General features: G+C 65.1%; 226 protein-coding genes, 4 tRNA genes, 2 pseudogenes and 1 riboswitch (1 of these 233 running past the window's edge). Of the genes and pseudogenes, 135 read left to right on the forward strand and 97 right to left on the reverse strand.

Annotated elements, in window-relative coordinates; all coding sequences use genetic code 11:
- Together JQ572_RS00535 and aroQ are read left to right on the forward strand one after the other, a co-directional pair.
- Positions 1-202 carry the 3' portion of a TRAP transporter large permease gene (locus JQ572_RS00535; RefSeq protein WP_211381050.1) on the forward strand. 1,079 nt of this gene lie to the left of the window's left edge, so 202 of the gene's 1,281 nt are visible here — the last part of the coding sequence; the start codon falls outside the window, past its left edge; its stop codon occupies positions 200-202.
- Between the two features lie 14 nt (positions 203-216).
- Positions 217-648: a type II 3-dehydroquinate dehydratase gene (gene aroQ / locus JQ572_RS00540; RefSeq protein WP_211381051.1), complete on the forward strand. Its 432-nt coding sequence runs from the start codon at positions 217-219 to the stop codon at positions 646-648.
- A gap of 61 nt (positions 649-709) precedes the next feature.
- Here aroQ and dapE read toward each other — a convergent pair whose 3' ends face one another.
- The 11 genes from dapE to rpmH all read right to left on the reverse strand — a co-directional run bounded on the left by dapE (position 710) and on the right by rpmH (position 10,013).
- Entirely contained in the window at positions 710-1,876 is a 1,167-nt protein-coding gene (dapE, locus tag JQ572_RS00545; RefSeq protein ID WP_211381052.1) for a succinyl-diaminopimelate desuccinylase, read from the reverse strand.
- Positions 1,873-2,523, reverse strand: a complete 651-nt coding sequence (locus tag JQ572_RS00550) for a DUF805 domain-containing protein (RefSeq protein ID WP_211381053.1) — start codon at positions 2,521-2,523, stop codon at positions 1,873-1,875. The genes dapE and JQ572_RS00550 overlap by 4 nt, the downstream gene beginning before the upstream one ends.
- Before the next feature lie 155 nt (positions 2,524-2,678).
- Positions 2,679-3,524, reverse strand: coding sequence for a 2,3,4,5-tetrahydropyridine-2,6-dicarboxylate N-succinyltransferase (dapD, locus tag JQ572_RS00555; RefSeq protein ID WP_211381054.1), 846 nt, complete (start codon positions 3,522-3,524; stop codon positions 2,679-2,681).
- Positions 3,525-3,661: 137 nt separating this feature from the next.
- Positions 3,662-4,354: a pyrimidine 5'-nucleotidase gene (locus JQ572_RS00560; RefSeq protein WP_211381055.1), complete on the reverse strand. Its 693-nt coding sequence runs from the start codon at positions 4,352-4,354 to the stop codon at positions 3,662-3,664.
- Between the two features lie 14 nt (positions 4,355-4,368).
- Positions 4,369-5,355, reverse strand: a complete 987-nt coding sequence (locus JQ572_RS00565; RefSeq protein ID WP_211382369.1) for a DUF1036 domain-containing protein — start codon at positions 5,353-5,355, stop codon at positions 4,369-4,371.
- Between the two features lie 92 nt (positions 5,356-5,447).
- Positions 5,448-6,335 (reverse strand): acetylglutamate kinase, encoded by an 888-nt coding sequence (gene argB, locus JQ572_RS00570; RefSeq protein WP_211381056.1) that lies wholly within the window; start codon positions 6,333-6,335, stop codon positions 5,448-5,450.
- Positions 6,336-6,485: 150 nt separating this feature from the next.
- Entirely contained in the window at positions 6,486-6,812 is a 327-nt protein-coding gene (locus JQ572_RS00575) for a DUF423 domain-containing protein (protein WP_211382370.1), read from the reverse strand.
- A 38-nt stretch (positions 6,813-6,850) separates the two neighbouring features.
- Positions 6,851-7,504, reverse strand: a complete 654-nt coding sequence (yihA, locus tag JQ572_RS00580) for a ribosome biogenesis GTP-binding protein YihA/YsxC (protein WP_211381057.1) — start codon at positions 7,502-7,504, stop codon at positions 6,851-6,853.
- A 111-nt stretch (positions 7,505-7,615) separates the two neighbouring features.
- Positions 7,616-9,460, reverse strand: coding sequence for a membrane protein insertase YidC (yidC, locus tag JQ572_RS00585; protein WP_211381058.1), 1,845 nt, complete (start codon positions 9,458-9,460; stop codon positions 7,616-7,618).
- A gap of 13 nt (positions 9,461-9,473) precedes the next feature.
- Positions 9,474-9,854 (reverse strand): ribonuclease P protein component, encoded by a 381-nt coding sequence (gene rnpA / locus JQ572_RS00590; protein WP_211381059.1) that lies wholly within the window; start codon positions 9,852-9,854, stop codon positions 9,474-9,476.
- 24 nt (positions 9,855-9,878) lie between these two features.
- Complete coding sequence (rpmH, locus tag JQ572_RS00595) at positions 9,879-10,013, reverse strand: 50S ribosomal protein L34 (protein ID WP_008542748.1); 135 nt, start codon at positions 10,011-10,013, stop codon at positions 9,879-9,881.
- A gap of 385 nt (positions 10,014-10,398) precedes the next feature.
- Between rpmH and JQ572_RS00600 the strand changes: the two genes are divergently transcribed.
- Together JQ572_RS00600 and JQ572_RS00605 are read left to right on the forward strand one after the other, a co-directional pair.
- Positions 10,399-11,898, forward strand: a complete 1,500-nt coding sequence (locus JQ572_RS00600) for a sensor histidine kinase (protein ID WP_211381060.1) — start codon at positions 10,399-10,401, stop codon at positions 11,896-11,898.
- A gap of 266 nt (positions 11,899-12,164) precedes the next feature.
- Positions 12,165-12,241 (forward strand) — tRNA-Arg (locus tag JQ572_RS00605).
- Here JQ572_RS00605 and JQ572_RS00610 read toward each other — a convergent pair.
- From JQ572_RS00610 to JQ572_RS00625, 5 genes and pseudogenes are all read right to left on the reverse strand, one after another.
- Positions 12,197-13,273 (reverse strand): recombinase family protein, encoded by a 1,077-nt coding sequence (locus JQ572_RS00610; RefSeq protein WP_349643086.1) that lies wholly within the window; start codon positions 13,271-13,273, stop codon positions 12,197-12,199. The two genes, JQ572_RS00605 and JQ572_RS00610, sit on opposite strands and share 45 nt — an antisense overlap.
- 54 nt (positions 13,274-13,327) lie before the next feature.
- Positions 13,328-13,845, reverse strand: a pseudogene (locus JQ572_RS35400) (recombinase family protein).
- Between the two features lie 14 nt (positions 13,846-13,859).
- Entirely contained in the window at positions 13,860-14,210 is a 351-nt protein-coding gene (locus tag JQ572_RS00615; RefSeq protein ID WP_211382437.1) for a hypothetical protein, read from the reverse strand.
- A gap of 2,125 nt (positions 14,211-16,335) precedes the next feature.
- Positions 16,336-16,575, reverse strand: a complete 240-nt coding sequence (locus JQ572_RS00620) for a hypothetical protein (protein WP_249128784.1) — start codon at positions 16,573-16,575, stop codon at positions 16,336-16,338.
- 211 nt (positions 16,576-16,786) lie between these two features.
- The gene (locus JQ572_RS00625) at positions 16,787-17,650 is read right to left on the reverse strand and encodes a LysR family transcriptional regulator (protein ID WP_211381061.1); all 864 of its coding nucleotides are present in this window, start codon (positions 17,648-17,650) and stop codon (positions 16,787-16,789) included.
- Positions 17,651-17,749: 99 nt separating this feature from the next.
- On the opposite strand from JQ572_RS00625, the gene JQ572_RS00630 reads away from it, so the two are divergent.
- From JQ572_RS00630 to JQ572_RS00665, 8 genes are all read left to right on the forward strand, one after another.
- Entirely contained in the window at positions 17,750-19,060 is a 1,311-nt protein-coding gene (locus JQ572_RS00630; protein ID WP_211381062.1) for an aspartate aminotransferase family protein, read from the forward strand.
- Between the two features lie 71 nt (positions 19,061-19,131).
- Positions 19,132-20,688 (forward strand): gamma-glutamyltransferase family protein, encoded by a 1,557-nt coding sequence (locus JQ572_RS00635; protein WP_211381063.1) that lies wholly within the window; start codon positions 19,132-19,134, stop codon positions 20,686-20,688.
- A gap of 167 nt (positions 20,689-20,855) precedes the next feature.
- Positions 20,856-21,521, forward strand: a complete 666-nt coding sequence (locus JQ572_RS00640) for a class I SAM-dependent methyltransferase (RefSeq protein ID WP_249128785.1) — start codon at positions 20,856-20,858, stop codon at positions 21,519-21,521.
- Positions 21,522-21,533: 12 nt separating this feature from the next.
- Complete coding sequence (locus JQ572_RS00645; protein ID WP_211381065.1) at positions 21,534-22,577, forward strand: zinc-binding dehydrogenase; 1,044 nt, start codon at positions 21,534-21,536, stop codon at positions 22,575-22,577.
- 120 nt (positions 22,578-22,697) lie between these two features.
- Complete coding sequence (locus JQ572_RS00650) at positions 22,698-22,856, forward strand: hypothetical protein (RefSeq protein WP_211381066.1); 159 nt, start codon at positions 22,698-22,700, stop codon at positions 22,854-22,856.
- Positions 22,857-23,114: 258 nt separating this feature from the next.
- Positions 23,115-25,268: a GumC family protein gene (locus tag JQ572_RS00655; RefSeq protein WP_211382372.1), complete on the forward strand. Its 2,154-nt coding sequence runs from the start codon at positions 23,115-23,117 to the stop codon at positions 25,266-25,268.
- Entirely contained in the window at positions 25,265-26,419 is a 1,155-nt protein-coding gene (locus JQ572_RS00660) for a glycoside hydrolase family 5 protein (protein ID WP_349643082.1), read from the forward strand. Before JQ572_RS00655 ends, JQ572_RS00660 begins: the two co-directional genes overlap by 4 nt.
- 72 nt (positions 26,420-26,491) lie before the next feature.
- Positions 26,492-28,084, forward strand: a complete 1,593-nt coding sequence (locus tag JQ572_RS00665) for a hypothetical protein (protein ID WP_249128786.1) — start codon at positions 26,492-26,494, stop codon at positions 28,082-28,084.
- Here JQ572_RS00665 and JQ572_RS00670 read toward each other — a convergent pair.
- A complete protein-coding gene (locus JQ572_RS00670; RefSeq protein ID WP_211381067.1) occupies positions 28,050-29,072 on the reverse strand; it encodes an LLM class flavin-dependent oxidoreductase in 1,023 nt (340 codons plus the stop codon). The two genes, JQ572_RS00665 and JQ572_RS00670, sit on opposite strands and share 35 nt — an antisense overlap.
- Positions 29,073-29,432: 360 nt before the next feature.
- Here JQ572_RS00670 and JQ572_RS00675 point away from each other — a divergent pair, with 360 nt between their 5' ends.
- Positions 29,433-29,726: a DUF718 domain-containing protein gene (locus JQ572_RS00675; protein ID WP_211381068.1), complete on the forward strand. Its 294-nt coding sequence runs from the start codon at positions 29,433-29,435 to the stop codon at positions 29,724-29,726.
- A gap of 19 nt (positions 29,727-29,745) precedes the next feature.
- On the opposite strand, the gene JQ572_RS00680 is transcribed toward JQ572_RS00675, so the two are convergent.
- Positions 29,746-31,767, reverse strand: a complete 2,022-nt coding sequence (locus tag JQ572_RS00680) for a YgiQ family radical SAM protein (protein ID WP_211382375.1) — start codon at positions 31,765-31,767, stop codon at positions 29,746-29,748.
- Between the two features lie 194 nt (positions 31,768-31,961).
- On the opposite strand from JQ572_RS00680, the gene JQ572_RS00685 reads away from it, so the two are divergent.
- Genes JQ572_RS00685 through JQ572_RS00695 form a run of 3 tightly spaced genes read left to right on the forward strand, consistent with a single transcriptional unit; the run spans position 31,962 to position 32,553 of the window.
- The gene (locus JQ572_RS00685) at positions 31,962-32,219 is read left to right on the forward strand and encodes a hypothetical protein (RefSeq protein WP_211381069.1); all 258 of its coding nucleotides are present in this window, start codon (positions 31,962-31,964) and stop codon (positions 32,217-32,219) included.
- Between the two features lie 8 nt (positions 32,220-32,227).
- A complete protein-coding gene (locus JQ572_RS00690) occupies positions 32,228-32,392 on the forward strand; it encodes a hypothetical protein (RefSeq protein WP_211381070.1) in 165 nt (54 codons plus the stop codon).
- 23 nt (positions 32,393-32,415) lie between these two features.
- Entirely contained in the window at positions 32,416-32,553 is a 138-nt protein-coding gene (locus JQ572_RS00695) for a hypothetical protein (protein ID WP_211382438.1), read from the forward strand.
- A 106-nt stretch (positions 32,554-32,659) separates the two neighbouring features.
- On the opposite strand, the gene JQ572_RS00700 is transcribed toward JQ572_RS00695, so the two are convergent.
- The gene (locus JQ572_RS00700; protein WP_211381071.1) at positions 32,660-33,325 is read right to left on the reverse strand and encodes a GntR family transcriptional regulator; all 666 of its coding nucleotides are present in this window, start codon (positions 33,323-33,325) and stop codon (positions 32,660-32,662) included.
- Positions 33,326-33,333: 8 nt separating this feature from the next.
- Positions 33,334-34,746: an FAD-binding oxidoreductase gene (locus JQ572_RS00705; RefSeq protein ID WP_211381072.1), complete on the reverse strand. Its 1,413-nt coding sequence runs from the start codon at positions 34,744-34,746 to the stop codon at positions 33,334-33,336.
- A 179-nt stretch (positions 34,747-34,925) separates the two neighbouring features.
- Here JQ572_RS00705 and JQ572_RS00710 point away from each other — a divergent pair, with 179 nt between their 5' ends.
- The 6 genes from JQ572_RS00710 (at position 34,926) to JQ572_RS00735 (ending at position 43,994) form a co-directional block, all read left to right on the forward strand.
- Positions 34,926-35,813 (forward strand): dihydrodipicolinate synthase family protein, encoded by an 888-nt coding sequence (locus tag JQ572_RS00710; RefSeq protein WP_211381073.1) that lies wholly within the window; start codon positions 34,926-34,928, stop codon positions 35,811-35,813.
- Between the two features lie 215 nt (positions 35,814-36,028).
- Positions 36,029-38,356, forward strand: coding sequence for a TonB-dependent siderophore receptor (locus tag JQ572_RS00715; RefSeq protein WP_211381074.1), 2,328 nt, complete (start codon positions 36,029-36,031; stop codon positions 38,354-38,356).
- 63 nt (positions 38,357-38,419) lie between these two features.
- Positions 38,420-39,601, forward strand: coding sequence for a PepSY-associated TM helix domain-containing protein (locus tag JQ572_RS00720; protein WP_211381075.1), 1,182 nt, complete (start codon positions 38,420-38,422; stop codon positions 39,599-39,601).
- Between the two features lie 73 nt (positions 39,602-39,674).
- Positions 39,675-40,907 (forward strand): rhodanese-like domain-containing protein, encoded by a 1,233-nt coding sequence (locus JQ572_RS00725; protein WP_211381076.1) that lies wholly within the window; start codon positions 39,675-39,677, stop codon positions 40,905-40,907.
- 97 nt (positions 40,908-41,004) lie between these two features.
- Positions 41,005-42,249, forward strand: a complete 1,245-nt coding sequence (gene serA / locus JQ572_RS00730; protein WP_211381077.1) for a phosphoglycerate dehydrogenase — start codon at positions 41,005-41,007, stop codon at positions 42,247-42,249.
- A gap of 83 nt (positions 42,250-42,332) precedes the next feature.
- Positions 42,333-43,994, forward strand: a complete 1,662-nt coding sequence (locus JQ572_RS00735; RefSeq protein WP_211381078.1) for a tannase/feruloyl esterase family alpha/beta hydrolase — start codon at positions 42,333-42,335, stop codon at positions 43,992-43,994.
- A 34-nt stretch (positions 43,995-44,028) separates the two neighbouring features.
- Here the strand turns inward: JQ572_RS00735 and JQ572_RS00740 are convergent, their stop codons facing one another.
- Genes JQ572_RS00740 through JQ572_RS00750 form a run of 3 tightly spaced genes read right to left on the reverse strand, consistent with a single transcriptional unit; the run spans position 44,029 to position 47,305 of the window.
- On the reverse strand, positions 44,029-44,481 hold the full coding sequence (locus JQ572_RS00740; protein ID WP_433996193.1) for an AAA family ATPase: 453 nt from the start codon (positions 44,479-44,481) through the stop codon (positions 44,029-44,031).
- Positions 44,482-44,496: 15 nt separating this feature from the next.
- Complete coding sequence (locus tag JQ572_RS00745; protein ID WP_211381079.1) at positions 44,497-46,110, reverse strand: DHA2 family efflux MFS transporter permease subunit; 1,614 nt, start codon at positions 46,108-46,110, stop codon at positions 44,497-44,499.
- A complete protein-coding gene (locus JQ572_RS00750) occupies positions 46,058-47,305 on the reverse strand; it encodes an HlyD family secretion protein (protein ID WP_211381080.1) in 1,248 nt (415 codons plus the stop codon). Before JQ572_RS00750 ends, JQ572_RS00745 begins: the two co-directional genes overlap by 53 nt.
- 157 nt (positions 47,306-47,462) lie before the next feature.
- Between JQ572_RS00750 and JQ572_RS00755 the strand changes: the two genes are divergently transcribed.
- From JQ572_RS00755 to JQ572_RS00785, 7 genes are all read left to right on the forward strand, one after another.
- Entirely contained in the window at positions 47,463-48,086 is a 624-nt protein-coding gene (locus tag JQ572_RS00755; protein WP_349643083.1) for a TetR/AcrR family transcriptional regulator, read from the forward strand.
- A 31-nt stretch (positions 48,087-48,117) separates the two neighbouring features.
- Positions 48,118-48,567 carry a MarR family winged helix-turn-helix transcriptional regulator gene (locus tag JQ572_RS00760; protein ID WP_211381082.1) on the forward strand — a complete coding sequence of 150 codons (450 nt, stop codon included), beginning with the start codon at positions 48,118-48,120 and terminating at the stop codon, positions 48,565-48,567.
- The gene (locus JQ572_RS00765) at positions 48,564-49,334 is read left to right on the forward strand and encodes an enoyl-CoA hydratase (RefSeq protein ID WP_211381083.1); all 771 of its coding nucleotides are present in this window, start codon (positions 48,564-48,566) and stop codon (positions 49,332-49,334) included. The genes JQ572_RS00760 and JQ572_RS00765 overlap by 4 nt, the downstream gene beginning before the upstream one ends.
- Positions 49,335-49,455: 121 nt before the next feature.
- Positions 49,456-51,537 carry a methyl-accepting chemotaxis protein gene (locus JQ572_RS00770; protein ID WP_211381084.1) on the forward strand — a complete coding sequence of 694 codons (2,082 nt, stop codon included), beginning with the start codon at positions 49,456-49,458 and terminating at the stop codon, positions 51,535-51,537.
- A 125-nt stretch (positions 51,538-51,662) separates the two neighbouring features.
- Positions 51,663-52,604 carry a dihydrodipicolinate synthase family protein gene (locus JQ572_RS00775; RefSeq protein WP_211381085.1) on the forward strand — a complete coding sequence of 314 codons (942 nt, stop codon included), beginning with the start codon at positions 51,663-51,665 and terminating at the stop codon, positions 52,602-52,604.
- A 281-nt stretch (positions 52,605-52,885) separates the two neighbouring features.
- Positions 52,886-54,286: a selenium-binding family protein gene (locus tag JQ572_RS00780; protein WP_211381086.1), complete on the forward strand. Its 1,401-nt coding sequence runs from the start codon at positions 52,886-52,888 to the stop codon at positions 54,284-54,286.
- A gap of 77 nt (positions 54,287-54,363) precedes the next feature.
- Positions 54,364-54,957, forward strand: a complete 594-nt coding sequence (locus JQ572_RS00785) for a hypothetical protein (protein WP_249128846.1) — start codon at positions 54,364-54,366, stop codon at positions 54,955-54,957.
- Positions 54,958-54,960: 3 nt separating this feature from the next.
- On the opposite strand, the gene JQ572_RS00790 is transcribed toward JQ572_RS00785, so the two are convergent.
- The 3 genes from JQ572_RS00790 to JQ572_RS00800 are packed head-to-tail and all read right to left on the reverse strand — an operon-like array spanning position 54,961 to position 57,530.
- Entirely contained in the window at positions 54,961-55,659 is a 699-nt protein-coding gene (locus JQ572_RS00790; RefSeq protein ID WP_211381088.1) for a DUF1045 domain-containing protein, read from the reverse strand.
- An 18-nt stretch (positions 55,660-55,677) separates the two neighbouring features.
- The gene (locus JQ572_RS00795) at positions 55,678-56,871 is read right to left on the reverse strand and encodes an alpha-D-ribose 1-methylphosphonate 5-triphosphate diphosphatase (RefSeq protein ID WP_211381089.1); all 1,194 of its coding nucleotides are present in this window, start codon (positions 56,869-56,871) and stop codon (positions 55,678-55,680) included.
- The gene (locus JQ572_RS00800; RefSeq protein ID WP_211381090.1) at positions 56,868-57,530 is read right to left on the reverse strand and encodes an LbetaH domain-containing protein; all 663 of its coding nucleotides are present in this window, start codon (positions 57,528-57,530) and stop codon (positions 56,868-56,870) included. Before JQ572_RS00800 ends, JQ572_RS00795 begins: the two co-directional genes overlap by 4 nt.
- A 173-nt stretch (positions 57,531-57,703) precedes the next feature.
- Between JQ572_RS00800 and phnC the strand changes: the two genes are divergently transcribed.
- The 4 genes from phnC (at position 57,704) to phnE (JQ572_RS00820) (ending at position 61,308) form a co-directional block, all read left to right on the forward strand.
- Entirely contained in the window at positions 57,704-58,513 is an 810-nt protein-coding gene (gene phnC / locus JQ572_RS00805; protein WP_211381091.1) for a phosphonate ABC transporter ATP-binding protein, read from the forward strand.
- Positions 58,514-58,578: 65 nt separating this feature from the next.
- Complete coding sequence (phnD, locus tag JQ572_RS00810; RefSeq protein ID WP_211381092.1) at positions 58,579-59,508, forward strand: phosphonate ABC transporter substrate-binding protein; 930 nt, start codon at positions 58,579-58,581, stop codon at positions 59,506-59,508.
- A gap of 70 nt (positions 59,509-59,578) precedes the next feature.
- Entirely contained in the window at positions 59,579-60,463 is an 885-nt protein-coding gene (gene phnE / locus JQ572_RS00815) for a phosphonate ABC transporter, permease protein PhnE (protein WP_211381093.1), read from the forward strand.
- Between the two features lie 29 nt (positions 60,464-60,492).
- Entirely contained in the window at positions 60,493-61,308 is an 816-nt protein-coding gene (phnE, locus tag JQ572_RS00820) for a phosphonate ABC transporter, permease protein PhnE (RefSeq protein WP_249128848.1), read from the forward strand.
- A 58-nt stretch (positions 61,309-61,366) separates the two neighbouring features.
- Here phnE (JQ572_RS00820) and phnF read toward each other — a convergent pair whose 3' ends face one another.
- Positions 61,367-62,095 (reverse strand): phosphonate metabolism transcriptional regulator PhnF, encoded by a 729-nt coding sequence (gene phnF, locus JQ572_RS00825; protein ID WP_211381095.1) that lies wholly within the window; start codon positions 62,093-62,095, stop codon positions 61,367-61,369.
- A 119-nt stretch (positions 62,096-62,214) separates the two neighbouring features.
- On the opposite strand from phnF, the gene phnG reads away from it, so the two are divergent.
- The 9 genes from phnG to JQ572_RS00870 are packed head-to-tail and all read left to right on the forward strand — an operon-like array spanning position 62,215 to position 69,215.
- Positions 62,215-62,679: a phosphonate C-P lyase system protein PhnG gene (gene phnG / locus JQ572_RS00830; protein ID WP_211381096.1), complete on the forward strand. Its 465-nt coding sequence runs from the start codon at positions 62,215-62,217 to the stop codon at positions 62,677-62,679.
- A gap of 4 nt (positions 62,680-62,683) precedes the next feature.
- Positions 62,684-63,292, forward strand: a complete 609-nt coding sequence (gene phnH / locus JQ572_RS00835; RefSeq protein WP_211381097.1) for a phosphonate C-P lyase system protein PhnH — start codon at positions 62,684-62,686, stop codon at positions 63,290-63,292.
- Positions 63,293-63,296: 4 nt separating this feature from the next.
- Complete coding sequence (locus tag JQ572_RS00840) at positions 63,297-64,412, forward strand: carbon-phosphorus lyase complex subunit (protein ID WP_211381098.1); 1,116 nt, start codon at positions 63,297-63,299, stop codon at positions 64,410-64,412.
- Positions 64,409-65,299, forward strand: coding sequence for an alpha-D-ribose 1-methylphosphonate 5-phosphate C-P-lyase PhnJ (locus JQ572_RS00845; protein ID WP_211381099.1), 891 nt, complete (start codon positions 64,409-64,411; stop codon positions 65,297-65,299). The genes JQ572_RS00840 and JQ572_RS00845 overlap by 4 nt, the downstream gene beginning before the upstream one ends.
- Complete coding sequence (gene phnK, locus JQ572_RS00850; RefSeq protein WP_211381100.1) at positions 65,292-66,089, forward strand: phosphonate C-P lyase system protein PhnK; 798 nt, start codon at positions 65,292-65,294, stop codon at positions 66,087-66,089. Before JQ572_RS00845 ends, phnK begins: the two co-directional genes overlap by 8 nt.
- A 36-nt stretch (positions 66,090-66,125) precedes the next feature.
- On the forward strand, positions 66,126-66,824 hold the full coding sequence (phnL, locus tag JQ572_RS00855; protein WP_211381101.1) for a phosphonate C-P lyase system protein PhnL: 699 nt from the start codon (positions 66,126-66,128) through the stop codon (positions 66,822-66,824).
- Between the two features lie 11 nt (positions 66,825-66,835).
- Positions 66,836-67,993, forward strand: coding sequence for an alpha-D-ribose 1-methylphosphonate 5-triphosphate diphosphatase (locus JQ572_RS00860; protein ID WP_211381102.1), 1,158 nt, complete (start codon positions 66,836-66,838; stop codon positions 67,991-67,993).
- Positions 67,990-68,586: a phosphonate metabolism protein/1,5-bisphosphokinase (PRPP-forming) PhnN gene (gene phnN / locus JQ572_RS00865; protein WP_211381103.1), complete on the forward strand. Its 597-nt coding sequence runs from the start codon at positions 67,990-67,992 to the stop codon at positions 68,584-68,586. The genes JQ572_RS00860 and phnN overlap by 4 nt, the downstream gene beginning before the upstream one ends.
- Before the next feature lie 17 nt (positions 68,587-68,603).
- Positions 68,604-69,215, forward strand: a complete 612-nt coding sequence (locus tag JQ572_RS00870; RefSeq protein WP_211381104.1) for a pyridoxamine 5'-phosphate oxidase family protein — start codon at positions 68,604-68,606, stop codon at positions 69,213-69,215.
- A gap of 52 nt (positions 69,216-69,267) precedes the next feature.
- On the opposite strand, the gene JQ572_RS00875 is transcribed toward JQ572_RS00870, so the two are convergent.
- Positions 69,268-69,999 (reverse strand): SDR family NAD(P)-dependent oxidoreductase, encoded by a 732-nt coding sequence (locus JQ572_RS00875; protein WP_211381105.1) that lies wholly within the window; start codon positions 69,997-69,999, stop codon positions 69,268-69,270.
- Between the two features lie 392 nt (positions 70,000-70,391).
- Between JQ572_RS00875 and JQ572_RS00880 the strand changes: the two genes are divergently transcribed.
- Positions 70,392-70,625, forward strand: a complete 234-nt coding sequence (locus JQ572_RS00880; RefSeq protein ID WP_211381106.1) for a hypothetical protein — start codon at positions 70,392-70,394, stop codon at positions 70,623-70,625.
- 10 nt (positions 70,626-70,635) lie between these two features.
- Here the strand turns inward: JQ572_RS00880 and JQ572_RS00885 are convergent, their stop codons facing one another.
- From JQ572_RS00885 to JQ572_RS00895, 3 genes are all read right to left on the reverse strand, one after another.
- Complete coding sequence (locus tag JQ572_RS00885) at positions 70,636-71,418, reverse strand: alpha/beta fold hydrolase (RefSeq protein ID WP_211381107.1); 783 nt, start codon at positions 71,416-71,418, stop codon at positions 70,636-70,638.
- A gap of 3 nt (positions 71,419-71,421) precedes the next feature.
- Positions 71,422-72,717, reverse strand: coding sequence for an O-acetylhomoserine aminocarboxypropyltransferase (locus JQ572_RS00890; protein ID WP_211381108.1), 1,296 nt, complete (start codon positions 72,715-72,717; stop codon positions 71,422-71,424).
- Positions 72,718-72,798: 81 nt separating this feature from the next.
- On the reverse strand, positions 72,799-73,596 hold the full coding sequence (locus tag JQ572_RS00895; protein WP_211381109.1) for an IclR family transcriptional regulator: 798 nt from the start codon (positions 73,594-73,596) through the stop codon (positions 72,799-72,801).
- A gap of 142 nt (positions 73,597-73,738) precedes the next feature.
- Here JQ572_RS00895 and JQ572_RS00900 point away from each other — a divergent pair, with 142 nt between their 5' ends.
- From JQ572_RS00900 to JQ572_RS00925, 6 genes are read left to right on the forward strand one after another with little or no spacing between them, the layout of a single operon-like run.
- Complete coding sequence (locus JQ572_RS00900) at positions 73,739-74,704, forward strand: Bug family tripartite tricarboxylate transporter substrate binding protein (RefSeq protein ID WP_211381110.1); 966 nt, start codon at positions 73,739-73,741, stop codon at positions 74,702-74,704.
- Positions 74,705-74,707: 3 nt separating this feature from the next.
- Positions 74,708-75,325 (forward strand): flavin reductase family protein, encoded by a 618-nt coding sequence (locus JQ572_RS00905; protein ID WP_211381111.1) that lies wholly within the window; start codon positions 74,708-74,710, stop codon positions 75,323-75,325.
- A gap of 49 nt (positions 75,326-75,374) precedes the next feature.
- Positions 75,375-76,235, forward strand: a complete 861-nt coding sequence (locus JQ572_RS00910) for a fumarylacetoacetate hydrolase family protein (protein ID WP_211381112.1) — start codon at positions 75,375-75,377, stop codon at positions 76,233-76,235.
- 2 nt (positions 76,236-76,237) lie between these two features.
- The gene (gene hpaH / locus JQ572_RS00915; protein ID WP_211381113.1) at positions 76,238-77,041 is read left to right on the forward strand and encodes a 2-oxo-hept-4-ene-1,7-dioate hydratase; all 804 of its coding nucleotides are present in this window, start codon (positions 76,238-76,240) and stop codon (positions 77,039-77,041) included.
- A 25-nt stretch (positions 77,042-77,066) separates the two neighbouring features.
- Positions 77,067-77,459, forward strand: a complete 393-nt coding sequence (locus tag JQ572_RS00920; RefSeq protein WP_211381114.1) for a RidA family protein — start codon at positions 77,067-77,069, stop codon at positions 77,457-77,459.
- A 13-nt stretch (positions 77,460-77,472) separates the two neighbouring features.
- A complete protein-coding gene (locus JQ572_RS00925; RefSeq protein WP_211381115.1) occupies positions 77,473-78,348 on the forward strand; it encodes an amidohydrolase family protein in 876 nt (291 codons plus the stop codon).
- Between the two features lie 207 nt (positions 78,349-78,555).
- Here JQ572_RS00925 and JQ572_RS00930 read toward each other — a convergent pair whose 3' ends face one another.
- Positions 78,556-79,551, reverse strand: a complete 996-nt coding sequence (locus JQ572_RS00930; protein WP_211381116.1) for an LLM class flavin-dependent oxidoreductase — start codon at positions 79,549-79,551, stop codon at positions 78,556-78,558.
- A 257-nt stretch (positions 79,552-79,808) separates the two neighbouring features.
- On the opposite strand from JQ572_RS00930, the gene JQ572_RS00935 reads away from it, so the two are divergent.
- The 5 genes from JQ572_RS00935 to JQ572_RS00955 all read left to right on the forward strand — a co-directional run bounded on the left by JQ572_RS00935 (position 79,809) and on the right by JQ572_RS00955 (position 83,392).
- Positions 79,809-80,666, forward strand: a complete 858-nt coding sequence (locus JQ572_RS00935) for an outer membrane protein (RefSeq protein WP_211381117.1) — start codon at positions 79,809-79,811, stop codon at positions 80,664-80,666.
- 174 nt (positions 80,667-80,840) lie between these two features.
- Positions 80,841-81,344: a peptidase associated/transthyretin-like domain-containing protein gene (locus tag JQ572_RS00940; RefSeq protein WP_211381118.1), complete on the forward strand. Its 504-nt coding sequence runs from the start codon at positions 80,841-80,843 to the stop codon at positions 81,342-81,344.
- Between the two features lie 35 nt (positions 81,345-81,379).
- Complete coding sequence (locus JQ572_RS00945) at positions 81,380-81,994, forward strand: ferric reductase-like transmembrane domain-containing protein (RefSeq protein WP_211381119.1); 615 nt, start codon at positions 81,380-81,382, stop codon at positions 81,992-81,994.
- 99 nt (positions 81,995-82,093) lie between these two features.
- On the forward strand, positions 82,094-82,882 hold the full coding sequence (locus tag JQ572_RS00950; RefSeq protein ID WP_211381120.1) for a class I SAM-dependent methyltransferase: 789 nt from the start codon (positions 82,094-82,096) through the stop codon (positions 82,880-82,882).
- Positions 82,883-82,903: 21 nt separating this feature from the next.
- On the forward strand, positions 82,904-83,392 hold the full coding sequence (locus tag JQ572_RS00955; protein ID WP_211381121.1) for a Crp/Fnr family transcriptional regulator: 489 nt from the start codon (positions 82,904-82,906) through the stop codon (positions 83,390-83,392).
- 470 nt (positions 83,393-83,862) lie between these two features.
- On the opposite strand, the gene JQ572_RS00960 is transcribed toward JQ572_RS00955, so the two are convergent.
- Both JQ572_RS00960 and JQ572_RS00965 read right to left on the reverse strand, forming a co-directional pair.
- Entirely contained in the window at positions 83,863-84,033 is a 171-nt protein-coding gene (locus tag JQ572_RS00960) for a hypothetical protein (protein ID WP_211381122.1), read from the reverse strand.
- Positions 84,034-84,799: 766 nt separating this feature from the next.
- Positions 84,800-84,874: transfer RNA gene (locus JQ572_RS00965), tRNA-Thr, on the reverse strand.
- A gap of 315 nt (positions 84,875-85,189) precedes the next feature.
- On the opposite strand from JQ572_RS00965, the gene JQ572_RS00970 reads away from it, so the two are divergent.
- The 5 genes from JQ572_RS00970 to JQ572_RS00990 all read left to right on the forward strand — a co-directional run bounded on the left by JQ572_RS00970 (position 85,190) and on the right by JQ572_RS00990 (position 89,482).
- Positions 85,190-85,402, forward strand: a complete 213-nt coding sequence (locus JQ572_RS00970; protein WP_211381123.1) for a hypothetical protein — start codon at positions 85,190-85,192, stop codon at positions 85,400-85,402.
- A gap of 55 nt (positions 85,403-85,457) precedes the next feature.
- Positions 85,458-87,164, forward strand: coding sequence for an FAD-dependent oxidoreductase (locus JQ572_RS00975; RefSeq protein ID WP_211381124.1), 1,707 nt, complete (start codon positions 85,458-85,460; stop codon positions 87,162-87,164).
- A gap of 317 nt (positions 87,165-87,481) precedes the next feature.
- Complete coding sequence (locus tag JQ572_RS00980) at positions 87,482-87,790, forward strand: EthD family reductase (RefSeq protein WP_211381125.1); 309 nt, start codon at positions 87,482-87,484, stop codon at positions 87,788-87,790.
- 233 nt (positions 87,791-88,023) lie between these two features.
- Positions 88,024-88,533, forward strand: a complete 510-nt coding sequence (locus tag JQ572_RS00985; protein WP_211381126.1) for a hypothetical protein — start codon at positions 88,024-88,026, stop codon at positions 88,531-88,533.
- A 124-nt stretch (positions 88,534-88,657) separates the two neighbouring features.
- Positions 88,658-89,482, forward strand: a complete 825-nt coding sequence (locus JQ572_RS00990; protein ID WP_211381127.1) for an alpha/beta fold hydrolase — start codon at positions 88,658-88,660, stop codon at positions 89,480-89,482.
- 6 nt (positions 89,483-89,488) lie between these two features.
- Here JQ572_RS00990 and JQ572_RS00995 read toward each other — a convergent pair whose 3' ends face one another.
- On the reverse strand, positions 89,489-90,142 hold the full coding sequence (locus JQ572_RS00995; RefSeq protein ID WP_211381128.1) for a TetR/AcrR family transcriptional regulator: 654 nt from the start codon (positions 90,140-90,142) through the stop codon (positions 89,489-89,491).
- An 83-nt stretch (positions 90,143-90,225) separates the two neighbouring features.
- Here JQ572_RS00995 and JQ572_RS01000 point away from each other — a divergent pair, with 83 nt between their 5' ends.
- The 9 genes from JQ572_RS01000 to JQ572_RS01040 all read left to right on the forward strand — a co-directional run bounded on the left by JQ572_RS01000 (position 90,226) and on the right by JQ572_RS01040 (position 96,178).
- Entirely contained in the window at positions 90,226-91,164 is a 939-nt protein-coding gene (locus JQ572_RS01000; protein ID WP_211381129.1) for an SDR family oxidoreductase, read from the forward strand.
- Between the two features lie 26 nt (positions 91,165-91,190).
- Positions 91,191-91,850, forward strand: a complete 660-nt coding sequence (locus JQ572_RS01005) for an NAD(P)H-binding protein (protein ID WP_211381130.1) — start codon at positions 91,191-91,193, stop codon at positions 91,848-91,850.
- Between the two features lie 82 nt (positions 91,851-91,932).
- Positions 91,933-92,382 carry a DUF2948 family protein gene (locus JQ572_RS01010; RefSeq protein WP_211381131.1) on the forward strand — a complete coding sequence of 150 codons (450 nt, stop codon included), beginning with the start codon at positions 91,933-91,935 and terminating at the stop codon, positions 92,380-92,382.
- Between the two features lie 157 nt (positions 92,383-92,539).
- Positions 92,540-93,835 carry a histidinol dehydrogenase gene (hisD, locus tag JQ572_RS01015; RefSeq protein WP_211381132.1) on the forward strand — a complete coding sequence of 432 codons (1,296 nt, stop codon included), beginning with the start codon at positions 92,540-92,542 and terminating at the stop codon, positions 93,833-93,835.
- Positions 93,832-94,329 (forward strand): UPF0262 family protein, encoded by a 498-nt coding sequence (locus JQ572_RS01020; protein ID WP_211381133.1) that lies wholly within the window; start codon positions 93,832-93,834, stop codon positions 94,327-94,329. The genes hisD and JQ572_RS01020 overlap by 4 nt, the downstream gene beginning before the upstream one ends.
- A gap of 5 nt (positions 94,330-94,334) precedes the next feature.
- Positions 94,335-94,802, forward strand: a complete 468-nt coding sequence (locus tag JQ572_RS01025; RefSeq protein WP_211381134.1) for an arsenate-mycothiol transferase ArsC — start codon at positions 94,335-94,337, stop codon at positions 94,800-94,802.
- 145 nt (positions 94,803-94,947) lie between these two features.
- On the forward strand, positions 94,948-95,577 hold the full coding sequence (locus JQ572_RS01030) for a Maf-like protein (protein WP_211381135.1): 630 nt from the start codon (positions 94,948-94,950) through the stop codon (positions 95,575-95,577).
- 146 nt (positions 95,578-95,723) lie between these two features.
- Entirely contained in the window at positions 95,724-95,906 is a 183-nt protein-coding gene (gene yacG, locus JQ572_RS01035) for a DNA gyrase inhibitor YacG (protein WP_211382376.1), read from the forward strand.
- Positions 95,907-96,102: 196 nt separating this feature from the next.
- A tRNA-Phe gene (locus tag JQ572_RS01040) sits at positions 96,103-96,178 on the forward strand.
- A gap of 67 nt (positions 96,179-96,245) precedes the next feature.
- Here JQ572_RS01040 and JQ572_RS01045 read toward each other — a convergent pair.
- Genes JQ572_RS01045 through JQ572_RS01055 form a run of 3 tightly spaced genes read right to left on the reverse strand, consistent with a single transcriptional unit; the run spans position 96,246 to position 99,571 of the window.
- Complete coding sequence (locus JQ572_RS01045; RefSeq protein ID WP_211382377.1) at positions 96,246-97,463, reverse strand: SAM-dependent methyltransferase; 1,218 nt, start codon at positions 97,461-97,463, stop codon at positions 96,246-96,248.
- Between the two features lie 4 nt (positions 97,464-97,467).
- A complete protein-coding gene (locus JQ572_RS01050) occupies positions 97,468-98,256 on the reverse strand; it encodes a DUF1365 domain-containing protein (protein WP_211381136.1) in 789 nt (262 codons plus the stop codon).
- A gap of 4 nt (positions 98,257-98,260) precedes the next feature.
- Complete coding sequence (locus JQ572_RS01055) at positions 98,261-99,571, reverse strand: NAD(P)/FAD-dependent oxidoreductase (RefSeq protein ID WP_211382378.1); 1,311 nt, start codon at positions 99,569-99,571, stop codon at positions 98,261-98,263.
- Between the two features lie 231 nt (positions 99,572-99,802).
- Here JQ572_RS01055 and JQ572_RS01060 point away from each other — a divergent pair, with 231 nt between their 5' ends.
- The 3 genes from JQ572_RS01060 (at position 99,803) to JQ572_RS01070 (ending at position 101,672) form a co-directional block, all read left to right on the forward strand.
- A complete protein-coding gene (locus JQ572_RS01060; protein ID WP_211381137.1) occupies positions 99,803-100,609 on the forward strand; it encodes a DUF1295 domain-containing protein in 807 nt (268 codons plus the stop codon).
- Positions 100,610-100,767: 158 nt separating this feature from the next.
- Entirely contained in the window at positions 100,768-101,169 is a 402-nt protein-coding gene (locus JQ572_RS01065) for a DUF2177 family protein (RefSeq protein ID WP_211381138.1), read from the forward strand.
- Between the two features lie 2 nt (positions 101,170-101,171).
- Complete coding sequence (locus JQ572_RS01070; RefSeq protein WP_211382379.1) at positions 101,172-101,672, forward strand: TspO/MBR family protein; 501 nt, start codon at positions 101,172-101,174, stop codon at positions 101,670-101,672.
- Positions 101,673-101,729: 57 nt separating this feature from the next.
- Here the strand turns inward: JQ572_RS01070 and JQ572_RS01075 are convergent, their stop codons facing one another.
- The 6 genes from JQ572_RS01075 to JQ572_RS01100 all read right to left on the reverse strand — a co-directional run bounded on the left by JQ572_RS01075 (position 101,730) and on the right by JQ572_RS01100 (position 105,768).
- Entirely contained in the window at positions 101,730-102,032 is a 303-nt protein-coding gene (locus JQ572_RS01075; protein WP_211381139.1) for a hypothetical protein, read from the reverse strand.
- A 20-nt stretch (positions 102,033-102,052) separates the two neighbouring features.
- Entirely contained in the window at positions 102,053-102,637 is a 585-nt protein-coding gene (locus JQ572_RS01080) for an RNA polymerase sigma factor (protein ID WP_211381140.1), read from the reverse strand.
- Positions 102,638-102,715: 78 nt separating this feature from the next.
- Positions 102,716-103,363 (reverse strand): ChrR family anti-sigma-E factor, encoded by a 648-nt coding sequence (locus JQ572_RS01085; RefSeq protein WP_211381141.1) that lies wholly within the window; start codon positions 103,361-103,363, stop codon positions 102,716-102,718.
- A complete protein-coding gene (locus tag JQ572_RS01090) occupies positions 103,360-103,905 on the reverse strand; it encodes a sigma-70 family RNA polymerase sigma factor (RefSeq protein WP_211382380.1) in 546 nt (181 codons plus the stop codon). The genes JQ572_RS01085 and JQ572_RS01090 overlap by 4 nt, the downstream gene beginning before the upstream one ends.
- Positions 103,906-104,151: 246 nt before the next feature.
- A complete protein-coding gene (locus tag JQ572_RS01095) occupies positions 104,152-105,294 on the reverse strand; it encodes a helix-turn-helix transcriptional regulator (protein ID WP_211381142.1) in 1,143 nt (380 codons plus the stop codon).
- A 321-nt stretch (positions 105,295-105,615) separates the two neighbouring features.
- Complete coding sequence (locus tag JQ572_RS01100) at positions 105,616-105,768, reverse strand: hypothetical protein (RefSeq protein WP_211381143.1); 153 nt, start codon at positions 105,766-105,768, stop codon at positions 105,616-105,618.
- Positions 105,769-106,067: 299 nt separating this feature from the next.
- Here JQ572_RS01100 and JQ572_RS01105 point away from each other — a divergent pair, with 299 nt between their 5' ends.
- The 3 genes from JQ572_RS01105 to JQ572_RS01115 are packed head-to-tail and all read left to right on the forward strand — an operon-like array spanning position 106,068 to position 108,742.
- The gene (locus JQ572_RS01105) at positions 106,068-106,730 is read left to right on the forward strand and encodes an FABP family protein (RefSeq protein ID WP_211381144.1); all 663 of its coding nucleotides are present in this window, start codon (positions 106,068-106,070) and stop codon (positions 106,728-106,730) included.
- 20 nt (positions 106,731-106,750) lie between these two features.
- Positions 106,751-107,461: a RibD family protein gene (locus JQ572_RS01110; RefSeq protein ID WP_211381145.1), complete on the forward strand. Its 711-nt coding sequence runs from the start codon at positions 106,751-106,753 to the stop codon at positions 107,459-107,461.
- Positions 107,462-107,470: 9 nt separating this feature from the next.
- Positions 107,471-108,742, forward strand: coding sequence for a flavin monoamine oxidase family protein (locus JQ572_RS01115; protein WP_211381146.1), 1,272 nt, complete (start codon positions 107,471-107,473; stop codon positions 108,740-108,742).
- A gap of 53 nt (positions 108,743-108,795) precedes the next feature.
- Here JQ572_RS01115 and JQ572_RS01120 read toward each other — a convergent pair whose 3' ends face one another.
- The 7 genes from JQ572_RS01120 to JQ572_RS01150 all read right to left on the reverse strand — a co-directional run bounded on the left by JQ572_RS01120 (position 108,796) and on the right by JQ572_RS01150 (position 115,811).
- Complete coding sequence (locus tag JQ572_RS01120) at positions 108,796-109,113, reverse strand: hypothetical protein (protein ID WP_211381147.1); 318 nt, start codon at positions 109,111-109,113, stop codon at positions 108,796-108,798.
- 180 nt (positions 109,114-109,293) lie between these two features.
- Positions 109,294-109,863: a cysteine hydrolase family protein gene (locus JQ572_RS01125; protein WP_211381148.1), complete on the reverse strand. Its 570-nt coding sequence runs from the start codon at positions 109,861-109,863 to the stop codon at positions 109,294-109,296.
- A gap of 220 nt (positions 109,864-110,083) precedes the next feature.
- Entirely contained in the window at positions 110,084-111,943 is a 1,860-nt protein-coding gene (locus tag JQ572_RS01130; protein ID WP_211381149.1) for a sensor histidine kinase, read from the reverse strand.
- Between the two features lie 158 nt (positions 111,944-112,101).
- Entirely contained in the window at positions 112,102-112,677 is a 576-nt protein-coding gene (locus JQ572_RS01135; RefSeq protein ID WP_211381150.1) for a hypothetical protein, read from the reverse strand.
- Between the two features lie 195 nt (positions 112,678-112,872).
- Positions 112,873-114,186, reverse strand: coding sequence for a tetratricopeptide repeat protein (locus tag JQ572_RS01140; RefSeq protein WP_211381151.1), 1,314 nt, complete (start codon positions 114,184-114,186; stop codon positions 112,873-112,875).
- A gap of 15 nt (positions 114,187-114,201) precedes the next feature.
- Positions 114,202-115,224: an aldo/keto reductase gene (locus JQ572_RS01145; protein WP_211381152.1), complete on the reverse strand. Its 1,023-nt coding sequence runs from the start codon at positions 115,222-115,224 to the stop codon at positions 114,202-114,204.
- Between the two features lie 161 nt (positions 115,225-115,385).
- Positions 115,386-115,811, reverse strand: a complete 426-nt coding sequence (locus JQ572_RS01150) for a PaaI family thioesterase (RefSeq protein WP_249128789.1) — start codon at positions 115,809-115,811, stop codon at positions 115,386-115,388.
- 67 nt (positions 115,812-115,878) lie between these two features.
- Here JQ572_RS01150 and JQ572_RS01155 point away from each other — a divergent pair, with 67 nt between their 5' ends.
- Together JQ572_RS01155 and JQ572_RS01160 are read left to right on the forward strand one after the other, a co-directional pair.
- Positions 115,879-116,508 (forward strand): NUDIX hydrolase, encoded by a 630-nt coding sequence (locus JQ572_RS01155; protein ID WP_372703222.1) that lies wholly within the window; start codon positions 115,879-115,881, stop codon positions 116,506-116,508.
- Between the two features lie 56 nt (positions 116,509-116,564).
- A complete protein-coding gene (locus tag JQ572_RS01160; RefSeq protein WP_211381155.1) occupies positions 116,565-117,779 on the forward strand; it encodes a hypothetical protein in 1,215 nt (404 codons plus the stop codon).
- 74 nt (positions 117,780-117,853) lie between these two features.
- On the opposite strand, the gene JQ572_RS01165 is transcribed toward JQ572_RS01160, so the two are convergent.
- Positions 117,854-118,168 (reverse strand): hypothetical protein, encoded by a 315-nt coding sequence (locus JQ572_RS01165; RefSeq protein WP_211381156.1) that lies wholly within the window; start codon positions 118,166-118,168, stop codon positions 117,854-117,856.
- A gap of 196 nt (positions 118,169-118,364) precedes the next feature.
- On the opposite strand from JQ572_RS01165, the gene JQ572_RS01170 reads away from it, so the two are divergent.
- The 5 genes from JQ572_RS01170 to JQ572_RS01190 all read left to right on the forward strand — a co-directional run bounded on the left by JQ572_RS01170 (position 118,365) and on the right by JQ572_RS01190 (position 123,495).
- Complete coding sequence (locus JQ572_RS01170) at positions 118,365-118,844, forward strand: hypothetical protein (protein ID WP_211381157.1); 480 nt, start codon at positions 118,365-118,367, stop codon at positions 118,842-118,844.
- A gap of 221 nt (positions 118,845-119,065) precedes the next feature.
- On the forward strand, positions 119,066-120,013 hold the full coding sequence (locus JQ572_RS01175) for a TAXI family TRAP transporter solute-binding subunit (RefSeq protein WP_211381158.1): 948 nt from the start codon (positions 119,066-119,068) through the stop codon (positions 120,011-120,013).
- Between the two features lie 171 nt (positions 120,014-120,184).
- Positions 120,185-122,296: a TRAP transporter permease gene (locus JQ572_RS01180; RefSeq protein WP_211381159.1), complete on the forward strand. Its 2,112-nt coding sequence runs from the start codon at positions 120,185-120,187 to the stop codon at positions 122,294-122,296.
- The gene (locus JQ572_RS01185) at positions 122,293-122,676 is read left to right on the forward strand and encodes a DUF1850 domain-containing protein (RefSeq protein WP_256807318.1); all 384 of its coding nucleotides are present in this window, start codon (positions 122,293-122,295) and stop codon (positions 122,674-122,676) included. The genes JQ572_RS01180 and JQ572_RS01185 overlap by 4 nt, the downstream gene beginning before the upstream one ends.
- A 12-nt stretch (positions 122,677-122,688) precedes the next feature.
- Positions 122,689-123,495, forward strand: a complete 807-nt coding sequence (locus JQ572_RS01190) for an SDR family NAD(P)-dependent oxidoreductase (RefSeq protein WP_211381161.1) — start codon at positions 122,689-122,691, stop codon at positions 123,493-123,495.
- Between the two features lie 179 nt (positions 123,496-123,674).
- On the opposite strand, the gene JQ572_RS01195 is transcribed toward JQ572_RS01190, so the two are convergent.
- Positions 123,675-124,445 (reverse strand): hypothetical protein, encoded by a 771-nt coding sequence (locus tag JQ572_RS01195; protein ID WP_211381162.1) that lies wholly within the window; start codon positions 124,443-124,445, stop codon positions 123,675-123,677.
- Between the two features lie 84 nt (positions 124,446-124,529).
- Positions 124,530-126,107, reverse strand: coding sequence for a cation:proton antiporter (locus JQ572_RS01200; RefSeq protein WP_211381163.1), 1,578 nt, complete (start codon positions 126,105-126,107; stop codon positions 124,530-124,532).
- A 96-nt stretch (positions 126,108-126,203) separates the two neighbouring features.
- On the opposite strand from JQ572_RS01200, the gene JQ572_RS01205 reads away from it, so the two are divergent.
- The 4 genes from JQ572_RS01205 (at position 126,204) to JQ572_RS01220 (ending at position 130,963) form a co-directional block, all read left to right on the forward strand.
- Positions 126,204-126,992, forward strand: a complete 789-nt coding sequence (locus JQ572_RS01205; RefSeq protein ID WP_211381164.1) for a tetratricopeptide repeat protein — start codon at positions 126,204-126,206, stop codon at positions 126,990-126,992.
- A gap of 132 nt (positions 126,993-127,124) precedes the next feature.
- Positions 127,125-128,510: a tetratricopeptide repeat protein gene (locus JQ572_RS01210; RefSeq protein WP_211381165.1), complete on the forward strand. Its 1,386-nt coding sequence runs from the start codon at positions 127,125-127,127 to the stop codon at positions 128,508-128,510.
- Positions 128,511-128,695: 185 nt separating this feature from the next.
- Positions 128,696-130,606 (forward strand): propionyl-CoA synthetase, encoded by a 1,911-nt coding sequence (locus JQ572_RS01215; protein ID WP_211381166.1) that lies wholly within the window; start codon positions 128,696-128,698, stop codon positions 130,604-130,606.
- A 96-nt stretch (positions 130,607-130,702) separates the two neighbouring features.
- On the forward strand, positions 130,703-130,963 hold the full coding sequence (locus tag JQ572_RS01220; protein WP_211381167.1) for a hypothetical protein: 261 nt from the start codon (positions 130,703-130,705) through the stop codon (positions 130,961-130,963).
- A gap of 156 nt (positions 130,964-131,119) precedes the next feature.
- On the opposite strand, the gene JQ572_RS01225 is transcribed toward JQ572_RS01220, so the two are convergent.
- Positions 131,120-131,815: a DUF1013 domain-containing protein gene (locus JQ572_RS01225; protein WP_211381168.1), complete on the reverse strand. Its 696-nt coding sequence runs from the start codon at positions 131,813-131,815 to the stop codon at positions 131,120-131,122.
- A gap of 253 nt (positions 131,816-132,068) precedes the next feature.
- On the opposite strand from JQ572_RS01225, the gene ispH reads away from it, so the two are divergent.
- From ispH to rnhA, 3 genes are read left to right on the forward strand one after another with little or no spacing between them, the layout of a single operon-like run.
- Positions 132,069-133,037: a 4-hydroxy-3-methylbut-2-enyl diphosphate reductase gene (gene ispH, locus JQ572_RS01230; RefSeq protein WP_211381169.1), complete on the forward strand. Its 969-nt coding sequence runs from the start codon at positions 132,069-132,071 to the stop codon at positions 133,035-133,037.
- A gap of 6 nt (positions 133,038-133,043) precedes the next feature.
- Entirely contained in the window at positions 133,044-134,027 is a 984-nt protein-coding gene (locus JQ572_RS01235; protein ID WP_211381170.1) for a homoserine kinase, read from the forward strand.
- Positions 134,024-134,488, forward strand: a complete 465-nt coding sequence (rnhA, locus tag JQ572_RS01240) for a ribonuclease HI (protein ID WP_097662137.1) — start codon at positions 134,024-134,026, stop codon at positions 134,486-134,488. The genes JQ572_RS01235 and rnhA overlap by 4 nt, the downstream gene beginning before the upstream one ends.
- Positions 134,489-134,568: 80 nt before the next feature.
- Here the strand turns inward: rnhA and JQ572_RS01245 are convergent, their stop codons facing one another.
- From JQ572_RS01245 to JQ572_RS01270, 6 genes are all read right to left on the reverse strand, one after another.
- Positions 134,569-135,054 carry a peroxiredoxin gene (locus JQ572_RS01245; RefSeq protein WP_200514829.1) on the reverse strand — a complete coding sequence of 162 codons (486 nt, stop codon included), beginning with the start codon at positions 135,052-135,054 and terminating at the stop codon, positions 134,569-134,571.
- Positions 135,055-135,162: 108 nt separating this feature from the next.
- The gene (locus JQ572_RS01250) at positions 135,163-135,717 is read right to left on the reverse strand and encodes a DUF924 family protein (protein WP_211381171.1); all 555 of its coding nucleotides are present in this window, start codon (positions 135,715-135,717) and stop codon (positions 135,163-135,165) included.
- A gap of 15 nt (positions 135,718-135,732) precedes the next feature.
- Positions 135,733-137,418: a long-chain fatty acid--CoA ligase gene (locus JQ572_RS01255; protein ID WP_211381172.1), complete on the reverse strand. Its 1,686-nt coding sequence runs from the start codon at positions 137,416-137,418 to the stop codon at positions 135,733-135,735.
- A gap of 191 nt (positions 137,419-137,609) precedes the next feature.
- Complete coding sequence (locus JQ572_RS01260) at positions 137,610-139,082, reverse strand: D-alanyl-D-alanine carboxypeptidase family protein (RefSeq protein ID WP_211381173.1); 1,473 nt, start codon at positions 139,080-139,082, stop codon at positions 137,610-137,612.
- A 190-nt stretch (positions 139,083-139,272) separates the two neighbouring features.
- The gene (locus JQ572_RS01265) at positions 139,273-141,069 is read right to left on the reverse strand and encodes a glucan ABC transporter ATP-binding protein/ permease (RefSeq protein ID WP_211381174.1); all 1,797 of its coding nucleotides are present in this window, start codon (positions 141,067-141,069) and stop codon (positions 139,273-139,275) included.
- 92 nt (positions 141,070-141,161) lie between these two features.
- Positions 141,162-142,211 (reverse strand): ABC transporter substrate-binding protein, encoded by a 1,050-nt coding sequence (locus JQ572_RS01270; RefSeq protein WP_211381175.1) that lies wholly within the window; start codon positions 142,209-142,211, stop codon positions 141,162-141,164.
- Between the two features lie 227 nt (positions 142,212-142,438).
- Between JQ572_RS01270 and JQ572_RS01275 the strand changes: the two genes are divergently transcribed.
- From JQ572_RS01275 to JQ572_RS01320, 10 genes are all read left to right on the forward strand, one after another.
- Complete coding sequence (locus JQ572_RS01275) at positions 142,439-142,792, forward strand: hypothetical protein (protein ID WP_211381176.1); 354 nt, start codon at positions 142,439-142,441, stop codon at positions 142,790-142,792.
- Positions 142,793-142,909: 117 nt separating this feature from the next.
- The gene (gene hisE / locus JQ572_RS01280) at positions 142,910-143,314 is read left to right on the forward strand and encodes a phosphoribosyl-ATP diphosphatase (RefSeq protein ID WP_211381177.1); all 405 of its coding nucleotides are present in this window, start codon (positions 142,910-142,912) and stop codon (positions 143,312-143,314) included.
- Positions 143,315-143,360: 46 nt separating this feature from the next.
- Positions 143,361-143,963, forward strand: coding sequence for a YqaA family protein (locus JQ572_RS01285; RefSeq protein ID WP_211381178.1), 603 nt, complete (start codon positions 143,361-143,363; stop codon positions 143,961-143,963).
- Positions 143,964-144,011: 48 nt separating this feature from the next.
- On the forward strand, positions 144,012-144,542 hold the full coding sequence (locus JQ572_RS01290) for a hypothetical protein (RefSeq protein ID WP_211381179.1): 531 nt from the start codon (positions 144,012-144,014) through the stop codon (positions 144,540-144,542).
- 30 nt (positions 144,543-144,572) lie between these two features.
- Positions 144,573-145,973: an aspartate ammonia-lyase gene (locus tag JQ572_RS01295; protein ID WP_211381180.1), complete on the forward strand. Its 1,401-nt coding sequence runs from the start codon at positions 144,573-144,575 to the stop codon at positions 145,971-145,973.
- A gap of 187 nt (positions 145,974-146,160) precedes the next feature.
- The gene (locus JQ572_RS01300; protein ID WP_211381181.1) at positions 146,161-147,129 is read left to right on the forward strand and encodes an NAD(P)H-dependent flavin oxidoreductase; all 969 of its coding nucleotides are present in this window, start codon (positions 146,161-146,163) and stop codon (positions 147,127-147,129) included.
- A 73-nt stretch (positions 147,130-147,202) separates the two neighbouring features.
- Positions 147,203-147,976: a thioesterase family protein gene (locus JQ572_RS01305; RefSeq protein ID WP_211381182.1), complete on the forward strand. Its 774-nt coding sequence runs from the start codon at positions 147,203-147,205 to the stop codon at positions 147,974-147,976.
- A 560-nt stretch (positions 147,977-148,536) separates the two neighbouring features.
- A complete protein-coding gene (locus tag JQ572_RS01310) occupies positions 148,537-148,785 on the forward strand; it encodes a hypothetical protein (protein WP_211381183.1) in 249 nt (82 codons plus the stop codon).
- Between the two features lie 132 nt (positions 148,786-148,917).
- A complete protein-coding gene (locus JQ572_RS01315; RefSeq protein WP_211381184.1) occupies positions 148,918-149,625 on the forward strand; it encodes a hypothetical protein in 708 nt (235 codons plus the stop codon).
- Positions 149,626-149,711: 86 nt separating this feature from the next.
- Entirely contained in the window at positions 149,712-150,434 is a 723-nt protein-coding gene (locus tag JQ572_RS01320) for a hypothetical protein (RefSeq protein ID WP_211381185.1), read from the forward strand.
- A gap of 99 nt (positions 150,435-150,533) precedes the next feature.
- Here JQ572_RS01320 and JQ572_RS01325 read toward each other — a convergent pair whose 3' ends face one another.
- Both JQ572_RS01325 and JQ572_RS01330 read right to left on the reverse strand, forming a co-directional pair.
- On the reverse strand, positions 150,534-152,114 hold the full coding sequence (locus JQ572_RS01325; RefSeq protein WP_211381186.1) for a GMC family oxidoreductase: 1,581 nt from the start codon (positions 152,112-152,114) through the stop codon (positions 150,534-150,536).
- 109 nt (positions 152,115-152,223) lie between these two features.
- Positions 152,224-152,448, reverse strand: a complete 225-nt coding sequence (locus tag JQ572_RS01330; RefSeq protein ID WP_211381187.1) for a cysteine rich repeat-containing protein — start codon at positions 152,446-152,448, stop codon at positions 152,224-152,226.
- A gap of 235 nt (positions 152,449-152,683) precedes the next feature.
- Here JQ572_RS01330 and JQ572_RS01335 point away from each other — a divergent pair, with 235 nt between their 5' ends.
- A complete protein-coding gene (locus tag JQ572_RS01335) occupies positions 152,684-152,974 on the forward strand; it encodes a hypothetical protein (RefSeq protein WP_211381188.1) in 291 nt (96 codons plus the stop codon).
- 190 nt (positions 152,975-153,164) lie between these two features.
- Here the strand turns inward: JQ572_RS01335 and JQ572_RS01340 are convergent, their stop codons facing one another.
- The 4 genes from JQ572_RS01340 to JQ572_RS01355 all read right to left on the reverse strand — a co-directional run bounded on the left by JQ572_RS01340 (position 153,165) and on the right by JQ572_RS01355 (position 156,490).
- Positions 153,165-155,117 carry a sensor histidine kinase gene (locus JQ572_RS01340; RefSeq protein WP_211381189.1) on the reverse strand — a complete coding sequence of 651 codons (1,953 nt, stop codon included), beginning with the start codon at positions 155,115-155,117 and terminating at the stop codon, positions 153,165-153,167.
- Complete coding sequence (locus JQ572_RS01345; RefSeq protein WP_211381190.1) at positions 155,114-155,797, reverse strand: response regulator; 684 nt, start codon at positions 155,795-155,797, stop codon at positions 155,114-155,116. Before JQ572_RS01345 ends, JQ572_RS01340 begins: the two co-directional genes overlap by 4 nt.
- 172 nt (positions 155,798-155,969) lie before the next feature.
- Positions 155,970-156,221: a GCG_CRPN prefix-to-repeats domain-containing protein gene (locus JQ572_RS01350; RefSeq protein ID WP_372703193.1), complete on the reverse strand. Its 252-nt coding sequence runs from the start codon at positions 156,219-156,221 to the stop codon at positions 155,970-155,972.
- Between the two features lie 26 nt (positions 156,222-156,247).
- Positions 156,248-156,490, reverse strand: coding sequence for a hypothetical protein (locus JQ572_RS01355; RefSeq protein WP_211381191.1), 243 nt, complete (start codon positions 156,488-156,490; stop codon positions 156,248-156,250).
- A gap of 298 nt (positions 156,491-156,788) precedes the next feature.
- Here JQ572_RS01355 and JQ572_RS01360 point away from each other — a divergent pair, with 298 nt between their 5' ends.
- A complete protein-coding gene (locus tag JQ572_RS01360) occupies positions 156,789-157,748 on the forward strand; it encodes a helix-turn-helix transcriptional regulator (RefSeq protein ID WP_211381192.1) in 960 nt (319 codons plus the stop codon).
- A gap of 12 nt (positions 157,749-157,760) precedes the next feature.
- Here the strand turns inward: JQ572_RS01360 and JQ572_RS01365 are convergent, their stop codons facing one another.
- The 3 genes from JQ572_RS01365 to JQ572_RS01375 all read right to left on the reverse strand — a co-directional run bounded on the left by JQ572_RS01365 (position 157,761) and on the right by JQ572_RS01375 (position 158,732).
- Entirely contained in the window at positions 157,761-157,994 is a 234-nt protein-coding gene (locus JQ572_RS01365; protein ID WP_211381193.1) for a hypothetical protein, read from the reverse strand.
- A 158-nt stretch (positions 157,995-158,152) separates the two neighbouring features.
- On the reverse strand, positions 158,153-158,455 hold the full coding sequence (locus JQ572_RS01370) for a hypothetical protein (protein ID WP_211381194.1): 303 nt from the start codon (positions 158,453-158,455) through the stop codon (positions 158,153-158,155).
- A 192-nt stretch (positions 158,456-158,647) separates the two neighbouring features.
- Positions 158,648-158,732 (reverse strand) — tRNA-Leu (locus JQ572_RS01375).
- Positions 158,733-158,887: 155 nt separating this feature from the next.
- On the opposite strand from JQ572_RS01375, the gene JQ572_RS01380 reads away from it, so the two are divergent.
- Entirely contained in the window at positions 158,888-159,427 is a 540-nt protein-coding gene (locus JQ572_RS01380; RefSeq protein ID WP_211381195.1) for a disulfide bond formation protein B, read from the forward strand.
- A 3-nt stretch (positions 159,428-159,430) separates the two neighbouring features.
- Here the strand turns inward: JQ572_RS01380 and JQ572_RS01385 are convergent, their stop codons facing one another.
- On the reverse strand, positions 159,431-160,516 hold the full coding sequence (locus JQ572_RS01385; RefSeq protein WP_211381196.1) for an AbrB family transcriptional regulator: 1,086 nt from the start codon (positions 160,514-160,516) through the stop codon (positions 159,431-159,433).
- A 101-nt stretch (positions 160,517-160,617) separates the two neighbouring features.
- Positions 160,618-160,890 carry a PsiF family protein gene (locus tag JQ572_RS01390; protein WP_211381197.1) on the reverse strand — a complete coding sequence of 91 codons (273 nt, stop codon included), beginning with the start codon at positions 160,888-160,890 and terminating at the stop codon, positions 160,618-160,620.
- A 204-nt stretch (positions 160,891-161,094) separates the two neighbouring features.
- Here JQ572_RS01390 and JQ572_RS01395 point away from each other — a divergent pair, with 204 nt between their 5' ends.
- Entirely contained in the window at positions 161,095-161,577 is a 483-nt protein-coding gene (locus JQ572_RS01395) for a hypothetical protein (RefSeq protein ID WP_211381198.1), read from the forward strand.
- Between the two features lie 59 nt (positions 161,578-161,636).
- Here JQ572_RS01395 and JQ572_RS01400 read toward each other — a convergent pair whose 3' ends face one another.
- Positions 161,637-162,185, reverse strand: a complete 549-nt coding sequence (locus tag JQ572_RS01400; protein WP_211381199.1) for a TetR/AcrR family transcriptional regulator — start codon at positions 162,183-162,185, stop codon at positions 161,637-161,639.
- Positions 162,186-162,297: 112 nt separating this feature from the next.
- Between JQ572_RS01400 and JQ572_RS01405 the strand changes: the two genes are divergently transcribed.
- The 3 genes from JQ572_RS01405 (at position 162,298) to JQ572_RS01415 (ending at position 163,967) form a co-directional block, all read left to right on the forward strand.
- A complete protein-coding gene (locus JQ572_RS01405) occupies positions 162,298-162,726 on the forward strand; it encodes an acyl-CoA thioesterase (protein ID WP_211381200.1) in 429 nt (142 codons plus the stop codon).
- Between the two features lie 3 nt (positions 162,727-162,729).
- On the forward strand, positions 162,730-163,206 hold the full coding sequence (locus tag JQ572_RS01410; protein WP_211381201.1) for a PaaI family thioesterase: 477 nt from the start codon (positions 162,730-162,732) through the stop codon (positions 163,204-163,206).
- A gap of 98 nt (positions 163,207-163,304) precedes the next feature.
- Complete coding sequence (locus JQ572_RS01415) at positions 163,305-163,967, forward strand: DsbA family protein (protein ID WP_211381202.1); 663 nt, start codon at positions 163,305-163,307, stop codon at positions 163,965-163,967.
- An 84-nt stretch (positions 163,968-164,051) separates the two neighbouring features.
- Here the strand turns inward: JQ572_RS01415 and JQ572_RS01420 are convergent, their stop codons facing one another.
- The 3 genes from JQ572_RS01420 to JQ572_RS01430 form a co-directional block, all read right to left on the reverse strand.
- On the reverse strand, positions 164,052-164,258 hold the full coding sequence (locus tag JQ572_RS01420; RefSeq protein WP_045005422.1) for a hypothetical protein: 207 nt from the start codon (positions 164,256-164,258) through the stop codon (positions 164,052-164,054).
- A gap of 81 nt (positions 164,259-164,339) precedes the next feature.
- Positions 164,340-165,410: a carboxylesterase family protein gene (locus JQ572_RS01425; protein ID WP_211381203.1), complete on the reverse strand. Its 1,071-nt coding sequence runs from the start codon at positions 165,408-165,410 to the stop codon at positions 164,340-164,342.
- 30 nt (positions 165,411-165,440) lie between these two features.
- The gene (locus JQ572_RS01430; RefSeq protein WP_211381204.1) at positions 165,441-166,412 is read right to left on the reverse strand and encodes a S1C family serine protease; all 972 of its coding nucleotides are present in this window, start codon (positions 166,410-166,412) and stop codon (positions 165,441-165,443) included.
- 291 nt (positions 166,413-166,703) lie between these two features.
- Here JQ572_RS01430 and JQ572_RS01435 point away from each other — a divergent pair, with 291 nt between their 5' ends.
- The 6 genes from JQ572_RS01435 (at position 166,704) to JQ572_RS01460 (ending at position 174,009) form a co-directional block, all read left to right on the forward strand.
- Positions 166,704-168,122 carry a M20 family metallopeptidase gene (locus JQ572_RS01435; RefSeq protein WP_211381205.1) on the forward strand — a complete coding sequence of 473 codons (1,419 nt, stop codon included), beginning with the start codon at positions 166,704-166,706 and terminating at the stop codon, positions 168,120-168,122.
- Between the two features lie 261 nt (positions 168,123-168,383).
- Positions 168,384-170,177 carry a peptide ABC transporter substrate-binding protein gene (locus JQ572_RS01440; protein ID WP_211381206.1) on the forward strand — a complete coding sequence of 598 codons (1,794 nt, stop codon included), beginning with the start codon at positions 168,384-168,386 and terminating at the stop codon, positions 170,175-170,177.
- Positions 170,178-170,206: 29 nt separating this feature from the next.
- Positions 170,207-171,166, forward strand: coding sequence for an ABC transporter permease (locus JQ572_RS01445; protein WP_211381207.1), 960 nt, complete (start codon positions 170,207-170,209; stop codon positions 171,164-171,166).
- Entirely contained in the window at positions 171,132-172,049 is a 918-nt protein-coding gene (locus JQ572_RS01450) for an ABC transporter permease (RefSeq protein ID WP_211381208.1), read from the forward strand. Before JQ572_RS01445 ends, JQ572_RS01450 begins: the two co-directional genes overlap by 35 nt.
- Positions 172,049-173,044: an ABC transporter ATP-binding protein gene (locus JQ572_RS01455; RefSeq protein ID WP_211381209.1), complete on the forward strand. Its 996-nt coding sequence runs from the start codon at positions 172,049-172,051 to the stop codon at positions 173,042-173,044. The genes JQ572_RS01450 and JQ572_RS01455 overlap by 1 nt, the downstream gene beginning before the upstream one ends.
- Positions 173,041-174,009: an ABC transporter ATP-binding protein gene (locus tag JQ572_RS01460; protein ID WP_211381210.1), complete on the forward strand. Its 969-nt coding sequence runs from the start codon at positions 173,041-173,043 to the stop codon at positions 174,007-174,009. Before JQ572_RS01455 ends, JQ572_RS01460 begins: the two co-directional genes overlap by 4 nt.
- An 8-nt stretch (positions 174,010-174,017) precedes the next feature.
- On the opposite strand, the gene JQ572_RS01465 is transcribed toward JQ572_RS01460, so the two are convergent.
- Positions 174,018-174,239 carry a dodecin gene (locus JQ572_RS01465; RefSeq protein WP_211381211.1) on the reverse strand — a complete coding sequence of 74 codons (222 nt, stop codon included), beginning with the start codon at positions 174,237-174,239 and terminating at the stop codon, positions 174,018-174,020.
- 438 nt (positions 174,240-174,677) lie between these two features.
- Between JQ572_RS01465 and JQ572_RS01470 the strand changes: the two are divergent.
- Positions 174,678-174,878: pseudogene (locus JQ572_RS01470) on the forward strand (beta-glucosidase); the annotation flags it as partial.
- A gap of 9 nt (positions 174,879-174,887) precedes the next feature.
- Here JQ572_RS01470 and JQ572_RS01475 read toward each other — a convergent pair.
- From JQ572_RS01475 to JQ572_RS01505, 7 genes are all read right to left on the reverse strand, one after another.
- Positions 174,888-175,445 (reverse strand): HNH endonuclease, encoded by a 558-nt coding sequence (locus tag JQ572_RS01475; RefSeq protein ID WP_018316280.1) that lies wholly within the window; start codon positions 175,443-175,445, stop codon positions 174,888-174,890.
- Between the two features lie 219 nt (positions 175,446-175,664).
- On the reverse strand, positions 175,665-176,642 hold the full coding sequence (locus JQ572_RS01480) for a peptidyl-alpha-hydroxyglycine alpha-amidating lyase family protein (RefSeq protein ID WP_211381213.1): 978 nt from the start codon (positions 176,640-176,642) through the stop codon (positions 175,665-175,667).
- Positions 176,643-176,656: 14 nt separating this feature from the next.
- Positions 176,657-178,426: a flavin-containing monooxygenase gene (locus JQ572_RS01485; protein ID WP_211381214.1), complete on the reverse strand. Its 1,770-nt coding sequence runs from the start codon at positions 178,424-178,426 to the stop codon at positions 176,657-176,659.
- A gap of 76 nt (positions 178,427-178,502) precedes the next feature.
- On the reverse strand, positions 178,503-179,588 hold the full coding sequence (locus JQ572_RS01490) for a DUF2855 family protein (protein WP_211381215.1): 1,086 nt from the start codon (positions 179,586-179,588) through the stop codon (positions 178,503-178,505).
- Positions 179,589-179,684: 96 nt separating this feature from the next.
- On the reverse strand, positions 179,685-181,211 hold the full coding sequence (locus tag JQ572_RS01495; RefSeq protein ID WP_211381216.1) for an acyl-CoA synthetase: 1,527 nt from the start codon (positions 181,209-181,211) through the stop codon (positions 179,685-179,687).
- A 24-nt stretch (positions 181,212-181,235) separates the two neighbouring features.
- The gene (locus tag JQ572_RS01500) at positions 181,236-182,420 is read right to left on the reverse strand and encodes an ABC transporter substrate-binding protein (RefSeq protein ID WP_211381217.1); all 1,185 of its coding nucleotides are present in this window, start codon (positions 182,418-182,420) and stop codon (positions 181,236-181,238) included.
- 33 nt (positions 182,421-182,453) lie between these two features.
- Positions 182,454-183,428, reverse strand: coding sequence for an NAD(P)H-dependent flavin oxidoreductase (locus JQ572_RS01505; RefSeq protein ID WP_211381218.1), 975 nt, complete (start codon positions 183,426-183,428; stop codon positions 182,454-182,456).
- A gap of 176 nt (positions 183,429-183,604) precedes the next feature.
- On the opposite strand from JQ572_RS01505, the gene JQ572_RS01510 reads away from it, so the two are divergent.
- Complete coding sequence (locus tag JQ572_RS01510; RefSeq protein ID WP_211381219.1) at positions 183,605-184,492, forward strand: LysR family transcriptional regulator; 888 nt, start codon at positions 183,605-183,607, stop codon at positions 184,490-184,492.
- Here JQ572_RS01510 and JQ572_RS01515 read toward each other — a convergent pair.
- Positions 184,489-185,142, reverse strand: a complete 654-nt coding sequence (locus JQ572_RS01515; RefSeq protein ID WP_211381220.1) for a DNA-3-methyladenine glycosylase family protein — start codon at positions 185,140-185,142, stop codon at positions 184,489-184,491. The two genes, JQ572_RS01510 and JQ572_RS01515, sit on opposite strands and share 4 nt — an antisense overlap.
- Positions 185,143-185,256: 114 nt before the next feature.
- Between JQ572_RS01515 and gluQRS the strand changes: the two genes are divergently transcribed.
- Both gluQRS and JQ572_RS01525 read left to right on the forward strand, forming a co-directional pair.
- Positions 185,257-186,126 carry a tRNA glutamyl-Q(34) synthetase GluQRS gene (gluQRS, locus tag JQ572_RS01520; RefSeq protein WP_211381221.1) on the forward strand — a complete coding sequence of 290 codons (870 nt, stop codon included), beginning with the start codon at positions 185,257-185,259 and terminating at the stop codon, positions 186,124-186,126.
- A gap of 90 nt (positions 186,127-186,216) precedes the next feature.
- Positions 186,217-187,503: an ATP-binding protein gene (locus JQ572_RS01525; RefSeq protein ID WP_211381222.1), complete on the forward strand. Its 1,287-nt coding sequence runs from the start codon at positions 186,217-186,219 to the stop codon at positions 187,501-187,503.
- On the opposite strand, the gene JQ572_RS01530 is transcribed toward JQ572_RS01525, so the two are convergent.
- On the reverse strand, positions 187,430-188,323 hold the full coding sequence (locus JQ572_RS01530) for a YihY/virulence factor BrkB family protein (RefSeq protein ID WP_211381223.1): 894 nt from the start codon (positions 188,321-188,323) through the stop codon (positions 187,430-187,432). The two genes, JQ572_RS01525 and JQ572_RS01530, sit on opposite strands and share 74 nt — an antisense overlap.
- Positions 188,324-188,496: 173 nt before the next feature.
- On the opposite strand from JQ572_RS01530, the gene JQ572_RS01535 reads away from it, so the two are divergent.
- The 6 genes from JQ572_RS01535 (at position 188,497) to JQ572_RS01560 (ending at position 192,457) form a co-directional block, all read left to right on the forward strand.
- On the forward strand, positions 188,497-188,691 hold the full coding sequence (locus JQ572_RS01535; RefSeq protein WP_211381224.1) for a twin transmembrane helix small protein: 195 nt from the start codon (positions 188,497-188,499) through the stop codon (positions 188,689-188,691).
- A 2-nt stretch (positions 188,692-188,693) separates the two neighbouring features.
- On the forward strand, positions 188,694-189,266 hold the full coding sequence (locus JQ572_RS01540) for a cob(I)yrinic acid a,c-diamide adenosyltransferase (protein WP_211382382.1): 573 nt from the start codon (positions 188,694-188,696) through the stop codon (positions 189,264-189,266).
- Positions 189,267-189,391: 125 nt separating this feature from the next.
- A complete protein-coding gene (locus JQ572_RS01545) occupies positions 189,392-190,141 on the forward strand; it encodes an electron transfer flavoprotein subunit beta/FixA family protein (protein WP_211381225.1) in 750 nt (249 codons plus the stop codon).
- Positions 190,141-191,091 (forward strand): electron transfer flavoprotein subunit alpha/FixB family protein, encoded by a 951-nt coding sequence (locus JQ572_RS01550; protein WP_211381226.1) that lies wholly within the window; start codon positions 190,141-190,143, stop codon positions 191,089-191,091. The genes JQ572_RS01545 and JQ572_RS01550 overlap by 1 nt, the downstream gene beginning before the upstream one ends.
- Before the next feature lie 210 nt (positions 191,092-191,301).
- Positions 191,302-192,183 carry a 3-hydroxybutyryl-CoA dehydrogenase gene (locus JQ572_RS01555; protein ID WP_211381227.1) on the forward strand — a complete coding sequence of 294 codons (882 nt, stop codon included), beginning with the start codon at positions 191,302-191,304 and terminating at the stop codon, positions 192,181-192,183.
- Between the two features lie 79 nt (positions 192,184-192,262).
- Entirely contained in the window at positions 192,263-192,457 is a 195-nt protein-coding gene (locus JQ572_RS01560) for a hypothetical protein (protein WP_211381228.1), read from the forward strand.
- A gap of 53 nt (positions 192,458-192,510) precedes the next feature.
- Here JQ572_RS01560 and tlpA read toward each other — a convergent pair whose 3' ends face one another.
- The gene (gene tlpA, locus JQ572_RS01565; RefSeq protein ID WP_211381229.1) at positions 192,511-193,176 is read right to left on the reverse strand and encodes a thiol:disulfide interchange protein TlpA; all 666 of its coding nucleotides are present in this window, start codon (positions 193,174-193,176) and stop codon (positions 192,511-192,513) included.
- A gap of 111 nt (positions 193,177-193,287) precedes the next feature.
- Here tlpA and argH point away from each other — a divergent pair, with 111 nt between their 5' ends.
- The 3 genes from argH (at position 193,288) to lysA (ending at position 196,358) form a co-directional block, all read left to right on the forward strand.
- On the forward strand, positions 193,288-194,685 hold the full coding sequence (gene argH, locus JQ572_RS01570) for an argininosuccinate lyase (protein WP_211381230.1): 1,398 nt from the start codon (positions 193,288-193,290) through the stop codon (positions 194,683-194,685).
- Between the two features lie 93 nt (positions 194,686-194,778).
- A complete protein-coding gene (gene lptM, locus JQ572_RS01575; protein ID WP_211381231.1) occupies positions 194,779-195,069 on the forward strand; it encodes an LPS translocon maturation chaperone LptM in 291 nt (96 codons plus the stop codon).
- A 23-nt stretch (positions 195,070-195,092) separates the two neighbouring features.
- Positions 195,093-196,358: a diaminopimelate decarboxylase gene (gene lysA, locus JQ572_RS01580; RefSeq protein WP_211381232.1), complete on the forward strand. Its 1,266-nt coding sequence runs from the start codon at positions 195,093-195,095 to the stop codon at positions 196,356-196,358.
- 9 nt (positions 196,359-196,367) lie between these two features.
- On the opposite strand, the gene JQ572_RS01585 is transcribed toward lysA, so the two are convergent.
- Positions 196,368-197,276, reverse strand: coding sequence for an NAD(P)-dependent oxidoreductase (locus JQ572_RS01585; protein WP_211381233.1), 909 nt, complete (start codon positions 197,274-197,276; stop codon positions 196,368-196,370).
- Between the two features lie 137 nt (positions 197,277-197,413).
- Positions 197,414-197,797 carry a carboxymuconolactone decarboxylase family protein gene (locus JQ572_RS01590; RefSeq protein ID WP_211381234.1) on the reverse strand — a complete coding sequence of 128 codons (384 nt, stop codon included), beginning with the start codon at positions 197,795-197,797 and terminating at the stop codon, positions 197,414-197,416.
- Between the two features lie 178 nt (positions 197,798-197,975).
- On the opposite strand from JQ572_RS01590, the gene JQ572_RS01595 reads away from it, so the two are divergent.
- Both JQ572_RS01595 and JQ572_RS01600 read left to right on the forward strand, forming a co-directional pair.
- Positions 197,976-199,937, forward strand: a complete 1,962-nt coding sequence (locus tag JQ572_RS01595; RefSeq protein ID WP_211381235.1) for a TIGR02302 family protein — start codon at positions 197,976-197,978, stop codon at positions 199,935-199,937.
- The gene (locus tag JQ572_RS01600; protein WP_211381236.1) at positions 199,925-201,079 is read left to right on the forward strand and encodes a DUF4175 family protein; all 1,155 of its coding nucleotides are present in this window, start codon (positions 199,925-199,927) and stop codon (positions 201,077-201,079) included. The genes JQ572_RS01595 and JQ572_RS01600 overlap by 13 nt, the downstream gene beginning before the upstream one ends.
- A 93-nt stretch (positions 201,080-201,172) precedes the next feature.
- On the opposite strand, the gene JQ572_RS01605 is transcribed toward JQ572_RS01600, so the two are convergent.
- Together JQ572_RS01605 and JQ572_RS01610 are read right to left on the reverse strand one after the other, a co-directional pair.
- On the reverse strand, positions 201,173-201,547 hold the full coding sequence (locus tag JQ572_RS01605) for a response regulator (protein WP_211381237.1): 375 nt from the start codon (positions 201,545-201,547) through the stop codon (positions 201,173-201,175).
- Between the two features lie 47 nt (positions 201,548-201,594).
- Positions 201,595-202,473, reverse strand: a complete 879-nt coding sequence (locus tag JQ572_RS01610) for an MJ0042-type zinc finger domain-containing protein (RefSeq protein WP_211381238.1) — start codon at positions 202,471-202,473, stop codon at positions 201,595-201,597.
- Positions 202,474-202,652: 179 nt separating this feature from the next.
- On the opposite strand from JQ572_RS01610, the gene ftsE reads away from it, so the two are divergent.
- The 4 genes from ftsE to JQ572_RS01630 all read left to right on the forward strand — a co-directional run bounded on the left by ftsE (position 202,653) and on the right by JQ572_RS01630 (position 205,943).
- A complete protein-coding gene (gene ftsE, locus JQ572_RS01615) occupies positions 202,653-203,312 on the forward strand; it encodes a cell division ATP-binding protein FtsE (RefSeq protein ID WP_211381239.1) in 660 nt (219 codons plus the stop codon).
- On the forward strand, positions 203,305-204,273 hold the full coding sequence (locus JQ572_RS01620; protein ID WP_211381240.1) for a cell division protein FtsX: 969 nt from the start codon (positions 203,305-203,307) through the stop codon (positions 204,271-204,273). Before ftsE ends, JQ572_RS01620 begins: the two co-directional genes overlap by 8 nt.
- A gap of 169 nt (positions 204,274-204,442) precedes the next feature.
- On the forward strand, positions 204,443-205,147 hold the full coding sequence (locus tag JQ572_RS01625) for a YdcF family protein (protein ID WP_211381241.1): 705 nt from the start codon (positions 204,443-204,445) through the stop codon (positions 205,145-205,147).
- 22 nt (positions 205,148-205,169) lie between these two features.
- The gene (locus JQ572_RS01630; protein ID WP_211381242.1) at positions 205,170-205,943 is read left to right on the forward strand and encodes a lysophospholipid acyltransferase family protein; all 774 of its coding nucleotides are present in this window, start codon (positions 205,170-205,172) and stop codon (positions 205,941-205,943) included.
- On the opposite strand, the gene JQ572_RS01635 is transcribed toward JQ572_RS01630, so the two are convergent.
- On the reverse strand, positions 205,940-206,551 hold the full coding sequence (locus JQ572_RS01635) for a gamma-glutamylcyclotransferase (RefSeq protein WP_211381243.1): 612 nt from the start codon (positions 206,549-206,551) through the stop codon (positions 205,940-205,942). The genes JQ572_RS01630 and JQ572_RS01635 overlap by 4 nt on opposite strands.
- A 211-nt stretch (positions 206,552-206,762) precedes the next feature.
- Between JQ572_RS01635 and JQ572_RS01640 the strand changes: the two genes are divergently transcribed.
- The gene (locus JQ572_RS01640; protein WP_211381244.1) at positions 206,763-207,947 is read left to right on the forward strand and encodes a DUF2125 domain-containing protein; all 1,185 of its coding nucleotides are present in this window, start codon (positions 206,763-206,765) and stop codon (positions 207,945-207,947) included.
- Positions 207,948-208,056: 109 nt separating this feature from the next.
- Here JQ572_RS01640 and JQ572_RS01645 read toward each other — a convergent pair whose 3' ends face one another.
- From JQ572_RS01645 to JQ572_RS01655, 3 genes are read right to left on the reverse strand one after another with little or no spacing between them, the layout of a single operon-like run.
- Positions 208,057-208,992 (reverse strand): prephenate/arogenate dehydrogenase family protein, encoded by a 936-nt coding sequence (locus JQ572_RS01645; protein WP_211381245.1) that lies wholly within the window; start codon positions 208,990-208,992, stop codon positions 208,057-208,059.
- Complete coding sequence (locus JQ572_RS01650; RefSeq protein ID WP_211381246.1) at positions 208,989-210,083, reverse strand: pyridoxal phosphate-dependent aminotransferase; 1,095 nt, start codon at positions 210,081-210,083, stop codon at positions 208,989-208,991. The genes JQ572_RS01645 and JQ572_RS01650 overlap by 4 nt, the downstream gene beginning before the upstream one ends.
- 36 nt (positions 210,084-210,119) lie before the next feature.
- Positions 210,120-210,968 (reverse strand): chorismate mutase, encoded by an 849-nt coding sequence (locus JQ572_RS01655; RefSeq protein WP_211381247.1) that lies wholly within the window; start codon positions 210,966-210,968, stop codon positions 210,120-210,122.
- Between the two features lie 215 nt (positions 210,969-211,183).
- Positions 211,184-211,263: riboswitch (SAM riboswitch) on the forward strand.
- 90 nt (positions 211,264-211,353) lie between these two features.
- Here JQ572_RS01655 and metX point away from each other — a divergent pair.
- Together metX and metW are read left to right on the forward strand one after the other, a co-directional pair.
- Complete coding sequence (gene metX, locus JQ572_RS01660; RefSeq protein WP_211381248.1) at positions 211,354-212,556, forward strand: homoserine O-acetyltransferase MetX; 1,203 nt, start codon at positions 211,354-211,356, stop codon at positions 212,554-212,556.
- A 2-nt stretch (positions 212,557-212,558) separates the two neighbouring features.
- Complete coding sequence (gene metW, locus JQ572_RS01665) at positions 212,559-213,221, forward strand: methionine biosynthesis protein MetW (RefSeq protein ID WP_211381249.1); 663 nt, start codon at positions 212,559-212,561, stop codon at positions 213,219-213,221.
- 18 nt (positions 213,222-213,239) lie between these two features.
- On the opposite strand, the gene JQ572_RS01670 is transcribed toward metW, so the two are convergent.
- Complete coding sequence (locus JQ572_RS01670) at positions 213,240-214,103, reverse strand: alpha/beta fold hydrolase (RefSeq protein ID WP_211381250.1); 864 nt, start codon at positions 214,101-214,103, stop codon at positions 213,240-213,242.
- 215 nt (positions 214,104-214,318) lie between these two features.
- Between JQ572_RS01670 and JQ572_RS01675 the strand changes: the two genes are divergently transcribed.
- Positions 214,319-215,095: a TIGR02594 family protein gene (locus tag JQ572_RS01675; RefSeq protein WP_211381251.1), complete on the forward strand. Its 777-nt coding sequence runs from the start codon at positions 214,319-214,321 to the stop codon at positions 215,093-215,095.
- 154 nt (positions 215,096-215,249) lie between these two features.
- Here the strand turns inward: JQ572_RS01675 and JQ572_RS01680 are convergent, their stop codons facing one another.
- Positions 215,250-216,038 (reverse strand): MOSC domain-containing protein, encoded by a 789-nt coding sequence (locus JQ572_RS01680; RefSeq protein ID WP_211382383.1) that lies wholly within the window; start codon positions 216,036-216,038, stop codon positions 215,250-215,252.
- A gap of 257 nt (positions 216,039-216,295) precedes the next feature.
- On the opposite strand from JQ572_RS01680, the gene clpB reads away from it, so the two are divergent.
- A complete protein-coding gene (gene clpB, locus JQ572_RS01685) occupies positions 216,296-218,947 on the forward strand; it encodes an ATP-dependent chaperone ClpB (protein WP_211381252.1) in 2,652 nt (883 codons plus the stop codon).
- The last annotated feature ends 24 nt before the right edge of the window (positions 218,948-218,971 follow it).

Consider the following 218,971-nt stretch of genomic DNA (forward strand, 5'->3'; position numbering starts at 1 on the left):
CTTCATCATCAACAACGCCATCGGCCTGATCACGCCGCCGGTCGGCGTGGTGCTCAACGTCGTCGCCGGCGTCTCCCGCGTCTCGATGGACGATTTGATCCGCGGCGTCTGGCCCTTCATGATTGCGCAGCTGGTCGTGCTAGCCTTGCTGACGCTGTTTCCCGTTCTCGTCACCGGCCCGGCAAAGTGGTTCGGTGGATAACAAAGGACCCGTCCATGAAGCGCGTGATGATCCTCAACGGTCCCAACCTCAACATGCTCGGTATCCGCGAGCCGCACATCTACGGCACGACGACGCTCGCGGAGGTCAATGCCAGCTGCGAGGAAGCTGCCGCCAAGCTCGGGCTCAGGCTCGCCTTCCACCAGTCCAACCATGAGGGCGTGCTGGTCGACCTGATCCAGTCGGCGCGGCAGGATGCCGATGCCGTCATCATCAATCCGGCCGGCTTCTCCTTCACCTCGGTCGCGATCATGGACGCGATCAAGATATTCGAAGGGCCCGTGCTGGAGGTCCACATCTCCAACATCCACGCCCGCGACGAATATCATCGCCACTCCAGGATCTCGTTCGTGGCGACCGGCGTGATCTGCGGGTTGGGGCCGTTCGGCTACATCGCGGCGCTGCACGCGATTGCGAACATGAAGTGAGCCGGTGCCGTCGGGACGGTATGATCCTTCGCCCATGAGAACGGGGCGAGGGAGCAGGACCTCACCCAAAATACCTGGTCAATATCCCGCGATACACCTGCGTCAGCCGCTCCAGATCCTTGACCGGCACACGCTCGTCGACCTGGTGCATGGTCTGGCCGACCAGGCCGAACTCGATCACGGGGCAATAGCTCGAGATGAAGCGTGCATCCGAGGTGCCGCCTGACGTCGACAGCTCCGGCCTGCGGCCCGTCACGTCCTCGATCGCCGACACCGCGAGATCGGTGAACGGGCCGGGCTTGGTGACGAACACGTTCGAGTTCGACGGCTCCCAGACGATGCGGGCGCGGATGCGGTTGCCGCAGGCTTTGGTCAGCCGCGTCTCGACCAGCTCGCGCAGGCTCGCTTGCGTATGGTTGTCGTTGTAGCGGATGTTGAATTTCGCGCGGGCCTGGCCGGGGATGACGTTATTGGCGGTATTGCCGACGTCGACCGAGGTGAATTCGAGATTGGACGCCTGGAACTGCGCGCTGCCATGGTCGAGCGGCTCGTCGGAGATCGCCACGATCAGCCGCGAGATATCGGGCACCGGATTGGCCGCGCGATGCGGATAGGCGACGTGGCCCTGCACACCGTCGACAAAGAGCGTGCCGGATTGCGAGCCGCGGCGGCCGACCTTGATGGTGTCGCCGAGTGTCTCGACATTCGAGGGCTCGCCGAGCACGCAATGGTCGAATTTCTCGCCGCGCTCCGCGGCCCACTTCAAAAGCTTGATGGTGCCGTTGATGGAGACGTCTTCCTCGTCGCCGGTGATCAGGAAGGAGATCGATCCTGTGCCATCCGCGCGCGGCTTGCCGCCGTTCGCGGCGAGATGCTCGAGCACGGCTGCTACCGAGCACGCAATGCCGCCCTTCATGTCGACCGCGCCGCGGCCGTGCAGAAAGCCGTCCTTCACCTCGCCCGAGAACGCGCCGACGCTCCAGGCGCTCTCGTCGCCCGGAGGCACAACGTCGGTGTGGCCGGCAAAGCTGATATGCGGTCCCTCAGTGCCGATCCGCGCATAGAGATTGTCGACGTCGGCGGTGCCGGGCTCGGAGAAGGTCACGCGGTGGCAGGTGAAACCGGCTGCGCTCAAGGCTTTTTCAAGCACGCCGAGCGCGCCGGCGTCGGCCGGGGTTACCGAGGGGCAGCGGATGAGATCGCGGGCAATGGAGAGGGCATTGGTCATGTGCCCCGCTTAACATGCATGCCGCCGGGTGGGCTAGCGCTGGGCGGGACAATTTCGAGCTCGCTCTGTTGCTCCCAGCTTTTCGCCGCGGGCGAGGCGGTCGCGGAGCCGTCTTCGATGTCGGCCAGCGGGTCGGCGCCGAACCGGTTGTCGCCCGAGGTGCCGCGCAGGCAGAACATCTCGACGAGACCCCACAGCCATAGAATGGAGGCTGCCAGGGCGAATGGAAGAACCCAGTTGGAGTTGGGCAGCAGGTCCGAGAACTGGTCGAACAGGCCGGGCACGACGAAGAACGGGATCATCCACCAGCCGCTCCTGTTGCGATCGTGCAGCCGCTTGGTGGCGGTCGCGAGGTAGATCCACAGGAACAGCGGGGTTGCGAACACCTTGAAGATCAGGGCCGGACGGTCTGCGGATGCCAGCAAACGGTAGGACCGGGGGTCGACGGCGTTGAAGAGTTCGTCGAGATTGAAGTCGAGGGAGAAGATGAGGGTGGTGGAGGTGGATTTGTGACCGTTGAAGACGCGGATAACCTCACCGATGATCCCGAGCACCGCGGCCAGCAGCATGACGGCCAGCAGCGCCTGCCACAGCAGAGCGCGGTTGATGCGGCCGTCGAAGCGGAAGAGGTACCAGGTCCAGTCCATGCCAAGGGCTCCGGGCGGTCGAGGCCACCCGGTGATTGGTCGCGATGGAGGGAGGGCGGGTTCGATACCGCAGCCGGGCCGTCGCCCTTCGAGGGCCGCCGAAGAGGCGGCCACCTCAGGGTGACGGTGCGGGATGAGGGCTCGTGGCCCGCCAATTAATCCCGCAGCAGCTCGTTGATGCTGGTCTTCGAGCGCGTGCGCTCGTCGACGCGCTTGACGATCACGGCGCAGGCCGTGCTCGGGCCGATCTGGCCGTTCTTCATCGGCTTGCCGGGCAGCGCGCCGGGCACGACGACCGAATATTCCGGCACTTCGCCGATGAAAATCTCGCCGGTCTCGCGGTCGACGATCTTGGTGGAGGCGCCCAGGAACACGCCCATGGACAGCACAGCGCCCTTGCGCACGATCACGCCCTCGGCGACCTCGGAGCGCGCGCCGATGAAGCAGTCGTCCTCGATGATGACGGGCTCGGCCTGCAGTGGCTCGAGCACGCCGCCGATACCGACGCCGCCGGAGATGTGCACGCGCTTGCCGATCTGCGCGCAGGAGCCGACCGTCGACCAGGTGTCGATCATGGTGCTTTCATCGACATAGGCGCCGAGATTGATGAAGGACGGCATCAGCACGACGTTGCGGGCGATGAAGGCCGAGCGGCGCACGATGGAGCCGGGAACGGCGCGGAAACCGGCGTCGCGAAAGCGGTTCTCGCCCCAGCCGTCGAACTTCGAGGGTACCTTGTCCCACCAGGTCGCCTTGCCGGGGCCGCCGGGAATGGCGCCCATGTCGTTGAGGCGGAACGACAGCAGCACGGCCTTCTTCAGCCACTGATTGACCTTCCACTTGCCGCTGGCCTCGCGTTCGGCGACGCGCGCCTCGCCCTTGTCCAGAATCTCCAGCGCCTGGTCCACGGCCTCGCGCACCTCGCCCCTGGTCGAGGTCGAGACGCCGTCGCGCGCGTCGAACGCGCTGTTGATGGTGGATTCGAGGGCGGACAGGGACATCGGGATTTCCTCTTCGGAACGGGAATTTTAATGGATTGGGGCGCTTTTTCGGGATTTGGGGGGACGGAGTCAAGGCTGGGTTCGCGATCCCCCTCCTTGCTCGACCGTCGTCCGGGCTCTCGCCAGGACGACGGCGGTCAGTGTGGTGACAACTTCGCCAAAAACCCGGTCAGATCATCCGTGACGTGGTCGACATGGGCGGCGTCCCGGCCTTCCAGCTCCCAGTCCTCGCGCACCACCTCCTTGGTGCCGTCGGGCACCACCAGCACCGTGGTCATGCCGAGTTCGTGCGGGACGGTGAGGTTGCGGGCGAGGTCCTCGAACATCGCGGCCCGGGTCGGATCGACCGCATGGTCGCCGAGGAATTTCCGGTAGGTCTGCGGCGCCGGCTTGGGCTCGAACTCCGCCGCGATGATGTCGAACACACCGTCGAAATGCGTGGCGAGGCCGAGCCGCGCCAGCACCGCATCGACATGACTGACCGAGCCGTTGGTCAGGATCAGTTTCCGCCCCGGCAGTTTTGCGATGGCGGTGCCGAGCGCCGGGTTCGGCTCCAGCGGCGAATGATCGATCTTGTGCACATAGGCAAGATAGTCGTCGGCGGAGACGCCGTGCAGGCTCATCATGCCGCGCATGGTGGTGCCGAAGCGCTGGTAATAATCCTTCTGGATCTTCCGCGCTTCCGCGGGCGTGACGTTCAGCCAGTTGCAGACGAACTCGCCGATCCGCGCATCGACCTGCTGCCACAGATTGACGTGATGTGGATAGAGCGTGTTGTCGAGGTCGAACACCCAGGTGTCGATATGGCTGAAGGCGCGGGGTGGGTTCATCACAATTCTCTCGATCACGGCATCGCAAACCGCAGCGTCTTGCCGCCGCTCGACATGTCCACCGCACCAAAGCCGGTCGCCGCGAATCCGCGCGCGCCGCAATCTGTCTGCTCGTTGGTCTCGAACTTGGTCTCGCGCGTGCAGAGCTGCCTGTCGCCGCCCCAGTTCAGCGGCTTGTCCTTCAGCTTGATGGCGCGGTTGTCGGCGTCGATGGCTTCCGCGAAACTGAAGATCTGTTTCGGCTGGCCGGTCACATCGGGGTGCAGGCAGGTCCTGGGGTCGATTCGATACCAGCCGCGGCTCGTCACCGACTTGCCGTCGTCGGTGGCGACCGCGGCCATCACCTTGTGCGGCGTGTCGTTGCACCAGGTGAGGCCGGTCGCGGAGGGCGTCTGCACCGCGTCGACCATGGTCTTGAAGAAGTTCGGCGACGACACGATGTCCGACGGCAATCCGCGGCTCTTCAGGAACGCAGCCAGCGCGCCTTGCGTCTTCGGTCCGTCGACGCCGTCGATCGGCGCGGCGTCGTAGCCCGCGATCACCAGCAGCCGCTGGATGCCGGCGAGGCGCGCCTGCTCGTCGTCATATTCGGAATCCTCGGCGAGATAGGCGACGAGATTGCCGTCGGCGCCCTGCGTCGGCGTGATCTGGGTGAAGGCAGCCTGGGTCTGGCCGCTGCGGCACTGCCGCGCGGCCGCGATGACGAAATTGTCCTGCGCGACGCACAGCGTGTCGCTGCCGTTCTGCGGGATCGGCGAAGCGCCGTAGACGCCGAGCGCGCGGGCGTTGAGCAGGATGCGGTCGGCGGAGAGCGTACCCTGCACCACCACGCGGCAGGTGGCTGGATCGATCCTGAACCAGCCGCGCGTCGCGGTCGCCGCCTTGTCGTCGATGCCGATCGCGGCCTCGACGACATAGGACATGCGGTTGCAGATCTTGAGGTCGGCGAAGGCCGGCGCGGAGGAGAAGACGAACGAGACGGCTGCGGCAGGCAGCGTCATCAAAAAGCGCGCCAGGGCCGGGCGGCGGTGCCGCTGAGCTCTGCGCCCCGCCATGACGTCTTTCGTTGTCCGCTCCTGCTTTAGCTCTTGCCTCACTTGTGGATCAGCGTTCCCGTGCCCTGGTTGGTGAAGAGCTCGAGCAGCACCGCGTGCTGCATCTTGCCGTCGATGATGACGACGCCCTCGACGCCCTGCTCGAGCGCGTAGATGCAGGTCTCGACCTTCGGGATCATGCCGCCGGAAATGGTGCCGTCGGCGATCAGCTTTCGCGCGTCCTTGACCGAGAGCTGCGGGATCAGCTTCTTCGACTTGTCGAGCACGCCCGGCACGTCGGTGAGCAGCAGCAGGCGCTTTGCCTTCAGTGCGCCGGCAACCGCGCCGGCAAAAGTGTCGGCGTTGACGTTCAGCGTCTGGCCCTCTTTCGAGGTCGCAAGCGGCGCCAGCACCGGGATCAACTCATACCCTATCAGCTGGTTGAGCAGCGTGAGGTCGACCTTCTCGGGGTCGCCGACGAAGCCGAGATCGATTGCTTTCTCGATGTTCGAACCCGGATCGATGATGGTGCGCGTCGTCTTCGACGCCTTCACCATGTTGGCGTCCTTGCCCGACAGCCCCACGGCCTTGCCGCCGGCCTCGTTGATGTAGCCGACGATCTGCTTGTTGACGGAACCGGCCAGCACCATCTCGACGATCTCGATGGTCGCGGCGTCGGTGATGCGCAGGCCGGCCGCGAATTCCGAGACGATGCCGAGGCGCTTGAGCATGGTCGCGATCTGCGGCCCGCCGCCATGCACGACCACCGGGTTGATTGCGGTCTGCTCCAGCAGCACGATGTCGCGGGCAAAGTTCTTCGCGGTCTCCTCGTCGCCCATGGCATGGCCGCCATATTTGATGACGATGGTCTCTTCGTCATACTGCTGCATGTGCGGCAGCGCTTCGGACAGGATGCGGGCCTGGTCGAGCGGGGAGATTTCGGTCATGAGGCGGATCTCGCTGGCGGGACTGACGGGCGGCGTTCTATCCGATTGGCGGCCTCGGCGCAAAGTGCTCTTCTGCGGAGGGTCACCATAGCGCGTCGATGACGCGCGTAATCGCGCTTTGGGTGCCGCACCGCGTCCGGGACACGAACGCTACTTATTCGCCGTCACCGCCGCCAGTGTCACCGCCAGCCAGCTCCCAATCATCACCGTTCCGCCGGTCGGCGCCGCATAGGGAAACAGCGAGTGCCCCGCATATTGCCGCAAGGTGAGGTCGCCTGCGAACAGCGCGGCGCCGATCACGAAGCCGAACGCGGCGATGAGGCCAATTCCGTCGTGCAGAAGGCCGCGCGCGAGCAGGGCTATGGCGGCGAGTATGGCGGTTGCATGAAACAGCAGCATGGCGCTGGCGGAGGCAAGCCGGCTGGCGTCGCCGCCATGGGCGGAGGCCGCGGCCAGCGCCACGCCGGCACTGCCCATCAAACCGGCAAGCCCGATCAGCAGGCGAGGTGTCGCCGTCACTTGGTTCGCTCCTCCAGCAGCTTCGCCATCGCGGCGCGCAAGCTCTCCATGCCGGTCGAGCTCCGCGACGAGGTCGCGAGCACGTTCGGGAACGCGGCCGGATGCTTGGCGAGCGCAGCTTCGGTCTCGGCGATGCGCGACGGAAGCTCGGTGGCCTTCACCTGGTCGGTCTTGGTCAGCACGATCTGGTAGCTGACCGCGGAGCGATCGAGCGTCTTCAGGACCTCGAGATCGACGTCCTTGAGGCCGTGCCGCGCGTCGACCAGCACATAGACGCGCGCGAGAGAGGCGCGTCCCAGCAGGAATTTGTGGATCAGCTCGGTCCAGGATGCGACCTGGCTCTTCGGCGCCTTGGCGTAACCGTAGCCGGGCATGTCGACAAGGCGCAAGTCGGTCTTGCCGGGGACCTCGAAGAAGATCAGCTCCTGGGTGCGGCCCGGCGTATGCGAGGTGCGCGCGAGCGCGTTGCGCCCCGTGAGCGCGTTGATCAGGCTGGACTTGCCGACGTTGGAGCGCCCGGCAAAGGCAATCTCCAGCCCTGCCATCGGCGGCAGCGTTTCGATCGAGGGCGAGGCCCAGATGAACTGCCAGTCGCGCGTGAACAGCTTTCGCCCGGCCTCGATCAGCTTCGCATCTTCGTCGTCGGTCATGCGAAGGCTTTCTGTTTCCTCACGTCATTGCGAGCGAAGCGAAGCAAGCCAGACTTTCCTGTGGAAACAGTCTGGATTGCTTCGGAGCTTCGCTCCTCGCAATGACGGGCGCTACGTCGCCTTCTTCGCGAACGTCGCCTTGAGATTGTCGAACAGCTCCACCTTCACGCCGTTGCGGCGCATGATGAAGCTCTGCTGCAGCACCGAGAGCGTGTTGTTCCAGGCCCAGTAGATCACGAGGCCCGCCGGGAAGCCCGCCAGCATGAAGGTGAAGATCAGCGGCATCCAGTTGAAGATCAGCTGCTGGGTCGGATCCGGCGGCGTCGGGTTCAGCTTCATCTGGAACCACATCGTGATGCCCATGATGATCGGCCAGATGCCGAGCGCGAGGTAGTGGCCGAACAGCGGCAGCGTGGTCGGATCGAACGGGATCAGCCCGAACAGGGTGAACAGGTTGGTCGGATCGGGCGCGGAAAGGTCCTTGATCCAGCCGAAGAACGGCGCGTGCCGCATCTCGATGGTGACGAACAGCACCTTGTAGAGCGAGAAGAACACCGGGATCTGGATCACCACGGGAAGACAGCCGGCGACCGGATTGATCTTCTCCTTGCGGTAGATCTCCATCATCTCCTGCTGCTGCTTCACCTTGTCGTCGGGATAGCGCTCCTTGAGCGCCTGAAGCTGCGGCTGGACCGACTTCATCTTCGCCATCGAGGCGTAGGACTTGTTCGCCAGCGGGAAGAACAGCAGCTTCACGATCACGGTCACGAGCAGGATCGAGATACCGAAATTGCCGAAGAAGCGGTAGAAGAAGTCGAGGCCGAGGAACATCGGCTTGGTGATGAAGTAGAACCAGCCCCAGTCGATCAGCAGATCGAAATGGTTGAGGCCGAGCTCCTTGTTGTAGCCGCCGAGGCCGGCGAACGGGAACACACCGACGACGCCGGCTTCCTTGGCACCGGCGAACAGCCGCGCGCTCGCGGTCGCGGAGCCGCCGATCGCGACGGTGACGGGATCGAGCAGATAGTCGGTCTGGTAGGTGTGGACGTTGCCGACCGGGTTCGACGAGAAGCGCGCCTGAAGCTGCGCACTGGTGTCCGGCAGCAGCGCCGAGGCCCAGTACTTGTCGGTCATGCCGAGCCAGCCGTTGGTGGCCTTGAAGTTCACCGTCTTGGATTCGTCGATCTTCTTGTAGGCGTATTCCTGCAGGCCATCGAGATAGCCGATCAGGCCTTCATGCAGGATGTAGTAGCCGGAGACATGCGGCGTGCCGTGACGCGAGATCAGCGCGAACGGATAGAGCGTGACCGGCGCGTTGCCGACATTGCTCACCTCGTCCTTGACGGTGAAGAGATAGTGGTCGTCGACCGCGATGGTGCGGCGGAAGCTGAGGCCCTCGCCATTGTCCCATTTCAGCACCACCGGCGTCGTCGGCGTCAGGCTGCCGCTGCCGTCCTGCTGCCAGACGGTCTGCGCGTCAGGCAGTTTCGCCGTCACGCCCGTCGCCGGCACCCAGCCGAACTCGGCGTAATAAGGCTCCGCCGTGCCCGAGGGCGAATAGAGGATGATCGGCGGCGATTTCGGGTCGACCGTTTCGCGGTACTGCACCAGCGCGAGGTCGTCGATGCGGCCGCCCTTCAGCGAGACGCTGCCGGCGAGCCGCGGCGTGTCGATCTTCACGCGGGGGCTGGCTGCAATCGCGCTGTCGCGCGCAACCACCGGCTGGGCCTGCTGGTTCGCGCTCGGCGTCGACGGCTGGGCCGTGCTGCCGGCCTGCGGGGTTGTGCCTGGCGTCGCGGAGGCCGTCGGCTGCGGCGTGGTCTTCTGCAACTCGGCCTGCGTCTGCTGCAGGGCGCGCTGCTTCTCCATCGCCGGCACGTTGTAGAAATATTGCCAGGCGATCAGCACCAGGCCGGACAGAATGACGGCGAGGATGGTGTTGCGATTGTCGGTCATCATTCTCTCGTCATCAATCCGGTTTGCGGCCTGTCGCGGGGCCCGGCCTCTGGCCGCGCCCCTTGGCCGTATGACGCAGGGGCCGTGTGAACGCCATGCGCAGATCGTCGAGCATGGTGGCGAAGTCGCGCGAGAGCGCGTCCCTTCGGCCGACCAGCACATAATCATGATGGGGCTGTATCGATACCGGATCGAGCCGCTTCACGAGTTCGCGAAGCCGGCGCCGGATGCGGTTGCGCTCGGGGGCGTTGCCGTTCTTTTTGGTAACGGTGAAGCCGATCCGGATCGGGCCGTCGTCATCGCGGCGGCGGCTTTGCAGGACGAACGCGGCGCTATTCACCCGCGCGCCATTGGCAACGGCGAGGAAATCCGCTCGCTGCCTCAGCCGATCCATGATGAAATCCCAAAAGGGTCAGGCTCAGGCGCTCAGACGCTTGCGGCCGCGGGCGCGGCGGGCGGCGAGAACCTTGCGGCCACCGGCCGTGGCGAGACGGGCACGGAAGCCGTGGCGGCGCTTGCGCACCAGTTTGCTGGGTTGATAAGTCCGCTTCACGGGTTTTTCTCCGCTGACCGGGCAATTTGCCTGTAGAATTAAGGGTAAAGTCCGGAAGATGCGGCCCAAACGGGCCTTTTTCGGCCCCAAGAGAGCCGCTCCCGGCGTCACACCGGGTCATCGCGGACAATTTGGCCGGCTTATAAGCGAGCGCCTTCTTTTCGTCAACGCCGCACTAAGCGCGCGATTCCGGTGAATATCGCTGTTTGTGCGGGGTTTTTAACCCTTGAGGTGGCGACTCGCGATATCCGGGCTTACATCCCACCTTGGCAGATGAGCGATCTGTAATTTGACCGGGCCGGGGGTGGGCCGCATCCTCATGTCCGCCAAATCCTTGACCGGGCCAAACCCTATAAACCGGCAAAAGGCAGCGAGGGCGAATTTCGTGGCAGCGACAGACTTCCAGCCGGTCCAAGATCAGGATCAGCGGGACCCGCCCGCGGCGCGGCCGCGCGGGCCTGCCGGGCTGGGGCTGTCCGGCAAGCTGCTGCTGCTCACCGTCCCCCTGGTGATGATCGCAGCGGTCCTGCTCTACGTGCCTGCCATCGCCAATTTCTGGGTCAACCGGCTCAACGACCGGGTCGCTGCGGCCAACACTGCGGCGCTGGTGCTCGATGCCGCGCCGCTCGGCATGGTTCCCGATTCGCTGTCGCGCCAGATCCTGAAAAGCATCAATGCCCGCGCCGTCGCCATCAAGATGGGCCAGCAGCGCCGGCTGCTCGCCAGCGACAATCTTCCTGCAGCCATCGAGCATGACATCGACCTGCGCGACATGACGGCATGGGAGGCGATCACCGGATCGTTTCGGATGATGCTGGAGACCGGCAACCAGGCCATCCGCATCGTCGGCCCCGGCGTCGGCAACGCCCAGTTCATCGAGATCGTCACCGACGAGCTGCCGCTGCGGCAGTCGATGTACCGCTTCTCCCGCAACGTCGTGGTGGTCGCGCTGATCATCGCGGTGCTGACCGCGGGCCTCGTCTATCTCGCCCTGCATTATCTCTTCGTGCGCCCGATGCGGCGGCTGACCGCGAGCCTGGTCGGCTTCCACGAAAACCCCGAGAGTTCGGTGGGGATCATCGTGCCGAGCCAGCGCAGCGACGAGATCGGGGTCGCCGAGCGCGAATTGTCGGACATGCAGCGCGACCTGATGTCGATGCTGCATCAGAAGAGCCGGCTTGCGGCCCTCGGCCTCGCCGTCTCCAAGATCAACCACGATCTGCGCAATCTGCTGGCCTCGGCGCAGCTCTTGTCGGACCAGCTCGCCAGCGTGCCGGATCCGCGGGTGCAGCGCTTCGCGCCGAAGCTCGTCCGTTCGCTCGAGCGCGCCATCGCCTTCTGCCAGTCGACATTGTCTTACGGCCGCGCCCAGGAAGCCGCGCCTGACCGGCGCATGATCCTGATCGAGCCTGTCGTGCTGGAGGTACGCGAGACCGCGGGCCTTGCCTCCGATGCGGCGATAGTCTGGGTCGCCGCGATCGAGCGCGGGCTCGCCGTCGATGCCGACCCCGACCAGCTGTTCCGCGTGCTGCTCAACCTCGTTCGCAACGCCGCCCAGGCGCTGGAGAGCCATGCGTCGGCCGAGGGCGGCGCGCAGCAAATCCGGATCACGGGAAAACGCGAGGGCGCCGTCGCCATCCTGGAGGTCTCCGACACCGGCCCCGGTGTCCCCCAGAAGACCCGGGAACATCTGTTCGAGGCGTTCCAGACCTCGGGGCGCCCCGGCGGCAGCGGGCTTGGTCTGGCCATCGCCGCCGAGCTGGTCCGCGCCCATGGCGGCGACATCCATCTGGTCGAAGGCACCATCGGCGCCACCTTCCGGATCGTCATCCCCGACCGCCCCGTGGAACTCCTCTCCATCCGCAACGAGCGGCAGAGGGCGTAGAGCATGATCCGGAAAAGTGCGAAGCGGTTTTCCGAAAAGATCATGCTCAAACAATAACCTAAAGCGCGATGACTTTTCATCCCGACCCTTCGTCGCGCTTTTGTCGGCCAGCGGCCGAGCGCGCAAACTGTCATTTCCCTGCAAAATCTCCCTCACCCGGACCTTGCCAATCGGGGCAAGAGCGGTTAGTCAGAGCGCTCTTTCGCACCCCCTCCGGCGTCGCCGGGGGCTGCCTGCGGGCCAAGCCCGCGCTGTTTGCGAAAAACGCGCCCGTAGCTCAGCTGGATAGAGCATCAGACTACGAATCTGAGGGTCGGACGTTCGAATCGTTCCGGGCGCGCCACTTCGGTACAAAACTGGGCACTCCAAAACCTGCCGTTTTTACGCTTGAGGCAGCGACGAGCGTACCCAGAAGCACGCTTTTCGATCCCATGATGCGAACTTCTTTCGCGTCCACTTCCACGCGCTGGGCCAGAGCACGGAGGTGATCGCGGCGGTAGCCGCCCGACTCGGTCCGCACGCGCCTGCGGGCCTGGCGGGCGAAGGTTTTAAGCGCCTGGGGTGTGATGCTTGGCCCGGCTCGATCAAGCGCTCCCTCGGCCCGCTCTGCGTCAGCGCGGGCCTGGTCGCGGACGGACTTCAGCTCGGCCACGCGCTCCTTGAGCATCGGGTCGGAGACGTCAGCGACTCCGTTTTCAATCGCGTCGTACAATCGCTTGAGTTTGGCTTCTGCTTCGGCTGCGCGCTTGCGCAATTCGGCGATATGCGTCGTTCGGCGCTCGGCGCGCTCTTTCCGGCGATGGAGGACGGTCGAGAGGATTTGCTCGAGACGTTTGGGCTGCAACAGGCGCTGCTCGATGTGCTCGACCACTACACCGTCGAGCTTTTCCATCGGAACGGTGCGACCCTTGCAGCCGGTCTCGCCCTGCCGGGCCTTGGTTGAGCAGGTGTAATACCTGTATCTCCCACTCTTCCCGGTCCTCAGCGTCATTGCTCCGCCGCAGGCAGCGCAAAAGCAGATGCCGGTAAGGAGGGTCGGCCCGCTGACGACGCGCGGCGCACTCATTGCGGGGCTGCGCGTTTTGAGCAACGCCTGGACGGCCTCGAACTCGGCGGCCTCGATGATCGGCGGGACCGTCATCTCGACCACCTCGGCCTCTGGCTTTCGCTCGCGTGTTTTCCAATATTTGGCGTTGAAGCGATGGCGGCCGATGTACGTCGTGCGCGTGAGCACCTTGTGCACGGCATCGACGCCCCAGCGTCCGCCGTCGCGGGTTCGGATGCCGGCTTCGTTCAGATGTATGGCAATCGATTTGACGCCCATTGCGCCCGAAGAGCCGTTGCCTTCGCGCGCCAGGCGATAGATCAGCCGCACGGTCTCCGCCTGGATCGGGTCGATCTCCAGCGTCTTCTTGGTGCGATGGCCGCGCTACTCACTGGCTTCCACGATACGGTAGCCGATCGGCGGCAGTGCGCCATTCCAGAAGCCCTGGCGCGCGTTCTCCTTCATCGCTCGCAGCGTGTGCTTGGCATTCTCCTTGGACTGGTATTCGTCGAAGAGTGCCATGATCTGGCGGATCATGTTGCTCATCGGATCATCGCCGAGATCCTGCGTGATCGACGCCAGGCGCACGCCGTTCTTGGCAAGCCGGCGGACATAGAACTCAAGCTGGAACTGGCGCGGAAGAAGCGGCTGAAGCTGTGGACCAGGATCACATCGAACGCCGGTGGCTTGGCCGTGGCCGCGTCGATCATGCGTAAGAATTCGGGCCGCCGATCGTCCGTCGCCGATGCGCCGGGCTCGACGTACTCGGCGATGATCTCCCACCCGCGCGACGCGCAATAGCCCTTCGCCTGGCGGCGCTGGTCCGGGATGGAGAGATCACTGTCGGCTTGCCGCCCCGTCGAGACCCGCAGGTAGAGAGCCGCCCGAACCGCCGCTGCCATGGTGATGTCCCCCTTCAGCCGTCTCCAAATAGCTCGTCGAACAGGTCGCCGAACCAAGCCTCAAAGACGGCGATCTCGGCTTCAGCAACCGGCACGTCTTCCAGCCAGTCATCCGTCACCGTCCATGTCACCGAAGTGCGCTTCGCTCGTCGCCGGCCAGGACGCGCGGGCGTCACTGCATAGTCGTAGAGATCGTCGCATTGCGCGTTGGTCGACACGCGCCGCTGCGATTCTTGAGAGCGAGCCATGGCGCCATTGTGGCAAGCCTGGCCGATCCACTGAACAGCCGAAGTGCGCGCCACATCACGCTGCGGTGCTCCGACCTCGCGCTTCGTCTGCCGCGTGAGCGCAATCGCGCAGAGCAAGCCATGATCGCATGGCAGCAAAGAGCCGGGCCATCGGAGCGCAGTCAAGGCCGCAAGCCGGCGGAGCCGGTCGCGCGCAGCGCGAGCCTTGACGGCGTTCCGTTGGTCCGGCAGCGGCCTCCCATGCGATCATGGCGGGCATCCATGCCGAGCCTGCGCAAAACGACGCTACGCTGCGAACGATGGCGCTCGGAACGTTGATTTTGAATGCCTTCTCGGTTCGAACGGCACCAGGCCGCCTAACACGGTGCCGCTGCAGTGCCATCCAAAACAATGTGCAGACAAACACTTACGACCCCCGACGGCCCGGAGCGACACCGTCGCTTTTATCTAGCCGTCCTATTCGGACGAGATTTGCGCCCTAGCTCTCGGTCGGTTGATGTCGGGTATTGTCGATAGCGGACGAGAAGGCGGACTCGGCAATATCGACGCGAATGATCCGAAACGGGCATTAGCAGCGAGAGGTCAAGTGGCATTTGCAACGACTACGGCCTCACCGATGATCTTGCCTTCCCACAAATAGAAGGCACCGACAGCCCGAAACAAAGGCGCGGAGTCGGGTGAGAGGAAAACAACTCCGAGGCGGCGCGACTCGCCGGGCGACATCGACAAACCACCCAAGAGCAATCGACAATCCCTCGCGTCAAAATCATCGGGGCGAAGCTTGCAAGGGCAACCAAACCAATCACCTACTATCGGAGAACTGCGACCACCGGCAGAGGTCGCATAGAGCTTAACGTCAGCGATCAATTCAGGATGCATATATCGATCCAGTGAGGCCACTCAGTTGGCTGCCTCTTCCATATCACAGCCATGTCGCTTTGTGGCCCGACTGCGAAGTTCACCTCTCCTCTGGAGGCCGGTTTGTGGGGTAGTCCGGGAGTCGCTGACCTTTGGCCCGGCCGACGCGATTGACCCGGGGCAGACTCGCGCGCTCCAGAAAGGACGACGCACTCCACGCTGGCGGTTAGCTCCACGTCTAGCCTCGCAAAGGCTGGCTAGGGGAATTGATGTAAGTTGCCCCACCCAGCCCAAACCCGGGGCTTCAGTTGTAAAGCGAAGTTATCGAGGCGCAGTGGCGGCGCGAAAGTCGCTACCAAAGCCTCTTGTTGCGCGCTTGTGATAATCCGGATTGATTCCGCGTCGTGAAGTTCGAACTTCGCCAATTCGTGGCCGTTCACTATAAATAGCGTCGTGATCTTTCCATATGACGGGACGAGGCGACAACGGATCGTGATCTCCGCTCGAACTGTCGTAAACTCAAGCGTATTGTAGACCCAAGGATCGCCGGGAGTGAGTACGGTCGGTTCACTCTCAAAAAAGGCGAGGAGTTCATGGTCTGGCGGAAATTCACGGATCACACGGGAAGCCCTTGGCGGTCTAATTGTTCTAGCCCGATCAAGTAGCACAAGGCGACCTCGTCAACCAGCAGATCGGCGTCACCGAAATGTCACTATATGGCCCATCGCGCCGTTCCCGCGATTTGATCGAAATGGCGGCAGCCGAAGGGTGACCGGACCACCGGCGAAATCGGGCGGACAGCCGCTCATGAGGCGTAGCGCAGGATCGTGAGCCATCGCAGATTTGGCGATTGCGGCGTATCGCTGGCTCTGGAATCATAGCGCCACGGCGAAGCAGTAGTGCCCATCTTCATCGGCCGTGGCGCGCCATTTCTCCACTTTGTGCCCCTTCTTGGCTGCATCTACTGCGCTGGCCGCAATGTCGCCGAGCCGATCGAGCACATTCTCCGATCCAAATCTTTGACGGAAGGCAGAGGCCAAAGGGGCTCGCGCTGCTTTTCGACGGCCGCCGCGTATTCGCGCTTGATCCCTTGACCCGTACGTTTCGCAACGGGCGTTTTCGCCCGAAAGCTATTGTGGCTCGGTTGGCTTATCCCGCTCATGGCTTTCGGCTTCAACGGCCGCGCACGCGTCCATGCCATGGCATTTGCTTGAGTAATACCGAGCGCTCGCGACGATCGAGCAAACGATCACCACGGAAAGCAGCAGGAAGATCATCCACCGTCGATTCGACATTTCATGACCTTCTGCAGTGAGAGCCTTCTACGCCAGCGCGGCCGCTTGGCCGGCCAACCGAGGCGAAAGGAGTGGGGTGCCGAATCAAATCAGGCCTTTGGCTTCGCCTTCGGTCTAGCCTCGCGCTCAAGCCGCTCGGCTTTGAGGCGTTTGAGGTTCTCCCGAAACTCAGGAGTGGCTTGGCTGTCCGCTATGGTCTGCCTCGCCCCCGTCGGATTGAGGCTCCGTCGATCGACTTCGTCCGCAATCTGTTGCTCGGCCGACCGCGTAGGCTTGATCATTTGCTTTTTGCCTTCAGATCGATATCCACCAACGAACGTGGCGTCCATCAGTTCATTTCGATTTGGACGGGCGCGTCGGACGTTCTGGAATTCCCCGGATCCTTTGACGAGCCGCTTACGGCTGACTTGGCCGCTTGAGGTAGCTGTGGAGTCCGTCAGATCGTCTGCCTGCGAGCTCTTAACCTGCGACACTGCCGTGGGCTGAATGATTGGCTGATGGGAGGCGTCGCCGGGCCCGCTTCGCCAGCTCGGCGGCAAGCTAATCGATCTCCGCCTTGGTATTCAGTCCGGGCAGCACGGTGCGAACGTGCTCGGCCAGCGTTGTCGCCAACAAGGACGGCTTGGCCTCCGAGAATTCCAGCGCGATGCCGATCGTCGGAAGCAGAGGCAATCCGGCCGACACGACGTGAAGATCGAACGGAACGGCGGTTCGCGTCAGGACGCTGATCGCGTGACCGGACCGCGCGATCGCGATCAAGCCGGCGAGACTGTTGCTTGCGTAAGCGACCCTGTAACGTCGGTTGACCGCGTTCATCGCGGCGCAGGCTGCGCGGTAGTCCAGGCTCATCGGCGCCGCCAGGGCCAGAGGCAGGACGTCTTGCGTCAGTATTTTCGGTTCGGCCTCGTTCGCCACCCAGACGAAGCGCTCCTGGCGGATCACATCGCTCGCGCCGGCATCAGACAGCGAGACCAGCGCCATGTCGATCTGGCGCCGCGCCAGCATGGGGCGCAGCTCGGACGTCGGGGCGCAGACCATGCGCAGCTCGACATTGGGATGGAGCGCGCAGAACCCCTTCAGCAGCGCCGGCAGGAAGGCGATCGAGTAGTCCTCCGGGCAGCCCAGGCTCAACGCTCCCTTGAGGCCCTCACCGCTCATGTCGGCCAGAATCTCATCGTGCTGCGCCAGCAGCGTCTCAGCGTGTGCGAGCAGTTTCTCGCCGGCCGCGGTCAACCTCATTCCTGACCCGCTGCGGTGAAACAGCGGTTGCGTGATCGTCTCTTCCAGCCGTTGCATTTGCATGCTGAGCGCGGATTGCGTCCGGCCGATCTGCAAGGCGGCCAGACTGATGGAGCCGACACGGGCCACGACGACGAAATTTCGCAGGAGCGTGAGATCCAGCATCGGTATCAGTCTGATTGATATCCAGCTTGAATAATATCAATTAGCCTGAAGTCAAATGATTGACTAGAGGTCTGACATTCCAAGCGGAGGTGGCCTGTCATGACCTTGAACGCCGATCCCGATTTCTGGGCTTCCGCCAACACGCATCTGACCCGCTACGGCCCGAGCTTCGAACCCGTCATTATCGAGCGGGCGGCCGGCAGTTTCGTGTACGACGCCGACGGACGCGCCATCCTCGATTTCACGTCGGGTCAGATGAGCGCCGTGCTGGGGCACACGCACCCCGATATCGTCGCCACCGTCGCGCGGCAAATGGGTGCGGTCGCTCATCTCTTCAGCGGCATGCTCTCGCGCCCGGTGGTGATGTTGGCCGAGCGTCTCGCCGCGCTTGCTCCCGGCCTCGACCGCGTGCAGTTGCTGACGACAGGTGCGGAAGCCAACGAAGCGGCGATCCGAATGGCGAAGCTGGTCACCGGCAGGCACGAGATCGTTGCCTTCGCGCAAAGCTGGCACGGCATGACCGGCGCTGCGGCATCGGCGACCTACAGCGCGGGCCGGCGCGGGTACGGGCCGGCTGCGGTTGGATCGTTCGTCATTCCCGCGCCGAACGCTTATCGGCCACGTTTCAAGACCGCCGATGGCAGCAACGACTGGCAGACCGAGTTGGACGATGCCTTCGTGCTGATCGACAGCCAGTCGACCGGCAATCTGGCGGCCTTCATCGCCGAGCCGATCCTGTCCAGCGGCGGCATTCTGGAACTGCCGCTCGGCTATCTCGCCGCCTTGAAGCAAAAATGCGAACAGCGCGGGATGCTGCTGATCCTCGACGAGGCCCAGACCGGAATTGGCCGCACCGGGCACATGTTCGCCTTCGAGCGCGACGGCGTGGTGCCGGACATTCTCACGCTGTCGAAGACGCTCGGTGCCGGCCTGCCGCTCGCCGCCGTCATGACGACCCAGGCCATCGAGCAGGCCGCATTTGAGCGTGGCTTTCTGTTCTACACCACGCATGTCTCCGATCCGCTGCCCGCCGCGGTCGGCGTGACGGTCCTCGACGTCGTCGAGCGCGACGGGCTGGTCGCGCAGGCGACCGCCAGGGGCGACAGGCTCCGACAGGGATTGCTGTCGCTGCAACAAAGGTTCGAATGCGTCGGCGACGTCAGGGGCCGCGGGCTTCTGCTCGGTCTTGAAATCGTCGTCGACCGGCAGTCGAAGGCGCCGGGCTTCGAGCTCGGCGCGCGGATCATGGAGGAAGCCATGCGTCGTGGTCTCAGCATGAATATCGTCAAGCTGCCCAGCATGGGCGGCGTCTTCCGCATCGCGCCGCCGCTCACGGTGTCCGAGGCCGAAATCGATCGCGGTCTTGAGATCATGTCGGAGGCGATCCAGGCCGCAGCGAACGGGCACTGATCGCCGGGAAGCCTGAACAGATGCAACTCGCCAGGACATATGGCCGTCCGACGCTGTTCTCGCGGCACGGCATGGTCGCTGCCGCGCATCCGCTTGCGGCGCAGGCTGGTGCACGGCTCCTGATCCAGGGCGGCAATGCTTTCGATGCGGCCGTTGCCACCGCGGCCGCCCTCAATGTGGTCGAACCGTTCATGTCCGGACTTGCCGGGTTTGGATTGGCAACGATCTGGGCGTCAGACGAGAAGCGCGTTCGCGTGCTCGACTTCACGCCGCCGATGCCCGCGAGCTTTCCGGTTGGAAGATACACCAGCCGCCTCGATCTCGAGCGCGGCCCGCGGGCGGCCTCAACGCCTGGAAATCTCGCGGGCTGGTGTGAGCTGCTCTCGCGCTATGGCCGCAAATCGCTTCCCGACGTCCTGGCCCCGGCGATCACGCTGGCGCACGACGGCTTTGCTCTTTCGGATTTCGGTCGCGATGAGATCAACGAGCAAGTGCCGCTGCTCGAGCCTTGGCCGGAACTATACGGTGCGTTGGTCAAAAACTACCTGCCGTACGGCATGCCGGTGAAGCTCGGCACCATCATCCCTCAGCCTGAACTCGCGCGAACGCTTGCCGAGATCTCCGAACTGGGGCCGGAGCATCTGTATGGCGGCAAGCTCGGCCGACGGATCATAGATCATCTCGGCACGCTCGGCGGCAGCCTGACGCTGGCCGATTTCGTTTCCGTCAAGCCGCATTGGCTCGATCCCCTGACCGTGTCGTATCGAGGGCTTGAGCTTCACGTCCCGGCGTCGCAATGCGGCGGCTTCCAATTGGCCCTGACCCTCAGGATTCTTGAAGGTTACGACCTTGGGCGCCTGCCGAAGGACGGCGCGGATCATCTCGACACGGTCTATCGTGCGATCCGTCTTGCAGCCGGCGAGCGCATCACACACGATCATATGGGGCTGGATCAATCTGACGTCTTGTCCGACGCGGTGATCGCGCGGCTCCGGCAGCGCGTCAGCGACGGCCGGCCGATCACCGGTCCGACCGAGCAGTGGATGCCGCAGGATCGTGCCGACCCCGGGCACACCACCTCGTTCTCGATCGCAGACGCCGAGGGCAATCTGATCTGCATCACGCAAAGTCTAGGCAGCCCGTTCGGCAGCGGCGTCGTGGTGCCGGGGACCGGCGTTTGCCTCAACAACCACCTCCATTGGGCCGATGTGCAGCCGGGAAGCCCCAACCTGGCCAAGCCAGGCGACGCATTGCCGGTGACCCTGGCGCCATCGCTTGCGACGCGGAGCAACCGTCCGGTGCTCGCGCTTGGTACGCCCGGCAGCTACGGCATCCCGCAAACCCAGGCTCAGGCTTTCGTGCAGTATGTCGAGTTCGGCCTTCCGCTGCAGCAGGCTATCGAGGCGCCGCGTGCGCGGCTTTGGGATGGCCGCTTGATTCAAGCAGAGAACCGCATCGCGCCGGAAACGATCGCCGACCTGAAACGCCGCGGCCACGAGATCGAGATCCTGGACACCGGGTGGACCATGCTCTGCGGCGGCATGCAGGCCATCGCGCTCGATCCGGAAACCGGAGTGATGACGGGTGCCGCCGATCCGAGGCGGGACGGGTACGTCGTCGCCCTGTGAACGGGCCGCCGACCCGCGACAACTCGGGTGGCCCCCGTCACGCGCCGCGCCGCCTCCCGGCGAGGTGGGTCGACACTCCGCCGCGCGATCCTGGTGGTTGATTTGAAACAATGATGATCGCGAGCACAAAGTGCTAGGCTCAGCACGTGTTCGAATCCGAGGACCCCATGGGACGACTGCTCAATATCGTGACGCCGCTGCATACTGCGACCAAGCGCGACTACATGGCCCGCATGAACGACGACAAGATCGCCTGCTCGCTGAAGGCGCGGGAATACGAGGCCGATTATTGGGATGGCGACCGCCGCTTCGGCTATGGCGGCTACCGCTTCATCGAAGGGCGCTGGGCGCCGGTCGCCAAGGCGCTGATCGAGACCTATGGTCTGAAGGACGGCTCCAGCGTGCTCGACGTCGGCTGCGGCAAGGGCTTCCTGCTGTACGAGATGCAGAAGATCCTGCCGGGCCTGAAGGTCGCCGGCTTCGACATCTCGAAGCACGGTCTCGAAAATGCGCACGAGCAGGTGAAGCCGTACCTCTTCAGCCATCGCGCCCAGGACGTCTATCCCTATGGCGACGACAGTTTCGACCTCGTCATCTCGCTCGGCACCCTGCACAATCTCCGGCTCTATGAGCTCGATGTGGCGGTCAAGGAGATCGAGCGGGTCGGCAAGAACAAATACATCATGGTCGAGGCCTACCGGAACGTCGCCGAATTGCACAACCTCGAATGCTGGGCGCTGACGGCGGAGTCCATCCTGCACACATCGGAATGGGTCTGGTTGTACGAAAAGCTCGGCTACACCGGCGATTACGAATTCATCTATTTCGAGTGACCGGGCGCTCTGATGGACATCAAGACTGCCAAGGCTGCGATTCTGGTCGAATCGGGCAAGCCGCTGATCGTCGACGAGTTCACCTTGCCTGATACGCTCGAGCACGGCCAGGTGCTTGCGCACGTGCACACCTCGAGCATCTGCGGGGCACAGATCAACGAGATCGACGCCGTCAAGGGCGCCGACAGGTTCCTGCCGCACCTGCTGGGGCACGAAGCGCTGGCGACCATCGTCGAAACCGGGCCCGGCGTCGTCTCCTGCAAGCAGGGCGACACCGTCGTCATGCATTGGCGGCCGGGCAAGGGCGTCCAGTCCAATACGCCGGTCTATTCCTGGCGCGGCAGACGCCTCAACGCGGGCTGGATCACCACCTTCAACGATTATGCCGTGGTGTCGGAGAATCGCGTCACGCCCGTTCCCGCCTCGATCGATCGCAGCAGCGCGCCGCTGCTGGGCTGCGCGGTGACGACCGCGCTCGGTGTCGTCAACAACGACGCGCAGATCGCCATCGGCGAAGCCGTCGTTGTGTTCGGCGTCGGCGGCGTCGGGTTGAACATCGTGCAGTTTGCAGCGATGGTCGGCGCCTGTCCTGTCGTCGCGATCGACCGCCTCGACAACAAGCTCGAGATGGCGAGGCGGTTCGGCGCCACCCACACCATCAACTCCGACGCGGCAACGGATCTCGCCGCCGAGATACGCGCCATCACCGGAGCCGACGGGCCCGACAAGGTGATCGAGACCACCGGCGTCAGGAATTTGATCGAGCTCGCCTACGAGGTCACCGCGAAGAAGGGCCGCTGTATCCTTGTCGGGGTTCCCCGCGAGAAGGTCGAAATCTACACGCTGCCGCTGCACTTCGAGAAAGTGCTGAAGGGCTCGGAAGGCGGGCAATGCCAGCCGGCGCGCGATATCCCGCGTCTCGTTCGCCTCGACGAGGCCGGCAAGGTCAGTTACCGCGGGATCGTGACCGACGCGTTCGCGCTCGATGACATCAATGACGCGCTGGATTTGATGCGCAGCGGCAAATCGGGGCGAATCCTTCTGAACATCAGCTGACCGCTCACGGCTGGCGGCGCCGCACGCAAGTTCAGCTGTAATCTGCTTCACACGCAAAACGCGCCCGATAAGGCTAGATGAAACAGGCCGTGCCTCCGCGCGGCTCGTTCGGAGCTGGCGATGATGGCTGCACTGGCAAAGGCAATATCCCGCGCGACGAGAACCAGCGTCGATGTCGAAACCCTGAAAGTCCTCGTGATCTTCTCGGGCGCGGGCTTGCTGCTCTCTCTCGTGGCCGCAATGATCTACGGACAGGCTGTCAACGCCGCCTTGTTTTGAGCGCGCGGTAGACCGCGTCGGCGCCGGGCGGGCCGGGAATCATCGAAGATGAACCCGCGCGCGGCGGGTGCTCCCCCGTCCTCCGCCTGCCCTCGCTCGCTTCCAGCGTTCGGGGGAACTCTCACCCCCCATTGGGCGCATGGCGAGGCTACGAGCCATGACGGTTCTCGGCGGCCGTAACCGGCGGTTAACCATGGATATTTACGGTGTAGCAAGCCTCTGAGCTTGTGGCGGTCAGTTGATTTCGAGTCCAACCCTATGGCGTTCAGTAGAAGCGCATCTCCGCGAAGCATCGCCCCGACGGAGCCTGCGGCTTCGTGGGAAGCTCCGCGGGCTGCGACGGGCAAGCCCGACAGCGATGGTCCTGCGCTGATCAGGGGATCGCTGACCGTCTCCGGGGCGCTCTCCTTCCTGCGCGAGAATGGCCGCCGCATCCTGACGCTGGCGCTGGCGCTGTTCGCCCTGGGCGTGCTCGTTCTGATGGTTGTTCCGGTTCGATATGCCGCGACGGCGCTGGTCGTGGTCGATCCCCGCGAGCTGCGCGTGACCTCGGATCAGGACGTGCTGCCGGGTATCGGCCAGGACGCGGCGGCGCTTCAGAGCCAGATCGAGATCGCCAAATCCGACGGCTTTCTCCGGCCCCTGATCGAGAAGCTCAAGATCGCGGACGACGAGGACATCGCGGGCGGTCATACCGACATGACCCGTCTGCTCGAAAAATTCCGCAGCCGCCTCGAGATATCCCGCCGCGGGCTCACTTATGTCATCGCCATCTCCTTCACCTCGAACAGTGCGGATCGGGCGGCGTATTACGCCAATGCCATCGCCGATGCGTTCGCCGCGAGCCAGGGTCGCGTCCGCACCGATGCCACGGACGAGGCGGCCGACTGGCTCAAGGACCGGCTGAAGGCGCTGAACGAGCGCCTGCGCGCATCGGAAGACGCGGTCGCGGCCTTCCGCCTCGAGCACAAGATCCTCAATGCCGGCAAGGATTCCACCACCCAGCAATTGCGGGTGACGGATATCAATCAGCAGGTCTCCGCCGCCCGCGCGCGCACCGAGGAAGCCAAGGCGCGTTACGAGCAGGTGCAGCGCGATCTCAAGGCCAATGTCGAAGGTCCCGTGAAGCAGGACCTTCTGAGCATGCTGCGCGCGCAGCGCTCGACCCTGAACGACCAGATTGCGCAGAAGAAAGCGGTCTACGGCGACCGCCACCCCGATCTTGCGATCTCCTACAGCCAGCTTGCCGACATCAACCGGCAGATCGAGGTCGAGCGGAAGAAGAACATCGACACGGCGAAGTCCGAATACGAGTCGCAGCTCGAGCAGCAGAACGCGCTGGAAAAGCAGCTCAAGGCGGTCGAGACCCAGATGCTGGTCGACGGCCAGGCGCTGGTGAAGCTGCAGGAGTTGCAGCGCGACGCCGATGCCAACAAGAACATCTACGAGCAGTTCCTGTCGCGGTTCAAGACCACCAACGAGCAGCGTCAGCTGCAGAGCTCGCAGACCAAGGTCGCGTCGCCCGCGATTCCGCCGCTGCGCTCGACGCGTCCACCGCTCGCTTTGCTGCTCGCCGCCCTCGCGATCGGCTCGCTGCTGACCTCGACCGCCGCCGTTGCGGCGATGGGAAGCATGCCTGACAGGGCCGCGCCTGCGGAGGCTCCTGTTCAAACGCCTGTGGGCACGGAAGCGATCAACGTGCCCCATCGGCAAGCTCCGCCTGCGGCATCTGCCGCGCGCCAGCCCGAGGCGATGCCGAATCTCCCGGTCTGGGCCCGCATTCCCGATCTGGCGTCTGGCGCCGCTCCCAATACTGTCTGGCAAAGACCGGTCGCGGCCACGGCCGAGCTCGATCTCGGCGCTTATCTGCGTCCGCTTCTTGAGAGAATCGATCGCACGCCGGTGCGCGGCTGCAAGGTCGCCCTCGTGCTGTCGGTCGGCAAGAGCGCCGGCGGCAACACCGTTGCGCGCTCGCTGAACCGCGCGGCCGTCAATCGCGGCATGATGAGCGTGCTGATCCGGCTGCAGCCGGAATTCGCCGGTGCCCAGCCTCCCGTCACCGAATGGCAGGATGGCTCGACCACGGCGGGACTTCAGTCGATCGACGAGCTCTTGAGTGCCGGCCGCAAGGCCGATGCGAGGCCGGAGGACGACATTCGCTCGGAATTCGATCTCATCATCGTCCATGCGGGCAATCTCGCCTTGCAGCCGGACGCCATCGCGCTGGCCGCGTATGCCGATCTGATCATCCCGGTGGTTCGCGCCGGCGAGCTCGGTTCGGCGGCGATGCGGCGGGTGACCGCGGCGCTGTCGAGATACAACAATGTGCCGACCGGTCTCGTCGTCAATCATGCGCCCGCGGGTACGGCGGCGCCTCATCCCGAGGGCGGCGCATTGAGCCGGGCGGTGTGACGGTGACGCCGCCGCGCCATCGCCTGTTCGTCGCCGCGATCTTGCTGTCGATCTCGCCAGGCCCACCGGCACTGGCTGACAATTGTGTGCCTGTGCCGCAGACGGTCGCGCCGGACAGGCTTGCCGCACTGTCGCGCGGCTTCAATGCCGACGGCTGGATCAACGGGCCGGGATCCGCAGCCCCCCGCCGCGAGTTGCTGCTGCAGCTTCGCAAGGCGGGAATGAGCCATGTCCGGCTGCCGGTACCCGCCGAGCGCGTGATGCTTCGCTTCGCATCAAAGGCGGAGCGCGACGAGACGCTGCGGGCGCTCGACGGCGCATTGAAGCAGCTCATGGCGCTCGGCTATTCCACCTCCGTCGATCTCCATCCCGGCGACCGCTTCAATCGCCTGCACAAGGACGATCCGGACGCGGCGTTGCGCGAGATGGAGGAGGCATGGAGCGGTCTGGCCGGGATCATTCGCGCCTATCCGGCCGATCGCGTCTTCGCCGAGCTGCTCAATGAGCCCGATGTCGAAGCCGACCGGTGGCAAAAGGAGGTCGAAGCGCTTGCCGCCTTCGTGCGCCGATTGCTCCCCGCCACCACACTGGTTGTCGGGCCGGTCAACTGGCAGCGCGCGGACTCGCTTCCGCAATTCCGCCCGTTGCCGGATCCGAACGTCGTCTACGCCATCCACTTCTATGATCCCATGGTGTTCACCCATCAGGGTCACTGGGATGCGCAGGATCCGCTGCACGACATCATCGATCTGCCTTATCCGATCAACGCCGGTGATCCCAAGGTCCAGGCACTCCGCCGGGATTTGCAGGACAGGGGCGCGACCAAGGCGCTCGGCATGCTCGACACCGCGATTGCGGTTGCCAGGGACAAGCCTGATGTCGATCGCTGGCTCGCGCCTGCCGTCGCATGGCAGCAGCAGTTTTCGCGGCCGATCATCGTCAACGAGTTCGGCGTGCTGAAAGCAGGCGCCCCGCGGGACAGCCGGGTGCGCTGGCTGGCGGCGGTGACCGCCTATGCTAGGGAGCACTGCTGGGGCTGGACGCATTGGGAGCTGCAACAGGGATTCGGCCTCGTCGACAACAGCACGGGCAGGCCCGATCCCGGCGTGATGCGCGCGTTGCTGGGCGCGACCAGACCGGCCAGGCGTTGACCTTTATCGTTAACGAATCCTTACACATCCCGCCGCTATCGTGGCCCCCGCGCTACGCCAAAGGACGACGCCATGGTTGGCGGGACCTCACCGCAATATCAGACCGTGCAGGCTGGCACTGCCGAGCCGTCGCCGCTGCGCGAGTTGATCCCGACGTTCTGCATCGCCGTGGCGGCGATCGGCTTTGTTCCGATACTGCACGTCGCGAGCCCTGTGCTGTCCCTGACCGTCGAAATCCTCGTCGCGATCGCCATCGTCCTTGCGGTTCCGACCTATGCGCCGGCCGTCGCGATCTTCGTCCTGTTCTTCCAGAATCTGTTCGTCTCGACCCTGTCGCCGCTCATTTCGGTCCCGTCCGATCTGGACTTCATCAAGGGCTACAATTTCCTCCTCTGCTCCGTGATGTGGCTGACGACGTTCGGCCTCTACGTGTTCGGCCGGAGGAATCGGTCGGCCGAGGTCAACCGGATCATGTGCTGGGGTGTCGTCACCCTCGCGGTGGTGGCGCTGTATTTCGCGATCGGTTTCGTCCAGAACGGGCAGGCGGCGTCGGTCTATTTGCGCAACATCGTGCTTCCGCTGTTCCTGTTTCAGCTCTCGCTTCTGACGGCCGCGAGCTATGAGGTTCGCGCCACGCCGTTCCTGGTAACGCTCGGCGTCGCTCTCATCATCTGCGGCTATGTCGAGTTTGCATTCCGCGATTTTTGGCTGGCCATCACCAACGGCTACACGTTCTGGGGCTTCGACGAGCTCAAGGCGACCCATTCGGGCGTCTGGGAAGCCGAAATGCGCGCCACCGGAAACGTGCCCGTCGACCTCAAGGATCGCTTCAGCTTCGACTTCCTGAACACGCCGCTGCTCGAAGGCTTCGGCCTGTCGAAAATCCTGCGCATCCACGGGCCGAACATGAGCGCGATCAGCTTCGGCTACGGCATCGCCTTTTTCGCGCTGTTCCTGTTCTCGGTGGGGCGTCCGTTCCTGGCTCTCGCTGCGTTGCCGCTCCTGATCGTCTGCAGCGTCAAGGGCGCGCTCATCACGCTGGTGTTCGTGATCGCGGCCTGGATCTCGACCCGTCTGCTCGGTGCGGTGGTGACGCTGGTGCTCGGCTTGCTCGGCCTGATGGTGTTCGCGCTCGTCGCGATCCGTGTCGGCTTGCAGATCGGCGACTACCACGTCATCGGCCTAATGGGCGGCCTCAACGGATTTCTCGCGAAGCCGTTTGGCCGCGGTCTCGGCATCGGCGGCAACCTGTCGGACAGCTATTTCTCGATCGACTGGAGCGCCGCGCAGGCTGCCGGGACGATCGACGGCGCGGTCGAGAGCGCGATCGGCGTGCTGATCTACCAGATGGGCATTGCCGCGCTGGTGCCGCTCGGCTTCTATTTCGCCATGGCGCTCAAGGCGTGGCGCCTCTACGCCTCCTCAGGATATCTGACGCAGGGCCTCGCCGGCTTCGGCGTCATGGTCGTGCTGCTCAACGGCCTGTTCCAGGAAGAGGCCCTGTTCGCGCCGCCGGCGCTGGGCCTCATGCTCTCGCTCACCGGACTCGTGATCGGAAGCCAGATCAGGATGCGGGCGGCCGCCGGACAGGATGCCGAGTCTTCGTCGGATCGCTCCATTCCGCGTCCCGTCACCGCCACCCCAGCGCGGGCGCGACATGCGTGAGGATCGCCTCGATCGCATGCGCGCAGTAGTCCACGCCTAGCTGGTTCGGGATCGTCAGCAGCAGCGTATCGGCCTCGGCGATTGCCTCGTCCTGCCGCAACTGCTCGATCAGCGCATCCGGCTCCGCGGCATAGGAGCGGCCGAAGATCGCGCGCGTGCGCGGGTCGATGAAGCCGATCTGGTCCTCGCCGCCGCGCTCCCCGCCGAAATAGGCGCGGTCGCGATCGTTCATCAGCGCGAAGATGCTGCGGCTGACGGATACGCGCGGCTCGCGGCTATGGCCGGCCTCGTTCCACGCGGCGCGATAGGCGCGGATCTGGGCGGCCTGCTGCAGGTGAAATGCCTCGCCGGTCTCGTCGTTCTTCAGCGTCGAGCTCTGCAAATTCATGCCGTGCTGCGCGGCCCACACCGCTGTCGCGTTCGAGCCGGCGCCCCACCAGATTCGGTCGCGCAGGCCTTGCGCATGCGGCTCGAGGCGCAGCAGCCCCGGCGGGTTCGGAAACATCGGCTGCGGATTGGGTTTTGCAAAACCCTCGCCGCGCAGGATGTCGAGAAAGACCTCGGCGTGGCGCCGGCCCATGCCGGCGTCGCTCTCGCCCTCGGCCGGCTGGTAACCGAAATAGCGCCAGCCATCGATCACCTGCTCGGGCGAGCCGCGGCTGATGCCGAGCTGCAGCCGCCCGCCGGCGATGAGGTCGGCGGAGCCTGCATCCTCCGCCATGTAGAGCGGGTTCTCGTAGCGCATGTCGATCACGGCGGTGCCGATCTCGATCGTGCTGGTTTTCGCGCCGACGGCCGCGAGCAGAGGAAAGGGCGAGGCCAGCTGGCGCGCGAAATGATGCACGCGGAAATAGGCGCCGTCGGCGCCGAGCTGTTCGGCTGCGACGGCAAGCTCGATCGATTGCAGCAGCGTGTCCCCGGCCGAGCGGGTCTGCGACTGCGGCGAGGGCGTCCAGTGTCCGAAGGACAGGAATCCGATCTTCTTCATGGAGGTAATCTATGAATGATGAGGAGGCGGGCGTCTTCTGACATTCGGTTGAAACCGAAGGTGTGGTCAGGAAAATCCACAGGCGCCCGATGATGCCATCCTGCCCCTGTTTTGCCCGACGGGTCAACCGCTGCACAACAGCGCCTAAGCCATTGATCCCGCTCATGCCGGCTACTGTGCATGGGGTTGTTTTCGATGTTTTTATTGTGCGGGCCGCGAACGCCGGGGGCGCCATGATGATTTGTCACGGTGACGACGCAGCCCGCGAGGGCAACAATCGGCCGGGGCGGCCGTTTGGGCATTTCGCCCGAGACCTTGAGCGGCGCTCGCTTATTCCCAGTCCATTTTCAGGAGGCGCACATGCAGGTTTATAATGTGGTCAGGTTCAAGGTGAAGCTTGGCGAGGAAACCGCCTTCCTCGACGCGCATCGGAACGGCAAGGCCAAATGGCCAGGCCTCGAGCACGGAATCATCATCAAGACCGGCGAGCAGACCTTCTGCCTCATCGGCACATGGTCCAGTCAGGACGCGCTGGTCGAGGCGCGGTCCGCGATGATCAAGACCCTCGACAGTTTCAGGTCCGTGCTCGAGGACCAGGGCAACGGACGCGGTGTGACGGATGCCGTGTCGGGGCCGGTCGTGCTCGATCTCTAGAAGGTGATGCGGCGCGCGGTCACTTCATCACCCGCAGGCCCTTGGTCGTGAACCGCTGCGTCTTGCCGCCGGGGCGGACGGGCCGCCTCGTGCCGGCGGCCTTGCCGGTGCCGGGCGGCTGGTGCGCGGGAACGAGCTGGTCGGGACGGGAGCCGATCAGATCGGCGCGGCCCATCTCCTTCAGCGCCTCGCGCAGCACTGGCCAATTGTCGGGGTCGTGATAGCGCAGGAAGGCCTTGTGCAGGCGGCGCTGGCGCAGGCCCTTGATCGCCTCGACCTTGTCGCTGCCGCCGCGCCGCACGCCGCGCAGCGGATTGACGCCGGTGTGGTACATCGCGGTTGCGGTCGCCATCGGCGAGGGCAGGAAGGTCTGCACCTGATCGGCGCGGTAGCGGTTCTTCTTGAGCCACAGTGCGAGGTTCATCATGTCCTCGTCGGTCGTGCCCGGATGCGCCGCGATGAAATAGGGGATCAGGTAATATTTCTTGCCGGCCTGCTCGGCGGCAGCATCGAACATCCGCTTGAACTGGTTGTAGGCGCCGATGCCCGGCTTCATCATCTTGTCGAGCGGACCGCGCTCGGTGTGCTCCGGCGCGATCTTCAGATAACCGCCGACGTGATGGGTGACGAGTTCCTTGATGTATTCGGGGCTCTCGACCGCGAGGTCGTAGCGCACGCCGGAGGCGACCATCACCTTCTTGATGCCCTTGGTCTCGCGCACCTTGCGATAGAGCCGGATCAGATCGTCATGCGAGGTGTTGAGGTTCGGACAGATCTCCGGGAAGACGCAGGACGGCCGCCGGCACGCCGCCTCGACCTTCGGATCCTTGCACGCCATCCGGTACATGTTGGCGGTGGGACCGCCGATGTCGGAGATCACGCCGGTGAAGCCCGGCGTCTTGTCGCGGATCAGTTCGATCTCGCGCAGGATCGAGCCTTCCGAGCGGTTCTGGATGATGCGGCCCTCATGCTCGGTGATCGAGCAGAAGGTGCAGCCGCCAAAGCAGCCGCGCATGATCGTCACCGAGAACTTGATCATGTCCCAGGCGGGGATTTTTGCCTCGCCATAGGACGGATGCGGCGCGCGCGCATAGGGCAGGTCGTAGACCGCGTCCATCTCGTCGCTGGTGAGCGGGATCGGCGGCGGGTTCAGCCAGAGATCGCGGTCGCCGTGACGCTGCACCAGCGGCCGCGCATTGCCGGGATTGCTCTCCCGGTGCAGCACGCGCGAGGCGCGCGCATAGGCTTCCTTGTCCTGCTCGACCTGCTCCAGCGCCGGCAGCCGGATCACGGTCAAGCCTTTCGTCCGCGATGCGCCTTCGTCGGCGGAATCGAGATCGTCGGCGTGCAGCTCCGCATAATCCTCGGGCACGCGGCGGAACAGCGCGACGCCCCTGATGTCGTCGAGCGCGCGCGGCGCTTCGCCGGCGGCAAGCCGCTGCGCCACCTCGACCACGGCACGCTCGGCATTGCCGTAGAGCAGGAGGTCGGCCTTGGCGTCGGCCAGCACCGAGCGGCGCACCTTGTCCGACCAGTAGTCGTAATGCGCGATCCGGCGCAGCGAGGCCTCGATGCCGCCGAGCACGATCGGCACGTCCTTGAACGCCTCGCGGCAGCGCTGGGCGTAGACAACGGTGCAGCGGTCCGGCCGCTTGCCGCCTTCGCCGCCGGCCGTATAGGCATCATCGCTGCGTATGCGGCGGTCCGCGGTGTAGCGGTTCACCATGGAATCCATGTTGCCGCCGGTGACGCCGAAGAACACCTTTGGCTTGCCGAGCACCTTGAACGGTTCGGCCGAATGCCAGTCGGGCTGGGAGATGATGCCGACCCGAAAGCCCTGTGCCTCCAGCAGACGGCCGATGATGGCCATGCCGAAGCTCGGATGGTCGACGTAGGCGTCCCCGGTCACCAGCACGATGTCGCAGGCATCCCAGCCGAGCGCATCCATCTCGGCGCGGCTCATCGGCAGGAACGGCGCCGGCTTGCGCGGGCGCGCCTGCGCCATCAGGGGCTTTTCGGCGGTCATGATCTGGGTGTCCATGCGCTTACGCATAGGACTCCGGCGCCGCGAATACAACCGATCGATGGGCTGTCTTCGCCGATTCCGGTTCCCGCGTGGCGCGCAATTCGGCAACGCCAACCGCGCGCGGGAGCGGCGTTGCCGGACTGTGACACGGTCCACATACGGCCGATACGCGTCGCGTCATCCTCCCCTCAGTTTCGAGGGAGAGATCCATGCTTTTTCTGGTCGACGCACTGCTGATCCTGGCGATGATGTTTTTCCTGCTACTGCCGATCACCGATCGCAGGACGGTGCGGATGAGGCTCTGCATGGTCTGCGCGCTGCTGGCGGTGTTCTCGGTCTCCGTCACCCGCACGCCAATTGTGCCGGCGTTGCTCGCGAGCATTGTCTCGCCGCCCGGAGCACTGCGAGCGCCGCATATGCAGCCCTCATGGGATATGCGCGTGCTCCATGGGCAGGGGAACAGCTGAAGGCGGTCATGAGCCCCGCTGCTGGTTCCGCCGGAAGCATCGTGGTTCAATCGCAGGAACCAACCGTCTCCGCGAACATTCTGATGGAGGGTTTGCGCCGGGCCGGCCTGCGCGCGCTCGCGTCCGGGCCGGGATTCCTCGATGTTCGCCCTCTGGCGATGGGGGAGCTGTGAGCACAGTCATAGAGAACTTGCTGTTGCGAAAGCAGAAGCTCGTGGAGCAGCTCGCGAAGGCGCCGTCGGTCGAGGATCGCGACAAGATCGAGCACCAGCTCGAACAGATCAGCACCGCGCTGGATTTTCTGGACAGGCCGGGCTCGAAGGAGCCGCGCTAGAGCACGATCCGGAAAGGTGCGAAGCGGTTTTCCGAAAAGATCATGCTCAAACAAGAACCTAAAGCGCGATGACGATTCATCCAATCTCATCGTGCTTTAGAAGCGTTCAATCGACCTGCAGCGCCTTTGCATAGACCACGCCCGAATTGGTGATGTGCGTGGTCATCAGCGCTGCGAAGGCGCCGAACTCGCCGCGCGCGAACAGATCGAGCAGCCTGCGATGCTCGTCGAAGGACGTGCGCGTGCGCACGTCGATCGGCGAAGTCAGGTTGGTGCGAAGCGCGGCGACACGGCTGGAGGCGAGCTGATAGGATTCGGCGAGATAGCGGTTGCCGCAATGGGCGAACAACGCCTCGTGGAAGGCGGCATCGGCGCGGCCGTAGGCGATGTTGTCCCTGGCCGCGATCGCCGGCTCCATCGATGCGATCGCCTCGCTCATCGTCGTGATCGCGCCGTCACGGTCGTGGCGGAAGGCGAGTTCGGCGGCCTTGGGCTCCAGCGCGATGCGGAAGGTGCAGAGCGCGGTGATGTCCTCGGCGCTCGGCGTGAACACGAAGCTGCCGACCTGCGGCCGGATCACGACGAGGCCCTGCGCCTGCAGCTGGCCCATCGCCTCGCGCACCGGGGTGCGGCTGACCCCGAAGGAATTTGCCACCATCTCCTCGGAGATCGCGGCGCCGAGCGCGAACTCGCCGTCGATGATGGCCTGGCGCAGCCGCTGCATCACCCGCTGCGACAGCGATTTCGGCACATCGAGCTTCAGCGATCGCATCGGCTTTCTCAGATCACCTTGCCGGGATTGAGCAGATGATCCGGATCGAGCGCGGCCTTCAGCGTCCGCATCAGCGCGATCTCGGCATCGCTGCGGGCATGACCCAGCCACTTCTTCTTCAGCGTGCCGATGCCGTGCTCGGCGGAAACGCTTCCGCCAAGCTCGCGCACGAGACCGTAGATGATCGCGTCCATCTCCTCCTTCGGCTGCTGCTCGACGGCAAGGCCGGTCACCCAGGAGACGAGATGCAGATTGCCGTCGCCGATATGGCCGTAATAGACGCTCTCGCAGCCCTTGATGCCTTTCGCGAGCGCGGCCTTGCAGCGCGTCACGAACTCGTCCATCCGCGCCACCGCAAGGCCGATGTCGTAGGAGATGTGCGGGCCCAGCACCTGGCCGAATTCGGCGCAGATGTCGCGCACGCGCCAGAAGCTTTGCGTCTGCGCCAGCGATTGGGCCACGGCGGCATCGGCGAGCAGCCCGCGCTCCATCAGCTCTTCGAGCCAGGCCTGGAAACGCGGCGCATCCAGGCTTTCGTCGGTGCCCTGCGCTTCGACCAGCACGTAGAGGCCATGCCCTGCGGCGACCGGCGGCTTGACGCCGGCGCGATTCGTGATCACGTCCCAATAATCCGGCCACATCACCTCGAACGCCGACAGCAGCGGGCCGAGCCCGCTTCGCGCGGCGCCGAGCAGCGCGATCACCGCGGCATAGTCCTTCAGCGCGCACAGCGCGGCCATGGTCGAGCGCGGTTTCGGGAACAGCCGCAGCACCACGCGGGTGATGATGCCGAGTGTGCCTTCCGAGCCGATGAACAGATGCTTCAAATCGTAGCCGGCATTGTTCTTCATCAGCTTGTTGAGGCTGGTGATGATGGTGCCGTCAGGCAGCACCACTTCGAGTCCGAGCACCAGCTCACGCGTCATGCCGTATCGGATCACGCGATTGCCGCCGGCATTGGTCGAGAGATTGCCGCCGATCGCGCAGGAGCCGCGCGAACCGAGGTCGAGCGGAAAGAAGAAGCCGGCCTCGTCGGCCGCCTGCTGAATCGTCTGAAGCGGCGTGCCGGCTTTCACCGTCATCGTCGCCGACGCCTGATCGATCTCCTCGATGCCGCTCATGCGCTCCAGCGAGATCGCGACCCAGCCTGCTTCCGGCGAGGCACCGCGGCACAGCCCGGTCAATCCGCCCTGCGGCACGAACGGCAGCTGCGCCTTCCGGCAGGTCGCAATCGCGTCGGCAACGCCTTGGGCGTCGACCGGGCGGATCACCGCGAGCGGGGTTTGCGGCAGGCTCGCGCTCCAGTCGTTGCAATTGCGCGCGGGCACGTCGGCGCCGACAAGCACGGCAGCCGCGCCGAGCCTGTCGCGCAAGGCGCCAAGCAATTGGTCGGGACGCTCGATCGGGGTCACCATGTTCATGTGAGACCTCCCCTTGGAATTGGTCGCGTCCAGGGCGCGCCGCGACAGCGGAAAAGGATTTGCGTCTTCCTTGTATGTAAGGTACAAGATGGAAAGTAAAGCAAAATCAAGACTCGGGAAGCTTCCGAAGATCGTTGGCGATCAGAGGCTTGGTCCGGGGCGCAGCAAAAGGCAGTGAGATGGCGGCGGAGGCAATTCGCGGGTTCTGGGTGGCGTCGGCGACGCCGCTGGCGACGGACGGCAGCGTGGACGCCGGCAAGCTCGCGGCCCACGCCAAGCAACTCTTCGGCAAGGGCGTCGACGGTGTCGTGCTGTTCGGCACGACCGGCGAGGGCACCTCGTTCAATGTCGCCGAGCGCGTCGCGACCGTCGAAGCCGTGCTCAAGGCCGGCGTCGCGCCTGACCGCATCGGCATCGGCGGCGGATTTCCCGCCATCACCGACAGCATCGCGCTGACGCGTGCCGTGCTCGGCCTCGGCCTGCGTCACGTGCTGTATCTGCCGCCTTATTTCGACCGCAGCGTCACGCCCGAGGGCATCGAGGATGCCTTTGCAGCGATCCTCGACGGCGTCGCCGACGATCGCCTGCGCGCCTTGCTCTATCATATCCCGCAGGTCTCGGGCGTTGCGATCCCGACCAGCGTGGCTGCCAGTCTGCGCAGGCGCTACGGCAAGGTCGTTGCGGGTCTGAAGGACTCAAGCGGCGACTTCAAGCAATTCCAGGCGTTCCGCGCCGCCGCGCCGGAGCTCGCCATTACCGTCGGCAACGAAGCCGACATTGCCCGCGCGATCGCTGCCGGCGGCGCCGGCACCATCTGCGGCATGGCCAATGTCGCGCCGGAGCTGGTCAAGGGCATGGTCGACGGCAAGGATGTCGAAGCGCGGATGCAGGCTGCGGTCGACGTCGTGCTGAAGACGCCGTCGTTCCTCGTGACGCTGAAGGCCATCCTGGCGGCACAGACCGGTGATGCTGCGTGGTTGCGCGTGCGCCCGCCGCTCCGTGCCTTGTCCGACGGAACCGCGTTCAAGCGGCAGCTCGACGAGCTGATCACTCCCGCCATCGTGTGAGATCGCGCAACACCGCAACACCGTGACACGTTGCCACGAATTCGCGTGCAGCGTGTCGCGGTCGCGACAGCGTCAATCAGTGAGTGACGTTCGGCGCTGCTCTACGCTTAGAACGATTCAACACTAGAGCTATTCAAGCCCGACTACGGTTCTCTTTGATCGCCGCGACTGTTAGACGCGCCAGCTTCTGCGTCTGACTTGGAAGTGAATCGAAAGTGCGTGTCTCTGTAGATGGCCAGCGCGTCAGCGGCCGTCGTCATCGTGCCGGCGAGAGCCGCGCGGGTCTTCTCATCGGCGCAGCCGTGCTGCTCGCCGAATTTCCCTCCGGCACGGCGACCGCGCAGGCGCAATCGGCACTGCCGCCGGTGACGGTGGAAGCGCCGGCGCCGCGGCCGAAAGCGGCGCGCCCATCGGACCAGTCGCCGCGCCGCGCTCAAAGCGCCGCGCGCCAGCGGAGCCGGAACGCCGCTACACCCGCAGCGCCGACGCTCTCGGAGCGCGCCGCCGCCGAGGCTGCCGCGCAACAGGCCGCCAAGCTTGGTTATCGCGCGATGCCGAGTTCGACGACGCTGCGCAGCGGCGCCTCGCCGCTCGACACTTCGCAGACCGTCAACGTCGTGCCTGCGCAAGTGCTGAAGGACCAGTTGCCGCGCAACATCGACGATGCGCTGGTCAACATCAGCGGCATCGCCCAGACCAACACGCTCGCCGGCACCCAGGACGCGGTGATCCGTCGCGGCTTCGGCGACAATCGCGACGGCTCGATCATGCGCAACGGCATGCCGCTGGTGCAGGGGCGCAGCCTCAATGCCGCGGTCGAGAGCGTGGAAGTGCTGAAGGGACCGGCTTCGCTGCTCTACGGCATCATGGATCCCGGCGGTATCGTCAACACCATCAGCAAGCGTCCGGAGCTCTACCAGCACGGCTCGGTCACATTGCTCGGCTCGACCTTCGCGAACAACCGCAGCGGCGCCGACGGCACGCTCGACATTACCGGTCCGATCGGCGACGGCGGTCTCGCCTATCGCTTCATCGGCTACGGCGTCAGCGAAGACTATTGGCGCAACTTCGGCCGCCACAGGGAAATGCTGGTGAACCCGTCGCTGGCCTGGTACGGCGACACCACGACGGTCCAGCTCACCTATGAGCACCGCGAATTCATCTATCCATTCGATCGCGGCACTGCCTTCGTCAAGGGCGCTCCGCTGGCGATCCCGAAGACGCGTCGGCTCGACGAACCCTTCAACAACATGTGGGGCACTTCCGACCTGGTGCAGGCCTCGGTCGAGCAGAAGCTGGACGACAATTGGAAGGTCACGGCGGCCTACAGCTACAACACCGAGACCTTCAGCGCCAACCAGCTTCGCATCACCGGCGTCAACGCCACCACCGGCGTCGAGACCCGCAGCAATGACGGTACGCGCGATTCGCTGAGCAACGCCAGCTACGGCACCTCCTATCTGCAGGGCGACGTCTGGATGGGCGGCTTCCGCAACGAGATCCTGTTCGGGGGCGAGGCGCTGTATCGCACGATCGATCGCCACGATTTGATCCGGCAAGCGACCCCGAGCTTCAATTTCTACAACCCGGTCTACGGGCTGATCGTGCCGGGCACGACCGTTTCGGCAACCGATAGCGAACAGACCGACAAGCTCGGCACCCGCGGCTTCTTCGCCCAGGACACGTTCCATCTGACCAACTGGCTCTCCGTGGTCGGAGGTGTGCGCTGGATGGAATACGAGCAGCTCGCAGGGAAAGGCCGGCCTCTCTTCGTCACGAACACCAATCTGGCGGGCGACAAGGTACTGCCGCTCGGCGGCGTCGTCTTCAAGCTGAACGATCAGCTTTCGTATTACGTGAGTTATACGCAGTCGTTGAAGCCGACATCGGTCATCGCGGCGTTCACCACCGGCTTTGTCGTCGATTCCACCATCGCGCCAGAAGAGGGCACGCAGTGGGAGACTGGTTTGAAGTTCGACGTCAGCAAGCGGCTGTCTGGCACATTGGCGTTCTACGATATCCAGAAGAAGAACGTGCTGGTGCTGGACGATATCGGCAACGGCAAATCGGCGGCGCGCACATCCGGCGCAGCCAGGTCGCGCGGCATCGAACTGGACGTCACCGGCAAGTTGAGCGATCAATGGAGTCTGATCGGAAGCTACGGCTATACCGACGCACGCTTGATCAACGATCCCGTCGTCGGCAATGCGAAGCTGTTCAACGCCGCAATGAACACGGCTTCGCTCTATCTCGTCTACGATTTCGGCGACGCGCTCCCCGGCCGTCTGCGGCTCGGCGGCGGTACGCATTATGTCGGCGACAGGCCGGGCGATTCCGCCAACACGTTCGTCATGCCGGCCTATACCGTCGCGGACGTCTTTGCGACCTACGACACCAAGATCGACAAGCTGCCGGTGACCTATCAGTTCAACGTCAAGAACCTGTTCGACAAGCTCTATTATACGTCCAGCACCGGGAACGCCCTGAACGTTGCAGTCGGCGATGCCCGCCGCTTCTCGCTGTCGGCGACGGTGAAGTTTTAGGGATGGTCGCGCGGTGCGCCCATGCCGATTTGTGGATCGTGCCGATCATGGAGATCGGGAGCGATGCGTAGGATGGGGCGCGCGATCAAGGCCGGTCTGCTCCAGGTCCATTCCATCGCGGGTCTCGTGCTCGCGCTGCTGCTGGCCGTGATCGCGCTGACCGGCGCGATCATGAGTTTTGAGGACGAGATCGGCGACTATCTGAACGGCGGCATCATGCAGGTCGCGCCGCGTCAGGCGCCGCCGCTGATGCCCGACGAACTGGTGGCGCGGCTTAAGGCCGGGCAGGATGCCGGCAAGGTGGCAGCCGTCACGCTGTCGAGCGATCCGTCGGCCGCGGTGCATGTTCGCTTCGGCCGCGACGTGCAGGGCGTGCGGCCGGCCTCACTGTATGTCGATCCGTATGACGCTCGCGTGCTGGGATCGCCGCGCGGTGAGGAGTTTTTCGCGACCGTCCGCCGGCTGCATCGCTGGCTCCTGATTCCCGGCGATGCCAAGGGGTGGGGGCGTCAGACCACCGGCATCGCCGCGCTCGGCCTGATCGTCATGCTCATCTCTGGTCTCGTGCTGCGCTGGCCGCGTCACGTCGGCAGCGTGAAGACGTGGTTGAAGCCGAATCTCGGGCTCAGCGGGCGCGGACTGCACCGGTCGCTGCATGCGGTGATCGGCACCTGGGGTTTGCCGATCTATCTCGTGATGACGCTTACCGGCCTGTGGTACTCGTTCGACTGGTACAAGGATGGCGTCGTCCGGCTGCTGTCGCGTCCGCAAGTCGCTGCGGCGAAGATGCAGCCGAAGCAGCCGCGCGCACCCGGCCATCCCGAGCCGGCTCAGGCGGTGGGCTTCGATCGTGCGTGGACGACGTTCCAGCGCGAAGAGGGCGACCATTTCTCCAGGGCGTTGCTGACGCTTCCCGCCGGTCCGGGCACGGCGATACGGATCCGCTCCTGGGGTAAGGACTCCACCCTCGACACCACCCGTGACGAATTCCGCGTCGATGCAGCCACCGGCCAATTCGTTTCCGCGGAGCGTTACGCCGACAAGACCCTCGGCGAGAAGACCATCGCAAATCTGCTCGACATCCACCGCGGCGCAATTCTGGGTTGGCCCGGCAAGCTGGCGTTCATGATCGCGGCAGCGCTGATGCCGCTGTTCGCGGTCACCGGCGTGCTGCTTTATCTGTCGCGCCGCAGGCTGCGGCGCCCGGCGCAGCCCCCGCTCGGGCGGCTGGTTTCGGGCGAGTGAACCGGCGCGAAGGCTAGCCAAGCGCGCGACGATCGTTCAAAACCCGTGGCCTGTCCTCGCCAAGGTCTTTGCCATGAAGCTCACCAACGTCACTCCCGCCGACATCCGCCGCGCGTTGCTGCTCCGCGAGGAGATCGCGTTGCTCGATCTCAGATACGAGGCCGCCTTTGCGACCGGTCATCCGCTGTTTGCCGCCAACATGGCTGCGGACAGGATCGCGGTCGAAGCCGAGGTGAGGCTGCCGCGCAAAGATGTGGCGATCGTACTCTATGACGACGGCGAGGGACTGGTCGCGCCCGGCGCTGAACGGCTTGCCGCACTCGGTTATACCAGCCTCAGCGCGCTCGACGGCGGGCTGAAGGCCTGGCGCGCGGCCGGCTATCAAATGTTCGAGGACGTCAATTCCTATTCCAAGGCCTTTGGCGAGCTGGTCGAGTCGCGCAGGCACACCCCCTCGTTCAGTGCCGACGAGGTGGCAAAACTGATTGCGGACAGGGCCAATATCGCCATCCTCGACGTCCGCCGCTTCGACGAATATGCGACGATGAACATTCCGGGCTCGGTCAGCGTACCCGGCGCGGAGCTGGTGTTGCGGGCAGGCCAGGCGGCGCCCGATCCCGACACCACCATCATCGTCAATTGCGCCGGCCGCACCCGCTCGATCATCGGCACCCAGTCGCTGATCAATGCCGGCGTGCCCAACAAGGTGCGGGCGCTGCGCAACGGCACCATCGGCTGGACGCTGGCGCGGCATACGCTCAACCATGGCGCCGACCGGCGCGGGGCGATCGGACCCTTCGAGGGCGGTCCGGCCAATGCGCGCGACGTCGCCTATCGCGCCGGTGTTCGCCATGTCGGCGCGGGCGAGGCGGGGGCGCTCGCGGCGCAGACGGAGCGCACGCTCTATCGCTTCGACGTGCGCGACGCGGAAGAATATGCGGCCGGCCATCTCCCCGGCTTCCGCCATTATCCTGGCGGGCAGCTGGTCCAGGAGACCGACATGGCCGCGCCTGTGCGGGGCGCGCGTATCCTGCTGAGCGACGACAAGGGCGTCCGGGCCGACATGACGGCATCCTGGCTGGCGCAGATGGGCTGGGAGGTTTACGTGCTCGAGGGCGGCTATGACGGCGCGCTCCAGGTCGGCCCGCCGCGGGTGTTGCCGAAGCCCGACCCGGCCCACCGCTACCGCCGCCCCTATGAGGGCACCGATGTCGCCGAACGCGCGATGCAGGCCTATCTCGACTGGGAGTACGGTTTGGTCGAGCAGCTCCGCCGCGACGGCACGCACGGGTTCTACGTCATCTGACTACCGCCCGGCCATCTTCTCCCCATCTCCAAACCCTATTGTGCTGAGTCTGCCCTGCGGTCTATGAGCTGCGGCAAAGTCTACCTATGGAGATTCTATGCCAGCCCCAGGCCAAAGCCCTGAGCGGAACGCGAAGGCGCTGCTGCTCGAAGGCGTCAACGACAGCGCCGTGGACCTGTTCAGAAGCGCGGGCTTCGCCAATGTCGAGCGGCTGACCAAGGCACTGGACGGCGAGGATCTGCGGCGGGCGCTCAAGGGCGTGTCGCTGCTCGGCATCCGCTCGCGCACCCAGATCACCGACGACGTGCTCGCGGCGGCCGACCAGCTTCTCGCAGTCGGCTGCTTCAGCGTCGGCACCAACCAGGTCGATCTCATGGCGGCGCGCAAGCGCGGCATTCCGGTGTTCAACGCGCCGTTCTCCAACACGCGCAGCGTCGCCGAGCTCGTGATCGGCGAGATCGTGATGCTGCTGCGGCGCATCTTCCCTCGCTCGGTGTCGGCTCATGACGGCGGCTGGGACAAATCGGCGACCGGCAGCCGCGAGGTGCGCGGCCGCACGCTCGGCATCGTCGGCTACGGCAATATCGGCTCGCAGCTATCGACGCTGGCCGAGGCCATCGGTATGCGGGTGATCTACTATGATCGCACCGATAAGCTCCGCCACGGCAACACCGAGCCGGTCGAGAAACTGGAAGAGCTGCTGGCGCAGAGCGACGTGGTCAGCCTGCACGTGCCGGAGACGCCCGAGACCGCCGGCATGATCGGCGAGAAGGAGCTGCGCACGATGAAGCCCGGCTCGTTCCTGATCAACAACAGCCGCGGCACCGTGGTCGATCTCGATGCGCTCGCTGCAGCATTGCGCGACGGCCATCTCGCCGGCGCCGCCATCGACGTGTTTCCGGTCGAGCCCTCGTCGAATTCCGATCGCTTCAAGAGCCCGATGCAGGGGCTCGAGAACGTCATCCTCACGCCGCATATCGGCGGCTCGACCGAGGAGGCGCAGGAGCGCATCGGCGGCGAGGTCGCGCGCAAGCTCGTCGACTATTTCATCACCGGCTCGACCATGGGGGCGGTGAATTTCCCGGAGGTGCAGCTGCATCTGCGCCCCGCCGGCGCGCGCTTCAGCCACGTCCATCGCAACGTGCCCGGCATGCTGCGCCGTCTGAACGAGGTATTCCTCCAGCGCGACATCAACATCGTCGCACAATATCTGGAGACCGCCGGCGACCTCGGCTACGTCGTGCTCGACGCCGACCTCGGCGGCGAGGATTCAGCCGCGCTGCTTGCGCAGATCCGCAGCCTCGAAGGCACGGTCGGCGCGCGGCTGGTGTTCGAGCACTAGCACTGCATTGACGACCGGCCGGAGGTGGCCTTGAATGAGGCCTCCTGATGGAACGAACGAAAACAACAAAGCAGGGGGAAATGATGGCGCGGATGCGTGTGAAGGTCTGTGCGTTGCTTGTGGGGACGGCGGCCGCGCTGGGCGCCGGCGCCGCGTCGGCGGAGACGCTCGCCGAGGATGCGGACACGGTCTGCAAGGGCCTCGCCGGCAGCGCGGACGCCGTGACGATTGATTCCGCGACCTTCCTGGCGCCGTCGCAGATCGCCGTCGCCGAACGCGGGCCGACGCCATCGGGGCGCATCATTCCGGCCAATCCCGGCTTCTGCAAGGTGCTCGGCCATATCGATCCCACCGACCCCAAGGCGCCGCCGATCAGGTTTCAGGTCAATCTTCCCGTCGAATGGAACGGTCGCTCGCTGCAATATGGCGGCGGCGGCTTCAACGGCGTGCTCATCACCGGCCTTGCGCTGCCGCCGGCCTATCCGTTCGACAAGCCGTCGCCGCTCGCGCGCGGCTTCGTCACCTACGGGACCGATTCCGGCCATGAGTCAAAGCCGGGTGAGCCGCCGCAGCTGTTCGCGCTCAACGACGAAGCGTTCGAGAATTTCGCCCATCGCGCCTACAAGAAGGTGCGCGATGCCGCCGTCGGGCTGATGCAGCGCGCCTACGGCAAGAGGCCGGAGAAAATGTACTTCATGGGCTCGTCCGAAGGCGGCCGCGAAGGCCTCACCATGGCGCAGCGCTACCCTGACGATTTCGACGGCATCTTCGCCCGCGTGCCTGTCATCAACTGGGTCGGCCTGCAGCATGCCGGCACGCGCTCGGGTCTCGTGACGATGGGTGACGGCTGGATCAATCCGGCGCAGGTGAAGCTCGTGGGCGATGCTGTGCGCACAGCTTGCGACAAGGCCGACGGCTCCGACGACGCGCTGGTGCAGGATCCCGTGGCGTGCAAGGCCGCGTTCAAGGTCGAGGCGCTGCGCTGCGTGCCTGGTCAGAGTGGCGACCAGTGCCTCACCGATGCGCAGATCGACGCGGTGAACACGCTGCACGCGACCTACAAATTCCCGTTCGCACTTGCCAATGGTCTCGACGACTATCCGGGCTGGGGCGTCTCGGGTGAGGACACGCCGGCCGTCGGCCCAACCGGCGGCTGGATCGCGTGGTGGCTCGGCACCGCGCCGCCCGCGCAGCCGCCCGCGCCCAAGAATGGCATCGCCTGGATCTACGGCGCCGGCGGCATCCAATACGTGTTCGCACGCGACCCCAAGCTCGACGTCACCACCTACAAGGTCGAGGACCACAAGGCGCGGCTGCTCGAGGTATCGAGCCTGATGGATTCGACCGATCCCGATCTCAGCCGTTTTCGCGCCCGTGGCGGCCGGCTGATCATGCTCGAGCACATGGCGGACTACGCGCAGAGCCCCTATGCCGGCATCCGCTATTTCGAGAGCGTCGAGCGCAAGCTGGGCAAGGCGGAGACGGCGGAGTTCGCGCGGCTCTACACCGCGCCCGGTGTCGATCACGTCGGCTCCGGCGCACCGGCCAATGTCGACATGCTGAGCGTGCTGGTCGACTGGGTCGAGAAGGGCAAGGCGCCCGGCGACCTGGAGGTTGCCGAGCAGAAGGTCGAGGCGCCGTCGTTTGCGACGTTGCGCGCGATGCCGCTATGCCGCTGGCCGGGCTGGCCGCACTACAAGTCGGGTGCGGTGACGGAGGCGTCGAGTTTCACCTGCGCGCCGTGAGACGAATCTGAGCGAACCGCCATGGTGGCGGGTGTCATCCCGCCGCCATCGCCTGCGCGCCACCGAGCAGTTGCGCATTCAGCCGTCCGCCGGAGAACAGCATGTCGTCGAGCCCCTCGTCGATCTCGGCGGAAACGACGGAGTTGCCGCCGTCACGCGCGAGGCTGGCCTGCGCCAAGCGCCGCACCAGCTCCTTGATGAAGGCACAACTCGTGCCCTCGCTACGCCGGGCGGCCTCGGCGACGACGGCCTCATCGAGCGGCAGCCCTTTGCCGTAGAGTCGGACCAGCTTGCTGCGGCCGGTCTCGTCAGGAAGAGGCACCTCGATGGCCTGATCGATACGGCCGGGGCGGCCGGCGAGCGCGCTCTCAAGCTGCTGGGGACGGTTGGTGGTCAGCACGAACAAGATGTCAGCGTCCTGCTTCAAGCCGTCCATTTCGTTGAGGAGCCGGTTGAGCAGCGGTTCCTCGCAGCCGCGAAATTTCAATCGATGGGTGAGGTCCTAATGTGCCGGTCCGCCCGCCGCCTTCACGCGCCGCGTCAGCAGGACCGCGATGGCGGCGATCACGAGCACGATTCCGATCACGGCAAAGGCGTCCGAATAGCCCATCACCAGCGCCTGGCGCTTCACGGTCTTGCCGAGCGCGATGATGGCCTGCTCGCGTGCGGCGTTGGGGTCGGGCACGCCGTGGGCCATGAAGTAGTTCGTCATCTGTGCGATGCGGGCGCGGACCTCCTCGCGGCCGAGCGTGACCGACTGGCCGATGATGTTGGAGTGGAATTGTTCGCGCTTGGTGATGATGGTCGCGAGCGTCGCCGTGCCGATCGCGCCGCCGAGGTTGCGGAACATGTTGCTGATGCCGGAGGCCGCGGCCGCATGCTGCGGAGCGATGCCGCCCGTCAGCACCGAGGTCAGCGGCGTCAGCACCATGGCCTGCCCCACGGCGCGCACGATGTTCGGGATCCAGAGCTGGTCTCCGGCATAGTCCGTCGACATCGCGGTGTTCATGAAGCAGCTATAGGCGAAGATCAGAAGTCCGGTGATGGCGATGTAGCGCGTGTCGAAGCGCTGCATCAGCTTCGGGATCAGCGGAATCAGCACGAGCTGCGGCAGGCCGGTCCAGGCCAGCACGTTGCCGATCTGCTCGGCATTGTAGCCCTGCGCCTGGCCGAGATAGGCAGGCAGGATGTAGACCGAGCCGAACAGCGCGAATCCGACCATGGTCATCGCGACGGTGCCGAAGCCGAAATTGCGTTGCGTGAGCAGGCGCAGCCGGATCAGCGGCTTCTCGATCGTGAGCTCGATCGCGACGAACAACGAGAGGCTCACGGCTGCGATCACAGCCAGCTTGACGATGAAGGGCGAGGAGAACCAGTCGTCCTTGTTGCCTTCCTCGAGCACGGCCTGCAGCGCCGACAGCCCGATCGCCATCGTGAAGATGCCGCCCCAGTCACCCTCTTTCAGCAGGCCAAGCTGCATCTTCTGCCGCTCCAGCGTCAGATAGAGCGCGGCCACCATCACCGCCGTCGGGATCACGTTGACGAAGAAGATGGTGCGCCAGCCGTAGTTCTCGGTGAGATAACCGCCGATGGTCGGGCCGATCGCGGGAGCAAAGGTGACTGACAGCGCGAAGATCGCGAGGCCGACCGGCTGTTGCGGCTTGGGCAGCTTGGTCAGCACCAGCGTGAATGCCATCGGGATCAGCACGCCGCCGGCAAAGCCCTGCAGGCCGCGCATCGCGATCATCGACGGCAAATCATGAGTGAAGGCGCAGGCGACGGAGAAGGCGGCGAACAGCGTCGCGCTCGCCAGCATGTAGCAGCGGAACGAGAACACGCGGCTCATATAATCGGTCAGCGGGATCACGATGATCTCGCCGATCAGATACGACGTCGAGATCCATGAGCCGTTGTCGGCGCCGGTGCCGATGCCGCCTTCGATGTTGAGCAGCGAGGCGTTGGTGATCTGGATGTTCAGGATCGCCATGAACGAGCCGATCATGGCGGCGAGCACGGCGATCCAGGTCGCGGCGCTCGCGCGGTTGGGGTCGCTCGCCGTGCGATCAGGCGTCGCGGCCGGTGTGGCTTGCGTCGAAATTGAGAGGCTGTTTGACATGGCACGACCCTCCAGAAACGAGCTTGGCTTTGGGCGTCGTTGCCGCATTTGCGGTCGGCGCGGCCGAACGTGTTGCAATGGTCGGTATCACCGACATGCCGGGACGGAGCGCAATTGCGGGTCCACGCCCGGCATCGAGCGCGATCCTGACCGGGATGCGCTGCACGACCTTGGTGAAATTGCCGGTCGCGTTGTCCGGCGGCAGCAGCGCGAATTCCTGGCCGCTGGCCGGCGCGATCGAATCGACGTGGCCGTGCATGACCTGGCCCGGGAACGTGTCGACTTCGATATCGACGCTCTGGCCCGGCTGCACATGCGTGAGCTGCGTCTCCTTGAAATTGGCGACGACGTAGGCGCCTTCGGCCGGCACGATCGCCATCAACTGCGTGCCCGCCTGCACGAACTGGCCGACGCGCAAGGAGCGGTTGCCGACCACGCCGTCGATCGGGGAGACGATCGTGGTGTAGCCGAGATTGAGCTCGGCCTGACGCTGGAGCGCGGCTGCGCGGGCGGCCGCGGCCCTGGCCTGCAGGATCTCGGCTTTCAGGAGGTCGACCTGCTTGAGTGCGGAGGTGAGATTGGCGATATCGCGCTGGATCGCCGCGTCGGCGCCGGCATCGCGCGCCTGCGCCTGCTGCGCGTTCTGCACGCTGCCAAAGCCCGTTGCGGCAAGATCGGTGTAGCGCTTGTTCTCCTGCCTGGCGAAAAGCTTCGCGGCATTGTCGACATCGATGGTCGCTCTCGCCGCTGCGATCACGGCTTCCTGAACGTCGAGCTGCGCTTCCTTGCTCGTCACCGTCGCGTTCGCGGCGGCGACGTCGGCCTTGGCCTGGTCGAGTGCGACCCGGAAGTCGCGGTCGTCGATTCTGGCCAGCACCTGGCCGGCTTTCACATGCTCGTTATCGCCGACCAGGACACGGTCGAGATAGCCGCTGACCTTCGGCGCGATGGTGGTGTTGTCGGCCTTCACATAGGCGTCATCGGTGGAGACGAGGTACTGACCGACGGTCCAGTAGTCGTAGCCGTACCAGCTCGCGCCGGTCAGCGCGACGATCGCCGCACCCATCAGCAACAGTTTGCGAATGTTGGGCGTTTGCCGGCGGACGACACTCGGCGCGGCGGGCAGGACGCCTTCCGGCGCGGTCGCGGGAATGGCGGTTTGGGCGGCAGCAGAGGGGGTGGTGTGGACGGTCATGGCCGGCTCCCCGGAATTAGGAAACTTGATAATTTCCAAAATGAGACTAGCTTCGGAATTGTCAATGGAATGACAGGCATCATTTAAAGACATGGCTCAGGCAAAATCGGAAAGCGCAAGATCTTCGGGCGAAAGCCGCCCGCGCGGACGGCCGCCGGTGCGCTGCGACGAGGAGACGAAGCGGATCGTCCTCGAGGCCGCGCGGCACGCGTTCGCCGTTGAAGGCTATGCGGCGACCAGCACCGAGGAGCTGGCGCGCCACGCCGGCATCTCGACCAGGACGCTGTATCGTCTGTTTCCCAGCAAGGCCGCGCTGTTCGAGGCGATGTGTGCCGACCGGCTCGAGCGGCTGCTCTCCGCCGTCGATCTGCAGGCCAGCGACGAGGTCGATATCGAAACCGGCTTGCGCGCCGCGTTGCTCGCCTGCGCCGATCTCGCGCTCGATCCGGAGGTCGTGGCGTTGCAGCGCATGGTGCTGCAGGAATCCGCCGCATTCCCCGAGCTTGCCCTGAATTTCTACAAAAACGGCATTTCCCGCACCGTCAGGGCGCTGGCCGGCTGGCTGCGCGTCCAGGTCAAGCGCAAGCGTATCGCCATCGACGATGCGGAGGAGGTGGCCGGCATGCTGATCGGCATGGTCGCATCGGCGCCGCAGCGCGCTGCGATTTACGGCAGCATGCCTCTGCCGTCGCGCCAGCAGATCGAGCGGCGCGTGCGACGCTGCGCGGCGCTGTTCCTGGATGGCTGTCGCGCCGCGCGGGGCCTAGCAATGCGCTTTTGACAATCCGATCCGCCTGGGCTATGTATTTCGCATGCGAAATAATGAGGCCGGCGCGAAGCATCATCGGCTGATCTACCTGTTGAGCGTTGCGCAGCGGCGCTTGCAGCGCTGGATGGCGGCGCAGCCCGAGACTGATGTGACACCCGCGCAGGCGGGGCTGTTGTTCATCCTCGGCAAGCAGGACGGCGTCCTGATGGGCGAGGCGGGCGCGGCGCTCGATCTGGGGCCGGCCGGGATTTCCGGCCTCGTCGATCGCACGGCGGCCGCCAGACTGGTCGAGCGGCGCGCGGACCACGAGGACGGACGCGCCTGGCGCATCTGGCTGACGCCGAAAGGCCGCACGGCTCTGGCGCAGGCGAAAGCCGGCGCTGCCGAAGTCAATGCGGCGTTGACGGAAGGATTTACCAGCGCGGAGATCGACATCGTCGCGCGCTGGCTGACAAGCATCCAGGATAAATTCCCAAGAGGAGCAAACGAATGACTGACCAGGTCCGGATCGAGAACAACGGTGGAATCCTCACGCTCACGCTGGCGCGTCCCGACAAGAAGAACGCGCTGACCGATGCGATGTACGGCAAGCTCGCCGACACCATCGAGTCCGCCGAGTCTGACCCGGCGACGCGCGTGATCCTGATCCGCGGCGAGGGCGACATGTTCACCGCCGGCAACGACGTCGGAGAATTCGCCGCCGTCGCCGCGGGCAAGTCCGAAGGTAGCCGCAACGTCGTGCGCTTCATCCAGTCGCTGGCGCGCTGCACCCGGCCGCTGGTCGCCGCCGTGCAAGGCCGCGCCGTCGGCGTCGGCACAACGATGCTCCTGCATTGCGATCTCGTCGTGCTCGCCGACAATGCGCAATTGTCGACGCCCTTCGTCAGCCTGGCGCTGGTGCCGGAGGCCGCTTCCAGCCTGCTGATGCCGGCGCGCATCGGCTACGCGCGCGCCTACGAGATGTTCGCGCTCGGCGAGACGGTGCCGGCCAGATCCGCGCTGGAATGGGGGCTCGCCAACCGCGTGGTGCCGCTGGGCCAGCTCGACGCCGAGGCGCTCGCGCTGGCGCTGCGCCTAGCCCGTCAGCCGGCCGGCGCGCTCATCGCCACAAAGAAGCTGATGCGCAACGGCGAGGCGCTCGTCGCGCAGATGAACGCCGAGGGCGAGCAGTTCGGACAGCGTCTGCGCACCGCCGAGGCGCGCGAGGCCTTCACCGCTTTCGCCGAGCGGCGCCCGCCGGATTTCACCAAACTCGCGTGACATCGGGCGCTGCGTGGAGGGTCTGTCAGGGCTGAAATTCACGGCAATTCGATTAAAAGCTTAACGAAACATTGGCATGTCCCGGGGCAAGGTGGCGCTCGAAAAAGTAGGCCCCCGGCTCATGACAATGTTTAAGAAATCGGTAAGTTCGCTCCTCCTGACCTTGATGGCCCTGCTCGCCGCCGGTGCGCTGATCTCTACGGCGCTCCAGATGGTCGGGGCGTTCGGCCGCTACAGCGACAGTCTCGAAACCGCGCGGCTCGCCGCCGCCGACAAGGCGATCTTCCACGGCGTTCTGTCGCTGCGAAACAATCGCGGCGATGCCCAGAGCGCAATCCTCGGCGACGACGATCCGCGCACCAAACTCGAAGCAGCGGAGAAGGCCGAGCAGGGCGGCTATGACGCCATTGGCGCTGCGCTCGCAACGATCGAGTTCGCCCGCCGTGACGAGCTCGCCGGCACGCTGAAGCAGCGTTGGGGCGAAGCCGCTCCGCAATTCCAGCTGTTCTACGACGAAGCCAAGCGTCCGCGCGCCGAACGCAAGATCGAGCGGACCAACTCCTGGTACGATGCCGTCACCAAGGTGATCGACACGGCCAACCTCGCCTCCACCGCGGTGTCGAACCGTGCCTGGATGAACGACCCCTTCATCGCCCGCATGATCCAGGTCCGGCGCTTTGCCTGGCAGGTGCGCGACCGTTATGGAATCCATTGTTCGTCCCTTCGCTCGAACGTCAACAGCAGCAAGCCGCTCGACGACAACCAGAAACGGTCGCTGGCGCAATGGGACGGCACCATCGCTTCCGGCTGGGCGGGCATGGCCGAATTGCTGGCTGCGCCCGACGTGGCGGCGGAGCTCGTCACCGCAGCGACGGACGCCAAGGCCAAGACCGATGGTGTCATGAAGCAGATCGGCGAGATCACCAAGAATTTCGACGGCAGCGGCAAGCCCGCGCTTCCCGCCTCGGAGTGGAACACGCTGTGCCAGTCGCCGTTCCCGCTCATCGTCGGGGTCGCGAACAAAGCGCTGGATCAGTCGATCGCGCGCGCCGAGACCGTTCAGGCCAAGGCGCTCTCCAATCTCGTCGTGCAGTCGCTCGCGTTCCTGCTCGCATTGGCCGTTACCCTGGCCGGCGTGTTCGTGGTGCGCAATCGCCTCATGCGCCCGGTGCGCGCCATCCTCGACGCCATCGCCAAGATCAGCGCCCGCGACTACGCAACGCCCGTTCCGCAATCCAGATATCCCGACGAGTTCGGCACCATGGCGGCCGCGCTCGAAAGCCTGCGCGAGAGTGCGGCGACCGCGGAACGGCTGGGCCAGGAACGCGAATCGCAGCAGGCGCTCCAGCTCGCCCGCTCCGGCACAGTCGATGCAGCGTGTCGCAGCTTCGACGACACCGTGCAGGCCGTCATCCAGAGCGTCGCTGCGTCGGCCAGGGAACTCGATGCGACCGCGACCGACGTGGGCTCGCTGGTCTCGGAATCGAGCAGCCAGACCGCGGCGGTCTCCTCCTCCGCCGAGCAGGCCACGAACAATCTCGAGACCATCGCGGCCGCGACCGAGGAACTCTCCGCATCCGTCGGCGAGATTTCCGCCCAGGTGCAGGCCAGCGCGCGTGAGGCGCGCGAGGCCGTGGCGCAGGCCGAGCAGACCAACGCGACGGTCGAGATCCTCGACCAGACGGCAAGCCGCATCGGCGAGGTCGTGAAGATGATCAACGCCATCGCCGGTCAGACCAATCTCCTGGCGCTGAACGCGACCATCGAAGCCGCGCGGGCCGGCGAAGCGGGCCGCGGCTTTGCCGTGGTTGCCGGCGAGGTCAAGAACCTCGCCGCCCAGACCGCAACGGCCACGGAAGAGATCTCGCGCCAGGTCGAGGAGATTCAGGGCGCCACGGGCCAGGCCGTCGCTGCCATCCGGTCGATCGGCGGCGCCATCGGCGGGATCGACGAGAAGATGACGGCGATTGCGGCCGCCGTCGAGGAGCAGCGCGCGGCCACCACCGAGATATCGCGCAACTTCCAGCAGGCCGCGCAGGGAACCCGCGAGGTCACTGACACCATCGGCAGCGTCGCCAGGCTCAACGAGGAGACCGGCAACGCCGGCACGGTGCTGTTCGAGTCCGTGAAGAAGATGTCGGCCGATTCCGATCGTCTCCGCGTCGCGGTCGAAGGCTTCCTCGGCGCGGTGAAAACGGCGTAATTCGATATCTCTGCATCCCAACGGCGTGCGGATCGGCATTGCCGCCGATCCGCGCGCCGGGTACATCTGTCGTGCTGCACGAGCGCAGCAACTGACGTAATAGCCTATCAGGGATGGAGAGTTCGATGCCGGTTACGCCACACCACAAGGCCCAGCGCCCCTATCGCGGCGTGTTCCCGGTCGCGCCCACCATCTTCGACGAGCGCGGCGAGCTCGACCTCGAGGGCCAGCGCCGCTGCATCGATTTCATGATCGATGCCGGCTCAAACGGTCTCTGCATCCTCGCCAATTTCTCCGAGCAGTTCGTGCTCACCGATGCCGAGCGCGAGACCGTGATGCATGCGGTGCTGGAGCATGTCGCAGGCCGGGTTCCCGTGATCGTCACCACCACCCATTTCAGCTCGGCCGTCTGCGCCGCGCGCAGCCAGCAGGCCGAGGCCGCCGGTGCCGCGATGGTGATGGTCATGCCGCCTTATCACGGCGCGACCTTCCGCGTGCCGGAGAAAGGCGTGGTCGAATTCTTCAAGGTGCTCTCGGGCGCGATCAACATTCCGATCATGATCCAGGACGCGCCAGTGGCGGGCACGCCGCTCTCGGTCGAGCTGCTTGCCCGGCTCGCGCGCGACTTCTCCAACATCCGCTATTTCAAGATCGAGGTGCCGGGCGCGGCCGCAAAGCTGCGCAGCCTGATCGAGGCTGGCAGCAAGGACATCGAGGGTCCCTGGGACGGCGAGGAGGCGATCACGCTCTTGGCCGATCTCGATGCCGGCGCCACCGGCGCCATGACCGGCGGCGGCTATCCCGACGGCATCCGTCAGATCATCGATCCCTATTTCGCGGGCAGGCGCGAGGAGGCGAAAGCCGCCTATGAGCGCTGGCTGCCGCTGATCAACTACGAAAACCGCCAATGCGGCCTGATCGCCTGCAAGGCGATGATGCAGGCGGGCGGCGTGATCAAGTCGGATGCGGTGCGCCATCCGCTCCAGCCGCTGCACCCGGCGACGCGGGCAGGGTTGCTGGAGCTCGCGAAGGAGCGCGATGCGCTGGCGCTGCGGTGGGGGAAGTAGTGTTGCACCCATTCGGTTGTCGCTAGGTCTCTCGGCAACACCGCCTTTGCGCGGGCGAAGCCGAGTGTGAGGTGCGCGCTTGGCCTGTTCCCACCGGCTTCCATGTGATTGAAAGCGTCGAATCAGCGCGGTTCGGGCTGTTTCCCGCAGGCCGACGATGACGTATTATACGCCCGCCAACCAGGTCCGCGGAGCTTCCCAAGACGCCGCCTAGCGGCTCCTCAATATGCCGCTATTCCGGGCCAGGTTGGAGCAAGCCGACGAAACAGGGAGGCAGTGCCATGACGATGAGGCCGGATCCCACCTTTCACGCATCGCCCAAGCTGGCGATGGAAGCGCCTGCGGAGAACTTTGCCTACACGTTGCTGCTCAGTCCGGACTTCTCAAAACCCGATGCTCTCGCGGTCATCGACGTCAAGCCGGGATCGCAGACCTACAGCCAAATCGTCCACACGGTGACGATGCCCAACAAGGGCGATGAGTTTCATCACTTTGGCTGGAATGCCTGCTCCTCCGCCTTGTCGCCGCTCGCCGGACATGCCTTCATCGAGCGACGCTATCTCATCATCCCCGGGATACGCTCGTCGCGGATCTACATCATCGATACCAAGCCCGATCCGACCAAAGCCAAAATCCACAAGATCATCGAGCCCGAAGAAGTCTTCAAAAAGACCGGCTATTCGCGGCCGCATACCATCCATTGCGGGCCGGACGGCATCTATGTGAGCACGCTGGGCGGCGGCGGCAAGGACGGCACCAACGGGCCTCCAGGCGTCTTCATCATGGATTGCGAGACGTTCGAGATCCTTGGACGATGGGAGATCGACCGCGGTCCGCAGACGCTGCACTATGATTTCTGGTGGAACCTGCCGCGCGACTACATGGTGACGAGCGAATGGGCGTTGCCGCCGCAGTTCGAGAACGGGATCGTCCCGGAAGACCTGCTGGCGAATAAGTATGGCCATCGTCTCCACTTCTGGGATCTCCGCGCCCGTCGCAACGTGCAGACCATCGACCTTGGCGCCAATCATCAGATGGCGCTGGAGGTACGGCCGGCGCACGATCCGGTTCGCGAATACGGCTTCGTAGGCGTTGTGGTCGACACCACGAATCTCGAAGCATCGATCTGGACCTGGTGGCGCGAAGGCGGAAGTTTCCATGCGGAGAAGACAGCGACGATCCCGCCCGAGCCCGCGCCAAAGGAGAAGCTCCCGCCGCTGCTCCAGGGCTTTGGTGCCGTGCCACCGCTGGTGACCGATATCGACCTGTCGATGGATGACCGGTTTCTCTATGTCTCGTGCTGGGGCACGGGTGAAATGCGCCAGTACGACGTGAGTGATCCGCGAAAGCCGAAGCTTGCGGGCTCGGTTCACATCGGCGGCATCGCGCGCCGCACCCCCCATCCGAACGGCAAGGCATTTGCGGCCGGTCCGCAGATGGTGGAGATTAGCCGCGACGGCAGGCGCGTGTACTGGACCAATTCGCTCTATTCCACCTGGGATGACCAGTTCTATCCCGACGGCGTTCCGGGTGTGGAGGTCATGGCCAATGTCGGTCGCAATGGCGGCCTCGAGCTCGACAAGAACTACTTCGTGAGCTTCCCCGACGGATATCGTGCGCACCAGATCAGGCTGGAAGGCGGCGATTGTTCGACGGACTCCTTTTGCTACCCGTCGGCCTAGATTGGGCACACGCGAGCCTCGGCTGGCTGTGGCTCGCCCTCGTTGCGAGCGGCCTCTATCACGGGGTCAATCCGGGAATGGGCTGGCCGCTCGCCGTTTCGGCCGGGCTCATGGACAGGAGCCCGCGCGCGCTCTTTCGTGCGTTGTGGGCTCTGGCGGCCGGACATCTCCTGGCAACACTTCTCGTGCTGCTGCCATTCGCGTTCCTGCTCGTGCTGGCCAAGTGGCAGCATTCGATCCAGCTCGGCGCGAGCCTTCTCGTCATCGGCTTCGGCGTCTATCGGCTGGTCGAGCGGCGCCATCCGCGCACGCTGGCACGAATTCCGCCAACGCAATTGGCGCTCTGGTCATTTGCGGTTGCCATTGCTCACGGCGCCGCCTTGATGCTCGTGCCGATCTATCTCGGGCTGTGCCAGGCCTTCGAACTCGATGCCGGCCATGAGGCTGCCGGCGCGCTGATGAAGGCAAGTCTCGGGATGGCGGTGCTGGTGTCTTTGGTGCACGTGGCCGCCATGGTCAGCGCCGGCGGATGTCTGGCGTGGCTGGTCTATCGTCATCTGGGATTAAGGTTCGTCTCGCGAAGCTGGTTCAATCTGGATGTCATCTGGGCGACCAGCCTCGTTCTGGTTGGCGTTGTGGCGCTCGTCTTCAATCTCGCGAGCTGGCACTGACGCCTATCGCGTCAAAGCCCACTCGCCGATGATGCGAAACCTCGCCTTGGCATCGTCCTGCCTGAACAGTGCGATGCGATCGATCGCCAGCGTGTCGAGACCGAGCGTCGCAAACCTCGCCCGCAGCATGTCCAGAATCGGCCCGCGCCGCTCCGCGTCCAGCCGCCCCGTCAGCGTCATGTGGAAGCGGAATTCCTCCATCACGTAAGGGTAGCCCCAGCGATCGAGATTGTCGCGCTGCCGTTCGCTGAGCTTCTCGGGCTTGCGCCGCGCGCGGTCCTCACTGGTGAGAGCGACGCGGAAGGAATCGAAATCGCGAACGCAGTCTGCGGCGAGCTCTTGAAGCGCGTCGACCGGCACGGCCGGGATGACGGCGATGAAGCCGCTGATGGAATCGACGACCGGGCGGATCACGGGAATAGGCCGCGCCTTGCCTGCGAACGCGGCACAGGCCGCCATGAGATCGGCCTCGCTCTTGTCGGGCGCGAGCGCCATCGGCGCCTTCAGCGTGCCGTGAAAGCCGTATTTGCGCGGATCGGCGGTGATGTCGCGCCAGTCCGGCGCGAGATGCGTTGCGTCGGCGGGAAAAGGCAGCTCGTCGCCGGTGGTGGCGTCATAACCGAGCAGCTCGGCGCCGAAGCGGGAGAGGGCGCTGTCGGCGTCTGCGGCAAAATAGATCGCGTAGCGGGGAAAACCTGTCATTGCCTCAGCATAACGAATTTAGGCCGCGACGACAGCCTCGCGCGGCGTTGCCACTGCTGCGAGCAGCCGCGTCGCATCGGTAAGATGGACGAGCTTGCCGCCTGATATCACCGCGATCAGACGCGGCCGCAGCAGCACGCTGTCGTCGACCAGCAGAATGTCCGCGCGCCGTCCTTCCGCGAGCACACCGCGATCGGCAAGGCCGGTCGCGCGCGCGGGCGCGGCGGAAACCAGGTCCCAGGCTTGCGTCAGCGGCAGCACGCCGTCGGCGGCTAGACGGAACGCGGCGAGCAGCTGCGCGGGATAGTAATAGTCCGACGCCAGCACCGAGCAGAGGCCCTTGCCGATCATGTCGGATGCCTTGGTCCAGCCGGTGTGGCTGCCGCCGCGCACGACGTTCGGCGCCCCGTAGACGATGGCGTCGCCGTGGCTCGCGGCCTCCCGCGCCGTCTCCTCGTTGATCGGAAACTCCGCGATACCCACCCCCATGGCGCGAAATTCCTGCCGCATCGCCGGCGTCGCATCGTCGTGCGAGAGCATGCGCACCTCCGCTGCCCGGGCCGCGGCGGCGAGCCGGGTGATCGAAGCGGGAACGTCGGCGGCGCGCGAAACGATGTGCGCGACCAGGGTGTCGAAATCCTCGCTCGACAATCCCGTGCGCTCCACCATGCGGTTGCGCTTGCGCGGGTTGGAGATGTCGGCAACGACCCCGTCCATGTGGTCGTTGAAGGCGAACAGGTCGACGCGGCCCTCGGCGAGCCACTGGCTGATCTCGGCTTCGGCCTCGAGATTGTAGGTCTCGTGCCGCAGGTGGAAGCGGGTGTCGGCAGCGAACTGCGGGCGCTGCCGCTCGATCGCCTCCATCAAGCCACGCGCATTTCCGGCGCTGCGCAGGCCCGGCTCCCACGAACAGGTCGTGGCGTGAAACACCGTGGTGATGCCGTTGCTGATCGCCTGACGGTCGCTGTCGGCGAGCGCCACGTCGATCGGGAAGTCGACGCCGGCGCGCGGCATCATCTGGCGCTCGAAGGCATCGCCGTGCAGATCGACGATGCCCGGCAGCACCAGCAGGTTGCCCGCATCGAGCGCCAGCCGTGCACGGTCGCGCGAGGCATCGACCTGCGCAATGTCCGTTCCGGACACGAGAATCGAAGTCTCGACGAGTTCGGAGCCGATCAGGGCGCGGCCGCCTTCGAGAAAGATGTCTGTCACGCGACCGCGCTTCGCTTGCTGCTGCGGGAGGAGCTTGCCCGTGCTTCGTATGTCGAAAGAAAATCTTCAATCCCGAGCTTGCGGAAACCGGGCAGTGCTTCACGCAATTTGTCGTGATCCCAATCCCACCAGGAGAGCCTGGCAAGCCGCCCTGCGACCTCTTCCGAAAATCGACGCCGCATGATGCGGGCCGGATTGCCGGCGACGATGGCGTAGGCCGGCACGTCCTTGGTGACGATGGCGCCGGCGGCGATCACCGCGCCGGTGCCGATGTTGCGGCCCGGCAGCACGATGGCACCGTGGCCGATCCAGACGTCATGGCCGATATGGACGTGGTGCTGCCGCCGCCAGCCGAAGAACTCGGTGTCGTCACTCTCGCCGGGGAAGTAGGCGCTGGAGCGATAGGTGAAATGCGCCTGGGTCGCGCGATGCATCGGATGATTGCCGGGGTTGATGCGCGTCATCGCCGCGATCGAGCAGAATTTTCCGATGGTGGCGTAGGTGATCTGCGCGTCGTTCACAACATAGGAGTAGTTGCCCATCGTGACTTCATTCAGGATCGTGCGCGCGCCGACTTCGGTATAGGTGCCGAGCCTGGTCTCATGGAGCTTCGCCGTGGAATCGATGGTCGGTTCGACCGAGAGCGCTTTACCGGCCATGCGGCATCCATAAGATCGAGGGCGGGCGTACCTCTTCGAGCGGCTTGATGACAACGTCATGACGATGTGATGACAAGGGAAGGTGTGCATGATCGTCGCACCGCAGCGCGCGTGTCACACAAGTGTCAAGCACCAGCGATAGCGGTTGGTCCCAGCATACTCTGGAGCCCTGCATGCTGGTGGTGGAAGGTCTGACGTGTCGCTTCGGCGTGAAAGCCGCGGTGGACGACGCTTCATTTCAAGTTTCCCCCGGCGGCTTCGTCGGTGTGATCGGGCGCTCCGGCGCTGGCAAGTCGACCATGCTGCGCATGATCAATCGCCTCGCGACGCCGACGCAGGGCCGCATCCTGTTCGACGGCCTCGACGTCACCGCGCTGCGCGGCAAGGAGTTGCGGCAGTGGCGGGCGCGCTCGGCGATGATCTTCCAGCAGTTCAACCTGGTCGGGCGGCTCGATGTTCTCACCAACGTCCTGATGGGGCGCCTCGCGACGATGCCGGCCTGGCGCTCGCTGACGCAGACCTGGCCCGAGACTGACAAGGCGCTGGCGATGTCGGCGCTCGAACAGTTCGACATCGCCTCGCTCGCCGCCCAGCGCGCCGACCAGCTTTCCGGTGGCCAGCAGCAGCGCGTCGCGATTGCCCGCGCGCTGGTGCAGCAACCCGACATCATCCTCGCCGACGAGCCGATCGCCTCGCTCGACCCGCGCAACACCAAGATCGTCATGGATGCGCTGCTGCGCATCAACAAGCACTTTGGCATCACCGTGCTCTGCAACCTGCATTCGCTCGACCTGGCGCGCAGCTATTGCGACCGCCTGATCGGCATGGCGCAGGGCCGCGTGGTGTTCGACGGCGCGCCGGCCGAGCTGACCGACCATGTCGCGCGCGAGCTTTACGATCTCGAAGCCACGGACGTCATGGGCGGCACGCCTGTACCGGCGCCCGAGGGCATTCCAGCGCTTGGAACGGCGGCCGCCGCCTGAGCGGCGCCTCATCTGCTTAGTTGCCAGTTTTGCGTCAACCGACCCCAACCGATGGAGAGGGTACCATGATCACTCGCAGACTAGTTCTTGCCGGCACCGCCGCGCTCGCCTTTGCCGGATCTGCTTCCGCCGAAGACTGGAAGACGAAATATCCGGAGATCACCTTCGCCGTGATCCCGGCCGAGAACGGCTCCGGCGTCACCGAGCGCTACGGGCCTTTCGTCAACTATCTGTCGAAGGAGCTCGGCATCAAGGTGACCCTGCGTGTCGCCAACGACTACGCGGCCGTCATCGAAGGCCAGCGTGCCGGCAACATCCATATCGGCTATTACGGCCCTGCCTCGTTCGCGCGCGCCCGCCTGACCGGCGTCAAGACCGACGCCTTCGTGATCGACGTCAACGCCGACGGCTCGAAGGGCTACTACTCGGTGTTCTACGTGCTGGCGAAGTCGCCGTACCAGAAGGTCGAAGAGCTCAAGGGCAAGAATCTCGGCCTGGTCGATCCGAACTCGACCTCAGGCAACAACATGCCGCGTTTCAAGCTGAACCAGATGGGCATCGATCCCGACGCCTATTTCTCCAAGGTCATCTTCACCGGCAGCCATGAGAACGCCGTGCTGGCCCTGGCTCAGGGCACGGTCGACGTCGCCGCCAACTGGTGGAATGCCGACGACGATTCCAACCTGACCCGCATGCTCAACAAAGGCATGGTGAAGTCGGCTGACGGCACCGTGATGAAGAAGGAAGACTTCCGCATCATCGTGAAGTCCGACCTCATCATCAACTCGCCCTACGCCTATCTCAGCGACCTCCCGGACGACATGAAGGCGGCGATCAAGAAGGCCTTCCTTGAGGCGGCGCAGAAGGATCCCGAGGCGTTCAAGAAGCTCTCCGACGGCAAGAACAAGCCGTGGGAGCCGACCGTCAATGACGATTACAACAAGACCATCGAGCTGATCAAGTTCGTCGACAATCTGCGCAAGAAGGCGTCCTGATCACGTCAGGACGATGCACTGGAGCCGGGTCGATGGACCCGGCTCTTTTTCTTGATGGACCGCCCGACACATGACGCTCGCCGTTTCGATTCTCCCCGAACAGCAGCTCGCGGTGCTGAATGTGGCCTACCGCAAGGCGGTTGCCCGCAAGCGCCTGCGGCTTATGGCAGGTGCAGGGCTGTTTGTTGCTGCGCTGATCGTGGCCTCGATCGGCGCCGAAGTTAACCTGCGCACCTTCTTCACTTATTTCGGCAATTTCATCAGCTATTTCGACCGTATTCTCACGCTCGACAACGGCCAGCGGGTCTGGACCAATTTTGGCGAGTGGTTCTGGGGGTGGCGCAATTGGCTGAAGCTGCTCGCCGAGACCCTGCTGATCAGCTATGTCGGCACGCTGATCGGAGCGGTGTTCGCGTTCGCGCTCAATTTCTTCGCGGCCGAGAATACTTCGCCGGGACCCTGGCTGCGCTTCGTGGTGCGGCGGCTGCTCGAGTTCGCCCGTACCGTGCCGGGCATCGTATTCGCGCTGATCTTCGTGATCGCCTTTGGTCTCGGCCCGATGGCTGGCGTGCTCGCGATTGCGATCCACTCCACAGGCGCGCTCGGAAAGCTGTTTTCCGAGATCGTCGAGAATGCCGACATGAAGCCGGTCGAAGGCATCCGATCGACTGGCGCGAGCTGGCTGTCCTGCATGCGCTTTGCGATCCTGCCCCAGGTCTCGGCCGGCTACGCGAGCTACGCGCTGCTGCGTTTCGAGATCAATGTGCGCGAGGCCTCGGTGATGGGTTTCGTCGGTGCCGGCGGTATCGGACAGGAGTTCATCGTCGCGATCCGCAAGTTCTACTACTCCGATGTCAGTGCCATTCTCGTGACGATCATCGTCACGGTCTTCCTGATCGACATCACGACCGGCTGGGTGCGCGGCCGACTGTTCGGCAAGGAGGCGCGGACGTGAGCAAGCGGCCCGAAGTCGATGCCGCGCAGATGCGCGCGCGCTATCCCGATGTGTTCGGGCGGCCGGCCGCGGCGCGGCTCGCGACGCCGACGATGATCGTCGCAGCGTTCGCGATTTTCATCTATGGCCTCGTCGACCTCGATTTCTCTCCGTCGCGGCTCTTCAACGGCCTCAGCCAGCTCGGCTGGATCAGCATGATGATGATCCCGCCCGATCCCGGCTCGTCGCTGCCGCTATATCTGAAGGCGATGGGCGAGACGCTCTCGATTGCGCTGCTCGGCACCACGCTGGCTGCGCTGTTCGCGCTTCCGGTCAGCCTGTTTGCCGCGCGCAACGTGGTTCCGTCGAAAATCCTGCGCTTTCCGATCCGCCGTTTCCTCGATTCGATCCGCGGCGTCGACACGCTGATCTGGGCGCTGGTGTGGATCAACGTCGTCGGGCTCGGCCCGTTCGCCGGCGTGCTCGCCATCGCCGTGTCGGATTTCGGCGCCTTCGGCAAGCTGTTCTCCGAGGCGATCGAGGGCGCCGACCAGAAGCAGGTCGAAGGCATCCGCGCCTCCGGCGGCAGCGCGCTGCACGAGATCCGCTTCGGGCTGCTGCCGCAGGTCCTGCCCGTGATCGCCGGCCAGGTGCTCTATTTCATCGAATCCAACACGCGCTCGGCCACCATCATCGGCATCGTCGGCGCCGGCGGCATCGGCCTCCAGCTCGCTGAACAGATTCGCGTGCTGGAGTGGCAGAAGGTGTCGTTCCTGATCCTGATGATCCTTGTCGCAGTCGCCGCGATCGATTTCATCTCGAGCAAGCTGCGTTTTGCCATCATCGGGCGGCGGGCGGTGGTCTGATCATCAATGCGCCTTTGCCCGCCCTACGATTCCGGTTTCGCGGAGAGAGGGGAAGAGCCTACGACTCCACCAGAAACTCCACCCGCTCCGCCGCAAACCGCGAATGCTTCGTCACCAGCGGCTTGTCGTCGAGATCGTGGTCGGTCGCGTCGACCACCAGGATCGGCCGTCCGAGCGGCAGATCAAGCCGTGCGGCGTCCGTCGCATCGACGATGCCGGCGGTGATGCGGGTCGCGCCGCGGCGGTAGTCGCGGACGCCGTAATGCTCGAGCAGCTTGGTCATGGAGCGCGTCGCCGCGAATACGACTCCCGCATTCGGGAACAGCTCGGCCGACAGCCACGTCGTGGAGACACAGATCGGCGTCCGGTCGGCGAGGCGGATCGCCTCGATCCGCACCAGCGGCGCACCGACTTTCAAGCCAAGCTCACGCGCGACCTCGCGGGTTGCGACATCATCGGACGCTTCGATCAGGCGGCCGTGCGGTTCGCGGCCCTCGGCGCCGACGATCTCGGAGAAGCGGGTCCGCGAGCGCAGCGGATAGGCGAGCTTCTGCGCCTCGACATAGGTTCCGCTGCCGCGCTCGGCGCGCACGATGCCGCGTTCGGCAAGCGCCGCCAGCGCCCGCCGCACGGTGTGGCGGTTCACGCGATAGGTTTCGGCAATCTCCATCTCGCCCGGCAGCTTGTCGCCGGTCGCAAAGCGGCCGTCGGCGATGCCGCGCTCGATGCCGTCGGCAACGAGGCGCCACAGCGCGACGCCCGAAGAGGCTGTGTCCTGCATGCTCATATTGCCGGCAAGCTACTCCAGAAATCACATCTTTGTCACGAAACAGTCATGGCGCTCTCGTATCAAGTTGTCTAGTATCATAGACAACTTGGATTCGGCAAGTTCGGCAGAAACATTCGGTGGATTTGGTGACCCAGCACAACAATCAGCAAGCCCAGCGCAAGGCCGCGATGGCCGTGCTGGCGCACGCGGAGGCGGGCGAGATCGCCGCCCGCCTCCGCGCTCTCGCCCTGCCGGCCCATCAGGATCTGCGCGCACCGGAAAACGGCCTCGTCATGCTGCGCGGCCGGGTCGGCGGCGACGGCGCGCCGTTCAATCTCGGCGAAGCCACGGTCTCGCGCGCCGCGGTGCGGCTCGCGAGCGGCGAGGTCGGCTTCGGTTACACGCTCGGGCGCGACGGCGATAAGGCGCGGCTGATCGCGCTGTGCGATGCGCTGGTGCAGTCCAGCGATTTCGGCGCAGCGGTGGAGCGCGAAATTATCGCGCCGTTGCGTGAGCAGCTTATGGTCAGGCGCAAACAGGCGGCGGCCGAGACCGCTGCGACGAAGGTTGATTTCTACACCATGGTGCGCGGTGAGGGGTGAGATCATGACCACGATTGCGGAACTGCCCCCGGGTTTCGCCGACAAGGTGCTGTCGGCGCAATCGACCTTTCGTTCGGTCATGGACGCGATGGCGCGGCCGGGCTCGGTCCAGCGCATCGTGCCGACGGCCGGAACGGCTCTTACGATGATGCGCGGCACGGCCGCGATCGCGCTGACGCTGTTCGACCATGACACGCCGCTCTGGCTCGACGCGCGGATGACGGAAGCTTCCGATGTCGTGAAATGGTTGAAGTTTCATACCGGCGCGCCGGTGGTGCAGGATTCCTCGATCGCCGCATTCGCGCTGATCAGTGACGGCGGGTCGCTGCCGGCGCTGGAGCGCTTCGCGCTCGGCACGAACGAATATCCCGACCGCTCGACCACGCTGATCCTCCAGGTCGATAGCCTCGACGCGGGCCGCGGTTTCGAGCTGCGCGGCCCGGGCATCGATGGTGTCGCCACGCTTCATGCGTCGATCAAGCCTTTCGACCTGTTCGAGCGCTTGCGTGTGAACGAGGCACTGTTTCCGCGCGGCATCGATCTGGTGCTGGTCGCCGATGACGCCGTGGTTGCGATCCCGCGCACCACGCGCGTCGTGAACAAGGGAAGCTAGTCGCATGTATGTCGCAGTCAAAGGCGGCGAACGCGCCATCGAGAATGCCCATCGCCTGCTCGCCAACGCGCGTCGAGGCGACCAGGGGGTTCCGGAACTTACGCTCGACCAGATCTCGGAACAGCTCGGCCTCGCCGTGGATCGCGTCATGAGCGAAGGCTCGCTCTATGATCGCGAGCTCGCGGCGCTGGCGATCAAGCAGGCGCGCGGCGACCTGATCGAGGCGATCTTCCTGGTCCGTGCCTTCCGCGCCACGCTGCCGCGTTTCGGCGCGAGCGAGCCGGTCGATAGCGGCGCGATGCGGGTGCAGCGGCGGGTGTCCTCGACCTTCAAGGACATTCCCGGCGGCCAGATCCTCGGGCCAACCTTCGACTACACCCATCGCCTGCTCGATCCGTCTCTTGCCGAGGGCTTTGTACCGGAAACACCGGCAACGGCCGAAGCATCCACGGCGCCGACGCCGCGCGTGACCGACATTCTGGGCCGCGACGGGCTGATCGAATCCTCGCCGCAAGCCGAGGACGGTGCGGGCGTCGGCGATCTCACCCGCGAGCCGCTGAACTTTCCGGCGGATCGCGACCTGCGTCTGCAAAACCTCGCGCGCGGCGACGAAGGCTTTCTGCTGGCGATGGGCTATTCCACCCAGCGCGGCTATGGCCGCAACCATCCCTTCGCCGGCGAGATACGCTTCGGCGAGGTCGAGGTCGAATTCGCAGCTGAGGACGTCGGCTTCGCCGTGCCGCTCGGCTCCATCGAGCTCACCGAGTGCCAGATGGTCAACCAGTTCAAGGGCTCCGCGACGGAAGCCCCGTGCTTCACCCGCGGCTATGGCCTCGCCTTCGGCCAGAGCGAGCGCAAGACGATGTCGATGGCGCTGGTCGACCGCGCGCTGCGCGCCCGCGAACTGGGCGAGGAGGCATTGGCACCGGCGCAAGATGAAGAATTCGTGATGTCGCATTCGGACAACGTCCAGGCGACCGGCTTCGTCGAGCATCTGAAGCTGCCGCACTACGTCGACTTCCAGTCCGAGCTCGGCCTGCTCCGCAAGCTGCGCCAAGAATTTTCTGAAGCGTTTGCGAAGGCCAATGCGCCCGATGCCATGAAGGAGGCCGCGGAATGAACGCGCCCGCCTACAATTTCGCCTATCTCGACGAACAGACCAAGCGGATGATCCGCCGCGCGATCCTCAAGGCGATCGCGATCCCGGGCTATCAGGTGCCGTTCGCCAGCCGCGAAATGCCGATGCCCTATGGCTGGGGCACCGGCGGCGTGCAGGTCACCGCGGCGATCCTCGGGCCCCAGGACGTGCTGAAGGTGATCGACCAGGGCTCCGACGACACCACCAACGCGATCTCGATCCGAAAATTCTTCGCCAAGACGGCCGGCGTCGCGACGACGACGGCAACGATTGATGCGACCGTGATCCAGACTCGTCACCGCATCCCGGAGACGGCGCTGCACGAGAATCAGGTGCTGGTCTACCAGGTGCCGATCCCCGAGCCCTTGCGCTTCCTCGAGCCGCGCGAGACCGAGACGCGGCGCATGCACGCGCTGGCCGAATACGGCCTGATGCACGTCAAGCTCTACGAGGACATCGCCCGCTTCGGCCACATCGCGACGGCCTACGCCTATCCGGTGAAGGTGAACGCGCGCTACGTGATGGATCCGTCGCCGACGCCGAAATTCGACAATCCCAAGATGGACAATTGCCCGGCGCTGCAATTGTTCGGCGCCGGCCGCGAGAAGCGCATCTACGCCATTCCGCCCTATACGCAGGTCGTGTCGCTCGATTTCGAGGATCACCCGTTCGAGCCGTATCGCTTCAACGCGCCCTGCGCGCTGTGCGGCACCGAGAATTCCTATCTCGATGAGATCGTGACCGACGACCAGGGCAGCCGCATGTTCGTCTGCTCGGACACTGATTATTGCGAGGGCCGCCAGGCCGTCGGCCATCACGGCAGCCTCAGCGCCGCGCCGTACAAGGACAAGGCTGGCCCACATGGCTGATCTCGACGTGCTCGAAAACGACCAGCCGCTGCTGGTCGCCGAATCCCTCAGCAAGTCCTATGGCCGCATCGCCGCGTGCCGCGACGTCTCGTTCGCGCTCTATCCCGGCGAGGTGCTGGCGATCGTCGGCGAGTCCGGCTCGGGCAAGTCGACCTTGCTGCAGATGTTGTCAGGACAGCTCACGCCGAGCGCCGGCCAGGTCTCGTACCGGATGCGCGACGGCGTCACCCGCGATCTCACGAGCCTCGGCGAAGCCGAGCGGCGCTTTCTGTTCCGCACCGACTGGGGCTTTGTCCACCAGGATCCGGCGCAGGGCCTGCGCATGGCGGTTTCGGCCGGCGCCAATGTCGGCGAGCGGCTGATGGCGGTCGGCTGGAATCACTACGGCCGCATCCGCGATACCGCCTCCGACTGGCTGAGCCGCGTCGAGATCGACATCACCCGCATCGACGATGCGCCGCGCACCTATTCCGGTGGCATGCGCCAGCGTCTCCAGATCGCGCGCAACCTCGTCACCGAGCCCCGGCTGGTGTTCATGGACGAGCCGACCGGCGGCCTCGACGTCTCGGTGCAGGCCCGCCTGCTCGACCTCGTGCGCAGCCTCGTTGCCGAGTTGCACCTCGCCGTCATCATCGTCACCCACGATCTTGCGGTCGCGCGCCTGCTGTCGCACCGCGTGATGGTGATGAAGGGCGGCCGCGTCATCGAGACCGGTCTCACCGACCAGGTGCTCGACGATCCCCGCGAGCCCTATACCCAACTCCTCGTCTCCTCGATTCTGCCGCCATGAGCCTTCCAGTATGAGCCTCCCAATATGAGCCCTGCAATGACCGCCATGATCGACGTCGCCGACGCCAACAAGACGTTCACGATGCACCTGCAGGGCGGCATCGAATTGCCCGTCGTCAGCGGCGTGACGTTTCGCGTCGACCCTGGCGAGTGCGTCGTGCTGTCGGGCCCGTCCGGCGCCGGCAAATCGTCGATCCTGAAGATGATCTTCGGCAACTATCGCTGCGACTCCGGGCGGATCGGCATCCGCCATCGCGGCGCGCTGATCGATCTTGCCACCGCCGAGCCGCGGCAGATCCTCAACGTCCGCCGCGCCACCATCGGCTATGTCAGCCAGTTCCTGCGCGCGGTGCCGCGGGTCGCGACCATCGACGTCGTCGCCGAGCCGCTGATCGCAGGCGGCCTTGCACGTGCGGAGGCGCAAGTCCGCGCCGGCGAATTGCTGCATCGTCTCAACATCCCCGAGCGGCTCTGGCAGCTCCCGCCCGCGACCTTCTCCGGCGGCGAGCAGCAGCGCGTCAACATCGCGCGCGGCTTCATCTCGGAGCTGCCGATCCTTCTACTGGACGAGCCCACCGCTTCGCTGGATGCCGCCAACCGTGCCGTCGTCGTCGAACTGATCGCCGAAAAGAAGCGCCAGGGCGTCGCCATGGTCGCCATTGTCCACGACGACGAAATCCGTCATCTGATTGCCGACCGCATCGTCGACGTCACCAGCTTCGCCGCTGCGGCCTGAAGGGAATGGACATGAACGCCAAGCCGAAGGACACATTGATCGCCAACGCCAGGATCGTGCTGGCCGACCGGGTGATCGAGCAGGGCTGGCTCGCTCTGGCCGACGGACGCATCGCCGAGATCGGCGAGGGCAGGGCGCCTTCGGGCGCTGATGATGCCGGCGGCGACCTGATCATGCCCGGCCTGATCGAGCTCCACACCGACCATCTCGAAGCGCACTACGTGCCGCGGCCAAAAGTGTTCTGGAATCCGGTCGCCGCCGTCGTCTCCTATGACGGCCAGCTCGCCACCTCGGGCATTACCACCGTGTTCGACTCGCTGCGGGTCTGGCGCGAGGACGGCGCCGAGGAAGTCGACGGCCGGGCCGGCACGCTCGCCGCCGCGATCACGACCGCGCGCGACGCTGATTTGTTGCGCGCCGATCACTTCTTGCACCTGCGCTGCGAAATCCCGATGCCGAGCGTGGTCGAGGAGGCCAGGGAGCTGATCGACCGCCCCGACGTCCGCTTGATGTCGCTGATGGACCACACCCCCGGCCAGCGCCAGTTCCGCGACGAAGGCAAGCTGCGCGACTATTACCGCGGCAAGAACGGCGGCAAGACCGATGCCCAGCTCGACGAGCTGTTCGCGCGGCGCTTCGAGTACCAGAAGGCCTATGCCGCCACCAACATGCGCCAGATCGTGGCGCTGGCGCATGAGTACAGGATTCCCCTCGCCAGCCACGACGACACCACGGAGGAGAACGTCGCGGACGCCGTACGCGATCGCGTCTCCGTGGCGGAATTCCCGACCACGCTGGAGGCTGCGCGCGGCCTGCACCAGGCCGGCATCGACATCCTGATGGGCGCGCCGAACGTGGTGCGCGGCGGCTCGCACTCCGGCAACATCGCCGCGGTCGATCTCGCCCGCGAAGGCCTGCTCGACATCCTGTCGTCGGACTACATTCCCTCGAGCCTGCTCATGGCCGCGCTGCAATTGCCCGAGCATGTGCCCGCCATCGGCCTTCCGGCGGCGATCCGCACCGTGACGAAGGCACCCGCGGAGGCGGTCGGCCTGTCCGACCGCGGTGAAATCGCCGTCGGCAAGCGCGCCGATCTGATCCGCGTGCATGTCGCAGGTCACGTCCCCGCGGTCCGCAGCGTCTGGCGCGAAGGGAGCCGTGTCGCATGAGCGAGACCGTGACCGCGGCGGACGAGAGGATCGGCGCGATCGGGCCCGGGCGGCTCGTGCTCGTGGTCGGTCCCAGCGGCGCGGGCAAGGATACGCTGATGCGCCTTGCGCAGGCGGCCTGCGTCGACGATCACGATATCGTCTTTCCGCGCCGCGTCGTGACGCGCGAGCCATCCGCCGACGAGGACAATATCGCGCTGAGCCAGGAGGAATTCGGCCGCGCGCGTGAGCATGGCGATTTCGCCGTCAATTGGCAGGCGCACGGGCATTCCTATGCCCTGCCGCTCGAAATCAACGACGATATCCGGGCGGGCCGCGCCGTCGTCGCCAATGTTTCACGCACGGTGATCGGCGCGTTGCGCCAAGCTTACGCCCATGTCGTGGTGGTCGCGATCACGGCGCCGCCGGACGTGCTGGCGCAGCGGCTTGCCGCCCGGGCGCGGCACAGCGACGGCAACATCGCGGACCGTCTCGGCCGCAGCGTTGACGACGCATCGGCCGGTGCCGATGTCACCATCCTCAATGCGGGTAGTGCGGAGTATCACGGCCGCCAGCTCGTGCGCGTGATCAGGAACGAAGGCTGGCACGAATAGCCAACAAGGAGAACGGAATGTCGGTGATTGAAACGGTCGAGCAGCTAGAGGCCATCTACGGCGCCGTTGGTGATGCCTCGACCGTCAAAGTCGCCGACCACGTCACGCCGCTCTACCGCATCTTCATCGAGAAGGCGCCGTTCGCGGCTCTCGCCACCATCGGACCGGAGGGCATCGACTGCTCGCCGCGCGGCGATGTGCCCGGCTTCGTCCGCATTCATGACCCCAAGACGCTGATGCTGCCGGATCGGCGCGGCAACAATCGTGTCGACTCCCTGCGCAACATCGTGCGCGATCCCAGGGTGTCGCTGATGTTCCTGATCCCCGGCTCGGGCAATGCGGTCCGTGCCAACGGCCGGGCTCATCTGTCGGTCGATCCGGAGCTGCTGGCGTCGTTCAAGGTCGAGGGCAAGGCGCCGCGCAGCGTGATGGTGATGAATGTGGACGAGATCTACTTCCAGTGCGCCCGCGCCATCGTCCGCTCCGACCTCTGGAATCCCGACAAGCGCGTCGATCCCAAGGCGCTGCCGACGCCGGGGCAGATTCTCGCCGAGATGAGCGAGAACCGGGTCGGCGGCGCCGAATACGACCGCATCTGGCCCGAGCGTGCGGCCGCGACGATGTGGTGATCTCTTCTTCCCCTCTCTCACAAGAGGAGAAGGGAGGGCCACGATCACCCTCCTAGTTGAACGCCATCCCGCCGCTCAGCGCGATGGTCTGTCCGGTCATGTAGGCATTGTCGACCAGCAGCATCACGGCCTTCGCCACTTCATCCGTTGTGCCGAAACGGCCGAGCGGGATGCGGCTGACGAGTTGCGGCTGCCCGCTCATCATGTCGGTCTCGATCAGCGACGGCGCCACCGCGTTGACGGTGATGCCTTCCTTGACCAGCCGCGCCGCGTAGCCGCGCGTCAGCCCCTCCATGCCCGCCTTGGACGCGTTGTAGTGCGGCCCGATCGAGCCGGCGCCGCGCGCAGCGCCGGAGGAGATGTTGACGATGCGGCCCCACTTTTTCGCGCGCATCCCGGGCAGCACCGCCTGCGTGCACAGAAAGACGGATTTCAAATTGACCAGGATCGTCCGGTCGAAATCCTTTTCGGTGAGATCGTCGATGCCGCGGGTGATCGCGATGCCGGCATTGTTGACAAGGATGTCGATGGGCCCAAGTTCGGCCGCGACGCGCTCGACCATCGCGGCCACGGCGTCGCGCTGCGAGACATCGGCTGTAATTGCAACGGCGCGACCACCGCTTTTGCTGATCTCGTCCGCAAGCTGCTCGGCCTGTCCGATCTGCTCGCGGCAATTGATCGCCACGGCAGCGCCTGATGCGGCCAGAGCACGACAGATGGCTGCACCAATCCCGCGCGAGCCGCCGGTGACGAGCGCCGTGCGCCCCTTCAGATCATCCGTCATCTCCGGACCTCCCGAATTGCCTGCTTTGTGGTTGCTGGAAGCGTACCATGCCGGCCGCATGCCCGTGTTGAACTCATCGCGAGATGAATCCGTCTGTCGGTGCTTGCGACGGGAGAAGCGCCCCGGCGCGCCGGTGCCAAATATGGAGTGCCATTTCATTGACCAATCGCGACAATCGCTCGATATTTGCAGCATCGAAACTGCTCATCGAGCATGATGCCGCGATATGGGAACCGATCACCAGCGTAACCTTGACGACATGCATGCGGGCATGACGCGGCGCTGTTTCTCGGCGGCAACGGGCGCCTGTTGTTGTTGCTGATCGCCTTCCAGCAGCAACTCACCCCACTAAAAATCCGACAGGAACGCCCTCATCGGGCGAACGAGCAGTGATGTCCCAAACCCAATACAAATCCCGATCGAACGCCTACATCATCGAAATCCACGACCGCGCTGCCGGCATCATCACCCGCGATGAGTGCGGCTACCGCTTCTTCTCCTCGGAGCGACTGCTCGACAGCCTCGAAGGACGGCAATTCCGCTCGGCGCGCGAGGCTGAGCGCGCCGTCCGGGCGGTGCTTTCAGAGCGCCGCCATCGCGCGAATTCCCAACTCTTCGCCATCTGATCGCGAGGACTCAACCCCTCAGCGCCGCCAGCAATTCATCCGGGCGTTCGGCCATGATCATGTGGCCGGCGCCCGGCACCACGACAGTCTTCGCATGCGGCATCGCCGCTGCGAGCGCCTTGCCCGCCTTCGCGGGCGTCATCATGTCCCGTTCGCCGAGGACGAGGGTCGCAGGTACCTTCACGCCAGCGGCCGCGGTGAGTGCGTTCGCGTAAGCATTGCAGGCCGACAAATCCCTGAACAGCACGCCCGGCTCGCAGTGCTTCAACACGGCCTGCGCGCCGCCATGCATCCACAGGCCCGGTGCGAGGCTGCCGCCGAGTTCGGCGTTGAAGCCGAGCCCCCAGATCGACACCATGTCGTTCGCATCCTGCGAGTTGGCCTCGGCGGCCTTCAGCAGATCCGGCCCGACCGTCATGGTCGCAGCGGTGCCGATCAGGCTCAATGCAGAGACCTTGTCGGGATGCCTCGCCGCCGTCTCCAGCGAGATCAGCGATCCCATGGAGTGGCCGATCAGATGCGCCTTCGCAGCTCCGGCGGCATCGATCAGCGCGGCGGTCCAGTCGGCCATGTCGGCGATGCTTGCGAGTGACGGTCCGGGCGAGCGGCCATGGCCGGGCATATCGGGCGCCAGCACGCCAAAGCCGTGATGGGCGAACCAGCGCGTATGCAGGGCCCAGGTCGAATGATCGAAGCCGGCGCCATGAATGAAGACGACTGTGGGCAGGGATTTGTCGAAGTCGCGGCCGCCGGTTGCGACAAACACCTCGGCGCCGTTGACGGAGAGCTTCATGGCCTAGACCTTTTGCGAGATGCGCAGCGCTTGCGCGAGATCGTCGATGATGTCGGAGGCGGTCTCGATGCCGACCGACAGCCGCACCAACTCCTCGCCGATGCCGGCGGCCTTGAGCTGTTCGGCGTCCATCTGCTGATGTGTGGTCGAGGCGGGATGGATCACCAGCGTCTTGGCGTCGCCGACATTGGCGAGATGGCTGATCAGGCGCAGCGATTCAATGAACTTGCGCCCGGCGGGCCGGCCGCCCTTGATGCCGAAGGAGACGATCGAGCCCGCGCCGCGCGGCAGCAATTGTTTTGCGAGCTGGTAGTCGGTGTGGTCCTCAAGCGAGGGATGCAGCACCCAGTCGACGGCCTTGTTGGCCTTCAGCGCTTCCAGCACGAGGTGCGTGTTCTGCATGTGGCGGTCCATGCGCACGCCCAGCGTCTCCACGCCCTGGAGAAGCTGGAACGCATTGGTCGGCGACAGGCAGGCACCGAAATCGCGCAGGCCTTCGGTGCGCGCGCGCATGATGAAGGCGGCCGTGCCGAACTGCTCGTCGAAGACGATGCCGTGATAGCCGCCATAGGGCTCGGTCAGCACGCCGAATTTTCCGGATGAACGCCAATCGAAGCGGCCGCCGTCGACGATCGCGCCGCCGATCGCGATACCGTGGCCGCCGATCCATTTGGTCGCCGAATGCATGACGATGTCGGCACCCAGCTCGATGGGGCGGCTGAGATAGGGCGTGGCGAAGGTGTTGTCGATCAGCAGCGGTATCTTCGCGTCATGCGCGATCGCCGCGACCTTGGGAATGTCCAGCACCTCGAGCCCGGGATTGCCGATGGTCTCGCCGATCACGAGTTTCGTGTTCGGCTTGATCGCGGTGCGGAACGCGTCGAGATCGCGCGGCTTGACGAAAGTCGTGGTGATGCCGAAGCGCGGCAGCGTATGCGCCAGCAGGTTGATGGTGCCGCCATAGAGCGAGCTCGATGCCACGATGTGGTCGCCGGCGCTCAGCAGCGTCGCGATGGCCAGATGCAGCGCGGCCATGCCGCTCGCGGTGCAGATCGCGCCGACACCGCCTTCGAGCGCTGCAAGCCGCTCTTCCAATACGCCCGTGGTCGGATTGGAGATGCGCGTATAGATGTGGCCGGCGCGCTCGAGATTGAACAGCGCGGCGGCGTGGTCGGAATCCTGGAACACGTAGGACGTGGTCTGGTAGATCGGCACCGCGCGGGCGCCGGTCGCAGGATCCGGATGCTGGCCGGCATGCAGGCTCAGGGTCTCGAAGGCAGGCGGCTTTGGCGCGGGCATGCGTGGCCTCGTTGGTCGTTCGGCGATGGCGGCTCTTGTGCCACAAAAACGCGGGGCACGTCAGCCCATTGACAGCGCCCCCTAACCGCGGATCGCCTGCTCGATCGTGCGCGCCTCCCGCAACAGGATCTCCGCGACCTCCTGCTCGCGGCGGGGGCCGAGCCTCGTCCGAACGGCGGAGACGGTCATCGCGGCGGCGGGGCGGCCGTCCGGGGTCTTGATCCAGGTGGAAATCGACTTCGTGCCCTGCACGAGACCGATCTCCCTCATGCCGTATCCTAGCCGTCTTGCCGCGGTGACCTCGCCGAGCACCGTTGCGACGTCGGTCCGGTAGGCCTCGAACCTCTTTTCATTGGCCGCGACGATTTTTCGCGCGTCCTGCGCCGGCATCGCGGCGAGGATCGCGACGCCTGCGCTGGAGACGCCGAGCGGCCGGCGCGCGCCGACCTCGATCGACAGCACCTGGAGCGGATAGATTCCGATCCTGCGATCGACGCACAGCGTGTCGTTGCCGGTCCGCACCGTCAGGAACAGTGTGTCGCCGATCTCGGTGGAGGCGCGCCGCAGCGACGGATTGGCGGCGACCAGCAGCCGGGAGGGCCGCGGCCGCGCCAGCGCCAGCTCCGGCACCTGGTTGCCGATCGCATAGTGGCCGGTTCGCTCGTGCCGCTCGACGATGCCTTCCTCGATCAGCACGTGAACGATGCGATGCACGGTCGGACGGGTGAGGCCGGTCGCCTGCACGACCTCGGCCAGCGGCACGCCGGCTTCGCGCCCTGCGGCAAGAATGCGCAGCACCGCGAGCGCGCGCCGGATCGCCTGCGCGCCCTGTCGCGGTTCTGTCACGCGGGTGGATTTCGATGAGGCCGTCTTGTCCATAATATGGACAAGAACGCCACAATTCACTCGACAGGTAAAGCGCGCATCTGAAGATTGCGCCCCGATCGAGATGCCTTTCGAGCTGCCATCCGCTACGTCTGGGCATTCGACGTTGAATTAAAAGCGCCGCCGGGAGGTTGACATGAGATTAATCTGGATTGCCATAGCTGCCGCAGCGGCGATGTTGGCGGGACCGGCGGCAGGCCAGCAATGGCCGGCGCGCAACGTCAAGCTGATCGTCCCCTATCCCGCCGGCGGCAACGTCGACAGCGCGGCCCGCATCATCGCCGACAAGCTCCAGGAAAAGCTGGGCCAGCCCTTCATCATCGAGAACAAGGCCGGCGCCGGCGGCATGATCGCGGGCGAGGCGTTCGCGAAGTCGGCGCCCGACGGCTACACGCTGTTCGTCGGCGCCAACGGTCCGGTGCTGTTCGCGACCGAGATCAACAAGCGCGACGCCTATAACTGGAAGAAGGATTTTATGCCGATCTCGACCATCTCGATGACGCCGCTGGTGCTCGAGGTGCATCCCTCCGTGCAGGCCAATACCTTCAAGGAGTTCATCGACCTTGCCAAGCGCGAGCCCGGCAAGCTGACGATGGCCTCGCCCGGTCCGGGCACCACCAACCATCTGCTCAGCGAGCTGATGCAGTCCAACCTCGGCCTGCAATGGGTCACGGCGCACTATCGCGGCAATGCGCCTGCCGTCAACGACCTGCTCGGCGGGCAGGTGCAGTTCGCGTTCGACCAGCTCACGGTCAGCCTGCAGCACATCAAGGCCGGCCTGTTCCGCGCGCTCGCCGTCACCAGCCCGCATCGCCTGAAATCGCTGCCCGACGTGCCGACCTTCACCGAGCTCGGCTACAAGGATTTCGACGGCCAGACTTTCACCGGCCTGTTCGCGCCGGCAGGCACGCCGGCGCCTGTGGTCGAGAAGCTGCATGAGGCGCTGAACGCGATCCTGAAAGATCCCGCCGTCGTCGACCGGTTCGAGAAGCTTGGCGGCGAAGCCGTGGCGATGACGCCGGACGAGTTCAGGGCCTATCTCGAGCGCGAGGACGCCAAGTGGATTCCGGTCGTGCGCAAGGCCAACATCAAGGCGGACTGATCGATGCGGATCGACCCCGGCGAGCTCGGCGCGGAGCGCATCTACCGGCTGATGACGGGTATCGTCGTGCCGCGCCCGATCGCCTGGGTGACCAGCCTGTCGCGGAGCGGCGTGCTCAACCTCGCGCCGTTCAGCGCCTTCACCTTCGTCTCGCAGAAGCCGCCGATGCTGGCCATCAGCGTCGGCCGCAAGGGCGCCGACTACAAGGACACCGCCCACAACATCCTCGATACCGAGGAATACGTCATCCATATCGCCGATACCCCGCTGATGTCTGCGGTGCACGACAGCTCGATCGAGCATCCGCCCGAAGTCAGCGAGGTCGCGGAGCTCGGCCTCGAAACGCTGAGCTGCGAGCGCATCAAGGTGCCGCGCCTTGCCGCAGCACCGGTCGCGATGGAATGCCGCTTCCGGCAGTGCCTGGAATTCGGCGACGCGCGCAGCCGGCTCATCGTTGGCGAGGTCGTGATGTTTCACTTCCGCGACGGCCTCGTGACTGACGGCAAGGTCGAGACCAGGGCGCTCGATCCGATCGCGCGCATCGGCGGCCCGCGCTACGCCCGCCTCGGCGAGATCGTGACGCTGAACGCCGTCTTCCAGACCCCCAAATCGAAAGACTGAGCGCGGTCACCTCGCCTGCACCGCGTCAAGATCATTGGAGAGAACGACCATGCGACTCGTGAGCTATCTGTTGGACGGAGAGCCGCGCTATGGTGCTGCCGCTGATGGCGGGGTCGTCGATCTGACGAAGCGCATCGGGCACGACTTCTCCGACGTCAAGGCGCTGATCGCGGCCAACGCGCTGGCCGATGCGCAAGAGGCGGTGGCCGGGCAGCAGCCCGACTACGTGCTTGCGGATCTCGTCCTGCTTCCGCCGGTGCTGGCGCCCGAAAAGCTCTGGTGCATCGGCGTCAACTACGCCGAGCGCAATGCCGAGTACAAGGACAGTTCGGACCTGCCCAAATATCCGAGCCTGTTCGTGCGCAGCATGTCCTCGATGACGGGCTCCGGCCAGCCGATCGAGAAGCCGAAGGTTTCGGATCAGCTCGACTATGAAGGCGAGCTCGTCATCGTGATCGGGCAGGGCGGCCGCCACATCCCGCGCGAAAAGGCCTTCGCCCACATCTTCGGCATGACGCTGTGCAACGAGGGCACGATCCGCGACTGGCTGCGCCACGGCAAGTTCAACGTCACGCAAGGCAAGAACTTCGATCGCTCCGGCAGCATCGGCCCCTGGATCGTCACGGCCGACGAGCTCGACCCGCGCGGACCCCATGACATCGTCACGCGCGTCAACGGCGAGGTGCGGCAGCAGGACACCACCGAGCGGCTGATGTTCCCGTTCGATTTCCTGATCTCCTATCTCTCCACCTTTGCCACGCTGAAGCCCGGCGACATGATCGTGACCGGCACGCCGACCGGGGCCGGCGCCCGCTTCGACCCGCCGCGCTGGCTGAAGGTCGGCGACGTCGTCGAGGTCGAATCCACGCATATCGGCGTGCTGCGCAACAAAGTCGCCGCGGAGAGTTAAGCATGCTGGACGCCGCCACGATCGAACGCCTCGCTGCGCGCCTCGATGAAGCCGAGCGCACCAAGGCGCTGATCCCGATGTTCACCAAGGAATATCCCGATTTCAGCATCGAGGACGCCTATGCCGTCCAACGCGCCTGGACGAAACTCCAGATCAGCCGCGGTCGCATCATCAAGGGCCACAAGATCGGGTTGACCTCGAAGGCGATGCAGAATGCGGTTGGCATCTCCGAGCCGGATTACGGCGTGCTGTTCGCCGACATGTTCTATGCCGACGCCACGCCGATCCCGTTCGACCGCTTCCACGCGCCGCGGATCGAGGTCGAGCTCGCCTTCGTGCTGAAGGCGCCGCTGCGCGGGCCCGACTGCACCATCTTCGACGTGCTCAACGCCACCGACTACGTGACGCCCGCGCTGGAGATTCTGGAGACGCGCATGCACCGCATCGATCCCGAGACCGGCAAGACGCGAAAAGTCATGGACACGATCTCGGACAACGCGGCCAACGCCGCGCTGGTGCTGGGCGGCCGGCCGTTCCGCCCGATGGATGCGGACATGCGCTGGATCGGTGCGCTGCTGTTCCGCAACGGCGAGGTCGAGGAGACCGGGCTTGCCGCCGGCGTGCTCAATCATCCGGCGAACGGCATCGCCTGGCTCGCCAACCGCCTCGCGCCGCATGACGAGCATCTTGCGGCCGGCGAGGTGGTGCTGGCGGGCTCGTTCACGCGTCCCGTCGATATCCGCCGCGGCGACACGTTTCATGCCGACTATGGCGCCTTCGGCTCGGTGTCGTGCCAGTTCGTCTGAACCAACAAAAGAGAGGGAGCGCACCATGACGAGTCAGAAGCGGCGCAAGAGCATCCACATCGGCGGCTTCAAGCACGCCAACCCGATCCCGAACGCCTGCCGCATCGGCAATCTCGTGATGTCGGGCGTCATCCTGGGCCGGGATGCGGCCGGCGCGATGCCGGAGAGTCTCGACGCCCAATGCGCCAACATGTTCGCGCACATGAAGGCGATGGTGGAGGCCGCCGGCGGCACCACCGACGACATCATCAAGATGACGGTGTGGCTGAAGGACCGCTCGCAGCGCGGGCCGGTCAATGTCGAGTGGCTGAAGATGTTTCCGGACGAGCATTCGCGCCCGGCGCGCCACGCGCTGCCGATGGACAACATGGACGGCGGCGCGCTGGTGCAGTGCGACTTCACCGCTGTGATCGACTGAGGGAGTTTTGCGCATGCCGACCTATCTGCCGTTCGATCCCAATCCACGCCGCCCGGTCAAGGCGCCGCCGCCAAAGACCGTGGACAGCCAGTTCCACGTGCTGGGCCCCATCGACAAATATCCGGAGCGTCCCGGTGCGGCCTACCGGATGCCGACCGCCACCTGGGAAGCGGCGCTGCGCGTGCACAAGACGCTCGGCATCGAGCGCGGCATCATCGTGCAGACCACCACCTATGGCGCCGACCATTCCGTCGTGCTCGACGGCCTCGCCGCGATGGGCCCGAACTATCGCGGCTGCGCCAACGCTCTGGTGTTCGCGGAAGCGAACGATTCCTATCTTGCCAGGCTGCACGATGCCGGCGTGCGCGGCGCCCGCTTCAGCTTCCGCCAGGAACTCGGCGCCGTGCTGTCGGACGCCGATTTCGCCCGCGCCATCGCCCGCATCCGCGAGCTCGGCTGGTACGTCAAGATCCAGCCGGAGAAGGACGGCATCGTCTCCAGCGTTGCCAAGTACGAGAATCTCGACGTGCCCGTGCTGATCGACCACATGGCGCGGCCCGATCCGGAAGCCGGCAGCAACGATCCGAATTTGCGCAAGATGCTGGAGCTGCTCGCCAAGGGCAATTTCTGGGTCATGCTGTCGCTTGGCGAGAAGACCTCGAAGCTCGGTGCTCCTTACGACGACGTGATCCCGATCGCGCGCGCCTATATCGAGGCCGCCGTCGACCGCTGCGTCTGGGCCAGCGACTGGCCGCATCCGGTCTCGGTGAAGCAGCCGCCCAACGACGCCGATCTGCTCGAGCTGATGTACCGCTACGCGCCGGACCAGGCCACGCTGGAGAAGATCCTGGTGCACAATCCGGCAAGGCTGTTCGGGTTTCCTGATTAGTCTAGAGGGCTCGAGGCTCGCCACGAGCGCGGTGCGCTCCCTCTCCCGCTTGCGGGAGAGGCGGGGTGAGGGCTCTTACCTCTCGGGGATTCTTCGTTGTTGTGACACCCTCTCCCCAACCCTCCCCCGCAAGCGGGGAGGAAGCGCACCTTCCTGGTCGCTGCCACAATCGAGCCCGATCTCATTCTGCTTCAGGAGGCGCCGCGCTCACCCAGCCAGCCGATCCCGCACGCCGGCTGCGATCTCGAACGAGTGCAGCCGCGCGGCGTGGTCGTAGATCTGGCCAGTGGTCATCAGCTCGTCCGCGCCGGTCTCGGAGATCAGCGTCTTCAGTTTCTGTTCGACCACTTCAGGCGTGCCGACCGCGGAGCAAGACAGCGACTGGCCGACCATGGCCTTCTCCGCGGGCGACCACAGTGCGTCCATGTCGTCCGTGGGCGGCGGCAGCGGGCCCGGCGTGCCGCGGCGCAAATTGATGAACTGCTGCTGCAGCGATGAGAACATGCGCTGCGCCTCCGCGTCGCTGTCGGCCGCGAACACATTGACGCCGACCACCGCGTAGGGCTTGTCGAGCTGCGCCGAGGGCTCGAAGCGCGCACGATACTCGCGCAGCGCCGGCATCATCATCTGGGGCGCGAAATGCGAGGCGAAGGCGAACGGCAGGCCGAGCATGCCTGCAAGCTGCGCGCCGAAGGTGCTAGATCCCAGGATCCACAGCGGCACCTTGGTCCCCATGCCGGGCACGGCGCGGATCGCCTGGTTCGGCTGCACGTCGCCGAGCAGCGCCTGCAATTCCAGCACGTCCTGCGGAAAATTCTCGGACGTGGTGGCAAGGTCGCGCCGCAGCGCCCGTGCCGTGAACTGGTCGGTGCCCGGCGCGCGGCCGAGCCCGAGATCGATCCGCCCGGGATAGAGCGATTCCAGCGTGCCGAACTGCTCGGCGATGACCAGCGGCGAATGGTTCGGCAGCATGATCCCGCCGGAGCCGACGCGGATCGTCTTGGTGCCGCCCGCGATATGTCCGATCACCACCGACGTCGCCGCGCTCGCGATGCCCGTCATGTTGTGATGCTCGGCCAGCCAGAACCGCTTGTAGCCCCAGGCCTCGGCATGCCGGGCCAGATCGAGCGAATTGGCAAACGCCTGCGCCGCATCGCCACCCCTGCGGATGGGAGCGAGGTCGAGCACTGAGAAGGGGATCATGGCGGGTCCGGATGAGGGCGCGCGGGGATGCGCGCCGGGCTCTCACATGTAGTGCCGTCCGGGTCCCGATGTTAGCGCGGCACGGCCACGCAAATGCAGGCGCAAAGATGCCATTCAAAATCGCTGTGCCCGACCGGACGCGGGGTCGGCCGCCAAAAGAAGCCGGGCATGTGGCGCCAGCGTTACAGCGAAGGCCGCGAAACTCAGCTAGGTTCATGAGGATTGCTTGACTTTTGATATCGAGCTGGAGAGCGGTTATGAAGCGCATCCTCAGTGGTATCGTGTGTTTGGCGTCATTGATCGCGGCCGACGCACACGCGGCTCCGCCTGCCGTCTACAATTGGAACGGCTTCTACGCCGGCCTCAATCTCGGCTATAGCTGGGGCAACTCCTCCACCACCCAATCGTTTTCTGACTCGGCAAGCGGAGCGTTGCTGAGTTCAGGCACCAGCGGTTTCGACATGACCGGTGTGATTGGCGGCGGCCAGGCCGGCTACAATTGGCAGCGGATGAACTGGGTGTTTGGCGTCGAGGCCGACTTCCAGGGATCGGGACAAAAGGGCAATAATACTGCCGTTTGCGCCGGCGGAACCCTGGCCGCGGCTCCGTTCAACGGCGCCTGCACGCCGGGCCATATCGGCGACACCGCGCCGTTCAACACTCCGGGCGTGCCGGTCGTTTTCGGTCTCAACCAGAGCCTGGAATGGTTCGGCACCATCCGCGGCCGTGTCGGCACCACTTTCACGCCTGTCATTCTGGGTTATGTGACAGGCGGTCTCGCCTATGGCGAGGTCAGCACCAGCGGCGCCGTCAGCGGCACCAATATCACCGGTCCGCAGGGCACGAACGTTGTCGTTCTGACGTCGGCCGCGACGTCGTTCGGCGATCGCAGCACGCGGGCGGGCTGGACCTTGGGCTGCGGCCTCGAAGGTCTCATCGGCGCGAATTGGTCCGCCAGGGCCGAATATCTCTACATCGACCTCGGCACGGTCTCGGGAACGGCCATCACGCCGGTCACCTCTCCCAGCGGCGCATCGGTGGCAGTGCGGTATTCGTCTCACGTCACCGACAACATCTTCCGCGTCGGCTTCAATTATCGGTTCGGCGGGCTGTGACCGCGATCTGCGGCATGAAGCTGCAGGATAGACAAGGCTCAGCGAAACCCATCCGGTCTTAGCCGTTCACAACGCTGTTATTGCAGCCTGTCGCACCCTTGGTCCCAACTGGGCGTCTTGCGCTTGTTGTTGTACGCTTGGCGGAGCAACTGCGCGCTCGCCGGGAGGAAGCATATGACCATGGTCGTACTCAGCCGCCGCAGCCTCCTCGCCGCCAGTGGCTCCGCTCTCGCAACCGGGGTCCTGGCAACCAGCGTCTCCGGCCTGCTGTTGCCTGCCCGCGCGGACGGGCTCGCACCGACCGACTCGATGTCGGGCGGGGCGAACAACTACCGCAAGGGCGCGCCGGTCGTGGAGCGGATCGGCAAGGGCGGCTTCTGGATGAGCGGCACCGTCCGCCGCGCCGGCGACGGCGCTCCGCTCGCCGGCCAACGCATCCAGATCTGGGCGCACACGGTCGAAGGGCAGGAGCACGAGCCGCAGAGTCACGGCGCCACGCTCACCGACAAGGACGGCAAGTTCCGGCTCGAGATGCCGCAGATCATTCCCATCTTCGGCCAGCCGCATGGCCACCTCGCCTATGACAGCGGCGACTTCAAAACGGTCTTCCTGCGGCCGGTGATGCGGAGCGCAAAGGAAACCAGCCTGGAAGCGCACTTCGTCCTTCAGTCGGCCTGATCGAATTGCGAACCACGCGGTGGAGACTGGCCAAGGTGATCCTGATCTGGGTCGCCCTTGCTTTGGCCGTCTGCGTTCCGATCGCCGCCGCCGCGGGGAGCGAGCAACTCGCATGGCGCGGCCCGGTCTACATCCTGGCCGGCTTCGCGGGGATCATTGCGCTCGGTCTCGTGCTCATTCAGCCCCTGCTGATCGGCGGATACTTACCGGGATTCTCGGCCTATCGCGGCCGGCGCGCCCATCACTGGATCGGCGGCGCGCTTGCTCTGGCGATCGTGATCCATGTCGCCGGCCTCTGGATCACCAGCCCTCCCGACATGATCGACGCCCTGACCTTCTCATCGCCGACGCCCTTCTCCCCCTTCGGCGTGATCGCGATGTGGGCCATCTTCACCGTCGCGCTTCTGGCGCTGCTGCGCCGGCGATTGGGACTTCGACCGCGAACCTGGCGCTTCGTTCACATACCGCTGGCGATCGTCATCGTCGCAGGCAGCGTGGTCCATTGCCTGCTGATCGAGGGGACAATGGAGACGATCTCGAAGGCGGCGCTCTGTGCGCTCATCCTTGGGGTAACCGTAAAAGCCATGGTCGACCTGCAGGTGTGGCGAAAGCGAAGGACGCTCCGTGGGGAGAGTGTTGCGCGGCAGTGAGCCGAGGCGACCAAGTCCCATCCGAGACTTCCCGATCCCATCCTTTATGTGCAGAATGGTAGGAGCCAAGGATCGTCGTCGAGCCGGGAGGATCTGGAAATGGCAGAGCAGACAATTCACTTCGACGACGGTGCCGCCTACGAACAGATGATGGGAATTTGGAGCCGGTTCGCTGGCGAGATATTCCTTGATTGGCTGGCGCCTCCCCGGGGTTTGCGGTGGATCGACATCGGTTGCGGCAACGGGGCCTTTACTGAACTGCTGGTCGAGCGATGCAGCCCCGTCGAGGTCCAGGGCATTGATCCCTCGGCAGAGCAGCTCGCTTATGCGCGTACACGGCCCGCGGCGCGCGTGGCCAGGTTTCGCCAGGGTGATGCCATGGCGCTCCCTTTCGCCGACGGCAGCTTCGATGCGGCGGTGATGGCATTGGTTCTCGTGTTCGTTCCGGATCCCGCCAAGGGCGTCAGCGAGATGGTGCGAGTCGTTGTCCCCGGCGGTGCGGTCGTGACGTACATGTGGGACATGTTAGGTGGCGGCTTTCCGCTTGATCCGATCTACGACGAGATGAAGGCAATGGGCATTGCGGCAACCCGCCCGCCGCGGATGGACGCGTCACGAACGGAAGCGCTGCGAGACCTGTGGACCGGAGCAGGTCTCGAGGATGTGCAAACGCGAGAGATTACAGTGCACCGGACGTTCTCCAGTTTCGATGATTTCTGGGCAACAAATCTGAAGTCTCCTGCGGTTCGGCCTGCGGTTGCAGCGATGAAGGCGGGAGACGTCGAGATGCTCATCTCGCGGGTCCGTGCGCGCCTGCCGGCGGATGCCGATGGTCGCATCACCTACAATGCGCGCGCACACGCGATAAAGGGGCGCCGGCCCAAATAGCTTGCAGCGCGGAGGATCGCCATGGCTGTCAGTGCCCCCGATCTGAAAGCATTCCTGCTCGCGACGCCGTTCTTCGGCGGCCTCACGGACGCGAGCCTCGATCTGCTGATGTCGATGCTGGTCGAACGCAGCTTCGATGTCGGCGCGACCGTCGTGGCGGAAGGCGAGCCGGGACGCTCGCTGTTCATCGTCAAATCCGGCCGGCTGGCGGTGAGCAAGCGGACGAATTCGGGCAACGTCATCCCGATTTCCGTGCTGGAGCCCGGCGATTTCTTCGGCGAAATGACACTGATCGAAATGCAAAATCGATCCGCCACGGTGATCGCGCAGAGTCCGACGGTGCTCTACGAGCTGACCGCCCAGAAGCTCTACGCCTGCTACAAGGCCGATATCCACGCCTATGTGATCGTCCTGCAGAACATCAATCGCGAGCTATGCCGCCGGCTGCGCCGGGCGGACGATCGCTTCACCGGGCATCAGGTGGGTGAAGATGAGGCTCCTGCGAGATGAGTGCGCTGTAACTCCCGGCCAAAGCTGACCTTAGCTCTTGCTCGCGCGAGGTCGCAGGTGATCCATAGCGGACCTCAGACCATCGAGCTGCCCTGATGTGGTCGACAGGCTCGTTGACATGTCGGCAAGCTCCGCCATATCGCCGTCAATGGCGCGTGATAGCATTCCGCTGAAGTCGGGCTACCGCCGGAAGGCGGTGTACGCAACCGACCACGTAGCCTTTAAATCCGGGATCGCCTCTCACAACCCGTAAGCCCATTGCGCGCGCCTCATCCTTGCAGCGCTCGACTTGGGCGCCGAACGCGGGATACTTTGCTACCGCGCAGGCCAATCGCATTCGGCCGGAAAGTGCCGCGCATTCCTGTGCATCGGCCGGCTTGGCGGCCGCGGTCATGCAAAGCAACAAAAGGACTCGGAAAGAGCGATGCATCTCAATTCCCAGAACTTGATTGAGACGGCATGAACTCTAGCTAAACCTTGAGCAGCAAGCGAGTCTCGATGCGCCGACGGCAAAAAAACAGGTTCAGCGTGACCCCATCCCCAGCCGACAAATTGCCGCTTGAGATGTCCTCCGCAATCATGAAGGGATTGGACTTCGCTGGTCCGCTTGCGCGGTGCAGCTTGAGCAGGCGCCTGCTCATTCCGCAGTCCCGCATCTGGCCCCATAGCGGAAGTCTGCTCGATGTCAGTTTGTGTCCCTTTCCTGTGGTGGGGCGATATACGAGCTTAAGCCCACGATGTGCGCCAATCTGACCCGTCGGGCAAAACACCCGCGCCACCCAAAACCCCGTCAACCCTCCCTCACAAAAATATTCCACTTTACCGAAATTCGGTTTTGCGGCATATAACCGCCATCCCGATCCAGGGAGAGGGGCGATCGTCCGTCGTAACGAAACGTGGATCGGGGTGCGGTGGACGCGGCAGTGCCGGGCACGCGAAGGCGGGACCAGGGCGAGATGAACCTCGTGAGGTCTTGGCTAGCGTGCGGACGAACGGCGCCCAAGTCCTGCGAAGCCCTTCGGGCGAAGCAGGATGAGCTGCGTACGGCAAAATCGTGTGGTCCTGGCCGTCGTTGCTACGGTCAAGCCTTGCGGAGATGGATCGGGGCTCAACCGGGTCTTTGGCCATCGCCAATTCGCAAGGCGACGGTGACAAGAAGGAACTCGTCGCCGGGGAGAGCGCGGCATAAGCCGTCAACCCACTGCGCAGGGAAGGCCGAGTGTTCGGCTACACCTGTATGCTGCTGTGCGGTCTCTTTGCGTTACGTTGTCGCGCAGCGGACCGCGGGTGCCAGCCGGCACCCGGTCTTCCCTGCGCCCTCTTCACTTAAGGGGGTAACGGAAAACAGCAAAACTCGGGCCTCCAATGCCGCGAGAAGGCTGCTTCATGCGTGACTGAGCTGAAGAATGGTGCTGCCAGACAGGATTGAACTGTCGACCTCTCCATTACCAATGGAGTGCTCTACCACTGAGCTACGGCAGCATGTGCTGGGATGAGAATCGGCCGCCACAGGGGCCTACCAAGCGGGCCGATATCTGCCACAAGCCCCCCTCCTGTGCAAGCTTGCCGGCCCCGCGAAATCGATAAAATCGGGCCGGTTGCGCGCCGGAATCGGCCATTTCGTCCCGAAATGACCGGTTTTCGGCGGTCCGGTTCCGCAAATCCCCAACCAACTGGCCAGTTGGCCGCGGTGCCGGATTCGGCCCATTTTGAGTTTCGCACGATCGGATCGCGCTTGCCTCTTGAGCTGCCGTATTCGCTGGGCATGTTATCGCCGATCGCTGTAATGGACCGGTGATGGCTGACGAGAACGACAACAGCGCGAGGCAGGACGCAAAGCAGGACTCGCGACAGGCGCGAGCGTCCCGGGACGACCGTCTGAAATCGGCGCTGCGCGAAAACCTGAAGCGGCGGAAGCTGCAGGCGCGCGAACGCGCCGCAACCGCCGAGCCCTCGCAAAATGACGATGGTTCCCTAAATGAGGACGTCGCCGGCAAGACCGGTGGCTGAAGACTGGCAGCTAGAATCCGGCGGCTGGAATTTTTTGGAGTGCATGGAAGTGGCAATGGGGCAGGACGAATCGCAACGAACCGACGGTGACGCGCAGATGTCGCGGTTCACCCGCCCTGAGCAGACGTTTCCGGCACTGACATCGGCCGAGATCGAGCGCATGCGGCATTTCGGTGAGGTTCGCACCTACGCAGATGGAGAGCTGCTGTTCGAGACCGGCAAGCCCGGGCCGGGCATGTTCGTCGTGCTCAAGGGCCATGTCGCCATCACCCAGCGTGATGGCCTCGGCAACGTGACGCCGCTGATCGACCAGGGGCCGGGACAATTTTTGGCCGAGCTCAGCCAGTTGTCCGGCCGCCCGGCGCTGGTCGACGGCCGCGCCGAGGGCGATGTCGAGACGCTGCTGCTGCCGCCGGAGCGCCTGCGGGCGCTGCTGGTCGCCGAGGCCGACCTCGGCGAGCGCATCATGCGCGCGCTGATCCTGCGCCGGGTCAATCTGCTCCAGGCCGGCGTCGGCGGCGTGGTGCTGATCGGTCCGTCGCATTCGGCCGGCGTGGTGCGGTTGCAGGGTTTCCTCACCCGCAACGGCCAGCCGCATCATCTGCTCGATCCCGAGCGTGATCGCGACGCCGCGGAAGTGATCGCGCGCTATTCGCCCAAGCCGGAAGACTGGCCGCTGGTCGTCGCCGCCAGCGGCGAGGTGCTGCGCAACCCCGGCGAAACCGAGCTTGCCCGCGCCATCGGCATGATCGGCGGAGCAAAGGACGATCGCATCTACGACGTCGCGGTCGTCGGCTCCGGACCGGCCGGGCTCGCCACCGCGGTCTATGCCGCATCCGAAGGGCTGTCGGTCGCGGTGCTCGACACCCGCGCCTTCGGCGGCCAGGCCGGCGCCAGCGCGCGCATCGAAAACTACCTCGGCTTTCCGACCGGCATTTCCGGCCAGGCATTGACCGCGCGCGCATTCACCCAGGCCCAGAAATTCGGTGCCGAGATCATGATTCCCGTCACGGTGAAGTCGCTCGACTGCACGCGCAGGGATGGCGCATTCTCGGTAGCGCTCGACGGCTGCGACCCCCTGCGCGCGCGCGCGATCGTGGTCGCCAGCGGCGCGCGCTATCGCCGGCCGGAGATCGAGAATCTCGACAGGTTCGAGGGCCGCGGTGTCTGGTACTGGGCCTCCCCGGTCGAGGCGAAGTTGTGCGCCGGCGAGGAGGTCGCGCTGGTCGGCGCCGGCAATTCGGCGGGGCAGGCGGCCGTGTTCCTGTCGGGGCACGCCAGAAAGGTGCTGATGATCATCCGCGGCGGCGGGCTGGGCGCCAGCATGTCGCGCTATCTCATCGAGCGCATCGAAGCGACACCCAACATCGAATTGATGTTCAACACCGAGATCTCCGCGCTCGAGGGCGACGAAGCCTCGCTGCTGCGGCGCATCCGCCTGAAGAGCCGGCTGTCGAACGACGAGGAATCCGCCGACATCCGCAATCTCTTTCTGTTCGTCGGCGCCGATCCCGCCACCGGCTGGCTCGACGGTTGCGGCATCACGCTCGATCGCGGCGGCTTCGTCGTGACAGGCGCCCAGTCCGAGCAGAACCAGGGCCGCCTTGTCGCGCCGCTGGAGACCTCGGTGCCCGGTGTCTACGCCGTCGGCGACGTCCGCTCCGGCTCGGTCAAGCGCGTCGGCGGCGCCATCGGCGAGGGCGCGCAGGTTGTGGCCTCCCTGCACGGCTATCTCGGCGACGCCGCAAAACCGGCGCTTTAGAGCATGATCCGGAAAAGTGTGCAGCGGTTTTCCGAAAAGATCATGCTCAAACAATAAACCTAAGGCGCGATCACGACTGGAACCAACCACGATCGCGCCTTAGTCAAGGACAAGACGAGGGAATGGCAAGTCGATTGAGGCTTGCCATCTTGCCGTGTCATGCGGGACTATCTCCTCATCCTGAGGAGCCGCGACAGCGGCGTCTCGAAGGATGAAAGGCCCAGCCGCCAAAGCCGGGCCTTCATGGTTCAAGACGCGTGCTTCGCACGCTCCTCACCATGAGGATCTACAAACAAAACGCTTAAAGGGAGGACTCAATGGCCGAACTCGTCGTGCTCTACAAGACGCCCAAGGATGCTGCCGCCTTCGACAAGCATTATGCCGAGACCCACATTCCGCTCGCCAAGAAACTTCCCGGCCTGAAGAAATACGCAGTCAGCACGGGCCCGGTCGGCTCCCCCGCCGGACCTTCCGGAGTCCACCTCGTCGCCATTCTCAGCTTCGACAACGTAGCCGCCATCCAGGCGGCATTCGGCAGCGAAGCAGGCAAGGCGGCCGCGGGTGACGTGCCGAAATTCGCCAGTGGCGGCGCCGACCTCTTGATCTTCGACACCAAGGACGTGTGAGGCTTCGTCGTGTCGGCCCGCCGACCGCGGGCCGGCGCTGCGGCGATCGATTCAACTTTCGTCGAAAGCCTGCCGTCGTTTGCGACAACGATGCAAAAAATTCAGCCATGCGTTTTTCGATTCGCACGATGACGCATGGCTGCGCACGCATGTGTGACGCCAGCGCATGTGGCAATCTGATGAGGGCCGTAATATCAATCCCCGATCTCAATGCGGAGAGTAGGAGAGATGTCATGGTTCTTGGGTTGAGCTTGCCCGCCTTCACACTGGTCCATGTCATCATCAGCCTGATCGGCATCGCCGCCGGCCTCGTCGCGATGTTCGGCCTGCTCGGCTCCAAGCCGATGCCGGGCCTGACCGCGATCTTCCTGCTGTTCACGATTCTGACCAGCGCCACCGGCTTCCTGTTTCCGTTCAAGGAGCTGCTGCCGTCGCATATCATCGGCATCATCTCGCTGGTCCTGCTCGCGGTCGCCTGCATCGCGCTCTACGGCATGAAGCTCGCCGGCATCTGGCGTCCGGTCTACATCGTGACCGCGATGATCTCGCTCTATTTCAACGTCTTCGTGCTGGTGATCCAGTCGTTCCTGAAAGTGCCGGCGCTCGCCGCGCTCGCACCGGCCGTACCGCCAGCGCCGCCGTCGGGCCCGGTGTTCGCCGTGGTGCAGGGCATCGTGCTGGTGTTCTTCGTGCTGCTCACTATCGGTGCCTGGCGCCGCTTCAGGCCGATGGCGTTTGCCTGATCGCCCGATCTTCGCCACCGCAGGGCGGTGCGCGGCATCGACCTCGAACGCTTGCACAACCATCTCCCGCTTGCCGGCTCGCGCCTCGCGCGCGCCGCACTGAGTCTCACTGAAGGAGCCATTCATGCCCACGATCACCACCAAGGACGGCGTCGAGATCTTCTACAAGGACTGGGGTGCGGGCCAGCCGATCGTGTTCAGCCATGGCTGGCCGCTGTCGGCCGACGACTGGGACGCGCAGATGATTTTCTTCGCTAACCAAGGCTACCGCGTCATCGCCCATGACCGTCGCGGCCATGGCCGCTCCTCGCAGGTCTCCGACGGCCACGACATGGATCACTACGCCGATGATCTTGCGACTGTCACGGCGCATCTCGACTTGAAGAATGCCATCCACGTCGGCCACTCCACCGGTGGCGGCGAGGTCGTGCACTACATCGCGCGCCATGGCGAGAGCCGGGTGGCGAAGGCCGCGATCCTCTCCGCCGTCCCGCCGCTGATGGTGCAGACCGCGGCCAATCCCGGCGGCCTGCCGAAGAGCGTGTTCGACGGTCTCCAGGCTCAGCTCGCCGCCAGCCGCACCGGCTTCTACCGCGACCTCGCCGCCGGTCCATTCTATGGCTACAACCGCCCCGGCGCACAACCGTCGGAAGCGGTGATCCAGAACTGGTGGCGCCAGGGCATGATGGGCGGTGCGAAGGCGCATTACGACGGCATCGTCGCGTTCTCCCAGACAGACTTCACCGAGGATCTGAAGAAGATCACCGTGCCGGTGCTGGTGATGCACGGCGACGACGACCAGATCGTGCCTTACGCCGATTCCGCGCCGCTGTCGGCCAAGTTGCTCAGGAACGGCACGCTGAAGACCTACAAGGGTTTTCCGCACGGCATGCCGACGACGCACGCCGAGACCATCAACGTGGACCTGCTGGCGTTCTTCAAGGGGTGAGGGCGCTCACTTCAATATCGCCCTGATCGCATCGAAGGTGCGCTTCACGAAAGCTTCCGGCTTCTCCCGCGCGCCTTCGCCGATCCAGCTCTCGCCGCCGACGCGCATCGCGCCGGTGGCGATCATCGCGACGAGCCGCGCGTTCAGCTTGTCCGATTTGCTTCGGGCGCGCTGCGCGAGCCCGTCCGCCAGCGCCCGCTCGATCGTCTCGTATTTGAGCTGGTCGCGGGCCTGAAGCGCGGGATTGTCGCGCTTGAGCCGCGACATCGCCGCAGCCTCCGCCGGATCGATCCGCTTGACCGCCGCCGCGATCGCATTCTCCGCCGCGGTCAGCATGGATTCGTCCGCGGGCCGCGCCACGACCTCCGCGACCAGCGCGGCCGCGGCGCCCTCCTGCCAGGCAGTGACCACGTCCTCTTTCGAGGCGAAATAATGGAAGAAGCTGCGGCGCGACACGTCCGCCGCGGCCGCGATATCGTCGATGGTCGTGGCCTCGAAGCCGCGCTCCAGGAACAGCGCCATCGCCGCGCGGGCCAGCCGCTCGCGGGTGGCCTGCAGCTTGCGTTGGCGCAGGCCGGTACTATCAGGGGATTTGACCCGTGCCGGCAATGGCTTGGCGCGTGTCCTGACCGATTTTCTGGCGGGCTTCGAAGCCTTCAAATGATTTCACCTCTTGCAAAGTTGCACCAAGTGCACATTTAGACCGGTCGCGGGCCTCATTCCAGCCCCGAACGGAGACCGGCATGACCGACTGGACCACGGCAGACATCCCCTCTCTGGGCGGCAAGACCGCCGTCGTGACCGGAGCGACGGGCGGCCTCGGCTACGAGACGGCGATGGCGCTGGCGGGCGCCGGTGCCATTGTCATACTCACCGGGCGCAACGACGCAAAGGGCCTGCGAGCGATCGAGGGCATTTGCGAGCGCTTTCCCAACGCATTGATCGCCTACGAGCATCTCGACCTCGCCAGCCTCGCATCCGTCGCCGATTTCACGAGGCGCTTTGCCGCCAGCAACGAGCAGCTCGACCTCCTCGTCAACAATGCCGGCGTGATGGCGCTGCCGAAGCGGCAGCAGACGGAGGATGGTTTCGAGATGCAGCTCGGTACCAATTATTTCGGCCACTACGCGCTGACGGCGCGGCTGTTGCCGCAGCTTCGCCGTGCGAAGGCGTCGCGCGTCGTCAATCTGTCGAGCCTTGCGCACCGCTCCGGCGCGATCAATTTCGAGGATCTGCAAGCCAAGCATTCCTATCGTCCCTGGCGGGCCTATTGCCAGTCCAAGCTTGCGATGCTGATGTTTTCGCTGGAGTTGCAGCGCCGCAGCCTTGCGGCCGGCTGGGGCCTGACGAGCCTTGCCGCCCATCCCGGCTACGCGCGGACCGATCTCATCGCGAATGGCCCGGGCGCCAACACCCTCCAGTCGCGGGTGAGCCGCTGGCTGCAGCCTTTCATCAGCCAGTCTGCCGCAGACGGCGCGCTGCCAACCCTGTTCGCGGCGACCTCGCCGGACGCGGAGCCCGGCGGATATTACGGTCCGGACTGGTTCTACGAATTGAAGGGGCCACCCAGGCCGGCGAAGGTCATGCCGCAGGCGAAGGATCTTGCTGCCGCAGCCATGCTGTGGGATGTCTCGGCAACGTTGACCGGTGTATCCTTCGACGAAATCGCGGCCGCCGCATGAGCCGCGACCTTGGTGGAAGCGTCCCGATGCAAGTCATCGTCTTCGGCGCGACCGGCATGGTCGGGCAGGGCGTCTTGCGCGAATGCCTGATCGATCCCGGCATCGCGCGCGTGTTTGTTGTGGGACGCAGCCCGACCGGCGTGCGCAACCCCAAGCTCACCGAAATCATACACGGCGATTTCACCGACTACGCGGCGATCGAAGCGCAGCTCACGGGCTTCGACGCCTGCTTCTTCTGCCTCGGCGTCTCCTCGATCGGCATGACCGAGGAACGCTACCGCCATCTCACCTACGACCTCACGCTCGCGGCGGCGACGACGCTGGCGAGGCTCAATCCGCGAATGACGTTCGTCTATGTCACCGGCGCCGGCACCGATTCCACCGAGCAGGGATCGCGGATGTGGGCGCGGATCAAGGGCAAGACCGAGAACGATCTGCTCAAGCTGCCGTTCAGGGCCGCCTACATGTTCCGGCCCGGCGCGATCCAACCCCTGCACGGTGCCCGTTCCAAGACCGCCTGGGTGCAGGCCGTATATGCCGCGACCTGGCCACTCTGGTCGGTGCTGCGCCGGCTCTCGCCGCGGCTCGTCACCTCGACCGAGCAGGTCGGCCGCGCCATGATCCGCGTCGCCCGAGAGGGGTATCCGCGGAAGCTGCTGGAGATGGAGGATATCAATAGCCTCTAGTCCGCCGGCCCGCTAGTTTGCGCGGAAATTTCGCGGTCCGCGCGCGTTGAGCCCGGTCCGCCCTGAAGGAGAAGCACCGGCGATGTCTCCCCAGCTCAAATTGATCGCGCTCGATGCCGACGACCTCGCCGTGATCTCGGCCCATGTCCAGGACGCCCGCGTTGAGACCGGCGACATCATCTGGCGGCAAAGCGAAAAGCGGCTTGTGGTCGGGATGAGCCGGCTGGACTGGGAGCAGACGCTGGACGGCGACGCCGCGCCGCGCCGTCTGGTCGCCGCACTTCGCTTCGACCGCGTGCTCGCGTGCAAATCGCGCAACATCGACCTTGCCGCGCCGGACAACGTCCTGGACCTCGTCGGCATCGAGTTTCACCCCCAGGACGGCCGCGACGAGGAGCCAAGCGGCAGCGCCCTGCTGTTGTTCGCCCAAGGCGGCGCCATCCGTCTCGACGTCGAATGCCTGGAATGCGAGCTGACCGACCTCGGGGGCGACGAACTGGGGGCGGGGTTGGAGATCGAGGGGGAGGGGTAAGCTGGCCGGTATACCAGCCAAATTTGCTCGGGCATGGTCCGCTCCTTCGCCGGGACGACACGTCTCAAGGGTTGACGGCGGGGGGCCGCCGCGCCATTGCAGGGGGCCTTGTGACGCCAATCTGCCCCCCAAAGACCAGCCAAAAGACTGTCGCAAAATGCCCGTTCGCCTCGACCGCAGCAGCGCCGATTTTGACCAGCGATTTGCGGCCTTCCTTGCCGCCAAGCGCGAGGTGTCGGCCGACGTCGAGGCTGCCGCGCGCGCGATCGTCGACGACGTGGCGAGGCGCGGCGATGCCGCCCTGCTCGAGGCCACGGCGAAGTTCGACCGGCTGACGCTGGACGCATCCGGGCTTCGGATCACTGCCGCCGAGATCGAGGCTGCGGTCAAGGCCTGCGATGCCGCGACACTGGACGCGCTCAAGCTCGCGCGCGACCGCATCGAGACCTATCACCGCCGCCAATTGCCGAAGGACGAGCGCTTCACCGACCCGCTCGGCGTCGAGCTCGGCTGGCGCTACACCGCGATCGAATCCGCCGGGCTCTACGTGCCTGGCGGCACCGCAGCCTATCCCTCCTCGGTGCTGATGAACGCGGTGCCGGCAAAGGTCGCCGGCGTGGCGCGTCTCGTCATGGTGGTGCCATCCCCCGACGGTAAGCTCAACCCGCTGGTGCTGGCGGCGGCCTCGCTTGGCGGCGTCACCGAAATCTACCGCGTCGGCGGTGCGCAGGCCGTGGCCGCGCTCGCGCACGGCACCGCGACGATCGCGCCGGTGGCCAAGATCGTCGGACCCGGCAATGCCTATGTTGCCGCCGCAAAGCGGCTGGTGTTCGGCAAGGTCGGCATCGACATGATCGCCGGTCCCTCCGAGGTGCTGGTCATCGCCGACGATACCGGCAATGCCGACTGGATCGCTGCCGATCTGTTGGCGCAGGCCGAGCACGATGCCAGCGCGCAATCGATCCTGATCACCGACTCGCCGCGCCTTGCCGCCGATGTCGAAAAGGCGTTCGAGGCGCAGTTGAAGACGCTGCCGCGGGCCGCGATCGCCGGCGCCTCGTGGGCCGATTTCGGCGCCATCATCATGGTGAAGAACCTCGACGACGCCATTCCCCTTGCCGACGCCATTGCCGCCGAGCATCTCGAGATCATGACGACGGATCCCGACGCGCTCTCCGCCAGGATACGCAATGCCGGCGCCGTGTTCCTCGGGCCGCATACGCCGGAAGCGATCGGCGACTATGTCGGCGGCTCCAATCACGTGCTGCCGACGGCGCGCTCGGCACGGTTCTCGTCGGGTCTATCGGTGCACGATTTCCTCAAGCGCACCTCTATCCTGAAATGCGGCCCGGATCAGCTTCGTGCGCTGGGCCCGGCCGCGATGACGCTCGGTAAGGCGGAGGGGCTCGACGCCCATTCGCGCTCGATTGGATTGCGCCTCAATCTGTCATGACCCAGCCGCCCGAACATGACGACTCGACCAATCGCATCGTCGCGGTCACGCTCGATGAGGAGTCGATCGGCCGTTCCGGTCCCGACATCGAGCACGAGCGCGCGATCGCGATCTACGATTTGATCGAGCAGAATTTGTTCGCGCCTGATGGTGCCGACGGGAAGGGCCCGTTCACGCTGCATATCGGCATTACCGGCAGCCGCCTGATGTTCGACATCCGCCGCGAGGACGGCACGCCCGTGGTCGCGCATCTGTTGTCGCTGACGCCGTTCCGTCGGATCGTGAAGGACTATTTCATGATCTGCGACAGCTACTACCAGGCGATCCGCACCGCGACGCCAGACAAGATCGAGGCCATCGACATGGGCCGCCGCGGCATCCATGACGAGGGATCGCGCACGCTGCAGGAGCGGTTGAAGGGCAAGGTGCGGGTCGATTTCGAGACCTCGCGCCGGCTGTTCACCCTCATTACTGTTCTGCACTGGAAGGGCTAAGCGCGATGGCGGGTCCGCCACGCGCACGCGATCCACAATCGGTGCTGTTCGCCTGCGCCATGAACAGCGTGCGCTCGCCGATGGCCGAGAGCCTGCTGCGGCACATGTTTCCTCAAGGACTCTACGTGAAGTCGGCCGGCGCGCGGCGCGGCGAGCTCGATCCGTTCGCGGTCAGCGTGATGGCCGAGCTCGGCCAGGACATCTCCAGCCACAAGCCGCAGACCTTCGAGGAGCTGGAGGATTGGGAGGGGTTGAATTTCGACCTCATCATCACGCTCTCGCCGGAGGCGCACCACAAGGCGCTGGAGCTGACCCGCACGCTCGCCGCCGACGTCGAATACTGGCCGACGCACGATCCCACCACCACCGAAGGCAGCCGCGACCAGAGGCTCGCTGCCTATCGCGAGGTCTGCGACCAGCTCCTGATGCGCATCCGCAGGCGGTTTACGAAGGTCGGCGCGGCGAGCGGCTAGCCGTAACACCCGCGTCACAGACTGAGGGCACACGCATGTCGGAAGCCACGAATCAGTAAAGTCCGGGTTCCGGGTTGTGAAATCAGCCCCCTTCCGATAGGTTCCGCGCGCAATTCACCCCCTGCTTCATCCCCCAAATCACCTGATGCTCGGCCGCCCCAAATTCGTTCTTGCCTCCGGTTCGCCGCGGCGCCTGTCGCTGCTCAACCAGGCCGGCATCGAGCCGGACGCGCTCCGGCCGGCCGACGTCGACGAGACGCCGAAGCGGGGCGAGCTGCCGCGTGCTTGCGCCAACCGCCTCGCGCGGGCCAAGGCCGATGCGGCGCTCAAATCGGTGCAGCTGGACGACGAGCTGCGCGGCGCCTTCATCCTCTCCGCCGATACGGTTGTGGCGGTCGGCCGCCGCATCCTGCCCAAGGCCAACCTCGTCGACGAGGCCGCGCAGTGCCTGCGGCTGCTGTCGGGTCGCAACCACCGGGTCTACACCGCAATCTGCCTCGTCACGCCGCGCGAGGCCTTCCGCCAGCGCCTGGTCGAGACCCGGGTCCGCTTCAAGCGCCTGTCGGAGGATGACATCCAGGCCTATATCGGCTCCGGCGAATGGCGCGGCAAAGCCGGTGGCTACGCCGTGCAGGGCATTGCCGGCTCGTTCGTGGTGAAGATGGTGGGCTCCTACACCAACGTGGTCGGCCTTCCGCTCTACGAGACCACCACGCTGCTTGGCGGCGAGGGTTTTCCGATCCGCTTCGGCTGGCTCAACGCCACCGCGGTGTGAGCGCACTGACAAAAATCTCGAAAACAACCCCATGCAAAGTAGAATGGCCCGACCGGACTCCGGCGGGGAAGCAGGCGCCGCCGCCCGTGGAACCCGTTTGCCGACAGGCTCTTAAACTTCCTCACTCCGTACAAGCTACCGACATGATCGACGACCACGCCAAAAAGCCCGCCGCGCCCCTCAAAACCTGCCCGATCTGCGGCAAGCCGCAGTCCGAGGCAACCCGCCCGTTCTGTTCGCCGCGCTGCCGCGACGTCGACCTGAACCGCTGGCTGAAAGGCTCCTACGTCATTCCCGGCCGGGATGATGAGGCGGATGGCGAAGAATAATTGAATAATATCAATAATTTATAGGAGTCTCCGGTTTGCCGCGCGCCAGCCGCGGCAACGCCGCCGGATCTTGTGCACAGCCGGGCCGCGCCGGCGAAGCCTTCAGGCGAAGCCGGGTGGACAGGCAGCTTCCAGCCCACTATAAACCGCCCGCTCGATGGGCCTTGACCATCTCTTTGGCCCTCATGTCGAGCATGCCCAGGTAGCTCAGTTGGTAGAGCATGCGACTGAAAATCGCAGTGTCGGTGGTTCGATTCCGCCCCTGGGCACCATTTCCTCGCTTCCCAAGCCGATGATCGGCCTCCTCCCGGCAGAGGCAGCCGCGGTTCGATGGTCGCATCAGCTTCGGCGCGCGAATACCAGCTGCCGGACATCGATCTTTCCGGCCCTGAACCCTGCCTCGCAGTAGCACAGATAATATTCCCACAGCCGCCGGAAGGGCTCGTCAAACCCGAGCGAGGTCAGGTCCGTCCATGCCTGGCCGAAGCTCGTTCGCCAGACCGCGATCGTCTTTGCATAGTCTTGCCCAAAGACCTGCTCGCGTACCAAAGGCATTTGCACGCGTTCGCCGAGCGAGCGCAGGACATTCGGCGAAGGCAGCATGCCGCCCGGAAAAATGTATCTCTGGATGAAGTCCACGCGCCGACGGTAGCTGTCGAAGAGCTCGTCCCGGACGGTGATCGCCTGGATACCGGCAAGACCACCCGGCTTGAGCCGTTGATGCAATTGATTGAAGTACGTCGGCCAGAATGGCTCGCCGACGGCCTCGATCATCTCGATCGAGGCGATACGGTCGAACTGCCCGTCCTGATCGCGATAATCCTGCAACCGGACCTCGACGTTTTCGCCGAGCCCGGCTTCGTGGATTCGTCGGCTCGCGAATGCGTGCTGCTCCTTGCTGATGGTGAGCGCCAATACCTTTGCGCCGCAAGTCCTGGCGGCATACTCGGCAAAGCCGCCCCAGCCGCAGCCGATCTCGAGTAGGGTATGGCCGGGCCTCAGCTCGATCGCCTTCGCCAGTTGGGCGTATTTGTGCCGTTGAGCGGCGAGCAGGTCGGTCGTCTCGGGCGAGAACAATGCCGACGAGTAGGTCATGCTGGGATCGAGCCAGGCCGCAAAGAACTCGTTCCCGAGATCGTAATGCGCGTGGATGTTCAGCCGCGATCCCTGCCTCGTGTTTCGGCGCAATCGATGAAGCGCCCGCCGGCAAAGCCGGACGAGCGCACTGCCGGCAAAGGCGTTGTCGACCAGGTCGTCGTTGAGACAGAACACGTAAAGAAGCTGGGATAGATCCGGCGTGCTCCAATCGCCGCGAACGTAAGCCTCGGCCATGCCGATATCGCCGCCAAGGACCAGACTTCGCGCGAAGGCGTAGCTGTTGATCTCGACGGTCGCCGACGGACCCGGATGCGTTCCTCGCAACGCGACGGTCCTGCCGTCGGGTAGGCGAACGTCCACGGTGCCAAGCTTGAGCCGCGAAGCAAGCCGCAGGGCGAGCCGCGCGAGGAAGGGAACGTCATCGAAGCGAGCAGTCTGGTGTGTGGCTGCGAGATCCATGGCTTCACATCTGGCGTTGGTTCGGACGGGGAACGTAAGGAACATTCTTCAGCCAAAGCCGGATCGCTTCCCAATGAATGGCCGCGATGACCTTGAAGGTGACAAAGGGCAGGGTGACGAGCGTCGCCAACAGCGAGCGGCTGGTCAGCGGGCGACGTTGCCCGGAGAATGCAGCCGCAAATATTGCGCCATGCTCATCGGTCTGCACGATCCTGACCTTCAATTGCCGGTCGGGCGGGGAAATGCTGAAGCGATAACGCGTTTGCATGTCCATGAATGGCGAGACGTAGAACTCCTTCGCCTGGCATTGTCGTATGGTACGGCCGGCAGCAGCGTCCTCTACCGGGAGGACGTAGGAATGGATTTCGCCAAAGGTGTTGCGCACCTCGTAGATCAGCAGCGCAAGATTACCGCAACTTCCATAGCAGAAGTAGATCGAAAGCGGATTGAACACGTAGCCGAAGACCCGCGGATAACATAAAAGGAGGATGCGCCCTCCCGACAGATCGATATCGCGTTGTTCGGCCAGGCTTCGCACATGGTCGCTCAAGGATGCGCCGTTGCGCTTCCCGTGATCGGACTCGTGAAAGCTGAAGGCTGAGGCGCGATTGACGCCGAACAGGCGAGACTGGCGATCCGCCTCATCGAGCCGGTCGAGGTCGATCAGCAGGTTCATGACGCGGTAGGTGAACCTGTGGTGCGCAGGCCGCATTCGCGCGTGCATCACCCTGCCCAGGTAGAGCGCGGCTGCAGATGACGTCGCCGTTCGTTCTGGAGCGCTCGTTTGCAACATCTTTCTACTCAGCAGCCTGCGCCAACGCGCCGGATCGTCGCCACGGCACGGCACTGCCGAGTGCCTCGGCGACGGCGATGCCGGAGCGCAAGCCGTCCTCGTGGAATCCATAGCCGGTCCAGGCGCCGCAGAACCAGGTGCGGCGGTGCCCCTGAATTTCGGGAAGACGCCTCTGCGCGGCGAACGCGCCCGCGTCAAATTGTGGATGCGCGAATGTGAACTTGCCGAAAGTGAGATGAGGCGCCGGCTCGCAAGGGGGATTGAGGCTGACGAATAGCGGCTTGCGGTCGTCGATGCCCTGCAGCCGGTTCATCCAATAGGTGACGGCGACGTCGTTCTGGGCAGGCGCTTCGCGTCGCCAGCGCAGGAAGTTCCAGGATGCCCATGCATTGCGGCGTTTCGGCATGAGGTTGAGGTCGCGGTGCAGATAGGCCGTGTTTGGCGCGTACCGGATCGCGCCGAGAATGGATCGCTCGCGCGGGTCGGCGTCCGACAGCATCGCCAGGGTCTGATCGCTGTGACAAGCCATCACGACGGCATCGTAGGCGTCCTCATTGCCGTGACTGTCGCGGATCGTCACACCGTGCTCGGTTCGATGGACCGACGTCACGGCACGGCCGAGCCGGATCCAGCCCTTGAAGCTGGCCGTGAGCTTCTCGACATAGCGCCGGCTGCCGCCCTGGACGGTACGCCAGCGCGGCCGATCCAGATGCAACAGCCGGTGATTGTCGAAAAAGGCGGTGAAGTTTTCCGCGGGAAAGGAGAGGATGTCGGCCGAGGGCGACGACCAGATGGCGGCTCCCATCGGTCCCAGATAATCGCTGAACAAGCGCGGGCTGAATGCTCCCTTGCGCAGATATTCGCCGAGTGTGAGGTTCTGGAGCCGGCCAGCTCGCAAGTCGGAAACGCTTTCCCTGTTGAAGCGGAGGACCTCGGCCAGCATGCGAAAATACGACGGGGAGAAGAGATTACGCGGCTGAGCGAACAGACCGGAGGCGACCTGCAGGAAGGTCTCGCCGCCGCCCCGCCATTCGAATCGGCCATGGTCTGCCGACATCGCGAAGCTCATGCATGTCTCCTCGGTTTTCACGCCCAGATGCGCGAACAGAGACGTCAGTTCCGGGTAGTTTGGCTCGTTGAACACGATGAAGCCGATGTCGACGTCGATCTGTTCGCCATCGTAGTCAACGCGCACAGTATGACTGTGTCCGCCCGGTCGCAATTCGCGTTCGTAGACCGTCACGGCATGACGTTCGGACAGGAGCCATGCGGCGGCGTTGCCGGCAATTCCCGTCCCGATCACCGCCAAACGCATGCTCTGTCGCCCCCACTGTAATACCACCAGCGACGGCCGGAACATCCGGTTTCGGGCCAATGTCGTCCGTCGCCCGGCTCGGGACAGCTCCGATAGCTGACCGGCCACACGCGCACTCAGGAAACGTCGGCACGGACGGCCTGGATCACCCCCTTTCGTCCGGCGCATGGCGGGATATGAAACCGGGGCCTGGGGCGGACGTAATGATCAGAGTTTCCTTGCGGTGAGGACATGGGTTTCCTGCAAATATTGACCATCGCTGGCATCGCCCTGGCCCTTTCGGTGTTGATGGGGCTGGCCTGGATCGTTCAGCAGCGAACGGGCAACTCCGGGTGGGTCGATACGATCTGGACTTACTCCGTCGGCCTCGTTGGAGCGGTTGCGGCCCTTTTGCCGCTCGCCGGGGCGCTGCCAGCGCGCCAGATGCTCGTGGGTACACTCGTGCTGCTGTGGTCGGCGAGGCTCGGGACGCACATCGCGCGCCGCGCCGCGGCGGGTATCGACGATCCGCGATATGCGAGCTATGCGCAGGAATGGGGCCCACGGGCGCCGCTTCGAATGTTCGCGTTCCTGCAGTCGCAGGCGTTCGCTTCGGTGCCGCTGCCATTCGCGGTCTTCCTGGCTGCACACGCTCCACGGGCCGACCTGGGAGTTCAGGATTATGCCGGCGCGGCCATCATGCTGGCGGCGATCGCAGGCGAGGCGGTCGCCGACGAGCAATTGCGGCGCTTCAAGCGCAACAAGGCCAACGCGGGCCTCGTCTGCGATGCCGGGCTTTGGCGCTGGTCGCGTCACCCGAACTATTTCTTCGAATGGCTCGGATGGCTCGCCTATCCGATCATCGCGCTGTCGCCGGGCTACCCATGGGGCTGGGCGAGCCTGATCGCGCCGGCGATCATGTACTGGATCCTCGTGCACGTGACCGGAATACCTCCGCTCGAGGTCCAGATGCTTCGATCCCGTGGCCACCGGTATCGGGACTATCAGGCACGAACCAGTGCTTTCTTTCCACGACCGCCAGGACCAGCGCCGGAATGATCGGACTTCGCGCCATGCGATCCGGCTCGCTGGGCCCGACAGGCCGCGCGAGCCGCGCGGAACCAGTGTGCAGCGTGATCCGGCGAGGGACTTGCGTCGTTTAAGCAGGCGTTGCCTTTGTAAAACCGGTTGCGAAGCAACCGGAGGGGAGACCGGACATGAGCTTGCTTTTCACATATCTGTCGGTGGCTGTGACCTTCGTTGCGCTCGACATGATCTGGCTCAAGACCATGGTCGAGAGACTTTACCGGCCGGTGCTGGGCGACATGTTGCGGTCTGAGCCCGACCTCGCCGCCGCTGCAGTGTTTTATCTGGCCTATCCCGTCGGTTTGATCTGGTTCGCGGTGCTGCCGGCTCAGCAAGACGGCAGCGCTCTGCGCGCTTTCACGTCCGGCGTGCTGCTGGGTTGCTTTACCTATGCGACTTACGATCTGACCAACCAGGCAACGCTGCGGAATTGGTCGACGGGGCTAACTCTTGCGGACGTGTGCTGGGGATCGTTCCTCGCCGGTGTCAGTGCCTGGATCGGATTTCTTGTCGCTCAAAGGATGGCGCATTGACCATGCATGGGGCGCACAACGGGGCGCTGGGGCAAGATGGCGAGCGGAAGCGCGGCAGATGGTCCAGATGCGCCGCTTTCCTCTGTCTCGTTCCTGCCGCGGGGCTTCTGATCGGTGTGCTCAACCGTCCGGGAGCGTGGTACGCGGCACTCAACAAGCCGTCCTTCAATCCGCCCGATGCGGTGTTCGCACCCGTCTGGACGATCCTGTTCCTGCTGATCGCCGTGGCGGGATTCCGCACCTTCGAGGCGGAGCCGCGCGGAAAGTCGATGAGATTGTGGGGCCTGCAGATGATCCTGAATTTTGCATGGTCTCCCATCTTCTTTTCGCTTCATCGCATGGACGTGGCGCTCGGCGTCATTGTTGCGTTGCTGGCCGTGATCCTCGCGTTTGTCTGGCGCCGGTGGCAGACCGACCGGTTGGCAGCGATGCTTTTCATTCCCTATGCCGGCTGGGTCGGTTTTGCGACCCTGCTGAACATGTCGCTGCTCCGCCTCAATTAGGGTCGACAGCGCAGAGCTGACTTCATCGGCGTCGAGCAGGCGAGCGTGGTGCCGAATTCAAGGATCCCTCGGTGCATCGCACCCGTCAAAGGCGTCCCTGGTCTCCGCGATCTTGTCGGACAGCGACGCGAATGCGATCTGGACTCTCCGCTTTCCATCTTCGTCGAGCACGAGATGCGCGAGGTCGACCAGTCGATCGCCGAGGTGCTCCATGACGCCGAGCAAATGATCGAGGCCTTCCGCGGGCTGATCGGCTGCCAGACGGTCCACCTCTCTCACCATCTGCTCGAGCCTCGCAAGAGAGGACACAAGCGGGTCCACATGTCCACGGTTGGGGAATTCGATGATCTCTGCGGCCACGCGCGGGTTCCTCGCCTGCTTCAGGCTGCGGCCGATGCAGCAAGGCAGTCCTTGCGAACCGCCAGGAGAGTTCGGTGCAGCCAGGTCTTGATGGTGCCGACCGGCACCCCGAAGCGCCTTGACAAGCTCGCGCGGCTTTCGCCCTCGAGGTAGGCCAGAGCCACCAGCCGGCGGCGATCTTCCGGCAGACGAGCCAGCACGCCGCGCGCGATCGGTTCGGCGCGGGCGTAGTCGAAATCGTCAATCCGGGACGGATCAGCGGTGGCCGGAACCAGAAGTGCCTCGTCCAGCGCGTAAGTCGGTAGTCTCCTGGTCCGCAGATGGTCGATGGCGGTATTCCGGACGATGGCGGACATCCAGGTCATCGCTGAAGCACGGCTGCTGTCGAACCGACCCGCGTTGCGCCAGATCTTCAGATAGGTTTCCTGAAGAATGTCCTCGATGTCGTGGGGCGGAGTTCCGACGGCGAGCGCAGTCCTGCGCAGCTTGCTCCGCGTCAGCATATGCAGCTCTGCGAAGGCCCGTGCGTCGCCCGCAGAAACGCATGCCAGCAATTCGAGCAATGTTTCGCTCTGCGCCTGTCGTTCCAGGCTTAGGCCGGCCATGTCCTGTCTCCCTCGCGTTCCTTTCGAAACGCTCCGGGCTCGCCTTCGGATCACCCGGCGGAAAAGGACGCAAGCGGATCAAAGCCGCACGAATGGCCCGATCAGTCTGCCGAGCAGGCCGTTCATGCGCAGGTCGCCCGTCATTGCGACGAGGCAAACACAGGGGCCCTCGTCGCCCACGATCGGTCGATGGTCGGTCTCGTCGTCGCCATAGTCGAAATCACCCGGACCAAACCGGCCGCCTTCGTGGCTGAAGCTGCCCTCGAGCACGAGGGTCAGCTCGGTGCCGGTGTGAGTATGTTCGAGCATGCGCGTCCCCGGCGCGGACCGAAGCAGAAACGCTCGCGCCTTGCCCGAACCGGACAGCTCGATCGATCGCATGCTCAGACCCGGAGCGACGCGCCTGCGCTTGCCGATACGGTAGTTCCGCAGCGCCGCCGGAACATCCTGGTCCCTGCCACGAGCGAGATCGGCAGTCCGCGCCGCTCGTTGTTCAGGAGCGTCGTGAATTCGCGACATCACCTGCTCGAACGCATCCGATGCGACCGGCACCGGCTCGACGTCTTCGAGCGCCAAGCCGCCAAGTTGCTCGATGGCCTGCACGAACCGGCCGCACCGTGCACAACCTGCAACATGCACCCCCACCACCAATTGATGGGCCTCTTCCAACCTGCCGGCCGCAAAGTCGGCCAGAAGATCTTCCGGCGGATGATGGCTGATCGTCATGCTTCTTCGTCCAATATGTCTCTCAGGCGGTTCATCGCCAGTCTGATCCGCGATTTCACCGTTCCGAGCGGAATGCCGAGCAGGCTCGCGATTTCCGGGTGCGGCCTCTCCTCGATGAACGACAGCCGCACCACCATGGATTGCTCCGTCGAGAGCCGCTTGACGGCCGAATTGATCCGCGCGGCATCCTGCACGCGGGACATGACGGCATCCGCGGACTCGGCGGGATCCGGCGCATCGGGAAGCTCCGAAGTGCCCCGCAGTCGGTCCGCCCGCGCTCTGCTGCGGAACAAGTCGATGCGCAAGTTGCGCGCGATGGTGAATATCCATGCCGCGGCCCCTGCCGTCGCAGGATCGAACTGGCTCGCCTTCCGCCAGACGGCGATCATGGCGTTTTGAGCAATCTCCTCTGCCTCGTCGGAACTGCACCCGCCCTTCAGCATCAACCCCTTGATGCGGGGCGCGAAATGCTCGAATAGGCGCCTGAAGGCCTCCCGGTCTCCGGTCGAGGCGACGCGTCCGATCAGATCAGCCCAGTCCACCTTTGTCTTCGGCCCTTTGCTCGCGCCAGTCGACAGCCGCGCTTCAATCCTCCAGGGAAAACCAGCTTTCGCCCGGATTGGCGCATCTAAAGCTCGGATAGCAGCGATCATAGCGCCTCGACAAGCGACCTCTGGGTCTGGGAACGAACGAGGGCAGGCGCTGGATCACCGCGGAATGCTCATCGTGACATTTTCCTGAGCCTGTCGCCGGGCGGGTCCGGCCGACCGCGCCGTCATCCCCGCGCCTCACACCGGGAACGTCAGCGATTTCGCGAGCCTGACCAGGTCGACCTGGCGCCTGCAACCCGTTTTTTCGAAGACGTGAACGAGGTGGCTCTTCACGGTGCTGACGGACACGCCGAGCAATGCCGAGATCGCGTCGCGGGTGTGCCCATCGCAGATTAGCTCGAAGATGCGAATCTCGGCCGGCGTCAGGTCATAGAGTTGGTTGAGCGCATCGTGAGGCAGTCGCGGCGGGCCCGCGGCTGACGTCACGAACAGGGCGGCGGCGGCGCGCTGGACCAGACCGGATCGCATCTGGCTGCGCCGCAGCGGCAGAACGTGGACGACGAGAGGGTAGGCGCCCTGGCGAGGGATCGGAATGCCGATGCCTTTCTGGCCGAGCGTCGCCTCGTCTTTTGCGGCCTGGGCGACGGCCGACTGCAATGTGGCGGTGGTCGCCGCCGATTGAACGGCGATGCGGCCATGCCTTGCCACGATCGGATCGCCGGCCGCGAGCATCGCGGTGGCCGCGGCGTTGGCGTGAACGATGTTCGAATCCTCGTCGGCCAGGACGACGCCGACCGTCAGCGCCTCCACCGTGGCGGCGAATGTGGTGGCTTCGACCGCCTTCATGTCGAACAGGTTGCTGATCGTCACGGCACGGCGGATGTGAGGTGCGAGCAGGCGCAATCCATTGAGCTGCGCTTCGTCGATGGTGCCGGCCGATTCGTGCTGGCTGAAGATCGCATTTCCGACCATCGTCCTGTCGCGAACGAGGCCGACGGCCACGGCGTCGAACAAGCCCTTGGGCATGGCCCATTCGCGATAATAGCGGTTGCCGGCAATGATGTCCTGCCGAACGGCCTGGGATTGAACGATGGGTTCTCCGAGCGGATATTGTTGAATGCGCTCGGCGCCGCCCCAGAGCTCGATGATGTCGGCCCCATAGCCGATGCCGTTCTGTGCCATCTCGGCCAGATCGGACCCGGAGACCGCATTGACGACGGCCTTCATGTTGGTGAGGCTGGCGACCGAGAGCGCGCCGGTGGCAAAGCCGAACTCTGCGCAAATCCCGTCCAGAACTCCGGTCCAGCGTTCAGGCGCGATCACGCAATCATAGATACCGCCGATGAGGTCCGAGAACTTCTCGACCGAAGCCTGCTGCATTCCAAATTGCTCACTTCAAAGTCACTGCCGTCGCTCGACGTCCGCTCGGGCATCATCAGCGCAAGGAGGTCGTCACAATCCCATCAGCCAATGGTCTTAGCATTGCGATTCCGCGGCGCAACGGGAACGCCGAACACAAAAACTTGGGAAGCATCGGCGCCTGATTAAAACTGAGGCAGTTGTGGGCGAGGCGGCAGCGCGTAAGCTGCGATCGGGTTTGTCGGTATCAACTCGAGAAGCCCGGATGAGCGAAGCCACATCCGGGTTCTGATTCAAGGGATGCTCGCGCATGCGGCATTGCTCGTGCCGGCCGCTCGCTGATCACTTGTTCTGGATCTTGACGCCGTTGGGTCCGAGATTGATCTGGAGCCCTTCCGGCTGCTTCTTGTCCTGATAGAGGTTGTAGCCGAGGACGCCGACCACGACGACCAGCGCGCCGATAATGAGAAACAGGATGTTGCGATTGACAGGCATGATGTTTCCGTTGGGCATGGGTTATCGGCGTGCGTGCCGCGCAAGGCCTCGAACCGATGATTCCGAGTCGGCGACCGGTTTCATACGTTGTCCTGGCGGTATTCGCCAGCCGAACACCTGCCCAAAATGCCCGGTTCAGGCCAAGGGGCGTCGCCGTTGATGCCGAAGCTCTGAGATCATGAATCAAGGGCCATCTGTGCATGGCTGCAACGCCAGCCGCCGCTTGCGTGGGTCATAGGTGAAGCCATGCCGCCCATCCCCGTGATATGGCTGTTCCCGCAACTTTCCGCGAGGACCCCATGCTTCCCCTTCCCGCCGATATCTTCACCGAGCCGGAGGACGTCTCGCCCGATGGCCTGGCCAATCTCGGCCCGCTTCGCCGCCTCGCCGGCGTCTGGCAGGCCGACAAGGGCGTCGACGTCAATCCGAAGGCGGAGGGGCCGGAGCGGCGGACCTTCATCGAGCATATCCGGATGGACCCGATCGATCCGCAGGCCAACGGGCCGCAGCTGCTTTACGGGCTGCGCTATCACATCCACATCAACACGCCGGAGGAAGACATCACCTTCCACGACCAGGTCGGGTACTGGCTGTGGGAACCGGCGACCGGGCTGATCATGCAGACGCTGGCGATCCCGCGCGGGCAGGTGCTGCTGGCCTCGGGCAAGGCCGGGCCCGACGACAGGAATATCTCCGTCACGGCGAAGCGTGGCGACACCGCTTACGGAATCTGCTCGACCGACTTTCTGGAACAAGCCTTCCGCACCGATGCCTACCGCTGCGACATCACCTTCAACGACGACGGCAGCTGGACCTATCTGATCCAGACCGAGTTGTTCGTGCGCGGCGCGCCGTTCAACCATCGCGACACCAACACGCTGCAGCTCATCGCGCCGCCGAAGCTCAATCCGCTTGCGGTGATCGTGAACGATCGCTCCAAGGGCGGCGGAACGGCGGCCTGACGCGCGGCGCGGAGATTTGCATGAAGCCCTACGTCATCTGTCTGATGCACTCCAGCCTGGACGGACGCACGCATCCGAGCCGCTGGCGCCCGAAGGGCGCGGGCACGGACTGGTTCGAGAAGGTCCACGATGAGCTCGGCGGCGATGCCTGGGTGATCGGCCGCGTCACCGGTTCGGAGTTCGCCAAGGGCAAGCCCTATCTCGAGACGTCGAACGAAAAGCTCCCGCGCCAAAACTGGTTCGCGCGGCGCGATGCCGAGACCTATGGCGTCGTGCTCGACGCGCAGGGCAAGATCGGCTGGGGCCGCTCCGATATCGGCGGCGATCCGATCGTCGTGGTGCTGACCGAGAGCGTGCCGGATTCTCATCTCGTGGGCCTGCGCGGTGAGGGTGTCTCCTACATCTTCGCGGGCAAGTCCGAGATCGACCTGGCACTGGCGCTCGACATTCTCGCCCGCGAGCTCGGGGTGAAGCGTCTGCTGGTGGAAGGCGGCGGCGTCGCCAATGGCGCGTTCCTGCGCGCCGGCCTGATCGACGAGTTCAACCTGATCCTCAGTCCCGCGATCGATGGCGCCAGGGGCGCGCCCTTCGTGTTCGACTCCTCCGACTCCGACAGCGACCATCGTGCGCCGCTGACTGCGATGACGCTGGAGAGCGTGCGGGAGCTCGGCGGCGGTGTCCTGCTGCTGCGGTATCTGATCGACAACGACGCGCAAGCTGCGAGCCGGTAAGAGCGCGGCATGTTAGATACGTCAGAGCACATCGTCATCGTCGGCGCCGGCGCGGCCGGCCTGATGGCGGCGCGCGAGCTGGCGCGTGCCGGCCGCAAGGTGACGATCCTGGAGGCGCGCGAGCGTTGCGGCGGACGCATCCATCCGCTGCCGGCGTCGGAGTTCGGCTATCCCGCCGACGGCGGCGCCGAATTCGTCCATGGCGAGGCGCCGGTCACGCGCGCTTTGCTGCGCGAGGCCGGGCTGTCCCTGCAGAGGATCGACGGCGAGCAGTGGAGTTTCGACGGTGCGAACATCTTGCGCGAGGATCGCCACGATCCGCACGTGGCGGAGCTGCAAGCCGCGCTTCGGGACCTCAAGGACGACCTCACCGTCGCCGATTTCCTGCGCCGGCATTTTGCCGGAGATGATTACGCGCCGATGCGCCATTCGATCGAGCGCATGGTCGAGGGCTACGATGCGGCCGACCCCGAGCGCGCCTCGACGCTGGCGCTGCGCGAGGAATGGATGGATGGCGGGCACTCTGCGCAGGCGCGCATCGATGGCGGCTATGGTGCGCTGATCGGCTTCCTGGCGGCCGAGTGCCGCAGGCGCGGGGTTGCGATCCGGCTTGGTCGTGCGGTGTCGGCGATCGAGGAGGCGAGCGGCGCGATTGCCGTGCGCTGCGCCGGCGGCGATGTGCTTACCTGCGATCGCGTGATCCTCACCGTGCCGCTGCCGCTGCTGCGCGAGATCGCGCTGCCGGGCGGCGCGCGCGCGAAGGCGGCGGCTGCCGCCGATATCGGCTTCGGCAATGTCGTCAAGATCCTGCTGCGCTTCGGACGGCCGTGGTGGCGCGAACGCAGGCAGGAGCTCGCGGGCATGACCTTCCTGCTGTCGGACCAGACGATCCCGGTGTGGTGGACGCAATATCCGAACCAGCATCACGTGCTCACCGGCTGGTCCGGCGGCCCGGGCACGGCGACGCTGTCGCAACTCGATCCGCAAGGGCTGATCGATGCCGGGATCGATTCGCTCGCGGCCGTCTTCAAGCGGCCACGCGAGGACATCGCGGGCGATCTCGTGGCGGCCGCCGCGACCAATTGGGCGCACGATCCATTCGCCGGCGGCGCCTATTCCTGGGCAACGCCGCGGACGCGCGAGGCGCAAACGATCCTCGCGCGTGCCGACGGCGCGGTGCTGTTCTCCGGGGAGGCGCTCTATCGCGGAGCCGACATGGGCACGGTCGAGGCGGCGCTGGCGAGCGGTCTGGGGACCGCGGGGACGATCTTGCGAGGATAGTGCCTCGTGAGCGAGTATCGGAAAAAAGGCCCGCATTGCGCGGGCCTTTCATCTTACCAGCGGCTGCCGCCGAAGCCGAAACTCACGCTGGGACCGCCGCCGTAATATCCGTACGGTCCCCCGCCGTAATAGCCGTGGTGGCGCGGGTAATAGCCGTAGCTCCGGTAGTGCGGACGGTAATAGCCGTGATGATGGCGAGGACGCCAGTGATGGCGATAGCCGTGATGGTGGTGCCTGTGCTGCGCACTGATGTCGGTCGATTGGCCGGCCTGCGCGTTCTGCCTCGCGCTCGAATTATTGGCCGCGTTCGCCGCCGAACCGCCGGCAAGCGCCGCCGCACCGATGGCCATCGCGACTATGAGATACTTCATGTCATCACTCCAGTTGAATGTCGTGTGACAACACATGGGCATCCGGCGCGTTCCGGCGAGTGCGGGCGTCGAAACGACGCAGATGTCAGTTCCGATTCGCGCGTGAAGGGTGGAACGTCGCGCGATCTATCGTCGCATGGCCCGCGGTCGCCATGTAATCGCCTTGCAATCGCCTTGCTGTTACGCCGCTCCGAGCGCAGCGATGACTTCGCCGGTGGTGACGATGCGGGCGAACTCGCCGTCGAGGTTCGACAGCGTCATCGCATGGATCGCCTCGGCCGAATGCGCATCGCCATCGGGGCCGACGCGATCGAACGTCCAGGTCGCGTCGCGCACGAGCCTGGTGTCGAAGCCGAGATTGCCGGCCATGCGTGTCGTCGTCTCGACGCAATGATTGGTGGTGGCGCCGCAGATGACGACCGTCGCGATGTTGCCTGCGCGCAGGCGCTGTTCGAGGTCGGTGCCGATGAAGGCGCTGTTGACGCGCTTGACGATCACGGCTTCGCCGGGCTGTTCGCGCGCCTCGTCCTTGACGACGTAGCCGGGGTCCGTCGGCAGGAATGACGAGGACGGCTTGGTACCCTCATGGCGGATGTGGAAGACGGGCGCGCCGCTCGCCCTGAACGCCTTCAGGAGATCGGCGATGCGCGCGGCCGCGTCCGGATTGTTGCGACGCTTGCCCGCCGCCTCCCACTGGTCGAACGCGCACTGGACGTCGACGACGATGAGGGCAGGGAGGGAGCTGGTCATGGAGAGCGGATTCCGATTTGTCGCGCCGAGTATGCGAGGCGCCGGCTGGCGCAGGCAACGCCGAATTTCCCTCGTTTCGTGACGGCGCGAAACCGCTCACGGATGCGGGTGGGGGAAGCCGTGGCGCTCGGACAGCGCGGTGAGGATCGCGTCCTTGTCGGCGATGAGGGGCGCGGCCGTGATGGCTGCCGGTCTGGTTCGGCGAGGTCGCCCCCCTCGATCAGCGCGCAATGCCTGCGAGCGGCAGGCTGATATGAAAGACGGCGCCTCCTGTCGGCGCGTTCTCGGCCCAGATGCGCCCGCCATGTGCCTCGATGATCGTGCGCGTGATCGAGAGGCCGATGCCCATGCCCTGCGTCTTGGTCGTGAAAAACGGCTTGAAGATTTCGGCCACCTTTTCCGTAGAGATGCCGTCGCCGGCATCCGCGATGGAGACCATGGCCTGATTGTCGCTTGCGAGGCTGGTTCGACCGACGATGCGTCGCCGATCCTCCGGCAGGTCGGTCACCGCATCGATGGCATTCATGACCAGGTTCAGAATGGCCTGCTGCAGCTGCACCTTGTCGGCATTGACGCGGATATCCGAGGACGATGGGTCGGTCGCGAGCGCGACGTCGTAGGTCAGGGCCTGGATCGATAGGAACCGAAACACCTCGCCGACCGTCGCGTTGAGGTCGAGCTCGCGGCGTTCTGTGGGGACTCTCTTCAGAAACGAGCGCAGCCGAACCACGATCTCGCTTGCGCGCCGATCGTCGCGGCGAATATCACCCAGTATATCCCTGACGACGCCGAGGTCAGGAGCCGGCGCCTGCAACACCTGCTCGGCGGTCTCAGCATTGATCAGAATGGCGGCGAGCGGCGGGCTCAGCTCGTGCGCGATCGAGGCAGACATCTCGCCTGCGGTCGCACGGCGGTTCATGTGGGCAAGCTCCGACATGCGCTGACGTGCCTCGACCTCCGCCAGAAATCTCAGCCTGCGCTCGCGCAGGAGGATGGCGATCATCATCGTCTGCGCCAGCACCACGCCTGCGCTGATCATGACGCGCCAGTAATACTGCTCCCAGAAGCTCGGTTCCCGGAAACGCACCCGGCTACCCGGGGGCAGATGGGCTTCGTCCACATTCCAGAGCTTGAGCTGTCGCCAGTCGAAGATCGGCTTCACGTTGTCTCCGGCAACGGGCGGGATGCTCGACGGCGCTTCGCCGCCGAGAATCCGCATGGCCACTTGGCCGGCTTCCCGTCCAATGGTTTCGGGCAGCAGCAGGAAGCCGCCAACTCCCGTCCGCCCAAGAAATGTATCGGAGGTGATGATGATCGGGCGGTTCGCGTGCTCGGCGACGCGCGCAAGCGCCGCGGCCGGCAGATAGTAGGTGCCTTCGCCGTCGGAATACATCGCCGAGGTCAGGATTGCAGAGCGCGGGGGCAGGGAGCGGACCCGTTCGCGCACCTCCCGCATCACCCTGTCGGACAGATCGATAACCTCGAGATCCGGCATCGCGGCCGCGAATTCCTGCTTCCAGTGGCCGTATGTCAGCGGATTTTTCCATGCCTCGCCCACGAGGACGACGCTAGTCAGGTCGGGGACGACAGCGCGTGCCGCAGTCAGCAACTGCGTCGGTAGCACCTTGGCGAAGATCGCGGTCGTGCCGGGCAGAAACAGCGCGCGCACCTCGGGCAGATCGGGCACGAAGCCGTAAACCACGGGTGCGGCGGGCCAGATGTCGTGCTTGCGTCCCTGAAGGAATTTCGCCGATGCGACGCCGATCGAGACGATGACGTCGATCGACCGGTGCGCGTATTTGGTCTTGAGATGACCGACCAGGCTCTCCTCGTAGTCCGGTCCCGGGAAACGGGCGAGATCGAGGCTTTCGCCGTAGATCACGGTATGGATATGTCCATTGTCCTTCGCGGCGGTGCGGATACCGGCAAAAATCTCCGAATAGAACGGCGAACGAAAGTCGGCGTCTTCCAGCACCAGGATCGAGCGCTGCCCCGGACCGTCGGCTGCAGCGCATTCATGCGCCAGGCTTGCGAACAGGCAGACGATCAGGATCCGCTTGATCGCGATGATCGTTCGCATTGCTGGGTTGGCCTGTGGTTTGCTGCCGGCGCCTCCTCGAGGAGGACGCATCCGAGCATACCTGCCGGTCCCATAGTTTCAACGAAAGGATGTGATCCGGCGGTGCCGCGCAGGCGGCAGTTCGCCTCGCCCGCATGCAGAGCGGTAAGGAAGGACCGTTACTTGAACGGATCCTGGATCGACGGCGCCGATTGCCTGATACGGCGCACGCTCACCGGCGTACCGTCGGAGACGAACAGCAGTTCGTAGCGGCGGCCCTCGCTGTCGGTGGCAGAGCAGGTGACATCAGTCACCTTCCTGGCGGCAAAATTGCCGGTCTGGCGGCAGATGCCGGTGGAGGTCTGCTCCGCCGGCACCGGCAGGCCGTCGACCTTGGGGCGGTCCTTGGAATTGAGCAGCATGCGGTCGATCGGCAGCTCGTAGGAATTGTCGTCGGCGCGCTTGCCGTTCTCGCCGGAGAACGACACGACGTGATTCTCGTCTGTGGGGTCGTCGACCGCGACCGCGAAATTGACCCGCCCCCCGTCACCATGGGCGTAGGCGACCGTCTTGCAGGCGAACGTGCGCCCGGCCACCTTCAGCGTCTTGCAGTGGCCGGACATCAGCGCCAGCAGGTCGACGAAAGCGTTTGGGGCCGGAGGGTTGTTGACGGGAATCGGCAAGGAAGACTCGCCAAAACAAGGGCTTGCGAGAGCGATGAGTGTTGCAGCCAGGACCGGTCGGCGGAGGCGCATCGTCAGGCTCGTATGCCAGGGGCCACGGAAAAGGTCCGTCCAACAACCATTGAACCGCAAATTGGTTGCGATCCCGTTCGTCCGGCCATGCCTCTCTGGAATACCACCGTGCCACCCATCGGCGATCAGACCGATCGCGCCAACCCCGTCCCTAGCAGGCACTTGCCGCCAGGCCGATGTTTTTTTCGTGGCAAACTAGCCCATCGCCGCCTGCCAGCGCGTATCCCGGAGCGAGGGCCGGCGGTGCAGGCGGGCATCGAGCAGCGCGCGGGCGCGGGGCAACTCGCCGCTGCGCATGAGGGCGACGACAAAAGTGTCCTCGATCAGCTCGCGCTGGGCGTGGCTGCCGCCGATGCGCACGACGTCAGCGAGAACCGGCGTGAGCATTTGCACGCATGCCGCGTAATCCTCGTCGGCAAAGGCCGCCAGCGCGCGGCAGATCGCCGGCACCACGGGGCCGGCCGGCAGCTTGCCGTCAGCGAGCCGTTGCTCGATCACGGTGAGCCGCGCGGCGAGCGCCTCGCGGTTTTGCGTTGCCGCGGCGAACAGCGCCATGTGGACGTCGGCAAAGGGCAGGCTCGATTTCGGAAACAGTCTTTGCGCGGTGGCATCGGCATCGCGCCAAAGTGCCTCCGGCACCGTGTGGCCGTAAGCCGACAGGCGCCACAAAAGCGACGCGCCATCGGTGATGACGTTGAGCGGCGGCGCCTGCGTGGCGGAAGGCTGGAGCACGTCGGCATAGATCGCAAGCGCGCGGGCCGCGTCGCCATGCTCGAGCGCGCCGAGCGCCTGATGCCAGCGGATGTGGCCGTGCAGGATTCCGGCGCGGTCGTAGGAGGGGATCCATTCGTCGACGAGCCGGTCGGCCGCCTCGATCGAGCCGTCCTCGAACATCGCATGCAACACCGCGTGCGCAGCATGGGCGTTCTGACGTCGCAGGTCGAAGCCGCGCTCGGTGACGCCGCGGCCGCGGGCGACGTCGCCATTCTCGGTCATGGCCCAGCCGGACATGGTGAGGAACCACCAGTCCTCGCCGTAATGATGTGCGACGCGCTCGCACAGCTCATGCCGCGCGCGGTCGTGATCGGCCATGCCGGAGAAGGCGAACAGGCCGAACGCGCCGAGCGGCAGCGACAGCACCACGGCATCGCGCGGCCATGCCTCGACGTGTTTCAGCGTCGCCGCGATCGCCTCGGGCAGCCGGCCCTCGATCGCCAGCGCCAGGGTCTCGACATGCGAACGCTCACGCTCCGTGCCGCGCTTTGCGACCAACTCGCGCGCGCGGGCCGCCTTCTGCCGCGCGAGGTCGCCCTGCTGATAGAAGGCATGCACGCGGGCGCGGGCGATATGGGGAAGCGCAAAGTCCGGATCGGCGGCGATGGCGCGCTCCAGCGTCTCCGCCGTGCCGGTCCAGCCAGCGAGCATGTGGTCGACACCTTCGCGATAGGCGTTTGCTGCCTCATCCGAAGAGGTGGAGAGCGGCAGGCCGTAGCGGTCTTCAAGCGCCATCGTCGTCTCCGCGATTCAAGCCGTCCGTGCGCGGCGGCCCTCGATCGGATAGGCCGGGTCGTTATAGCCAGGCGTCGAGGGATGACCCGGAACGACCAGCCTGTCGATCAGCGCTTCGTCGTCCGCCGTGAAGCGATAGTCGAGCGCGCCCGTGTAGCCGTTCCATTGCTCCTCCGTGCGCGGGCCGGCGACGATCGAGGAGACAAAGGCGGAGTTCAGCACCCAGGCGACCGCGAACTGACCGGCGGTGATGCCCTTCTTCTCGGCGTGGGTCTTGATCTCCTGCGCGAGCTGGAGCGATTCCGGCCGCCATTCGGTCTGCATCATGCGGGTGTCGTTACGGCCCGCGCGCGTCTCCTTGTCCGGGACTGCATCCGGCTTGTATTTGCCGGTGAGCACGCCGCGCGCCAGCGGGCTGTAGGGCACGATGCCGAGGCCGTAATAGGAACAGGCCGGAAAGTGCTCGACCTCCGGCATGCGGTTCATCGCGTTGTAATAGGGCTGGCTCACCGCGGGTCTGTCGATGCCGAGCCGGTCACAGATGTTGCAGATCTCGGCGACGCGCCAGGCGCGGTAGTTCGAGACGCCGAAATAGCGCACCTTGCCGGCGCGGATCAAATCGCCCATCGCGCGCACCGTCTCTTCCAGCGGCGTCGCATGATCTTCCTTGTGCAGATAATAGACGTCGATGTGATCGGTGCCGAGCCGCTTCAGGCTTTCGTCGGCGGCCTGCAGCACCCAGCGCCGCGACAGGCCGGCGCGGTTGGGATCGTTGCCCGCACCATTGTTCATGGGATTGGCGAGCTTGGTGGCGAGCACCCAGGCGTGACGGTTGCCGGCGATGGCGCGTCCCACCACCTCCTCGGATCCACCTTTCGAATAGGCGTCCGCCGTGTCGATGAAATTGATGCCTGCCTCGTGCGCCTTCGCGATGATCCGCTTCGACGTGGCTTCATCCGTCGGCCCGCCGAACATCATGGTGCCCAAACAGATTGGCGACACTTTCAGGCCGCTGCGGCCGAGTTGGCGGTATTGCATGGGCTGTTTCCTCGACTTTATCGGAAGCTTCAGCATAGCCGCCCGGTTCGGTCATTGCGAGCGCAGCGAAGCAGTCCAGGAATGCGTCATCTCTCGTCGTCCCGGCCTTCGCCGGGACGACAGCTGTGGGTGGGGAGCGCGGTGGCAGTATGACCGGCCGCCTACTCCGGCCCCTTCAATATCTTGAAGACGCCATTCGCCATCACCACGCAGCGGTCTTCAACCAACACCTCCGTGCTCATGAAGATCAGGCTGCGCGTCGTCCGCACCACGCGCGGGCGGGAGATCAGGATGTCGCCGATCTTGCCGGCTTCGACGAAATGGGTGTCGAGCTGCACCGTCGCCATGTAGTGCTTGCCTGTCTCGTAGCGGGCGGTCATGCCGCAGGTGCGGTCGGCGAAGGTCATCATCACGCCGCCCTGGACCATGCCGCGGCGGTTGTGGTGCTTGTCCTCGGTGGCCAGCGCGAACTCGTAGTGGCCATCGACCTTGCGTTCCCAGAGCGGGCCGATGAGGTGAATGAAACCGCTGGTGTCGACGATCGTCCAGCCGTCTGATTTGAGCTTTGCGGCGGTCTTGTCGATCATCGCCCAGTCCATCCTTGCACGCGTCTTTCTCCTCGTTTCATCAGATGCAGTCCTGGTGTAGTCAAGCATCATGAGAGCTTTCGATGATGCCACCAGACGGAATATCGCAGACGCCTGCGCGTCCTTCGCGCGGCTGCCTGACGAGGCCGAGCCGTCCAAGTTGAAGCGTGCTGCGGTGGTGCTTGCGCTGACCGCATCCGATGAAGGCGACGACACCGCCTTCCTGCTCACGCTGCGCGCATCGCATCTACGTGCCCATCGCGGCCAATGGGCCTTGCCGGGCGGACGCTGCGACGCCGGCGAGACACCGGTCGAGGCGGCGCTGCGCGAGCTCGACGAGGAGCTTGGCCTTCGCCTCACCGGCGCAGAGGTACTCGGCACGCTCGACGATTATCCGACCCGCTCGGGCTATCTGATCACACCGGTCGTGGTCTGGGCCGCCGATAGCGCGGCGATCAAGCCAAACCCGGACGAGGTGGCTTCGGTCCACCGCATCGCGCTCGCGACGATCGAACGCACTGAGGCCTTCGATTTCGTCGCGATCCCCGAGAGCACGCGCCGCGTCATCCGTTTCCATCACCAGGCGAGCCTGATCCACGCGCCGACGGCGGCGCTGATCTACCAGTTCCGCGAGGTGCTGGCGGGACGGCATACCCGTGTCACCGAGCTGGAACAGCCGGTGTTCGCCTGGAAGTGACGATGGTAAACGGCGCGTTAACGTGACGGTTACCGGATGCCTGCTAAGAGGGCGGCATGCGTCATTCGATTCGAAATGCCGTGAGGCTGGTTCCACTCGCGCTCGTTCTGCTCGCGCCCGCCGCGCGTGGTGGCGGGGCCGACGCGCTGGCGCCCGCCGTCCGCGATGCCAAGGCGCAGTTGCTGTCGCAGTTTTTTGCGCAAGGTGGGGCGTCGCCCGCCGTGCTCGAATATCGCCGCAAGCTGCAGGAATATCAGGCCGCACGCGCGGCCTTCGACGAGGAGGCCGGCGCCTATTGGAGCCAGATCTCCGAGAAGCGGAAAGGTCGCAACGCCAAGCGGCGCAGCGGGCAGCAGATCACGCTCGACGACTATGTGCTGGAGCATCCGCCGCTCTACAGCGGGCCGAAGCGGCCGGTGAACCCGGAGCCGGAGGAAACGCCGGATCGCCCGACCAGGAAGCCGATACCCGTCGTCGCCGATCTCCTCCGCGCGGCGCAGGACCTCTACCATTTCACGCCGCAGCGGCCGGCCAGCGAGATCGAGTTCAAGCGTGCCTATGCGCGTTACGCGCTCGCTTCGGGCCTGACGCGCGAGCAGGCCGTGCGGGTCTATTCGTTCGAGACCGGCGGCACCGGCAGCTACGACGTGCAGGCGGGAATCGAGCATGGCGGCAAGCGCGCGATCTCGACCGCGATGGGCTACAATCAGCTCTTGACCACCAACAGCGTCGAGCTGCTGGCCGAGCAGGGCCATGAATTCATTCGTGCGCTGAGTGAAAAGGTCGCACGGACCTCAGGGCCGGCGCGCCAATCGCTCGAGCACAAGCTCACTGTCCTGAAGAAAATGGTGGCGCATGCGAAGTCGGTGCCCGACTCCTGGTCGGAGCACGAGAAGATCGGCAATACCGCGCAGGGCTGGGCCATGCATGCGATGGTGCTCGACATCGATATCGGTCCGATGTTGCAGACCCACAAGCTGCTGACGTCGGTGCTGTTCGCGCGCGCCAAGGGCTACACCCGCCCGCTCAGCGCGGCCGAGCTCGAGATGATGAACCTCACCGGCGACGGCACCGGCCTCGACATGGTGACGATGCCGCAGGCGATGCGCGAGCAGGTGCCGACCTCGAACTTCTTCCAGCGCGGCGGCTATGAGCGCAACCCGGTCGCGATCCGGCACAACACGGTGGCCAAGCTGCTCGCGGTGACGGACACGCGGATGGACAGCAATGGCAAAAATGCCGGCGCGCGGGAGCTGGCGGGGGCGTTTTGACGGCAGCGCTATGAAAGGTGACGTCCCCTCCTTCCGGGACGACGCCGAACGCGTGGCGCCGCGCCGCCCGCCTGCTAATTCGACCCGAACTTGAACTTGCCGTCGCCTTCCAGATACGGGCCGCTGCGCATGTAGAGCTGGCCGTTCTGGCCGATGAAGAACAGCGTGCCCTTTGGCACCTTCTTGGCACCCTTCAGCAGCTCGCCGGCATTGTTGGTGCCCATCTTGTAGGAGAGGGTCTTGCCTTCCTTGTCATAGGCATAGCCGGTGTCGGATTTGAGCTCCCACGGCGTGGCTGTGGTCTGCGCGAATGCCGGCGCGGCGAACGCGCCGAGCGCCGTTACGAGTGCAACCGAAACAAGTGCAAATGTCTTTGTTGAAAATGCCATCATCCATCCTCCCCGCCATTGGGGTCCGCGACTTGAACAAATCACGAACGATGTGTCCTGGTCAATTTGCGAAAGCGCCGCAGCGCATCACGTCTTTCCCAGCAGTTTGTGATTTTCCCTTCGTCCCCGCGCGACTATGTTCCGCTTTCCGTCTAGAACGCAATTCGACAAAAATATGGGGTAGGGGATGATTCGGATGAACCTCGTCACTAAAGCTTGCTCGGCCGCCGGCCTGTTGCTGACCGCGTTGGCGCCGGCCGCCTGGGCCGATGATTACCAGCTCAGCCACAACCAGCGGATTTCGTGCAGCCGCGGCCTTGCCCCGGGCAAGCTGAACACCGCGACCTGCAAGTCCTACACTTACCTCTTCAACACCAAGACCTCGGAATATTTCCGCTGCCAGGTCTCGCTGGCGCTGACCCGCGACAACAAGGAAGTCATCAACGTCCAGACCGACGGCGGCTGCACCAAGAAGCCGCGCATCTTCGAGGGCGACGGCCATTATGATTTCGACGTGACCGAGACCGAGCCGCCGAACACCAATTCGTTCTTCGGCCCCGGCGGCTACTCGGTCTGGGCCGCCGACGTCAACGCGCAGAAGATCCGCGGCTGCATCACCATCTCCTCGGGCCTCGGCTCCGACATTTCCAAGTGCCTGGACATGACTTTCCAGTAGGGCTTGCCAGTAGGGCATGCCAGTGAGCTGGTCGCGCGCTCGAACCCGATCGGTTCGGGCGCAGCCATCGTCTCCGGCTGCGCCACCTCGCCGCACCCGCCGGGTTCCCCAAAAGCCGAGCCGGATCGGCCGTTTACTGCAGTCCTGTTTTGCCTATTGGATGGGTTGACCCGCACCCCTCATCCGGCCAATTTCGCCGCCGGTTTGGGGAGTACAAAATCATGAAACGGACGATCATCGGCGTGGCCGCGGCTCTTGCTCTGGCGGCGTCGGCACCTTGCGCCCAGGCGCAATCCTTCATCAACGTGCTGACCGGCGGCACCTCCGGCGTCTACTATCCGCTCGGGGTCGCGATCGGGAAGATCTACGGCGACAAGATTCCGAACGTGAAGACGCAGGTGCAGGCCACCAAGGCGTCGGTCGAGAATTTGATCCTGCTCCAGCAGGGCCGCGGCGAACTGGCGTTCACGCTGGGCGACTCGCTCAAGGCCGCCTGGGATGGCGACGAGGAGGCGGGCTTCAAGACCAAGCTCGACAAGCTGCGCACCATCGGCGCGATCTACCCGAACTACATCCAGATCGTCGCGACCGCCGAGAGCGGCATCAAGACGCTGGCCGATCTCAAGGGCAAGAGCCTGTCGGTCGGTGCGCCGAAGTCGGGCACCGAGCTCAATTCGCGCGCGATCCTCGCGGCGGCCGGCATGAGCTACAAGGACCTCGGCAAGGTCGAGTATCTGCCGTTCGCCGAATCCGTCGACCTCATGAAGAACCGGCAGCTCGCAGCGACGCTGCAATCGGCCGGCCTCGGCGTCGCCTCGCTGAAGGATCTCTCGACGTCCAGCCCGATCACGGTGGTGTCGGTGCCGAAGGAGACCGTCGACAAGATCGGCCCTCCGTTCATCGCTGCGATCATTCCGGCCAACACCTATGCCGGCCAGGACAAGGACGTTCCGACCGCAGCCGTCGTGAACTACCTCGTCACCAGCTCGGCGGTGTCGGACGATCTCGCCTACCAGATGACGAAACTGGTCTACGAGTCGCTGCCGGAATTGCAGAACGCGCACGTGGCCGGCAAGGAGATCAAGCTCGAGACGGCCGCCAATGGCAGTCCGGTTCCGCTGCACCCCGGCGCGATCCGCTATTACAAGGAAAAAGGGCTGATCAAGTAGGACAGGTGTCATGGCCGGGCTTGACCCGGCCATCCATCCTCAAACAATCGCCTTTCGATGGATGCCCGGGTCTACGCGAAGACGCGCTTCGCGCTTTGGCCCGGGCATGACGTATTCAGGGCGCAGCGCGAATGCTGTAAGAACGCCCCAGCAGGGCGCGGGGACATATCGATGTTGCAGGCAGAGGGTAGCCAAGCGGCGCCCATCAAGGTCGAGTTCGACAATTTCGAGCATGGGTTCCCGGAAGGGTTCGGTCCGGGCTGGTGGGGCCATCTCGCCTACTGGATCGGCATCGCGTTCGCGACCTTCCAGCTCTATGTCGCCGCCTTCAACTATCTGCCGAGCCAGGTGGTGCGCGGGGTCCATGTCGGCTTCCTCGTTCTCCTCACCTTCGGCCTGATCGGCAACTTCACCGCGAAGAGCGCGGCCGGCCGCGCGCTCGGCTGGGTGATCGGCGGCGCCGGCTTCTTATGTGGTCTCTATCAGTGGATCTTCTACGCGGATCTGATCGCGCGCGACGGTGATCCGACCCGCCTCGATCTCGTGGTCGGCACACTGCTCGCGGTGCTGATCTTCGAGGGCACACGGCGCCTGATGGGCGCGGCGCTGCCGCTGATGTGCGGCGCCTGCCTCGTCTACTGGTTCTTCGGGCAGTATCTGCCGTCGCCGCTCAACCATCGCGGCTACGATTTCGACCAGATCATCACGCATCTGTCGTTCGGCACCGAAGGTTTCTACGGCGTGCCGATCTACGTCTCGGCGACCTACATCTTCCTGTTCATCCTGTTCGGCTCGTTCCTGGAGCGCGCCGGCATGATCCAGCTGTTCACTGACGTTTCTCTTGGGCTATTCGGCAGGACCCGCGGCGGCCCGGCCAAGGTCGCGGTGTTCGCCTCGGGGATGATGGGCACGATCTCCGGCTCGGGCGTCGCCAATGTCGTCACCGTCGGCCAGTTCACCATTCCGCTGATGATCAGGTTCGGTTACCGCCGCGCCTTCGCCGCCGGCGTCGAGGCCACGGCCTCGATGGGCGGGCAGATCATGCCGCCGGTGATGGGCGCGGTCGCCTTCATCATGGCGGAGACGCTCGGCGTCCAGTATTCGGAGATCGTGAAGGCGGCCGCGATCCCCGCGATCCTCTATTTCGCCTCCGCCTTCTGGATGGTGCATCTGGAAGCCGGCAAGCACGGTCTCACCGGCATGAAGCGCTCGGAGATACCGAGCGCCTGGAAGGCGCTGGTGACACGCTGGTATCTCGTGCTGCCACTCGCCGCGCTGGTCTACATGCTGTTCGAAGGCTTCACGCCGCTCTATGCCGGCAGCATGGGCCTCGCGCTCACGGTGGCGTTAATCCTGGGCGCCAGCATCACGGCGGGCGTCTCTCACACGGCGATCCGCACCATCTTCTGGATCGGGCTTGCGCTCGTCGTCGCGGCGCTGTCGCGTGACGGCCTTCAGATCGTGCCGGTTGCAGGCGTCGTCGTCGGCTTGATCGTCATCACCGCGTTCGTGCGCGGCGGGTTTGCCGCCCTGCGCGCCTGCCGCGATGCGCTGGCCGAAAGCGCCAAATCCGCCATCACCGTCGGCATGGCCTGCGCCATCGTCGGCGTCATCATCGGCATGATGTCGCAGACCGGCGTCGGCACCATCTTCGGCGGCTGGGTGATCGGTCTCGGCGAGAAGAGCCTGTTCCTGGCGCTGATCATGACCATGCTGCTGTCGATCCTGCTCGGCACCGGCATTCCGACCATCCCGACCTACATCATCACCGCTGCGCTCGCCGCGCCCGCGCTGGCGAAACTCGGCGTGCCCCTGATCGCGAGCCACATGTTCGCGTTCTATTACGGCATCATGGCCGACCTCTCGCCGCCGGTGGCGCTGGCAGCGCTCGCGGCGGCTCCGATCGCGAAGGAGAACCCTGACAAGATCGGCTGGGAGGCGATGCGCATCGCGCTCGCCGGCTACGTCATTCCCTTCATCTTCGTCTATTCGCCGGCCCTGATGCTGCAGGCCGGCGATCCCATGGCGGCCAAGCTCGGGTTCTACGGCGCGGTGGCGCTCGCGAGTTTCAAGGCGCTGGTGGCGATTGCGCTGTTCGGCATGGTGGCGATCGGCTTCCTGTTCACGCGCCTGACGCTGCTCGAACGCCTGGTCGCGCTCGGCGCCGCGCTCTGCCTGCTCGGCGACTTCCCGTTCAGCGACACCGCAGGCTTTCTGCTCTCTGCCGCGGTGGCGCTGTGGCAGTGGCGGCAGCGTCCGCCGGCAACGGTCGAGGCGGTGTGAGCCTCTGTCTTGCGACAGCCTCGGGCGTGAAGGCGCTGGCGCTGACCGCCTTCACGCTGGTGTGGACGCATTCGATCGCAAGGGTCGACTGGCAGGAGGACTGGCGCGTCACCCCCGCCGGTCTCGAACTGGTGCAGGCGCGGGTGAAGGGCACCGGCCCCGGCATGGAGCCGCCGCCCGAGGCGCGGCTGGTCGACGGCTGGTTTCAGTGGAGGCCTGAGCGCGCGCCGATGCCGGAGGTCGTGCTCGGCAATTCCGGCGCGGCGGGGGAATGGCGGCTCTGCCATGACGGCACGTGCCGGACGTTGTCGGAGATTGTCGGTCATCCCATTGGTGCTAACGTCACCACGATGAAGGTCTGCGAAGAACAGCAGAAATAAGGGAGACACGCGATGGATCGGCTCAAGGGCAAGGTTGCGATGGTGGTGGGCGCCGGTTCGATCGGACCGGGCTGGGGCAACGGCAAGGCTACCGCGGTGACCTTTGCGCGCGAGGGCGCGCAGGTGTTTTGCGTCGACCGCAACGGCGCGGCGGCCGAGGAGACCGCGAAGCTCATCACGGATGAAGGTGGCAACGCGACCGCTTTCACCGCCGACGTCTCGCGGCCTGCCGAGATCGAGGCGATGGTCGCGGCGTGCCTGAAGGCCTATGGCCGCGTCGACGTGCTCGACAACAATGTCGGCATCGCCGAAATGGGTAGCGTGGTCGAGGTGACCGAGGAGAGCTGGGACCGCGTCTTCAGCGTCAATCTCAAGAGTGCCTATTTCGCCATGAAGCATGTCATTCCTGTCATGGTGAAGCAGGGCGGCGGCTCGATCATCAACATCTCCTCGATCGCCTCGATCCGCCACATGGGCATCTCCTACGTCACCTACGGCACCTCGAAGGCGGCGATGAACCAGATGACCCGCACCACCGCGATCGAGTTCGCGCGCCATCATGTGCGCGTCAACGCGATCCTGCCCGGCTTGATGAAGACGCCGATGGTGGAGCATTCCGCCGGACTTGCGAACAGCTACGCCAAGGGCGACGTCGAGGCGATGTGGCGCGCGCGCGATGCGCAGGTGCCGATGGGCCACATGGGCGACGCCTTCGACGTCGCCAACGCCGCGCTGTTCCTGGCGTCGGACGAGTCGAAATATGTGACGGGGATCGAGCTGGTGGTCGACGGCGGGATCACCTGCAAGGCGGGCGCGTAAGCCGTCTCATACTCCGCTGTCGCCCCGGGGCGCGCAGAGCGCGAACCCGGGACCCATAGCCACAGGGTAGATTTGTTTGCTGAGTAGTCACTCCGAGAATTCGTAAACACGGCGTCCTGTGGTTATGGGCCCCGGATCGGCGCTGCGCTTGTCCGGGACGACGGTGGAGTGTCTGGCTGCTACTGCGCCAGCGCCAGAATCCCGCCGGCGAAGGAATGCCACGCCGTCGTCTCGCTGATCGGCCAGTTCAAGACCTTCACCGCCAGCAGCGCGAGCGTGCCCGTGATGTAGACCGGATGCACGCGGCCCTCGGTGCGCCAGTCGCGCACCATGGCGACGACGAGCAGCAGCGAGGCGACCACGGCCGGCGCGATCGTGACCGGCACCGGCGGCGGGCCGGGCGGTCCCGGAGGCGCGAGGAAGGTGAGGAACCAGCGCGCGATCGCGGCATCGAGGATCGAGACCGCTGCGAGCAGCATCAGGCGCTTGTGAATATCGGGCTTCCGCGTGTTCATGATCGCGAGCACGAACGCACCTGCGAAGAACGCTATCCCGCTCATCGGCACGATCGAGAAGGCGATGCCGGCGTCTTTCTGCCCGAGCGCGGCGGAATGCTGCATCACATGCACGGAGGCGAGGAAACCGAAGATCGTCATCGCGGTCGCGAGCGAGACGCCGGCGATGCCGAGCGCCCGGTGATTGACCACGCGGCCTGAGGCTGCGAGCCAGGTCTGGATCACGAAATAGAGAGACCAGGTGAAGAACAAGAGTCCGTGAAAATGGATCACCGGGCTTGCGGAAAATGTCCGGTGGGCGAGCGGCACAAAATAGGTCGGTGCAAAGCCGAGAAATGCGGTGGCAGCACAGGCCAGGGACATGTGGAAATAAAAATATCGTGCAGGCGACGCATCACGCGCGCGTACACGACGGTCGTCGATCAGGGTCGTCATGAGTGATGAGTCTGGAGAGGCGGCGTTTGGTTCAAACGCCAATGTCGTCCCGGATCGGCGCGCGCCTGTCCGGGACGACGAGCCTCATCCCCCCGCGCTCAATTCCGCGCGATCGAGCTCCTCCTCGATCCGGTGAAAGGCGTCGTCACCGATCACCTCGGTGGCGCGCAGGCTGAAGATCGATTTGCGCGCGGCTTCGATGGCGCGGCGGCGCAGGGGATCGGCAGGCAATTCGCCGTTGGTGATGCCGCCGTTCGGATCGTCGTCCGCCTGCATCAGGATGGCGCGATATTCGAGCCGCAGGATCTCCGCTTCTTCCGACGGATCGTCCTCGATCGCGTCGAGCGCGGCGCGATAGGCCGCCGCGCGAGCGCGCGCGACCTCGATGCCGACGGGATCGTCGTCCTTGAGGTTGAAGGCGAGGATCAGCGGCCGCAGCGTCAGGCCCTGGATCACCAGCGACCCCAGCACCACCGCAAAGGCGATGAAGACGATGAAGTCGCGATAGGGAAAGTTCTCCGGCAGGGCAAAGGCGGTCGCGAGCGTGACGAGGCCGCGCATGCCGCACCAGGAGATGATGAGGCCGCCCTTCGGCGAGGCGACGGCCTTGGGATCCTTCGGATGATAGATCCCGCGCGCGATCAGCACGCGCAGCGTGGTGCGGTAGAATGTGATCCAGAGCAGCCGCACCAGCACTACGGTGAGCAGGATCCAGCCCGCCGCCACGCAATATTCCCAGCGTACCTCCGCGTCCAGCCGGGTCCAGATCGGGCGCATCTGCATGCCGATCAGCATGAAGGCGAGCACGTTGAGCACGAACACCATCGTCTCCCAGACCGCGTAGGACGGCACCCGCAGCCGTGCCGGCATGCGCTCGCCCGCCGTGCGCGCGATGGTGATGGCGTAGACCACGATGGTGAGGATGCCGGAGAGGCCGAGATGCTCGGCGGCGATCCAGACCATGAAGGTGGTGGCGAACTGCACGATGATCGCGCTCGGCGCTTCCTTCACGCGCTCCATGAACAGCGGAATGATGCGCCCCGCGACAAGACCCGCCACGACGCTGCCGACCAATCCCAGCGCGATCGTCGGCGCGACCTCGCTCCATTTGAGGTGCTCCATGACGACGGCGCCGACCGCGATCCGATAGATCAGGAGCGCGCTGGCGTCGTTGAGCAGGCTCTCACCCTCCAGCACCTTCACCATGCGGTGGGGCAGCTTGACCTGGCTCAGGATCGCGACGGCGGCCGCGGCGTCCGGTGGCGCCACAATGGCGCCGAGCGCGATTGCGGCGGCCCAGGGCATGTCAGGCATCAGCCGGTGCGCGACATAGGCCACGCCGACCGTGGTCAGGCCGACAGCGGCCACCACCAGGGTCGAGACCGGAACCCAATTCTTGCGCAGATCGCGCAGCGAGGTGTCGAAGGCGGCATCCAGCAGCACCGGTGCGACAAAAAGGGCCAATGCCAGGTCGGGTTCGAGCGTCCAGGACGGGCTGTTCGGCACGAAGGCGATCAGCGCCCCGCCGATGGCAAGAAAGGTCGGGTAGGGGACCTTGATCCGCCGGGCCAGCGCCGATAATGCAACGGCGCCGAGCAGCAGTGCGATGATCCATTCGAATGTCGACACGTCGATCCCCGAAACCGATTTGACCGGCGCCACAAGCTAGCACCAATCCGGCCGTATGATGGATAGTGCGGCCCAAAGGCAAGACCCCAAAGGCAAGATCCGAGGCAAGACTTTCCGACTGTGATCAGCATGCGTTCCTTTCTCGTTCAGTTGCCCGGCGCCGCACTGCTCTGCGCGCTCTCGCTCGTCGCGGCCCAAGGCGCGGCCCATGGCGCGACCGGCGGCGAGCCGGTTGCGGCGGCGCCGCAGGTCGACGTCGCGCCATGCCTCACGGCTGCCGCGGCCGACGACGTCGACAAGGCGGCCACCGCCTGCGCGGTCGTGATCGACAACGAGAAGACGGCCAAGGCTGACCTGATCAAGGCGCTGATCGCGCGCGGCGCGCTGTATGCGCGGCACGACCAGACCGACCGGGCGATCGCCGACGACAGCCGTGCTCTTTTGCTCGATTCCAGCCTCGCCGATATCTTCAACGCGCGCGGCGAACTCTGGCTGAAGAAGGGAGACAGGCCCAAGGCGGTACAGGATTTCGGTGCGGCGCTGAAGATCGACCCAAACCACGAAAAGGCCAAGGCCAACCACAAGGCGATGGCGCGTGAGCTCGAGCGGATCGGGGCGCAGATGGCGGTCGCCGGCAAGCCCAGCTTCAATTGCAGGAGTGCGCGCCGCGCGGTGGAGAAGGCGATCTGCGCCAACCGCGAACTCGCCGACCTCGATCGCGAGGTCTTTGCATCCCATGCGCGTGCCGTCCGCGAGGCGCAAAGCATGCGGAACCCCAACCCCGACGCGCGAACGCTCCAGCGCGAGCAGGACGACTTCGTCGCGCGCCGCAACGCCGAATTCGGGCGTCCCGGCTACGATCTGAAGAAGGCAATGCAGGAGCGCTTGCTGCGGCTGAACGGGGTGGATGGGTATTGAGATTCTTCGCCTCTCCCCGCAGGCGGGTGAGGAGAGCAGGCACCGTCCGCCTCTGATGACGGGCCCGGTTTTGAACCGATTCTTTGCTCCCCGCGACAATGGTGAAAACCTGACGTCATGGAGCCCTCTGTCATGTGCGGCACGCAACCTTCCGCGCAAACCTTGCCATTTACCGGGTCGCCGCTGCGCGCCCTGCTGCTCGGCGCGGCGATGAGCCTTGTCCTGGCGGCGCCAGCGTCGGCCGCCGTCGATTGCGCGCTGGGCAGCAAGGCCGCGCCCGCCGAGTTGATCCCTGCATGCAGTGCCATCATTGATCAGGCTGCCAATCCAGCTTCCGACCGCGCCGGGGCACTGCTGGTTCGCGCCGACGCCAATGCGCGGACTTCGGGGGGCCTCACGCAGGCGCTGCGTGATATCGACCGCGCCATCGCGCTCGACGGCAGGAATGCAAAGGCCTGGCGCCTGCGCGGCGATCTGCTGCGCGAGGCCGGCGGCGATCTCAACCGCGCCGCGGCGGACCTCGGCAAGGCGATCGAGCTCGATCCGCAGGATGCGGAGTCCTACGAGCTGCGCGGCGTGGTCTACACCAATCAGCGCCGGCTCGACCGCGCGCTCGCCGACTACGACCAGGCGATCAAGCTGAAGCCGGACTATGCGCAGGCCTGGTCCGATCGCGGCGTTACCTACTATCTCGGCGGCGACAACGAAAAGGCGATCCGCGATCTCTGCGAGGCGCTGCGGCTCGATCCGAACCGGCCGCGGAGCTACACCAATCGCGGCGCCGCCTACAAGAAGCTCGGCCAGCTCGACAAGTCGGTCGCCGATGACGGCGAGGCGATCAGGCTCGATCCGAAAGTGCCTGAGTATTACGACAATCGCGGCCTGTCGCTGGCTGCGATGGGCGAGTACGACAAGGCGATTGCCGACTACGATCAGGCGTTGCGGCTCGCGCCGAAGCCGAATTTCTTCACCAACCGCGGCGATTCCTATCACCTCAAGGGAGAACTGGGTGCGGCGCTGAGCGATTACGACGCCGCGCTGAAGCTCGACCCGAATTTCGCACAGACCTACAACAATCGCGCCGTGCTCTACAAGAAGATGGGCGAGCGCAGGAAGGCGCTGGCCGATTACGAGACCGCGTTGAAGCTCGATCCCGGCAATGACAACGCCGCCGCCGGCCGCCGCACCATGATCGCGGAGATCGCCAAATTCGGCGCCGAACCGCTGCGGCCGCTCGCGGCGAATTCCGGCAGCGGCCCGTCGTTCGATTGTGCCACGGCTAGGCGCGAGGTCGAGAAGGTGATCTGCGCCGACCCGCAGCTCGGCGTGCTCGACCGCCAGATCGCCGAGACCTACGAGCGGCTGCTGAAGGCGACGAAAGGGCGCCCGGCGAGCGACCTGCGCAAAACACAGCGCGATTTCCTCACGACGCGCAATGCGAGCTTCGGCCGGCCGGGCTATGATCTGAGGAGGGTCATGCAGGAGCGGTTGCAGCGGCTGAACGGGATGGAGAGCTAGCCGTCTGCTCGCCTCTACCCGCAAGAACGGGAGAGGGAGAAGATTCGTTCTTTCAGCTTGAACCGCAGCCCGTTCCCGGGAAAATACCTCCCAAACGAGGCCGGCACTTGATCCGGGTCATGGCGGGACTTTTGTCCTGCCGTCAGGTCAAGGCCAAGCCAATAAAGGGAACGGGAGCGCGGGACATGAGCATCCAGGGGAAGAGCAGCTATCACGAGGTCCATGCGCGGTCGCTGGCCGATCCCCAGGGCTTTTGGGCCGAGGCGGCGACGGAGATCGACTGGATCGAGCCGCCGAAGACCATCTTCGATGCCTCGCAGGGCGTCTACGGCCGCTGGTTCAGCGGCGGCGTCGTCAACACCTGCTACAACGCGCTCGATCGCCATGTCGAACGCGGCCGCGCCGACCAGGTCGCGCTGATCCATGATTCGCCGCTGACGAACAGCGTCACCAAGTTCACCTATGCCGAGCTGCTCAGCGAGGTGCAGGCGCTCGCCGCCGTCATGCAGGATTTCGGCGTCGCCAAGGGTGACCGCGTCATCCTTTACATGCCGATGGTGCCGGAGGCGGTGGTCGCGATGCTCGCCTGCGCGCGTATCGGCGCGGTGCATTCCGTCGTGTTCGGCGGCTTTGCCGCCAAGGAGCTCGCCACTCGCATCGACGATGCGCAGCCGAAGCTGATCCTGTCGGCGAGCTGCGGCATCGAGCCCGGCCGTATCGTGCAGTACAAGCCGCTGCTCGACGAGGCGATCAGGCTTGCCGGCAGCAAGCCGAAGGCCTGCATCGTGCTGCAGCGTCCGCAGCTCACCTGCGACCTCACGCGGGGCCGCGACTACGATTGGGCGAGCCTGCGCCGCAAGGCGATGAACGACAGCAAGAAAGCGCCTTGCGTGCCGGTTGCCGCCACCGATCCGCTTTACATTCTCTACACCTCGGGCACCACGGGCATTCCCAAGGGCGTGGTGCGCGACAATGGCGGGCATCTCGTCGCGGTGAAATGGTCGATGTTCAACCTCTATGGCGTCAAGCCCGGCGAGGTCTGGTGGTGCGGCTCCGACATCGGCTGGGTGGTCGGCCACAGCTACATCGTCTATGGCCCGCTGCTGCATGGTGCGACCTCGATCATGTATGAGGGCAAGCCGATCGGCACGCCCGATGCCGGCGCATTCTGGCGCGTCATCAGCGAGCACAAGGCGGTCGCACTCTTCACCGCGCCGACCGCGTTCCGGGCGATTCGCAAGGAGGATCCGGAAGGCAAGTTCATCCGGCAATACGATTTCTCCCAATTCCGCACGCTGTTCCTCGCCGGAGAACGCGCCGACCCGCCGACGGTGGAATGGGCGGAGCAGCAGCTGAAGGTGCCTGTCATCGACCATTGGTGGCAGACCGAGACCGGCTGGTGCATCGCCGGCAATCCGGTCGGTCTCGGCATGTTGCCGGTGAAGCACGGCTCGCCGACGGTGCCGATGCCGGGCTATCAGGTCGACGTGGTGGACGAAGCCGCAAAGCCGGTCGGGCCCAACACCATGGGCTCGATCGTCATCAAGCTGCCGATGCCGCCGGGCTGTCTGCCGACGTTGTGGAATCAGGATTCGCGCTTCAAGGAAGCCTACCTCAGCGAATTCCCCGGCTACTACAAGACCTCCGACGCAGGCTACAAGGACGAGGACGGCTATGTCTTCGTCATGGGCCGCACCGACGACATCATCAACGTCGCCGGCCACCGGCTCTCCACCGGTGGCATGGAGGAGATCCTGGCTTCGCATCCGGATGTCGCCGAATGCGCCGTGCTCGGCGTCAAGGACGCGATCAAGGGCGAGGTGCCCTGCGGCTTCCTGGTGCTCAAGGCCGGCGTGAAGCGCGCGCCTGCCGAGATCGAGAAGGAGATCATCGCGCTGGTGCGCGACAAGCTCGGTCCCGTTGCCGCGTTCAAGCTTGCGATCACCGTCGGCCGCCTGCCCAAGACGCGCTCCGGAAAGATCCTGCGCGGCACCATCAAGAAGATCGCCGACGGCGAATCCTGGACCATGCCTGCGACGATCGAGGACCCCAAGGTGCTCGACGAGATCGGCGAGGCGCTGAAGGGGCGGGTGTGACGGTCGCGATGGGGCTTGAATAGGCCGCATTTTTCCGCTCAACCCTCATCCTGAGCCGCGCGCCTGGCGCGCGTCTCGAAGGATGAAGGGCCTGCCATGAATTCGAAGCCGTTTCTTGCGATTGCGTTTGCGGGCCTCGTCCTTTCCGCCTGCTCCGCGCGCTATCAGACGCCGGTGGCGATGGGCGGCGATGATGACGATGCGGTCTGCCAGGGTCGTGGCTATGCGGCCGGCTCTCCCGAATACGTGGCCTGTCGCAAGGACCGCGACGTCCAGCGCAGCGCCGCCACCGCACGCTCCGACCGCCGCCAGCGTGATCTCGGCGAGTACATGCTGAACCATCCCGATCGGCCGTAAGGCATTGAGACCTGTAGCCCGGATTGCGCTGCGCCCCATCCGGGCCACGTCGTGCCCCGACGGATTGCGGGGCTCGTTCAGAAGCCGAAATAAAAACGCGGCAGGTTTCCCCGCCGCGTCCAAATCTCATCCGATGGTAAACGAAGAAGCGGAGCTCTACTCCTCGTCTTCGTCCTGCTTCTTGCCGCCGAGCGTCTTCAGCTTGGCGAACACGGCGTCGACGTTGAGGTCGTCGCTCGATCGCTCCGCCGGCTCGAACTCGTCCTTCTTGGTGGTCTCGGAGGCCGGCAACAGGGTCGCGCCGCCATAGGCTGTGTCGATCGGCTTTTCCTTGGCTGCGCGCGCGACCTCGAAATCCAGTTCGATCTGCGAGCAGAGACCGAGGGTGACCGGATCGATCGGGGTCAGCGACGACGTATTCCAGTGGGTGCGATCGCGGACGCTGGCGATCGTGCTCTTGGTGGTGCCCACCAGGCGCATGATCTGGGCGTCCTTGAGCTCGGCATGGTTGCGCAGCAGCCAGAGGATGGCGCTCGGGCGTTCATGGCGGCGCGAGACCGGGGTGTAGCGCGGGCCCTTGCGCTTGGGCTGGGGGGGCAGCACCACCTTGCTCTCCTGGAGGCGGAGCCTGTAGTCCGGGTTCTTCTCGCCCTTCTCGATCTCCTCACGGGTCAGCTGGCCGTTGGAGAGGGGGTCCATGCCCTTGATGCCCTGGGCCGCGTCGCCGTCGGCGATCGCGCGCACCTCGAGGGGGTGCATTTTGGTGAAATCGGCGACCTGGTCGAAGGTCAGCGCGGTGTTGTCGAGCAGCCAGACGGCGGTCGCCTTGGGCATCAGAGGTGCGTTGCTCATGGCAAATCTCCTTTGTGCTTCGCCCACCCCTCAGGAGGCGAAACCGGTAGTCATCAGCGATGACAGGGAATTGGCGCTATATAAGCCCGGAGGGGGTAGCCACGCAATGGTTCTGCTATAGATAGTGCCTTGACAGCGCCCGAAAGGGGGCCCAATTCCCTCTCAGGTCGCCGTAAGCTCGTACCTTAGCCCTATTCCATCCATCGACCGCTTCCCGCCATTTGGCGAGGTGATTCGGTCCCGAGATCGCTCAATGTCAGCCAAACCAGACCTCAAGATCGTGCTTTGTTCTCCCCGCGGCTTCTGCGCCGGGGTGGTCCGGGCGATCGACACCGTGGAACGGGCGCTCGATAAATACGGCGCCCCCGTCTATGTTCGCCACGAGATTGTGCACAATAAATACGTCGTCGACGGGTTGAAGAAAAAGGGCGCGATCTTCGTCGAGGAGCTCGCCGAGATCCCGGAAAATACCACCGCGCCGGTGGTATTCTCGGCCCATGGCGTGCCGAAATCGGTTCCGGCCGACGCGACGTCCCGCAATCTGTTCTCGCTGGATGCGACCTGCCCGCTGGTGACCAAGGTGCACCGCGAGGCCGCGATCCATTTCAAGCGCGGCCGCGAGATCTTCCTGATCGGCCATTCCCATCACCCCGAGGTGGTGGGCACGCTCGGCCAGCTTCCGGTCGGCGCCGTGACGCTCATCGAGACCGCCGAGGACGCCAAGACCATCTCCCCGAAGGATCCGAACAATCTCGCCTTCGTGACCCAGACCACACTGTCGATCGATGACACCGCGGAGATCGTGGCGCTCCTGAAGGAGCGCTTCCCGAACATCAACGGGCCGCACAAGGAAGACATCTGCTACGCCACTACCAACCGCCAGCTCGCGGTGAAGAAGGTGGCGCCGGTGGTCGACGCGCTGATCGTGGTCGGTGCGCCGAACTCGTCGAACTCGCAGCGCCTGCGCGAGGTCGCCGAGCGTGAAGGCTGCCCGATCGCAGTGCTGGCGCAGCGCGCCACCGAGATCGACTGGAAGCGGTTCGAAAACATCACCAGCCTCGGCATCACCGCGGGCGCCTCGGCACCGGAAGTGATCGTCGAGGAGATCATGGACGCGTTCGCCGAACGCTTCACGCTGCATGTGGAGACGGTCTCGGCCGCGGAAGAGAACGAGTTCTTCCCGCTGCCGCGCCAGGTGCGCCCCGAAGCCGCCGCCGAGTAGACCTTCATGGCGGTCTACACCGACGTTGCCGCCGACGAACTTGCGGACTTTCTGAAACAATACGATCTCGGCGAATTGCTCTCCTACAAGGGCATCGCCGAGGGTGTCGAAAATTCCAACTTCCTGCTGCATACGACCAAGGGGTCGTTCATCCTCACGCTCTATGAGAAGCGCGTGGCGAAGAACGATCTGCCGTTCTTCCTCGCGCTGATGACGCATCTGGCCGAGCACGGCGTCAACTGCCCGCTGCCGGTGAAAGGAACAGACGGCGAGGCGCTGCGCGAGCTGTCGGGCCGGCCGGCCGCGATCATCACGTTTCTCGAAGGCGTCTGGCCGCGCAAGCCGAACGCCGCCCATTGCGCCGGCGTCGGCGAGGGGCTCGCCAGGATGCATCTGGCCGGCGCCAATTTCGCGATCGAGCGGGCGAACGCGCTGTCGGTCTCGGGCTGGCGGCCGCTGTTCGATACGGCGTCGCCCCGGGCCGACGAGGTTCAGCCGGGTCTGCGCGCGTTTCTTGCGGCCGAGCTCGACTATCTCGCGAGCGGAATCTGGCCGACCGATCTGCCGGAGGGCGTGATCCACGCCGACCTCTTCAACGACAACGTCTTTTTCCTTGGCGACAAGCTCTCGGGGATCATCGACTTCACCTTCGCCTGCAACGACATGCTGGCCTATGACGTCGCGATCTGCCTCAACGCCTGGTGCTTCGAGCCGGATCACTCCTTCAATGTCACCAAGGCGCGCGCCTTCCTCAACGCCTATGGCCGGGTGCGCAAGCTCTCGGAGGCGGAAGAGGCCGCGCTGCCGCTGCTGGCGCGCGGCGCCGCGATCCGCTTCCTGCTGACGCGGTTGGTCGATTGGCTCAACGTGCCGCCCGGCGCGCTGGTTCGCCCGAAGGATCCGCTGGAATATTTTCGCAAGCTGCGTTTCCACCAGAGCGTTTCGAGCGTGCGCGACTACGGGCTGATGCCGTCAGGACTGGTCGCGTGAGCGAGCTTCCCAATGTCACGATCTATACGGATGGCGCGTGCTCGGGAAATCCCGGGCCCGGCGGCTGGGGCGCGATCCTGAAGTTCGGCGACAAGGAAAAAGAGCTGAACGGCGGCGAGCGCCACACCACCAACAACCAGATGGAATTGATGGCGGCGATCTCCGCGCTCGAAGCGCTGAAGAAGCCGTGCACCGTCGATCTCTACACCGACAGCCAATATGTCCGTCAGGGCATCACCGGCTGGATCCACGGCTGGAAGCGCAACGGCTGGCGCACCGCCGACAAGAAGCCGGTGAAGAATGTCGAGCTATGGCAGCGCCTCGACGCCGCGCTGAAAGCACACGAGGTCCGCTGGCACTGGGTCAAGGGCCACGCCGGCCACCCGGAGAATGAGCGGGCAGATCAGCTCGCACGCGACGGGATCGTGAAGGCGCGGCTGCAGCAGCGGGTGGCGGAGTAGGCGCATTGCGCCCACTTACTACCGTCATCCCGGCCTTCGCCGGGACGACACGGAGGATATGGCTGATAGCAGGGGTCGTGTTACAGCTGCCCCAGCAGCGTATCGCCGCCGGACACTTCGACCTTGCCGGGCATCGCCTCGAGGTTCAGTTTCTTGACCACGCCGTCCTCGACCAGCATCGAATAGCGCTTCGAGCGGATGCCGAGGCCGTTGCCGGAAGCATCCAGCTCCATGCCGATCGCCTTGGCGAATTCGGCATTGCCGTCGGCGAGGAAGATGGCCTCGTCGCGCTGGTCGGTATCGCGCTTCCAGGCGTTCATGACGAAAGCGTCGTTGACGGAAACGATGGCGATGGTGTCGACGCCCTTGTCCTTCATGGCGTAGGCGTTGAGGAAGATGCTCGGCAGATGCATCTTGTGGCAGGTGCCGGTATAGGCGCCGGGCACCGCGAACAGCGCCACCTTCTTGCCCTTGAAGATATCGTCGGTGGTCTTCACCTGCGGGCCTTCCGCCGTCATTACGCGGAATTTGGCCTCGGGCAGCTTGTCGCCAGTCTGGATCGCCATCGTCAGTCTCCCTGAAAATCGGTCCCGCTTTTTAGACCGTGCGGCGGGCCTGCACAATATTGCCGGCAGGGAAAGCGGCGACGGATGCCGCCCTTCACCTTGATGTCATCAGCCGGAAAAGCCGCCATTGTCGAGGAAGGCCTGTTCTTCCTCGGTGGTCGGGCGTCCGAGGAGGCGGTTGCGGTGGGGAAAGCGGCCAAATCGCCGGATGATGTCGGCGTGCTCGCGCGCGTATTTCAGGTTTTCGGCATTCTCGGTGCTTTGAAACAGCGCGACGCAGTGCATCTGGTCGGGCAGGTGCTCGGAATGCATGAAGGGCATATAGAGGAATTCGAGCAGGACCGGATCGATCCTTTGATCTGCGCCGCGCTCAATGGCGCGGCGGGCGACGTCGCGCGCCAACGCATCGCTGGCAAAGGCCTGCGTTGTACCGCGAAACATGTTGCGGGGAAACTGATCGAGCACGATGACGAGCGCGAGCGCGCCGTCGTCGGTCGCCTCCCATGACGCGAGTTCGCCGGCGGCCGCCGTCTGCCACAGCGCGAGAAAGCGGCGCCTGACTTCCGCGTCGAAAGCGTCGTTGCGCTTGTACCAGGCATCGCGGCCGGCCTCGCGCCAGAAGGCGAGGATGCCGGCCGGGCCGATGTTGCCGACGTCAGTCATGAACGAAAGAGGCGCTTACGCCGCCTCCGCCTTCTTCTCGTCGCGCAGCTGCCGGCGCAGGATCTTGCCGACATTGGTCTTCGGCAGGTCGGCGCGGAATTCGATGTGCTTGGGCACCTTGTAGCCGGTCAGCTGCTCGTGACAGAACTTGACCACGGCCTCCGCCGTGAGGTTCGGGTCCTTCTTGACCACGAACGCCTTCACCGCCTCGCCCGACTTGGAATCGGGGATGCCGATCACGGCGCATTCGAGCACGCCCGGATGGCTCGCGATCACTTCCTCGATCTCGTTGGGATAGACGTTGAAGCCGGAGACCAGGATCATGTCCTTCTTGCGGTCGACGATCTTGGTGTAGCCCTTCTCGTCCATCACACCGATGTCGCCGGTGCGGAAGTAGCCGTCCGATGTCATCACCTTGGCGGTCTCCTCCGGCCTGTTCCAGTAACCCGACATCACCTGCGGGCCCTTGGCGCAGATCTCGCCGGGCTGGCCGAGCGGCATCTCGTTGCCGTCGTCGTCGCGGATCGAGATCCAGGTCGAGGGCACGGGAATGCCGATCGATCCCGAGAATTCGGTCGTGGTCGCGGGATTGCAGGTCAGGGTCGGCGAAGTCTCCGACAGGCCGTAGCCTTCGGCGATGAAGCAGCCGGTCACCGCCTTCCACTGCTCGGCCACGGGGCGCTGTACCGCCATGCCGCCGCCGTTGGAGATCTTGAGCTTGGAGAAGTCCAGCTTCTTGAAGTCGGGATGATGCATCAGGCCGTTGTAGAGCGTGTTCACCGCCGGGAAGCTGTTGACCTGGTACTTCGCCAGCTCCTTGACGAAGCCCGCGATGTCGCGCGGATTGGGGATCAGCAGATTGCAGCCGCCGGCGCGCACGGCGAGCAGGTAGCAGGCCGTCAGCGCGAAGATGTGATAGAGCGGCAACGCGCAGACGATCATGAGCTGATCGACATGCGGCGGCGAGGCGAGCGCCGGCTGCAGCCACGCGTCGTTCTGCAACACGTTGGCGACGATGTTGCGGTGGAGCAGCGTGGCGCCCTTGGAGACGCCGGTGGTGCCGCCGGTATATTGCAGGAACGCGACATCGCCGGGCGACAGCTTGGGCTTGTTGAAGCTCAGAGAGCGGCCGGCCGAGATCGCGTCGTTGAAGGACACCGCGCCCGGCAACGACCAGGCCGGTACCATCTTCTTGACGCGGCGGACGACGAGATTGACGATCACGCCCTTGAAGCCGAGCAGATCGCCCATGCTGCCGACGATGACGTGCTTCACTTGCGTCTTCGCGATCACCTGCTCGACGGTGTGGGCGAAATTCTCCAGCACGATGATGGCTTCGGCGCCGGAATCCTTGAGCTGATGCTCGAGCTCGCGCGGCGTGTAGAGCGGGTTGACATTGACCACCGCGAAACCGGCGCGCAGCACGGCGGCGGTGGCAACAGGATATTGCAGCACGTTCGGCATCATGATCGCGACGCGGGCGCCACGCTGCAGACCGCGGCCTTGCAAATAGGCCGCCATCGCCAGCGACATCTGGTCGAGATCGCGATAGCTGATCGACTTGTCCATGCAGATGAACGCCCTGCGGTCGGCGAACTTGGTGAAGCTCTCCTCCAGGAGGTCGACCAGCGATGCGTATTGCGTCGGCTCGATATCGGCGGGGACGCCGGGCGGATATTGCTTGAGCCAGATGCGCTCCATGGAAAACTCCCCTCATCTACCAGAGCCCGTTGTGTCTCGGGCTTGCCTCATTGCAGACAGTATCGAGCCTGCCGGAACGGGTGGCAAGCCGTCGAGGCTTAGGACAAAGGTCAGGGAGTGGCTACCGGAATCCTCGCAAGCGGCGCCGCCGCAAGTGCGAAGTGCGCCGCGGTCTCGCCTCGCCGGGGCCGCTAACTATTGTTGGCCGGCTTGGCGGCGGGCTTGGTCGCTGCCTTGGGCTTGGCGGGCTTGGGCGCCCGATCGCCGGCCGCCGCAGGTTTTGCCGCCGCATCGGGCTTGGCCGCGGCATGCTTGGTGCCGGCCGGCTTGGCTGCGGACTTGCCGTCGGTCTTGACGTCGGCCGGCTTGGCATCCGGTTTCGCCGCCGCCGTCTTGGCATCCGCCGTCTTGGCATCCTTCGGCTTGTCGGCCGTCTTGTCTGCTGCGTCAGGCTTCTTGGCGACGCGCGACTTCTTGCCACGCGGCTTTGGCGTGGCCTGCTGGTCGGCATCGGCCGCGACCGCCGCGATCAGGGCGGTGCCCGTGCGTGTCGGGCCGGTATAGACCAGCACGGGCTCGGCCGCCGCCGGGGCCGAGGCCATCAGCTCGGAGGCTTTCATCAGGGGCGGCTGGAGGCCGGCTGTGAAGAAGGTGACCTGGGCTTCGCCGCCGGTGGCGGAGGCCGATCCGGACGTGCCGCCATTGGTCGCGATCAGCGCGTCGTCATCGTCGCTGGCCGGCCGCTTGCGATGGCCGCCGCACATGTCCTCGCGCAGGTTGGGCGGCGAGGCGTCGACCGGCACGAGATTCTCGACGGTGCCGAGCGAGGGGCGCAGCCACGACAGAGTGTCCTGGCTGAAGCCGCGCTCCAGGAGCTGCGCTGCCTTGATGGCGCGCGCGGTGCCGGAACTGGCGCCGAGCACCACCGCGATCAACCGGCGGCCGTTGCGCGTGGCGGAGGCGACGAGGTTGTAGCCGGAGGCGCAGATGAAGCCGGTCTTGAAACCGTCGGCGCCGGGATAGCGGCCGATCAGCTTGTTGAAATTCCCTGTGACGCGCTTGCCGAAGCGGATCGCCGGGATGTGCACGAAGTACTCGTATTCCGGCAGGTCGCGCAGGAAGGAGCGCGCCAAAATTCCGAGATCGCGCGCGGACGTGATCTGGCCGTCGGCAGGCAGGCCGTTCGGATTGACGTAGCTCGTCTGCGTCATGCCGAGCTTCCTCGCGGTGTCGTTCATCATCACCGAGAAGCCATCGATCGAGCCGCCGACGCCTTCGGCGAGTACCACGGCCATGTCGTTCGCCGACTTGACCATCATCATCTTCAGCGCGTTGTCGACGGTAAGCTGCGTTCCCGGGCGGAACCCCATCTTCGAGGGCGATTGCGAGGCTGCCGTCGGCGACACCGTGAGCAGCGTGTCCAGCGTAAGCTTGCCGTCCTTGACCGCCTTCAGCGTCACATAGGCGGTCATGATCTTGGTGACGGAAGCCGGATACCAGGGAATGGTCGCGTTATCCGCCTGCAACACCTTGCCGCTGTCGGCCTCGATCAGGAGCAGTGCTTCCGCGCTCGCCGCGCGCGGGGTTAGCAATGCGGCGCATGCGAGGATCGCAGCGAACAGGTTGAACAGCGATTTGCGAAGCAGCGGGCGAATGGCGTGCACTATCCGATTCCGGTCCTTGGAGACCCGCCGGTTCCGGAGGGCTTCTCGTGATCTGATGTTCGGTTCTGAAATCCAGCGTCGCCGCTTGCGGCGTCGCAAACCTATACCGGCTCGCGCGCCGGGAATAGGGGCTTCCAGCCGGTATTCCGCAATGAAATAGGCCGAATTTCGACGGTCCTGTGAGGACTTGCTAGGGAGACTTGGCGGCAGTCGCAGCAGCCTCAGCCGCCGTCACGCTGGCCCGTGCGTTCTCCTGAACCATGAACTGGGCCCTGGCGAGCTCGGCGAAATGCCCGCCTTTGGCCACGAGTTCATCGAAAGTTCCGCTTTCGATTACACGCCCGTTCTCGAACACCAGGATCCGCGTGGCATTGCGGATCGTGGAGAGACGATGGGCGATCACGAAAGTGGTGCGGCCCTTCATCACTTCGTCGAGAGCGGCATTCACCCTGGCCTCGGTGACGGCGTCGAGCGCGCTGGTGGCCTCGTCCAGGATCAGGATCGGCGGGTCCTTCAGCAGCGCCCTGGCGATCGACAGCCGCTGCCGCTCGCCGCCGGACAGCATGCGGCCGCGTTCGCCGGCATTGGTCTCGAAGCCGCCGCTGCGGTCGATGAAGTCGATGGCCTGCGCGCGCTCGGCTGCCTTGCGCATTTCGGCCTCGGTCGCGTCCGGCTTGCCGACGCGAAGATTATCCGCGATCGAGCGGTTGAACAGCAGCGCCTCCTGGAACACCACGCCGATGTTCCGCCGCAGCGATGTCAGCGTCACCCCACGCACGTCCATGCCGTCGATCCTGATGAAGCCGGACTGCGGATCGAAGGCGCGATGCAACAGCGCAATCGCGGTGGACTTGCCGGCGCCGGTCGCGCCGACCAGAGCGATGGTCTGGCCGGGCAGTGCGGAGAAGGAGAGATCCTCGATCGCCGGCCGTTTGCCGTCGTAGGAGAAGGTGACGTCGTTGAATTCGACGAGACCGGAGAGCCGCCCCGCGTCGATCGCGTCGGGCCGGTCGTGCACGGCCGGTACGGCATCGAGCACGTTGAAGAATTCGCGCAGGCGCGGGGCTTCCATGAACACGCTGTTGATGAAGCTCACGACCTGCTCGAGCTTCTGGATCAGTAGCGTCGCGAAGCTCACGAACATCACGATTTCGCCGACCGATGTCAGTCCCTGGTCGTGCAGCGCGATGCCCAGCGTGAAGATCGCGAGCACCGTGATGGTGGTTGAGGCGCGCGTGATCACGGTGACGAGCGCCCACCACGACAGCACCGGCATCTGTGCGGCCAGCAACTGGTCGGCGACGGAGCGCAGACCCTGCACCTCGGATTCGACGCGGACGAAGCTCTGCACCAGTGCGACATTGCCGAGCGCATCGGAGGCGCGGGCGGAAAGCTCGCTATATTGCTCCTCGACCGCCATCTGCATGCCGAACGTCTTGCGCACGACGAAGGTGGTCAGCGCGGTGAAGACGATGCAGAGCACGAACAGCAGGATCGCGAGCCGCCAGTTCAGATAGAGCGACAGCGGCAGCAGCACGACGACCGAGAGGATCGCGGCAAAGTGCTCGCGGAAGAAGCCCAGCCATAGCCGCCATAGCGCATCGGTGCCGTTGAGCATCACCTTCATCAGCCGGCCCGAATGGGTGCCGGAGTGGAAGGTCAGTGGCAGTTGCAAAATGTGCTCGAAATAGTCGGTGAGCACCGCCTGGCGCTGGCGATGGGAGAGCCGGTCGGCTTGCAGCGCCACGATTGCGCTGCAGGCGATGGTGAACAGCCCGAACGCGACCCAGGCCATCAGGAACGGCCAGGCCGAGCTGGAGCCTGCGACCGTCTTGCCCGAGAGCACGTCGACGATCCGGCCGAACAGCACGGGCTCGGCGAATTGCGAGGCGGCGAGCAGGAGATTGGCGAACGCCAACAGCCAGCCCAGCCGCGCCTCCTTGCCGAGCAGCTCGAGGACGCGGGTATAGAGGCTGAAAATGGACATGCGGGCGAGGTGCTCGGGCTCAAAGCAGAAAGGTGGGCCTATATTCTAAACAGGGATTGCCAGCGAGATACAGCGGAAGCTGTCAGTTTTACTCAGTTGATCAGCCGCGCCGCGACCGGCGGAAGGAACCGGTCGTCGAAGATATCTCCTGCCGCGGGCCGCTTGCGGAATTTGAAGTCCCGGGCGATCTGGTCGATCGAGCGATCCAGGCGCGCCGGGTCGACGCCGCCGAGGCCGTTGCGGCGGACCTCGTCGGTCAGGATGTTGTCGACGAGGACGGTGCGCAGGCGTGCCAGCTCCAGGTCGCGGTCGCCGTCGTCGATGCGGCTTGCGGCCTCGTCCGCCGCGCGTGCCGGCTCTTTGACGGTTGCGTTGACGCCGGCGATCAATGCGCGGACGAATCCCTTCACCGCGTCCGGCTTCGCCGCGGCGAAGGCGGGATTGACTACCACGGCAAAGCCATAGGCCTCGCAGCCATAGTCGGCGTAACGCAGCACGACGAGATCGGCTCCGGGCACGCCGCGGTCGCGCAGGTTCACTGCCGAGAGATAGCTGAAGCCGGCGACCGCATCGACCTGTCCTGCGGACAGGATCGGTTCGCGCACTGCAGCGCTCATCTTGTGGAATTTCACATGCGATGCGTCGATGCCGTTTTGCTTCGCCAGCGCCGGCCACAGCCGCATCGACAGATCGCCATCGGCAACGCCGACGGTCTTGCCGTCGAGATCGGGCAGGAGGTGGATGCCCCGGCTCCTGCGCGCAATGATGGCGTAGGGCGCGCTGTTGAACAGCACGAACACCGCCTTGACCGGTGCCGCATCGTCCCTGTCGCGGAAGCGGATCAACTCGTTGATGTCGACCAGTGCGAGTTCGCTGTCGCCCTTGGCGACGCGCGCGAGCGCTTCCGGCGATCCGGCCGTGCTGCTGAAGGAGACGTTGAGGCGTTCGGTGCCGAAGCTGCCGTCCTTTGCGGCAAGGAAGAACGGCGCCATGCTCGCATCGATCGGGCGGTCGAAGGTGAAGCGGATCGCAATCGAGGGGCCGGCGGTCTCAGCCGCCGTGACGTCGCGTGCGGCCAGCGCGGCAAGCGAGATTGCAAGGGCCAACAGGCCGCGAAGGGCGATCGTCCTGAATCCTGACATCAGTCGCGCCGGTCCCGCATTGTTATGATTTGGTGACGCTCGCAGCGCCGGCTGACGAGCAGTCTGTCCGCGCCATTATGAACGGCGGATGAGCGGCAGTTGCGTCATGATCACGCAACCCCGTTCAGCTTGTGTTGGGGTTGGGGAACCCAACATGGGATACGGGTGTTTGAAAGACATGAGCCTGTCGTCAGGCACCATTCGAGGTCCCAAGGAGGGTCCAGGACATGTTTGACAGATTTTCGAGATTTGCCGGCCGCAAGGCCGTTCTTGCCACCGCCGCGGTGCTGGCGTTGACCGCAATGACCCCGACCGCTTCATACGCAGGCGGCCGTCACTGGCATGGCGGTGGCGGCGGAGCGGCGGCTGCCGCAGCCTTTGCCGGCATCGTCGGTACCGGTCTTGCGATCGCCGCAAGCCGCGACGCCTACGCGTATGACAACGGTCCGGGCTATTATTACGGCGGCGGCCCGGTCTACTACAGCAGCCCCGGCTACTACGGCCCGAGCTATCCGCAAGAGCGCTATGGCGGTTACGACAAGGTTTGCGCTCACGGCTATTCCGGCTACGGTTGCTATTAACCGATCCGCCCTGAGCCATCGACCAACAGGCCGTCGCGCTTGCCGCGGCGGCCTGTTTTCTGCTTTTATTGCCGTGCGTTAACACGCTTACAATGTGTTTCGAGTAGTTTGAGTACCATGAGTGATTCGCTTGAGCGGCTATATCTGGCTGTGCTCGCGGCCAGGGATCTTGATCCGGCAACATCGCGCACTGCGCGGCTGTTTCAGCGTGGTCCATCCAAAATGGCGAAGAAGCTGGCCGAAGAGGCGATCGAGGTCGTCATCGACGCGGTCAATCGCGATAGCGAAGCCGTGATCCGGGAAAGCGCCGACCTGCTCTACAATCTCACCGTATTGTGGGCCTCGGCCGGCGTTCGCCCCGAGGATGTCTGGCGCGAGATGTCGCGACGGGAAGACATGCTCGGCATCGCGGAAAAGTTGCCGAAGTCGCCGATGAAGCTGCCCAAAGTCGCGTCACCGCGCGTTGCCGCCAGGCGGCCAATTGTCGCGATCGAGGGCCGGGTGGCGCGCAAGCGCCACTAAAAGCGTCACAAAACGCTCAAAAACTCGCGATGGACAAATCCGTCTCATGGTGCTTCATCGCGGCGCCATGCTGAAACGTATCTACGACTGGTGCATCGACGCCGCCCACAAGCCCTACGCGCTCTGGATCATGGGAGCCGTGGCTTTCGCAGAAAGCTCTTTCTTTCCGGTCCCACCGGATGTGATGCTGATCCCGATGTCGCTGGCGCGCCCGCAGCGCGCCTGGCTCTATGCCGCGGTCTGCACCGCCACTTCGGTGGTGGGCGGTCTGCTCGGCTACGCCATCGGCGCGCTGCTGTTCGACTCGGTCGGCCACTGGCTGATCCAGGTCTATGGCCTCGGCGACAAGGTCGATGCGTTTCGCGCCTCCTACGCGGAGTGGGGCGCGGTGATCATCCTGCTCAAGGGACTGACGCCGATCCCCTACAAGCTCGTCACCATCACCTCGGGCTTTGCCGGCTACAATCTCGTCCTGTTCATCCTGTGCTCGATCGTTGCGCGCGGCGGGCGCTTCTTCATCGTCGCGATCCTGCTCAACCGTTATGGCGACTGGATCCGGGTCAGGATCGAGAAGCATCTTGGTCTCTGGGTGGCACTTGGAGCCGCGGTGCTGGTGCTCGGCTTTGTCGTTGCGATCAAGTTGATCTAGGGCTGCGGCGGCTTTGCCGCTGCGCCGGCTTCGGCTACGGTTGCCTCCATGATGGTTCAATCCGGCAATCCGGCCGTCCGGCTGGGGACGCTGACTTCAGCGGTGCTGCTGCTCCTGCTTGGCTCCGGCACAACCGGATGGCCGCAATCCGCGCCGCCCGCGCTCGGCCTGCAGGAGCAGGGGCCGCCGGCCGCGCCGCCGCCATCGACACCCGCTCCGCCGACAGGTGAGGAAAATCCCGGGCTGATCAACGAAATGGGCAAGCTGTTCGACAAGCTGCCCGCGATCCTCCCTCCGATCAAAAGCCCGAGCGAGACCTTGAACGATTTGTCGCGGCTGGCGAAGCCGTCGAGCATGGTGTCGGGTCGCATGGCTTGTCCGGCCTCGTCGAATGGCGCGCCGGATTGCAAGCAGGCAGCCGACCAGCTTTGCCAGAGCAAGGGCTACCGGGAAGGCAAGAGCCTGAATGCCGATTCCGCGGAAAAATGCTCGGCCAAGGTTCTGATCCCGGGCCGGCAACGCAAGCCAGATGACTGCCGGACTGACACCTTCGTCACCAGCGCGCTGTGCCAGAACTGAGGACGTCGCGCGAGCAAGCAAGGAGCGCCCATGAGCCGTACGGAGCAGGACTTCCTCGGACAGCGTGAGATCGCGGACGACATCTACTACGGCGTCCAGACCATCCGCGGGAAGGAGAACTTCCACATCACCGGCATTCCGATGAACCAGGAGCCTTACTTCGTGAAGGCGCTCGGTTACGTGAAGAAGGCCGCCGCCATGGCCAATCGCGACCTCGGCGCTGTCGACACCAAGGTCGCCGAGGCGATCATCACGGGCTGCGACCGTGTCATTGCCGGCGACATGATGGACCAGTTCGTCACCGACTTTATCCAGGGCGGCGCTGGCACCTCCACCAACATGAACGCCAACGAGGTGATCGCCAATCTCGCGCTGGAATCGCTCGGCTTCGCCAAAGGTGACTATCAGCACGTCAGCCCCAACGATCACGTCAATTACGGCCAGTCGACCAACGACACCTATCCGACCGCTTTTCGGCTGGCACTGATCCTGCGGCTCGAGAGCTATATGACGGCGCTGCGCCAGCTCCAGGAGGCCTTCTTCGCCAAGGGCCGCGAGTTCGAGCGGGTGCTGAAGATGGGCCGCACCCATTTGCAGGACGCGGTGCCGATGTCGCTCGGCGCGGAATTCCGGGGATGGGGCACCACGATCGGCGAGGAGGTCGACCGCATCTCGGAAGCGCGCGCGCTGCTGCGCGAGATCAATCTCGGCGCCACCGCGATCGGCACCTCTGTCACGGCGGCCCACGGCTATCCCAAGCTCGCGGTCCGGCATTTGAGCGCGCTCACCGGCGTCGACTTCATCCTTGCAGGCGATCTCGTCGAGGCGACCTCGGATACCGGCGCCTATGTGCAGCTCTCCGGCGTCCTCAAGCGCACTGCGAGCAAGCTGACGAAAATCTGCAACGACATCCGTCTGCTCGCCTCGGGCCCGCGTGCCGGTTTCAACGAGATCAACCTGCCGCAGCTCCAGCCGGGCTCCTCGATCATGCCCGGCAAGGTCAACCCTGTGATCCCCGAGGTCGTGAACCAGACCAGCTTCCTCGTCATCGGGCTCGACACCACGGTCACGCTTGCCGCAAGCGCCGGCCAGCTCCAGCTCAACGTGATGGAGCCGGTGATCTCATTCGCGCTGTTCTTCTCGATCCGCACCATGGAGCGCGCAGTCAACAGTCTGCGCGAGAACTGCGTCGTGGGCATCACTGCCAACGAGGAGCACACCCGCAACATGGTGCTCAACTCGCTCGGTATCGTGACGGTGTTGAAGCCGTTGCTCGGCTACAAGCAATGCGCCGAGATCGCGCGCGAGGGCTACAAGAGCGGCAAGTCGCTGCACCAGATCGTCGTGGTCGAGCGCAAGCTGCTGACGCAGGAGAAATGGGACGAGATGTTCTCGTTCGAGCGTCTGATCAATCCGGACCTGATTGCGTAGCTATTGCTCATCCGCAGCTTTCAACTCGTCATTGCGGAGGAAACGGAAAGGAGCGAATTCCGCGGCTTGGAATTGCGGTCGCGGCATCCGCAATGGCGTCAGGACGCAATACTTGACAGTGGAAAGATTGCCTTGTTGGTATGGTCCCCAACCTTCGATTTGCTCGTCAACAAAGGATCGTTCCGCAATGTCCATGCCTGCCTTGTTCAAGGGACGCCTGTCGATCCCCGTGATCGGTTCGCCGCTCTTCATCATCTCGGTGCCCGATCTCGTGATCGCGCAGTGCAAGGCGGGCGTGGTCGGCTCGTTTCCGTCGCTAAACGCGCGTCCGCCGGAGCTGCTCGACGAATGGCTGGCGCGAATCACCGAAGAGCTCGCGGCCTATGACCGCGCGCATCCCGACAAGCCGTCGGCGCCGTTCGCGGTCAACCAGATCGTGCACAAGTCGAACAATCGGCTCGACCATGACATGCAGCTCTGCGCCAAGTACAAGGTGCCGATGATCATCTCCTCGCTCGGCGCGCGCGAGGAACTGAACCAGGCCGTGCACGGCTGGGGCGGCATCGTCTTCCACGACGTGATCAACCAGAAATTCGCGCACAAGGCGATCGAGAAAGGCGCCGACGGCCTGATCCTGGTCGCGGCCGGCGCCGGCGGCCATGCCGGCACGATCTCGCCGCTGGCGTTCGTTGCGGAAACGCGAAAATGGTTCGACGGGCCGATCGCGCTGTCGGGCGCCATCGGCAACGGCAAGGCGATCCGCGCCGCGCGCATCCTCGGCGCCGACTTTGCCTATATCGGCTCGGCCTTCATTGCCACCAAGGAAGCCAACGCGGTCGAGCGCTACAAGGAGATGATCGCGGGTTCGACGGCCGACGACATCGTCTATTCCAACCTTTTCACCGGCGTGCACGGCAACTACCTGAAACCCTCGATCCTCGCCGCCGGCATGGATCCGGAAAACCTGCCGACCTCCGATCCGTCCAAGATGAATTTCGGCACCGATGCCTCCGGTGAGCGTGCCAAGCCCAAGGCCTGGAAGGAGATCTGGGGCTCGGGCCAGGGCATCGGCAGCGTCGACGGCATCCTGCCCGCCGCAGAACTGATCGCGCGCTTCAAGAAGGAATATGAGGAAGCGATCGATCCGCCGTTGTGAACCATGCTGTCGTCCCGGCCTTCGCCGGGACGACACTTTTTGTTTAACTCCGAATGTGCACCACGGAGAAGCGATGACCGCGATCTACCGCGTCGACGGCAACAGCGTCGTCACCAGCCCGGATGCGGCGGGTCCGTGGGACCGACGCATGCAGCACGGCTCGGCGCCGGCTTCGCTGGTGACGTGGGCGGCCGAACGCATTCCGACCCCGGTGCCGATGGATATCGCGCGCGTCACCATCGATCTGATGCGCCCCGTTCCGGTGGCGCCGCTGACGATTGCGACCGAGGTCTTGCGCGAGGGTCGCAAGATCCAGCTCTGCGAAATCAAGCTGCTTGCCGACGGCGTGCAGGTGGTCGGCGCCACCGTGCTCAAGATCAAGCGCCAGGCGCTGACGCTGCCCGACGACATCAGGGCGCTGCCGGTCGAGTTGCCCGCGCCCGAGGATTCGCTGGTCGAGGATGGTCATGCCGCCACCAGCCCGTTCGTGCGTTCGGTCTCGATGCGTGCTGCGCGCGGCCGCTTCGGCCAGGCTGGGGCCGGCGCGATCTGGTTTCGCGTCGACCATCCCCTGATCGAGGGCGAAGCGGTCTCGCAGGCGATGCGCGCCGTGGTCGCGGCCGATTTTTCCAACGGCACCGCCTCGACGCTCGACTTTCGCGCCTGGACCTACATCAACGCCGACCTTACCGTGAGCTTTTCACGCCAGCCGATCGGCGAATGGGTCCTGCTCGACGGGGACTCCTGGATCGGTCCGGATGGCGCCGGGCTCGCGATGTCGCGGCTCGCAGACAGGCAAGGCTATTTCGGCCGGGCCGTGCAGAGTCTGGTGATCGAGAAGCGGTGAGCGTGACGGCTTTGGCCGCGCCCAGTCCCGGTGCCATTTGAATGGCAGGCTTTGAATGGCAGACTTCCGCCGCCGCGGAAGGGATGCCCTGGTCGCGAACCCCTTCTTGTCCGGAGGCTCTCTTGTTCGACGCCAGCGTCCTGCCAGTTCACATGCCGTAGAAGATCTTGATCTCCCACAGCACCACAACGATAGCCGTGATCAACGTGACCGCAGCCACCGCACTTTCCAAGGAAGCGACTCTCATTTGATACTCCGCTTCCCAGCCCCGTTCAGCGATCTAGTTGATTCGTAGATTCGCCGGCAATTGCCCGCGCACCGCCTCTTCACGCTCTGTGGCGCGCTGTTGTTTGCGGGCCACAACAACCCGTAAAATCCCGGGTGAGGAAGCTGCGGCGCGTCGACTTTCCCGCGGCATGTGTGCAGGGAGGAGAGTGGGCTTCGGCCCCGAGTACAGTTAATCCCGCATACCTCCGGTCCGCTGCGTTTAACGGCAGATTAACCATCGCCAGCCCAGAATCCCCCTCACGGCCGCCAATCGGGGCCGAGAGGGACAGGCGATGGACTTCGATTTTCTCAACGCCAAGACGGCAGCTTCGCTGGACGAAATCCGCGTTCGCGTGGCGCATGCGCTGGCCCGCCACCCGTTGTGCCGCAATGTGCGCTTCGACATCCTCAGTGTCCCCCGCACCCGCCGGGGCGGCAATTGGACGGTGACGCTGCAATCGGTCGAGCCGCGCGCGGTCTGGGAGGCCTCGGAGATCGTAGCGGACATCCAGGACGCCTACGATCTCGCGCTAGCCGCCTGATTTCGTTGGATTTTTCTGATCATGTCGCGGCAGTCCGCGCGATTGCCGCCGCAATGGCACGCTTAAGCCTTAATTTTCGCCTAGTTTCCGGGCACTGATCACATGGACTTGAAGTCGGACGCGGAGAGACGTTTGTCCAGAGCCATCACCATCCTCGTGCTGACCTGTTTCCTCGTCCTCGGCGCTGCCACAACCGCCATTCTCGGCCGCGACAGCGTGCCCGATGTCAGCGCGGAAATGATCTCGCAGACGCCGCCCAAGCCGCTCGCGACCAACCGCGCAGCCAAGGCCGACCGCTTGGTTCCGACGCTGGCGCTGGCCTCGGCCGCGATCGACCCGGTGCAGGTTCCCGCGGACAAGCTGTCACGGATGCCGGTGCTGACCGAGCCGCTGCGCCAGGCGTTCGCTGCTGCGTCGCCGACGGATTTCCCGATGCCCAAGGCGAATGTGAACGAGGCACCCGCGGCGGCGGAGGTTCCGGCGGTCGAAGTCCCGGCCAAGCCCAAGGTCGTGGCCAAGCCGCAGCCGCAGAAATCCTATTCGCTGCTCTCCGACGTTCAGATATCGGGCATCAAGGATCGCCTGAAACTGTCGTCGTCGCAGGAGTATTACTGGCCCTCGGTCGAGGCCGCGCTGCGCAATGTCGTCCGCAAGATTTCGGCCAACAAGCTCTCCAATCCACATGGGCAGGCCGTGCCGATCGATCCCAATTGCGACGAGGTCCAGCAGTTGAAGTCGGCGGCGATGCCGCTGCTGTTCCAGTTGCGTGACGACCAGAAAGAGGAAGTGCGCAAGCTCGCCCGCATCATCGGGCTCGAGAAGGTCGCGCAGCAGATCTGACGCGCAGGTTCCTGCGGAAACTGCACCGGTATCAGGAACATCCGGCAATCGACAAGCGTTGCTCGCTCCAAAGAGGGAGTGGACCAATGCGCGCCTCGACAGCCTATTTCGTCGGTGCCGGAACCATCGTCGTGGCCATCGCCATCGGTCTCGGCGGCGGCATTGTCGCCGGCAATATCATGAATCCGGTCTCGCCCAAGCAAGGTCCGGACACGAGCAAGCTGGCGCAGCGCGCTGAAGCCGCCAAACCCGCAACGACGGACGCGCCATCCGAACGCCTGCAATATCTCACCGGTTCGCAAGCCTTCGGCACGATGATCGCCCCGCCGGCGCAGGCCGAAGCCAAGTCTGACAAGAAGTCCGAAGAAAAGTCCGAAGCCGCCAAAACCGAAGCCGCAAAGCCCGACACGCAGACCACTCAGGCGAACGCGGAGCCCCCGGCGCCACAGCCTTCGCAAGCGGCCGCAGTGGAGCCGCCCAGGCCGGCACCGGCATCGCATCCGCAAGTCGAAAAGCCTGCCGAGCGGCAGGCATCGACCGAGCCGTCATCCTCCCCCGACAACGCTTACGCCAAAGCCAGGGATTCTGACGTGAAGCGTGCCGCGTCCGAACGGCGCCGGACGGAGCGCCGCGACCGTTGGGCCGAGCGCCGTCACTATGATTCGCGCGAGCCGCGAAGTATGCGCGACCGCACGGATTGGGACGACGTCGCGCGCAACATCCGCGAGGATTCCGATGCGCGCGATGTCGCAAGCCGTCCGCGCGGCGGCTTCCCGCAGATCAGGCTGTTCGGGTCTGACGACGACTAGACTAAATTAGCCCGCAGGGTCGCGCGACCCCGTGAAGCTGCGCTCGCCCTGTCCCGTGGTCGCGCAGGAGTGTTGAGCCGAAAAGCCTTGAGCCGTGCGTCAGCCGAGAATCGCGGCCGCCGCGCATTCGGCGATCAGGATGGTCGGCGTCTGGATGTTGCCGGAGATCATGATCGGGATCGCCGAGGCGTCGGCGACATGCAGGCCGTCGATGCCGCGCACCTGCAGGCGCTGCGGATCGACGACGGCCATGGCATCCGTGCCCATCCGGCAGGTCGAGGCGGCGTGATAGAGTGTCGTGCAATGACCGCGAATATAGTCGGCGATTTCGCTGTCGCTCACCGCTTCCGCGCTCGGCGTCACCTCGCTTGCGACCATCTCCTTGAGCGGTGATTGCGCGGCGATGCGACGATTGAGGCGCACGCCTTCGATCATGGTCGCGAGGTCGTTGCCGCCGGCGTCCGACGAGAAATAGCCGGGGTCGATCGCGGGATGCTCGATCGGGTCCGACGAGCGCAGCGTGATCCGGCCGCGGCTGTTCGGCCGCTGCAAGGTCGCATGCAGCGTGATGCCCGGCTTGGACGACAGGAAACGAACATAGTCGCGGTGCGGGCTGATCGCGCCGTAGAGCTGAAGGTCGGGCTCGACGCCGGGACGGCTCCGCACATGTGCGCCGGCGGCGACCCAGGGAGACGTGCGCGGGCCGCTGCGGTGCGCCTGCCATTCCGCAAGGCTCGCGGCGAGACTCTCGTCGGTCCAGGCACCGACGCCGATCTTCTCCTTCGTGTAGAAGGTGATGGGAATGTTGATGTGGTCCTGGAGATCCTTGCCGACGCCTGCCAGCTCATGCACGACGTCGACGCCGACGGCCTTCAATTCGTCAGCCGGGCCGACGCCCGACAGCAACAATTGTTGTGCCGAGCTGATGGCCCCGGAGGCGAGCACCACCTCGCCGGTTGCGAAGGCGCTCTTTGGCTGCCCGTCCTCGAGATATTCGACGCCGATCGCGCGGGAGCGCTCGATGATGATGCGGGTGACGCGCACGCTTGTCTTCAGCGTGAGATTGGCCCGCGTCAGCGCCGGCCGCAGATAGGCCTTGCCGGTGCCGAAGCGCTCGCCGTCCTTGATGACGAACTGGAACAAGCCGGCGCCTTCCTGGGTCGCGCCGTTGAAATCGGGATTGTACGGGAGCCCTGCGGCCCGTGCCGCCTCGAGCCATTTCAGTTCGTTCGGGTCGACATGGGGAACGTCGGCGACGTGCAGCGGCCCGCTCGTGCCGTGCAGGGGATCGTCGATGAAGCGCGCATTGTTCTCGAACGCGATGAACTTCGGCAGCACGTCGCGCCACGCCCAGCCGGCGCAGCCTGCCTTCGCCCAGCCGTCGTAATCGGAGGGCAGGCCGCGGATATAGATCATCGCGTTCATCGCGCCGGAGCCGCCGACCATCTTGCCGCGCGGCCAGAAGATCCGCCGGCCGCGGCAGCCGGCTTGCGGTTCGGTGTAATAGCCCCAGTCGACCGCGGTGTTGAACATCGTCGGCCAGTCCGCCGGAATGTCGGACGCCAGCGGCGCCGCACGGCCTGCCTCCAGCACCAGCACCTTGCGGTGCGGATCGGCCGACAGCCGGTTGGCCAGCACGCAGCCGGCCGAGCCGGCGCCTACGATGATCGTGTCGTACATTGGGAAACGCTCCGCGAAGACCTTCATCCCGCGGAGCGCTTGCAAGATTTGTGCTTCGGAAACGATCGTACGCTCTCACCCTTCCCTCCAGAGGAGGGTGAAACCGTGCTCATCCCCCACGCGACTCGACGACCTTGCGGCAGGCATCGGAGAGCTTCGACTTGTTCTCGCGCAGGCAAGCGTTCATCTGCGGCGGCTTGCCGACATGTTCAGCGCAGAATTTGCTAGCGTCGCCGCGGCAGGCCATCTGCTCCTGCAGCGTCGGGCCGGATTGCGCCGCGGCGCGCAGGGCGGTGGCGGCGAGCAGCAGCGCGGCAAGAACCGAAATCTTCATAGAGCACCTCATTGGGAATGTCGTTGGTCCCGCTTGGGATCGAACGAGCCGGACCATCTCGCGAAGGCCGGGCGCAGGTCCATGCCATGTTCATGGCGTCGGCCGGTCCATCAGGCTGCCGTACCCCCATTTTCATGGCATGTATCTGTCCGCCGTCTTTTGCCATTCAGGCTGCACGTCGGCTGCGAGACCCGGTGATTGCATCGGGACGCCGAACGGGAAGCAGGAGAGCAAGATGTCGAAAAGAGCGGGAGCGCTGAGCGCCGGGCTGACGATCATGGCGCTGGCGGGTGCGGCGATGGTGTCGATGGGCACGAGCCCTGCGCAAGCGGTGGTCTATTGCAAGACGGTCGGCGTGCCCAAGGGCTGCGTGGTGCGGCCGACCGCGGCGGTGGTGGTCGCGCCGGGAGCGCCGGTTGCGGCGGTCGCGGTCGCGACACCCGGTGTCGGTGCGCCCGGTGTTGGCGTGCGCGCGGGCACGCCGATGAATCGCGGTGGTCCGGTCAATCGCGTCGGCGTGCGCTGAGCTTGTCTTCACCTCGTCCCGCTCTTGTCCGCCGAAGCTTTGGCGAACGCGGATGAGGGATGAGGGATGAGGGATGAGGGAGAAGAGTTCGGGCGAAGGAGCCTTGCGGACGAACCCTCCGTCCTCCGCGGGCAAAACATCCGGCCCGTCCCTCTCTCCGCGCGTCCCACACGTTCGGAGAGGGGGCTTTTCAGCTCGCGGCGGCATCGCTGTCGGGAAAAATCTGCGGCAGTTGCAGCCGCACGCGCGTCCCCGAGGAATCCGAATGCAGATCGAACGCCGCCCCGCAGCGCGCGGCGCGGCTCCTCATGTTGCGCAGGCCGCGCGCGGTCTGGCCTGCGCTCGCAACCTCGCCGGCGAGCGCGAAACCCTTGCCGTCGTCGGCAACGCTGATCACGCCATACGGCCCACGACCACCATGACCACCCGCTTGACCATCCCCCTGGCCATCGCCACGCGTCTCGATGGTGACGGTGATGTGGCGGGCCTGGGCGTGCTTGACCGCATTGGTCACGGCTTCGTCGAGGATGCGCACGATCTGGATGACGTGCCATGGCCTGAGCTCGGGATGCAGCGGCAGCCCCTGTGGCGTCGCCACGTGCCAGTCGAGCGCGATGTCGTGCGGTCGCAACTGCGCGGTCGCACGTTCGCGCCAGGAACCGAGTGCAAGCATCAGGTCGCCGCCGATGTCGTCCATGGAATCTATGACGAGGCGGAGGTCCTTCAGCGCGGCGCGGGCGGCGTCGGTGATGGTCGGGCCCTCATGGCCGCGCTCGGAGAGTGCGACGATGCTGACCAGCTGGCCGCCGAGGCCGTCATGCAGGTCCCGCATCAGCCGCGTGCGCTCATCGGCGAGCGCGGCGGCGCGGGCGCGCGCCTCCTCGCGGACGAAGCTCGCCTTCAGCCGCTCCTCGACCTCTCGCACGCGCGTCACGAGCTGGCCTGCAAAACTGTCGACCTGGTTCAACGCGCGGGCGAAGCGCCAGGTCAGGCCGGCGCCGATCGCGACCAGCATCGCCGAATAGGACAGGCGCGAGACGAAGATGCGCTCGTTGGACATGATCTCGAACACCGACAGCATGTCGTGGACCCAACAGGTCAGCACGATCGACACCGCGCAGCCGAGCGTGAAGCTGGCCGCGTCCTGCCGCCGCACCACCGCGGCCGCGGTCACGCAGGCCATCAGGAACAGGCAGACCCCGACCGTCGGGATGCCGAGAACGAGAAAGAGAATGCGCGGCAGCGGCGGGCCGGCGATCAGTCCGACGACGAACACGACAATCCCCGGCGCGAACAGCAGTGTGCCGTAGCGCGGCCAGCGCCAGCCGAAGAACAGCACGCCGAACACCACGATCAGCGCACTCTCCATCGGAGCGGACGCCAGCAGCACGGCGGCGAGCCGGGATACCGTGGCCGGCGGCACCGGCGGCGGCGAGAAGGCCTGGATGACGCCGAGCACCATTGCCGCGGCCAGCACGCCATAGACCGGCTCGCGGCGGCGCATCAGCCACATGATGGCGAGGATGACGGCGAGGATCGACTGCCAGGCGGAGAACACCACGGGCAATGTGACGAACAGCAGCGTGCGTGTTTCATAGGCGGGCCGCAAGGCGGCATCCGGGCCGACATAGACGGTGTCGAGAAAGCCCTTGAGCGGTCCCCACACCAGCAGCCGCACCGTGATCTCGTTCGCCCCCTCGCGCAGCAGCGAGGACGGGATCGCTGCGATCTGGGGTGTGTTCCGGTCGGGCCGGTTGGCATTGGCATCGCGCCGGGAATCCAGGACGACGACGCCGTTGACGGCGACCTCCACCGCGTTGCTGAAGCGCGGCAGGAATACCGACCATCCGGGCGCTGCATCGCCGCGGCGGAACGTGAAGGCGCCGGTGTAGAGCGGTGGGTCGGCGAGCGAATAGCGTGACGAGGTGAAATGCGGCAGCATCACGGGGCGCGCCACGCCGTCCTCCCGCAGCGAGAATTCGCCCAACGCAAAAGCGTCGGGATCGCTGGGCTGGAGCAGCCGCAGCCCGAGGATGGTGGCGACCACGATCAGCGCCTGGATCAGCAGATAAGGCACAAGGCGCGAGGCCAGCAGCCGGCGCCGCGCGGGTTTGACCGCTGCCTTTGCCGCGATCTCGCTCACAGCTTGATCAGGCCCTGCTGCACCGCCTCGAACACCGCTTCGCTACGGGTGTGCACTTCGAGCTTGCGATAGATGTTCTTGATGTGGCCGGGTACGGTCTGCCTGGAAAGGCCGAGATGGCTCGCGATCTCGGCGTAGCTGAACCCTTTTGCGATGCCCCAGAGGATGTCGATCTCGCGTGGAGTGAGTCTGGCGGTATTGAGCACGGGACCCGGCGGAGGCTCGGCCGAATTCTGCGCGGCACCTTGCGTTCTGCGCACGATGAAGCGGGCAATCGAGGCCGAGATCGGCGAATGGCCGGCGACCAGATCGCGCACGGTGGTGGCGATATCGGTGGGGAACGCATCCTTCAGGAGATAGCCGGTGGCGCCGACCGTGATCGCGGAGATGACACTCTCCTCGTCGCCGAGCGCCGAGATCACCATGATCTCGGTGTCGGGAAAGCGCTGCCTTGTCTCGCGGATCAGCTCGACGCCATGGCCGTCGGGCAGCCGCAGATCGGTCAGCAGCACACGCGGCGCACGCTCGCCGAGTCCGGTGCGGGCCTCGGCGAGCGTGCCGGCGCTGCGCACCTCGTAGCCGGTCTTGACCAGCGCGTCCTGGAGCCGCCAGCAGGTCGGCGCGTCGTCCTCGACGAGGAGGATGGTGATGGCTTCACCCGTCTCGCCCTGTTCGCTCATGTTCATCGTCCTGCACCGCGTGTCCCCCGCGGCGCAAGGCCAACTTTAGCGGCGGCGCGGACGCCGCGACACCCATAATCATGGGGGCCGAATAATCAGGGGGGCCAAGGCGGCGACACCGGAAACCGCTGCATCGTGATGTGCATGGTGTCGCTGGTCATGGGCCTGGCCTCTACCTGCCATTGCCGCGGCACGCGCCGCCGGGGCCGATATGGTAGCCGCGCGGGCAGGCATGCGCGGCCGGGTTGGCGTAATTTCTGAGGCAGCCGCCATTGGGGCCGCGGTGCCAGCCGGGGCCGCAGCCGCCGGCGACCGCGATGACGTCGCCATTCGCGCTCCCGCCGGGCGAGGCGAGCGGCATGGCCTCGGCAGAGCCCGTGATTGCGCCGAGCGCGAGGGCTGCGGCGAACATGGTTCGCATCATGTCTTGTGCTCCCGAATGCCGTTGCTTCAATGGCCGGCGGCGAACGCAATGCCGGCGCGCACCTCGGCGATCGCCTGGTCGATCAGCCCGAGCGCTTTCTCGCGATGGCCGCCCTTGTTCGGCTCGGCCTTGCCGAGCTCGGCGCGGGCGGATTGCAGGATCGCGATGGCTTGGTCCATGTGCGGCTGCGCGCCCAGCGCGTAACCGACGCAGAGGCTGGTCGCGATGCCGCCGCCGAGCACGAGGCTGCGGGGTAGAGAGGTTCGCATGTCTTCTTCTCCTCCAGCGGGCGTCAGGCTGAGGCCGCCCGTTTGCCCGGACGCAGTCCGTCATGTCGCGGAATGCCGCATCCGCCGCTTGAATAGGGCTCGCCCGTGCAGTCAGTCTTGGACTGTCCGGCGCCGGCGGCGTCGAGGCTTGGACTGACCGGCGCAGCTTGATTCACGTTGGCGTGCTGATACCCTGCGCTCGCCGGGCTTCAACAGGCGTTCGTTTCAGGCCTGGACAGACTTCGGCACGCTTTCGTGCACGAGCTTTTCCCAAAAGTCTTTCTTGGAAATTCTTTCGATGTCCGTCATCAGGAAGGCGCTCTCGACAGACATGCTGCCGCAGGACCTGTCCGACCGGCAGCGCTTCATCCGCTTCGCCGAGCTGTTCGAGCATTTCTCCAACACCGGCGAGCTCGATCCGGCCTCCGACGTGCCGTTCCGCGCCACGATGAACTCGATCCACATCGGCACCACCATGCTCGGGCGCTGCGACGGCAGCTTCGTGACGGTTCGGCGGGAAAAACGCCAGGTGCTCGAGACCGGCGACGACCGCTTTTGCCTCGCGCGCAACACGGGCGACCGCTCTTCGCAGGTGGTTCATCGCGGCCGCGAATTCACCATGCGGCCGGGATCGATGGTGCTGCTCAAGCTCGACGAGCCGTTCTTTGCCGCCGACGGCGCAAGCCACAAGCGCTTCACCAACGTGCATCTGCCGGTCGATACGCTGCGTGCGATGGTCGCCGACGTCGACGATCTTGTCGGCTGCGAGCTCGAGCCCGGCGGAGCATTGTCGCTGGCCATGGACTACAGCGATCTCCTGCTGCGTCATTCAACGGCGGCGGACGAAGCCGGAATGGCAATCGCTGCGCACCTGCTCGACCTCGCCGCGATCGGTCTCGGCGCCCGCAGCGATATCGCGACTGCGGCGCGACGCCGGGGCCTGCGCACCGTACGGGTCAAGGCCGTGCTGACGATCCTCGAGGCGCGCTTCCACGAACCGGATTTTTCCGCGCAGAGGTTAGCCGCCGCAGCCGGTCTCTCCGAACGGTACGTCAACGAGTTGCTGTTCGAGGCCGGCGCCAGCTTCACCACGCGCCTCAACGAGCTCCGCCTGCGCAAGGCGGCCGATCTTCTCGCCCATCGCGAAGGTCGCATCAGCGACATTGCCTTCGCCTGCGGCTTCAACGACCTCTCTTATTTCAACCGCTGCTTCCGCCGGAGGTTCGGGCTGACGCCGACGGCGGCACGCGGGAAGTAGCGAGACCGCACTCTATGAACTTTCCACCCTTGGCGGCGGATAGCGCCGGGCCAGCATCGACAGCGACAGTTGCCGTTCGTCCTCGGGCAGCGCCAGAAAGGCCAGCACCAGCGGCCGCTTCCAGTCGCCGACGCCGAAATCCATCGCCCTCCATTTCTGCGGCTCGGGGCCTTCGAGACCCCGGACCCAGACGAAATAGCGGGGAAGGTCGTCGGCGTCCGCTTGCGTCGTGCGTCCCCTGGCCATCCGAGCTGCTCGCTGCATCGATCTGAATTGCCACACGATATAGGGATAGGCGCGGCGAAGTCGAACCCGGCGAGGGAGGCTCGTGCCGGGAAGTACGCGGCTCTCTGCTGGCGAAGTGTCTCAGGACCCGGATGCGGGCCGTACGGCCGCACGCGCCGTCAGTGCCAGAGTTCGCAGGTTGCAACCCGATTGATGTCGGCGAGCCGCCGGCTGGGGTCGCCCTCGAGATCGAGGCTCGCGACCAGCGTCAGCAGGCGATGATAGGCGCCGTCAGCGATTTCGACGGGCAGCGGGGCTTCGTCGAATGTCTCGACATAGCTGCCGACGAGACCGCTCAACAGGCGGCACAGGCCGCGCTGTTCGGGATCGTCCCGGCCGAGCGTCTCGAGCTTTTGCTGGAAGATACGGAAGGTCCGCAAACCGTGGTGCTGCTGTGAAAGCCACGCGTGCAGGTCGTTCATATGAGCTCCTTCGAATGAGAGAAGAAGCTACCGGCTTATACAGTGCAGGTGTGACGATTGCCAGGGAGGGGAGGGGCTGGATTCGTTGAACCAGTCCGCCTTCGCCAAGGCTTCGGCGGGACAGCCTTCACCGCTTCGCATGGATAGGATTGCGCCTGGCTTGCCAAGCCGTAGCTGCGAAGCAGCGAAGGCTGGTGCCCCTGGCCGGAATCGAACCAGCACTCCTTGCGGAACTCGATTTTGAGTCGAGCGCGTCTACCAGTTCCGCCACAGGGGCCCTCGGTCGGCCCCAAACAGGGCGTCGCGAAGCCGGCGGACTATAGCTATGGACAAAGCGGGGTCAACCCGCGCCAAAGTGATCCCGGCTGTTCTCGACAGCCGCATGGGCCGGGGCTAGAGGCTTGGGAGCGCGACCCATCCGAAGAGGCTGCCGTGACGACCCAGAGTGCCGCAATACCTGCGTTCAAACCGGCGGCCACGAACCCCGCGCTGACCGCTTCGCTGCTCGTCACGCTGATTGCGGCAGCCACGATCGCGGGCGCCTGGTTCTTCCAGCTCGTGCTGGAGATCCTGCCCTGTCCGCTCTGCCTCGAGCAGCGTTACGCCTATTATCTCGCGATCCCGCTTGGCGCGCTCACGGCGCTTGCGGCGCGGAGCGGCGCGCCGCGGCCGCTGCTGCTCGCGGCCCTCGCGATCCTGGCGCTGGCGACCCTCGCCAATGCCGGGCTCGGCACCTATCACTCCGGCGTCGAATGGGGTTTCTGGAAGGGACCGACCGACTGCTCCGGTCCCGTCGTCAAGCTCGGCAATGCCGCCGATCTCCTGTCGAAGCTCGACACCGTGAAGGTGGTGCGCTGCGACGAGGTGCAGTGGCGCTTCCTCGGGCTCTCCCTCGCCGGTTACAACGTGCTGATCTCGCTGCTCATGGCCGCGACCGCCGCTTGGGGATTCGTGGCAACGGCGAAGCGCTAGAGCTTAGTCGTCCACGTCGTCCTGCGTGCGCCCGAACAGGTGCACGATACCCGGCGTCGCGATCGTCACGAACACGAAGCGCGACAGATGATGGGCGCCGACGAAGATCGGGTCGATGTGCAGCGTCAGGGCCAGTGCCAGCATGGCGTCCATCGCGCCCGGCGCGTAGGCGACCACGACGTCCGAGAACTTCACCTGCGTGGTGAGCGCCACGATGCCGACGAAGATCGCGGAGACGGCGATGGCCACCGCAAACGAGCCCAGCGCCGCGTTGATGTGGCCGGCGAGCGTCCTGATCCGCATCCGCGCGAAGCGGCTGCCGATCAGGGCGCCGATGCCGACCAGCGCCACGCCGCGCACCCAGTCCGGCAGGCCGCCCTCGACCCAGCCTGCGCCATGCAGCACGCTGGAGCCGATCATCGCGCCGAACATCCAGCTCGCCGGAAACCTGATCAGGCGCAGCAGGAGTGCCGCGGCCAGTGAGGCCGCGACCAGTTCGACGAGGTCGAGCGGCGAGGCAATCGTCGTCGTCAGCGATGGCGCGACGGAGGGCGCCACGCCGGCGAGCGCCAGCACCAGTGGCAGCGCCGCGGTGAGGATGATGACGCGCATGGTCTGCACCACCGCAATGCCCGGCAGGTCGGCGCCGCGCTCGACCGCCAAAATCGTGATCTGCGACAGCGCGCCGGGACTGCCGGCGAGGAAGGCCGAGGTGCGGTCCCAGCCGTGGACACGCTGGAGGTAATAGCTCGAGCCGAAGGTCGAGCAGAAGGTCGCGAGCGCAAGCAGGCCGATGGTGAGCGGATACGCGCTGACCTGTTGCAGCAGGTGGCGCGAGACGACCGATCCCAGCGAGATGCCGAGCAGCACCAGCACGGTCTGGGTCAGGATCGGCGGCAGCGCCAGCTGGCGGCCGGCGACCGCGGCGATCCCGACCGCGATCATCGAGCCCGAGATCAACCCGCCGGGCAGGCCCGCGAGCAGAAACACGAGGCCTCCGGCGGAGCCGATGACGAGCGTCTCCACCGTGCTCAAGATCTTGGCACGGCTCGGCCATTCGAACGGCAGGGAGGCGGTGATTTGCTTCACGCCACCTTATCGCAAATCAGCGAGAGGCGCACAATTGCAGGCTCGTCATGCCGCAATGCGCGCGCCACTCGCCGACCCTCGCGAACCGTATTGTGCCGGATTTACTTCTTGTCGGCCGCGGGGGCGGCGGTGCCGGCCTTCGCTTCCTTCTTGCACTCGCGGCGGAATTTCTTGCGCTCCTTGCCCTTCAGCCCCTTGGCGTCCGCCTGCTTCGAGCATTCGAGCGACTCGGCCGAGCGCTCCTTCGTTACCTTCTTGTCGGCGGTGGTAGCTGCGTCGGTCTTGGCCGCCGGCGCGGCGGTCTGCGCGAAGGCAGTGCCGGTGGCGAGCAGGGAGGCGAGGGCGACGACGGCGAGGCGAGACGTGAAGGTCATGGTGTTGCACTCATCTTGCGAGAATGGCGAAGGGTTGGGACCGTCGGCTCGCCTTGCTGAACGCGACATGAATAATCCGAACCGGCGGGATCACTATATTTTGGCGGCAGGAGCCATCGCTTCCTTGTCGCCAATCGCCGGCACGCTAGGATAGCAATCCTCGTTTCACTTCCCCCGGGGGAAGACCAAGGAGGAGACCCAAGGATGACCATTCGATCAAAATTGCTGTGTGCGGTGGCTTTGTCGGGCTTCGCGGCGCTGGTGGTGAGCGCGCCGGCGCAGGCTCTGACCTCGCAGGAGTGCAGCGCGAAATACCAGGCCGCCAAGAAGGACGGCTCGCTCGGCACCACGAAGTGGAATGACTTCCGCAAGGCCCAGTGCGGTGCGGACGCGACGCCTGCGGCTGCGCCGACCGCGGCCGCGCCTGCCGCTCCCGCCGAGCCGAAGCAGGCGAAGAAGGAGGCCGCCCCCGCTGCCGCGCCGACCCTGCCGGCCGGCCCCGCGATCTATCCGAACGCGGTCGATCCGAAATATGCCAAGGAGACCGCCGGCAAGGCGCGCCTCCACACCTGCGTCGACCAGTACAACGCCAACAAGACCACCAATGGCAATGGCGGCATGAAGTGGATCGAGAAGGGCGGCGGCTATTACAGTGAATGCAACAAGAAGCTGAAGGGCGCCGCCTGAGCTTCGACCTGATGCGATGGCCGGAGCAAAGCTCCGGCCATTTCGCTTGATCCGATGGCCTAGCCCAACAGCTTCTCGGCCGATTTCGCCACCAGGTGCGTGCGCTTGCGCGGGCTGCGCTCGACGAACAGCAGGCTCTGGCCGAAGATGAAGCAGTAGAACAGGAAGGCCTGTGCTTCCGCCTCGTCGGCTTCGAGGCCAGTCGCGCGATAGAGCTCAGCGACATGCTTGAGCCGCGCCGCGTCCACGTTCGCTACCGCTGCTGCGGCGCTCTCGTCCGAGCGGGCCCATTGCCGGATCGCCAGCTCGATCGCCATGCCCTCCGGATTGAGCCGCTCGGAATAAAGCTGGATCACGGCCCTCAGCCGATCGCGGGGTTTCTGCCCGTCGAGGCTCGTCTGCTGAGCGATCGCCGCCGAGCGCCCCTCGCGCCAGCGCTCCAGCATGGCGCCGAGTAGCGCGGCACGGTCGGCGAAGCGGCGGTAGAAGCCGCCCTTGGTGACGCCGAGGTTCTTGGCCAGCACCTCGACCCGCACCCCCTCGACTCCCGAGCGCGCGAGTTCGGTAAACCCCGCCTCGACCCAGACGTCACCCTTGCCGTCGCTCATGAAGGAAGCCTCACCGGTTCTTGATACGGTGCCGTATTGCTAACGCGAGGGCACCTTGATACGCTACCGTATCAAAGATCGAAGGGCGGAAAAGAACAAGGGAGGACTGGCGATGGCGCAGGGGGCGACCTATCGCGGCACGGTCTATCCGTGGCAATGCGATCACGTCGGCCACATGAACATCATGTGGTATGTCGGCAAATTCGACGAGGCCAACTGGAATCTGTTCGCCCGCCTCGGACTGACGCCGAGCTATCTGCGCAGCTCCGGCCGCGGCATGGCCGCCGTGCAGCAGAACATCACCTACAGGCGCGAGCTCCTCGCCGGCGACATCGTCGAGATCCGCAGCCATCTGCTCGAGCTTCGCGACAAGTCGATCTGCTTCCGGCACGACATGGCCAACGCCGAGACCGGCGAGATCGCCGCGTTTTGCGAGATCACGGGCGTGCACATGGATCGCAGCCAGCGCAAATCGGTGCCGTTCATGGATGCCATCCGCGAGATCGCCTCGAGGCATCTCGCTGCACCCGCCGAGGTCTGAACCATGGCCGCATTCGAGCCGAAAAACCCGGGCTATCGCGCGGCGGCCATCGCCATGTTCGACGGCCAGACGGCGATGCACACGCTCGGCATCGTGATCGTCCGCCTTGCGCCGGGCGAGGTCGAACTGGCAATGCTGCACTCGAGGGCTTTCACGCAGCAGAACGGCTTTGTTCATGCCGGCATCATCACGGCGGGGCTCGACAACGCCTGCGGCGTTGCCGCCTTCACCTTGATGCCGCGCGAGGCGGATATCCTTACCGTCGAGTTCAAGACCACGCTGCTCGCGCCAGCCCGCGGCGAGCGTTTCGTTTTCAAGGCCGAAGTCGTCAAGCCAGGCCGTACGCTGACCTTCTGCGAGGCCAGGGCGTTTGCCGAGCATGACGGCAAGACCACGCTGATTGCCACCATGACCGGAACGCTGATGGCGATGCTGCCCCGGGCTACGGCATCGCAGGTGGCGGCCCCGGTCCGCGCATAGCATCGCGGTGACATCGCGCCCGCAACGCTCTATATGACCCGTAACATTTCCCGGTCCCGAACCGTATTTGCGGCGATGGGACCGAAACGGGACGAGATATGGCTGAATTCAGGAACAAGGGCCTTGTGCCGACGCGGCGCGCGGCGCTGACGCTGATCGGGGCGGGCGCTCTCGCCGCGACCGGCGGGATTACCTTGGCGCGTGCGGCTACCGACGATGACGAGGTGCTGACCGAAGCCAAGGTGCTGCGCGATCCCGATGTTCCTGTCGCCGGAAATCCCGACGGCAATATCAGCATCATCGAATGGTCCGACTACAATTGTCCCTATTGCCGCAAGCTCGAGCCCGAGCTGCGCCAGGTCGTCCAGGACGACGGCAAGGTCAGGCTGGTGATGAAGGACTGGCCGATCCTCGGACCGGTCTCGGTCACGGCGGCGCGGATCGCGCTCGCGGCCAAATATCAAGACAAGTACCATCAGGCCCATGACGCCATGATGGCTGTGAGCTCGCGCCTGACCGAGCCGCGTATCAACGAGCTGCTCGCGTCTGCCGGTGTCGACATGGATCGCCTGAAGCGCGACCTTGCCGATCGCGCCAAGGACATCGATGCCGTGCTCAAGCGCAACAACGACCAGGCTGAAGCCTTCGGCTTCCGCGGCACACCGTCCTTTATCGTCGGCAAGTACCGCGTACCGGGCGTTCTGAGCATGACCGAGTTCGAACAGGTCATCGCCGACGCCCGCAAGGCCAAGATGAACTGACGCGCCGATCGCCAGCAACGCAAAGGCGCCGCCGCGAGCCGCGACGGCGCCTTGTTCATTGGTCGGTGGCGTTACTTCGAGAAGTTATTTGGACGAGATGCGGACCCAGTCCTTGTGCGCGCGATCCTGCAGCGCGTTCCAGTCGGCCTTGGCGACGTCCCAGTTCACGATGGTGCGATTGGCCGTCGCGACCTCGCCGTTGGCGACCGACGATGTTTGCATCGAGTCATACACGTACACGCCGCAGCCGAGCAGCAGCGCTCCCAAGATCATTCCGAAAAAAGTCTGCATGGCGAACCTCCGGTGACGGGCGATAACGTCGGCCCGGAGTGATGGTTCCGCAGCAGTACGGCGCAGGCAAGGAGAGGTTGTTCATTCTCCATTCAGCCACTCCACCAGCTCCACGTTGATCTCGCGCGGATAGGTGTGGCTGAGGTCGTCGATTTCGCGATAGACGACATCGGCGCCGGCGGCGGAGAGGGCCGCCTGCGTCTGCCGCGCGGTCTGCACCGGAAACATCCAGTCGAGCTTGCCGTGGGTGATGAAGATCGGCAGGCGCTGCAGGCGTGCGGCGTCGGCCATTTCGGCCATCAACGGATGGAAGGTCGCCGACACCGGCGCGAGATGCGTGAAAGGCGAGGCGCCATCGAGCCCGGTGACGTAGCAGAAGGTGCCGCCGTCGCTCATGCCGGTCAGCAGCATGCGCGAGGCGTCGATGGTCCAGCGGCCGCGCACGGTTTCGAGAATCCGCATGAGGTTTGGTGTGTCGGAATCGCCACCCATCAGCGCCCAGGTCGGGCCGGTCGCGGTCGGCGTCACCAGGATCGCGCCCAGGGTGCGGGCGTCGCGCAGCCAGCTCCACAGAAAACCGCGGCCGTTGCCGCTGCCGCCATGCAGCGCCATCACCAGCGGCATGGCGCGGTCGGGCGTGTAATATTCGGGCACGTAGACCGAAAAGCCGCCGCGGGTGCCGGGCTCGTTGTGATCGTGGAAGATTCCGCTGTGCTCGCCTTGGACTGCTTCCAGCCGCGACAGCAGGTCGGTATTCTCGCGATTGGCGGCGTTGAGGAAGAAGCTGCTCACCGGCGGAAACTGCACCGCCAGCGGATAGAGTGCCTCCTGGGCGCGCGGCACGTGGCGCATCGCGCGGAAGACGGCGACGAGATCGCCGTTGCCGCGCTCGACCTCGCGGATGCCGGCAAAGGCGGCGAGCGTCTCGTCGCAGGCGCGATCGAGCCGCTCGCGCAGTCCGGCGAACTGCTCCGGCCAGGCGCCGATCGCCGTGCGCGCCGTTTGCAGCGTCTCGTCCGGCGTGCCGATCGCATTCATCACCGAGCCAAAGGCCGGCGGATGCAGATGCCGGGCGAAGAAGCCGAGTGCTTCCAGTGCATTGAGCAGCCGCGGCAGCACGGTCACGATGTCGTCGATGACCGCCTCGCTCATCGCCGCTTGTCCTTGCCTTGGTTCGGTTTGTCAGTGCAGCTTCGGCGCCTTCAAGAGCTTGAAGCGATCGGTCGAGGTCACGGTGACGTCGAAGGTGACGCCCTCATGGTGCACGGTCAGCGGCACGTCGACACCGGCGGCGCCGAGCCCCCACAGCTTCTTGTAAAAGCCGGTCTGGCTCGTCACCTTCTCGCCGTCGACAGCGAGGATGACGTCGCCGGTCTTGAGCTCGGCACGAGCGGCCGGACCGTTGGCGGAGATCCCGATCACCACCACGCGGTTGTCGATCTCGGTCGAAAACAGTCCGAGCCACGGCCGTGCCGGCTTGTTGACGCGGCCGAACCTGCGCAGATCGTCAAGGATGGGTTTCAACAGGTCGATCGGCACGATCATGTTGACGTGCTCGGCCTTGCCGTCGCGTTCGCGTTCGAGCTGGAGCGAGCCGATGCCGATCAACTCGCCGCGCTCGTTGAGGAGCGCCGTGCCGCCCCAGTTCGGGTGCGCGGGATGGGTGAAGATGGCCTCGTCCAGCAGATATTCCCAGTAGCCTGCGAATTCCTGCTTGGCCACGATCTGGCTCGCGACCGAGCGCGTGCGTCCGCCGGCGCCGCCGACCACGACGCGGTCGCCGAGCCGGGTCTCGGCCGAGATGCCTAGCGGCAAGGGTTCGACGTCGAGCCGGCCGAGCGCCTGCACCAGGCCAAAGCCGGTGACGGAATCGAAGCCGAGCACATGTCCCTCCACCACGCGCCCGTCGCCGACATGCAGCCACACGGACTCGGCTTCGGTGATGAGATAACCGATGGTGAGCACCAGCCCCTCGTCGATCACGACGCCATTGCCGGCGCGTTCGGTGCCCAGCGTCTCGGCGCTGAAGGCGTCTGGTGGGATGATGGCGTGCAGGCCGACGACGGAGGCTAGCGCGCGGTCGAGATCGAAACCGTAATCGCTCGCACGCGGCTGATTGGCCGGCGGCACTCTCCATTCGGTCAGGGCGGGCATGGAGTTCTCCTGGCTGAGTGCATCGCCCGCCGCGGCTAGCGGAAAGACGCGCGAAGCACGCATAATTTAGGCCGGTGGAGGCCGTCTTGAAAGCCTCGTCCCCCAACTATTCCGGAGAACGCCGCGTGAAATATTCGAAATGTACGGGGCGGTTCGCGCGCGGTCGGCAAGCAGGTGGTCGTTCGATCCGGCATCCGCCGCATGGCTGGTGTCCGGCGAGGTGCTAGGCGCCATGCAGTGAAGCTGCTAACCATTGCCGCTTCGTTTGACCCAGGGATCACGGACCGAAGCATGGACAATCGCAGCGACATCTGGCGTGGCATCGACACGATCAAGGCGCGTTTCATCGACCTCAGCGACAAGGTCTGGGGCATGCCGGAGGTCTGCTACACCGAAGCGCGGTCCGCCGCCGAGCATCTCGCCGAGCTCCGCCACCAGGGTTTCCGCATCACCGAGCAGGTCGCGGGCATTCCGACCGCGGTGTTGGGCGAATGGGGTGAGGGCGGACCGGTCATTGCCTTCATGGGTGAATATGATGCGCTGCCGGGCCTCAGCCAGGAGGCCGGCGTTGCCGAGCACCGTCCGGTCGAGACCGGCGGCCACGGCCATGGCTGCGGTCACAATCTGCTCGGTTCCGCGGCGCTGCTCGCCGCCACCGCGGTGAAGGACTGGCTCGCCGAGAACAAGGTGCCGGGCCGCGTGCGCTATTACGGCTGCCCGGCCGAAGAGGGCGGCGCGGCAAAAGCGTTCATGGTGCGCTCCGGTGCATTCGAGGATGCCGACATCGCCATCACCTGGCATCCGCACAGCTTCTGGGAAGTGGCGGTGACGCCGTCGCTCGCCAACACGCGCGCAGACTTCATCTTTACCGGCCGCACCTCGCATGCCGCGGCTTCCCCGCATCTCGGCCGCTCCGCGCTCGACGCGGTGGAATTGATGAATGTCGGCGTGAACTACATGCGCGAGCACATGCCGAGCGATGCGCGCGTGCATTACGCGTTGCTGGACACCGGCGGCATTGCCCCCAACGTGGTGCAGGCGCATGCGCGCGTGCGCTACTCGATCCGCGCCCGCGATCTGCCCGGCATGAACGAGCTCGTCGGACGCGTGAGCAAGATCGCAGATGGCGCAGCGTTGATGACCGAGACCAAGGTCGAGATGAAGATCATCTCCGCGGTCTCCAACATCCTGCCGAACACGCCGCTGGAGCAGGCGCTGCATCGGGTCATGGAAGAGCTCGGACCGCCGCATTTCGACGACGCGGACAAGGGTTTTGCCAGCCAGATCCGCGCGACGCTGAGCGACAAGGACATCGCGTCGGTCTATTACGCGATCGGCATGGAGCCGACCGATCGGCCGCTGGCCGACTTCCTGGTGCCGCTCGATGCCAAGCGCAACCCGCTGGTCGGCTCGACCGACGTCGGCGATGTGAGCTGGGTCGTGCCGACCGTGCAGGTTCACGCACCGACGGTTGCAATCGGCACGCCGTTCCACACCTGGCAGGTGGTGGCGCAGGGCAAGAGCGGACACGCCCACAAGGCGATGGTGCAGGCTGCCAAGGCGATGGCGGGTATCGGCATCAAGGCGCTGACGGATCCGGAGCTGATCAAGGCCGCCAAGGCTGACCTCAAGAAGCGGACTGCCAAGACACCTTATGTCTGCCCGCTGCCGGACCACGTGGCGCCGCCGCTCAACATGTCCGTGGCGTAGAATTTCGCCTCGATACTTCGTCTGATGTGGCGAACAAATTTTCTGCAGTGCAACGCGGAATCCGGCGTGTTTTAGCGCCGGATTGCCGAACGCTTGGGCTGCGGAACATGGTTTTGCCCAACAGACAGCCACAACACTGTTTGCATACACACGGTCGCAGTTGACGCGCGGCCCATTCGGTGTGCCATCTACCGCGAGCCAAAACCCGGCGGCCGCCCCGCGGCTGCCTTCATCCATACGGGAACCAGACGGGGGACAACCATGCTGGATAAAGAACTGCGTTCGATGATCGGCGACGTGAAGGACGGGCGAATGGATCGCCGCGCCTTCATCAAGCGCATGGTCGCTGTCGGTCTCACCGCTCCCCTCGCCAATCAGATCCTCGCGCTCGGCGGCGTTGCCATGGCCGAGGGCGCCTCGACATACAAGCCGACCAAGCGTGGCGGCGGCGGTGCGCTGAAGCTGCTGTGGTGGCAGGGCCCGACCCTGCTCAACCCGCATTTCGCCACCGGCACCAAGGACCAGGATGGCTCGCGCCTGTTCTACGAGCCGCTCGCCTGTTGGGATCCGGACGGCAACATGAAGCTGGTGCTGGCGACGGAGATTCCGTCCATCCAGAACGGCCTGCTCGCGGCCGACGGCAAGTCGGTGACCTGGAAGCTGAAGCCCGGCGTGAAGTGGCACGACGGCAAGCCGTTCACGGCCGACGACCTCGTGTTTACATGGCAGTATGCCAAGGACCCCGCGACCGCAGCCGTCACGATCGGTGTCTATCGCGATATCACGGTCGAGAAGATCGACGATCTGACGGTCAAGATCACCTTTCCCAAGTCGACTCCGTTCTGGGCCGATGCCTTCGTCGGTGCGGGAGCAGGCCAGATCCTGCCGAAACATCTGTTCGCCGATTTCATCGGCTCGAAATCGCGTGAGGCTCCGACCAATCTCGCACCAGTGGGCACCGGCCCCTACAAGTTCGTCGAGTTCAAGCCGGGCGACCTCATCCGCGGCGTGATCAATCCCGACTACCACATGGCCAACCGGCCCTATTTCGATTCGATCGAGATGAAGGGCGGCGGCGACGCCGTCTCGGCGGCGCGCGCGGTGATCCAGACCGGCGAATATGATTTCGGCTGGAACATCCAAGTCGAGGACGATGTTCTGCTGCGCCTGGAGAAGGGTGGCAAAGGCAAGACGGTCTATGCCGTGGGGGGGGATACCGAGTTCATCGCGCTCAATTTCACCGATCCGAACGTCGAGGTCGATGGCGAGCGCTCGTCGATGAAGACCAAGCATCCGCTGTTCTCGGATCCGGTCGTGCGCAAGGCGCTGTCCCTGCTGGTCGATCGCGAGTCCGTCAAGAAGGCGATCTACGGCCGCGCCGGCCGCACCACCGCGAACTTTCTCAATGGCCCCGAGAAGTTCGTCTCGAAGAACACCAGCTGGGAATTCAACATCGAGAAGGCCGCCAAGATGCTCGACGACGCCGGCTGGAAGCCCGGCGCCGACGGCATCCGCGAGAAGGACGGCAAGAAGCTGAAGCTGCTGTACCAGACCTCGATCAACGGTCCGCGCCAGAAGACCCAGGCCATCGTCAAGCAGGCCTGTCAGAAGGCCGGCATCGACGTCGAGCTGAAGTCGGTGGTGGCCTCGGTGTTCTTCTCGTCCGACGTCGCCAATCCCGACACCTATCCGAAGTTCTACGCCGACCTCGAGATGTTCCAGATCCCGCTGAGCCAGCCGGATCCGTCGCAGCACATGCGCCGCTATTTGTCCAACAGCGTCGCGACCAAGGAGAACAAGTGGCAGGGCACCAACTTCCCCCGTTGGGTGAACAAGGAGTACGACGAGGCGATCACGGCGGCCGATATGGAAATGGACCCGGTCAAGCGCGCCGCGTACTACATCAAGGCCAACGATCTGATGTGGCAGGACACCGTGTTCATCCCCGTGATGCATCGTCTCAAGGTCGAGGCAGCCGCGAACAATTTGCGTCCGGTGATTTCGGGCTGGGCCAACGAAACCGACAATCTGTTCGACTGGTACCGCGAGGAATGATCCCCAAGCTCTAGACGGGGCCTTCCCTCATGAGTCAATACGTTCTGCGTCGCCTGCTGATCGCGATTCCGAGCCTGCTCGGGATCTCGGCCGTGCTGTTCTTCGTGCTGGCGCTTGCGCCCGGCGATCCATTCTCGGAGCTGGCGACGAACCCGAACGTCCCGCCCGAAGTGCAGGCCGCACTTCGGGCCAAGTTCGGCCTCGATGATCCGATTTACCTCCGCTACCTGCACTGGCTCAACGCCATGCTGCACGGCGACTGGGGCTTCTCCTTCGTCAGCCGGATGGACGTTGACAAGCTGATCCTCCAGCGCCTGCCGACTACGCTCTATGTGATCGGCTCGGCGCAGATCCTGGCGCTGCTGATCGCGATTCCCGTCGGCGTCTATGCCGCGACGAAGCCGTATTCGCTGTTCGACCAGGTCGCCAACACGCTCGCCTTCGTCGGCTTCTCGCTGCCGACCTTCTTCACGGGCATCCTGTTCATCCTGATCTTCTCGGTGACGCTGGACTGGCTGCCGTTCGTCTACACCACCGACATCAAGGCAACCGGAATTCACTGGGTGCTCGAGATGATCCGTCAGGCGATCATGCCGGTGGCGGTGCTCGGCCTGTTCCAGGCGGCGTCGATGACGCGTTTCGTGCGCTCGGCAATGCTCGACGTGATCCGGCTCGACTATGTCACCACCGCGCGGGCCAAGGGGCTCGGGCAGGCCACGGTCATCGTAAAGCATGTGATGCGCAACGCCATGATCCCGGTCGTGACGCTGATCGCGTTGCAGATCCCCGCAGTGTTCGGCGGCGCCATCGTCACCGAGCAGATCTTCCGCATCCCCGGCATCGGCTCGCTGCTGATCTCCTCCATCCTTTCCAACGACACGCCGGTGGTGATGGCCGTCACTTTCGTCTTCGCGTGCCTGGTGGTCCTGTTCAATCTCATCGCGGACGTCCTTTATGGCTGGCTTGACCCTCGCATCTCCCTCCGCTGAGCGGCGGGTCTACTCGCCCTGGCGCGAGACGTGGCGGCGCTATAGCCGCCACAAGCTTGCCGTCGTCAGTGCGTTCCTGCTCCTCATTCTGATCCTGGCGGTGGTGGCTGGCCCCTTCATCTGGCGCGTCAAGATCGACGACATCGATATCGTGGCCGGCTTGCAGGGGCCGTCGCTCGCCCATCCCTTCGGCACCGACGATCTCGGGCAGGACATCCTCGCCCGCATGATCTATGGCGGGCGTATCTCGCTCGCGGTCGGCCTTGCCGCGATGCTGGTCTCGGTCTTCATCGGCGTGCTGGTCGGCGCGCTCGCCGGCATGTCGCGCGGTGCGCTCGGTCATGGGCTGATGTGGCTCACCGATCTCTTTTTGTCGTTGCCGCAATTGCCACTGCTGCTGCTGCTCATCTATCTCTTCCGGGACGGGCTCAAGGCCGCATTCGGCCCCGAAGGCGGCATCTTCATCCTGATCGTGCTTGTGATCGGCGGCCTGCGCTGGATGCCGGTCGCTCGCCTCGTGCGCGCGCAGTTCCTGTCGATCCGCGAGAAGGAGTTCGTCGAAGCCGCGCGCGCGCTCGGAGCCAGCCCGGTGCGGCAGGTGGTGCGCCACATCCTGCCCAATGCGCTCGGTCCGGTGATCATCGCCGGCACCATCGACGTCGCCGCCGCCATCATCGCGGAATCGACGCTGTCCTTCCTCGGCCTCGGCTTTCCGCCGGATACCCCGACCTGGGGCCGGCTGCTCTATGATGCCAAGGACTTCCTCGACATCGGCCCGCACTGGGCGCTGTTTCCGGGCGGCGCGATCTTCATCGCGGTGGTCGCCATCAACTTCATCGGCGACGGCCTGCGTGACGCGCTCGATGCGCGGCGGGTGATCTGATGGCGCCACTGCTCGAGATCAAGGGCCTGAAAACCCATTTCTCCACCGACGACGGCATCCTTCAGGCCGTCGACGGCGTCGACATCTCGATCAACCGTGGCGAGACGCTCTGTGTCGTCGGCGAATCCGGCTGCGGCAAGACCGTGACCGCGATGTCGATCCTGAAGCTGATCGCGATGCCGCCGGGCCGCATCGCGGCGGGCCAGATCATCTTCGAGGGCCGCGATCTCGTGCCGCTGACGAGCAGTCAGCTCGACGAGATCCGCGCCAAGGAGATCGGCTTCATCTTCCAGGAGCCGATGACCTCGCTCAATCCGGTGCTCACGATCGGCGAGCAGATCGCCGAAAGCCTGCGCCGCCATGAGAACGTCACCAGGAAGCAGGCGATCGAACGCACCATCGAGATGCTCAAGCTGGTGCAGATTCCCAACGCCGAAGGCCGCGTGCACAATTATCCGCACCAGTTCTCCGGCGGCATGCGTCAGCGCGTGATGATCGCGATGGCGCTCGCCTGCAAGCCGAAGCTGATCATCGCCGACGAGCCCACCACCGCGCTCGACGTCACCATCCAGGCACAGATCCTCGATCTGCTCCAGGACATGAAGGAGCGCTTCGGCATGGCGGTGATGCTGATCACCCATGCCATGGGCGTCGTTGCCGAAACCGCGCAACGCGTCGTCGTGATGTATGCCGGCAAAGTGGTCGAGGAAGCGCCGGTCGACGATCTGTTCAGCAACCCGGGCCATCCCTATACGCAAGGGTTGATCCGTTCGATTCCGCGCATCGACCTGGACAGCGAGCACAAGACGCGGCTCGAGGCGATCGGCGGCTCGGTGCCGATCCTGATCAACCCGCCGGTCGGCTGCCGCTTTGCGCCGCGCTGCAAGTTCGCAATGAACGTCTGCACCGAGAAGGAGCCGCTGCTGCGCGAGATCGCACCCAGCCATCGCATGGCCTGTCATCTCGGCGATACGCAGTTGGGAGGTGCGGCATGACCGAGCCCTTGCTCCGCGTCAGCGGCCTGAAGAAATATTTCCCCGTGCTCGGCGGCCTGCTGTCGCGCCAGGTCGGCACCGTCTATGCGGTCGACGGCGTGTCGTTCTCGGTCAATCGCGGCGAGACGCTCGGTCTCGTCGGCGAATCCGGCTGCGGCAAGTCGACGACGGGACGCTGCGTGCTGCGCCTGATCGAGCCGACTGACGGCGAGGTTACTTTCGACGGCCAGGACGTGCGCCAGCTCGGCGGCAACGATCTGCGCGCGATGCGGCGGAACATGCAGCTCGTGTTCCAGGATCCGTTCGCCTCGCTCAATCCGCGCATGACGGTCGGCGCCATCCTCGGCGAGGCGCTCGTGATCCATAAGCTTGGTTCATCGGCCAAGGAGCGTGAGGATCGCGTCGCGAGCCTGCTGGTGAAGGTCGGTCTCAAGGCCGAGCACATGCGGCGCTATCCGCACGAATTCTCCGGCGGCCAGCGCCAGCGCATCGTGATCGCCCGCGCGCTCGCGGTCGAGCCGAAGCTGATCGTCTGCGACGAGCCGGTGTCCGCGCTCGACGTGTCGATTCAGGCCCAGGTCATCAACCTGCTGGAAGATCTCCAGGCCGAGCTGAACCTCACCTATCTCTTCGTCGCGCACGACCTCTCGGTGGTCGAGCACATCTCCGACCGCGTCGCGGTGATGTATCTCGGCCGCATCGTCGAGCTGGCGAAGGCGAACGACCTCTACCGCAACCCGCAGCATCCCTACACCAGGGCGCTCCTGTCAGCGGTGCCGGTGCCGGATCCCAAGCTCAAGCGCGAGCGCATCCGTCTCAAGGGCGACGTGCCGAGCCCGATGAAGCCGCCGTCCGGCTGCCACTTCCACACCCGCTGCCCGATCGCCCAGCCGCGCTGCGCCGAAAGCGCGCCGGAGCTGAAGGAGGGAGCAGGCGGGCACTTCGTGGCGTGCCATCTCGCCTGAAGGGGACTTTACCCGTCAAGCGTAAACCCGACCCGCAGCGTCACTTGATAGTGGCGGACCGCGCCGTTTTCAATGTGGCCGCGCGTCTGCGTGACCTCGAACCATTTCATTTCGCGAATGGTCTTGGCGGCGCGGCCGATTGCGTTCTTGATCGCATCCTCGATCGAGGTCTCGGACGACCCGACCAGCTCCAGGATCTTGTAGACGTGATCGTTCTCGGCTGTGGGCATCGCTATTCTCCCCTGCTGTGGCGGGACCGGATACGACCGTCGCGGACGGTCAGCGCCCGCAAGACATCCGCCCCTCGACTCTGAACGGACGCAGGCGCTTAGGGTTCCGTCCTGGGCGACGGCCCGCCAGCTGCTGTCACGAATTTTGGTCGATTTCTTGCGAGTGCACGAAAATGTGGGTCGCGTGTGCGGGCGGCGCTTTCGAATTGGCGTACCGTACAATGGCTGCTCTTGCCCGTCCCGATGCGGGCGATCTAACCTCCATCCGTTCCTGGCAATTTCGAAGCGCGGTGATGATCGAGCGTTGGACGGGGGGCGCTCTGGCTGCGGTCGGTCTCTGCGCTGTGCCCGCACCAGGCATTGCGCAAGACGAGCTCGACGGCGCGCCGGTGAGCATGTCGCTGCAGGTGACGACCGATCCTTCCACCTTCGAATGCCGACGGCCAGGTCTACGACCCCGACCGTATCATGTTCCTGCGCAACTATTCGACCAGATGCAGCGCGCCACCATCGAGGGCGTGCCGATTCGGCAAGCGTTTCGGCCTCTACCGCGTTGACTTCGAGACCCAGGCAAGGGTCCCGAAGCTGAGCGCGGCATTCTATCTCGACGTGGTGGCAAGGAATGCGATCGGGATGTGAGACCAGAGCCTACGGATCCAGTTCCGTATCCCAGTAGAGATAGTCCAGCCAGCTGTCGTGCAGATAGTTCGGCGGGAACAGGCGGCCGTTGCGGTGGAGCTGATGCACGGTCGGGGCGAAGGCGTGCTGGCGCGGAAACATTTTTGCCTGCACCGGCGTAAGATTGCCCTTGCGCAGATTGCAGGGCGAGCACGCCGCGACCACGTTCTCCCAAGTGGTCTGGCCACCTTTGCTGCGCGGGATGATGTGATCGAAGGTGAGGTCTTCGGGCGAGCCGCAATATTGGCAGGCGAAACGATCGCGCAGGAAGACGTTGAACCGGGTGAATGCGGGGTGGGTGGTCGGCTTGACGAAGGATTTGAGCGAGACCACGCTAGGCAGCTGCATTTGCAGCGTCGGGCTATGGACCGCCTGATCGTAATGCGCGACGATGTTGACGCGGTCGAGGAACACCGCCTTGATCGCGTCCTGCCACGACCACAGAGACAGTGGGTAGTAACTCAGCGGCCGGAAGTCCGCGTTCAGCACCAACACCGGCCAACTGCCTTGCGAGACATGTGCGTTCAAGTAACGCTCCCGGCCTCCATGTACGCTGCGAAGCAGCATGTATTGACATACTACATGCAGCGTGACGGGATTGTGAAGCCCGTTGAGCGACTTATTCAGGCGCAAGCAATACGGCGGCGGGGTGGCAAAACGCTCAAAAACGCCGCGATCTGGGGAGCCGCCGCCGGGACGACGTTGGGGGACGACGGCGTTCAATAACGCGGCGGCCTTGCTGGGCAGCTAGCCCTGCAGCCGTTCCAGCTTCTGCAGGCATCGTGTCGCGCGCACCGTGGCCGGCATTTCCTCGTCCGGGAAGCTGGTGTCCCAGTTGGTTACGCCAACCTCGCCGACATAGATGTCGCCGCGTGAATCCAGTGCGATGCCGTGGGGTGCCAGGAACTTTCCGCTGGCAACGCCCGGCCCTTCCTCGCCTCCCAGCCGCGCGATGCGTTTTCCCTTGGCGTCGACGATCGACAGCCGCGGGCCGAGATTGGGGACATTGCGATTGATGGCGAGCCCCGGGCCGAGCTCGCCGATCACGAAGGTCGGGGTCTTGCCGCCGCCGCAGCAGCACAGCGCGCAGGGGCGATGCAGATTGTTCCACTGCGTTTCGTATTTGCCCTCGCCGTTGAACACCTGAACGCGGTGGTTCTCGCGGTCGGCGACATAGACCCAGCCGTCGGCATCGGTGGCGATATTGTGCACGATGTTGAACTGGCCGGGGTCGGTGCCGGGCTCACCCCAGCTTTTGATCAGCTTGCCGTCGGGGGTGTATTTGTGCACGCGCGCATTGCCGTAGCCGTCGGACACGTAGATCTCGCCCTTCGGCGACAGCGCCGTGTGGGTGCAGCGGTGGAACGGCTCGCCGCTCATGAACGGGGACGGCTTAGCCGGGATGCCGATCGTCAGCAGCACCTTGCCGTCGGTGGTGCATTTTCGCACGGTGTGGTCGCCGTCGTCGGTGCAGTAGAGATTGTCGTCGGCGTCGATGTGCAGCCCGTGGGCGCGCGAGAACAGCCCTTCGCCGAAACTGCGCAGGAAATTGCCTTCGCGGTCGAGCACGACCATCGGATGGGCGCCGCGGTTGAAGACGTAGACGCGGTCCTTGCTGTCGACCGCGACGGACGCGACGTCGGTCAATTGCCAGCCTTCCGGCAGCTTTGCGAAGTTTTCGACGACGCGGTAGCGATGCTCGCCGGTGCCGAGAATGGCTGGCATTGGTTTCTCTCCTGTCATTCCGGGGCGCGCCCCAAAATCCCTTCCTCGATCCCCTTGATCTGGAGCGCGAGATATTTCGAGTTGATCCGGCATTGCGCCAGGCTGCCGGCGATGAACCACAGGCCGGGCTGGCTCGTGCGCGCATACATGTTGCGCAGCTCGAGGCCGTCGCCAAAGCCCCAGATCGGGCCGACGCGATCGGCGACGGCATCGCCGAACAGCTTTCGCACCAGATATTCCTGTGGCTTGTAGCCCGTGGACAGCACGATGAGATCGGCTGCGATATTCGAGCCGTCCTTCATCCGGGCGCCGCCGGCCGTGAAGCTCTCGACGTCTGCAAACTGCATGAGCTTGATCGCGCCCTCGACGATCAGGTTGGAGCATCCGACATTGAAGTAATAGCCGCCGCCGCGGGTGAGGTATTTGAATTGCCAGCCAGTGCCGGCATCGCCGAAGTCGAGCTTGAAGCCGACTTTGCGCAGACCGTCGAGCAGCTCCTTGTCGAGCTCCTTCGACTGCTCCGTCAGCATCACATGCGTCTTCTTCGCCAGCGGCGTCGGCATCGAGGTCGCTATCAGATCATTGTCCTCTAGCGTACCCTCATTGTAGGTCGCATAAGCTAGCTGGGCAGACGGCTCGATATTGGTAACCAGCGTCGGCGAACGCTGCAGCAGCGTCACCTCCGCGCCGCTGGAATGGAGATCCTGCGCGATGTCGTGGCCGCTGTTGCCGGTGCCGACGACGATGGCTCGCTTGCCCGTCCAGTTCTCTCCGTCCTCGTAGCGGCTGGAATGCAGCAATGTGCCCTTGAAATTCTCGAGGGTCGGAATGTCAGGCACGTTGGCGATACCACTGACGCCAGTCGCCATGATCACATGGCGCGGGTGCATGGCGCGCGAACTGCCATCGGCGCGTCGCAGCGTGACGGTCCAGCAGCCTCTGGCCTCGTCATAGGCGCCGCCCTCGAACTCGGTGCCGGTCCAGAAGTTCAGCTCCATCGCGTCGACATAGGCTTCGAACCAGTTGGCGAGCTTGTCCTTGGGGATATAGGTCGGCCAGTTCGGCGGGAACGGCATGTAGGGCAGGTGATTCACCTGCACCTGGTTGTGCAGGGTCAGCGCGTGATAGCGCTTGCGCCAGTTGTCGCCGATCCGGGCCTCGCGATCGACGATCAGCGTGTCGATTTTCAGCTGCTTCAGCCGCGCCGCGATCGCAAGCCCGGCCTGGCCGCCGCCGACCACCAGCACGGCCGGATCGCGATCGGAATACTCGCGCGAGGCGTTGCGTAAATCGAGCCAGTTCGGGCCGCGGAAGTCGCGCGAATAGGCCTGGCCGCGCGGCCGCGACGTGCCAAGCTGTTCCTCGAACCCTTTGAGTGTGTCGAGTGCGGTGAGGAGCGTCCACGCCTTCAGCCGGTCGCCGTCGGCCGCATCGGGCACGAGCCGGACGATGCCGCTGCCGCGGCCAAGCGCGGTCTCGAAATCGAAGATGGCTTCGATGTTACTGGTGCCGGCGCGGATCACCCAGCGCGGCGGCGCGCGATTCGGCGCGACCTTGAAATTGGAAGGCACCACCTTGGGTGCAAGCGCAGCCAGTGCCAGTGCAACTTCGTTCCGGCCACTGATCGTCTGCAAGTTCCAGCTCAGCGCCAGCGCGTCGCGCCAAAAGCTGTCGGCGAGGAAGAGGCGGTCGAGCGCGGCGGGATCAGGCTTGACCAGCGTGCGCTCGAATTCATCGAGCCAGGCTTGCGCCGAGACGGAAATATCCTTCGTCTTGTCCAGCATGCGCGACCTCGTGGCCGTCTTCGCGGCATTTGCTCGGAGGTCAAGCTATACCGGATCAGCCGACGTCAAAAGCGCTTTACCCGAGCAGTGAAAGCATGTGGCCCTGCTCCGGCGGAATGCGCCCCTTCAGCGTATCGAGATAGATCCGCCGCACCGCCTCCGGGCCGCGGCTCTCGACCACGCTCAGGCTTCTCTGCAGCAGCGGCGCAAAGCCGGACCATGCCGCGCCAAAGCGCTGCTCGATGCCGCCGGGGCCCCATTCCTTGGCGCGCTTGCGGATCTGGTCGGGCGCGAAGAACCAGCGCGGTTTTGCGCCGGGCAGGGCGCCTTCGTCGGCGTCGGTCGCGCGATGCGTCAAACCGACGCGCACCGAGCATTTCATCTGCTCGCCGAAGTGCTGGTGCAGTCCGGCGCGCAACGCGCTGTTGCCGGCCATGTCGACGAAGGCGACAGGCGTATCCGTCGGCAGCGACGTCACGCGGTCATAGGTGGCGACCTCGTCGTAGCAGCCGAGCGAGGTCACGAAGCCGGTGTTGCCGGCCGAGGTCAGCCCGATCACCTTGCAGCCGCGGGTATGCAGGAGATGGGCGAGCCCAAACGCGGTCTTGCTCGAGGCGCTCGAGAGCAGCACGGTGCGCGCGCCGAAATCGCCGGTCTCTGCGAGGAAATCGTCGACCAGGAACGACAGCATGAACAGCGGCCGCAGCAGCGCCTGGTAGTCACCCTGCCGGCCGTCATAGGCGGGATCGCCGCTGACGCGCGCATAGGCGTTGTAGACCGGCGCCACGCCCTGCCGGTGCGCGGCACCGTCGCGCAAGCCGCGCTTGCTGACGTCGGTCGCCTCGATCACGAGATGCGTCGCCATCGGGAAATAGCCGAACAGGCGCTCGCCCACGGCCACGCTGGGGTGTTTCGAGGCGATCACCTGGCCAAAGCCCCATACCGGAATGTTGCCAAAACCGTTCGGCGCGGGAAACAGCTGCCAGTATTTCAGCTCGTCGCCGAGCACCGCATAGGTGATGTTGTTAGCCGTAAAAGCGAAGCGGTCGATCTTGACGAGCAGCGCGTCAGGCGGGAGCGAATCCGCGTCGGGAAGCTCGGTCGCAATCACCTTGCACTGCTCGAGATCATCTCGCGCAACGATGAAGTCGGTCGATGTCATGGCTGTGATCCCGGCTCTATTCGCCGGCATCTCATCATTTACCGGCGACCCTTTTGCAACAGCAACATAGTTTTAAACGCTGTTTGCAGCCGTTCGTCACGCACCGGCGCGTGCATGGCCTGCCCAATAGGGCTCCCGCAGCTTGCGCTTGAAGATCTTTCCGGTTGCCTCGCGCGGCAGCTCGTCGCGGAATTCGACGTCCTTGGGCACCTTGAAATTGGCAAGCCGCTCGCGCAGGAACGATCGGACGGCGTCGGCCGAGAGCTCGGCGCCCGATTCTGGCTCGACAAACGCGCACAGCCGCTCGCCAAATTCGGCGTCGGGAATGCCGAACACGGCGCAGTCGCGCACGCCGGGCATTCCGATCAGCGCGTTCTCGATCTCGGCGGGATAAATGTTCACGCCGCCGGAGATCACCATGTCGCGCTTGCGGTCGCACAGGAACAGATAGCCATCCTCGTCGAGGTAACCGACGTCGCCGACGCTGACGAGGCCGTCACGGCCGGCCTCGGCCCTGGCCTGCGGCTTGCCGTGATAGTCGAAATCGGGCACCGCCATCTGGCGCATGTAGATCTCGCCGACCTCGTTGGCGCCACAGAGGCCGCCGTCCTCGCGGAAGATTTTGACGATGCCGCCCTCGATGGCGCGGCCGACCGTGCCGGGCTTCGTCAACGCCTCCTCGGCCGAGTGCCACACCGGGATCCCGGTCTCGGTGGAGCCGAAATATTCGTTGATGACCGGCCCCCACCACTCGATCATGGCGCGCTTGATTTCGGGCGCGCAGGGTGCGGCACCGTGCACGACGAAACGCAGCGACGACAGGTCGTAACGCTGCCTGACGGTCTCGGGCAGGCGCAACAGCCGGACGAACATGGTCGGCACCATGTGGATGTGCGTGACCCGGTGGCGCTCGATCAGCGCGAGCAGCTCCTCGGCGTCGAACCGCGCCTGGAGGACAATGGTGCAACCGTTGCGGAACGCCATCATGCCGTAGGAGTGCGGCGCCGAGTGATACATCGGCCCGTTGATCAGCACGACCTGGTTGTCCCGCGGCTTGATGCCATAGGCGATGGCGCCCACGCGCTCTGAGGCGGCCGCCTGGTCAGGCTGCATCGGCATGCGCCGCACGCCTTTCGGCATGCCCGTGGTTCCGGATGTGTAGATCATCGCTGCTGCGCGCCGCGGCGGCTCCTGTGCTTCGGTCTGGCCGTCGCGCCAGCGGTCCCAATCGGTCAGTCCGGCCGGGACCTCGGTCATCACAGGGGAAACGGCGAAGGTCGCGGCGAGCTCGGGCGGCGTCTCGACGACGAGGAGGCGGACATCCGCCGGCACGCCGTCACGGATCTGCGGCAGCAAATCGGCGTGGCAGACCAGGATCTTCGCGCCGCTGTCGGCGAGGATGTAGCGGACCTCCTCCGCCTTCAGATGCCAGTTGATCGGCACCACCGGATTGCCCAGCGCGGCGGAGGCCGCGACCACCTCGAACAGGGCGAAATCGTTGCGCAGCATCATTGCGACCGGCGCGGCCTCGGCGAGGCCCAAGGCGCGGAAGCCGCTCATTGCCCGCCTGATGCGGACCTGGATATCGTCATGGCCGATCCTGCGTCCGCCGCTGATGATCATGGCGCGTCCTTATTCCGCTCGGGTCTACCGATCATCCAGCACGGCGCCAAATCCGACCCAGCTCTTGCCGTTGAAGCGGCGGAGCTGGAGCTGCTGGAACGGCAGGTAATCGTCGGGGCCGGTCGTGACAGACATGCCAGGCAGCAGCAGCGGCAGTTTCACCTCTTTGAGCGAGGCCGCCTGGCGCATGATGTTGTCGCGGCTGACGTCGTCCTTGCACGCCCTGAGCACCGTCATCAGCAGCGTCGCATAGTGATAGCCGGCCGCGTAGTTGGAGTTGGAGAGGTCCGCGGTCGGCATGTATTGCTTCATGAACGCGAAGTACTCTTTGACGCCGGGATCGTCGGCCCATTGAGGGTCCATCGTGTCCTTCTGGTTGCTCGACGAGATCAGGCCGACCGCATTATCGAGCCCTGCCGGCTCCAGGAACGAGATCGACGAGGCGGAAGTCGGCACGAAGAACAGCTCCGGCTTCCAGCCGATCTCGGCCACGCCCTTGACCATCTGCGAGGTGAACTTGCCGAGCACGACGCCGAACAGCACGTTGGCCCCCGAGGCCTTCAGGGTCGAGAGCTGCGAGTTGATCGTCGGCGCACTGGTCTCGTAGCTCGCTTCCGCGATGATCATGCCGGCCGCCTTGGTGCCGAGCGCGCGCTTGAAGCCCGCGACGTAGTCACGGCCGAAATCGTCGTTCTGCGCTAGGATCGCGATCCTGGCGTCGGGTTTGGTCTGCAGGATGTATTTGGCATAGACCACGCCTTCGGATTCGTAGGCCGCCATGCCCGGCATCGTCCACGGGTTCTTCTGGGGATCGGCCCATTTGGTGGCGCCCGAGAGCACGAACAGCTGCGGTACCTTCTTGGCATTGAGGTAGCGCTGCACGGCGCTATTGGTGGCGGTGCCGAGCGAGCCGAACATGATCAGCACTTCATCCTGCTCCACCAGCTTGCGGGTCTGCTCGACCGTCTTCGGCGGCGAGTAGGCGTCGTCCAGCGTAGTGAACTTGACCTTGCGGCCGTTGATGCCGCCTTCTGCATTGACCTTCTCGAAGAACGCCTCCTGCGTCCGTCCGATCGTGCCGAAGCCGGATGCCGGGCCGCTGTAGGGCAGGGTCTGCCCGATGCGGATCTCGTCGCTGCCTTCGGCGCGGGCGCTGCAGGCGGCGAGTGTCAGCAACGACATGCCGATCAGTGCGGATGCAAGCTTCATGTTGTCCTCCCGATTTCTTGTCAGTCCGAGCCGTCAGGCGCTGGCGCGCATCAGGAAATCCTGTCGCGCCTGGTCGAATTCCCGCTTCATCCGTTCGACGAGTTCGGCGACCGGCGGCGCGTCGGCGATCTGGCCGATGCCCTGGCCTGAGCCCCAGATGTCGCGCCAGGCCTTGGACTTCATGTTGCCGCCGGAGCCGAAGTTCATCTTCGTCTTGTCGGCGACCGGCAGATTATCCGGATCAAGTCCCGCGGCGGCGATGGAAGGGCCGAGATAGTTGCCGTGCACGCCGGTGAAGAGGTTGGTGTAGACGATGTCATGCGCGGCGTGCTGCGTCAGTGCGGACTTGTAGGCTTCGTCCGCGTTGGCTTCCTTCGTCGCGATGAAGCGCGTGCCCACATAAGCAAGGTCGGCACCCAGCGTCAGCGCGGAGGCAATGGCGAAGCCGTCGCTGATGGCACCCGACAGCAGGATCGCGCCGTCGAACCATTGCTTGACCTCGCGCACCAGCGCGAATGGCGACAGCGTGCCGGCATGGCCGCCGGCGCCGGCGCACACCAGGATCAGGCCATCGACGCCCTGTTCGGCGGCCTTGCGCGCGTGCTTGACGTTGATGACATCGTGGAACACGAGGCCGCCATAGGAATGCGCGGCCTCGACGATCTCCGCCGGCGGCCGCAGCGAGGTGATGATGATGGGCGCCCTGTGCTTCACACAGGTCTCCATGTCCTTCATCAGCCGGTCGTTGGAGGCATGGCAGATCTGGTTGACGGCGTAGGGCGCGACCTTCTTGCCCGGATTGCGCGATTTGTATTCGCCGAGTTCGTCCTCGATGCGGCTCAGCCATTCGTCGAGCTTCTCGACCGGACGGGCGTTGAGCGCCGGAAACGAACCGACGACACCGGCCTTGCACTGGGCGATCACCAGCTCCGGTCCGGAGACGAGGAAGAGCGGCGAGCCGACCACGGGCAGCTCGAGCGAATCCTTCAAGAGAGCGGGCAGCGCCATGATGTCCTCCCGGAAGACGCCACCCGCCGACATGCGGAGGACGAGGCGTTTCCCTGTTGATTGTCGCGGGCGGGTTGCCGCCGCTGTTTCGTTTGACGCCACTATAAGGGTTGGAGAGCCGGCTCCTATCGTTCAATATTGAACCGGTGGCTATTCAGATATGAACGGGGCGGTCGATGGACTGGGACCTTTGCAAGACCTTCGTCGCGGTCGCCGATACCGGCAGTTTCACCGCCGCCGCGCGCCGGCTGCACACCAGCCATCCCACCGTCAGCCGCAAGATCGCGGCGCTGGAAGCCCAACTCGGCACCAGACTGGTGGCGCGCGCCGCCGACGGTCTGGTGCTGACAGCGGATGGACGGACACTGCGCGAGCATGCCGAGGCGATGGCCGCGGCGGCGCTGCGGGCGGAGACGGCAGTCTCGGCCGGCGGGCACAAGGCGCGCGGCACCGTCAAGCTGTCGATCGGCGCGACGCTGGCCTCGCATTGGCTGATGCCGCGCCTGCCTGCCTTCCTGCGCGCGCATGATCACATTCAGCTCGAGATCATCACCCATCCGTTTCCGGCCAGCGTGCGCCGGCGCGAAGCGGACGTGGTGCTGCGGCCTTTCGACAGCGGCGAGGAAAACCTCGTCGGCCGCAAGATCGGCCGTCTCGGCACCGGATTCTACGCCTCGCGGGACTATGCCGGCGGGCGGGCCTTGCCGGAACGGCGTGGCGAGTGGAAGGGGCACAGCGTCATCGGTTTCGCCGACCAGACGTCCAATGTGCAGCTTGCGCGCTGGAGCGATGTCGTCTCGCGTCAGGCCAGGGTGGTGATGCGCTGCTCGTCGCAGGGCGACATGCTCGCGGCGGCGCGTGCCGGGATCGGAATCTCCGCGCTGTCGTGCTTCGTCGCCGAAACCTATCCCGATCTCGTTCGCGTCGCGCCGCACAAGCTCGCCAGCGTGGCGGACCTGTGGCTGCTCGCCCATCCCGACCTCGTCGAGCTGCCGGCGGTGCGCGCCGTCGTCGATTTCGTCGCTGAGTGCGCCCGGGCCGATCGCATCAGGTTGCGAGGCTAGGCCGATCCGGCGAGTACGCCCTCGCGCTTTTTCACCGCGCGGTAGTAGCTCCACCACAGATGCGCCGCCGCACCGCGCAGGGGACGCCAGGGTTCGGCGAGCGGCGCCATCTGCTTCTCCGTCGGTCGCGTCTTCAGTCCGAGACCAATCTTGATCCCTTCCTGCACGGCCAAGTCCCCGGCGGGCCAGGCATCGCCATGGCCGAGGCAAAACAGCAGATAGAGGTCGGCGGTCCACGGCCCGATGCCGGGCAGCGAGATCAGTGTGTGATGCGCGGCGTCGGCATCCTCCTCGGCGAGCACCTCGAGGTTCAGCCGCTCCGCGATGATCTCGCGCGCGAGATGTTTCAGCGTCTTGATCTTGGCCGCGGAGAGGCCGAGCCGCCCCAGCCGGTCGGTGCGCGCGCGGCGCACGGCGTCATGGTCGAACGGATCGAAGGCCGTCGACAGCCGTCCCCAGATCGCGGAGGCGCTCGCGGTCGAGAGCTGCTGTCCGCAGACGATGTGGGCAAGCCCGGCAAAACCCGGCTCACGCCGCCGCAATGCCGGCATGCCCGCGATCTCGAGCACGGGCTTGAGGCGCGGATCGCGCTTGATCAGCGTGTGGACGGCCTCTTCGAGGTCCGACTGGGTTTCAAGGTGAATGGTCATGGTGGTTCAACTCGTCATGCGCGGGCTTGACCCCTGCATCCATCTCCTATCGTAACTGAGTCTTGCAGGAAGGATTGCCGGGTCAAGCTGGCAATGACGAGTAACATGAAAGCGATGCCACCCGTTTTCCGATTCGCCCCGAGCCCGAACGGCCTCCTGCATCTCGGCCACGCCTATTCGGCGCTGCTGAACTTTGACCGCGCGTGCGAAACCGGCGGACGGCTGTTGCTGCGGATCGAGGATATCGACGCGACGCGATGCCGGCCGGAATACGAAACTGCAATCTACGAAGACCTCGCCTGGCTCGGGATCGCCTGGGAGACGCCGGTGCGGCGGCAGTCGGAGCATCTCGGCACGTATCGCGCGGCACTGGACGCGCTCTCGGCGCTGGGTCTCGTCTATCCCGCCTTCGAAAGCCGCGCCGAGATCGCAAGGCTCGTCGCGGCGCGCGAGGCGGATGGGCCGTGGCCGCGCGATCCCCACGGTGCGCCGCTCTATCCCGGCGACGCCAAATCGCTGCGCGCCGACGAGCGGGACCGGCTCATCGAGTCCGGCGCGCCTTATGCGCTTCGGCTCGACATGGCGGCCGCCTGCCGCCTCGCCACCAGCCTGAGCTGGAATGAGCTGGGCGAGGGCCCCGACGGCGAGCGCGGCACCGTCCCGGCGCGGCCGGCGGCCTGGGGCGACGTCATCCTGGCCCGCAAGGAGACGCCGACCAGCTACCATCTCTCCGTGGTGGTCGACGACGCGCTCCAGGGCGTCAGCGAGATCGTGCGGGGCCAGGACCTGTTTCACGCCACCTCGGTGCACCGCCTGCTCCAGGTCCTGCTTGCCCTGCCCGACCCCGCCTACCGCCATCACCGGCTGATTCGCGACGAGACGGGGAGGAAGCAGTCGAAATCGGGCCACGCGACCGGTCTGCGCACCTTGCGCGCGGCCGGCGTCACGCCCGCCGGCATCCGCCAGCTGGTGGGATTAGGTTAAGTTTCTCTGGGGGTTAGCCAAACGCCGCCGTGACTCCGGGTGTTCCGCCGTGCCATGCTTGTCCGACAGCCTGGGGTTCGAAGGGGATCAATGGCGGCGAAAACGCGCCCAGCGCGCACCAAGCGGACGCCCAGGCAACCGTCTCGGAAACGGTCCGGGGCAACCGGGCTATTGCGCGAACGCAGCACGAAGGCGGTCGCGCCAGACGTGATCCAGGCTGCGCTCGCCGCCTTTGCCCATGAGGTCCGCACCCCCCTGACCGGCATTCTCGCGATCAGCGACCTGCTCGCGACCTCCGATCTCGGTGAACGGGAACGGCGCTGGGCCGACACGATCAAGGCCGGGGCCGAGCATCTGGCCAGCCTTGCCACCCTGTTCGTCGATGCCGCCAGGACCGGCAAGGGACCCGGTGGAAGCACACTGCGGCAAGATTTGTTCGACCTGCGTGCGCTTGCCCGCAGCGCCGGCGATTCGCTCGCCGGTCGCGCCGCAGCCAAGGGACTTCAGGCCGAGGTCGATATCTCCGTGAAGCTGCCGGGGCTGGTGGTCGGTGACCCCGTCCGGCTGCGCGCTGCGCTCGAGAACCTGATCGACAACGCCGTCAAGTTCACCGAACACGGCCGCGTGGCGCTCGCGGTCGCGCCCTGGCGTTCCACCAAGGGCGATGCAAAGGGCAACGTCAAGGGCAAGGTGAAGGGCAAAGGCAGGGTCGGTGTCGCCTTTGCGGTGTCCGACAGCGGCATCGGCCTGACCATGGCCGAGATCAAGCGGCTGTTCCGCCCGTTTACCCAGGCCAATGTCACCATTGCCTCGCGCTTCGGCGGGGCCGGCCTGGGCCTGTCCTCGGTCAAGCAACTGGCGCGTGCGATGGGCGGCGATATCACCGTCGCCCCGCGGCGCGGCGGCGGCGCCACCTTCACGTTGACGGTGTCGCTGGAGGCGACCGGATCGGGCAAGTCCCGAAAGTCGAAGGGAGAAGCCGAGGCGGACGCAATGGCGGCGCTGCGCGTGCTCAGCGTCGAGGACAATCCGTTCGGCCGCGTCGTGCTGAACACCATTTTGATCGAGCTCGGCCATCATGCCGAGTTCATCGGGCGCGGCGAGGACGCCGTCGGCCGGCTGGCGCTTGGAGCGTTCGACGCCGTGCTGATGGACATGGTGCTGCCGGGTATCGACGGCGTCGAAGCCATCCGGCGGATACGCACCCTGCCGACGCCGCTGGCTCAGATCCCCATCATCGGGGTGTCCGGTCGCGGCGAGGACGAAATCGCCTCGCGCGAGGCCGGTGCCGACGCCTTCCTGGTCAAGCCTGTGTCTCCGCGGGCTCTAGCGACTGCGCTGCTTGAAGCGACACGCCGTGAGGAAGCCGCGACTTGATGATCGCCGCGTTGAGTTCGCCGCCGTAAACGAAGATCGCGGCGATGAAGTACAGGAACACCAGCGCGATGATCACCGAGGCGAGTCCCGCATACATCGTCACGTAATTGTTGGCGAAGCGCGCCAGATATTGCCCGAACACGACGCCCGAGATCAGCGACGCCACGATGGTGAAGACGATGCCGGGCAGTATCTGGAGGAAGGCGCGCCGTCCCGCAGGCAGCCAGGCATGCAGGATGATGAGCGCCACCACCAGCGCGCCCACGGTGATGCCGTAGCGCAGCCAGGTGAGGATGCTCTCGTTGGATTCGACGACCAGCGGAATGTGGCGCCGTGCCGCCTCGATGAAGAGCGGACCGAGCACGATCAGGAACGCCATGGCGAGCGCGGTGAAGGCCGCGACCAGCGTGTAGCCGATCGACTCCAGCCGCAGCCAGTACCAGCGCCGCATCTCCACCACCGCATAGGCGCGGTTGAGCGCGACCCTGAGCGCCTCGACGCCATTGGAGGCGAAATAAACCGATAGCGCCGCGCCGATGGTCAGCACGCCGGTTCGGGTCGTCGTCAGCACGTCGTGGACCTCTCCCGAGATCGAATCGGCGACCTGCTTGGGCCAGACCTGGAGCATCAGGCTGGCGGCCTGGTCGGCGAGTTCCTTGGAGCCGAAGAAGCCGGCGAGCGAGGTCAGCACGATCAGGAACGGGAACAGCGCCATCAGCGTCGACAGCGCGATATGGCTCGCGATCGCCCAGCCGTCGTCGGCCAGGAACGTGTAGAACGCGTCCATCACGACAACGTAGATGTAGCGGATTGCCTTCACGCGCCACCTACACCGCTGTCGCCGCTCCCTCGCCCCGCTTGCGGGGAGAGGCGAAGAAGGCGGGCAATTCGCGCAAATCAGAAATCATCCAGTCAGCTTCTGATATTATTGGCTTAAAAGCCAGATCGGGAACGCCATAGCGGACCGGCGCACACGGTGATATCTACGCTTGGATGGCATCTGTCCTTGGTACTTTCATCCTGCCGGTGGCGGCCGGCGCCGTGGCGTTGGTGCTGCTGCTCGGCCTCGTCAACATGATGCGTGGCGGCTCGCCCAACACGTCGCAGAAGCTGATGCGCTGGCGCGTGCTGCTTCAGTTCGTGGCGATCGTCATTGCCATGATCGCGGTCTGGGCGATGGGGCGTTGAACATGGTTGTGCTGAATCGCATCTATACGAAGACCGGTGACGACGGCACGACAGCGCTCGGAACTGGCGAGCGCCGTCCGAAATACGATCTGCGCATCGAGGCCTACGGCACTGTCGACGAGACCAACGCCGCGATCGGCGTGGTGCGTCTCCACACCCGCGACATGCCCGAGTTCGACGCGATGCTGGGCCGTATCCAGAACGATCTGTTCGACCTGGGTGCCGACCTTGCGGTACCGGAGCGAGAAGGCAAAGCCGAGCGGCTGCGGGTGGTGGCAAGCCAGGTCGAGCGGCTCGAGCGCGACATCGACGCGCTCAACGAAAAGCTTGCGCCGCTGACCTCCTTCGTTCTGCCGGGTGGCACGCCGTCCGCCGCCTACCTCCATGTCGCCCGCACGATTTGCCGCAGGGCGGAACGCACGATGGTCGAACTGGCGGCCCGGCCCGGCGAGCCCGTTGGCGCGGCTGGCATCCAGTATATGAACCGCCTGTCGGACTTCCTGTTCGTGGCGAGCCGGGCCGCCAACCAAAATGGAGCCGGCGACGTGCTCTGGGTTCCGGGCCAGAATCGCTGACCCATTGAGCGGCGCATTTCTGGGGGCCAAAATTAGGCCCCTTCTCGCGTTGACCGGGCCGGATCAGGCCTTTAGGTTCCGCGCCAGTTGATAACCCCCCTCCCAAATTGAGTGAAAGAGGATCGATGAAGGTCTTGGTACCGGTAAAGCGGGTGGTCGATTACAACGTCAAGGTCCGCGTCAAGGGCGATGGATCGGGCGTTGAACTGGCCAACGTCAAAATGTCCATGAACCCGTTCGACGAAATCGCGGTCGAGGAAGCGCTGCGCCTGAAGGAAGGGGGCAAGGCCACCGAGGTCGTCGTAGTTTCCATTGGACCGGCGCAGGCGTCGGAGACGATCCGCACCGGTCTTGCGATGGGTGCCGACCGCGGCATCCTGGTGAAGGCCGACGGCATCGTCGAGCCGCTCGCTGTGGCCAAGATCCTCAAGAAGGTCGCCGAAGAAGAGCAGCCGGGCCTGATCATTCTCGGCAAGCAGGCAATCGACGACGACAGCAATCAGACGGGCCAGATGCTGGCCGCGCTGCTCGGCTGGTCGCAGGCAACCTTCGCCTCGAAGCTCGAGGTCGAAGGAAGCGACTTCAAGGTCACCCGCGAAGTCGATGGCGGCCTGCAGACCGTGAAGCTGAAGGGGCCGGCGATCGTCACCACCGATCTGCGTCTCAACGAGCCGCGCTACGCCTCGCTGCCCAACATCATGAAGGCCAAGAAGAAGCCGATCGCGGACAAGACCGTCGCCGATTATGGCGTCGACGTCGCTGCGCGCCTGGAAGTTCTGAAGACGGCTGAGCCCGCGGGCCGCAAGGCCGGCGTCAAGGTCAAGGACGTCGCCGAGCTGGTGTCGAAGCTCAAGAACGAAGCCGGGGTGCTCTGATGACGACGTTGCTGATTGCCGAACACGAACACGAGGTTCTCAAGGACTCCACCAACAAGGCGCTGACCGCGGCCTCCCAGCTCGGCGGCGACGTCCACGTGCTGGTCGCCGGCGGCGGGCAGGGCACCAAGGCCGCGGCCGATTCTGCTTCCAAGCTCGCCGGCGTTGCCAAGGTGCTGGTCGCCGAGGGCGAGCTCTATGCGCACGATCTCGCCGAGCCGCTGGCTGCGCTGATCGTCTCGCTGGCCCCGTCCTACGACGCGATCGTCGCGCCCGCGACCTCGCGCTTCAAGAACGTGATGCCCCGTGTCGCCGCCCTGCTCGACGTCATGCAGGTCTCGGAGATCACCAAGGTGATCGCGCCCGACACCTATGAGCGTCCGATCTATGCCGGCAACGCCATCCAGACGGTGAAGTCCAGGGACGCCAAGAAGGTCATCACGGTGCGTACCTCGACCTTCGCGGCGGCAGCTGCCGGCGGCAGCGCGCCGGTCGAGAGCGTTCAGGCTGCGGCCGATCCGGGCCTGTCGTCCTTCGTCGGCGAGGAAGTCGCCAAGAGCGATCGTCCCGAGCTGACCTCGGCGAAGATCATCGTCTCCGGCGGCCGCGCCATGCAGAGCCGCGAGAACTTCGCAAAGTACATCGAGCCGCTCGCCGACAAGCTCGGCGCCGGCGTCGGCGCCTCGCGCGCAGCGGTGGATGCCGGCTATGCGCCCAACGACTGGCAGGTCGGCCAGACCGGCAAGGTCGTGGCCCCCGAGCTCTATGTCGCAGTGGGCATTTCCGGCGCGATCCAGCATCTGGCCGGCATGAAGGACTCCAAGGTGATCGTTGCGATCAACAAGGACGAGGACGCGCCGATCTTCCAGGTCGCCGATTATGGCCTGGTCGCCGACCTCTACCAGGCGGTTCCTGAGCTCACCGACGCACTCGCCAAGCTCGGCAAGTAAAAACGCGATAAAAACACCGGCCGGAGTGGTACACTCCGGCCGGTGTTTCTTTTTCGAGGCGTTTTCTTTGGCGCGGGGCACGCCGGGGGAGCGATCCAATCTAGGTTTCGGGCCGAGATTCTGGTTAGATCAAGCTTCTGATTAAATCAGACCTCCCAGCTCGGGGGACAAGGCAGGCGCGACATGCGCGCCGTTCCGGTGGATGACATTATGGCGGCAGTAATCAAGAAGGTCGGCGTGATCGGCGCGGGTCAGATGGGCAATGGCATCGCGCATGTCGCGGCGCTGGCCGGCTTCGACGTGGTGCTCAACGACGTCTCGGCTGACCGCCTCAAGTCGGGCATGGCGACCATCAACGGTAATCTGGCGCGCCAGGTCTCCAAAAAGGCCGTCAGCGAGGACGACAAGGCCAAGGCGATGGCGCGCATCGTGGCCGCCGAAAAGCTGGATGACCTCGCCGACTGCGATCTCGTGATCGAGACCGCGGTCGAGAAGGAAGAGGTCAAGCGCAAGATTTTCCACGAGCTCTGCGCGGTGTTGAAGCCGGAGGCGATTGTCGCCTCGGACACATCGTCGATCTCGATCACGCGGCTCGCCGCCGCCACCGACCGGCCCGAACGCTTCATCGGCATTCACTTCATGAATCCGGTGCCGTTGATGGAGCTGGTGGAGCTGATCCGCGGCATCGCCACCGACGACCAGACCTTCGAGGCATCCAAGGAGTTCGTCGCCAAGCTCGGCAAGCAGGTCGCGGTCTCCGAGGATTTCCCGGCCTTCATCGTCAACCGCATCCTGCTGCCGATGATCAACGAGGCGATTTACACGCTGTACGAAGGCGTCGGCAACGTCGAGGCGATCGATGCGGCGATGAAGCTCGGCGCGCACCATCCGATGGGCCCGCTGGAGCTGGCCGATTTCATCGGCCTCGATACCTGCCTGTCGATCATGCAGGTGCTGCACGAGGGCCTCGCCGACTCCAAGTACCGTCCATGCCCGCTCCTGGTGAAATACGTCGAGGCCGGCTGGCTCGGTCGCAAGACCCAGCGCGGCTTCTACGACTACCGCGGCGCCAAGCCGGTTCCGACGCGATAACGCCGCCATCCGCACTGTGACAATTCATGTCGCGTTAACCGCTCGCCTCTAGGTTACGGCCAGTACGAGGGTTCGCGTAATGGACATGATGGCAATGGTCAGCGGTATGCTGGCCGCTCAGCAAGGCGCGCTGCAGTCGAATATCTCGGCGACGCTGATGAAGCAGAACGCGGATACGGAGAAATCCACGGTCCTGACGCTGCTCGGCGCCGGCCAGCCCTCGCTCGCCAATGTCGGCGCCGGCGTCGGCGGCAACCTCAACGTCACCGCCTAGCGCTGATCCGGAAAAGTGGATCCCGGTTTTCCGATCAGATCATGCGCCAATAACTAGAGCGACGCGGCGGCATTGCCCGTCGCCGCCCGGATCAGCTTGAGCGCATCCTCGCTTGCCCATTCCGCCGGCCCCGCGATCGTCGCGATCTCGCAGCCCTGGGGATCGACCAGCACCGAGGTCGGCATGCCTAAAGCCCGGCCTATGGCCTTAAGATCCTGGAAAACCTTGGCTTTCTGGTCGTTGAAATAGCCGAGCCTAGTCAGATTGGCCTCCTTCAGGAAGGTCTTGGGCTTCTCGGCGTCGCGGGTGTCGATATTGATCGCCACCACCTCGAAATTCGGGCCCGACAGCTTGCCCTGAAGCTCGTCCAGCGCCGGCATCTCTTTTCGACATGGCACGCACCAGGTGGCCCAGAGGTTGACCAGCAGCGTCTTGCCGCGGAAATCGGACAGCTTTTTCGGCTTGCCGTCGGCGTCCTCGAAGGCGAGATCCGGCAGCTTCAAAGGGGCGCTCGCCATGGTCAGGGCGGCCACCTCGCCATGGGCAAGCGGGGCGATTTTTTGCGCTGTTGCCACCGCCGCCCGGCAGGCCGGGTCGCCGGACGGGGCCCGGCTCAGGCCCAGCCCATAGAGCGCAGCGAAGCCGGCCAGTCCCCCGATCGCCACGGTGGCGATGACGAAAGGGACCCGGCGCGTGGCGGAGGGCTTCTGGTCGAGCATATCGTTTGTCATCCGGTCGCAGATATGGCTATCAGGGGCCTCTTAGTACGGCTGGCAGCAGTCGGCAAACATACGGCAGCCAGCGACAGGCAAAGGCGTGAGCAGGGGATCATGAGCAACAAGATGTGGGGCGGCCGGTTCTCGGAACGTCCCGACGAGATCATGGAAGAGATCAACGTCTCCATCGACGTCGATCGTCACCTCTTTGCCCAGGACATTGCAGCATCCAAGGCCCACGCCGCGATGCTGGCCGCGCAGGGCATCATCACGGCCTCTGATGCGAAAAATATCGGCAAGGGTCTAGACACGATTTTGTCAGAGATCGGCAAGGGCGGCTTCGAATTCAAGCGTGCGCTCGAGGACATTCACATGAATGTCGAAAGCCGCCTGTCCGAGCTGATCGGGCCCGCCGCCGGCCGCCTGCACACCGCGCGCTCGCGCAACGACCAGGTCGCGACGGATTTCCGTCTCTATGTCCGAGACGTTCTCGACGAGACCGACGCCGCGCTGGCCGCGTTCCAGGCCTCGCTGGTCAACCGCGCGCTCGAACATGCCGCGACCGTGATGCCCGGCTTCACGCATCTGCAGACCGCGCAGCCCGTGACCTTCGGCCATCATCTGCTCGCCTATGTCGAGATGGCGGCGCGCGATCGCGGCCGTTTCCAGGATGCGCGCAAGCGGCTGAACGAGTCTCCGCTCGGCGCGGCCGCGCTCGCCGGCACCTCGTTCCCGATCGATCGGCACGCCACCGCCAAAGCGCTCGGCTTCGACCGCCCGATGGCGAATTCGCTCGATGCGGTCTCCGATCGCGACTTCGTGCTGGAGACGTTGTCGGCGGCCTCGATCTGCGCCGTGCACATGTCGCGCTTCGCCGAGGAGATCGTAATCTGGACCTCGCCGCTGGTTGGTCTCATCCGGCTCAGCGACAAGTTCACCACCGGCTCGTCGATCATGCCGCAGAAGCGCAATCCTGACGCCGCCGAGCTGGTGCGTGCCAAGACCGGCCGCGTCATCGGCGCGCTCAACGGGCTGCTGATCGTGATGAAGGGGTTGCCGCTCGCGTATCAAAAGGACATGCAGGAGGACAAGCAGGGGGCCATGGAGGGCTTTGCCGCGCTGTCGCTTGCGATCCGCGCCATGACCGGCATGGTCCGCGACCTCGTCCCCGACGAGGCGAAGATGAAGCTTGCTGCCGGCGAGGGCTATGCCACCGCCACCGACCTCGCCGACTGGCTGGTACGGACGTTGAAGATGCCGTTCCGCGACGCCCATCACGTCACCGGCCGCATCGTGGCGAGGGCCGCCGAGGGCGGCGTGGCGCTGCACGAGCTGCCGCTCAAGGAGATGCAGGCGATCGAGCCGAAGATCACGAAGGACGTGCTTGGCGTGCTCTCGGTCGAATCGTCGGTGAAGAGCCGGACCAGCTTCGGCGGCACCGCGCCGACGAACGTGGCGAGCCAGGCCAAGGCCTGGGCGAAGCGGCTGGAAAAAGAGCGAAAATTGGGCTGAGGGCAAAATTTCGCTTATGTTTCATGGTCATCCGGGTCTCGCCAGAGCGCGCTAATCTCTGTATGGTGCGCCGCGCGTAGTGGGGATTTCGTCGTGACGTCAAAGTTTCGCCCGGCCGGCTCGGCGTGGGCCATCATTGTCTTGAGCCTGACGGCGCTCGCGCTTGCCGGCTGCGGCCGCAAAGGTCCGCTGGATTTGCCGCCGACCGCCTCCAGCGCGTCGACGGCCAACATCGCGCCTCCGACCGACACCGAGACCGAAGCCCAGAAGACGCCGAGCGTGTTCAATCCCACCTATGGTGCGGACGCCGCGCCCGCGGCCGCCAAGGGCAGGAAGAAATCTTTCATTCTCGACCCGCTTCTGGACGACACACCCAGCAGATGAGCTGGGGCAACTGAGCCAACGCCATGAATCATTTCGACTATCGCAACGGCGTGCTGCACGCCGAGGCGGTGAACCTGTCCGAGCTGGCCGCGACCGTCGGCACGCCATTCTATTGCTATTCGACCGCGACTTTGGAGCGCCACTATCGTGTCTTCACCGACGCCTTCGCCGGCGAGAAGGTGCTGGTCTGCTACGCCATGAAGGCGAACTCGAACCAGTCGGTGCTGCGCACGCTGGCAAAGCTCGGGGCCGGCGCCGACGTGGTCTCGGGCGGCGAATTGAAGCGGGCGCTGGCCGCCGGCATCCCGGCGAGCAAGATCCTGTTCTCCGGTGTCGGCAAGACCGAGACCGAATTGCGCGCCGCGCTTGCCGCCGACATCCTCTGCCTCAACGTCGAATCCGAACCGGAGCTCGAGCTGCTGTCGCGCCTTGCGACGGAGATGGGCAAGACCGCGCGCATCTCTATTCGCGTCAATCCGGACGTCGATGCCGGCACGCATGCCAAGATTTCCACCGGCAAGTCGGAGAACAAGTTCGGCATTCCGATCGCCTATGCCCGCGAGGTCTATGCGCGCGCCGCGAAGCTGCCGGGCATCGAGGTGACCGGCACCGACGTGCATATCGGCAGCCAGATCACCGATCTGTCCAAGATGGAGACCGCGTTCCGCATCCTCTCCGAATTCGTGCAGACGCTGCGCGCCGACGGCCACAACATCTCGCATGTCGATTTCGGCGGCGGCCTCGGCATTCCCTATTACATGGACCGCGAGGCGCCGCCGGCGCCCGACGCCTATGCGGCCATGGTCAAGCGCATCAGCCACAATCTCGGCTGCACGCTGATGTTCGAGCCGGGCCGCATGATCGTCGGCAATGCCGGCATCCTCGTCGCCAAGGTCATCTATGTGAAGCATGGCGACGGCAAGAATTTCGTCATCATCGACGCCGCGATGAACGACCTGATCCGTCCGACGCTGTATGAAGCCCATCACGACATCTTGCCGGTAACGCAGCCTGCGAGCGGCACTTCCACGATCCTGGCCGACGTCGTCGGCCCGGTCTGCGAGACCGGCGACTACCTCGCGCTGGATCGTACGCTGCCGACGCCGAAGCCCGGCGATCTCCTCGCCATCATGACAGCGGGCGCCTATGGCGCGGTCCAGGCCGGCACCTACAACACGCGGCCGCTGGTGCCCGAGGTGCTGGTGAAGGGCGACCAGTACGCGGTCGTGCGCCCGCGCATCGAGGTCGAGCAGTTGATCGCGATGGATACGCCCGCGCCGTGGTTGTGAGGCGAGGCGCTACTTCCCCGCCAATCCGCCGGCCTTCCCGCCAACCACTACGCCTGCCTTCTTCTCGATCGGCTTGATCGCGGCGGTGAAATCGGACTCGGCGCCTTCCGCGCTGATCACGGTCTCCCACAGGCGCCCGACCGCATCGGCGACCTCCATCGACAAGCCGAGCTGCTTCATTTCCTCCAGCGCCAGCCGGACGTCCTTCACCATCAGCCCCGTGGCGAAGCCGAAATCGAAGCTGCGCGGCAGCACCGAGCGTGGAAACTTGTCGCGGCTCGCGGTGTTCATGCCCGATCCCGCATTGATAACGTCGATCATCACGGCGGGATCGAGCCCGGCTTTCACCCCCATCACCACGGCTTCCGACGTCGCCACCATCGCGGTGGCCGAGAGGAAATTGTTGGCGAGCTTCATGGTCTGCGCCGCGCCCGGCTTCTCGCCGATGAAGAACACTTTTCCGATCACGTCGAGCGCCGGCTTGAGCAGCTCGAAATCCGCCTTCGGCCCAGAGACCATCACGGCCAGCGTGCCCTTCTCGGCGCCGCCGACGCCGCCGGAGACCGGGCAGTCGATTTGCACGATGTCGTGCTTGGCGAGCAGGCCATGGATCTTCGATGCCATCTGCGAGCCGACGGTCGAAAGGTCGATGAAGCGTCTGACCCGCTTACCCTCGATGACGCCGTTCGCCCCGGTCGCGACCTCGAGCGAAGCTTGCAGCGACGGCAGGCTCGCCATCACCGTCTCGACCTGGTCGGCGACGTCCTTCGGCGAAGTCGCCGCCGTCGCACCGCGCGCCACCAGTTTGTCGACGACTTCCTTGCGCGTATCGAACACGACCAGCCTGTGTCCCGCCTCAACCAGCCGCCGCGCCATCGGGAAACCCATGTTTCCGAGGCCGATGAATCCGATGTCCATGGTGTTGTTTCCTTCCTGTCGTCATTGCGAGGAGCGAAGCGACGAAGCAATCCAGTCTGTTGCCGCGGAGGCTTTCTGGATTGCTTCGCTTCGCTCGCGATGACGAAGCAATAGCGTTAAGAGCGGTTAGTCTGGCGTCACGCCTTCCCGTCGATCTCCGCGAACACCTCGCGCGCGATGCGAAAGCTGTCGACCGCGGCCGGCATGCCGCCGTAGATCGCGACCTGCATCAGAATCTCGCGGATTTCGTCGCGGGTCACGCCATTGGTCAGCGCGCCCTTGAGATGCGCGCGAAACTCGTGCTGGCGGTTGAGGATCGCGATCATCGCGATGTTGAGCATGCTGCGGGTCTTGCGCGGCAGCTCCTCGCGGCCCCACACCGTGCCCCAGCAATATTCGTTGAGCATCTCCTGGAACGGACGGTTGAAATCGTCGACGCTCTTCAGGGCATTGTTGACATAGGCCTCGCCCAGTACCGCTTTGCGGACTTCCAGGCCCTTGTCGTGCATCTTCTTGTCCATGGCGTTTCCTTTGTTTCCCTTGCATTTCCCTTGGGAACGGCGCGCGGAAATTACGGGGTTGCGGCCGGCCAGTCACGTCCTCGTGTTATGCGGGAAAAGGGGTGTCTCCCGTACAGGAACGGATGCCTCAGTGCTGCCGTTGTGGTACGCTTCTCTTCCGGGCAACCTGGAGAGTTGATTGAACGGCGTCACCCCCGACCCGTCAGACCCGATCCGCGATGGCGACGCTCTGTCGCGGCTGAAGCTGGCGCAGGCCCTGCAACGGGCCATTTATGCCATCGCGTGGGAGCGTGCCTGGCCGAATTTGGCGCGGCTTTTGACCGTTGTCGGCCTGTTCCTGGTGGTGTCCTGGGCCGGCCTCTGGCTGTCGCTGCCGTTCATTGCCCGCGCCATCGGTCTCGTGGTTTTCGCCGGCATCGCGATTGCCGTCCTGTTCCCGTTGATTCGTTTCCGCTGGCCGAGCCGTGAGGAGGCGCTGGCCCGGCTCGACCGTGGCTCCGGCATCCGCCATCGACCGGCCACCACGCTGACGGACACGCTGAGCTCAAAGGATCCGGTGGCGCTGGCGCTGTGGCAGGCGCAGCGCGAGCGCACGCTGGCTTCGATCAAGCGCATCCGCGCCGGTCTGCCGAACCCGCGGCTGGCTCTGCATGATCCCTGGGCGCTGCGCGCGCTGGTCATGGTGATGCTGGTGGCGACCTTCTTCGCAGCCGGAGACGAGCGAGCCATGCGGCTCGGGGCCGCGTTCGACTGGAACGGCGTGCTGGCACCGGCCAATATTCGTGTCGACGCCTGGGTCACGCCGCCGCTCTATGCCGGCAAGCCGCCGATCATCCTGTCGGCCGCCAACAAGGAGGCCGCGGCGCTACCCGCCAGCGGTCCGCTTGCCGTTCCCGCCGGCTCGACCCTGATCGTGCGCTCCTCCGGCGGCAGCCTCGATGTCGTCGTTTCCGGTGGCCTCAAGGAGGTTGCCCCCACGGAAGCCGCGCCCAAGGGCACCAACGAGAAGCATTTTGCCATCGCCGGCGACGGTACCGCGCATGTCCGCGCGCCCTCCGGCCAGCCGCAATGGGCGTTTGTGGCAACGCCGGACCGGCCGCCGACGATTGCGCTGGCCAAGGACCCCGAGCGCCAGGCGCGCGGCGCGCTCCAGCTCTCCTACAAGATCGAGGACGATTACGGCGTCACCGGCGCCGAGGCGCAAATCGGCCTGCGCCCCGCCGATGCCAAGGATGGTGTGAAGGATGGCGTGAAGGACGCCGGCAAGGAGACCGACACCAAGGCGGCCGCGCGGCCGCTGTTCCAGCCGCCGCAGTTTCCGCTCGTGCTGCCGAATGCGCGCACCCGCAACGGCGTCGGCCAGACGGTGAAGGACCTCAGCGAGGACCCGTATGCGGGCGCCGACGTCACGCTGACGCTTACCGCCAAGGACGAGGCCGGCAACGAGGCCAAGAGCGAACCCTTCAACATGCGCCTGCCCGAGCGGCTCTTCACCAATTCGCTCGCCCGCGCGCTGATTGAGCAGCGCCGCATCCTCGCGCTCGATGCCAACAGGAATTCCGACGTCTACGCCGCGCTCGACGCGCTGATGATCGCGCCCGAATTGTTCACGCCGGACGCGGGCTGCTATCTCGGCCTGCGCAGCCTGGCGCTGCAGCTGGAAGCCGCCCGCACCGATGATGCGTTGCGCGATGTGGTGGGAAGCATGTGGGCGTTCGCGGTCACCATCGAGGATGACGGCGTCGCCGGCAGCGTCAACGCCGCGCTGCGCTCGGCGCAGGACGCGCTCAAGCGTGCGCTGGAACGCGGTGCCAGCGAGGACGAGATCAGGGTGCTGACGCAGAAGCTGCGCGAGGCGATGGCCGGCAAGGTGCGCGATCTCGCCCGCCGTTCCGAGCAAAATCCGCTCGGCGCCCGGCAGCCGTTCCCCGCCGAAGTCCAGCTCATCCTCGACAAGGCTGTCGAGCTGAAACAGAAGACTCAGAAAGCCACGCCCGACCAGTTCGAAGAACTGTCGAAGCAGCAGGATGCGTTGCGCGAGCAGCTTCAGGCCTATCGGAAATCGGCGAACAACCGGGCCAACAAGGCGGGCAACGACGGCGCCAATCAGTTCACACGGGACCGGAAATGCGGAAGCTAGCGCGCGTGCCAGTCTTGAAGGCGATCTCGATCGCCGCTCTCGCCGTCCTGCTCGGAGGCGTGCCCGCAGCCGTCTCGGCCCAGCAGGACCAGGATCCCGATGCGCTGCTCGACAGCGCCGAAAAGGCGATGCAGGAGTCCGGCGACAGCCTCAGGCAGAAGGAATCCGGAAAGAGCCTCAACAATCAGTCCGACGCCATCCAGAAGCTCGAGGACTACAAGCGCGCGACCGAGCGCAGCCAGTCCTCAAGCCGCGATCGCTCCGTCATCACCCAGCGCGACCTGGACGAACTTCTGAAGCAGATCGAGAAGGCGGCCAAGGAAGGCAATAAAGAAGCGGCCGAGCGCATGCTCGAGCAGCTTGCGCAGATCATGGAAAACCTCCAGATGGCGCAGCCCGGGCAATCCGGCGACAGCGACATGGAGCAGGCGCTCAACGAGCTCAGCGACATGATCCGCAAGCAGCAGCAATTGCGTGACAAGACATTCAAGCAGGGCCAGGACTCCCGGCGTGATCGCTCGCGCGGCAAGCAGCAGGGCGACCAGTCGATGTCGGACCTCCAGCAGGATCAGCAGTCGCTGCGCGACCGCCTGAAGAAGTTGCAGGACGAGCTCGCCAAGCGCGGCCTCGCGCAGAAAGGGCAGAAGGGCCAGAGCCAGAAAGGGCAGAAGGGGCAGCAGGGCGAGCAGGGGCAGTCCGGCCAGGATGGCGATCAGGACGGTGACCAGGGCGATGACGATGGCAGCCTGGACGCCGCCGACGGGGCCATGGGCGATGCCGGCTCGAAGCTCGGCGAGGGCAATTCCGACGGTGCCGTGGACTCGCAGGGCAAGGCCCTCGACGCCTTGCGCAAGGGCGCGCAGAAGATGGCCGAGGCGATGCAGCAGGGCGACGGCGACGGGCAGGGCGATGGTCCCGGCAATCGTGCCGGCCGCCAGCAGAGCGGCGGCAATCAGACCGATCCGCTCGGCCGCCCCCTGCATGGCCGCGATCTGAGCGACGACTACACGGTGAAGATCCCCGGCGAGATCGACGCCCAGCGCGTCCGCCGCATCCTCGAAGAGCTCCGCCGCCGCTTAGGGGATTCCTCGCGCCCGCAGATCGAGCTCGACTATATCGAGCGGCTGCTGAAGGATTTTTGAGGCTGCGGCGGCTCTCGTAGCCCGGATGAGCGAAGCGATATCCGGGGCCGCCGGTCCTGCATATCGCCCACGCGGGCTACAATCCCGCCCGCGCTACGCCTTCTTCGCCGCCAGCGCATCCGCCACGGCGGTGCGGATGTCGGCGACCGAAAACGGCTTGGTCACGACGTCATGCACCAGCGCATTGAGGTTCGAGGCGCGCTCGCGTTGATCGGCGAATCCGGTCATCAGCAAAATCGTCAGGTCGGGGAAATCGCGCGCGACGGACAACGCCAGCGCGATGCCGTCCATGACGGGCATCTGGATGTCGGTGAGCAGCAGATCGAAGGCGCCGTCCGCGCGGGTCAGGATTTCAAGTGCCTCTGCGCCGTCCTGCGCGGTGACGATCTCGTGGCCGTCCATGGCGATGGCACGCGCCACCAGCTGGCGCATCGAATCCTCGTCGTCGGCGATCAAGATTTTCGGCATGAGATCAAACCTTGGGACCAACCTCCCGTGCGGGCCTGCGGGACCGATTATACGCTGCCGCCGGCGATGTCGCGCCGGTTGAAGAAGCGAACGTCGATATTGCGGCCCTCCGGCGGCGGCGAGGCCAGGCGCGAGCGGAAGAAGGCCCGCTCGCCGGGCTGCAGCACGGTCTGCTCCAGAACGGTGTTCCAGGCGTAGATCTCGGCGCCTTGCGCGTCTCGCACCGCGAAACGCAGCCTGGGAATGTCGAGCGGCTTCTTGCCTTGACCGACGATGACGCCCTCGATCACCAGCACCTGCTTACCGTCCACGGTCTCGCTGGAGAGCTTGACGTCCTTGAAGGCCAGTCCGCGCAGGTTAACCTCAAGGCCGACCATCTTGTAGAAGGCCGCCGTCTGCGGGAGCAGCCGCACCATGTCGCCGCGCCAGACGACGAGCGCAAGCACCAGCGCACCCATGGCGGCGCAGGCGGTCGGCAGGCCGAAATAGGATTTTCGCGGAGCTACGGTGGGCGCCTGACGCCTCACCCGCGCCCCGCGGCGGCCGAACAGGCCGCGGAACCAGGATTGATGCTGTGCGCCGACGACCTCCTCCTCGGCATCCCGGGCCGCCGCTGACCATTCGTCCTCGGTTTCCCGGGCCTCCTCGTCCGGCCAGTCGCTGGCGATCGACGGGCTGTCGACAACGGGCGCATCGGTGGCGCCGTCGTCCTTTGCGTAGGAGTTCCACTGCTCGGCGAGGTCGGACTGGTCGTCGGCCTGGCTGGCCGCGGCCATGGCCGGGATGGACGCCTCCTCGATGGCATCCTCGGCATGGGCGACCCAGGTCTCCTTGCAACGGGAGCAGCGGACCGTCCGGCCGTTCGCGCCCAGGCTCGCAAGCTTGATGGCGTAGGATGTCGTACAATGGGGGCAGACGATATGCATGGACGAGCCTTGATGCATGGACGGGTCTTGACGATGACGCGGTCGCGGAGAACCGGGCGGCAATTATGCTACAAGGCGACCGTTAACGAACCGGAAACCATAACGGCCGCAGAACCCCTTGATCGCGTGCGGCGGAGCGCAGCGACGCGGCCCGCGCCCTCTCTCGAACGGAGCTGAACTTGGTTCGGTTCGAAAATGTCGGATTGCGTTACGGTCTGGGGCCGGAGATCCTGCGCGACCTCAGCTTCCAGATTCCGGCGCACTCCTTCCAGTTCCTCACCGGCCCGTCCGGCGCCGGCAAGACCTCGCTGCTGCGCCTGCTGTTCCTGTCGCATCGGCCGACGCGCGGCCTGGTCAATCTGTTCGGCCACGACATCTCGCAGCTCGGCAAGGACGAGATCGCGGATCTGCGCAAGCGCATCGGCATCGTGCTGCAGGATTTCCGCCTGCTCGACCACATGACGACCTATGAGAACGTCGCGCTGCCGTTCCGCGTCATGGGCCGCAGCGAATCGAGCTACCGCAAGGAGGTCATCGACCTGTTGAAATGGGTCGGGCTCGGCGAGCGCATGGACGCGCTGCCGCCGATCCTGTCCGGCGGCGAGAAGCAGCGCGCGGCGATCGCGCGCGCCGTGATCTCGCGGCCGCAGCTCCTGTTGGCGGATGAGCCGACCGGCAGCGTCGATCCGACGCTCGGCCGCCGCCTGCTGCGACTGTTCATCGAGCTCAACAAATCGGGCACCGCCGTCATCATCGCCACCCACGACATCGCCCTGATGGACCAGTACGAGGCGCGCCGCTTCGTGCTGCATCAGGGCCGGCTGCACGTCTATGAGTAGACCCGACGAGCGCGGCGTCTTGGTCGACCTCGGACAGGAGGGGCCGCCGCTTCCTCCTCGGGCGCGCAACCTGTCGCCGATCGTGCCGCGCGCCTCGATCCATGGCCGTGCCCTGGTCGCCGTCGTGGCCATCATGACCTTCCTGGCGTCGATGACCACGGGCACGGTGCTGCTGGTCAGCGCCTCCGCCGCGGAATGGCAGTCGGACGTCGCCAGCGAAATCACCATCCAGGTCCGCCCGCAGACCGGCCGCGATCTCGAGCGCGACACCGCGGCGGTGGCCGAGGCCATGCGCGCGCAAGCCGGCATCGTCGAGGTCAAGCCGTTCACCAAGGACGAGAGCGGGAAGCTGCTCGAGCCTTGGCTCGGCACCGGGCTGTCGATGGACGATCTGCCGGTGCCGCGCATGATCATCGCGCGCGTGCAGCCCGGCACGCCGCTCGATCTCGGCGCCCTGCGCGCCCGGGTGACCCAGGTGGCGCCGAGCGCCAGCGTCGACGATCACCGCGCCTGGATCGAGCGCATGCGCTCGATGACCAATGCCACCGTGCTCGCCGGCCTCGGCATTCTCGCGCTCGTCATCATCGCGACCATCATCTCGGTGTCGTTTGCGACCCGCGGCGCCATGGCGGCGAACCGTCCGATCGTCGAGGTCCTGCACTTCGTCGGCGCCGGCGACCGCTACATCGCCAACCGTTTCCTGCGGCATTTCCTCAGGCTGGGCCTGGAGGGCGGCGTCATCGGCGGTGGCGCCGCAATGCTGGTGTTCGGCTTCTCCGAGTCGATCGCCGGCTGGTTTTCCGGCACCCCCGTCGGCGACCAGTTCGCAGCCCTGCTCGGCACCTTCTCGCTGCGGCCGTCCGGCTACATCGTGCTTGCGGTGCAGGCCGTGCTGATCGGCGCCATCACCGCCGTGGCCTCGCGCCAGACCCTGTTCGCGACGCTGAACGATGTCGATTGAGAATATTTGTGCGTGTGGCTTCTTCCCCTCTTCCCGCTTGCGGGGCGAGGGAGCGCACCGCTGACGCGGATAGGGTTGTGTCCATTGCGTTCGCGGAGCCCGATAAACCGGACTCCACTTCGCCTCAAAACGTCCTAAAATCGTCCGGGGAAGGGATTACCGACATCACATGACCTCGCCGACCGATGATCGACCGCCGAAACTGCCGCGCGGCTGGCTGCGTGCGGCATTGGTGTCGACGATTGCGCTCGCCTTCGTCGGCGCGGCGGCGGGCTTCATCGCGTTCCTGTCGCAATTGCGCGGCGCCGAGATCGCGCCGGATCGCAAGGCTGATGGCATCGTGGTGCTCACAGGCGGCTCGTCGCGGGTGTTGGACGCGATGGAGCTGCTCGCGGCCGGCTATGGCAAGCGGCTCCTGATCTCCGGCGTGCACCCGACCTCGACGGCGAGCGACATCTCCCGGACGTTGCCGGAGAACCAGTCCTTCATGCATTGTTGCGTCGATCTCGACCGCACGGCGGTCTCGACCCGTGGCAATGCTGCGGAAGCGCGGCGCTGGGCCGAGGGACGGGGCTTCAGATCGCTGATCGTGGTCACCTCGAACTATCACATGCCGCGCGCGCTGGTGGAATTCTCGCATGCGATGCCGGAGACGAATCTGATCCCGTTCGCGGTGGTCGGCGACAAATGGCGCGAGGAGCCGTGGTGGACCTCGGCATCCACCTTGCGGCTGCTGCTGCTGGAATATGTCAAGTATATCGCGGCCGAGCTCAGGGTACGGCTGGAGGATTTCGGGATTGACCTTTCGCCCGAGATGTCGGAGCAGCCTCCCGGTCTCCAGCCGAGACGGCCCGCCACCGCACAGGCCAATTGACCGGCAATTGAACGGATCGTCGATGTTCTTGATTTTCCTGCGCTCGCTCGTGTTCAACGTGCTGTTCTACGCCGTGCTGGTGTGCCTTGCGATCGTGGCGCTGCCGACCTTCGCCTTGCCGCCGCGCGCGATGCTGACGGTCGCGAAATGGTGGGCGAAGGCGACGCTGTTCCTGATGCGCGTGGTCTGCAACATCAAGGTGGAATTCCGCGGCGTCGAGAAGATCCCGGAGGGGCCGCTGGTGATCGCGGCAAAGCATCAGTCGTTCTGGGAGACTTTCGTGCTGCCGGGCTTTTTCAATCGCCCGATCTTCATCCTCAAGCGTCAGCTCATGCAGATCCCCGTGTTCGGCCAGTTCCTGGTCAAGACCGGGATGATCGCGATCGACCGCAAGGCCGGCGTGAAGGCGCTTCTCGACATGACCCGCCGCGCCCGTGAAGCGGTGCGTTCAGGCCGCCAACTCGTGATCTTCCCCGAAGGCACGCGCCGTTCGCCGGGTGCTGCGCCCGACTACAAGACCGGCTTTGCGCAGATCTATTCGTCCTGCGGCGTCCGGTGCCTGCCGATCGCGCTCAATTCCGGCCTGTTCTGGCCGCGTCGCACCTTCATGCGCTATCCCGGCACGCTGGTGGTCGAGTTCCTCGATCCGCTGCCCTCAGGCCTGCCGAAGGACGAGTTTCTCTCCCGCGTGCAAACGGCGATCGAAGACGCGACCGGCCGCCTCGTCGAAGCGGGCCGCAAGGAACAGGAGCAGTTGATCGGCTCGGCGCCGAGCTACGCGCCTTCTGAGCGCTAACGGTTCTCTCGATCTTCAGCGGGAGCCTGCGCGTGCAGGGGATGCGCATCACCATGCAGCATGGTCGCGAGCTGGTGCAGCTGGGTGTCGCGAAAGCCTTCGGCCTCGATCGCCTTCACCGTCGCGGTCACGTAGTCGCGGTTGGCGCCGGACTGGCCATGGCCCTGGAGCACGTGGCGGTGTTGCTCGGTGAGCGACAGCCGGCCGGCATATTGCACATGGCCGCGGTCGACCACATAGGCGAGGGCGGAGACGCGCTGCCGCGCGTCGTTCTCCAGCCACACCGAGCGCATCACTTCCCGATAGACCGACGTCACCTGCTCGCGCGCCCTCAGATAAGCGACCACGTCGGCGCGGTTCTTCTCGGCGACGCGGAAGGCGATGCCGCGGCAGGCGCCGCCGCGGTCGAGCCCGAGCACCAGGCCCGGCCTCTCCGGCGTGCCGCGGTGCACGAAGGAATAGACGCAGAGCGCGCGATGCTCGCCGACCAGCCGCGCCGGGACACGTTCCTCGAATTCGAAGCCCGGCCGCCACATCAGCGAGCCGTAGCCGAACACCCAGAGGTCGCCCTTGGCTGTGGTGACGGAGGGGAGGGTGATTTCCGACATTTCGGGCACGGCTACAGCATGATCCGGAAAAATGTGAAGCGGTTTTCCGAAAAGATCATGCTCGAACAAGGAGCTAAAGCGCGATGACGATTTTTCTGAAGCGCGTCGCGCTGTAGCAGAACCGCGCCCACAAGCGAAGCGAATTCTCCGCCTTTCGTCGCAGCCGAACCTCGCTTACATTTGCCATCATCTGGGGCCAAAGGGTCGCCGCATGTCCGATATGACCGTTGCCGCAGGCCGGCGCTCCCGTTGGGGCCTTTTCATCGCACCGATTATCCTCCTGATCCTCGCCGTCGCGTGGAGCTGCTTCTGGTTCTATGCCGCCTCGCAGGCCGAAGTGGCGGCTGATGCCTGGCGCGCGCAGGAGGCCAAATCCGGCCGCATCTATGATTGTGCCAAGCGCGCGATCGCTGGATTCCCGTTCCGTTTCGAAGTCCAGTGTTCCGGCGCCAGCGTCGCCCTGGTGTCGCAGAACGCCAGCAAGACGCCGTTCACGGCCAAGCTCGACAACATCCTGGTCGTTGCGCAGGTCTACGATCCCAAGCGCGTCATCGCCGAATTCTCCGCGCCGGCGACGCTCACCGACGGCGTTACGCAAAACACCTTCGTGGTGAACTGGAGCAAGGGTCGCAGCAGCGTGATCGGGCTTCCGGCGGTGCCGGAGCGCGCCTCGATCGTGTTCGAGGATCCCACCGTCAACCGTCTCGACGGCAGCGTGCAGGTGCCGCTCGCGCGCGCCAAGCAGATCGAATTGCACGGGCGTCTCGCGGATGGATCGTCGGCCGATCATCCCGTGATCGAAACCGTGCTCCAGATCGCGCAGGGCAGCATCCAGGGCGTTCATCCGCTGCTGGCCGAGCCGTTCCAGGCGGATACGCGCGCGAAGATCACCGGCCTCTCGGACCTCACGCCAAAGCCGTGGCCGCAGCGTTTCCGCGAGATCCAGGCCGCCGGCGGTCACATCGAGATCGTGCAGTCGCGGATCCAGCAGGGCGAGATGATCGCGGTCGCCGCCGGCACGCTCGGGCTCTCGGCCAATGGCCGTCTAGACGGCGAACTGCAGATGACGGTCACGGGCCTCGAGCGCGTGATCCCGGCGCTCGGCATCGAGAAGGTGCTGGAAGAGGGCGTGCCGCAGGCAACCCTCGACCGCCTCGCGCCCGGTGTGAAGTCGCAGGATCTCAATAATCTGTTCGGCGCGCTTGACCGCGCCGTTCCCGGCCTCGGCAAGGTGATCAAGCAGAACGCCAATGCCGGCGTCGCCGCGGGCATCAATTCGATCGGCACCGAGAGCACGCTGGAAGGCAAGAAGGCCCGCAGCTTCCCGCTGAAATTCGTCGACGGCGCCGTGCTGCTCGGCCCGGTCAAGGTCGGCCAGATCCCGCCGCTGTATTGATTGTCTCCCGTCATTGTGAGCGAAAGCGAAGCAATCCAGACTTTCTCCTCGGAGACAGTCTGGCGTGCTTCGTCGCTGCGCCGCTTGCAATGACGGAAGAAAGAGGAGGCTACGGCTTCTTCAGCGCTGCATGCGGCCGGCCGAAGTCGGGCGCGGCCGAATCCTGGCCGATCTCGACGATGCCGCGGCGGATGGCACGGGTGCGGGTGAAATGGTCGAACAGCGCCTCGCCGTCGCCGCGGCGGATCGCGCGGGTGAGCTTTGCCAGATCCTCGGTGAAGGTGCCCAGCATCTCCAGCACGGCGTCCTTGTTGGCAAGGAACACGTCGCGCCACATCGTCGGATCGGACGCCGCGATGCGGGTGAAATCGCGAAAGCCGCCGGCCGAGAATTTGATGACCTCGGACTCCGTCACCTGCTGCAATTCGTCGGCGGTACCGACGATGGTGTAGGCGATCAGATGCGGCAGATGGCTGGTGATCGCGAGCACGAGATCATGATGATCGGGCGTCATGATCTCGACCTTGGCGCCCATCGCCGCCCAGAACGCGCGCAGGCGATCGGTGGCCGCCGCATCGACGCCTTCAGGCGGCGTCAGGATGCACCAGCGGTTGATGAAGAGCTCGGCGAAGCCGGAATCGGGGCCGGAATGCTCGGTGCCTGCCACCGGATGCGCCGGCACGAAATGGATGGTGTTCGGCAGGTGCGGCGCCATGTCCCGGACGATGGCGCCCTTCACCGAGCCGACGTCGGAGACGATCGCGCCGGGTTTCAGATGCGGCGCAATCTCCTGAGCCACCGGCCCGCAGGCGCCGACGGGAATGCAGAGGATGACGAGATCGGCGTCCTTCACGGCTTCCGCATTGGTCGACATGACCTGATCGACGATGCCGAGCTCCATCACCCGCGCGCGCGTTGTCTCCGAGCGCGCGGTGGTGACGATCTCTCCAGCCAGGCCCTGGAGCTTCGCAGCGCGCGCGATCGAGCCGCCGATCAGGCCGAAACCGATCAGCGCGACGCGCTGGAAGTGCGGCGTCGCGCTCATTTGCCGGCCATGAAGTCGCGCAACGCCTCGACGACGAGGCGGTTGGCCTCCTCGGTGCCGATGGTCATGCGCAGCGAATGCGGCAGGCCGTAGTTCTTCAGGCCGCGCAGCACGAGGCCGCGCCTGGTCAGGTAGGCGTCGGCCTCGTCCGAGGTCTTGCCCTTTTCCGCGAAGTGGATCAGCACGAAATTGGCGACGCCCGGCGTCACCTTGAGCCCGAGCTTGCCGATCTCCTCGGTCAGCCAGTTGCGCCAGGTCTCGGTGAACTGCTTCGACATCGCCTGGTGCGCGGTGTCCTCGATCGCGGCAACGGCGGCGTACATTGCCGGCGTCGACACGTTGAAGGGGCCGCGGATGCGGTTGACGGCGTCGATGACGTGTTCGGGCCCGAACATCCAGCCGACGCGCAGCGCGGCGAGGCCGTGGATCTTGGAGAAGGTGTGCGTCACCACCGTGTTCTCGGTGGTGGCGACGAGCTCGATCCCCATCTCGTAATCGTTGCGCGAGACGTAATCCGAATAGGCGGCGTCCAGCACCAGCAGCACGTGCGAGGGCAGGCCGGCGCGCAGGCGCTTGACCTCGTCGAACGGCACATAGGTGCCGGTCGGATTGTTGGGGTTGGCGAGCCAGACCAGTTTCGTGCGCGGCGTCACCGCCTTGAGGATGGCATCGACGTCGCAGGTGAGGTTCTTCTCCGCGGCAACGACGTTCCTGGCGCCGACCGCCATGGTCGCGATCGGGTAGACCAGGAAGCCGTGGGTGGTGGAGATCGCCTCGTCGCCGTGGCCGAGATAGGTGTGGGCGAGCAGGTTGAGGATCTCGTCCGAGCCGGCGCCGCAGATGATGCGGTTGGGATCGAGCCCGAAAGAACGGCCGATCGCTTCGCGGAGCACGCGCGAGGTTCCTTCCGGATAATCCTCCAGGTGGTCGGCCACGTGCTTGAACGCCTCGATCGCCTTCGGCGAGGGCCCGAACGGCGTCTCGTTGGCCGAGAGCTTGAACACCTTGCGGCCCGGCTCCGCCACCGGGCTCTTGCCGGGCGTGTAGGGCGCAATATCGAGAATGCCGGGATTCGGCACGGGGCGGGACATCTTCAACTCCGGAAGTAGCTTTAAGCGGTTCGCGATTTACGATTTCGACCCGGTCGGGGGCACCGTATAGCGCGTTGCGTGGCTGCCGACGAGGGCCGTGGAGCGCACCGAGGCCCCCGCTTCGATCAGGGCAGCCTTGATTTTGTCGAGGCTGCTGGCCGCGGTGACCGAGACCAGCAACGCCGCGCCGTCGAAGGCGGTATCAGGCACCGCCACGATCTCGGCGAGCGGCGACAGGGCACGCGCGACCTCGGCATTCCACCCGGAGACGCGCACGCTGAAGGTCTCGACCTCCGTCACCAGGGCGCTGTCGGCGACGCGCGAGACCGCGAACACCGGCAACGCCGCCGGATGGTCGGCGCGCTCGACGAAGGGCAAGCGCGCGATGATTTTGGGCGCACCGGCTTGTTCAAGCGACAGCCACCACGGCGTGCGGCTCGATGTCGCCGAGACCAGCGCCAGGTCGCCCTTGGATTTCGCCACAGCCTCGACCGCCGCCTGCGCGCTGAAATGCGCGACGTAAGGCACCGTAAAACCAAAATGGAATCGCGCCGAATCGCGCATCGCCGGCTCGCTCACCGAGATGTCGGCATGCACTGAGAACGGCGCCTGCACATAGGTGAACGTCGAGATGATCACGCGCCAGATGCTTTCGACCGTGTCGAGCGGCAGGATGCCGCGATGACGCTGGACGAGGTCGCGCATCATGGCGGCCTCGCGCGCCGGGCGGAACGCCGACCCGACCTCCTGGGTCTGCTTCACCTGGATCAGGCGGTCGATGATGTCGCCGCGCTGCATCAAGAGGCGATGCATGCTCTCGTCGATCGCGTCGATCTCCTTGCGCAGTTCCTGCAATGATGGTGGCGCGGGCGGACGTTGGGACATGTCTGACAAGGGCTGTTGCGAGGGTTGTTGAGAGGCTTTCCAGTGCGGATCGGTCGAGCCGTTACCGCTGCGGTCGATGTCCTGATTAGGCAGTCGGAACGGCGAAAGCAAAGAGAAATGCAAGAGAAATTGGCGCCTTTTCGGCTGTCGCTTCGGAGGCGAATTTGGTCGATCCGGGCCGCGACTTGACGAAAACCGCCCGGGACGGTAACTTTTGCATGTTCCGTGGTCATTTGAGCCGGCCGGCTTGCAGCCACGTTAAAAAACTCGCTAAACAGGCCGGGGACCCTTTCGATCCCGGCCGAACCTATCGTTCAGGCCGGGTTTTTCATGGCCTGATGTCAATGCGGTCGCCACTACGATCGCAAACGAGGTCGATGGTCAGATGGTTGGCGTCCAGTCAATTCCGAGTCCCGCGATCACTGCCGACGAGCGGTCGCACGAGGTCGATCATCCGAGCTCGCAGGTCGCGCAGTTCGGTATCGAGCAGCCGCTGCGGCTCGATTGCGGTGTCGATCTCAGCCCGTTCCAGATCGCCTACCAGACCTATGGCGTGCTCAACGCCGATCGCTCCAACGCTGTTCTGATCTGCCATGCGCTGACCGGCGACCAGCATGTCGCCAACGTCCATCCGGTCACTGCCAAACCCGGCTGGTGGGAGACCCTGGTCGGTCCGGGCCGACCACTTGATCCTCAACACTACTTCATCATCTGCTCCAACGTGATCGGCGGCTGCATGGGCTCTACCGGTCCGGCTTCGATCAATCCGGCGACCGGCAAGGTTTGGGGCCTCGATTTCCCCGTCATCACCATCCCCGACATGGTGCGCGCGCAGGCGATGCTGATCGACCGGCTCGGCATCGACACGCTGTTCGCGGTCGTCGGCGGCTCGATGGGCGGCATGCAGGTGCTGCAATGGACCGCGGCCTATCCGGGTCGCGTGTTCTCCGCGCTGGCGATCGCCTGCTCGACGCGGCACTCGGCGCAGAACATCGCGTTCCACGAGCTTGGCCGTCAGGCCGTGATGGCCGACCCCGACTGGCACAGTGGCGGCTATGCCGATCACGGCATCCACCCGCACCGCGGGCTCGCCGTGGCGCGGATGGCCGCGCACATCACCTATCTCTCTGACGCGGCGCTGCATCGCAAATTCGGACGGCGCATGCAGGACCGCGAGTTGCCGACCTTCTCGTTCGACGCCGACTTCCAGGTCGAATCCTATCTGCGCTACCAGGGCTCGTCCTTCGTCGAGCGCTTCGACGCCAACAGCTATCTCTACCTGACCCGCGCGATGGACTATTTCGACATCGCCGCCGACCATGGCGGCGTGCTGGCAAAAGCGTTCGCCGGCATCCAGACCCGCTTCTGCGTCGTCTCCTTCACCAGCGACTGGCTGTTCCCGACCTCGGAATCGCGCGCGCTGGTGCACGCGCTGAATGCGTCGAGCGCGCGGGTCTCGTTCGCCGAGATCGAGACCGATCGCGGCCACGACGCCTTCCTGCTCGACGTGCCCGAATTCTTCGACATCTCCCGCGCCTTCCTGCAATCGGCGGGCAAGGCGCGCGGGCTCAAGGACAAGGACGGCTAGCGATGTCCGTACAGGAGGTGCTGCCGCTGGGCGGCGTTGCGACCGGGCAGCCCGGTGATTTTCGCGCCGATCATGTGCTGGTCGCCGAGATGGTCAAGCCGGGCTCGAAAGTGCTCGACGTCGGCTGCGGCGAGGGCGATCTGCTCCAGCTGCTGGAGACCCGCGGCATCGACGGCCGCGGTATCGAGCTGTCGCGCGAGGGCGTCAACCGCTGCGTCGCCAAGGGCCTCGCGGTGGTGCAGGGCGACGCCGATACCGACCTCGTCAACTATCCCGACGACGCCTTCGACTACGTGATCCTGTCGCAGACGCTGCAGGCGACGCGGCAGCCCAAGGTCGTGCTGGAGAACCTCTTGCGCATCGGCCGCCGCGCAATCGTCACGTTCCCGAATTTCGGCTTCTGGAAGATGCGGCTTCAGCTCCTGATCGGCGGCCACATGCCGCGCACCGAGAACCTGCCGGCCAGCTGGTACGACACCGCCAACATCCATTTCTGCACCATCAAGGATTTCATCGAGCTCTGCGACGCCATCGGTGTCAAGATGGAGCGCGCCGAAGCGCTCGATCTCTACGGCCGTCCGCTGCGGCTGCGGCTGCCATGGTGGGTGTGGAATCTGTTCGGCGAGCAGGGCGTGTTTTTGCTCACGCGCGGGCAAGGAAAATAGTCAGGTGACGCCTTCGCGCTAATGCGCCGCAAGCGACCGTGGATCGCGGACCGGCCATCGTCCCGCTTCCACCAGCGCCACGAATCGCTCCACGCTCTCGTTGAACAGCGCGGGCTCTTCCAGGTTGAGCACGTGGCCCGACTTCGGGAGCATCGCCAGCCCCGCCGCGGGCAGGTGCTTCTTCAGGAACAGGCTCGGCCCAATGCACTGATCGTCCTCGTCGCCGCAGATGATCAGCGCCGGTGTCGCGGCGCCTCTGATCGCTTCCGTCATGGTGTAGATCGAGGGGCGGCCGCCCTGGAAGCCGCGCATTGTCCGCGCCGATCCCTTGGCGTCGTGGCGCGCCAGCGCGGCGTAGAATTCGGCGTGGCCGCGCGGATCCTTCACCAGGAAGGGAATCCGGCTCGGCGCCTCGCGTGTGACCTTTGCGACTTCGATGGAGCCGAGCGTCTCGAACTGCTCGGCATTGGCGCGGCACTGCCTGCGCCAGGCGTCGAGGTTCTCGATCTCCGAGCCGGAGCCGATTCCGGCCAGCGTCATCGACAGCGCGCGCTGCGGCGCGTTCAATCCGATCTGGAGCGATGAGTATGCGCCCATCGAGAGACCGACGAGATGCGCGCGCTCGATTCCGAGATGGTCGAGCACCGCGAGCGCGTCGGTGTAGAAATGCTTGTAGCTGTAGACATCGCCATCAGGCACGTCCGACGGCGTGTAGCCGCGCGCGGAATGGGTGATGCAACGGTGGCCGCGCGAGAAGTAACGCATTTGCGGCTCCCAATTGGTGTAGTCGGCCGCGAACTCGTGCAGAAAAATAATCGGCGTTCCCTGACCCGTTTCCTCGAAATAGATACGGACGTCGTCCCTGGTCGTGGCGTGGGGCATTAACTGTTTCCCTCTCTTCAAGCCGCATCCTGAAGATCGCAGTTAATGTTGTTGTCCGCAATGCGGCAGCATCGAACGAGCATCGGCACAAAATCATCGCAGCCATTCGCCGTCGCGGCGTCTTTTTCTCGCCACATCCGGCGGCTTAACGGCCAGACGGATGTCGGCCGCCGCACGGGCCGACTGGGAAGTGGGGTGTCAACGAAGGATGAAGTATGTTCGAGTTGTTTGCGTCTCGCCTGTCGCGCTGCCTTGTCGCGCTGGCTCTCTTCTTCGCGGCGGCCGCCGCGTTCTCGTCTCCGGCCTCGGCACGGCCTCACCGTCATAGCGCAGAGCGGCATGCTCACGCGCATCACGTCAGCAGATACCATCATTATCGGCACACTGCGCGCAGCTCGCGCTTCGAGCGCAGCGCCGCGCAGTTGCAGGCCGGCGGATTCGGCAACAGCTTTGCCAGCTATGACCCGACCGCCAATAGCGGCGGCATGATCATGGGCGGCAGCGGTGGAATGACCATCAGCGGCAGCGTTGGAATGACGACGCGCGCCAGCCGTCGAATGGCCAAGAGCGATGGCGGTGTGATAGCCAGGAGAGATAGCACTGGGATGGCCAGCAACGCCATGAGCAGCGGCAGCTTCGGTGGCGGATCGGGCCTCGTGTCTGAGGCACGCCGCTACGTCGGCGGCAATCCGACCGGGCGCGGCAGCCTGTGGTGCGCGCGCTTCATGAACATGGTGCTTGAGAAAACCGGCCACCATGGCACCGGCTCCGACATGGCGAACTCGTTCGCGCATTACGGCACGCGCGTCTCCGGCCCGCAGGTCGGCGCCATCGCAGTGATGTCGCGCGGCGGTCGGGGCGGTCATGTCGGCATCATCACCGGCATCGACGCGCAGGGCAATCCGATCATGATCTCCGGCAACAACGGCAACCGCGTCCGCGAGGCCCCGGTCTCGCGCGGCCGGATCTATGCGTATGTGATGCCGAATTGACGGTGCTGCCTCGTCATTGCGAGCGAAGCGACTTGTCCGCCGAAGCCTTTGGCGAAGGCGGAAGCAATCCAGAATCCCTCCGCGGAAATAGTCTGGATTGCTTCGCCGCTTCGCTCCTCGCAATGACGGAATGCGTGGAGCCAGCGTCGCTCGTTCACACCAGCTTTGGCTGTTCCACCGCGACCGCATCCCCCACGCCGATCTCGCCGTCGGCGATCACCTCGGCATAGATGCCGCAGTCCATGTGGCCGAGATTGCGCGAGAGTGTCGGCGGGATTTCGAGGTCGCGCTTTGCGGTCTCCGGATCGACATTGGTGGCCGGGCAACGGACGATGCGCTTGACCACTCGCAACCGGGCCTGACCGATCGCGAGGGTCTGGCCGACCAGGTCGAGCTCTGACCAGGCCGGCCAGCCCTTCACGTAGAGATTGGCGCGGAAGCGCAGCGGGTGCACTGCGGTCCCGCCGAGCATGGTCTCGAGCGCGCGGACGCTGCCGAGATTGATGATGGAGACGACCTTGCGGGCCACGTCGGAAAAGCTGTGGTCACGGCCCGACAGGACCTTGGGCGGGCCCTTCAACTCCGGCTGGAAGTTCTCGCTGAAATAACCCTCGATGGCGGCGCGCCCGGCGGCGGTCTCGAGATCGCCGCTGGCGACGATCTGGCCGTCCTTGCGGATGGTCAGGCGGTTGGTCGCGTCCTCGAACCGGCTGTCGAGTGAAGCCAGCCGCTCGTTGCGCGCCAGCATCAGGAACTGGATCTTCGGCTTCCACTGCGGCTGTTCGGGATCGAAGCCGCTGGGACCGTTTTCGATGGCGTAGCGGCGGTCGGCGGGCAGGGTCTGGCCGGCTCGCAGGGAGACGCGGGACAGGGGCTCCGGCGTCAGGCCTTTGATCGGGTAGCGGTAAAGGCCGGTGATTTCGGCGGTCTGGCGGGCCGTCATTGCGTCAGGTGTCATGCCGCTACTTAAGGGATTCGGCGGCGCCCCGCCAAGCACGCGGATTCGCGCACGAAATTGTGAACTCGCCTCTTCCGATCCGAGGGCACGCTTCCCACATCAGGGTCAGGCCGGCGCCAGCGCCGGCTGATAACGACCGTTGCCGGTTGAGGAACGTCAACGCGGCCAGCGGAAACCCAGTGAAGATGCCGTTTGGAGTGCCTTAGAGGGCTCCAGGGGCAGGCCGAGGGAAAGAAAAGACCATGAATATCGACAAATATACCGAACGCTCCAGGGGCTTCATCCAGTCCGCGCAGTCGCTTGCTGTGCGCGAGGGGCACCAGCAATTTTCGACCCTGCACGTGCTGAAGGTGCTGCTGGACGACAATGAGGGGCTCGCTGCCGGTCTGATCGACCGCGCCGGCGGCAATTCCCGCGCAATTCTCAAGGCGACCGAGGACGCCCTGAGCAAGGTGCCGAAGGTCTCCGGCGGCGGTGCCGGGCAGATCTATCTGGCGCCCGAGCTCGCTCGTACCTTCGACGCCGCCGAAAAGGCCGGCGAGAAGGCCGGCGACAGCTTTGTCACCGTCGAGCGGCTGCTGCTCGGGCTCGCGCTGGAGAAGACCAGCGAGGCCGGCGCGATTCTGGCCAAGGGCGGCGTCACCCCGCAAAACCTCAATGCCGCCATCGAGGCGCTGCGCAAGGGCCGCACCGCGGACAGCGCGACCGCCGAGAACGCCTATGACGCGTTGAAAAAGTATGCCCGCGACCTGACCCAGGCTGCGCGCGACGGCAAGCTCGATCCGGTCATCGGCCGCGACGAGGAGATCCGCCGCACCATCCAGGTGCTGTCGCGGCGGACCAAGAACAATCCCGTCCTGATCGGCGAGCCCGGTGTCGGCAAGACCGCCATCGCCGAGGGCCTCGCGCTGCGCATCGTCAATGGCGACGTGCCGGAGAGCCTGAAGGACAAGAAGCTGCTCTCGCTTGACCTCGGCTCGCTGATTGCGGGCGCAAAATATCGCGGTGAGTTCGAGGAGCGGCTGAAGGCCGTGCTCCAGGAAGTGACCGCCAGCGAGGGCAATTTCATCCTGTTCATCGACGAGATGCACACGCTGATCGGCGCCGGCAAGGGCGACGGTGCGATGGACGCCTCCAATCTGCTCAAGCCGGCGCTCGCCCGCGGCGAGCTGCATTGTATCGGCGCGACCACGCTCGACGAATACCGCAAGCATGTCGAGAAGGATGCGGCGCTGGCGCGGCGCTTCCAGCCGATCTTCGTCAGCGAGCCCACGGTCGAGGACACCATCTCGATCCTGCGCGGCCTGAAGGACAAGTACGAGCAGCACCATGGCGTGCGGATCACCGATTCCGCGCTCGTTGCCGCCACGACCCTGTCCAACCGCTACATCACGGACCGCTTCCTGCCCGACAAGGCGATCGACCTGATGGACGAGGCGGCGGCGCGGCTGAAGATGCAGGTCGATTCCAAGCCGGAAGAGCTGGATTCGCTCGATCGCGAGATCATCCGGCTCAAGATCGAGCAGGAGGCGCTCAAGAAGGAAAGCGATCTCGGCTCCAGGTCCCGTCTCGAAACGCTCCAGAAGGAGCTCGCCGAGCTCGAGGAGAAGTCCGCGGCGATCACCGCGCGCTGGAGCGCGGAGAAGAACAAGCTCTCCGACGCCCAGAAGCTGAAGTCCGAGCTCGACGCCCTGCGCGTCGATCTCGCCGACGCGCAGCGGCGCGGCGAATTCCAGAAGGCGGGCGAGCTGGCCTATGGCCGGATCCCGCAGCTCGAGAAGCAGCTCGCGGACCTCGAGGCCAAGGAAAATACCACGCAAAACTCCGGCGAGATGATGGAGGAGGCTGTTACCGCCAACCACATCGCGCAGGTGGTCTCGCGCTGGACCGGCGTGCCGGTCGACAAGATGCTGGAGGGTGAGAAGGAGAAGCTCCTGAAGATGGAGGAGCAGCTCGGCACCCGCGTCGTCGGTCAGGCCGAGGCCGTGCGTGCGGTCGCAACCGCCGTGCGCCGCTCGCGTGCCGGCCTGCAGGACCCGAACCGGCCGACCGGCTCGTTCATGTTCCTGGGCCCCACCGGCGTCGGCAAGACCGAGCTGACGAAGGCTCTCGCCGAGTATCTCTTCAACGACGAGACCGCGATGGTCCGCCTCGACATGTCCGAATACATGGAGAAGCACTCGGTCTCGCGGCTGATCGGCGCGCCTCCCGGCTATGTCGGCTATGACGAGGGCGGCGCGCTCACCGAGGCGGTGCGGCGACGGCCCTACCAGGTCGTGCTGTTCGACGAGATCGAGAAGGCGCATCCCGACGTCTTCAACGTCCTGTTGCAGGTGCTCGACGACGGCCGCCTGACCGATGGCCAGGGCCGCACCGTCGATTTCCGCAACACGCTGATCATCATGACCTCGAACCTCGGTTCGGAGTTTCTGGTGAATCAGCCGGAGGGCGAAGACACCTCGGCCGTGCGCGAGCAGGTGATGGGAATGGTGCGGGGGCATTTCCGCCCCGAGTTCCTCAACCGCGTCGACGAGATCATCCTGTTCCACCGCTTGCAGAGGAACGAGATGGGCCGGATCGTCGAGATCCAGTTCGCGCGGCTGCAGAAGCTTTTGACCGATCGCAAGATCGTGCTGACGCTCGACACCGCGGCCCGCGACTGGCTCGCCGCCAAGGGCTGGGATCCCGCCTACGGCGCCCGGCCGCTCAAGCGGGTGATCCAGCGCCACCTCCAGGACCCGCTGGCCGAGATGATCCTGGCTGGCGACGTCAGGGATGGCGACAGCGTTGCAATCTCCTCCGAAGGCAACGTGCTGACCTTCAACGGCAAGGCGCCGCAGACTGCGGAGATCGCCCAGTTCGAGGCGCCGGTGACGAAGCGCAAGCTGAACTGATTTCGCGAAACGACGAACTGAAGC

The organism is Bradyrhizobium sp. SZCCT0153 (assembly GCF_018129995.1).
Taxonomy (GTDB): domain Bacteria; phylum Pseudomonadota; class Alphaproteobacteria; order Rhizobiales; family Xanthobacteraceae; genus Bradyrhizobium; species Bradyrhizobium japonicum_G.

What these genes read in the sequence shown, in the direction of transcription:
- JQ572_RS00870 (WP_211381104.1), top strand. Translation starts at nt 68,604, where the DNA reads ATGTCGGTGATTGAAACGGTCGAGCAGCTAGAGGCCATCTACGGCGCC.
- JQ572_RS01010 (WP_211381131.1), top strand. Translation starts at nt 91,933, where the DNA reads ATGTCTCCCCAGCTCAAATTGATCGCGCTCGATGCCGACGACCTCGCC.
- JQ572_RS01195 (WP_211381162.1), bottom strand. Translation starts at nt 124,445, where the DNA reads ATGACGACCCTGATCGACGACCGTCGTGTACGCGCGCGTGATGCGTCG.
- yidC (WP_211381058.1), bottom strand. Translation starts at nt 9,460, where the DNA reads ATGACCGACAATCGCAACACCATCCTCGCCGTCATTCTGTCCGGCCTG.
- JQ572_RS01135 (WP_211381150.1), bottom strand. Translation starts at nt 112,677, where the DNA reads ATGCGCCTCCGCCGACCGGTCCTGGCTGCAACACTCATCGCTCTCGCA.
- JQ572_RS01410 (WP_211381201.1), top strand. Translation starts at nt 162,730, where the DNA reads ATGGCCGCATTCGAGCCGAAAAACCCGGGCTATCGCGCGGCGGCCATC.
- JQ572_RS01105 (WP_211381144.1), top strand. Translation starts at nt 106,068, where the DNA reads ATGCTTCCCCTTCCCGCCGATATCTTCACCGAGCCGGAGGACGTCTCG.
- JQ572_RS01305 (WP_211381182.1), top strand. Translation starts at nt 147,203, where the DNA reads ATGACCGCGATCTACCGCGTCGACGGCAACAGCGTCGTCACCAGCCCG.
- JQ572_RS01350 (WP_372703193.1), bottom strand. Translation starts at nt 156,221, where the DNA reads ATGATGCGAACCATGTTCGCCGCAGCCCTCGCGCTCGGCGCAATCACG.
- JQ572_RS01085 (WP_211381141.1), bottom strand. Translation starts at nt 103,363, where the DNA reads ATGACGATCAGCCATCATCCGCCGGAAGATCTTCTGGCCGACTTTGCG.
- JQ572_RS01290 (WP_211381179.1), top strand. Translation starts at nt 144,012, where the DNA reads ATGATGGTTCAATCCGGCAATCCGGCCGTCCGGCTGGGGACGCTGACT.
- JQ572_RS00735 (WP_211381078.1), top strand. Translation starts at nt 42,333, where the DNA reads ATGGCGCGGATGCGTGTGAAGGTCTGTGCGTTGCTTGTGGGGACGGCG.
- JQ572_RS00760 (WP_211381082.1), top strand. Translation starts at nt 48,118, where the DNA reads ATGCGAAATAATGAGGCCGGCGCGAAGCATCATCGGCTGATCTACCTG.
- JQ572_RS01100 (WP_211381143.1), bottom strand. Translation starts at nt 105,768, where the DNA reads ATGCCTGTCAATCGCAACATCCTGTTTCTCATTATCGGCGCGCTGGTC.
- lysA (WP_211381232.1), top strand. Translation starts at nt 195,093, where the DNA reads ATGAATCATTTCGACTATCGCAACGGCGTGCTGCACGCCGAGGCGGTG.
- JQ572_RS00860 (WP_211381102.1), top strand. Translation starts at nt 66,836, where the DNA reads ATGAACGCCAAGCCGAAGGACACATTGATCGCCAACGCCAGGATCGTG.
- JQ572_RS00550 (WP_211381053.1), bottom strand. Translation starts at nt 2,523, where the DNA reads ATGGACTGGACCTGGTACCTCTTCCGCTTCGACGGCCGCATCAACCGC.
- metW (WP_211381249.1), top strand. Translation starts at nt 212,559, where the DNA reads ATGTCCGTACAGGAGGTGCTGCCGCTGGGCGGCGTTGCGACCGGGCAG.
- JQ572_RS01445 (WP_211381207.1), top strand. Translation starts at nt 170,207, where the DNA reads ATGAGTCAATACGTTCTGCGTCGCCTGCTGATCGCGATTCCGAGCCTG.
- JQ572_RS01675 (WP_211381251.1), top strand. Translation starts at nt 214,319, where the DNA reads ATGTTCGAGTTGTTTGCGTCTCGCCTGTCGCGCTGCCTTGTCGCGCTG.
- JQ572_RS01355 (WP_211381191.1), bottom strand. Translation starts at nt 156,490, where the DNA reads ATGCGAACCTCTCTACCCCGCAGCCTCGTGCTCGGCGGCGGCATCGCG.
- JQ572_RS01345 (WP_211381190.1), bottom strand. Translation starts at nt 155,797, where the DNA reads ATGAGCGAACAGGGCGAGACGGGTGAAGCCATCACCATCCTCCTCGTC.
- JQ572_RS00775 (WP_211381085.1), top strand. Translation starts at nt 51,663, where the DNA reads ATGCCGGTTACGCCACACCACAAGGCCCAGCGCCCCTATCGCGGCGTG.
- JQ572_RS01215 (WP_211381166.1), top strand. Translation starts at nt 128,696, where the DNA reads ATGAGCATCCAGGGGAAGAGCAGCTATCACGAGGTCCATGCGCGGTCG.
- JQ572_RS01170 (WP_211381157.1), top strand. Translation starts at nt 118,365, where the DNA reads ATGAACCTCGTCACTAAAGCTTGCTCGGCCGCCGGCCTGTTGCTGACC.
- JQ572_RS00710 (WP_211381073.1), top strand. Translation starts at nt 34,926, where the DNA reads ATGGCGGCGGAGGCAATTCGCGGGTTCTGGGTGGCGTCGGCGACGCCG.
- JQ572_RS00665 (WP_249128786.1), top strand. Translation starts at nt 26,492, where the DNA reads ATGGTTGGCGGGACCTCACCGCAATATCAGACCGTGCAGGCTGGCACT.
- JQ572_RS01655 (WP_211381247.1), bottom strand. Translation starts at nt 210,968, where the DNA reads ATGTCCCAACGTCCGCCCGCGCCACCATCATTGCAGGAACTGCGCAAG.
- JQ572_RS00900 (WP_211381110.1), top strand. Translation starts at nt 73,739, where the DNA reads ATGAGATTAATCTGGATTGCCATAGCTGCCGCAGCGGCGATGTTGGCG.
- JQ572_RS01500 (WP_211381217.1), bottom strand. Translation starts at nt 182,420, where the DNA reads ATGAAGCTTGCATCCGCACTGATCGGCATGTCGTTGCTGACACTCGCC.
- JQ572_RS00700 (WP_211381071.1), bottom strand. Translation starts at nt 33,325, where the DNA reads ATGCGATCGCTGAAGCTCGATGTGCCGAAATCGCTGTCGCAGCGGGTG.
- JQ572_RS00675 (WP_211381068.1), top strand. Translation starts at nt 29,433, where the DNA reads ATGCAGGTTTATAATGTGGTCAGGTTCAAGGTGAAGCTTGGCGAGGAA.
- tlpA (WP_211381229.1), bottom strand. Translation starts at nt 193,176, where the DNA reads ATGCTCGACCAGAAGCCCTCCGCCACGCGCCGGGTCCCTTTCGTCATC.
- JQ572_RS00930 (WP_211381116.1), bottom strand. Translation starts at nt 79,551, where the DNA reads ATGATCCCCTTCTCAGTGCTCGACCTCGCTCCCATCCGCAGGGGTGGC.
- phnH (WP_211381097.1), top strand. Translation starts at nt 62,684, where the DNA reads ATGACCACGATTGCGGAACTGCCCCCGGGTTTCGCCGACAAGGTGCTG.
- JQ572_RS01365 (WP_211381193.1), bottom strand. Translation starts at nt 157,994, where the DNA reads ATGGCCAGGGGACGCACGACGCAAGCGGACGCCGACGACCTTCCCCGC.
- dapD (WP_211381054.1), bottom strand. Translation starts at nt 3,524, where the DNA reads ATGTCCCTGTCCGCCCTCGAATCCACCATCAACAGCGCGTTCGACGCG.
- JQ572_RS01680 (WP_211382383.1), bottom strand. Translation starts at nt 216,038, where the DNA reads ATGACGGCCCGCCAGACCGCCGAAATCACCGGCCTTTACCGCTACCCG.
- phnL (WP_211381101.1), top strand. Translation starts at nt 66,126, where the DNA reads ATGACCGCCATGATCGACGTCGCCGACGCCAACAAGACGTTCACGATG.
- JQ572_RS00690 (WP_211381070.1), top strand. Translation starts at nt 32,228, where the DNA reads ATGAGCCCCGCTGCTGGTTCCGCCGGAAGCATCGTGGTTCAATCGCAG.
- JQ572_RS00975 (WP_211381124.1), top strand. Translation starts at nt 85,458, where the DNA reads ATGGGGCAGGACGAATCGCAACGAACCGACGGTGACGCGCAGATGTCG.
- JQ572_RS01670 (WP_211381250.1), bottom strand. Translation starts at nt 214,103, where the DNA reads ATGCCCCACGCCACGACCAGGGACGACGTCCGTATCTATTTCGAGGAA.
- phnD (WP_211381092.1), top strand. Translation starts at nt 58,579, where the DNA reads ATGATCACTCGCAGACTAGTTCTTGCCGGCACCGCCGCGCTCGCCTTT.
- JQ572_RS01165 (WP_211381156.1), bottom strand. Translation starts at nt 118,168, where the DNA reads ATGGCATTTTCAACAAAGACATTTGCACTTGTTTCGGTTGCACTCGTA.
- JQ572_RS00790 (WP_211381088.1), bottom strand. Translation starts at nt 55,659, where the DNA reads ATGACAGGTTTTCCCCGCTACGCGATCTATTTTGCCGCAGACGCCGAC.
- JQ572_RS00970 (WP_211381123.1), top strand. Translation starts at nt 85,190, where the DNA reads ATGGCTGACGAGAACGACAACAGCGCGAGGCAGGACGCAAAGCAGGAC.
- clpB (WP_211381252.1), top strand. Translation starts at nt 216,296, where the DNA reads ATGAATATCGACAAATATACCGAACGCTCCAGGGGCTTCATCCAGTCC.
- JQ572_RS01600 (WP_211381236.1), top strand. Translation starts at nt 199,925, where the DNA reads ATGCGGAAGCTAGCGCGCGTGCCAGTCTTGAAGGCGATCTCGATCGCC.
- JQ572_RS01080 (WP_211381140.1), bottom strand. Translation starts at nt 102,637, where the DNA reads ATGGCCGGCCTAAGCCTGGAACGACAGGCGCAGAGCGAAACATTGCTC.
- JQ572_RS01320 (WP_211381185.1), top strand. Translation starts at nt 149,712, where the DNA reads ATGCGCGCCTCGACAGCCTATTTCGTCGGTGCCGGAACCATCGTCGTG.
- JQ572_RS00980 (WP_211381125.1), top strand. Translation starts at nt 87,482, where the DNA reads ATGGCCGAACTCGTCGTGCTCTACAAGACGCCCAAGGATGCTGCCGCC.
- JQ572_RS01335 (WP_211381188.1), top strand. Translation starts at nt 152,684, where the DNA reads ATGTCGAAAAGAGCGGGAGCGCTGAGCGCCGGGCTGACGATCATGGCG.
- phnE (WP_211381093.1), top strand. Translation starts at nt 59,579, where the DNA reads ATGACGCTCGCCGTTTCGATTCTCCCCGAACAGCAGCTCGCGGTGCTG.
- JQ572_RS00680 (WP_211382375.1), bottom strand. Translation starts at nt 31,767, where the DNA reads ATGGACACCCAGATCATGACCGCCGAAAAGCCCCTGATGGCGCAGGCG.
- JQ572_RS01485 (WP_211381214.1), bottom strand. Translation starts at nt 178,426, where the DNA reads ATGCTGGACAAGACGAAGGATATTTCCGTCTCGGCGCAAGCCTGGCTC.
- JQ572_RS01640 (WP_211381244.1), top strand. Translation starts at nt 206,763, where the DNA reads ATGTCCGATATGACCGTTGCCGCAGGCCGGCGCTCCCGTTGGGGCCTT.
- JQ572_RS01465 (WP_211381211.1), bottom strand. Translation starts at nt 174,239, where the DNA reads ATGCCCACAGCCGAGAACGATCACGTCTACAAGATCCTGGAGCTGGTC.
- JQ572_RS01395 (WP_211381198.1), top strand. Translation starts at nt 161,095, where the DNA reads ATGACCATTCGATCAAAATTGCTGTGTGCGGTGGCTTTGTCGGGCTTC.
- JQ572_RS01390 (WP_211381197.1), bottom strand. Translation starts at nt 160,890, where the DNA reads ATGACCTTCACGTCTCGCCTCGCCGTCGTCGCCCTCGCCTCCCTGCTC.
- JQ572_RS01160 (WP_211381155.1), top strand. Translation starts at nt 116,565, where the DNA reads ATGCGTCATTCGATTCGAAATGCCGTGAGGCTGGTTCCACTCGCGCTC.
- JQ572_RS01000 (WP_211381129.1), top strand. Translation starts at nt 90,226, where the DNA reads ATGACCGACTGGACCACGGCAGACATCCCCTCTCTGGGCGGCAAGACC.
- JQ572_RS01330 (WP_211381187.1), bottom strand. Translation starts at nt 152,448, where the DNA reads ATGAAGATTTCGGTTCTTGCCGCGCTGCTGCTCGCCGCCACCGCCCTG.
- JQ572_RS01480 (WP_211381213.1), bottom strand. Translation starts at nt 176,642, where the DNA reads ATGCCAGCCATTCTCGGCACCGGCGAGCATCGCTACCGCGTCGTCGAA.
- phnC (WP_211381091.1), top strand. Translation starts at nt 57,704, where the DNA reads ATGCTGGTGGTGGAAGGTCTGACGTGTCGCTTCGGCGTGAAAGCCGCG.
- JQ572_RS01360 (WP_211381192.1), top strand. Translation starts at nt 156,789, where the DNA reads ATGTCCGTCATCAGGAAGGCGCTCTCGACAGACATGCTGCCGCAGGAC.
- phnF (WP_211381095.1), bottom strand. Translation starts at nt 62,095, where the DNA reads ATGAGCATGCAGGACACAGCCTCTTCGGGCGTCGCGCTGTGGCGCCTC.
- JQ572_RS01295 (WP_211381180.1), top strand. Translation starts at nt 144,573, where the DNA reads ATGAGCCGTACGGAGCAGGACTTCCTCGGACAGCGTGAGATCGCGGAC.
- phnN (WP_211381103.1), top strand. Translation starts at nt 67,990, where the DNA reads ATGAGCGAGACCGTGACCGCGGCGGACGAGAGGATCGGCGCGATCGGG.
- JQ572_RS00620 (WP_249128784.1), bottom strand. Translation starts at nt 16,575, where the DNA reads ATGGACGCCACGTTCGTTGGTGGATATCGATCTGAAGGCAAAAAGCAA.
- JQ572_RS00895 (WP_211381109.1), bottom strand. Translation starts at nt 73,596, where the DNA reads ATGGACAAGACGGCCTCATCGAAATCCACCCGCGTGACAGAACCGCGA.
- JQ572_RS01245 (WP_200514829.1), bottom strand. Translation starts at nt 135,054, where the DNA reads ATGGCGATCCAGACTGGCGACAAGCTGCCCGAGGCCAAATTCCGCGTA.
- JQ572_RS01025 (WP_211381134.1), top strand. Translation starts at nt 94,335, where the DNA reads ATGGCGGGTCCGCCACGCGCACGCGATCCACAATCGGTGCTGTTCGCC.
- JQ572_RS01550 (WP_211381226.1), top strand. Translation starts at nt 190,141, where the DNA reads ATGACGACGTTGCTGATTGCCGAACACGAACACGAGGTTCTCAAGGAC.
- JQ572_RS00925 (WP_211381115.1), top strand. Translation starts at nt 77,473, where the DNA reads ATGCCGACCTATCTGCCGTTCGATCCCAATCCACGCCGCCCGGTCAAG.
- JQ572_RS00990 (WP_211381127.1), top strand. Translation starts at nt 88,658, where the DNA reads ATGCCCACGATCACCACCAAGGACGGCGTCGAGATCTTCTACAAGGAC.
- JQ572_RS01285 (WP_211381178.1), top strand. Translation starts at nt 143,361, where the DNA reads ATGGTGCTTCATCGCGGCGCCATGCTGAAACGTATCTACGACTGGTGC.
- JQ572_RS01555 (WP_211381227.1), top strand. Translation starts at nt 191,302, where the DNA reads ATGGCGGCAGTAATCAAGAAGGTCGGCGTGATCGGCGCGGGTCAGATG.
- JQ572_RS00750 (WP_211381080.1), bottom strand. Translation starts at nt 47,305, where the DNA reads ATGACCGTCCACACCACCCCCTCTGCTGCCGCCCAAACCGCCATTCCC.
- JQ572_RS01310 (WP_211381183.1), top strand. Translation starts at nt 148,537, where the DNA reads ATGGACTTCGATTTTCTCAACGCCAAGACGGCAGCTTCGCTGGACGAA.
- JQ572_RS00785 (WP_249128846.1), top strand. Translation starts at nt 54,364, where the DNA reads ATGGGCTGGCCGCTCGCCGTTTCGGCCGGGCTCATGGACAGGAGCCCG.
- JQ572_RS01060 (WP_211381137.1), top strand. Translation starts at nt 99,803, where the DNA reads ATGGGTTTCCTGCAAATATTGACCATCGCTGGCATCGCCCTGGCCCTT.
- JQ572_RS01275 (WP_211381176.1), top strand. Translation starts at nt 142,439, where the DNA reads ATGTTTGACAGATTTTCGAGATTTGCCGGCCGCAAGGCCGTTCTTGCC.
- JQ572_RS00625 (WP_211381061.1), bottom strand. Translation starts at nt 17,650, where the DNA reads ATGCTGGATCTCACGCTCCTGCGAAATTTCGTCGTCGTGGCCCGTGTC.
- JQ572_RS00640 (WP_249128785.1), top strand. Translation starts at nt 20,856, where the DNA reads ATGGGACGACTGCTCAATATCGTGACGCCGCTGCATACTGCGACCAAG.
- JQ572_RS01235 (WP_211381170.1), top strand. Translation starts at nt 133,044, where the DNA reads ATGGCGGTCTACACCGACGTTGCCGCCGACGAACTTGCGGACTTTCTG.
- JQ572_RS01490 (WP_211381215.1), bottom strand. Translation starts at nt 179,588, where the DNA reads ATGACATCGACCGACTTCATCGTTGCGCGAGATGATCTCGAGCAGTGC.
- JQ572_RS01150 (WP_249128789.1), bottom strand. Translation starts at nt 115,811, where the DNA reads ATGATCGACAAGACCGCCGCAAAGCTCAAATCAGACGGCTGGACGATC.
- JQ572_RS00685 (WP_211381069.1), top strand. Translation starts at nt 31,962, where the DNA reads ATGCTTTTTCTGGTCGACGCACTGCTGATCCTGGCGATGATGTTTTTC.
- JQ572_RS01495 (WP_211381216.1), bottom strand. Translation starts at nt 181,211, where the DNA reads ATGATCATCAGCGGCGGACGCAGGATCGGCCATGACGATATCCAGGTC.
- JQ572_RS00770 (WP_211381084.1), top strand. Translation starts at nt 49,456, where the DNA reads ATGACAATGTTTAAGAAATCGGTAAGTTCGCTCCTCCTGACCTTGATG.
- JQ572_RS01610 (WP_211381238.1), bottom strand. Translation starts at nt 202,473, where the DNA reads ATGCATATCGTCTGCCCCCATTGTACGACATCCTACGCCATCAAGCTT.
- JQ572_RS01300 (WP_211381181.1), top strand. Translation starts at nt 146,161, where the DNA reads ATGTCCATGCCTGCCTTGTTCAAGGGACGCCTGTCGATCCCCGTGATC.
- JQ572_RS01120 (WP_211381147.1), bottom strand. Translation starts at nt 109,113, where the DNA reads ATGAAGTATCTCATAGTCGCGATGGCCATCGGTGCGGCGGCGCTTGCC.
- JQ572_RS01065 (WP_211381138.1), top strand. Translation starts at nt 100,768, where the DNA reads ATGAGCTTGCTTTTCACATATCTGTCGGTGGCTGTGACCTTCGTTGCG.
- JQ572_RS01145 (WP_211381152.1), bottom strand. Translation starts at nt 115,224, where the DNA reads ATGCAATACCGCCAACTCGGCCGCAGCGGCCTGAAAGTGTCGCCAATC.
- JQ572_RS01510 (WP_211381219.1), top strand. Translation starts at nt 183,605, where the DNA reads ATGGACTGGGACCTTTGCAAGACCTTCGTCGCGGTCGCCGATACCGGC.
- rnpA (WP_211381059.1), bottom strand. Translation starts at nt 9,854, where the DNA reads ATGGATCGGCTGAGGCAGCGAGCGGATTTCCTCGCCGTTGCCAATGGC.
- JQ572_RS01625 (WP_211381241.1), top strand. Translation starts at nt 204,443, where the DNA reads ATGACCTCGCCGACCGATGATCGACCGCCGAAACTGCCGCGCGGCTGG.
- JQ572_RS01605 (WP_211381237.1), bottom strand. Translation starts at nt 201,547, where the DNA reads ATGCCGAAAATCTTGATCGCCGACGACGAGGATTCGATGCGCCAGCTG.
- JQ572_RS01130 (WP_211381149.1), bottom strand. Translation starts at nt 111,943, where the DNA reads ATGCGAACGATCATCGCGATCAAGCGGATCCTGATCGTCTGCCTGTTC.
- JQ572_RS01210 (WP_211381165.1), top strand. Translation starts at nt 127,125, where the DNA reads ATGTGCGGCACGCAACCTTCCGCGCAAACCTTGCCATTTACCGGGTCG.
- JQ572_RS00560 (WP_211381055.1), bottom strand. Translation starts at nt 4,354, where the DNA reads ATGAACCCACCCCGCGCCTTCAGCCATATCGACACCTGGGTGTTCGAC.
- JQ572_RS01400 (WP_211381199.1), bottom strand. Translation starts at nt 162,185, where the DNA reads ATGAGCGACGGCAAGGGTGACGTCTGGGTCGAGGCGGGGTTTACCGAA.
- JQ572_RS01440 (WP_211381206.1), top strand. Translation starts at nt 168,384, where the DNA reads ATGCTGGATAAAGAACTGCGTTCGATGATCGGCGACGTGAAGGACGGG.
- aroQ (WP_211381051.1), top strand. Translation starts at nt 217, where the DNA reads ATGAAGCGCGTGATGATCCTCAACGGTCCCAACCTCAACATGCTCGGT.
- JQ572_RS01175 (WP_211381158.1), top strand. Translation starts at nt 119,066, where the DNA reads ATGAAACGGACGATCATCGGCGTGGCCGCGGCTCTTGCTCTGGCGGCG.
- JQ572_RS01525 (WP_211381222.1), top strand. Translation starts at nt 186,217, where the DNA reads ATGGCGGCGAAAACGCGCCCAGCGCGCACCAAGCGGACGCCCAGGCAA.
- JQ572_RS00960 (WP_211381122.1), bottom strand. Translation starts at nt 84,033, where the DNA reads ATGAGCAGGCGCCTGCTCAAGCTGCACCGCGCAAGCGGACCAGCGAAG.
- JQ572_RS00845 (WP_211381099.1), top strand. Translation starts at nt 64,409, where the DNA reads ATGAACGCGCCCGCCTACAATTTCGCCTATCTCGACGAACAGACCAAG.
- dapE (WP_211381052.1), bottom strand. Translation starts at nt 1,876, where the DNA reads ATGACCAATGCCCTCTCCATTGCCCGCGATCTCATCCGCTGCCCCTCG.
- JQ572_RS01585 (WP_211381233.1), bottom strand. Translation starts at nt 197,276, where the DNA reads ATGGACATCGGATTCATCGGCCTCGGAAACATGGGTTTCCCGATGGCG.
- ispH (WP_211381169.1), top strand. Translation starts at nt 132,069, where the DNA reads ATGTCAGCCAAACCAGACCTCAAGATCGTGCTTTGTTCTCCCCGCGGC.
- JQ572_RS01325 (WP_211381186.1), bottom strand. Translation starts at nt 152,114, where the DNA reads ATGTACGACACGATCATCGTAGGCGCCGGCTCGGCCGGCTGCGTGCTG.
- JQ572_RS00645 (WP_211381065.1), top strand. Translation starts at nt 21,534, where the DNA reads ATGGACATCAAGACTGCCAAGGCTGCGATTCTGGTCGAATCGGGCAAG.
- JQ572_RS01370 (WP_211381194.1), bottom strand. Translation starts at nt 158,455, where the DNA reads ATGAACGACCTGCACGCGTGGCTTTCACAGCAGCACCACGGTTTGCGG.
- JQ572_RS00985 (WP_211381126.1), top strand. Translation starts at nt 88,024, where the DNA reads ATGGTTCTTGGGTTGAGCTTGCCCGCCTTCACACTGGTCCATGTCATC.
- JQ572_RS00905 (WP_211381111.1), top strand. Translation starts at nt 74,708, where the DNA reads ATGCGGATCGACCCCGGCGAGCTCGGCGCGGAGCGCATCTACCGGCTG.
- JQ572_RS01265 (WP_211381174.1), bottom strand. Translation starts at nt 141,069, where the DNA reads ATGTCCATTTTCAGCCTCTATACCCGCGTCCTCGAGCTGCTCGGCAAG.
- JQ572_RS00840 (WP_211381098.1), top strand. Translation starts at nt 63,297, where the DNA reads ATGTATGTCGCAGTCAAAGGCGGCGAACGCGCCATCGAGAATGCCCAT.
- JQ572_RS01030 (WP_211381135.1), top strand. Translation starts at nt 94,948, where the DNA reads ATGCTCGGCCGCCCCAAATTCGTTCTTGCCTCCGGTTCGCCGCGGCGC.
- JQ572_RS00705 (WP_211381072.1), bottom strand. Translation starts at nt 34,746, where the DNA reads ATGAACATGGTGACCCCGATCGAGCGTCCCGACCAATTGCTTGGCGCC.
- JQ572_RS01645 (WP_211381245.1), bottom strand. Translation starts at nt 208,992, where the DNA reads ATGAGCGCGACGCCGCACTTCCAGCGCGTCGCGCTGATCGGTTTCGGC.
- hpaH (WP_211381113.1), top strand. Translation starts at nt 76,238, where the DNA reads ATGCTGGACGCCGCCACGATCGAACGCCTCGCTGCGCGCCTCGATGAA.
- JQ572_RS01020 (WP_211381133.1), top strand. Translation starts at nt 93,832, where the DNA reads ATGACCCAGCCGCCCGAACATGACGACTCGACCAATCGCATCGTCGCG.
- JQ572_RS01505 (WP_211381218.1), bottom strand. Translation starts at nt 183,428, where the DNA reads ATGGCGCTGCCCGCTCTCTTGAAGGATTCGCTCGAGCTGCCCGTGGTC.
- JQ572_RS00655 (WP_211382372.1), top strand. Translation starts at nt 23,115, where the DNA reads ATGGCGTTCAGTAGAAGCGCATCTCCGCGAAGCATCGCCCCGACGGAG.
- hisE (WP_211381177.1), top strand. Translation starts at nt 142,910, where the DNA reads ATGAGTGATTCGCTTGAGCGGCTATATCTGGCTGTGCTCGCGGCCAGG.
- JQ572_RS00575 (WP_211382370.1), bottom strand. Translation starts at nt 6,812, where the DNA reads ATGGGCAGTGCCGGCGTGGCGCTGGCCGCGGCCTCCGCCCATGGCGGC.
- JQ572_RS01430 (WP_211381204.1), bottom strand. Translation starts at nt 166,412, where the DNA reads ATGCCCGCCCTGACCGAATGGAGAGTGCCGCCGGCCAATCAGCCGCGT.
- JQ572_RS01635 (WP_211381243.1), bottom strand. Translation starts at nt 206,551, where the DNA reads ATGTCGGAAATCACCCTCCCCTCCGTCACCACAGCCAAGGGCGACCTC.
- JQ572_RS01250 (WP_211381171.1), bottom strand. Translation starts at nt 135,717, where the DNA reads ATGACTGACGTCGGCAACATCGGCCCGGCCGGCATCCTCGCCTTCTGG.
- JQ572_RS01190 (WP_211381161.1), top strand. Translation starts at nt 122,689, where the DNA reads ATGGATCGGCTCAAGGGCAAGGTTGCGATGGTGGTGGGCGCCGGTTCG.
- JQ572_RS01620 (WP_211381240.1), top strand. Translation starts at nt 203,305, where the DNA reads ATGAGTAGACCCGACGAGCGCGGCGTCTTGGTCGACCTCGGACAGGAG.
- JQ572_RS01590 (WP_211381234.1), bottom strand. Translation starts at nt 197,797, where the DNA reads ATGGACAAGAAGATGCACGACAAGGGCCTGGAAGTCCGCAAAGCGGTA.
- JQ572_RS01425 (WP_211381203.1), bottom strand. Translation starts at nt 165,410, where the DNA reads ATGAGCGAGGCGGTCATCGACGACATCGTGACCGTGCTGCCGCGGCTG.
- JQ572_RS01405 (WP_211381200.1), top strand. Translation starts at nt 162,298, where the DNA reads ATGGCGCAGGGGGCGACCTATCGCGGCACGGTCTATCCGTGGCAATGC.
- JQ572_RS00780 (WP_211381086.1), top strand. Translation starts at nt 52,886, where the DNA reads ATGACGATGAGGCCGGATCCCACCTTTCACGCATCGCCCAAGCTGGCG.
- phnE (WP_249128848.1), top strand. Translation starts at nt 60,493, where the DNA reads ATGCGCGCGCGCTATCCCGATGTGTTCGGGCGGCCGGCCGCGGCGCGG.
- metX (WP_211381248.1), top strand. Translation starts at nt 211,354, where the DNA reads ATGGTTGGCGTCCAGTCAATTCCGAGTCCCGCGATCACTGCCGACGAG.
- JQ572_RS01205 (WP_211381164.1), top strand. Translation starts at nt 126,204, where the DNA reads ATGCGTTCCTTTCTCGTTCAGTTGCCCGGCGCCGCACTGCTCTGCGCG.
- JQ572_RS00720 (WP_211381075.1), top strand. Translation starts at nt 38,420, where the DNA reads ATGCGTAGGATGGGGCGCGCGATCAAGGCCGGTCTGCTCCAGGTCCAT.
- JQ572_RS01540 (WP_211382382.1), top strand. Translation starts at nt 188,694, where the DNA reads ATGGTTGTGCTGAATCGCATCTATACGAAGACCGGTGACGACGGCACG.
- JQ572_RS01455 (WP_211381209.1), top strand. Translation starts at nt 172,049, where the DNA reads ATGGCGCCACTGCTCGAGATCAAGGGCCTGAAAACCCATTTCTCCACC.
- JQ572_RS00650 (WP_211381066.1), top strand. Translation starts at nt 22,698, where the DNA reads ATGATGGCTGCACTGGCAAAGGCAATATCCCGCGCGACGAGAACCAGC.
- JQ572_RS01560 (WP_211381228.1), top strand. Translation starts at nt 192,263, where the DNA reads ATGGACATGATGGCAATGGTCAGCGGTATGCTGGCCGCTCAGCAAGGC.
- JQ572_RS01415 (WP_211381202.1), top strand. Translation starts at nt 163,305, where the DNA reads ATGGCTGAATTCAGGAACAAGGGCCTTGTGCCGACGCGGCGCGCGGCG.
- JQ572_RS01110 (WP_211381145.1), top strand. Translation starts at nt 106,751, where the DNA reads ATGAAGCCCTACGTCATCTGTCTGATGCACTCCAGCCTGGACGGACGC.
- JQ572_RS01255 (WP_211381172.1), bottom strand. Translation starts at nt 137,418, where the DNA reads ATGGAGCGCATCTGGCTCAAGCAATATCCGCCCGGCGTCCCCGCCGAT.
- JQ572_RS00910 (WP_211381112.1), top strand. Translation starts at nt 75,375, where the DNA reads ATGCGACTCGTGAGCTATCTGTTGGACGGAGAGCCGCGCTATGGTGCT.
- JQ572_RS01055 (WP_211382378.1), bottom strand. Translation starts at nt 99,571, where the DNA reads ATGCGTTTGGCGGTGATCGGGACGGGAATTGCCGGCAACGCCGCCGCA.
- argH (WP_211381230.1), top strand. Translation starts at nt 193,288, where the DNA reads ATGAGCAACAAGATGTGGGGCGGCCGGTTCTCGGAACGTCCCGACGAG.
- JQ572_RS00880 (WP_211381106.1), top strand. Translation starts at nt 70,392, where the DNA reads ATGTCCCAAACCCAATACAAATCCCGATCGAACGCCTACATCATCGAA.
- JQ572_RS00875 (WP_211381105.1), bottom strand. Translation starts at nt 69,999, where the DNA reads ATGACGGATGATCTGAAGGGGCGCACGGCGCTCGTCACCGGCGGCTCG.
- JQ572_RS00950 (WP_211381120.1), top strand. Translation starts at nt 82,094, where the DNA reads ATGGCAGAGCAGACAATTCACTTCGACGACGGTGCCGCCTACGAACAG.
- JQ572_RS01545 (WP_211381225.1), top strand. Translation starts at nt 189,392, where the DNA reads ATGAAGGTCTTGGTACCGGTAAAGCGGGTGGTCGATTACAACGTCAAG.
- JQ572_RS00800 (WP_211381090.1), bottom strand. Translation starts at nt 57,530, where the DNA reads ATGGCCGGTAAAGCGCTCTCGGTCGAACCGACCATCGATTCCACGGCG.
- JQ572_RS00920 (WP_211381114.1), top strand. Translation starts at nt 77,067, where the DNA reads ATGACGAGTCAGAAGCGGCGCAAGAGCATCCACATCGGCGGCTTCAAG.
- JQ572_RS01420 (WP_045005422.1), bottom strand. Translation starts at nt 164,258, where the DNA reads ATGCAGACTTTTTTCGGAATGATCTTGGGAGCGCTGCTGCTCGGCTGC.
- JQ572_RS00670 (WP_211381067.1), bottom strand. Translation starts at nt 29,072, where the DNA reads ATGAAGAAGATCGGATTCCTGTCCTTCGGACACTGGACGCCCTCGCCG.
- JQ572_RS01180 (WP_211381159.1), top strand. Translation starts at nt 120,185, where the DNA reads ATGTTGCAGGCAGAGGGTAGCCAAGCGGCGCCCATCAAGGTCGAGTTC.
- JQ572_RS01460 (WP_211381210.1), top strand. Translation starts at nt 173,041, where the DNA reads ATGACCGAGCCCTTGCTCCGCGTCAGCGGCCTGAAGAAATATTTCCCC.
- JQ572_RS01225 (WP_211381168.1), bottom strand. Translation starts at nt 131,815, where the DNA reads ATGAGCAACGCACCTCTGATGCCCAAGGCGACCGCCGTCTGGCTGCTC.
- JQ572_RS01220 (WP_211381167.1), top strand. Translation starts at nt 130,703, where the DNA reads ATGAATTCGAAGCCGTTTCTTGCGATTGCGTTTGCGGGCCTCGTCCTT.
- JQ572_RS01270 (WP_211381175.1), bottom strand. Translation starts at nt 142,211, where the DNA reads ATGTCAGGATTCAGGACGATCGCCCTTCGCGGCCTGTTGGCCCTTGCA.
- hisD (WP_211381132.1), top strand. Translation starts at nt 92,540, where the DNA reads ATGCCCGTTCGCCTCGACCGCAGCAGCGCCGATTTTGACCAGCGATTT.
- JQ572_RS01535 (WP_211381224.1), top strand. Translation starts at nt 188,497, where the DNA reads ATGGCATCTGTCCTTGGTACTTTCATCCTGCCGGTGGCGGCCGGCGCC.
- JQ572_RS00890 (WP_211381108.1), bottom strand. Translation starts at nt 72,717, where the DNA reads ATGCCCGCGCCAAAGCCGCCTGCCTTCGAGACCCTGAGCCTGCATGCC.
- JQ572_RS00940 (WP_211381118.1), top strand. Translation starts at nt 80,841, where the DNA reads ATGACCATGGTCGTACTCAGCCGCCGCAGCCTCCTCGCCGCCAGTGGC.
- JQ572_RS01115 (WP_211381146.1), top strand. Translation starts at nt 107,471, where the DNA reads ATGTTAGATACGTCAGAGCACATCGTCATCGTCGGCGCCGGCGCGGCC.
- JQ572_RS01650 (WP_211381246.1), bottom strand. Translation starts at nt 210,083, where the DNA reads ATGTCCCGCCCCGTGCCGAATCCCGGCATTCTCGATATTGCGCCCTAC.
- phnK (WP_211381100.1), top strand. Translation starts at nt 65,292, where the DNA reads ATGGCTGATCTCGACGTGCTCGAAAACGACCAGCCGCTGCTGGTCGCC.
- JQ572_RS01005 (WP_211381130.1), top strand. Translation starts at nt 91,191, where the DNA reads ATGCAAGTCATCGTCTTCGGCGCGACCGGCATGGTCGGGCAGGGCGTC.
- serA (WP_211381077.1), top strand. Translation starts at nt 41,005, where the DNA reads ATGCCAGCCCCAGGCCAAAGCCCTGAGCGGAACGCGAAGGCGCTGCTG.
- JQ572_RS00565 (WP_211382369.1), bottom strand. Translation starts at nt 5,355, where the DNA reads ATGACGCTGCCTGCCGCAGCCGTCTCGTTCGTCTTCTCCTCCGCGCCG.
- JQ572_RS00745 (WP_211381079.1), bottom strand. Translation starts at nt 46,110, where the DNA reads ATGTCAAACAGCCTCTCAATTTCGACGCAAGCCACACCGGCCGCGACG.
- JQ572_RS00765 (WP_211381083.1), top strand. Translation starts at nt 48,564, where the DNA reads ATGACTGACCAGGTCCGGATCGAGAACAACGGTGGAATCCTCACGCTC.
- JQ572_RS01435 (WP_211381205.1), top strand. Translation starts at nt 166,704, where the DNA reads ATGGACAATCGCAGCGACATCTGGCGTGGCATCGACACGATCAAGGCG.
- argB (WP_211381056.1), bottom strand. Translation starts at nt 6,335, where the DNA reads ATGACCGAAATCTCCCCGCTCGACCAGGCCCGCATCCTGTCCGAAGCG.
- JQ572_RS01450 (WP_211381208.1), top strand. Translation starts at nt 171,132, where the DNA reads ATGGCTGGCTTGACCCTCGCATCTCCCTCCGCTGAGCGGCGGGTCTAC.
- JQ572_RS00955 (WP_211381121.1), top strand. Translation starts at nt 82,904, where the DNA reads ATGGCTGTCAGTGCCCCCGATCTGAAAGCATTCCTGCTCGCGACGCCG.
- JQ572_RS01050 (WP_211381136.1), bottom strand. Translation starts at nt 98,256, where the DNA reads ATGTTGCAAACGAGCGCTCCAGAACGAACGGCGACGTCATCTGCAGCC.
- JQ572_RS00630 (WP_211381062.1), top strand. Translation starts at nt 17,750, where the DNA reads ATGACCTTGAACGCCGATCCCGATTTCTGGGCTTCCGCCAACACGCAT.
- JQ572_RS00885 (WP_211381107.1), bottom strand. Translation starts at nt 71,418, where the DNA reads ATGAAGCTCTCCGTCAACGGCGCCGAGGTGTTTGTCGCAACCGGCGGC.
- yihA (WP_211381057.1), bottom strand. Translation starts at nt 7,504, where the DNA reads ATGACCGACGACGAAGATGCGAAGCTGATCGAGGCCGGGCGAAAGCTG.
- JQ572_RS00935 (WP_211381117.1), top strand. Translation starts at nt 79,809, where the DNA reads ATGAAGCGCATCCTCAGTGGTATCGTGTGTTTGGCGTCATTGATCGCG.
- JQ572_RS01070 (WP_211382379.1), top strand. Translation starts at nt 101,172, where the DNA reads ATGCATGGGGCGCACAACGGGGCGCTGGGGCAAGATGGCGAGCGGAAG.
- JQ572_RS01630 (WP_211381242.1), top strand. Translation starts at nt 205,170, where the DNA reads ATGTTCTTGATTTTCCTGCGCTCGCTCGTGTTCAACGTGCTGTTCTAC.
- JQ572_RS00635 (WP_211381063.1), top strand. Translation starts at nt 19,132, where the DNA reads ATGGTCGCTGCCGCGCATCCGCTTGCGGCGCAGGCTGGTGCACGGCTC.
- JQ572_RS01095 (WP_211381142.1), bottom strand. Translation starts at nt 105,294, where the DNA reads ATGCAGCAGGCTTCGGTCGAGAAGTTCTCGGACCTCATCGGCGGTATC.
- JQ572_RS01125 (WP_211381148.1), bottom strand. Translation starts at nt 109,863, where the DNA reads ATGACCAGCTCCCTCCCTGCCCTCATCGTCGTCGACGTCCAGTGCGCG.
- JQ572_RS01140 (WP_211381151.1), bottom strand. Translation starts at nt 114,186, where the DNA reads ATGGCGCTTGAAGACCGCTACGGCCTGCCGCTCTCCACCTCTTCGGAT.
- JQ572_RS01515 (WP_211381220.1), bottom strand. Translation starts at nt 185,142, where the DNA reads ATGACCATTCACCTTGAAACCCAGTCGGACCTCGAAGAGGCCGTCCAC.
- JQ572_RS01045 (WP_211382377.1), bottom strand. Translation starts at nt 97,463, where the DNA reads ATGGATCTCGCAGCCACACACCAGACTGCTCGCTTCGATGACGTTCCC.
- gluQRS (WP_211381221.1), top strand. Translation starts at nt 185,257, where the DNA reads ATGCCACCCGTTTTCCGATTCGCCCCGAGCCCGAACGGCCTCCTGCAT.
- JQ572_RS00725 (WP_211381076.1), top strand. Translation starts at nt 39,675, where the DNA reads ATGAAGCTCACCAACGTCACTCCCGCCGACATCCGCCGCGCGTTGCTG.